The 230,686-nt window shown below is 75.7% G+C and carries 207 protein-coding genes and 3 tRNA genes (1 of these 210 cut by a window edge); 106 read left to right on the top strand and 104 right to left on the bottom strand.

What is annotated here, in order from left to right; translation table 11 throughout:
- The 9 genes from BMZ33_RS08315 to BMZ33_RS08275 all read right to left on the bottom strand — a co-directional run.
- Window positions 1–591, bottom strand: partial view of a glycosyltransferase family 9 protein gene (locus BMZ33_RS08315; RefSeq protein ID WP_091109105.1) — the 5' portion only. The gene continues 354 nt to the left of window position 1, outside the view; the window shows 591 of its 945 coding nt (coding positions 1–591); its start codon is at window positions 589–591; its stop codon lies beyond the left edge, outside the window.
- Window positions 592–594: 3 nt separating this feature from the next.
- Window positions 595–1,974 (bottom strand): D-glycero-beta-D-manno-heptose 1-phosphate adenylyltransferase, encoded by a 1,380-nt coding sequence (gene rfaE2 / locus BMZ33_RS08310; protein WP_091109104.1) that lies wholly within the window; start codon window positions 1,972–1,974, stop codon window positions 595–597.
- Window positions 1,971–2,651: a D-sedoheptulose-7-phosphate isomerase gene (locus tag BMZ33_RS08305; protein ID WP_091109103.1), complete on the bottom strand. Its 681-nt coding sequence runs from the start codon at window positions 2,649–2,651 to the stop codon at window positions 1,971–1,973. The genes rfaE2 and BMZ33_RS08305 overlap by 4 nt, the downstream gene beginning before the upstream one ends.
- 20 nt (window positions 2,652–2,671) lie before the next feature.
- Entirely contained in the window at window positions 2,672–3,916 is a 1,245-nt protein-coding gene (locus BMZ33_RS08300) for a glycosyltransferase (RefSeq protein ID WP_169064057.1), read from the bottom strand.
- Complete coding sequence (locus tag BMZ33_RS08295; protein ID WP_091109102.1) at window positions 3,913–4,893, bottom strand: glycosyltransferase; 981 nt, start codon at window positions 4,891–4,893, stop codon at window positions 3,913–3,915. The genes BMZ33_RS08300 and BMZ33_RS08295 overlap by 4 nt, the downstream gene beginning before the upstream one ends.
- Window positions 4,890–5,969, bottom strand: coding sequence for a glycosyltransferase family 9 protein (locus BMZ33_RS08290; protein ID WP_091109744.1), 1,080 nt, complete (start codon window positions 5,967–5,969; stop codon window positions 4,890–4,892). Before BMZ33_RS08290 ends, BMZ33_RS08295 begins: the two co-directional genes overlap by 4 nt.
- The gene (locus BMZ33_RS08285; protein ID WP_091109742.1) at window positions 5,966–7,456 is read right to left on the bottom strand and encodes an HAD-IIIA family hydrolase; all 1,491 of its coding nucleotides are present in this window, start codon (window positions 7,454–7,456) and stop codon (window positions 5,966–5,968) included. The genes BMZ33_RS08290 and BMZ33_RS08285 overlap by 4 nt, the downstream gene beginning before the upstream one ends.
- A gap of 177 nt (window positions 7,457–7,633) precedes the next feature.
- A complete protein-coding gene (locus BMZ33_RS08280; RefSeq protein ID WP_091109101.1) occupies window positions 7,634–8,155 on the bottom strand; it encodes a MarR family winged helix-turn-helix transcriptional regulator in 522 nt (173 codons plus the stop codon).
- A 25-nt stretch (window positions 8,156–8,180) separates the two neighbouring features.
- Complete coding sequence (locus BMZ33_RS08275) at window positions 8,181–9,224, bottom strand: hypothetical protein (RefSeq protein WP_091109100.1); 1,044 nt, start codon at window positions 9,222–9,224, stop codon at window positions 8,181–8,183.
- 198 nt (window positions 9,225–9,422) lie between these two features.
- Between BMZ33_RS08275 and BMZ33_RS08270 the strand changes: the two genes are divergently transcribed.
- Together BMZ33_RS08270 and BMZ33_RS08265 are read left to right on the top strand one after the other, a co-directional pair.
- Entirely contained in the window at window positions 9,423–10,739 is a 1,317-nt protein-coding gene (locus BMZ33_RS08270; protein ID WP_091109099.1) for an alpha-hydroxy-acid oxidizing protein, read from the top strand.
- A 489-nt stretch (window positions 10,740–11,228) separates the two neighbouring features.
- Window positions 11,229–11,510 (top strand): hypothetical protein, encoded by a 282-nt coding sequence (locus tag BMZ33_RS08265; RefSeq protein WP_136697243.1) that lies wholly within the window; start codon window positions 11,229–11,231, stop codon window positions 11,508–11,510.
- Window positions 11,511–11,628: 118 nt separating this feature from the next.
- On the opposite strand, the gene BMZ33_RS08260 is transcribed toward BMZ33_RS08265, so the two are convergent.
- From BMZ33_RS08260 to BMZ33_RS08250, 3 genes are all read right to left on the bottom strand, one after another.
- Window positions 11,629–11,701 (bottom strand) — tRNA-Arg (locus BMZ33_RS08260).
- 21 nt (window positions 11,702–11,722) lie between these two features.
- Window positions 11,723–11,811: transfer RNA gene (locus BMZ33_RS08255), tRNA-Ser, on the bottom strand.
- A gap of 71 nt (window positions 11,812–11,882) precedes the next feature.
- Complete coding sequence (locus BMZ33_RS08250) at window positions 11,883–13,118, bottom strand: MFS transporter (RefSeq protein WP_169064056.1); 1,236 nt, start codon at window positions 13,116–13,118, stop codon at window positions 11,883–11,885.
- Between the two features lie 65 nt (window positions 13,119–13,183).
- Between BMZ33_RS08250 and BMZ33_RS08245 the strand changes: the two genes are divergently transcribed.
- From BMZ33_RS08245 to BMZ33_RS08195, 11 genes are all read left to right on the top strand, one after another.
- A complete protein-coding gene (locus tag BMZ33_RS08245; RefSeq protein ID WP_091109097.1) occupies window positions 13,184–13,717 on the top strand; it encodes a CGNR zinc finger domain-containing protein in 534 nt (177 codons plus the stop codon).
- A 33-nt stretch (window positions 13,718–13,750) separates the two neighbouring features.
- Window positions 13,751–15,193, top strand: coding sequence for a bifunctional phosphatase PAP2/diacylglycerol kinase family protein (locus BMZ33_RS08240; protein ID WP_091109096.1), 1,443 nt, complete (start codon window positions 13,751–13,753; stop codon window positions 15,191–15,193).
- Window positions 15,194–15,789: 596 nt separating this feature from the next.
- Window positions 15,790–16,743: a hypothetical protein gene (locus tag BMZ33_RS08235; RefSeq protein ID WP_136697242.1), complete on the top strand. Its 954-nt coding sequence runs from the start codon at window positions 15,790–15,792 to the stop codon at window positions 16,741–16,743.
- Window positions 16,744–16,870: 127 nt separating this feature from the next.
- Window positions 16,871–18,334 carry a sugar transferase gene (locus BMZ33_RS08230; protein ID WP_091109094.1) on the top strand — a complete coding sequence of 488 codons (1,464 nt, stop codon included), beginning with the start codon at window positions 16,871–16,873 and terminating at the stop codon, window positions 18,332–18,334.
- A 244-nt stretch (window positions 18,335–18,578) separates the two neighbouring features.
- Window positions 18,579–19,124, top strand: coding sequence for a DoxX family protein (locus BMZ33_RS08225; RefSeq protein ID WP_091109093.1), 546 nt, complete (start codon window positions 18,579–18,581; stop codon window positions 19,122–19,124).
- Window positions 19,121–20,173 (top strand): PHP domain-containing protein, encoded by a 1,053-nt coding sequence (locus tag BMZ33_RS08220; RefSeq protein ID WP_091109737.1) that lies wholly within the window; start codon window positions 19,121–19,123, stop codon window positions 20,171–20,173. Before BMZ33_RS08225 ends, BMZ33_RS08220 begins: the two co-directional genes overlap by 4 nt.
- Before the next feature lie 491 nt (window positions 20,174–20,664).
- Window positions 20,665–22,194, top strand: coding sequence for a YveK family protein (locus tag BMZ33_RS08215; RefSeq protein ID WP_091109092.1), 1,530 nt, complete (start codon window positions 20,665–20,667; stop codon window positions 22,192–22,194).
- 53 nt (window positions 22,195–22,247) lie between these two features.
- Window positions 22,248–23,711 carry an alkaline phosphatase family protein gene (locus BMZ33_RS08210; protein ID WP_169064055.1) on the top strand — a complete coding sequence of 488 codons (1,464 nt, stop codon included), beginning with the start codon at window positions 22,248–22,250 and terminating at the stop codon, window positions 23,709–23,711.
- Window positions 23,708–25,273, top strand: coding sequence for a GMC oxidoreductase (locus BMZ33_RS08205; protein ID WP_091109091.1), 1,566 nt, complete (start codon window positions 23,708–23,710; stop codon window positions 25,271–25,273). Before BMZ33_RS08210 ends, BMZ33_RS08205 begins: the two co-directional genes overlap by 4 nt.
- Window positions 25,264–26,121, top strand: a complete 858-nt coding sequence (locus tag BMZ33_RS08200; protein WP_211202836.1) for a glycosyltransferase family 2 protein — start codon at window positions 25,264–25,266, stop codon at window positions 26,119–26,121. Before BMZ33_RS08205 ends, BMZ33_RS08200 begins: the two co-directional genes overlap by 10 nt.
- 51 nt (window positions 26,122–26,172) lie before the next feature.
- Window positions 26,173–27,495, top strand: coding sequence for a hypothetical protein (locus BMZ33_RS08195; protein WP_091109089.1), 1,323 nt, complete (start codon window positions 26,173–26,175; stop codon window positions 27,493–27,495).
- 111 nt (window positions 27,496–27,606) lie between these two features.
- On the opposite strand, the gene BMZ33_RS08190 is transcribed toward BMZ33_RS08195, so the two are convergent.
- The 3 genes from BMZ33_RS08190 to BMZ33_RS08180 form a co-directional block, all read right to left on the bottom strand.
- Window positions 27,607–28,938 carry an MATE family efflux transporter gene (locus BMZ33_RS08190; RefSeq protein WP_136697240.1) on the bottom strand — a complete coding sequence of 444 codons (1,332 nt, stop codon included), beginning with the start codon at window positions 28,936–28,938 and terminating at the stop codon, window positions 27,607–27,609.
- Window positions 28,939–29,097: 159 nt separating this feature from the next.
- Window positions 29,098–30,735: a glycosyl hydrolase gene (locus BMZ33_RS08185; protein ID WP_091109087.1), complete on the bottom strand. Its 1,638-nt coding sequence runs from the start codon at window positions 30,733–30,735 to the stop codon at window positions 29,098–29,100.
- Between the two features lie 220 nt (window positions 30,736–30,955).
- On the bottom strand, window positions 30,956–32,047 hold the full coding sequence (locus BMZ33_RS08180; protein WP_169064053.1) for an acyltransferase family protein: 1,092 nt from the start codon (window positions 32,045–32,047) through the stop codon (window positions 30,956–30,958).
- A gap of 348 nt (window positions 32,048–32,395) precedes the next feature.
- Between BMZ33_RS08180 and BMZ33_RS08175 the strand changes: the two genes are divergently transcribed.
- A complete protein-coding gene (locus BMZ33_RS08175; protein WP_091109085.1) occupies window positions 32,396–32,857 on the top strand; it encodes a MerR family transcriptional regulator in 462 nt (153 codons plus the stop codon).
- 62 nt (window positions 32,858–32,919) lie between these two features.
- Here the strand turns inward: BMZ33_RS08175 and BMZ33_RS08170 are convergent, their stop codons facing one another.
- From BMZ33_RS08170 to BMZ33_RS08160, 3 genes are read right to left on the bottom strand one after another with little or no spacing between them, the layout of a single operon-like run.
- Entirely contained in the window at window positions 32,920–34,266 is a 1,347-nt protein-coding gene (locus tag BMZ33_RS08170) for an NAD(P)H-dependent oxidoreductase (protein WP_169064052.1), read from the bottom strand.
- Window positions 34,263–34,832 (bottom strand): dTDP-4-dehydrorhamnose 3,5-epimerase family protein, encoded by a 570-nt coding sequence (locus tag BMZ33_RS08165; protein ID WP_091109084.1) that lies wholly within the window; start codon window positions 34,830–34,832, stop codon window positions 34,263–34,265. The genes BMZ33_RS08170 and BMZ33_RS08165 overlap by 4 nt, the downstream gene beginning before the upstream one ends.
- The gene (locus BMZ33_RS08160; protein ID WP_091109083.1) at window positions 34,829–35,857 is read right to left on the bottom strand and encodes an NAD-dependent epimerase/dehydratase family protein; all 1,029 of its coding nucleotides are present in this window, start codon (window positions 35,855–35,857) and stop codon (window positions 34,829–34,831) included. Before BMZ33_RS08160 ends, BMZ33_RS08165 begins: the two co-directional genes overlap by 4 nt.
- Window positions 35,858–36,181: 324 nt before the next feature.
- Here BMZ33_RS08160 and BMZ33_RS08155 point away from each other — a divergent pair, with 324 nt between their 5' ends.
- Together BMZ33_RS08155 and BMZ33_RS08150 are read left to right on the top strand one after the other, a co-directional pair.
- The gene (locus BMZ33_RS08155) at window positions 36,182–36,994 is read left to right on the top strand and encodes a glycosyltransferase family protein (RefSeq protein ID WP_091109082.1); all 813 of its coding nucleotides are present in this window, start codon (window positions 36,182–36,184) and stop codon (window positions 36,992–36,994) included.
- 4 nt (window positions 36,995–36,998) lie between these two features.
- On the top strand, window positions 36,999–37,673 hold the full coding sequence (locus BMZ33_RS08150; RefSeq protein WP_091109081.1) for a PIG-L deacetylase family protein: 675 nt from the start codon (window positions 36,999–37,001) through the stop codon (window positions 37,671–37,673).
- A 19-nt stretch (window positions 37,674–37,692) separates the two neighbouring features.
- On the opposite strand, the gene BMZ33_RS08145 is transcribed toward BMZ33_RS08150, so the two are convergent.
- The 3 genes from BMZ33_RS08145 to BMZ33_RS08135 all read right to left on the bottom strand — a co-directional run bounded on the left by BMZ33_RS08145 (window position 37,693) and on the right by BMZ33_RS08135 (window position 40,924).
- On the bottom strand, window positions 37,693–38,511 hold the full coding sequence (locus tag BMZ33_RS08145; protein WP_091109080.1) for a sugar phosphate nucleotidyltransferase: 819 nt from the start codon (window positions 38,509–38,511) through the stop codon (window positions 37,693–37,695).
- 159 nt (window positions 38,512–38,670) lie between these two features.
- A complete protein-coding gene (locus BMZ33_RS08140) occupies window positions 38,671–39,732 on the bottom strand; it encodes an alpha-hydroxy acid oxidase (protein ID WP_091109079.1) in 1,062 nt (353 codons plus the stop codon).
- Between the two features lie 217 nt (window positions 39,733–39,949).
- Complete coding sequence (locus tag BMZ33_RS08135; protein WP_091109078.1) at window positions 39,950–40,924, bottom strand: glycoside hydrolase family 26 protein; 975 nt, start codon at window positions 40,922–40,924, stop codon at window positions 39,950–39,952.
- A gap of 276 nt (window positions 40,925–41,200) precedes the next feature.
- Here BMZ33_RS08135 and BMZ33_RS08130 point away from each other — a divergent pair, with 276 nt between their 5' ends.
- The gene (locus BMZ33_RS08130) at window positions 41,201–42,151 is read left to right on the top strand and encodes a glycosyltransferase family 2 protein (RefSeq protein ID WP_169064051.1); all 951 of its coding nucleotides are present in this window, start codon (window positions 41,201–41,203) and stop codon (window positions 42,149–42,151) included.
- Between the two features lie 99 nt (window positions 42,152–42,250).
- Here BMZ33_RS08130 and BMZ33_RS08125 read toward each other — a convergent pair whose 3' ends face one another.
- From BMZ33_RS08125 to BMZ33_RS08110, 4 genes are all read right to left on the bottom strand, one after another.
- A complete protein-coding gene (locus BMZ33_RS08125) occupies window positions 42,251–43,753 on the bottom strand; it encodes a sugar transferase (RefSeq protein WP_091109727.1) in 1,503 nt (500 codons plus the stop codon).
- Window positions 43,754–44,080: 327 nt separating this feature from the next.
- The gene (locus BMZ33_RS08120; protein ID WP_091109077.1) at window positions 44,081–45,256 is read right to left on the bottom strand and encodes a glycosyltransferase; all 1,176 of its coding nucleotides are present in this window, start codon (window positions 45,254–45,256) and stop codon (window positions 44,081–44,083) included.
- A gap of 102 nt (window positions 45,257–45,358) precedes the next feature.
- Window positions 45,359–46,474 (bottom strand): glycosyltransferase, encoded by a 1,116-nt coding sequence (locus BMZ33_RS08115; RefSeq protein ID WP_091109076.1) that lies wholly within the window; start codon window positions 46,472–46,474, stop codon window positions 45,359–45,361.
- A gap of 87 nt (window positions 46,475–46,561) precedes the next feature.
- A complete protein-coding gene (locus tag BMZ33_RS08110) occupies window positions 46,562–47,881 on the bottom strand; it encodes a UDP-glucose dehydrogenase family protein (protein ID WP_091109075.1) in 1,320 nt (439 codons plus the stop codon).
- A 481-nt stretch (window positions 47,882–48,362) separates the two neighbouring features.
- On the opposite strand from BMZ33_RS08110, the gene BMZ33_RS08105 reads away from it, so the two are divergent.
- Both BMZ33_RS08105 and BMZ33_RS08100 read left to right on the top strand, forming a co-directional pair.
- Window positions 48,363–49,307 carry a UDP-glucuronic acid decarboxylase family protein gene (locus BMZ33_RS08105; protein ID WP_091109074.1) on the top strand — a complete coding sequence of 315 codons (945 nt, stop codon included), beginning with the start codon at window positions 48,363–48,365 and terminating at the stop codon, window positions 49,305–49,307.
- The gene (locus tag BMZ33_RS08100; protein WP_091109073.1) at window positions 49,304–50,260 is read left to right on the top strand and encodes an NAD-dependent epimerase/dehydratase family protein; all 957 of its coding nucleotides are present in this window, start codon (window positions 49,304–49,306) and stop codon (window positions 50,258–50,260) included. The genes BMZ33_RS08105 and BMZ33_RS08100 overlap by 4 nt, the downstream gene beginning before the upstream one ends.
- A gap of 20 nt (window positions 50,261–50,280) precedes the next feature.
- Here BMZ33_RS08100 and BMZ33_RS22620 read toward each other — a convergent pair whose 3' ends face one another.
- Window positions 50,281–51,408, bottom strand: a complete 1,128-nt coding sequence (locus tag BMZ33_RS22620; RefSeq protein ID WP_169064050.1) for a glycosyltransferase — start codon at window positions 51,406–51,408, stop codon at window positions 50,281–50,283.
- Between the two features lie 200 nt (window positions 51,409–51,608).
- Between BMZ33_RS22620 and BMZ33_RS08090 the strand changes: the two genes are divergently transcribed.
- The gene (locus BMZ33_RS08090; RefSeq protein WP_169064049.1) at window positions 51,609–52,982 is read left to right on the top strand and encodes a tyrosine-protein kinase domain-containing protein; all 1,374 of its coding nucleotides are present in this window, start codon (window positions 51,609–51,611) and stop codon (window positions 52,980–52,982) included.
- 126 nt (window positions 52,983–53,108) lie between these two features.
- Here BMZ33_RS08090 and BMZ33_RS08085 read toward each other — a convergent pair whose 3' ends face one another.
- A complete protein-coding gene (locus BMZ33_RS08085; protein ID WP_091109071.1) occupies window positions 53,109–54,380 on the bottom strand; it encodes a polysaccharide biosynthesis protein in 1,272 nt (423 codons plus the stop codon).
- A gap of 399 nt (window positions 54,381–54,779) precedes the next feature.
- On the opposite strand from BMZ33_RS08085, the gene BMZ33_RS08080 reads away from it, so the two are divergent.
- Window positions 54,780–56,045 carry an O-antigen ligase family protein gene (locus BMZ33_RS08080; protein WP_136697237.1) on the top strand — a complete coding sequence of 422 codons (1,266 nt, stop codon included), beginning with the start codon at window positions 54,780–54,782 and terminating at the stop codon, window positions 56,043–56,045.
- Here BMZ33_RS08080 and BMZ33_RS08075 read toward each other — a convergent pair.
- The 4 genes from BMZ33_RS08075 to BMZ33_RS08060 all read right to left on the bottom strand — a co-directional run bounded on the left by BMZ33_RS08075 (window position 56,004) and on the right by BMZ33_RS08060 (window position 60,683).
- Window positions 56,004–57,347 carry a glycosyltransferase family 2 protein gene (locus BMZ33_RS08075; protein WP_169064048.1) on the bottom strand — a complete coding sequence of 448 codons (1,344 nt, stop codon included), beginning with the start codon at window positions 57,345–57,347 and terminating at the stop codon, window positions 56,004–56,006. The two genes, BMZ33_RS08080 and BMZ33_RS08075, sit on opposite strands and share 42 nt — an antisense overlap.
- A gap of 66 nt (window positions 57,348–57,413) precedes the next feature.
- Complete coding sequence (locus tag BMZ33_RS08070; RefSeq protein ID WP_091109068.1) at window positions 57,414–58,469, bottom strand: glycosyltransferase family 2 protein; 1,056 nt, start codon at window positions 58,467–58,469, stop codon at window positions 57,414–57,416.
- A 101-nt stretch (window positions 58,470–58,570) separates the two neighbouring features.
- Complete coding sequence (locus BMZ33_RS08065) at window positions 58,571–59,626, bottom strand: glycosyltransferase family 4 protein (RefSeq protein WP_091109067.1); 1,056 nt, start codon at window positions 59,624–59,626, stop codon at window positions 58,571–58,573.
- Between the two features lie 148 nt (window positions 59,627–59,774).
- On the bottom strand, window positions 59,775–60,683 hold the full coding sequence (locus BMZ33_RS08060; protein ID WP_091109066.1) for a hypothetical protein: 909 nt from the start codon (window positions 60,681–60,683) through the stop codon (window positions 59,775–59,777).
- A 227-nt stretch (window positions 60,684–60,910) separates the two neighbouring features.
- Between BMZ33_RS08060 and BMZ33_RS08055 the strand changes: the two genes are divergently transcribed.
- Entirely contained in the window at window positions 60,911–62,014 is a 1,104-nt protein-coding gene (locus BMZ33_RS08055) for an LCP family protein (protein ID WP_091109065.1), read from the top strand.
- Between the two features lie 19 nt (window positions 62,015–62,033).
- Here BMZ33_RS08055 and BMZ33_RS23190 read toward each other — a convergent pair whose 3' ends face one another.
- Both BMZ33_RS23190 and BMZ33_RS08040 read right to left on the bottom strand, forming a co-directional pair.
- Window positions 62,034–62,855 (bottom strand): hypothetical protein, encoded by an 822-nt coding sequence (locus tag BMZ33_RS23190; protein WP_169064047.1) that lies wholly within the window; start codon window positions 62,853–62,855, stop codon window positions 62,034–62,036.
- A gap of 139 nt (window positions 62,856–62,994) precedes the next feature.
- Window positions 62,995–63,654, bottom strand: coding sequence for a TVP38/TMEM64 family protein (locus tag BMZ33_RS08040; protein ID WP_136697236.1), 660 nt, complete (start codon window positions 63,652–63,654; stop codon window positions 62,995–62,997).
- Between the two features lie 86 nt (window positions 63,655–63,740).
- Between BMZ33_RS08040 and BMZ33_RS08035 the strand changes: the two genes are divergently transcribed.
- Window positions 63,741–64,940: a glycoside hydrolase family 3 N-terminal domain-containing protein gene (locus BMZ33_RS08035; protein ID WP_091109061.1), complete on the top strand. Its 1,200-nt coding sequence runs from the start codon at window positions 63,741–63,743 to the stop codon at window positions 64,938–64,940.
- Here BMZ33_RS08035 and BMZ33_RS08030 read toward each other — a convergent pair.
- On the bottom strand, window positions 64,906–65,151 hold the full coding sequence (locus BMZ33_RS08030) for a hypothetical protein (RefSeq protein ID WP_136697235.1): 246 nt from the start codon (window positions 65,149–65,151) through the stop codon (window positions 64,906–64,908). The two genes, BMZ33_RS08035 and BMZ33_RS08030, sit on opposite strands and share 35 nt — an antisense overlap.
- Window positions 65,152–65,335: 184 nt before the next feature.
- Between BMZ33_RS08030 and BMZ33_RS08025 the strand changes: the two genes are divergently transcribed.
- The 5 genes from BMZ33_RS08025 (at window position 65,336) to BMZ33_RS08000 (ending at window position 70,107) form a co-directional block, all read left to right on the top strand.
- Window positions 65,336–65,842: a hypothetical protein gene (locus BMZ33_RS08025; RefSeq protein ID WP_091109059.1), complete on the top strand. Its 507-nt coding sequence runs from the start codon at window positions 65,336–65,338 to the stop codon at window positions 65,840–65,842.
- Window positions 65,843–65,864: 22 nt separating this feature from the next.
- Window positions 65,865–66,323 carry a hypothetical protein gene (locus BMZ33_RS08020; RefSeq protein WP_091109058.1) on the top strand — a complete coding sequence of 153 codons (459 nt, stop codon included), beginning with the start codon at window positions 65,865–65,867 and terminating at the stop codon, window positions 66,321–66,323.
- 99 nt (window positions 66,324–66,422) lie between these two features.
- On the top strand, window positions 66,423–68,360 hold the full coding sequence (locus BMZ33_RS08010; RefSeq protein ID WP_136697234.1) for a glycosyltransferase: 1,938 nt from the start codon (window positions 66,423–66,425) through the stop codon (window positions 68,358–68,360).
- Entirely contained in the window at window positions 68,357–69,514 is a 1,158-nt protein-coding gene (locus BMZ33_RS08005; protein ID WP_136697233.1) for a glycosyl hydrolase, read from the top strand. The genes BMZ33_RS08010 and BMZ33_RS08005 overlap by 4 nt, the downstream gene beginning before the upstream one ends.
- Window positions 69,515–69,612: 98 nt before the next feature.
- Entirely contained in the window at window positions 69,613–70,107 is a 495-nt protein-coding gene (locus BMZ33_RS08000; protein WP_091109055.1) for a diguanylate cyclase, read from the top strand.
- Here BMZ33_RS08000 and BMZ33_RS23185 read toward each other — a convergent pair.
- Window positions 70,089–70,262 carry a hypothetical protein gene (locus BMZ33_RS23185; RefSeq protein ID WP_169064046.1) on the bottom strand — a complete coding sequence of 58 codons (174 nt, stop codon included), beginning with the start codon at window positions 70,260–70,262 and terminating at the stop codon, window positions 70,089–70,091. The genes BMZ33_RS08000 and BMZ33_RS23185 overlap by 19 nt on opposite strands.
- Window positions 70,263–70,446: 184 nt before the next feature.
- A complete protein-coding gene (locus BMZ33_RS07995) occupies window positions 70,447–71,016 on the bottom strand; it encodes a hypothetical protein (protein WP_091109054.1) in 570 nt (189 codons plus the stop codon).
- A 73-nt stretch (window positions 71,017–71,089) separates the two neighbouring features.
- Here BMZ33_RS07995 and BMZ33_RS07990 point away from each other — a divergent pair, with 73 nt between their 5' ends.
- Window positions 71,090–71,623, top strand: a complete 534-nt coding sequence (locus BMZ33_RS07990) for a helix-turn-helix domain-containing protein (protein ID WP_091109053.1) — start codon at window positions 71,090–71,092, stop codon at window positions 71,621–71,623.
- Between the two features lie 93 nt (window positions 71,624–71,716).
- Here the strand turns inward: BMZ33_RS07990 and BMZ33_RS07985 are convergent, their stop codons facing one another.
- A complete protein-coding gene (locus tag BMZ33_RS07985) occupies window positions 71,717–72,280 on the bottom strand; it encodes an IclR family transcriptional regulator domain-containing protein (protein ID WP_136697232.1) in 564 nt (187 codons plus the stop codon).
- Window positions 72,281–73,513: 1,233 nt separating this feature from the next.
- Here BMZ33_RS07985 and BMZ33_RS07980 point away from each other — a divergent pair.
- From BMZ33_RS07980 to BMZ33_RS07950, 8 genes are all read left to right on the top strand, one after another.
- Entirely contained in the window at window positions 73,514–74,443 is a 930-nt protein-coding gene (locus BMZ33_RS07980) for a glycosyltransferase family 2 protein (RefSeq protein WP_091109051.1), read from the top strand.
- Between the two features lie 728 nt (window positions 74,444–75,171).
- Window positions 75,172–76,308 carry a hypothetical protein gene (locus tag BMZ33_RS07975; protein WP_169064045.1) on the top strand — a complete coding sequence of 379 codons (1,137 nt, stop codon included), beginning with the start codon at window positions 75,172–75,174 and terminating at the stop codon, window positions 76,306–76,308.
- A 200-nt stretch (window positions 76,309–76,508) separates the two neighbouring features.
- Window positions 76,509–77,393, top strand: coding sequence for a glycosyltransferase family 2 protein (locus tag BMZ33_RS07970; protein WP_091109050.1), 885 nt, complete (start codon window positions 76,509–76,511; stop codon window positions 77,391–77,393).
- 65 nt (window positions 77,394–77,458) lie between these two features.
- A complete protein-coding gene (locus BMZ33_RS07965) occupies window positions 77,459–80,605 on the top strand; it encodes a lipopolysaccharide biosynthesis protein (protein WP_169064044.1) in 3,147 nt (1,048 codons plus the stop codon).
- Window positions 80,602–80,988, top strand: a complete 387-nt coding sequence (locus BMZ33_RS07960; protein WP_136697231.1) for a hypothetical protein — start codon at window positions 80,602–80,604, stop codon at window positions 80,986–80,988. The genes BMZ33_RS07965 and BMZ33_RS07960 overlap by 4 nt, the downstream gene beginning before the upstream one ends.
- Before the next feature lie 68 nt (window positions 80,989–81,056).
- Window positions 81,057–81,233, top strand: a complete 177-nt coding sequence (locus tag BMZ33_RS23180) for a hypothetical protein (RefSeq protein ID WP_169064043.1) — start codon at window positions 81,057–81,059, stop codon at window positions 81,231–81,233.
- A 155-nt stretch (window positions 81,234–81,388) separates the two neighbouring features.
- Window positions 81,389–82,102: a CPBP family intramembrane glutamic endopeptidase gene (locus tag BMZ33_RS22615; protein WP_211202835.1), complete on the top strand. Its 714-nt coding sequence runs from the start codon at window positions 81,389–81,391 to the stop codon at window positions 82,100–82,102.
- Window positions 82,099–83,205 carry a metallophosphoesterase family protein gene (locus BMZ33_RS07950; RefSeq protein ID WP_091109047.1) on the top strand — a complete coding sequence of 369 codons (1,107 nt, stop codon included), beginning with the start codon at window positions 82,099–82,101 and terminating at the stop codon, window positions 83,203–83,205. Before BMZ33_RS22615 ends, BMZ33_RS07950 begins: the two co-directional genes overlap by 4 nt.
- Here BMZ33_RS07950 and BMZ33_RS07945 read toward each other — a convergent pair.
- The 4 genes from BMZ33_RS07945 to BMZ33_RS07930 form a co-directional block, all read right to left on the bottom strand.
- Complete coding sequence (locus BMZ33_RS07945) at window positions 83,189–84,217, bottom strand: hypothetical protein (RefSeq protein WP_091109046.1); 1,029 nt, start codon at window positions 84,215–84,217, stop codon at window positions 83,189–83,191. The two genes, BMZ33_RS07950 and BMZ33_RS07945, sit on opposite strands and share 17 nt — an antisense overlap.
- Entirely contained in the window at window positions 84,214–85,338 is a 1,125-nt protein-coding gene (locus tag BMZ33_RS07940; RefSeq protein WP_091109045.1) for a phosphoenolpyruvate carboxykinase (ATP), read from the bottom strand. The genes BMZ33_RS07945 and BMZ33_RS07940 overlap by 4 nt, the downstream gene beginning before the upstream one ends.
- Window positions 85,339–85,407: 69 nt before the next feature.
- Entirely contained in the window at window positions 85,408–86,955 is a 1,548-nt protein-coding gene (locus BMZ33_RS07935) for a CBM96 family carbohydrate-binding protein (RefSeq protein WP_169064042.1), read from the bottom strand.
- A gap of 351 nt (window positions 86,956–87,306) precedes the next feature.
- Window positions 87,307–88,434: a GH39 family glycosyl hydrolase gene (locus BMZ33_RS07930; protein WP_136697229.1), complete on the bottom strand. Its 1,128-nt coding sequence runs from the start codon at window positions 88,432–88,434 to the stop codon at window positions 87,307–87,309.
- Window positions 88,435–89,136: 702 nt separating this feature from the next.
- Here BMZ33_RS07930 and BMZ33_RS07925 point away from each other — a divergent pair.
- Window positions 89,137–90,060 carry a glycosyltransferase family 2 protein gene (locus tag BMZ33_RS07925; protein WP_244524257.1) on the top strand — a complete coding sequence of 308 codons (924 nt, stop codon included), beginning with the start codon at window positions 89,137–89,139 and terminating at the stop codon, window positions 90,058–90,060.
- A 90-nt stretch (window positions 90,061–90,150) separates the two neighbouring features.
- Here the strand turns inward: BMZ33_RS07925 and nrfD are convergent, their stop codons facing one another.
- The 6 genes from nrfD to BMZ33_RS07895 all read right to left on the bottom strand — a co-directional run bounded on the left by nrfD (window position 90,151) and on the right by BMZ33_RS07895 (window position 96,371).
- The gene (nrfD, locus tag BMZ33_RS07920; protein WP_091109716.1) at window positions 90,151–91,227 is read right to left on the bottom strand and encodes an NrfD/PsrC family molybdoenzyme membrane anchor subunit; all 1,077 of its coding nucleotides are present in this window, start codon (window positions 91,225–91,227) and stop codon (window positions 90,151–90,153) included.
- A 5-nt stretch (window positions 91,228–91,232) separates the two neighbouring features.
- Window positions 91,233–92,306 carry a 4Fe-4S dicluster domain-containing protein gene (locus tag BMZ33_RS07915; RefSeq protein ID WP_091109042.1) on the bottom strand — a complete coding sequence of 358 codons (1,074 nt, stop codon included), beginning with the start codon at window positions 92,304–92,306 and terminating at the stop codon, window positions 91,233–91,235.
- Window positions 92,306–95,011, bottom strand: coding sequence for a formate dehydrogenase (fdh, locus tag BMZ33_RS07910; RefSeq protein ID WP_091109041.1), 2,706 nt, complete (start codon window positions 95,009–95,011; stop codon window positions 92,306–92,308). The genes BMZ33_RS07915 and fdh overlap by 1 nt, the downstream gene beginning before the upstream one ends.
- Window positions 95,012–95,023: 12 nt before the next feature.
- Entirely contained in the window at window positions 95,024–95,584 is a 561-nt protein-coding gene (locus BMZ33_RS24785; RefSeq protein WP_091109040.1) for a dehydrogenase, read from the bottom strand.
- Window positions 95,585–95,677: 93 nt separating this feature from the next.
- The gene (locus BMZ33_RS07900) at window positions 95,678–96,061 is read right to left on the bottom strand and encodes an MmcQ/YjbR family DNA-binding protein (protein WP_091109039.1); all 384 of its coding nucleotides are present in this window, start codon (window positions 96,059–96,061) and stop codon (window positions 95,678–95,680) included.
- A gap of 55 nt (window positions 96,062–96,116) precedes the next feature.
- The gene (locus BMZ33_RS07895; protein WP_136697228.1) at window positions 96,117–96,371 is read right to left on the bottom strand and encodes a hypothetical protein; all 255 of its coding nucleotides are present in this window, start codon (window positions 96,369–96,371) and stop codon (window positions 96,117–96,119) included.
- A gap of 116 nt (window positions 96,372–96,487) precedes the next feature.
- On the opposite strand from BMZ33_RS07895, the gene BMZ33_RS07890 reads away from it, so the two are divergent.
- From BMZ33_RS07890 to BMZ33_RS07870, 5 genes are all read left to right on the top strand, one after another.
- Window positions 96,488–97,300 (top strand): MBL fold metallo-hydrolase, encoded by an 813-nt coding sequence (locus tag BMZ33_RS07890; RefSeq protein ID WP_091109037.1) that lies wholly within the window; start codon window positions 96,488–96,490, stop codon window positions 97,298–97,300.
- Window positions 97,297–97,938: a DedA family protein gene (locus BMZ33_RS07885; RefSeq protein ID WP_091109036.1), complete on the top strand. Its 642-nt coding sequence runs from the start codon at window positions 97,297–97,299 to the stop codon at window positions 97,936–97,938. Before BMZ33_RS07890 ends, BMZ33_RS07885 begins: the two co-directional genes overlap by 4 nt.
- Window positions 97,935–100,124, top strand: a complete 2,190-nt coding sequence (locus BMZ33_RS07880) for a phage holin family protein (protein ID WP_091109035.1) — start codon at window positions 97,935–97,937, stop codon at window positions 100,122–100,124. Before BMZ33_RS07885 ends, BMZ33_RS07880 begins: the two co-directional genes overlap by 4 nt.
- 53 nt (window positions 100,125–100,177) lie before the next feature.
- A complete protein-coding gene (locus tag BMZ33_RS07875) occupies window positions 100,178–101,158 on the top strand; it encodes a glucosyl-3-phosphoglycerate synthase (protein ID WP_091109034.1) in 981 nt (326 codons plus the stop codon).
- Window positions 101,159–101,288: 130 nt separating this feature from the next.
- The gene (locus BMZ33_RS07870; RefSeq protein ID WP_091109033.1) at window positions 101,289–102,476 is read left to right on the top strand and encodes a glycosyltransferase; all 1,188 of its coding nucleotides are present in this window, start codon (window positions 101,289–101,291) and stop codon (window positions 102,474–102,476) included.
- 9 nt (window positions 102,477–102,485) lie between these two features.
- Here BMZ33_RS07870 and BMZ33_RS07865 read toward each other — a convergent pair whose 3' ends face one another.
- Window positions 102,486–103,442: a Gfo/Idh/MocA family protein gene (locus BMZ33_RS07865; RefSeq protein ID WP_091109032.1), complete on the bottom strand. Its 957-nt coding sequence runs from the start codon at window positions 103,440–103,442 to the stop codon at window positions 102,486–102,488.
- A gap of 225 nt (window positions 103,443–103,667) precedes the next feature.
- Between BMZ33_RS07865 and BMZ33_RS07860 the strand changes: the two genes are divergently transcribed.
- On the top strand, window positions 103,668–104,354 hold the full coding sequence (locus BMZ33_RS07860; protein WP_169064040.1) for a TetR/AcrR family transcriptional regulator: 687 nt from the start codon (window positions 103,668–103,670) through the stop codon (window positions 104,352–104,354).
- A gap of 53 nt (window positions 104,355–104,407) precedes the next feature.
- Here the strand turns inward: BMZ33_RS07860 and BMZ33_RS07855 are convergent, their stop codons facing one another.
- From BMZ33_RS07855 to BMZ33_RS07845, 3 genes are all read right to left on the bottom strand, one after another.
- Window positions 104,408–105,004, bottom strand: a complete 597-nt coding sequence (locus tag BMZ33_RS07855; protein ID WP_091109030.1) for a TetR-like C-terminal domain-containing protein — start codon at window positions 105,002–105,004, stop codon at window positions 104,408–104,410.
- 117 nt (window positions 105,005–105,121) lie between these two features.
- Window positions 105,122–105,451, bottom strand: coding sequence for a hypothetical protein (locus tag BMZ33_RS07850; RefSeq protein WP_091109029.1), 330 nt, complete (start codon window positions 105,449–105,451; stop codon window positions 105,122–105,124).
- Window positions 105,452–105,460: 9 nt separating this feature from the next.
- A complete protein-coding gene (locus tag BMZ33_RS07845; RefSeq protein ID WP_091109028.1) occupies window positions 105,461–106,351 on the bottom strand; it encodes a 1,4-dihydroxy-2-naphthoyl-CoA synthase in 891 nt (296 codons plus the stop codon).
- 76 nt (window positions 106,352–106,427) lie between these two features.
- On the opposite strand from BMZ33_RS07845, the gene BMZ33_RS07840 reads away from it, so the two are divergent.
- Window positions 106,428–107,258, top strand: a complete 831-nt coding sequence (locus BMZ33_RS07840) for an endonuclease/exonuclease/phosphatase family protein (RefSeq protein ID WP_169064039.1) — start codon at window positions 106,428–106,430, stop codon at window positions 107,256–107,258.
- Here the strand turns inward: BMZ33_RS07840 and BMZ33_RS07835 are convergent.
- Window positions 107,236–107,727, bottom strand: coding sequence for an NUDIX domain-containing protein (locus BMZ33_RS07835; protein ID WP_169064038.1), 492 nt, complete (start codon window positions 107,725–107,727; stop codon window positions 107,236–107,238). The genes BMZ33_RS07840 and BMZ33_RS07835 overlap by 23 nt on opposite strands.
- Window positions 107,728–107,789: 62 nt before the next feature.
- Here BMZ33_RS07835 and BMZ33_RS07830 point away from each other — a divergent pair, with 62 nt between their 5' ends.
- Genes BMZ33_RS07830 through BMZ33_RS07820 form a run of 3 tightly spaced genes read left to right on the top strand, consistent with a single transcriptional unit; the run spans window position 107,790 to window position 109,989 of the window.
- Complete coding sequence (locus BMZ33_RS07830) at window positions 107,790–108,248, top strand: MaoC family dehydratase (RefSeq protein WP_091109027.1); 459 nt, start codon at window positions 107,790–107,792, stop codon at window positions 108,246–108,248.
- Window positions 108,249–108,254: 6 nt separating this feature from the next.
- Window positions 108,255–108,839 (top strand): LOG family protein, encoded by a 585-nt coding sequence (locus tag BMZ33_RS07825; protein ID WP_091109026.1) that lies wholly within the window; start codon window positions 108,255–108,257, stop codon window positions 108,837–108,839.
- Between the two features lie 40 nt (window positions 108,840–108,879).
- A complete protein-coding gene (locus BMZ33_RS07820) occupies window positions 108,880–109,989 on the top strand; it encodes an NAD(P)/FAD-dependent oxidoreductase (RefSeq protein ID WP_091109025.1) in 1,110 nt (369 codons plus the stop codon).
- Between the two features lie 28 nt (window positions 109,990–110,017).
- Here BMZ33_RS07820 and BMZ33_RS07815 read toward each other — a convergent pair whose 3' ends face one another.
- From BMZ33_RS07815 to BMZ33_RS07790, 4 genes are all read right to left on the bottom strand, one after another.
- Window positions 110,018–112,531, bottom strand: a complete 2,514-nt coding sequence (locus BMZ33_RS07815) for an EAL domain-containing protein (RefSeq protein WP_091109024.1) — start codon at window positions 112,529–112,531, stop codon at window positions 110,018–110,020.
- Between the two features lie 232 nt (window positions 112,532–112,763).
- Complete coding sequence (locus tag BMZ33_RS24415) at window positions 112,764–115,643, bottom strand: SGNH/GDSL hydrolase family protein (RefSeq protein ID WP_136697227.1); 2,880 nt, start codon at window positions 115,641–115,643, stop codon at window positions 112,764–112,766.
- Between the two features lie 306 nt (window positions 115,644–115,949).
- A tRNA-Ser gene (locus BMZ33_RS07795) sits at window positions 115,950–116,036 on the bottom strand.
- Between the two features lie 57 nt (window positions 116,037–116,093).
- Window positions 116,094–116,858, bottom strand: coding sequence for a TetR/AcrR family transcriptional regulator C-terminal domain-containing protein (locus tag BMZ33_RS07790; protein WP_169064037.1), 765 nt, complete (start codon window positions 116,856–116,858; stop codon window positions 116,094–116,096).
- A 233-nt stretch (window positions 116,859–117,091) separates the two neighbouring features.
- On the opposite strand from BMZ33_RS07790, the gene BMZ33_RS07785 reads away from it, so the two are divergent.
- Together BMZ33_RS07785 and BMZ33_RS07780 are read left to right on the top strand one after the other, a co-directional pair.
- Window positions 117,092–117,946 carry a DUF2382 domain-containing protein gene (locus BMZ33_RS07785; protein ID WP_091109020.1) on the top strand — a complete coding sequence of 285 codons (855 nt, stop codon included), beginning with the start codon at window positions 117,092–117,094 and terminating at the stop codon, window positions 117,944–117,946.
- 499 nt (window positions 117,947–118,445) lie between these two features.
- A complete protein-coding gene (locus BMZ33_RS07780; RefSeq protein WP_425283684.1) occupies window positions 118,446–120,089 on the top strand; it encodes a helicase-related protein in 1,644 nt (547 codons plus the stop codon).
- Window positions 120,090–120,096: 7 nt separating this feature from the next.
- On the opposite strand, the gene BMZ33_RS07775 is transcribed toward BMZ33_RS07780, so the two are convergent.
- From BMZ33_RS07775 to BMZ33_RS07740, 8 genes are all read right to left on the bottom strand, one after another.
- Window positions 120,097–121,185: an ABC transporter ATP-binding protein gene (locus BMZ33_RS07775; protein ID WP_169064035.1), complete on the bottom strand. Its 1,089-nt coding sequence runs from the start codon at window positions 121,183–121,185 to the stop codon at window positions 120,097–120,099.
- Window positions 121,182–122,180, bottom strand: a complete 999-nt coding sequence (locus tag BMZ33_RS07770; RefSeq protein WP_091109018.1) for an ABC transporter ATP-binding protein — start codon at window positions 122,178–122,180, stop codon at window positions 121,182–121,184. The genes BMZ33_RS07775 and BMZ33_RS07770 overlap by 4 nt, the downstream gene beginning before the upstream one ends.
- The gene (locus BMZ33_RS07765; RefSeq protein ID WP_091109017.1) at window positions 122,177–123,115 is read right to left on the bottom strand and encodes an ABC transporter permease; all 939 of its coding nucleotides are present in this window, start codon (window positions 123,113–123,115) and stop codon (window positions 122,177–122,179) included. Before BMZ33_RS07765 ends, BMZ33_RS07770 begins: the two co-directional genes overlap by 4 nt.
- Window positions 123,112–124,044 carry an ABC transporter permease gene (locus BMZ33_RS07760; protein ID WP_280139201.1) on the bottom strand — a complete coding sequence of 311 codons (933 nt, stop codon included), beginning with the start codon at window positions 124,042–124,044 and terminating at the stop codon, window positions 123,112–123,114. The genes BMZ33_RS07765 and BMZ33_RS07760 overlap by 4 nt, the downstream gene beginning before the upstream one ends.
- An 8-nt stretch (window positions 124,045–124,052) precedes the next feature.
- A complete protein-coding gene (locus BMZ33_RS07755) occupies window positions 124,053–125,576 on the bottom strand; it encodes an ABC transporter substrate-binding protein (RefSeq protein ID WP_091109016.1) in 1,524 nt (507 codons plus the stop codon).
- Window positions 125,577–125,709: 133 nt separating this feature from the next.
- Entirely contained in the window at window positions 125,710–126,564 is an 855-nt protein-coding gene (locus tag BMZ33_RS07750; protein WP_091109704.1) for a MaoC family dehydratase, read from the bottom strand.
- Window positions 126,564–127,919, bottom strand: a complete 1,356-nt coding sequence (locus BMZ33_RS07745) for a 3-oxoacyl-ACP reductase (RefSeq protein ID WP_091109015.1) — start codon at window positions 127,917–127,919, stop codon at window positions 126,564–126,566. The genes BMZ33_RS07750 and BMZ33_RS07745 overlap by 1 nt, the downstream gene beginning before the upstream one ends.
- Before the next feature lie 50 nt (window positions 127,920–127,969).
- On the bottom strand, window positions 127,970–129,259 hold the full coding sequence (locus BMZ33_RS07740; protein ID WP_091109014.1) for an acetyl-CoA C-acetyltransferase: 1,290 nt from the start codon (window positions 129,257–129,259) through the stop codon (window positions 127,970–127,972).
- A 90-nt stretch (window positions 129,260–129,349) separates the two neighbouring features.
- Between BMZ33_RS07740 and BMZ33_RS07735 the strand changes: the two genes are divergently transcribed.
- Both BMZ33_RS07735 and BMZ33_RS07730 read left to right on the top strand, forming a co-directional pair.
- Entirely contained in the window at window positions 129,350–130,012 is a 663-nt protein-coding gene (locus BMZ33_RS07735) for a TetR family transcriptional regulator (protein ID WP_091109013.1), read from the top strand.
- Entirely contained in the window at window positions 130,009–132,042 is a 2,034-nt protein-coding gene (locus tag BMZ33_RS07730) for an acyl-CoA dehydrogenase family protein (protein ID WP_091109012.1), read from the top strand. The genes BMZ33_RS07735 and BMZ33_RS07730 overlap by 4 nt, the downstream gene beginning before the upstream one ends.
- 13 nt (window positions 132,043–132,055) lie before the next feature.
- On the opposite strand, the gene BMZ33_RS07725 is transcribed toward BMZ33_RS07730, so the two are convergent.
- Together BMZ33_RS07725 and BMZ33_RS07720 are read right to left on the bottom strand one after the other, a co-directional pair.
- Window positions 132,056–132,955, bottom strand: a complete 900-nt coding sequence (locus BMZ33_RS07725; protein WP_091109011.1) for an ABC transporter substrate-binding protein — start codon at window positions 132,953–132,955, stop codon at window positions 132,056–132,058.
- Window positions 132,952–134,949 (bottom strand): putative bifunctional diguanylate cyclase/phosphodiesterase, encoded by a 1,998-nt coding sequence (locus BMZ33_RS07720; protein ID WP_091109010.1) that lies wholly within the window; start codon window positions 134,947–134,949, stop codon window positions 132,952–132,954. The genes BMZ33_RS07725 and BMZ33_RS07720 overlap by 4 nt, the downstream gene beginning before the upstream one ends.
- Window positions 134,950–135,057: 108 nt before the next feature.
- Here BMZ33_RS07720 and BMZ33_RS07715 point away from each other — a divergent pair, with 108 nt between their 5' ends.
- On the top strand, window positions 135,058–135,783 hold the full coding sequence (locus BMZ33_RS07715; RefSeq protein WP_091109009.1) for a trimeric intracellular cation channel family protein: 726 nt from the start codon (window positions 135,058–135,060) through the stop codon (window positions 135,781–135,783).
- A 9-nt stretch (window positions 135,784–135,792) separates the two neighbouring features.
- Here the strand turns inward: BMZ33_RS07715 and BMZ33_RS07710 are convergent, their stop codons facing one another.
- Window positions 135,793–137,328: an amidase gene (locus tag BMZ33_RS07710; RefSeq protein WP_091109008.1), complete on the bottom strand. Its 1,536-nt coding sequence runs from the start codon at window positions 137,326–137,328 to the stop codon at window positions 135,793–135,795.
- 113 nt (window positions 137,329–137,441) lie between these two features.
- Here BMZ33_RS07710 and BMZ33_RS07705 point away from each other — a divergent pair, with 113 nt between their 5' ends.
- On the top strand, window positions 137,442–138,671 hold the full coding sequence (locus tag BMZ33_RS07705; RefSeq protein WP_091109007.1) for a saccharopine dehydrogenase family protein: 1,230 nt from the start codon (window positions 137,442–137,444) through the stop codon (window positions 138,669–138,671).
- 117 nt (window positions 138,672–138,788) lie between these two features.
- On the opposite strand, the gene BMZ33_RS07700 is transcribed toward BMZ33_RS07705, so the two are convergent.
- Window positions 138,789–141,524: a SpoIIE family protein phosphatase gene (locus BMZ33_RS07700; RefSeq protein ID WP_169064033.1), complete on the bottom strand. Its 2,736-nt coding sequence runs from the start codon at window positions 141,522–141,524 to the stop codon at window positions 138,789–138,791.
- 164 nt (window positions 141,525–141,688) lie between these two features.
- Between BMZ33_RS07700 and BMZ33_RS07695 the strand changes: the two genes are divergently transcribed.
- The gene (locus tag BMZ33_RS07695) at window positions 141,689–142,783 is read left to right on the top strand and encodes an EAL domain-containing protein (protein WP_091109006.1); all 1,095 of its coding nucleotides are present in this window, start codon (window positions 141,689–141,691) and stop codon (window positions 142,781–142,783) included.
- 12 nt (window positions 142,784–142,795) lie between these two features.
- Here the strand turns inward: BMZ33_RS07695 and BMZ33_RS07690 are convergent, their stop codons facing one another.
- Window positions 142,796–143,719 carry an aldo/keto reductase gene (locus BMZ33_RS07690; protein WP_091109699.1) on the bottom strand — a complete coding sequence of 308 codons (924 nt, stop codon included), beginning with the start codon at window positions 143,717–143,719 and terminating at the stop codon, window positions 142,796–142,798.
- Window positions 143,720–144,011: 292 nt separating this feature from the next.
- On the opposite strand from BMZ33_RS07690, the gene BMZ33_RS07685 reads away from it, so the two are divergent.
- Together BMZ33_RS07685 and BMZ33_RS07680 are read left to right on the top strand one after the other, a co-directional pair.
- Window positions 144,012–144,296 (top strand): HU family DNA-binding protein, encoded by a 285-nt coding sequence (locus tag BMZ33_RS07685; RefSeq protein WP_091109005.1) that lies wholly within the window; start codon window positions 144,012–144,014, stop codon window positions 144,294–144,296.
- 113 nt (window positions 144,297–144,409) lie between these two features.
- Window positions 144,410–145,666: a serine hydrolase domain-containing protein gene (locus tag BMZ33_RS07680; RefSeq protein ID WP_091109004.1), complete on the top strand. Its 1,257-nt coding sequence runs from the start codon at window positions 144,410–144,412 to the stop codon at window positions 145,664–145,666.
- Window positions 145,667–145,715: 49 nt separating this feature from the next.
- Here BMZ33_RS07680 and BMZ33_RS07675 read toward each other — a convergent pair whose 3' ends face one another.
- The gene (locus BMZ33_RS07675; protein WP_091109003.1) at window positions 145,716–146,177 is read right to left on the bottom strand and encodes a MaoC family dehydratase; all 462 of its coding nucleotides are present in this window, start codon (window positions 146,175–146,177) and stop codon (window positions 145,716–145,718) included.
- 69 nt (window positions 146,178–146,246) lie between these two features.
- On the opposite strand from BMZ33_RS07675, the gene folP reads away from it, so the two are divergent.
- The 5 genes from folP (at window position 146,247) to BMZ33_RS07650 (ending at window position 151,117) form a co-directional block, all read left to right on the top strand.
- On the top strand, window positions 146,247–147,107 hold the full coding sequence (gene folP / locus BMZ33_RS07670; RefSeq protein WP_091109002.1) for a dihydropteroate synthase: 861 nt from the start codon (window positions 146,247–146,249) through the stop codon (window positions 147,105–147,107).
- 212 nt (window positions 147,108–147,319) lie between these two features.
- Entirely contained in the window at window positions 147,320–147,898 is a 579-nt protein-coding gene (locus tag BMZ33_RS07665) for a universal stress protein (RefSeq protein WP_091109001.1), read from the top strand.
- A 46-nt stretch (window positions 147,899–147,944) separates the two neighbouring features.
- Window positions 147,945–148,367 carry a PaaI family thioesterase gene (locus BMZ33_RS07660; RefSeq protein WP_091109000.1) on the top strand — a complete coding sequence of 141 codons (423 nt, stop codon included), beginning with the start codon at window positions 147,945–147,947 and terminating at the stop codon, window positions 148,365–148,367.
- Window positions 148,368–148,451: 84 nt separating this feature from the next.
- Window positions 148,452–150,050 (top strand): AMP-binding protein, encoded by a 1,599-nt coding sequence (locus tag BMZ33_RS07655; protein WP_091108999.1) that lies wholly within the window; start codon window positions 148,452–148,454, stop codon window positions 150,048–150,050.
- A 74-nt stretch (window positions 150,051–150,124) separates the two neighbouring features.
- Window positions 150,125–151,117 (top strand): NAD(P)H-quinone oxidoreductase, encoded by a 993-nt coding sequence (locus tag BMZ33_RS07650; protein WP_091108998.1) that lies wholly within the window; start codon window positions 150,125–150,127, stop codon window positions 151,115–151,117.
- Here BMZ33_RS07650 and BMZ33_RS07645 read toward each other — a convergent pair whose 3' ends face one another.
- Window positions 151,118–152,344, bottom strand: coding sequence for a cysteine desulfurase-like protein (locus BMZ33_RS07645; protein WP_091108997.1), 1,227 nt, complete (start codon window positions 152,342–152,344; stop codon window positions 151,118–151,120).
- An 82-nt stretch (window positions 152,345–152,426) separates the two neighbouring features.
- Between BMZ33_RS07645 and BMZ33_RS07640 the strand changes: the two genes are divergently transcribed.
- Window positions 152,427–152,963 (top strand): bacterial proteasome activator family protein, encoded by a 537-nt coding sequence (locus BMZ33_RS07640; RefSeq protein WP_091108996.1) that lies wholly within the window; start codon window positions 152,427–152,429, stop codon window positions 152,961–152,963.
- A gap of 10 nt (window positions 152,964–152,973) precedes the next feature.
- On the top strand, window positions 152,974–153,168 hold the full coding sequence (locus BMZ33_RS07635) for a DUF1707 SHOCT-like domain-containing protein (protein WP_091108995.1): 195 nt from the start codon (window positions 152,974–152,976) through the stop codon (window positions 153,166–153,168).
- Here BMZ33_RS07635 and BMZ33_RS07630 read toward each other — a convergent pair.
- The 4 genes from BMZ33_RS07630 to serS all read right to left on the bottom strand — a co-directional run bounded on the left by BMZ33_RS07630 (window position 153,137) and on the right by serS (window position 157,202).
- Window positions 153,137–154,057 (bottom strand): slipin family protein, encoded by a 921-nt coding sequence (locus BMZ33_RS07630; protein WP_169064032.1) that lies wholly within the window; start codon window positions 154,055–154,057, stop codon window positions 153,137–153,139. The genes BMZ33_RS07635 and BMZ33_RS07630 overlap by 32 nt on opposite strands.
- Before the next feature lie 136 nt (window positions 154,058–154,193).
- On the bottom strand, window positions 154,194–155,006 hold the full coding sequence (locus BMZ33_RS07625) for an HAD family hydrolase (protein WP_091108994.1): 813 nt from the start codon (window positions 155,004–155,006) through the stop codon (window positions 154,194–154,196).
- Window positions 154,999–155,913 (bottom strand): HAD family hydrolase, encoded by a 915-nt coding sequence (locus tag BMZ33_RS07620; RefSeq protein ID WP_091108993.1) that lies wholly within the window; start codon window positions 155,911–155,913, stop codon window positions 154,999–155,001. Before BMZ33_RS07620 ends, BMZ33_RS07625 begins: the two co-directional genes overlap by 8 nt.
- Entirely contained in the window at window positions 155,910–157,202 is a 1,293-nt protein-coding gene (gene serS, locus BMZ33_RS07615; RefSeq protein ID WP_091108992.1) for a serine--tRNA ligase, read from the bottom strand. Before serS ends, BMZ33_RS07620 begins: the two co-directional genes overlap by 4 nt.
- 212 nt (window positions 157,203–157,414) lie before the next feature.
- Between serS and BMZ33_RS23175 the strand changes: the two genes are divergently transcribed.
- Window positions 157,415–157,570, top strand: a complete 156-nt coding sequence (locus BMZ33_RS23175; protein ID WP_169064031.1) for a hypothetical protein — start codon at window positions 157,415–157,417, stop codon at window positions 157,568–157,570.
- A 12-nt stretch (window positions 157,571–157,582) separates the two neighbouring features.
- On the opposite strand, the gene BMZ33_RS07610 is transcribed toward BMZ33_RS23175, so the two are convergent.
- Window positions 157,583–160,429: a hybrid sensor histidine kinase/response regulator gene (locus BMZ33_RS07610; RefSeq protein ID WP_091108991.1), complete on the bottom strand. Its 2,847-nt coding sequence runs from the start codon at window positions 160,427–160,429 to the stop codon at window positions 157,583–157,585.
- 8 nt (window positions 160,430–160,437) lie between these two features.
- On the opposite strand from BMZ33_RS07610, the gene BMZ33_RS07605 reads away from it, so the two are divergent.
- Genes BMZ33_RS07605 through BMZ33_RS07595 form a run of 3 tightly spaced genes read left to right on the top strand, consistent with a single transcriptional unit; the run spans window position 160,438 to window position 162,578 of the window.
- Window positions 160,438–161,871, top strand: a complete 1,434-nt coding sequence (locus BMZ33_RS07605) for a GuaB1 family IMP dehydrogenase-related protein (protein ID WP_091108990.1) — start codon at window positions 160,438–160,440, stop codon at window positions 161,869–161,871.
- Window positions 161,868–162,215 (top strand): metallopeptidase family protein, encoded by a 348-nt coding sequence (locus BMZ33_RS07600; protein WP_091108989.1) that lies wholly within the window; start codon window positions 161,868–161,870, stop codon window positions 162,213–162,215. Before BMZ33_RS07605 ends, BMZ33_RS07600 begins: the two co-directional genes overlap by 4 nt.
- Before the next feature lie 36 nt (window positions 162,216–162,251).
- Entirely contained in the window at window positions 162,252–162,578 is a 327-nt protein-coding gene (locus BMZ33_RS07595) for a GroES family chaperonin (RefSeq protein WP_169064030.1), read from the top strand.
- Here the strand turns inward: BMZ33_RS07595 and BMZ33_RS07590 are convergent.
- Window positions 162,575–163,042 carry a MarR family winged helix-turn-helix transcriptional regulator gene (locus BMZ33_RS07590; protein WP_091108988.1) on the bottom strand — a complete coding sequence of 156 codons (468 nt, stop codon included), beginning with the start codon at window positions 163,040–163,042 and terminating at the stop codon, window positions 162,575–162,577. The genes BMZ33_RS07595 and BMZ33_RS07590 overlap by 4 nt on opposite strands.
- Window positions 163,043–163,101: 59 nt before the next feature.
- On the opposite strand from BMZ33_RS07590, the gene BMZ33_RS07585 reads away from it, so the two are divergent.
- Window positions 163,102–165,198, top strand: a complete 2,097-nt coding sequence (locus BMZ33_RS07585) for an MMPL family transporter (protein WP_169064029.1) — start codon at window positions 163,102–163,104, stop codon at window positions 165,196–165,198.
- 19 nt (window positions 165,199–165,217) lie between these two features.
- Here the strand turns inward: BMZ33_RS07585 and pheA are convergent, their stop codons facing one another.
- A complete protein-coding gene (pheA, locus tag BMZ33_RS07580; protein WP_091108986.1) occupies window positions 165,218–166,153 on the bottom strand; it encodes a prephenate dehydratase in 936 nt (311 codons plus the stop codon).
- A gap of 98 nt (window positions 166,154–166,251) precedes the next feature.
- Between pheA and BMZ33_RS24410 the strand changes: the two genes are divergently transcribed.
- Window positions 166,252–167,928: a GGDEF domain-containing protein gene (locus tag BMZ33_RS24410; protein ID WP_091108985.1), complete on the top strand. Its 1,677-nt coding sequence runs from the start codon at window positions 166,252–166,254 to the stop codon at window positions 167,926–167,928.
- 113 nt (window positions 167,929–168,041) lie between these two features.
- On the top strand, window positions 168,042–170,627 hold the full coding sequence (locus BMZ33_RS07570; protein ID WP_169064028.1) for a diguanylate cyclase domain-containing protein: 2,586 nt from the start codon (window positions 168,042–168,044) through the stop codon (window positions 170,625–170,627).
- 69 nt (window positions 170,628–170,696) lie between these two features.
- Here the strand turns inward: BMZ33_RS07570 and BMZ33_RS07565 are convergent, their stop codons facing one another.
- A complete protein-coding gene (locus tag BMZ33_RS07565) occupies window positions 170,697–171,818 on the bottom strand; it encodes an MFS transporter (protein ID WP_091108983.1) in 1,122 nt (373 codons plus the stop codon).
- 314 nt (window positions 171,819–172,132) lie between these two features.
- Here BMZ33_RS07565 and BMZ33_RS07560 point away from each other — a divergent pair, with 314 nt between their 5' ends.
- From BMZ33_RS07560 to BMZ33_RS07550, 3 genes are read left to right on the top strand one after another with little or no spacing between them, the layout of a single operon-like run.
- Entirely contained in the window at window positions 172,133–172,732 is a 600-nt protein-coding gene (locus BMZ33_RS07560; RefSeq protein WP_169064026.1) for a TMEM165/GDT1 family protein, read from the top strand.
- Between the two features lie 42 nt (window positions 172,733–172,774).
- Window positions 172,775–173,743 (top strand): ABC transporter ATP-binding protein, encoded by a 969-nt coding sequence (locus BMZ33_RS07555; protein ID WP_091108982.1) that lies wholly within the window; start codon window positions 172,775–172,777, stop codon window positions 173,741–173,743.
- Entirely contained in the window at window positions 173,740–174,567 is an 828-nt protein-coding gene (locus tag BMZ33_RS07550; protein WP_091108981.1) for an ABC transporter permease, read from the top strand. Before BMZ33_RS07555 ends, BMZ33_RS07550 begins: the two co-directional genes overlap by 4 nt.
- A gap of 13 nt (window positions 174,568–174,580) precedes the next feature.
- Here the strand turns inward: BMZ33_RS07550 and BMZ33_RS07545 are convergent, their stop codons facing one another.
- Window positions 174,581–175,057 (bottom strand): VOC family protein, encoded by a 477-nt coding sequence (locus tag BMZ33_RS07545; protein ID WP_091108980.1) that lies wholly within the window; start codon window positions 175,055–175,057, stop codon window positions 174,581–174,583.
- A 61-nt stretch (window positions 175,058–175,118) separates the two neighbouring features.
- Complete coding sequence (locus BMZ33_RS07540; protein ID WP_136697226.1) at window positions 175,119–176,015, bottom strand: haloalkane dehalogenase; 897 nt, start codon at window positions 176,013–176,015, stop codon at window positions 175,119–175,121.
- A 108-nt stretch (window positions 176,016–176,123) separates the two neighbouring features.
- On the opposite strand from BMZ33_RS07540, the gene BMZ33_RS07535 reads away from it, so the two are divergent.
- The 7 genes from BMZ33_RS07535 to BMZ33_RS07505 all read left to right on the top strand — a co-directional run bounded on the left by BMZ33_RS07535 (window position 176,124) and on the right by BMZ33_RS07505 (window position 184,426).
- Entirely contained in the window at window positions 176,124–176,879 is a 756-nt protein-coding gene (locus tag BMZ33_RS07535) for a MerR family transcriptional regulator (protein WP_091108979.1), read from the top strand.
- A gap of 100 nt (window positions 176,880–176,979) precedes the next feature.
- A complete protein-coding gene (locus tag BMZ33_RS07530) occupies window positions 176,980–179,502 on the top strand; it encodes a hybrid sensor histidine kinase/response regulator (protein WP_091108978.1) in 2,523 nt (840 codons plus the stop codon).
- Window positions 179,499–181,079: a PAS domain-containing sensor histidine kinase gene (locus BMZ33_RS07525; RefSeq protein WP_091108977.1), complete on the top strand. Its 1,581-nt coding sequence runs from the start codon at window positions 179,499–179,501 to the stop codon at window positions 181,077–181,079. The genes BMZ33_RS07530 and BMZ33_RS07525 overlap by 4 nt, the downstream gene beginning before the upstream one ends.
- Window positions 181,076–181,462 (top strand): response regulator transcription factor, encoded by a 387-nt coding sequence (locus tag BMZ33_RS07520; protein WP_091108976.1) that lies wholly within the window; start codon window positions 181,076–181,078, stop codon window positions 181,460–181,462. The genes BMZ33_RS07525 and BMZ33_RS07520 overlap by 4 nt, the downstream gene beginning before the upstream one ends.
- On the top strand, window positions 181,459–182,538 hold the full coding sequence (locus BMZ33_RS07515; protein WP_091108975.1) for a HEAT repeat domain-containing protein: 1,080 nt from the start codon (window positions 181,459–181,461) through the stop codon (window positions 182,536–182,538). The genes BMZ33_RS07520 and BMZ33_RS07515 overlap by 4 nt, the downstream gene beginning before the upstream one ends.
- The gene (locus tag BMZ33_RS07510) at window positions 182,538–183,977 is read left to right on the top strand and encodes a glycosyltransferase family 2 protein (protein ID WP_091108974.1); all 1,440 of its coding nucleotides are present in this window, start codon (window positions 182,538–182,540) and stop codon (window positions 183,975–183,977) included. Before BMZ33_RS07515 ends, BMZ33_RS07510 begins: the two co-directional genes overlap by 1 nt.
- A 140-nt stretch (window positions 183,978–184,117) precedes the next feature.
- A complete protein-coding gene (locus BMZ33_RS07505) occupies window positions 184,118–184,426 on the top strand; it encodes a hypothetical protein (protein ID WP_091108973.1) in 309 nt (102 codons plus the stop codon).
- A gap of 16 nt (window positions 184,427–184,442) precedes the next feature.
- Here the strand turns inward: BMZ33_RS07505 and BMZ33_RS07500 are convergent, their stop codons facing one another.
- The gene (locus BMZ33_RS07500; protein ID WP_091108972.1) at window positions 184,443–184,865 is read right to left on the bottom strand and encodes a VOC family protein; all 423 of its coding nucleotides are present in this window, start codon (window positions 184,863–184,865) and stop codon (window positions 184,443–184,445) included.
- Window positions 184,866–185,160: 295 nt separating this feature from the next.
- Here BMZ33_RS07500 and BMZ33_RS07495 point away from each other — a divergent pair, with 295 nt between their 5' ends.
- Window positions 185,161–188,529, top strand: coding sequence for an ATP-binding protein (locus BMZ33_RS07495; RefSeq protein ID WP_169064025.1), 3,369 nt, complete (start codon window positions 185,161–185,163; stop codon window positions 188,527–188,529).
- Here the strand turns inward: BMZ33_RS07495 and BMZ33_RS07490 are convergent.
- The gene (locus BMZ33_RS07490; RefSeq protein WP_091108970.1) at window positions 188,526–189,293 is read right to left on the bottom strand and encodes a glucose 1-dehydrogenase; all 768 of its coding nucleotides are present in this window, start codon (window positions 189,291–189,293) and stop codon (window positions 188,526–188,528) included. The two genes, BMZ33_RS07495 and BMZ33_RS07490, sit on opposite strands and share 4 nt — an antisense overlap.
- Window positions 189,294–189,404: 111 nt before the next feature.
- On the opposite strand from BMZ33_RS07490, the gene BMZ33_RS07485 reads away from it, so the two are divergent.
- Complete coding sequence (locus tag BMZ33_RS07485; RefSeq protein WP_091108969.1) at window positions 189,405–190,625, top strand: arginine deiminase; 1,221 nt, start codon at window positions 189,405–189,407, stop codon at window positions 190,623–190,625.
- A 153-nt stretch (window positions 190,626–190,778) separates the two neighbouring features.
- Here the strand turns inward: BMZ33_RS07485 and BMZ33_RS07480 are convergent, their stop codons facing one another.
- Complete coding sequence (locus BMZ33_RS07480; RefSeq protein WP_091108968.1) at window positions 190,779–191,714, bottom strand: DUF5926 family protein; 936 nt, start codon at window positions 191,712–191,714, stop codon at window positions 190,779–190,781.
- Between the two features lie 55 nt (window positions 191,715–191,769).
- Here BMZ33_RS07480 and BMZ33_RS07475 point away from each other — a divergent pair, with 55 nt between their 5' ends.
- From BMZ33_RS07475 to BMZ33_RS07465, 3 genes are all read left to right on the top strand, one after another.
- Entirely contained in the window at window positions 191,770–192,966 is a 1,197-nt protein-coding gene (locus BMZ33_RS07475; RefSeq protein ID WP_169064024.1) for a cytochrome P450, read from the top strand.
- 51 nt (window positions 192,967–193,017) lie between these two features.
- Window positions 193,018–194,634 carry a long-chain fatty acid--CoA ligase gene (locus tag BMZ33_RS07470; RefSeq protein WP_091108966.1) on the top strand — a complete coding sequence of 539 codons (1,617 nt, stop codon included), beginning with the start codon at window positions 193,018–193,020 and terminating at the stop codon, window positions 194,632–194,634.
- Window positions 194,635–194,698: 64 nt separating this feature from the next.
- Window positions 194,699–196,315: a long-chain fatty acid--CoA ligase gene (locus tag BMZ33_RS07465; RefSeq protein ID WP_091108965.1), complete on the top strand. Its 1,617-nt coding sequence runs from the start codon at window positions 194,699–194,701 to the stop codon at window positions 196,313–196,315.
- A 4-nt stretch (window positions 196,316–196,319) separates the two neighbouring features.
- On the opposite strand, the gene BMZ33_RS07460 is transcribed toward BMZ33_RS07465, so the two are convergent.
- Window positions 196,320–196,649, bottom strand: a complete 330-nt coding sequence (locus BMZ33_RS07460; RefSeq protein WP_091109690.1) for a rhodanese-like domain-containing protein — start codon at window positions 196,647–196,649, stop codon at window positions 196,320–196,322.
- 70 nt (window positions 196,650–196,719) lie between these two features.
- On the opposite strand from BMZ33_RS07460, the gene BMZ33_RS07455 reads away from it, so the two are divergent.
- Window positions 196,720–197,235: a PH domain-containing protein gene (locus tag BMZ33_RS07455; RefSeq protein ID WP_091109688.1), complete on the top strand. Its 516-nt coding sequence runs from the start codon at window positions 196,720–196,722 to the stop codon at window positions 197,233–197,235.
- Window positions 197,232–198,725, top strand: coding sequence for a PH domain-containing protein (locus BMZ33_RS07450; RefSeq protein ID WP_169064022.1), 1,494 nt, complete (start codon window positions 197,232–197,234; stop codon window positions 198,723–198,725). The genes BMZ33_RS07455 and BMZ33_RS07450 overlap by 4 nt, the downstream gene beginning before the upstream one ends.
- 103 nt (window positions 198,726–198,828) lie before the next feature.
- On the opposite strand, the gene BMZ33_RS07445 is transcribed toward BMZ33_RS07450, so the two are convergent.
- A complete protein-coding gene (locus BMZ33_RS07445) occupies window positions 198,829–199,482 on the bottom strand; it encodes a response regulator (protein WP_091108964.1) in 654 nt (217 codons plus the stop codon).
- Window positions 199,483–199,582: 100 nt separating this feature from the next.
- Between BMZ33_RS07445 and BMZ33_RS07440 the strand changes: the two genes are divergently transcribed.
- The 3 genes from BMZ33_RS07440 to BMZ33_RS07430 all read left to right on the top strand — a co-directional run bounded on the left by BMZ33_RS07440 (window position 199,583) and on the right by BMZ33_RS07430 (window position 201,852).
- Window positions 199,583–200,335: a sensor histidine kinase gene (locus tag BMZ33_RS07440; RefSeq protein ID WP_091108963.1), complete on the top strand. Its 753-nt coding sequence runs from the start codon at window positions 199,583–199,585 to the stop codon at window positions 200,333–200,335.
- Between the two features lie 298 nt (window positions 200,336–200,633).
- Window positions 200,634–201,494 (top strand): manganese catalase, encoded by an 861-nt coding sequence (locus BMZ33_RS07435; RefSeq protein WP_091108962.1) that lies wholly within the window; start codon window positions 200,634–200,636, stop codon window positions 201,492–201,494.
- A gap of 97 nt (window positions 201,495–201,591) precedes the next feature.
- Window positions 201,592–201,852, top strand: a complete 261-nt coding sequence (locus BMZ33_RS07430) for a hypothetical protein (RefSeq protein WP_091108961.1) — start codon at window positions 201,592–201,594, stop codon at window positions 201,850–201,852.
- A gap of 149 nt (window positions 201,853–202,001) precedes the next feature.
- On the opposite strand, the gene BMZ33_RS07425 is transcribed toward BMZ33_RS07430, so the two are convergent.
- Both BMZ33_RS07425 and BMZ33_RS07420 read right to left on the bottom strand, forming a co-directional pair.
- Window positions 202,002–203,651 (bottom strand): solute symporter family protein, encoded by a 1,650-nt coding sequence (locus BMZ33_RS07425; RefSeq protein WP_091108960.1) that lies wholly within the window; start codon window positions 203,649–203,651, stop codon window positions 202,002–202,004.
- Entirely contained in the window at window positions 203,644–204,048 is a 405-nt protein-coding gene (locus BMZ33_RS07420) for a DUF485 domain-containing protein (RefSeq protein ID WP_169064021.1), read from the bottom strand. The genes BMZ33_RS07425 and BMZ33_RS07420 overlap by 8 nt, the downstream gene beginning before the upstream one ends.
- Window positions 204,049–204,214: 166 nt before the next feature.
- Between BMZ33_RS07420 and BMZ33_RS07415 the strand changes: the two genes are divergently transcribed.
- Window positions 204,215–205,252: a hypothetical protein gene (locus BMZ33_RS07415; RefSeq protein ID WP_169064020.1), complete on the top strand. Its 1,038-nt coding sequence runs from the start codon at window positions 204,215–204,217 to the stop codon at window positions 205,250–205,252.
- A gap of 79 nt (window positions 205,253–205,331) precedes the next feature.
- On the opposite strand, the gene BMZ33_RS22605 is transcribed toward BMZ33_RS07415, so the two are convergent.
- Window positions 205,332–205,904 carry a MarR family winged helix-turn-helix transcriptional regulator gene (locus BMZ33_RS22605; RefSeq protein ID WP_169064019.1) on the bottom strand — a complete coding sequence of 191 codons (573 nt, stop codon included), beginning with the start codon at window positions 205,902–205,904 and terminating at the stop codon, window positions 205,332–205,334.
- A gap of 96 nt (window positions 205,905–206,000) precedes the next feature.
- Here BMZ33_RS22605 and BMZ33_RS22600 point away from each other — a divergent pair, with 96 nt between their 5' ends.
- Together BMZ33_RS22600 and BMZ33_RS07405 are read left to right on the top strand one after the other, a co-directional pair.
- Entirely contained in the window at window positions 206,001–206,549 is a 549-nt protein-coding gene (locus tag BMZ33_RS22600; RefSeq protein ID WP_136697223.1) for a copper chaperone PCu(A)C domain-containing protein, read from the top strand.
- Window positions 206,550–206,597: 48 nt separating this feature from the next.
- Window positions 206,598–207,803 (top strand): MBL fold metallo-hydrolase, encoded by a 1,206-nt coding sequence (locus BMZ33_RS07405; RefSeq protein ID WP_169064018.1) that lies wholly within the window; start codon window positions 206,598–206,600, stop codon window positions 207,801–207,803.
- Window positions 207,804–207,809: 6 nt separating this feature from the next.
- On the opposite strand, the gene BMZ33_RS07400 is transcribed toward BMZ33_RS07405, so the two are convergent.
- Both BMZ33_RS07400 and BMZ33_RS07395 read right to left on the bottom strand, forming a co-directional pair.
- Window positions 207,810–208,682 (bottom strand): Fpg/Nei family DNA glycosylase, encoded by an 873-nt coding sequence (locus BMZ33_RS07400; protein WP_091108956.1) that lies wholly within the window; start codon window positions 208,680–208,682, stop codon window positions 207,810–207,812.
- 53 nt (window positions 208,683–208,735) lie between these two features.
- A complete protein-coding gene (locus BMZ33_RS07395; protein WP_091109682.1) occupies window positions 208,736–210,256 on the bottom strand; it encodes an NAD-dependent malic enzyme in 1,521 nt (506 codons plus the stop codon).
- Window positions 210,257–210,365: 109 nt separating this feature from the next.
- On the opposite strand from BMZ33_RS07395, the gene BMZ33_RS07390 reads away from it, so the two are divergent.
- Window positions 210,366–210,710, top strand: a complete 345-nt coding sequence (locus BMZ33_RS07390; RefSeq protein WP_091108955.1) for a PadR family transcriptional regulator — start codon at window positions 210,366–210,368, stop codon at window positions 210,708–210,710.
- Window positions 210,707–211,210, top strand: coding sequence for an HAAS signaling domain-containing protein (locus BMZ33_RS07385; RefSeq protein WP_091108954.1), 504 nt, complete (start codon window positions 210,707–210,709; stop codon window positions 211,208–211,210). The genes BMZ33_RS07390 and BMZ33_RS07385 overlap by 4 nt, the downstream gene beginning before the upstream one ends.
- Window positions 211,211–211,214: 4 nt before the next feature.
- Here BMZ33_RS07385 and BMZ33_RS23170 read toward each other — a convergent pair whose 3' ends face one another.
- The 3 genes from BMZ33_RS23170 to BMZ33_RS07375 form a co-directional block, all read right to left on the bottom strand.
- Window positions 211,215–211,655 carry an SRPBCC domain-containing protein gene (locus BMZ33_RS23170; protein ID WP_169064017.1) on the bottom strand — a complete coding sequence of 147 codons (441 nt, stop codon included), beginning with the start codon at window positions 211,653–211,655 and terminating at the stop codon, window positions 211,215–211,217.
- 86 nt (window positions 211,656–211,741) lie between these two features.
- Complete coding sequence (locus tag BMZ33_RS23165; protein ID WP_169064016.1) at window positions 211,742–212,527, bottom strand: tryptophan-rich sensory protein; 786 nt, start codon at window positions 212,525–212,527, stop codon at window positions 211,742–211,744.
- Complete coding sequence (locus tag BMZ33_RS07375) at window positions 212,505–213,020, bottom strand: DUF309 domain-containing protein (protein ID WP_091108953.1); 516 nt, start codon at window positions 213,018–213,020, stop codon at window positions 212,505–212,507. The genes BMZ33_RS23165 and BMZ33_RS07375 overlap by 23 nt, the downstream gene beginning before the upstream one ends.
- Window positions 213,021–213,192: 172 nt before the next feature.
- On the opposite strand from BMZ33_RS07375, the gene egtA reads away from it, so the two are divergent.
- Genes egtA through egtE form a run of 9 tightly spaced genes read left to right on the top strand, consistent with a single transcriptional unit; the run spans window position 213,193 to window position 221,595 of the window.
- Complete coding sequence (egtA, locus tag BMZ33_RS07370; protein ID WP_091108952.1) at window positions 213,193–214,446, top strand: ergothioneine biosynthesis glutamate--cysteine ligase EgtA; 1,254 nt, start codon at window positions 213,193–213,195, stop codon at window positions 214,444–214,446.
- Entirely contained in the window at window positions 214,443–215,729 is a 1,287-nt protein-coding gene (gene egtB / locus BMZ33_RS07365; protein WP_091108951.1) for an ergothioneine biosynthesis protein EgtB, read from the top strand. Before egtA ends, egtB begins: the two co-directional genes overlap by 4 nt.
- 2 nt (window positions 215,730–215,731) lie before the next feature.
- The gene (gene egtC / locus BMZ33_RS07360) at window positions 215,732–216,460 is read left to right on the top strand and encodes an ergothioneine biosynthesis protein EgtC (protein WP_091108950.1); all 729 of its coding nucleotides are present in this window, start codon (window positions 215,732–215,734) and stop codon (window positions 216,458–216,460) included.
- Complete coding sequence (gene egtD / locus BMZ33_RS07355) at window positions 216,457–217,500, top strand: L-histidine N(alpha)-methyltransferase (RefSeq protein ID WP_091108949.1); 1,044 nt, start codon at window positions 216,457–216,459, stop codon at window positions 217,498–217,500. The genes egtC and egtD overlap by 4 nt, the downstream gene beginning before the upstream one ends.
- Window positions 217,497–218,324, top strand: a complete 828-nt coding sequence (locus BMZ33_RS07350) for a DUF4397 domain-containing protein (RefSeq protein WP_091108948.1) — start codon at window positions 217,497–217,499, stop codon at window positions 218,322–218,324. Before egtD ends, BMZ33_RS07350 begins: the two co-directional genes overlap by 4 nt.
- Window positions 218,325–218,337: 13 nt before the next feature.
- Window positions 218,338–218,988 carry a class F sortase gene (locus BMZ33_RS07345; RefSeq protein ID WP_091108947.1) on the top strand — a complete coding sequence of 217 codons (651 nt, stop codon included), beginning with the start codon at window positions 218,338–218,340 and terminating at the stop codon, window positions 218,986–218,988.
- A 46-nt stretch (window positions 218,989–219,034) separates the two neighbouring features.
- Window positions 219,035–219,634: an RNA polymerase sigma factor gene (locus BMZ33_RS07340; protein WP_169064015.1), complete on the top strand. Its 600-nt coding sequence runs from the start codon at window positions 219,035–219,037 to the stop codon at window positions 219,632–219,634.
- Entirely contained in the window at window positions 219,615–220,442 is an 828-nt protein-coding gene (locus BMZ33_RS07335; protein WP_091108945.1) for an anti-sigma factor, read from the top strand. Before BMZ33_RS07340 ends, BMZ33_RS07335 begins: the two co-directional genes overlap by 20 nt.
- 22 nt (window positions 220,443–220,464) lie before the next feature.
- A complete protein-coding gene (egtE, locus tag BMZ33_RS07330; RefSeq protein ID WP_091108944.1) occupies window positions 220,465–221,595 on the top strand; it encodes an ergothioneine biosynthesis PLP-dependent enzyme EgtE in 1,131 nt (376 codons plus the stop codon).
- 130 nt (window positions 221,596–221,725) lie between these two features.
- Here the strand turns inward: egtE and BMZ33_RS07325 are convergent, their stop codons facing one another.
- Window positions 221,726–222,469, bottom strand: a complete 744-nt coding sequence (locus BMZ33_RS07325) for an SDR family NAD(P)-dependent oxidoreductase (protein WP_091108943.1) — start codon at window positions 222,467–222,469, stop codon at window positions 221,726–221,728.
- Between the two features lie 9 nt (window positions 222,470–222,478).
- On the bottom strand, window positions 222,479–223,474 hold the full coding sequence (gene alc / locus BMZ33_RS07320; RefSeq protein ID WP_091109677.1) for an allantoicase: 996 nt from the start codon (window positions 223,472–223,474) through the stop codon (window positions 222,479–222,481).
- A 63-nt stretch (window positions 223,475–223,537) separates the two neighbouring features.
- On the opposite strand from alc, the gene BMZ33_RS23160 reads away from it, so the two are divergent.
- Window positions 223,538–223,699 (top strand): hypothetical protein, encoded by a 162-nt coding sequence (locus BMZ33_RS23160; RefSeq protein WP_169064014.1) that lies wholly within the window; start codon window positions 223,538–223,540, stop codon window positions 223,697–223,699.
- On the opposite strand, the gene allB is transcribed toward BMZ33_RS23160, so the two are convergent.
- From allB to BMZ33_RS07280, 8 genes are read right to left on the bottom strand one after another with little or no spacing between them, the layout of a single operon-like run.
- On the bottom strand, window positions 223,700–225,028 hold the full coding sequence (gene allB, locus BMZ33_RS07315; RefSeq protein ID WP_091108942.1) for an allantoinase AllB: 1,329 nt from the start codon (window positions 225,026–225,028) through the stop codon (window positions 223,700–223,702). It abuts the gene before it with no gap.
- Window positions 225,025–225,708 carry an urease accessory protein UreD gene (locus BMZ33_RS07310; RefSeq protein WP_091108941.1) on the bottom strand — a complete coding sequence of 228 codons (684 nt, stop codon included), beginning with the start codon at window positions 225,706–225,708 and terminating at the stop codon, window positions 225,025–225,027. The genes allB and BMZ33_RS07310 overlap by 4 nt, the downstream gene beginning before the upstream one ends.
- Window positions 225,705–226,373: an urease accessory protein UreG gene (gene ureG / locus BMZ33_RS07305; RefSeq protein WP_091108940.1), complete on the bottom strand. Its 669-nt coding sequence runs from the start codon at window positions 226,371–226,373 to the stop codon at window positions 225,705–225,707. The genes BMZ33_RS07310 and ureG overlap by 4 nt, the downstream gene beginning before the upstream one ends.
- Before the next feature lie 18 nt (window positions 226,374–226,391).
- Entirely contained in the window at window positions 226,392–227,021 is a 630-nt protein-coding gene (locus tag BMZ33_RS07300) for an urease accessory protein UreF (RefSeq protein ID WP_169064013.1), read from the bottom strand.
- On the bottom strand, window positions 227,021–228,742 hold the full coding sequence (locus tag BMZ33_RS07295) for an urease subunit alpha (protein ID WP_091108939.1): 1,722 nt from the start codon (window positions 228,740–228,742) through the stop codon (window positions 227,021–227,023). The genes BMZ33_RS07300 and BMZ33_RS07295 overlap by 1 nt, the downstream gene beginning before the upstream one ends.
- The gene (locus BMZ33_RS07290; RefSeq protein WP_091108938.1) at window positions 228,742–229,044 is read right to left on the bottom strand and encodes an urease subunit beta; all 303 of its coding nucleotides are present in this window, start codon (window positions 229,042–229,044) and stop codon (window positions 228,742–228,744) included. Before BMZ33_RS07290 ends, BMZ33_RS07295 begins: the two co-directional genes overlap by 1 nt.
- Window positions 229,041–229,343, bottom strand: a complete 303-nt coding sequence (locus BMZ33_RS07285) for an urease subunit gamma (protein WP_091108937.1) — start codon at window positions 229,341–229,343, stop codon at window positions 229,041–229,043. The genes BMZ33_RS07290 and BMZ33_RS07285 overlap by 4 nt, the downstream gene beginning before the upstream one ends.
- Window positions 229,344–229,403: 60 nt before the next feature.
- Window positions 229,404–230,534 (bottom strand): epoxide hydrolase family protein, encoded by a 1,131-nt coding sequence (locus BMZ33_RS07280; RefSeq protein ID WP_091108936.1) that lies wholly within the window; start codon window positions 230,532–230,534, stop codon window positions 229,404–229,406.
- Window positions 230,535–230,686: the final 152 nt, after the last annotated feature.

Genomic DNA, 230,686 nt, shown 5'->3' with positions numbered 1-230,686 from the left:
GGCGGGCCCGCCGGTGATCCGCACGTCGTGCCCCCCGTCGGCCAGCCAGCGGGCCACCGCGGCGAACCGCCCGGGCGGCCAGCGCCGGCCGGGGAAGGCGGCGCCGGGGTGCACCAGCGCGGCGCCGGTCACCGGCGGTGGCACGGCCGGGACGGCGAGGTCGAGCGCGTCGGGGTCGGCGTCGGCGCCCAGGCCCTCGGCGACCAGCCGGCACCAGCGCCGCACCTCGTGCTCGTCGGGGTACCAGGCCGGTCCCGGGTACCCGGGGCTGGCGAAGGTGAGCAGCCGGTGCGGGTGCAGGTCGGCCACGACGACGTGCGAGGCCGGCCCCTTGCCGTGCAGGTCGACGGCCAGCTCCGGCGGCGCCCCGGACCAGTCCAGGGGCTCCAGCTCGCGCGCGGGGAGCACCTCGTCGACGGCGTCGACCAGCCCGGCCAGCGGCGCGAGCGCGGCCGTCGTCGCCAGGACCAGCCGGTGGTCCGGCACCGCCGCGCGCACCGCCCGGATCGCCGGGACGCCGGTGAGCAGGTCACCGAGCCCCAGCGGCCGCAGGACGACGGCGGCCGGCTGTGCACCCCCACGGAAGTGCACGCCTCAGACTCTCGAGCGCTGGACCAGGGCGGTCGTCGAGTGCCCGTCGAGGTAGGGCAGCACGACGGCCTGGCCGCCCCACCGCCGCAGCACCGCGGCCTCGGGCAGGTCGGCACCCGCGTAGTCGCCGCCCTTGGCCCAGACGTCGGGCCGCAGCCGGTCGAGCACCTGCGCCGGGGTGTCCTCCTCGAACACGACGACGGCGTCGACGAACTCCAGCGCCTCCAGCACGCGCGCCCGGTCGGTCGCGGTGACCAGCGGCCGGGACGGGCCCTTGAGCCGGCGCACGGAGTCGTCGGAGTTGATGCACACGACCAGGCAGTCGCCCAGCCCGCGGGCGGCGCGCAGCGTGGCCACGTGCCCGGGGTGCAGCAGGTCGAAGCAGCCGCCGGTGGCCACCACGGTGCCCCCGCCGCCGCGCACGCGCGCCAGCAGCGCCGACACGCCGTCCTCGGCGGCCACGTTCGGCTCGCGCTCCACCGGGGCGTCCCACGCCGTGGCCCCGCCTGCGGCGACGAAGCGCCCGGCGAAGGCGACGGCGGCCGCCACCGCCTCCCCGGTCACCGCTCCCTCGGCGAGCGCGAGCGCGGCTGCGGCGGCGAAGGAGTCACCGGCGCCGCACGGGTCGCCGCCGCTCACCGGGACGGCGGGCACCACCATGGGCGCGCCCTCGCCGTAGGACAGCAGCGCCCCGCGGGCGCCCAGGGTGACCGCGACCGCGCCGACGCCCCAGTGCCGGATCAGCGCCTCGGCCCGGGTGCCCACGGCGGCCAGGCCGTCGCCGTCGGCGGGCACGCCGGCACCGGCGGCCACCCGGGCGGCCTCCGCGCCGTTCGGGGTCACCAGCCGCACGGTGGGCACCGGGTCGGCGCCGCGCGGGTGCGGGTCCCAGACCACCGGGCCGCCGGCCTCGCCCAGCAGCTCGCGGACGGCGGGGTCGGCGGTGGTGCCGCGGCCGTAGTCGGCGACGAGCACCGCGGCGGCACCGCGGACGGCCTCCCGCGCCGCGGCGGGGAGCTCGCCGAGGGCCACGGTGGGCGAGCCGCTGTCCAGCCGCACCACCGAGTGGTCGCCCACGCGCACCCGCCGCTTGACCGCGGTGCCGCCGGTGGCCGGGACGGCGACCAGCCGCACTCGCCCGGCCAGCAGCGCCCGGAGCCGCGCGGCGCCCTCGTCGTCGGCCAGCGGCGCCACCAGCACGACCTCGCGGTCGGTGGCCTGCGCCGCGACCACCGCCGCCAGCGCCGCGCCGCCGGGGCGCTCGCGGGTCTCGAGGTCCTCGACCACGGGCACCGGCGCGTCGGGGGTGAGCCGCGACGCGGTGCCGACCAGGTCGACGTCGAGCAGCGCGTCGCCGACGACGACGAGCGGCCCGGCGCTCACTGCACCACCCCGATCCGGCTGACCGGCACCCGCGCGGGCTCGGCGAGCACCGCGGCGTCGAAGGCGGCGCAGAGCAGGTGCAGGGCGACCAGGTGGCACTCCTGCACGGTCGCCGTCCACGGGGAGTCGATGCACACCGCCTCGTCGGAGGCCGCCGCCAGCGGGTTGGGCGCCGGCCCGGTCATCGACAGGACGGTGATGCCGCACTCGCGGGCGCGCCGGGCCGCGGTGACGGCGTTGGGCGAGCGGCCCGACGTCGACAGCAGCACCAGGACGTCGCCGGCACGGCCGTGCGCCTCGACCTGGCGGGCGAACAGCTCGTCGGCCGGGTAGTCGTTGGCGATCGCCGTCAGCGACGAGGTCTCGGCGGTCAGGCAGATGGCCGAGAACGGCGGCCGGTCGGCGCGGTAGCGGCCCACCAGCTCGGCGGTGAGGTGCTGCGCCTGGGCCGCGCTGCCCCCGTTGCCCGCCGCCAGCAGCCGCCCGCGCGTCTCCCCGCACAGCACGTCGGCCAGCAGCCCGCCCCAGCGGTCGAGGGTGTCGACCGACGCGTCGAGGCCGCGCAGCGCCGCGGTCAGCGACGCGACGTGGTCGCGGCCGGTGAGGTGCGTGCAGGAGTCGGGCGAGACGACCTCGCCGGCGGAGTGGGGGGCCTCGGACAACGGGGCAGGGCTCATCGGGCGGCCTCCAGGGGCGCTCATCGGACGGCCTCGACGGGACGCCGGGTGGACAGGACCTGCCGGTAGACGGCCTCGGTGTCGGCGGCCACGCGGGCCCACCGGAAGCGGGCGCGGGCCCGCCGGACGCCGGCCGCCCCGTAGGCGGCGCGGCGGGCGTCGTCGGCCAGCAGCGCGGCGAGCACCGCGCCGAGCCGCTGCGGATCGCGGGGTGGCACCAGGTCGCCGGTGACCCCGTCGGCCACGGAGTCCTGCAGCCCGCCCACGGCGGTGGCCACCACGGGGCGGCCGCAGGCCATCGCCTCCAGCGGGGTGATGCCGAACGGCTCGTACCAGGGCACCGCGAGGACGACGTCGGCCGAGCGCACCCAGGCGGGGACGTCGGCGCGGGCCACCGACCCCGCGAAGCACACCCGGTCGGCCACCCCGACCTCGGCGGCGACGGCACGCAGCCGGCGCACCTCGGGGTCGGCGTCGACCGCGCCCGGCGGCGGGCCGCCGACGACGACCAGCTCGGCGTCGGGGACGGCGGCCAGCGCGCGGACGGCGTCCTCCTGGCCCTTGCGCTCCACCAGCCGGCCGAGCACCAGCAGCCGCGGCCGGCCGGTGCGCGGCGCCACCGGCCCGCGCGGGGCGAAGACGGCGGTGTCCACGCCGCACGGCACGATCGAGACGCGGTCGCGGGACAGGCCGAGGCGGCGCAGCTCGAACACCTCGTCGCTGCAGGTGGCCACGACGTGGCCCACCGCCCGGCACAGCTCCCGCTCGAGCTCGACGCGCTGCGGCGGCGAGGTGTCGGCGGCGCCCTGGTGGCGGCGCTTGACCGAGCCGAGCGCGTGGAAGGTCTGCAGCACCGGCACCGGTGCGAGCAGGCTGCCGGCGGCCTCGACCGCGGCCAGCCCGCTCATCCAGAAGTGCGCGTGCACGACGTCGGGCGGTGCGACGGCCCAGCGGGCGCGCAGCCCGGCGGCCAGCGCCGGCACGTGCGCCAGCAGGTCGTCCTTGGGCAGCGGTGCGGCCGGCCCGGCGGTCACGTGGCTGACCACGTAGCCGTCGTCGGTGGCCACCTCGTCGGGCAGGCCGGGGTCGTCGCGGCGGGTGTGCACGGTGACCTCGTGGCCGCGCGCGGCCAGGCCCGCAGCGAGTGCCGCCACGTGCACGTTCTGCCCGCCGGCGTCCACGCCGCCGATCGCGGCGAGCGGCGAGGCGTGCTCGCTGACCAGGTCGACGCGCAGCGGGGCGCCGGTGCGCCGGTGCGTCCTCATCTCGTCACCTCTCCCAGAAGGTGGTCCCAGTCGGAGAGGAACCGGGGGAGCCCGTAGCGCTCCAGCGCGGCGGCCCGCGCCGCCTTGCCGGCCAGCCGGGCGGCGTCCTCGTCGTGCAGGTAGGTGCGGACGGCGTCCCAGAGCACCTCGGGACGCGTGGAGAGCACGCCGGCGGCCGCCGGCACCGCCTCGACCACCTCGGTGGCGGCCAGGGCGACCACCGGCATGCCCAGGTGCATCGCCTCGAGCAGCGACAGCCCGAGGGAGGTCCAGCGCACCGGGTGCACGTACACGCGGCGGCGGGCCAGCTCGGCGTGCATCGCGGCCTGCGGTGGGTCGTCGTACAGGGCGACCCGGTCGGGGTCGAGACCGTAGCGCTCGTGCAGCCCGGCCAGCCCCATGCCGAAGACGTCGACCGGCGCCGCCTCGGCCAGCCCGGGCAGCAGGTCGGCGCCGACCGTGCGGCCGCGGCGGACCGGCTCGTTGGTGACGACGGCGGCGCGGGCCAGCTCGCCGGTCCAGCGCTCGCCGGGGTCGACGATGCCGTGCTCGACGACCGTCGTCGGCGCCCGGCCGTTGTCGTAGAAGAGCCGGTTGAAGTGGGTGACGTGCGCGATCGGGACGTCGTCGCGGTCGGCCAGCGGGTGCCGGGTGCAGGGCACCGGCGCGGCGCCCTCCTCCAGGCCGGGGGCGTTGTGCTCGAGGAACACCGAGGGCAGGTCGCGGCCGGGTTCGCGCCCGAGCCACTCCCGCACCAGCTCCAGGTCGCGCACCCGCTGCAGCACGACGACGTCGACGTCCTCGTCGCGCAGCTGCTCCGGGGTCACCTCGCGGGCCGACGCCGGCCAGTCCCACGTGCGGGCGCGGCCCAGCCCGTCGGGGCCCCGGCCGGGCACCACCGGCAGCAGGTACTCGTGCGCGCCCTGGACGAACGCCGTCGTCCAGGAGCCGTGCACGTGCCAGACCAGGACCCTCATGCGGCGACCACCTTCTCGACGGCGGCGACGACGTCGGCGGCGCTCACCGAGGTCAGGCAGGGGTGGCCGGGCACCGGGCACAGGCGGGCCCGGGTGCCGCGGCAGGCGGCCTCCTGGTCGCCGAGCAGCACGGTCGGCACACCGTAGGGCGCCCACCGTGCGGCCGGCACGACCGGGCTGAACAGCGAGACGACGGGGGTGCCGACGGCGGCGGCCAGGTGCGCCGGGCCGGTGTTGCCGACGACGACGGCCGCGGCGCCGTCGAGCAGCGCGGCCACCTCCGCCAGGGTGGTGGCCCCGCCGAGGTCGACCCCGCGGGTGCCGGCGACGGCGGCGGTCAGCGCCCGCTCCCCCGGGCCGCCGGTGACCAGCACCCGGTGGCCGGCATCGGCGAGCGCCTCGACGGCCTCGGCGCAGCGCTCCGCCGGCCAGGCGCGGGCCGGGACGCTCGCGCCGGGGTGCAGCACGACGTAGCCGGGCGCCAGCGCCTCCGCGAGATGTGCACACCGGTGGCCTTCGGAGACCCCGAAGCCGCGAGTGTGCAGATCTCGCGCGTCCACGGGCGGCAGCGGGCGGCGCACCGCGAGGCGGCCGTCGTCGCCGTCGGGGAGGTCGAAGCCGGCCGCGCGGGCGAGCGACAGGGCCCGCTCCGGCTCGGGCTGGTCGTCCTCCGTCCGGTGGCGGACGTCGAGCAGCGAGCCCGGGTAGTCGACGCTGGTCGCGCTCAGCCGGGGCACGCCCGCGGCCCGCAGCAGCAGCGCCAGCGGCAGCGGCGACTGGTGGAACGACGTGCTGATGACGGCCTCGTCGGGTGCCAGCGCGCGCACCCGCCCGGTGAGCGCGGCCAGGTCGGCGGCGTCGACGGGGGGCGGGTCGCCGAGGATCCACGGGCAGGCCCACGTCCACACCTCGTCGACGCCGGGCAGCAGCGCGGCCGCCTCGGCACCGGCCGGGCCGGCGAGGAACACGACCCGGTCGGCGGAGGCGGCGACCGCGCGGACCAGCGGTCCCTGCAGCAGGACGTCACCGGCGTTGTCGAGCCGGGCGACGAGGACGGTTCCCCGGCGCCCCGTCACCACCGGCCCGCCAGGACGTCGTCGACCGCGGCGCTCAGGGTGGCGGCCACCCGCGGCGCGGCGGCGACCTCCTGCTTGCGCGTCACCGGCGTCGGCACCAGGACGCCGCTCGCGCCGGCGGCCGCGGCGGCCTCGACGTCGGCCCCGATGTCGCCGATGACGACGGTCCGCGCCGGGTCCACGCCGAGCTCGGCGCACGCCGTCTTCACCATGCCCGGCGCGGGCTTGCGGCAGGAGCAGCCGTCGTCGGGGCCGTGCGGGCAGACCTGCACCGTCTCGAACGGGCCGAGCAGCTCGTCGAGGCGGGCCATGCAGGCGTCGACCTGGTCGCGGGTGACGATCCCGCGGGCCACGCCGGACTGGTTGCTCACCACCCCCACGCGCACGCCGCGGGCCCGCAGGGCGTCGACCGCCTCCCGCGCGCCGGGCACCGGCCGCACCAGCTCGGGGTCGCCGTTGTACGGGTAGTCGCGCACCAGCGTGCCGTCGCGGTCGAAGAGCACCAGGTCGGGCAGGCCGCGCCACGGCGCCACCCGGCGGTGCCGCACGACGCCGCGCAGCCAGTGCCAGGTGGCCAGCGGCGGGATGGCGGCGCTGGTGAGCGCCATGGTGGTGACCTCGGCCCGGTCGCGCGGCCCGGGCGCGATCCGCGCCCGGGCGAACTCGGCGGTGCCGGCCGCCCAGGCCAGGGCGGCGGCGAGCGCCGCGCGGGGCCGGCGCGCCGCGGCCAGGCCGAGGGCGGCCACGCCCGCGGCGGTGACGGCGAGGTGCTGCGGACGGCGGCCGAGCGCGGCGTCGGCCCGCTCGCGCCAGTCCGGGCCGTGCAGCCGGCGCATGAGGACGTCGTCGGCGTTGCCGGCCTGCACGCGGAGGCTGACCCAGCGGTCGGTGGGCCGCACCGGGTGGGTGATCCGGCGCTGCCCGCGCACCAGCCGGCTGCCGGTGTCCACCACGCGCAGGGCCAGGTCGGAGTCCTCGCGGAAGGCGCGGGGGAAGCGCTCGTCGAACCCGCCGACGGCGGCCAGCGCGGCCCGGCGGTAGGCCAGGTCGGCGGTGATCCACGAGCTGGTGGCCAGTCCCGCGGTCCCGCGCTCCCAGTCGGTGGGCCGGCGGTCGGCCGGCAGCGGCACCCGGACCCGGCCCTGGCTGCCGGCGACGTCGGCGGGCAGGTCGCGCAGGTCCTCGTCCAGCCGCTCGTACCAGTCGGGGTCGGGGACGACGTCGTCGTCGAGGAAGGCGATCCACCCGGTGCGGGCGGTGCGCCAGCCGAGGTTGCGGGCACGGGCCGGCCCGCCGCCCCCCGTGCGCACGACGCGGACCGGCGGCAGTCCCGGCCGGTCGACCGTCAGCGGCGGCCCCTGCGGGCGGTCGTCGACCACCACCAGCTCGGCGGGGCGGGGCCCGGGCGCGGCGGCGAGGGCGTCGAGGAGCACGTCGAGCGACGGCCGGCCGATGGTCGGCACGACGACGGTGCACTCCGCGAGCATGATCGCGCCCTGCCCGAGCAGCGCACCCGGCAAACACTACGGGCTTGAAGTTCCCCCGGCCGCGCGCCGGCCCCCTGCAGGAGGAGGCCCGTCCTCCTCACCGCCCGCGAGCTGGTGGCGAGCCTCCGGACGGGGCCTGGCGCGAGCCCGCGCTCGGCGGGGGCAGGGGGTCCTTCGTCAGCGGCGGACGCGGGTGGCCGCGGACACCCGCGCCAGGGCGTCGGTGACGACGGCCGCGTCGTCCCCCAGCAGGGCGAGCAGGTGCGCGACGAGCTCGTCGTGGGTGGCCGCGGCGGCCCGGACGCGGTCGCGGCCGGCGTCGGTGAGCCGGGCGTGCAGCAGCCGCCGGTCGCCGGGGCGCCGCTCGCGCACGACCAGGCCCTGCTCGACCAGCCGGCCGACGGTGCTGGTCACCCCCGCCCGCGACAGGCCCAGGGCCTCGGCGACCTCGCCCATGGTGGCCCGCTCCCCCGGCGCCTCCGCGATCCGGCGCAGCGCCTCGAAGCCGGTGAGCGAGAGGTCGTGGTCGCGGTGCAGGGCGGAGTCGACGCGGTGGGTGATCCGGTCGTGCACCTGGACGATGCGCAGCCACGTCTCGGCCGGCCGCGGCGCCGCACCGGAGAGCGCCGCGGGGTCGGCCGGGACCTCGTCAGGGGGGACGGTGCCGGACGGGGCGGCCAGCACGTCCTCGGGGGGCATCCCCCGAGTCTGGCCGACCGGGCGCTCAGGCGCTCCCGGTCGGCCGGGCGGCGGGGGCCGGGCCCGGGTGGCGCCGCGCCGCGGTCAGCACCAGCCCGGTCGCGCTGACGACCAGCGCCAGGCCGGCGGCGACGAGCGGGACGGGCAGCGGCTCGGGGCCCGCCGGGGTGGCGGCCGCGGCCACCTGCAGCTGGACGGCGGCGGTGACCGCGGAGTCCGCGCCCGCGAGCTGCACCAGGGCGGGGCCGGTGGTCACGCCGTCCGGGAGGTGCACGGCCACCTCGACGGTGCCGTCCGGCCGGGCGGGGACCGTGGTGAGCACCTCACCCCCGGCCACCCGGACGGTGACCGGCTCCCCGGGGGTGAACCCGGTGCCCGTGAGCACGACCCGGCCGCCGGCGGGCACCTGGCGCGCCGAGGCGGAGACGGCGCCGACGGACGGTCCCCCGGCGACCGGGCCGTCGGCCGGCGGGCCGGGGACCGGGGTGGGCACGGGCAGCCCGGGCAGCGGCTGGACGTCGGGTACCGGCGCGGGGGACGACGGCGCCTCCGGCGCCGACCCGGTGCCGGGTGCGGCGGCCTCCGGGGCGGGCGCCGGGGAGACGTCCTGCGGTGGCTGCGGGGCGGTGATCGCCGCACAGTCCGCCTCGGAGGGCCGGGTGTAGTCGTGCCCGTCGAGCTCGTCGGCGTGGGTGAGGCCCGAGCCGTCGAGCGCGGCGTACTCCAGCCGGGTGTCGATGGTCTCGCCCCACTCGACGTCGCCGGTCCGCAGCACCACCGTGGCGCCGGGCTGGACCTCCGCGGAGTCCTCGCCCCCGGGGCGGCGGGTGGTGGCGAGCGTGACCGCGTAGGCGACGGTCCCGGCGGTCACCTCCACGACCACGCCGCCGGCGCGGCAGCTGGGGCCGTGGGTGACCAGCGCGTCGGGACGCGAGGGGTCGTCGGCGGCGGAGGCGGGCAGGGCGGTGGCGAGGCCGAGCGCCAGCGCGCCGGCCACGGTGGACAGCAGCAGGAGCCCCGTCGTCAGGACGGGGCGGGGCGGACGCCGGAGCGTCGTCCCGACCGGCACGGATTCCCCCTCGAGCGGTCGCGCGGCGCCGCACGCGGTGGTTCCGCCCGGGACGCGCCCCCATGATGCGGTGCGTGACCGCGTGTGGACGAGGAGTCCCGGCGCGTTGCTGGTCAGCAGCGGCGTGTCGTGACCCGGGCGTGTCATACCGGCCGGTACGGGTCCGGAACGGGTGAGCGGGGTCACTACGGTGGCGCCGTGGACTCAGCAGCCGGGACCGGACGCCGTCGCCAGAACGAGGTCTACCGCGCCGGCGTGTACGGGCGCACGCCGCTCGTCCCGACCACCGCGCGGCCGCTGCAGCGCCGGGCGCGGGCGCGGCTGACCGCCCGCGCCTACGCCTACGTCGCGGGCGGCGCGGGCGAGGAGCACACGCAGCGGGCCAACCGCGCGGCCTTCGACCGGTGGGCCGTCGTCCCCCGGGTGCTGCGCGACGTGAGCGCCCGCGACACCTCCGTCGAGCTGTTCGGCCGACGGGTCCCCGCGCCGCTGCTGCTCGGCCCGGTCGGCGCGCTCGAACTGGTGCACCGCGAGGCCGACCTCGCGGTGGCCCGCGCCGCGGCGTCGCTGGGCGTGCCGTTCGTCTTCTCCAACCAGGCGTCGGTGCCGATGGAGACCTGCGCCGCTGCGATGGGCGACGCGCCCCGCTGGTCGCAGCTGTACTGGTCGACCTCCGACGAGCTGGTCGAGAGCCTGGTGGCCCGCGCCGAGGCGGCCGGCTGCGAGGCGCTCGTGGTCACCCTCGACACCACCATGCTCGGCTGGCGCCCGCGCGACCTCGACCTCGGCCACCTGCCCTTCGCCCTCGGCAAGGGCATCGCGCAGTACACCTCCGACCCGGTGTTCCGGCGCCTGGTCGAGCAGCGGGTGGCCGAGGCCGGCGACGCCGCGCCCGCACAGGCCGGGGAGGCCGCGGGGCGCGACCGCCAGCCCCGCCCGACGCTGGCCGCCGTCCTGGCGATGGTCGGCATGGCGCGCGCCTGGCCCGGCCCCCTCCGGGAGAACCTGCGCTCGCCGCTGCCGCGGGCCGCCGTCGAGACCTTCCAGGCGATCTACTCGCGGCCCTCGATCACCTGGGCCGACCTCGCGTGGCTGCGCGCCCGCACCCGGCTGCCGATCCTGCTCAAGGGCGTACTGCACCCCGACGACGCCCGGCGGGCGCTGGACGAGGGGGTCGACGGCGTGGTGGTGAGCACCCACGGCGGGCGGCAGGTGGACCGCTCGATCTCCGCCCTGGACGCGCTGCCCGACGTGGTGGCGGCGGTGGGCGACCGGGCGCCGGTGCTGCTCGACAGCGGCGTCCGCAGCGGTGCCGACGTGCTGGTCGCCGTCGCCCTGGGCGCCCGGGCCGTGCTCCTGGGCCGGCCCTACGCCTGGGGACTGGGGCTGGCCGGGGAGGCCGGGGTGCGCCAGGTGGTCTCCGACGTGCTCGGCGAGTTCGACCTGACCCTGGGCCTGACCGGGCACACCTCGGTCGCCGAGCTCACGCCCGAGGTGCTGCGTCGCGTCGGGTGATCGACACGCCCGGGCGGACGCGGGGTTGACTCTCCCTGTGACGCGGCTCACAGTTGTCGTGGGCGGGGGCAGCCGGCAAACGAGTGGCCACCGACAGCTCGGTGGATCGACCAACGCGGCCAGACCGCCAGGACCGGCCCCCCGCCCCACACATCCACACCCCGTGCGGCCACGCCCCGCACCCGACCCCGGAGACACCGCGGCCCCGCCCTCCACGAGGAGGTCGGGGCCGCGGTGCGGTCCCGACCGGACGCGCACCCGCAGCTCCCTCACGAGGTGGGCGCCTCGAGGGATCGCGGCTCGTGGGAGCCCCGACGGGGGCGAGGACCCGCACGCCCGGCTCGCGTCGAGGGGCAGGCCCGGCGCTCCGCCGCCTCCCGGGCACCGCCGGCCGCCGTCGAGGACCAGGTCGTCGCCGAGCGACCCGCACGGGTGACGTCCCGCGACCGACCGGTGCCCTGCCGGGGCCTGCCGGACCACGCTGGGCGGGTGACGTACCGAGCGGCTGCCGCAGTGCCGTACGACGACCGGGCGCGGGCGGCCGCGGGGTTACGCGGACAGCTCTGGCTGTTGGCAGCCGCCGACGGCGTCAGGCCGGACTGGTCGACGCTGCAGATCGAGGGGCCGACGCGGACGACGGGCCGGCACGACGTGCCGTGCTACGAGTGGACGGCCACCGTCGAGGTGACGGAACACCGCCAGGGCGACCCGGGGGCCTGGACCGCGTCGTCATCCGGCCGGCCTGCGGTCCGCACCGCGCGCCACCGCTGAGCGCAGGACGTGGTCGCCGCCCGCGCCGGGGAGCACACACCGCGCCCACGAGGCCCCGGAGAGACGACTGCGGGCCTCCCCCGGAGGGGAGACCCGCAGGCGCTGTCTCAACCAGACGTGCACCCGAAGGGATTCGAACCCCTAACCTTCTGATCCGTAGTCAGATGCTCTATCCGTTGAGCTACGGGTGCGTGCTGTGCAGTTGTCGTGCGCGGAGGCTCCGGGATTTGAACCCGGGATGGGGATTAACCCAAACCGCATTAGCAGTGCGGCGCCATAGACCGGACTAGGCGAAGCCTCCCGGGGTCCGAGTCCCCTCGGAACCACCGCGGATGAGACTACCAGCGCCCCCTCCCGGGGTCCCAGGGCGGGTCAGACGGCGACGCGCTCCGGGGCCGCGGCCGGCACCGGACGGCGGCCGGGCACCAGCGTCACCAGCACCGCGAGCGCCGCCCCCGCGACCGCCAGGACCAGGCTGCCGGTCACCCCGGACGGGCCGTCGATCAGCGCGCCGCCGAGCGCCGCGCCGACCGCCGAGGCGCCCGTGGCGATCGTCGACAGCCAGGTGAAGGCCTCGGTCGTGGCGTGCGCCGGGGCGAGCGCGCCGACCAGCGAGTTCTGCACGGTCAGCGTGGGCGCGATCGCCGTCCCGCCGAGGAACAGCAGGGCGCCGAGCACCCACGGGCTGGAGGCCGCGGTGAGCGGGGCCAGCCCGATGGTCACGCCGAGCAGCAGCCAGCGGTACTGGCGCGGCAACGAGGCGCTGACCACCCGGGCGCCGAACCACAGCCCGCCGGCGACCGAGCCCAGGGACCACAGCGCGAGCAGCAGGCCGGAGAGCCCCGGCGAGCCGGCCGCGTCGGCGAACGCCGGGACGGCGACCTCGAGCGCGCCGAAGCCGAGCATCAGCGCCGTGCCGCTGAGCAGCACCCGCGGCATGCCGGGGGCGAGCACCGTGGCGAACGGGCTGGTCCGGGTCGCCGCCGGCACCGGCACCCACCCGCGCATGGCCGACGACGTCGCGACGCCGGTCGCGCCGGCCACCGCGAGCACCCCGGCCACGGCCAGCGCCCACGCCGGAGTGGCCAGCACCGCCAGCGCGGCGACCAGCGTCGGGCCGGCCACGAAGACCAGCTCGGTGGCGGTGGCGTCGAGGGCGTAGGCCGTGCCGCGCACGCCCGGGTCGACCCGCGACCACATCGCGCGGACCGCCCCCGAGACCAGCGGCGTGCTCGCCCCGGCGGCGGCGGAGGCGCCCACGACGGCCACCGTCGGGGCACCCCCGAGGACGGTGGCGACGAGCAGGACCAGCAGCAGCGGGTAGGCCGCGGCCTGGGCGAGCAGGACCGGCCGGGGAGTGCGCCGGTCGGCCAGCCGACCGAGCACCGGGGCCATGGCCGCCATGGCCAGCCCGTAGGTGGCCGCGGCGAGCCCGGCCACGGCGTAGGAACCGGTCTGCTGCTGCACCATGAGCAGCAGCGCCAGCGGGACCATCGCCGACGGCAGCCGGCCGGCGAACCCGGCGACCAGCAGGACGGGAGCGGACGGCAGACGCCAGACCGAGAGGTAGGAACGCACGACGAGGACCCGCTTCACCACTTGCAGCACCAGGAACAGTAGTCGGTCAATCGACGTTGACCACCTACAAGACTAGCAGGGCGGTAGGGAGTCACATGGATTACGACACCTACGGATCGAACGCGGTCGAGCTGGCCATCGACCTGGCCAACGCCGACCGCGACGCCGACCCCGGGTGGGCCGAGGCGTTCCTGCGCGCGCACGACGAGTGGTTCACCCTCGAGACGCCCCTCGAGCTCTCCCCCGCCGAGGCGCGCCGGGCCGCCGCGACCGCCGACCTCGTGCGGGCGGTCGCCGTCGCCGCCACCCAGGACGAGGTGATCACCCGGCTCAACGAGCTGCTCGCGCTGGCCCGCCCGCACCCCTACGCCACCGACCACGACGGCGAGCTGCACCTGCACTACGCCCGCCCCGACGCCCCGGCGCTCGAGCAGCTGACGACGACGGTGGCCATGGGCCTGTCGCAGGTGGTCGCCCAGCACGGCTGGCAGCGGCTGGGCGTCTGCTCGGCCGAGGGCTGCGACGACGTCTACGTCGACACCTCGCGCAACGCCAGCCGGCGCTACTGCTCCAACACCTGCGCCAGCCGCTCGACCGTGGCCGCCTACCGCGCCCGCCGGAAGACCTGACGCCGGTCCGGACGGGGCCGTAACGTCCGTCGGGTGACCCCGCTGCGGCTCCGGTACTGGGACGCGCGGCTGCACGCCGCGATCGGGGCGCTGCCCGACTCCCCCGCCGACCGGTGGCTGCGCCGGCTGTCGGTCACCGCGGACCACGGGAAGCTCTGGTTCGCCGTCGCCCTGGTGCTGGGGCTGCGCCGCGGACGGCTCCGGCGCGGCGCGCTGCGCGGGGTCGGCTCGCTGGCGGTGTCCAGCACCGTGGTCAACGCCGTCCTCAAGAAGCTCTTCGGCCGGGTGCGGCCCGACCTCGCCAACCTGGCCAGCCACCGCAGGCTGTCCCGGGCACACCACACCTTCTCCTTCCCCAGCGGCCACTCCGCCTCGGCAGGCGCGTTCGCCGCGGGCGTGGCCCTGGAGAGCCCGCTGGCCGGCGCGGCGCTCGGGCCGCTGGCGCTGGCGGTCGGCTACTCCCGGGTGCACGTGGGCGTGCACTACCCGGGCGACGTCGTCTCGGGCCTGGCCATCGGCACCGGGGTGGCCCTGGCCGGGCGGCGGTGGTGGCCGGTGCCGCCCACCGAGCCGGCGCGGGTCCGCCCGGCCTCCGCGGCGCCGGCGCTGCCCGGCGGGGAGGGCCTGGTGGTCGCGGTCAACCCGCGCTCGGGGCCGGAGTGGTACGACCCGGCGGCGGAGGTCGGGGAGCTGCTGCCGGCCGCCGAGGTGCAGTCCGCCTCGGCGGAGCGCGGGGTGGGCGAGCTGCTGGCCGAGGCGGCCCGCTCGGACCGGGTCCGCGCGCTCGGGGTGGCCGGCGGGGACGGCAGCGTGGCCGCCGCCGCAGCGGTGGCCCTCGAGCACGACCTGCCCCTCGTCGTCGTGCCGGCCGGGACGCTCAACCACTTCGCCCGCGACCTCGGCGTCGAGACGCCGCAGGAGGCGGCCGCGGCGGTCGAGCACGGACGCGCGGTGTGCGTGGACGTCGCCGAGGTCAACGGGGTGCCCTTCCTCAACACCGCGAGCATCGGCGCCTACCCCGAGCTGGTGCGGCGGCGCGACGCCCTGGAGGGCCGGCTGGGGCGCTGGCTGGCCACCGCGGTGGCCGCCGCCCGGGTGCTGCGCGAGGAGCAGCCGGTGTCGATGGTGGTCGACGGCCGGCCGGTCGAGGTCTGGATCCTCTTCGTCGGCAACTGCCGCTACACCCCGCGCGGGCTGGCGCCGGCGTGGCGGCCGCGGCTGGAGGACGGGCTGCTCGACGTCCAGTACCTGCGCGCCGACGTCCCGTTCAGCCGCACCCGGGCGGTGCTCGGCGCGCTGCTGGGCGTCAGCGACCGCAGCTCCGGCTACGCCACCGTGGCCACCCCGGAGGTGCGGGTGCAGCTGTGGTCGGGACCCGAGGCGGTGGCCTACGACGGCGAGACGGCCCCCGCGGCGTCGTCGTTCCTGTTCCGCAAGCGCTCACCGCTCACCGTGTACTGCAGCCGGACCGACTGAGGCCCTGCCGGCCGGGGGGCGGCGGCCCGGACCCCGAGTGCTCGAATCGTCGAGCGACTGTTCACCGTGCGTGACGGTCGACCGGAGTGGCGGCTCGGACACGCCGCGGCCGGCCAGGTGGCGTTGACGTGGCGTCGTCCTGCTGCTGATGGTGGCTGCTCGGAGCGGACAGAGGCCAGGAGCGGACCGAGGCGGGGTGCGTGGACAGCGATCCCAGGAGCAGCAGTGCGGTGCCGCTCCCGGCGCCCGCAGAGCTGCACCGGGGTGCCCTGACGGTCCGACGCCTCCTCGCCATCACCCTGTTCGTCGTCGCCGGGTGGTTCGTGCTGGCGCTGCAGGCGGATCCCGCCTCCGCGGACACCGTCGCGGACACCGTCGCGGACACCCGGCAGACACCGGCGCCGACGGCCGCGGACCAGGAGCCGGGGACCGCCCCCGCGGAGGACGTCCCGTCACCGCTGCCGGCGCCTGCGGACCCGCCGGCGACCGGGACGCCCCCGGTCGCGCCCACGTCGGACACGGACGGGTCGACCACACCCGCCCTACCGCCGCCCGCCGCCGGCGAGGACCCTCCACCGGCCGGAGCGTCACCCGGCGTGTCCGCGCCGGTCGCCACACCGCCGTCGGCCCCGGCTCCCCCGGCGACACCGGAGCCTGCGACACCGGAGCCCGAGCCGACGCCGCCCACCTCCGGCGCACCGTCGGCCACGGACACCGCCCCGGACGACCCTGACGCCCCGCCGTCGACCGGCACCGACGGACGGACCGACACCGACGGGCACCCGGGCGGCTCCGGCGAGCCGGTCGAGCCCGCCGCGCCGGACACCGCCGCCGATCCGGTCGTCGCCGCCGATCCGGTCGTCCCCGTCGATCCGGTCGTCCCCGTCGATCCGGTCGTCCCCGTCGAGCCGGACACCGCCGCCGATCCGGTCGTCCCCGTCGAGCCGACCAGCACCGTCGATCCGTCCGGCGTCGCGGAGCCGGCCCTCGAGACCGTCACGGTCCCGTCCACCGTCCTGACGACGGTCACCACGGTCGCCACCGAGCCGGTCCCCGCCGAGGTGCCGGCCGTCGCCCCGGCCGGCCCGGTGGACGGCGCCGCGCCCTCCGGGCCGGTGACCGGGGCGGGTCCCGACGCCGTCGACGGCACCGGGCAGGCGTCCCCGGTCCTGTGCGCCCGCTCCCCGGCGACGGCGACGGACACGCCGCCCTCGCCCCGAGGCCACGACCCCGTCGGCGGTGGCGGATCCGTCCTCGCCCCCGCGTCGAGCCCCACGTGGTCACCGTCGGCGCCGGTGTCGCCACCTCCCCCGCCCCCACCTCCGCCGGCCGTCCCCGTCGGCCCGCCCGCGCCGTCGGGCTCCGCGACCACCGCGTCGTCCGGGACCGTCGCGTCCTCGGGCGGCCCGGACCTCACCGGAGGGTCCCCGCTCGCGGTGCCCGGCGCCGGGGCCGACCTGGCGTCGTCCTCCGCGGCGGTACGCCGGATCGAGCGGGCGGCCGGACACGCCACCCAGCGAGCGGGGCAACCGGGCACCCGTCCCGGCTGAGCGACGCGCTCCTCGCCCCTCCCTCGGCCCGGCGCCGCGCCGGACACCCGACGGCACTCGAGCGTGCCTCCTCGATCTCCCGCTCTCCCGGCGCCCACCTGCGCCGCCCGCACGAAGGACTCGATCCATGAGGTCTGTCCACAGCGTCCCCCTCGACACCCAGCGGTCCTCCCTCCGGGGCGACGGGACCGTCGCCCGTCGTGCCTGGCGCACGACGTACGTCCGGCGCCTGGTGGCCGCCGACGCCGCCTGCGCCCTCGTGGCCGCCGCGCTCAGCAGCTGGCTGGCTCCCGGCGCAGGCCCGGAGGTCCGAGCGGTCGAGGCGCCCGCCCTCCCCCTGCTCACACCGCTGGTGTGGGTGGCCGTCATGTCCCTGGCGCGGGCCTACGAGCAGCGCTTCCTCTGGGACGGACCCGAGGAGTTCCGCCGGGTCTTCCTCGCCACGGCCATGCTGCTCGCGGGGGTCGGCACCCTCTCCTGGGCCCTGCGGCTGGAGGTCGCCCGCGGGTTCGTCGTCGTGGCCGTGCCCCTGAGCTGCCTGTTCACGCTCAGCCAGCGGTACGCGCAGCGCACGTGGCTGCACCACCGGCGCGCCGAGGGCAGGTGTCTGCAGACCACGCTGCTGGTCGGCCACCGCTCCGCGGTCGCGGCACTGCACGAGCAGCTGCGCCGCGAGGCGCACCACGGCTACCGCGTGATCGGCTGCTGCCTGCCCTCGCCGGCCACCGCGTCCTTCGACGGCCTGCCGGTGCTCGGGGACCTCGACGACGTCGTCGACGTGGTCGGCGCCCACGAGGTGGACACCGTCGCCGTGCTGCCGACCCCCGAGCTGGACGGCAGCGCGTTGCGCCGTCTCGGCTGGGACCTGGAACGGACCCGCGCCGAGCTGCTGCTGGCACCGGCCGTGACCGAGCTCGCCGGCCCCCGGGTGCGGATCCGCCCGTCCTGCGGCCTGCCCCTCCTGCACGTCGAGCGGCCGGAGCTGCACGGCGTGCGCCGGCTGGTCAAGGAGACCTTCGACCGCACCGCCGCCCTGGTGGGCCTCGTCCTCCTGCTCCCGCTGCTCCTGGTCGTCGCCGCGGCGGTCAAGGCCTCGAGTCCCGGGCCGGTGTTCTTCCGGCAGGAGCGGGTCGGCCGCGGTGGGCAGGGGTTCGGCATGCTGAAGTTCCGCAGCATGGTGGTCGACGCCGACCGGGTGCCGCTGCCGCGGCAGGGCGCCGACGACGGGAACGGCGTGCTGTTCAAGCTGCGGGACGACCCGCGGGTCACCCCGGTCGGGCGCGTCCTGCGTCGCTACTCGCTCGACGAGCTGCCCCAGCTGCTCAACGTGCTGTGCGGTCAGATGTCCCTGGTGGGCCCGCGTCCGCCGCTGCCCCATGAGGTGGCGCTCTACGGCCCCGACATGCACCGGCGGTTCCTGGTCAAGCCGGGACTGACCGGCCTGTGGCAGGTCAGCGGTCGCTCCGACCTGTCCTGGGACGACTCGGTCCGCATCGACGTCCGCTACGTGGAGAACTGGTCACTGACCTTCGACCTGATGATCCTGGGCAAGACGCTCGTCACGGTGCTGCGCGGCGACGGGGCGTACTGAGCGACGACGGTGGCGCCAGGCCGAGGGTGGTGACCGCGCAGCAGCCCGGCGCGGTCACCACGGACCCGCGCCGACCGGCCGAGCCCGGCAGGGTCACCCGCCGGCAGGTCGCCAGCAGCCTGCGGCGGCGTTGGACGGGCGGGGCACCGCGTGGATCACTACGGTCCCGGTCAGGGTGTCCCGCGCCGCTCGACGGGCAACAGGACACCGCACCGCACACGTCCACCGACGGAAGAGGTCCTCCATGTTGGTCCGCCGGATCGCCCGGCCCCTGCTCGCAGCGTCGTTCGTCTACGGCGGCATCGACACCCTGCGCAACCCGCAGACGCGGGTGCCGGGCGCGCGGCCGGTCGTCGACCAGATCGCCCGGGCGGCGGACGAGCAGCTGCCCGTCCAGGTCCCCCGCGACGTCGAGCAGTGGGTGAAGGCCGACGCCGCGATCAAGGTCGGCGCCGGCTCGCTGTTCGCGCTGGGCAAGCTGCCGCGGCTGTCCGCGCTGGTGATGGCGGCCAGCATCGTGCCGACCACGCTGGCCGGCCACCGGTTCTGGGAGCACGAGGACCCCGAGGAGCGCTTCGGCCAGCTGTCGAACTTCCTCAAGAACGCCGGCCTGCTCGGCGGGCTGCTGATCGCCGCCGTCGACACCGAGGGCCGGCCATCGGTCGGCTACCGCGCCCGCCGCGCCGCCAAGCGCGCCTCCACGGCCACCGAGCGGAGCATCGAGCAGGCGCAGAAGCGGGCCGCCAAGGCCGAGAAGCGCACCCAGAAGCAGCTCAGGAAGGCCAGCTGACCACGCCGCTCCCGCCCGCGGCCGCGCTCCGGAGGATCGCCTTCCTCCTGGAGCGCGCCCGCGAGCCCACCCACCGGGTCGCCGCGTTCCGCACGGCGGCCGCGGTCGTGGACACCATCGGCCCCGAGGAGCTCGACCGGCGGATCCGCACGCGCACGCTCACCGACCTGCGCGGCATCGGCCCCAAGACCGGCGCGGCGATCGTGCAGGCGCACGCCGGCGAGGTCCCGGAGTACCTCGCCCGGCTCGAGGAGGCCCACGCCGAGCTCGTGCCGCTCGCCGACGACGTCGCCGAGTTCCGCGCCACCCTCCGCGGCGACCTGCACACGCACTCGGACTGGTCCGACGGCGGCAGCCCGATCCGCGAGATGGCCGAGGCGGCGATCGCGCTGGGCCACGAGTACATGGCGCTGACCGACCACTCGCCGCGCCTGACGGTGGCCAACGGGCTGAGCGCCGAGCGGCTGGAGCGCCAGCTCGAGGTGGTCGCCGGGCTCAACGAGGAGCTGCGCCCCTTCCGGATCCTCACCGGCATCGAGTGCGACATCCACCTCGACGGCAGCCTCGACCAGACCGACGAGCTGCTCGACCGCCTCGACGTCGTGGTGGCCAGCGTCCACTCCGACCTGCGCGCCGAGTCGGCAGCGATGACCGAGCGGATGCTCGCCGCCGTCGGGAACCCGCACACCGACGTCCTCGGGCACTGCACCGGCCGGCTGCTCATCCCCCGCGAGCAGCGGGAGGGACGGCGGCAGCGCCCGCGCCCGGAGAGCGCCTTCGACGCCGAGGCCGTCTTCTCCGCCTGCGTCGAGCACGGGACCGCGGTGGAGATCAACTCCCGGCCGGAGCGGCTGGACCCGCCGCTGCGGCTGCTCGCCCTCGCCGTCGAGTTCGGCTGCACCTTCGCCATCGACACCGACGCGCACGCCCCGGGCCAGCTCGACTGGCAGGGCAACGGCTGCGAGCGCGCCGTCGAGACGGGAGTGGACCCCGACCGGGTGGTCAACAGCTGGCCGGTGGACGAACTGCTCGGGTGGACCGGACGCTGACACCGCCCCGCCGCACGGACTCCCGGGTGTGACGGACGCCTCGACCCTGCCCCGGTCGGGTGACCGCTTCCCCCGCCCGGCCGTCGCCCGGACGGGCGGGGCGGCCCGATCCCACCGAAGATCCTGGTCGGGCCGCGGACCATCGTGCAGCATGGGTGCCGTGGGGAAGCCGATCGACTCCGGACCGTGCCCGACCGAGGTCGCGCACGCCGGCGTCCGCGGGCTCGTCCGCGAGCAGCCGGCAGGCGTGCCCCTGCCGTGCTGGGACCCACGCCGACAGCACGCCCGGCCGGCGCCCGTCTATCGTGTTCCGGCCCTCGCACCTGCTCCCGGCCAACACGGGGGAGCGAGCCGGGGGGTCAGCGACACGGCACGCTGAACCGCAGCACCGGAGCGCTCACGTGACCGCCGGTGGGCCCGCACGCGCTGCACCCGGTGCAGCGCCCCGGCCACGCCACACCCTCTCCCGCCCCGAGGACAGAAAGTCGAGCATGACCACGAGCCCGCACCACGCCAGCACCGGCGACTTCGCCGACGACGACCGGCAGCGGTCGGGGTCGGGCCTGCTCCCCTTCCTCCTGCGCGCCGCCGTCCCCGTTGCGCTGATCACCCTCATCGTGGGCTACGTCGCCTACACGCGCAGCGCCGAGCGGACCCCGGTGTACTCGGCGACCGCGCAGGTCGTGCTGTCCTCCGCGACGAACTTCTCGCCGGTCGACGGGGGCGGCGGCGGCAACCCGGACCGCTACGTCGAGAACCAGGCCGAGATCATGACCACGGTGGATGTGCTCAACCGGGCCGCCCTCGTCCTCAACGACGGCATCCCCGGGACGGAGCTCCGCGGCAAGATCTCGGCCGATCCGCTCGGTCCGAGCGACGTCATCAACGTGACCGCCGAGGCCGAGGACCCGGGCCTGGCCGCCCGGCGCGCGGACGCGGTGGGGACCGCCTACGCGCTGTTCACCACCGAGCAGGTGAACCTCCTCGCCGACCAGGCGGCCGCGGCCAGCGCGTCCGACCCCACCGCGGTGCTGGAGATCCGTGCGCGCGCCGCGACGTTCGGCGACGGGGTCCAGGTGATCCAGCCGGCGACGGTGCCCACCGAGGCCTCCTCGCCCACGCCCGAGCGCGACGCCTACCTCGCGGCTGCTGCGGCCTTCCTGCTGTCCGCCGGGCTCGCGGTGAGCTGGCGCAGCCGGCGCCGGCCGACCGGGCCCGACCAGCTGGCGGCCGACGCCGGGGGGCCGCTGCTCGGTGAGGTCCCCGTGCGGGCACTGCCCTCGGCGACCCCGACCCAGCCCGGCCGCGCCGTCTACACCATGGCGCTCCAGGCGATCCGCTACCGGCTGCGCGAGGGGAGCTCCCCCACGATCCTGCTGACGGACGTGGGTCGCGGCAGCAGTGCCACCAGCGCCGCCCTGGGGCTGGCCTCCGCGGCGGCGGCGCAGGGCCGCTCCGTGCTCCTGCTCGACGCCAACCCCGACGGCCGGTTGCTGCACCGCACCGGCGTGCCCGCGGCGACCGTGCCGATCGAGTCCCTGGGCCAGGGCGGGGACCTGGAGCGGGCGCTCCCCCGGGTGCCGTCACTGGGCTCCCCCTCCGGCGGGCTCGTCCGGGTGGGCTACGTCAACGGTGCGGTCGTGGCCGCCGACGACGTCCTCCAGCGCTTCCTCGCACCGGTGCTCGACTCCGTCGACGTCGTCGTCATCGACGCCGGTTCGCTGCAGGGCAACCCCGCCGCCTTCGGTCTCCTCGGCCAGGTCGGGGCCGTGGTCGCCGTGGTCCGCGGGACGCGCGGCGGCAAGGACCTGCGGGACTTCCGCCGGCAGCTGGCCCTGACCGGCCGCGAGTGCGCCGGCGTCCTCGTCACCCGACGCGCCTGGCTCCCGTCCTCCGAGCGGGAGGTCTCCGGTCCCGACCCCGGCGTCGCGGACCGGACGGCGACGCCGCCGCTGCCGCCGGTCCTCAAGAGGGATCCCGGCGCGACCGAGCCCACCGTCACGGCCGGCCGGTCCTCCTGACCGGAGGCGCCCGGACGGCCGACGACACGCACCTGACCCTGGAAGGTTCCACAGTGGACGAGAGCACCCTGCCCCGCCCCGGCCGTGTCCTGGCCATCGGCCTCGACGCAGCCGAGTCGACCCTGGTCAGGAGGCTGATCGAGGCCGGGGAGATGCCTGCGTCGAAGGCACTCCTCGACCGCGGCTCCTGGAGCCGGCTGACGTCTCCGACGATGTTCAGCAGCGGGTCGGTGTGGCCGAACTTCTCCACCGGCTGCCAGGCGTGCGACCACGGGCAGTACTCGATCTGGAACTGGGACCCCGCCCAGATGGCCCTGGCCTACACCGACGAGAGCCGCCTGACGCCGTTCTGGAAGTCGCTGAGCGAGGACGGGGTGACCGTGGGCGTCATGGACGTCCCGTTCGCCCCGTTCCTCGGGCTGCCCACCGGCTTCGAGGTCCACGAGTGGGGGTCGCACTCCCGCGTCGACGGACGGGTGAGCACGTCCCCGGCGGGGGTCACCCGGGACGTGTCGCAGTTCGCCACCCACCCCTTCACCGACCCGCTGGCGACGGTGCCGGTGGAGCCGTCGGAGGTGGGGCCCTTCCTGGACGAGTGCATCCACGGTGTCCGTCTCCGGGGCGACCTCGCGCACCGCCTGATCACCCAGGAGCAACCGGACCTGACCCTCGTCGTGTTCGAGGAGTCCCACCACGCCGGCCACTTCCTGTGGCACACCGTCGAGCCCGAGCTGCCGATGTACGCCGACCTCGCCCCGGCCGCGCTGCCCGAGCGCACGCTGGTCGACCTCTACAAGGAGATGGACCGCCAGATCGGCCGTCTGGTGGAGGCCGCGGGTCCCGAGACCACCGTCATGGTGTTCGCCCTGCACGGGATGGCGCCGTCCCGCGGCCTGCCGCCCGTGCTCGAGCCGCTGCTCGACGGGCTCGGCATGACCCACGTGGAGGAGCGGCTGGACCGGCGGGCGGTGCTCGCGGCGGTCAAGGAGCGCATGCCCGCCGTGCTCCGCGACCTGTACCGCAGGTCCGTACCGCTGGCCCGGCGCAGCCAGTGGGGCAAGAGCAAGCTCCTGCCCGCCTACGACTGGTCCCGCACGCGGGCCTTCGCGCTACCCATCGAGCAGTACGGTCTCGTGCGCATCAACCTGTCCGGTCGGGAGTCGCAGGGCATCGTCCCGCCGGAGGAGTACGCGCCGACCTGCGACACGATCGAGGCAGCGCTGCGGGAACTGACCACGGTGGACGGGCGCAAGGTGGTGCAGGACGTCGTCCGGCCTCCGCGCGGTCGCCACGCAGCGGGACTGCCCGACCTCGTCGTGCACTGGAGCCAGGCGGCCTTCGAGTCCCCGTCGTGTGTCGACGGTGTCGAGATCCCCAACATCCGCCGGGAGCAGACCGGCCAGCACGCGTGGGACGGCTTCTGCATCACCAGCGGCCCCGCGGCGGCCGCGGTGAGCGGTGACGTCGTCGACGGGGTGGACCTGCACCGGTACGTCCTCGGCGCGCTTGGTCGATGATCGAGGACTTCCGCGATCCCGCCGTCGACGCAGAGCTGACCGCTGATCTCTGCATCGTGGGCGCGGGCCCCGCAGGCCTGGCCATCGCACGAGAGTTCACCGGCACGGGGACACAGGTCCTGGTGCTCGAGAGCGGGGGGCTCGACGCCGGGTCCGCGGCGGACGAGCTCAACGGCGGCGAGACCGTCGGCCTGCCCTTCTCCCTCCTCGAGGGCCGGGCCCGCACGTTCGGCGGCACCGGGACCGTCTGGCCCGGCCAGTGCATCCGGCTGGACCGTTCCGACCTCGAGGCCAGGGACTGGGTCCCGGACAGCGGGTGGCCCTTCGACCGGGAGCACCTCGACCCGTACTACCGCCGGGCCGCGACCTGGCTCGGCATCCCGCCCGAGGAGTGCGACGAGCAGGCGTGGCGGCGGTACGGGCTCGTCCCGCCGCCGTTCGGGACCGACCGCCTCGAGCACCGGTCGTCCATGTACAGCAGCCACCCGGACGTCGGCGCGTTCTACCGGGGGGACTTCGAGCGGTCGAGCAACGTCCGGGTCCTCCTGCACGCCTCCGTGTGCCGCGTCGACCCGGGCACCGCCGGCACGGCCGGAGAGCTCGCGATCCGGTCCCTCGCGGGTCGCACCGGCCGGGTGCGGGCCCGGGCCACCGTGCTGTGCGGCGGCGGCATCGAGAACGCCCGGCTGCTGCTGCTCTCCGGGGTCGGGGAGCGCAACGACGCCGTCGGCCGGTACCTGCAGGAACACCCGACCCTGTGGATCGACCTCGCCACGGACCGGTCGGCGGCGCTCCAGGAGTTCTACGGCCGGCTCGGCAGGGGGAAGGTCCGCTACGTCCCGCGCATCCGGCTGGGGTCGGGGGTGCAGCGCGAGGAGCAGGTGCTCAACGCCATTGCGACGCTGGTCCACGACCGCGCGGAGAGTCCCGGCCTCGTCGCGGCGCGCGAGATCTCCAGCGCCCTGCAGGAGAGGCGCCGGCCGCGCTCCCTGGGGCGGGCGGAGCTCCGGGGCGCCGTGGGACAGCTGGACGACGTGGCGGTCGCGGCCTACCGACGGTTCGTGAGGGGACGCCCGAGCGCCGTCCCGCTGCAGCGCACCCGGGTGCAGATCCTCCTGGAGCAGGCGCCGAACCCGGACAGCCGGATCTCGCTGTCCTCGGAGCTCGACCCGCTGGGGCTGCCGAAGGCCCGCGTCGACTGGCGCCTCACCGAGCTGGAGCGGCGCACCGCCCGCGTGTTCGTCTCGGTCCTGGACGCCGAGTTCCGCCGGCTCGGCCTGGCCCAGCTCACCGGCCACGAGTGGCTGGACACCGATGACTGGACCAGCGGGTTCGAGGACGCCTACCACCCCATCGGCACGACGCGGATGTCCGACGACCCGGCGGCCGGTGTCGTGGACGGCGACTGCCGCGTCCACGGACTCGAGGGCCTCTACGTGTGCGGCACCTCCGTGTTCCCGACCAGCGGTTACGCGAACCCGACGCTGACCATCATCGCCCTGGCACTCCGGCTGGCCGACCACCTGAAGTCACGACCGGCGGGGGCGGCGTCGTGGACGTGACCGTGGTCGTCCCCACGGTGGGCGGTCCGTGGCTGGGCGACCAGCTCGCGGCCCTGGCCGCCCAGACCCGTCCGCCGGCCCAGCTCGTCGTCGTCAACAACGGTCCGCCGGGTGCGGTGGACGCCGTCGTCGAGCGCTGGCGGGCCCGCCTTCCCCAGCTGGAGCTGGTGGAGGACCGCACGCAGGCGCTCCCCGGGTTCGCCCGCAACGTCGGGGCCGACCGGGCCCGGTACCCCGGGATCCTCTTCCTGGACGACGACGACGTCGTGAACGCCGAGTACGTGGCGGCGATGGGCGACGCGCTCGACGACAGCGAGCTCGTGGCCGCCGGCGTCGACCTGGAGGAGCTGAACCCGCCCGAGCTGACCCGGCGCTGGGGGTCGATGCAGGCCGAGGGGCCGATGACCTACCACGACTTCCTGCCCTGGTCGATCAGCGCGGCACTCGGCGTCCGGCGCGAGACCTTCGAGGAGCTCGGCGGCTTCGACGGCGACTACCCGATCTGCGAGGACACCGACTTCAGCTGGCGGGCCCAGCTGGACGCCGATGCGCGGCTCACCTTCGTGCCGGGCGCCCGGGTCTCCTACCGGCTGCGCTCAGGGGTCCGCCCCGCCTTCCGCCAGGCGAGGATCTGGGCCTCGTGGGAGGCCGCGCTGCACCGGCGCTACCGGTCCCGCGGGCTGCCCCCCCGGGGCGACCAGCTCCGCGCCCTGCTGCGGTGGGGCCGGCCGCTGCTGCTCCTGGCCGGAGCGCGGCGGCGCGAGGACCTCGTGATCGTGGCCCGGCAGCTGGGTGGCTGTGTGGGACGGCTGCAAGGGAGCGTGCGCCATCGCCATCTCCACCTCTGACCGCGCACGCCCGCCAGAGGAACGTCGGCACGAGGGAAGGATCGACGCGCGGTGACCTCGACCCTGCGACCGGCCGCAGCGGCCGACCGGCCGGTGACGGGAGCCGACGCGCCCCGCCGCCGGGGCCCGGACACGCCACCCGACTGGTTCCTGACCCTGGTGTCCGTGCTCGTCGTCCTGCTGGTCGTCACGCAGCGGATCGGTGTCCCCGTCGGCGACGAGCCCGTCTCGATCGCCCTCGTGTTGGCCTACGCGTTCGCGGGCGTCTCGCTGGCCGGCCGGCTGCTCACGGTCAGCCGGGTCCGGGCCGGGCTCTACACCGTCGCGGTGAGCGCGGTCCTGCTCACCACGGCGACCGTGTCGTGGCTGGGCTGGGGCGCCGACTTCTCGATGTCGTCGCTGTGGCTGCTCATCGTGATCTACCTCCCGTGGGTCCTGCGCGTCCGCGATCCGTACGGCGCCGCCGTCGTGGCCCGGGCGGGCCGCACCTTCATCTGGACCATGCTCGTGCTCGCGGTGGTCGGGGTCGTCCAGCTCGCCAGCCAGTTCGCCGGGGTGTGGAGCTGGGAGGACCACCTGGGTGAGCTCGTGCCCGGGGACTACCTCGTGCCCGGCTACAACTTCACCAACGAGCTGACCTACGGCAACCCGATCCGCAAGGCCACCGGCGTGGTGCTGCTGGAGCCGTCCTTCCTCTCGCAGTTCTGCGCCCTGGCCATCCTCATCGGCATCATGCTCCGGGTCCGGGCGTGGAAGCTGCTCGTCCTGGCCGCCGGCATGGGCGCCGCGGTGTCCGGGACCGGCCTGGTCATGCTGGGGGTCGGGGGCGTCCTGCTGCTGCTCCGCGCGCCGCACCGGCTGCGGATCGGCTACGTGGCGGTCGCCGCCGTGGTCCCGGTCGTGATCCTCCAGAGCCCCGTGGGCGAGTACTTCCTCGCTCGGGACGACGAGCTGACCAACGAGAACACCAGCGGGTACTCCCGCTTCGTGGCGCCGTTCGACGAGGTCTGGAACGGGCTCCTGGAGGAACCGATCCGCTTCCTGGTGGGCAACGGCCCCGGGTCGGTCACCCGCGTCCTGCTCAGCCTCGACAACGGCGGCGTCGACGTCAACTACTCGGTGCTGCCGAAGCTCGCCCTCGAGTACGGGATCCTCGCGGGCGGACTGTTCCTCGTCTTCCTGGTGCTGGCCGTGGTGGACCGGGCACCCTGGCGCGTCGTGCCCGCGACCATGGTGTTCATGGCGCTCCTGCTCTCCGGCGCCCTGCTGCAGCCGCAGACGGCGTACATCGTGTGGCTGCTGTCCGGGATCGGTGCGAGCGACCGGCCGGCGGACCTGCCCTGGGCGCGCCGGGGCAGGGTGCGCACCGGCTGACCCCTGGCCGGGTCGCCGCGGGCCCGGACCGGCCGTGCAGCGGCTGCCCCGTGCGGGACGGCCGGTGGCGGGGCGGTCCCTCCGCGGCAGGTCGGCTCGGTGGCGGGCTGCTCAGGCCGGGTCCAGGGCGCCGGTGCGTCCCTCCTGGGACTGCTCGCCGACCGGCCGCGCGCCGGGATCCCTGGTCTCGCGGCGCATGAGCACGACGGCCCGCCACCACAGCGCCGGGGTCACCACGACCTGGGCGAGGGACAGTCCCAGTGCCGCGCCGGCCGCGCCTCCCAGCTCGAGACCGGTGAGACCGAAGAGGAAGAAGCCCGGGGCCAGCATGGCGTTGATCCGGAACGTCTCCTTGGCGTAGCCCAGGGCCACCAGGAGCGTGTTGGCCCCGAAGGCGACCGCGCTCGCCACCACCCCCACGAGGGTCGCGGGCAGCACGTCCTCGGCGGAGGTCCACGTGTCGCCGAGGAGGAAGGCGCCGACCCGCTCGGGCAGCGCGACGGCAGCGGCCCCCCACACGATGCTGGCCAGCAGGAGGACCCCGGACAGGGCCGTCGCGACCTGCAGCCCCCGCCGTCCCCGGGGCCGGCGCCGGGCGATCTCCGGGATGGCGAAGGCCTGGAGGGCGTACGTCATCAGGTTCAGCGGCCCCAGGACCACCTGCGCTGCGCGCAGCGCCCCGACGTCCGCGGGACTGCCGAGCCCGGCGATGAGCAGGAGCGTGATCTGGCTGGCACCCATGATCGCGATGAAGGACGCCAGGTAGTACTTCAACAGATCACGCTGCTCGGCCACCCAGCGGAGGCTGGTGCGCAGCTTCGGGCGGCCGCGGAACTGGCGGATGCCGAGCAGGGCCACCAGGAACGCGGCACCGCCCCAGGCGAGGAGGAGGGTCGCGGCGCTCTGGCGGTCCAGCGCGATGAAGGCGGCGACGAGGCCCACCTGGACCACGCCCCACACCGAGTCGTTGACGAAGGCGGCCCGGGGCCGGCCCTCGGTGATGAAGACCATCCGCCACATGTCCTGCAGCAGCAGGCCGGGCATCAGCGCGCCCATCCAGAGCAGCGACGTCCCGAGCGGTCCCCCGAGGAAGAACAGCCCGGCCCCGGCGACCACCAGGCCGGAGGCGACGCCGAGCAGCACGGTCGCCCCGGTGGCCGACTGGGCGGCGGCCCGGTAGCGCTCGGGCGCGGCGGCCGCGTAGCGGACCGCGAGCGGCCGGCTGATCATCGCCCGTCCGCCGGCGATGAGGAACGAGTAGATGGTGAAGGCGACCGAGAACGCGCCGAACCCGTCGACGGACAGCGCCCGGGCGGCGAGGACGGACAGGAGCAGGTTGGTGGCGCTCGAGACGGCCTGGTCGGCCAGGTTCCAGCCGGCCCGGCCGAGCACACCCCGCAGGCCCTTGCCCCGGTCCGCACGGGACCGGGCGGACGGAGGCACGCGCTGCAGGTTACCGGTCACGCACCGCCCCGCGGTCCGAGGACCGGCCTCCTGCACCCGATGGGGGACACCGTCGGGCGCCGGGACGGGTCCGACGGCGTCCGCCGGGTGCGCCCGTGAGGGAGCGCACCCGGCGGCCGGCTCACCGGGGGTGGGAGGTCACCAGAGCGCGCGGTAGGCCGCGGCCGAGGCCGGCATGCGGGTGTCGCCGTAGAGCAGCCAGCGCCGGCCGTCCTTGTCGACGTTGAACTGGACCTCGTAGAGCAGCTGTCCGGGTCCGCTGCCGGCATTGGCCGCGAAGAACTCGTGCATGCCCTCCATGAAGGCCACCGAGTCACCCTCGTCGGCGTTGCCCGACCACTCCCCGACGGACAGGGGCAGCCCGACGCTGCGGGCGAAGTCGAGGTGCGCCTGCAGGCCCTTGGGGGCGCCGTACCCGTCGGTCTCGACGAGGGACTCCTCCCACTCCGCGCGGGTGTCCACGTACGGCCACTGGTTGTAGTAGTCGACGCCCATGACGTCGACGTACTCGGCCCCGGGGAAGATCTCGCGCCAGTCGAGGTCGTTGTCGCTGGAGTCCCGGTTGACGCAGAACACGAGCTGCGCGGCCGGGAAGACCTCCTGCTGCAGTGCCCGGAACCGCTGCCAGGAGCGGATGAAGTCGCCGGCCTCGTCGGCCGCGACCGACCACGGGAACCAGGTGCCGTTCATCTCGTGGGCGAGGCGGATGTAGGTGGTGCCCTTGCCCTCGCGCAGCTCGCGGAGGTTGAGCAGGGACTCCCGCCAGCGCGCGTCGTAGGCGCCGCCGGCGGCCTCGGCCCAGCTCTCGTCGTCGCTGATGCCGCCGATCGCGATGTCGAGGGGCTGCTGCCAGGACCCGTACTCGCCGTCCTCGTGCAGCTGCCAGAGCTCGACCATCGCCTCGTTGTTGTCCGACCACGTGCCGGCGATCCCGAGGGGACTGCCCCGCCACGCGGCGAGGGACCCGTCGGAGACACCCTCACCGGAGGCACCGGACAGCCACGTGCCCGCAGGGAGGGACGGCCCGGTGGTCGCGCCGACCGAGCCGGCCTCGGCGGCCTGCGCGGTCGCGGTCCCGGTCTGCTCGCCGGTCCCGGTGTCCGTCGCAGGGGGCGGGACGGTGCCCGCGGTCTGCGCGTCGTCCGCGTCCGCGTCCTCGTCCTCGGGGGTCGGGGCGGTCGCCGACGGGACCGTGCCGGCCGTCGGGGCCGCTGCCCGCGCCGCGGCGGCCTGCGCGCTGCGGTGAGTGCCCCACGACCGGAACCAGACGCCGGCGTCCTTCCACGTGGGGCGTCCGTCCAGGTGCCACCGGGAGGAGGCGTTGTCGGTGACGACGTCCCCGCCGGCGCCCGCGGTGTGGGCGACGCCGTACACGGCCGACAGGACCAGGACCAGACCCATGGCGTAGGCGAGGAAGCCGTGCGCCCGGCCGCCTCCGGAGCTCGTCCGCTCGCGGCGGGCCCGGGAGCGACCCGCGCCGGGCCGCTCGGCCCGTGCGCCGCGCTGCGGGTGCCGGTGGGAGCGGGCGGGGGCGGCGGGGAGCTCACGGGTCGGCGCCGGCCGGCCGGCGCCGGCGACGGGCCGGGTCCCCGGCTCCTCGCCGGACGTCCGCTCCGGATGCGGGGCGCCGTCCGGGCGGGGACGCGGCCCCTGGATCAGGTGCACGACGCCGTCGTCGTCGGGGCGGACGGACCCTGCGGGTCGTGGCACGGCCCCGGGCGCGGTGCCCTGGCCGTCGGCGCGGAGGGGGGTGCGCTCGTACGAGTGGCGGGCCATCAGATCCGGCTCCCGGCGAGGCGGGCGGACACGTGCGTGGCGGGTACGGCGCACGAGGTGGAAGAGGGGTGGATCACGGGAAGGCGTCCTCCGCGCGTCCGACACTCGGCGTGATCGGACGAATATCGACAACGACATTGGGATGCTTGCACGAGCAGTCCGCGTTCGTACAGTCACGGTGAGTATTTCCCGGTCTCGGCGACCCCGTTCGTCACACGTCTCACACGAGGAGATCGGGACCGCCGCGACGACGGCCCCCCGGTCGGAGCGCCGGGGGCCGGGCGTCCTTGAGCCGCAGGGCCGGACCCTCGACCGCCACCCAGGACAGCGCGGCCAGCACCAGGGCTGCGCCCAGGCTGACGAGGACGTAGGCCACCGACCCCAGCGCGGTCCCCCCGGCGAGGAGCAGGAGCAGCTGCACGGGCCAGTGGTACACGTACAGCCCGTAGGACAGGTCCCAGGACGGCGTCCAGCGCAGGGGCAGGCGCACCATCCCGTAGACGCACAGGTAGGCGAAGGACAGTGCGCCCACCACCCGGTGGTCGGGGAGGAACGCGCCGGCGAGGACGACGACCGCGCTCATCACGGCCCAGGAGGCCCGCACGGGCACCACGTCGGCGAACAGGAACCCCGCCGCCCCCAGCAGGAAGACGAGGAGGAAGCGCAGCAGCTGGTCGTTGGCCAGCAACGGGACGTCGAACGGGATGAGCCCGGCGTGCTCGAGGAGCGTGCCGGCCCACACGGCGACGCACACGGCCAGGACCACTCCACGCTCGCGCCGGAGGACCGCCGTCACGCCGAGCACCCAGACGACCCCGTAGCAGAAGGCCTCGTACTGCAGGGTCCACAGCGATCCGTCGAAGACCGACTCGCCGTCGTCCGCGGCGATGCCGGCGATCTCGTACTGCAGGACGGGCAGGGCGGCGTTCACCACCACGTAGCGCCACGCCGGGTCCTCGCCGGCCGTGAACACCGACCCGGGCGTCCGGCCGACGAGCACGGCCGCCAGCGGGGCGACCACGAGCGCGGTCACGACCAGGCAGACCCAGAAGCCCGGCATGATCCGCAGGAACCGGTGCCACACGAACCGGCCCGGCGCCTCCAGGCGGAGGAAACTGCGGGTCACCAGGAAGCCGCTCAGGACGAAGAACCCGTCGACCGCGAGGTCGCCCAGCGCCGTGGCTCCGAGGTGCGGCTGCCAGCCGAAGCCGACGGCCAGCGCGTGCGCCACGGCGACGACTGCGGCGAACCCCAGGCGCAGCACCGCCAGGCTGTTGCGACGGGGGTCGAAGGCCTGCGCCAGCGTCTCCACCTGCCGAGCAGACACACCCGCGCCCGGGCCGCCGCCTGCGGCAGGAACGGGCGACAGCGCGGCGTGGGGCTGCGGACTCCCGTCGCCCGTCACGAGCACTCCCCTCCTCCGGGCCCAGCCCGTCCGGCCGCCTCCGGGTCCGCCGGACCGGGCGCGGACGGCCGCCTCGCACCCGAGGCACGTCCCGCACGCGACGACCCTACTCTCACCTGAGATGAAGGTTAGGCCCGGGATCCGCCTCCCCGGGAGCCCCGCGCCTCCGTCGCGCCGGGTAACCTGCGGCGCTGGGTCGGCACGGTCTGCCGCCGTGGAGGCGTCCCGGTCGACCGGGCAGGAAGGCAGATCGACATGGCGGCGCGTCTCATGCGCATCGGCGAGCTCGCCGAGCGGACGGGGCTGTCGCAGCCCACGATCCGCCACTACGACGAGACCGGGCTGCTCAGCCCGTCGGCCCGGACCGCCGGCAAGTTCCGGCTGTACAGCGAGGCCGACTACGAGAAGCTGATGGTGATCCGCCGGATGAAGCCACTCGGCTTCAGCGTCGAGGAGATGCGTCAGCTCCTCGACGTCGTGGCGGGACTACGGGACCCGAGCGGCGCGACGGACGCCGAGCGCCGAGACCTCCTGGACCGCCTGCGCGGTTTCCTCTCCGAGGCCACCGCGCGCCGGGACAAGCTGAAGCGGAACCTCGAGTGGGCGGACGACTTCATCTCCGTGCTCCGGGCCGAGGAGACGAGCGGCAGGGGAGGCGCGCACGACCTCCTCGCGCAGTCGGACGGTCACCGGGACGCGGTGGCACCGACCCGGTGACCGGGGGACTGCCGACCGGCGCCGCGCACGCCCCTCCGGGACGCGTCGCGGCGCCGGAGCGCTCAGCGGGAGACGGTGACGGTGCCCGTGAGCGCCGGTGACGCCGGCGTCCCGAAGAAGCGCTCGTCCTGCTCCGCGCGGAGCCGGTCGACCAACCGCCCTCCGGGGACGGCCACGTCGTCGTACCGGATGACCTCGTCCTTGGCGACGTCCCGGAGCAGGGTGCAGCCCTCCGCCAGGCCGAGCGGCAGCAGCCCGTCCCGGTGGGTGACGTCGGCCCGCTCCGCCTCGCCGTAGTAGTGGTAGCCCCCGGGCCGGTCGAGCGCCGTGCCGGCGGGCAGGTCGGTCTTGGCCATCGTGACGACGTCGACCTGCGGTGCGCCCATCGGCCGGATCGCGGGGTCACCGAGCAGAGCCACCCGGGCGACCGTCGTCGGCACCTCGAAGTGGCAGAGGTGGTACGGCGTGTAGAAGCTGTACAGCGGCCCGGTGCCCAGCTTGTACAGCTCCAGGTAGTGCCGCTGCTTGGGGTCGTCGTGCTCGCCGAGCACGTAGATCCCCGGTCCCGGCTGGGCGCCGACCACGTAGTCGACCGCACCACCGAGCGCGCGCAGCTCCTCGACGTCGTACATGCCGGTGAGCTCGTCGACGTGCCCGCGGTGGTCGCGTCCGAGCATCCCGCGCTTGTGCACGCTGAAGCCCGCGGCGTTGGCGACCAGGGCCTCCTCGACGCTCACCTTGGTGCCGTCGGCGAAGCTGGTGACCATCCAGGGGTCCTGCCCCCACCGCTTCGCGAACCCCTCCTGCGTGGTGGGGTTGCGGTAGGGGTCCTGCAGACCCTTGATGTTGCCGGCCACGAGCGGCCGCAGCCCGATCTGCCGCACGAACCGGATCAGGTTCATCTGCACGGCGGGCTGGTCGCCGTCGGCGCCGGAGTAGACGACGCCGGCCGCGTCGGCCTTCGTGGCCAGCAGGGGGCCGAGCGTGGCGTCGACCTCGGCGTTGAGCAGCACCAGGTGCTTGCCACCGGCGATCGCCGCGAGCGCGAGGTCCGCCCCGAAGGCGACCGCACCCGTGGCGTCGACGACGACCTCGACGGCGTCGCTCCCGGCCACCAGCGCGATGTCGTCGGTGACGGCGACGTCGCCGGCCGCGGCGATCCGGACGACGTCCGCGGCGGACTCCGCGGCCACCGGCGTCGCGCCGGCCTCGGTGACGATCGCGTGGGCCTTGGCCGGCGTCCGGTTGCAGACGACGGTCAGCTGCACGCCCGGCGTGCTGTTGACCACCTGGTTGACCAGGCCCTTGGCCATGAAGCCGGCGCCGACGAGGCCCATCCGGACCGGCCGGCCGTCGGTCTGCCGCTGTCGCAGCAGGGTGTCGACCGCTCCCCCGACGACGCCGATCACGCGGGCACCCCCGCACGGAAGCGCTCGGCGTTGGCCTCGGCGTCGAAGGCCGGCCACGAGGCGTCCTTGTCGCTGATGACGGCGACCTCCCGGGGCCAGGTCAGGCCGAAGGCGGGGTCGTCGTAGCGGTAGCCGACCTCGGCGCCGGGCGCGTACGGGACGCTGACCATGTACAGGACCTCGGTGTCGTCGGTCAGCGTCTGGTAGGCGTGCGCCAGGTGCGGGGGCAGGTAGAGCCCCAGCCGGTTCTCCGCCGTCAGCTCCACCATCACGTGCTGCATGTACGTGGGTGAGTCGGGCCGCACGTCGACGGCGACGTCGACGATCGCCCCGCGGGTGCAGCGGATGAACTTCGACTCGGGGTGCCCGGGCACCGACAGGTGCAGGCCGCGCAGCGTGCCGGCGCGGTGGTTCCAGGAGACGTTGCACTGGGCGACCTCGGGGCGCATGCCGTGCGCCTCGAACTCGGTCGTGTCGAACGAGCGGGCGAACCCGCCGCGCTCGTCGGTGAACGGCTCCATCTCCACGAGGTGGACGCCGTCGACCTCGAGGGGCGTGTACTTCACTGCGGGGCCTTCCAGAACAGCTGGGGATCGACCTGCGACGTGCGCATCAGGTACTCGATCTGCTTGAGCCGGGTGTGGCCGCGGCCGGTGAAGGTGGCCTCGTCCATGTCGATGGACTCGAAGACCCGGTGCAGCTGGGCGGCGCCGGCCTTGGCGTCCCAGTCGGTGTCGTAGCCCGGCAGCACCTCGCGGATGCGGTCGAAGGCGACCCGGTAGCTGCGGTTGTCGGCGCTCGGGTCGCCGAAGGTGAGCTCGCAGCCGGGGAACTCCGCGGCGACGATCTCGGCGATGTCGCGGACGCGGTAGTTGTTGCCCTCGCTGCCCACGTTGAAGATCTCGCCGTGCACCCGCTCGCGCGGGCTCTCCAGCGTCATGCGGATGGCCTTGGCGATGTCGAGCGCGTGCACCAGGGGCCGCCACGGCGAGCCGTCGCTGGTCATGGCGATCTTGCCCGTCGTCCAGGCCAGCCCGGAGAGGTTGTTCAGGACGATGTCGAAGCGCATCCGCGGGCTGGCGCCGAAGGCGGTGGCGTTGCGCAGGAACGTCGGGGTGAAGTCGTCGCCGGCCAGGGCGGACACGTCGCGCTCGACCAGCGCCTTGCACCGCGCGTAGGAGGTCTGCGGCGAGACCTCGCTGCTCTCGTCGACGGTGCCCTCGGCGACGCCGTAGACGCTGCAGGAGGACATGTAGACGAACCGGGGGACCCCGGCCCCCTTCGCCACCTCGGCCAGGTGCACCGAGCCGTGGTGGTTGATGTCGTAGGTGACGTCCCCGATGAGGTCGCCGATCGGGTCGTTGGACAGCTCGGCCATGTGCACGACGGCCTCGACGCCCTCGAGGTGCTCGGGGCCGAGGCGCCGGATGTCGAGCGCGAGCGTCTCGGGGACGTGCTCCAGGCCCGGGTAGAGCCAGCCGTTCTTGTAGTAGCCGGTGTCGACGCCGATGACGTCGTGCCCGCCGCGCAGCAGCTCCTGTGCCGTCAGGCACCCGAGGTAGCCCTCGGTGCCGGTGACCAAGACTCGCAAGACCGCAATCCTCCCGGTGTTCGGCGCGGCTCACGACGAGCCTGCGCAGGCGACGCGACCCGTGGATCGTGGACCCCCCAGGCGCGGAGCAGTCACGGGCACCCCGGACCGCGTGCACCGGCGAACCGTACAGCGGGGACGGCCGAGGGGTCACCGTCCGTCGCCCCGGTCCACCTGTACCGGTGACCACCGGCGCCGAGTGCGACCGGCTGGTTCCACAACGTCGCGGGCACGCGGACCTCTCTGAGGCAGGGTGAGAGTCCGGGCGGGGCGTCACGCGCATAGGGTGCGAACGCGCAGGATGAGGGGCTGGAGGTGGTTTCGGTGAAGGTGGTGCTCTTCTGCGGCGGGTACGGGATGCGCATGCGCGACGACGTCGACGACGTCCCCAAGCCGATGCAGATGATCGGTGACCGCCCGCTGCTCTGGAACGTGATGCGGACCTACGCCCACTACGGGCACACCGAGTTCGTGCTCTGCATGGGTTACGGCGCGCGGCACGTCGTCGACTTCTTCCGGCACTACGACGAGACGTACACCAACGACTTCGTCCTCCACGAGGGCGGCACCAAGCTGGAGCTCCTGTCGTCGGACATCTCCACGTGGACGATCACCTTCGTCCACACCGGCCTGGACACCCCGATCGGGGAACGCCTCCGGCGGGTGCGCGAGCACGTCGACCAGGACGTGTTCGCCGCGAACTACGCCGACGTCCTGACCGACGCCCCCCTCGACGTCGTCGAGGAGCACTTCCGCGCCAGCGGGGCGGTGGGCAGCCTGCTGTCCGTGCCACCCCAGGCGGCGTTCCACATGGTGGAGTCCGGCGAGGACGACTACGTCACCTCCGTGCGGTCGGTCGCCTCGCTCGACGTCCGGGAGAACGGCGGCTACTTCTTCTTCACCCCCGAGGTCTTCGACTACCTGCACGAGGGTGAGGACCTGGTGACCGACGCCTTCCCGCGCCTGGCCGCCGAGCGCCGGCTGCTCGCCTGGCACCACGACGGCTTCTGGAAGCCGGCCGACACGGTCAAGGAGCGCAGCGAGCTCGACGCGCTGGCGCGGCGGCACGTGCGGCCCTGGGCCGTGTGGGACGAGGCCCACGCGGCCCCCTTGGCGGGCACCGGGCACCGGAGCTGACCGGGTGCTGCACCTCACCCCTGGTCCCGGGCGGCCGCTGCGCCTGGCCCTGGTCGGTGCGCACTGCGACGACGTGGAGATCGGCGCCGGCGGGCTCCTGCTGGACCTGGGGGAACGCGGAGCGCTCGCCGCCGTCGACGTGCTGGTCGCCACGTCGACGCCGGTCCGTGAGGCCGAGGCCTCCGCCAGCCTGGCCGCCTTCTGCGCACCGGTGCGGCCCGCGGTGACCTTCTGGGGTCTCCCGGACGGGCGGCTGCCCGGCCACTGGGACGAGGTCAAGGACCGGCTGCAGCGGTTCGCGGCCTCGACCAGTCCCGACCTCGTGCTGGCACCCTCACCGGCGGACGCCCACCAGGACCACCGCCTGCTGGGCGAACTGGTCCGGACGGCGTTCCGCGACCACCTGGTCCTGCACTACGAGGTCCCCAAGTGGGACGGCGACCTGGGTGCCGGGCGACCGCAGACGTACTGGCCGCTGTCCGAGCGCCTCCTGCGGCGCAAGGCCGCCCTCCTCCACGAGCACTACGGCTCCCAGCGCGGCCACGACTGGTTCGGCGAGGACACCTTCCTCGCGCTGGCCCGGCTGCGGGGCGTGGAGTGCCGGTCCGAGTACGCCGAGGCCTTCTCCGCCCCGAAGGCGGTCCTCGGCTGGCCGGCGGACCGGGCGCCGGCGCCCTGAGCGCCGGCGCCCGACCGGGTCAGTCCTCCCAGACCCGCCACTCGGCCTGGCCGCTGTCCCAGAGGCCGTTGAGCTCCTTCCAGTCGCGGAAGGTGTCCATCCCCATCCAGAAGCCCTCGTGCCGGTACACGCCGAGCTGGCCGTCGCGCGCCAGCCGCTGCAGCGGGGCGTGCTCGAGCATCTGCTCGGTCGCGTCGGCGTCGAGGTAGCCGTCGATGAACTCGCGCTCGAAGAAGAAGAAGCCACCGTTGACGTACCCGGTCTGGGGCTGCTTCTCGTTGAAGGCCGTCACGTCGTCGCCCTCGATGACCATCTCGCCGTAGCGGCCGCTCGGGTGGACTCCGGTCAGCGTGCCGAGCTTCTGCGAGGCCACGTGGTTCTTCAGGACCGAGGGCAGGTCGACGGCGCCGATCCCGTCCCCGTAGGTCAGCGCGAACCGCGGGGTGTCCAGGTACTCGGCCACCCGGGCGATGCGGGCGCCGGTGGCCGTCGTCAGCCCGGTCTCGGCGAAGGTGATCTCCCAGTCCTCCTCCGCGTGCGCGGTGTGGAACTCCAGCTCGTGGGACCCGCGCAGCCGGAGCGTGAAGTCGTTCATCCGCGCCCGGTGGTCGACGAAGTAGTCCTTGATCATGTTGCCCTTGTAGCCCAGGCACAGGACGAACCGGCGGAAGCCGTGGTGGCTGTAGGTCTTCATGATGTGCCACAGGATGGGCCGGCCACCGATGTCGACGAGCGGCTTGGGCAGCTGCTCGCTGGCCTCCCGGAGCCGCGTGCCCATCCCTCCGCACAGGATGACGACGGGGATGTCGGCCGGCGAGACGTCCGGTCGGTCGGGCATGTGTTCCTCTTCCTCGTGGTCCTCGGTGCGGTTCGACGCTCGTTCAGGTCGCGGGGAGCCTAGGCGGCACCCAGGTCTCCACGGAACCGGGCCGGGGCCGACCAGGCCGGTTCCCCTCCATCGGGGGACGGCTGGCGCGGCGCCAGGGGCGTGGGGCGCTCAGTCCGCCGGTCGCAGGGTCTTGGACACCATGCTCGGGTCGAGGTCGCCGGTGCCGGCCGCGCCGGCGACGGCCATGACGTGCCGGAGGTCGGCCGCCAGTGCCTGCAGCGCGGCGGTGACGCCGTCGGCCCCCTCGCTCGCCAGGGCCCACAGGATGGGCCGGCCCACCAGGACGCCCGCCGCTCCCAGCGCCAGGGCGACCAGCGCGTCGGTGCCGCTGCGCACGCCGCCGTCCACCAGCACCGGGGCACGCCCGTCGACGGCCTCGAGCACCTCGGGGAGTGCCAGGGCGCTCGGCACGGCGCGGTCGAGCTGGCGGCCGCCGTGGTTGGAGACGACGACCCCGGCCGCCCCGGCGTCCAGGCACCGGACCGCCTCGTCCCCCCGGAGCACGCCCTTGACCAGGACCGGCAGCCCCCCGACGTCGGCGAGCCGGGCGATGACCTCCGGGGTCATCGAGGGGTCCTGCTCGGCGGCCTCGCGACCGACGGCCCCGGGGAGCAGGTGCTGGGCGAGGTTGACGAGGAACTGGTCGTCGGGGACGGCGATGCGGACCCCGCTCACCTTGTGCTTGCGGCCCACGTACGGGGTGTCGACGGTGAGGACCACGGCCCGGGCCCCGGCCGCCGCGGCGCGCTGGACGAGTGCCTCGGTGAGACCGCGGTCGCGCATGACGTAGGCCTGGAACCACCACGGTCCCGTCGCGGCCGCGCCGATGTCCTCCAGCGTGCGCGAGGCCCGGGTCGACACGACCGACAGGCACCCCGCCTCGCCCGTGCCGGCGACGGTCGCGCACTCCCCGTCGGGGTGGGCGAGGCCGTGGAAGGCCATGGGGGCGACGACGAACGGGGACTCCGTGGTCGTCCCCAGCAGCTCCGTCGTCAGGTCCACCGACGAGACGTCCCGCAGGACGCGGGGGCGCAACCGGTAGGCCTGCCAGGCGGCCGCGGCCTCGCGGAGGGTCGTCTCCTCCCCCGAGCCGGCCTGGTAGTAGTCGAAGACGGCCGGCTCCAGCGTGCGCCGGGCGGTCTCGAGGTGACCTGCAGACAGAGACAGCATCGACGTCGAGGCAGCGAGGGCACCGTGCCCCCGGTCGCCTCCCCCTCTCCTGGTGCGCGGTGGGTGCACCCGAGCGTATGCCGCGCCCGGGCCCGCGTCGCGCACCCGCGGGGGGACGGGAGCCGGACGCCACCCGGACGGAGCACCCGGTCCCCCCGCCCGGATGAGCCCCGAGGGGCCGGCGGTCAGCGCCGGCGGAGGGCCGGGTCCCGGCCGGTCACCACAGCTCCTGGTAGGTGCGGGCGGACTCCGGCATCCGCAGGTACTCGCCGAACAGCAGCCAGTTCAGGTCGTCCTTGTCCACGTTGAAGTGGATCTCGTACAGCACCTGACCGGCGCCGGTGCCGGCGTTCTCGGAGAAGAACTCGTACATCCCGCGGATGAAAGCCGGGGAGTCGCCGTCCTCGGCGCTGCCCGACCACTCCGGCACCGCCAGGGGCAGGCCGACGCTGCGCGCGAAGTCGAGGTGCTGCTGCAGCCCCTTGGGAGCGCCGTACTCGTCCGTGTCGTCCAGGCTGTCGGCCCACTCCTGCGCGGTCTCCACGTAGGGGTAGCGGTTGTAGTAGTCGACGGCCATGACGTCGACGTGCTCCGCGCCGGGGAAGAACTCGCGCCAGTCCATGTCGGTGCCCACCGACTCGCGGTTGACGTTGAACACCAGCCGGGCCTCGGGGAAGACGTCCTGCTGCAGCGCCCGGAAGCGCTGCCACGCCTCGACGAAGGCCTCGTGGTTGCCGGCGTCGACCGACCAGTCGAACCAGTCGCCGTTCATCTCGTGGGCGAACCGGATGTAGGTGGTGTCCTTGCCCTCGCGCAGCTCGCGGAGGTTGGTGAGGGACTCCCGCCACCGGTCGTCGTAGGCCCCCTCGGCGGCCTCCTCCCAGCTCTCGTCCTGCTGGTCGTCGTCGATCCCGCCGATGGCGATGTCCAGTGGCCGGTCCCAGGAGCCGAACTGCTCCTCGTCGTGCAGCTGCCAGAGCTCGACCATCGCCTCGTTGTTGTCCGACCACGTGCCGGCGATCTCCATGGGCCGACCGCGCCACTCCCCCATCTCGTCGATGGTCACCACGTCCTCGGTGGCGGCTCCGGACAACCAGTCCGCGGGCGGGGACGTCCGGGGGTCGGGGGTCTGCTCCACCCGGACCGGGCGGTCGGCCAGCACGAGGTAGGCGCCTCCCGCGACGGCGGCCACGGCGGCGGCCGCGAGGACGGCGACCGACCGACGCCGCCATCGAGGCCTCCGGCGGTGACCGGGCCAGGACCCGGAGGGGTGTGGCTCCATCGACGTCGAGCCACCCGTCGGGGTGTACTGCGCCTCAGGGGTCACGTGCCACCTTCCCGCGTCTGGTGCGATGATCATGCGCCTGGTCGTGGAAGACAGCGTCGGCGCAGCTCGCCGGAGACCAGGCGATGCGCTGCCACGCCACCCTCAAGTCACGGGAGAGTACATGTCCGCGCAGGTGAGCAGGTGACCGAGCGTCCCACCCCACCCCCATCGGGGGAGGACCGGCTGGCCGACACCGAGCTGGTCGTCGTCGCGTACCGCAGCCGGGCGCAGGTGGAGCAGATGCTGGCCGGCCTGCCGGCCGACCTGCCCCTCGTGGTCGTCGACAACTCCGACGGCGCCGACGGGCTCGAGCAGCTGGTCGTCGCCCGCCCCGGGGGTCGCTACCTCCGCGGTGGGGGTGTCGGCTTCGCGCGTGCCGCGAACCTGGGGGCGCGCACGTCCGGCGCGCGGCACCTGGTCTTCGTCAACCCGGACACCCGGCCCACCACGGGCGACCTCGCCACGCTCGTGGAGGACGTGGCCACCGACCCGTCGTGCTCGGCCAGCGGGGGGACGCTCGTCGAGCCCGACGGGCGGTCCCAGATCGGTGTGGGCGGCTGGGAACCCACCGTCCGGCGCTCGGCGGTGCACGCCCTGGGCCTGCACAAGCTCCTCCCGCGTGCCGGGATCTACGCCCGCCCGGTGATCGGCCGGCCGGAGGCGCTCGACTGGGTCAGCGGCGGCTGCATGGCGGTGCGCCGGCAGACCTTCCTCGACCTCGGCTGCTTCGACGAGGACTTCTACGTCTACAACGAGGACGTCGCCTTCGGCCGCGCCAGTCGCCGCGCGGGGCTGGCACAGCGGCTCCGGACCGACGTCCCGATCACCGGCTCGAGCGGCGGGTCGGGGGCACCGTCCCTGGAGATGATGCGGCTGCGCGGGGCCTCCATGGCCCGGTACCTCCGGAAGTTCCACCCGCGGGTCCGCGCCGAGGTCATGGTGGCGACGTTCGGTCTCGGCTACGCCGTCCGCGCGGCCGTCCGGGTCCTCCGCCGGGACCGCCGGCGGGCGGCGGAGTTCTGGGCCCACGCGGTGGGCACCTTCACGGGACGGGCCTTCGTCGGCGGCCGTCTGGTCACCTCGCGCACCTGAGCGACGGCTCCCCGTCGCCGGAGCGGAGCACGCCGGGCCCACCCGAGGGCGGGCCCGGCGTGCGAGGTCACCGGGTCGCGGCTGTCCGGGCGCTCCCGGTCAGTAGGCGCCGGGACCCCGGAAGACCGCGCCGAGCGTCTTCCACATGATCATGAAGTCGAACGCCAGGGACCAGTTCTCCACGTACCGCACGTCGATGCGGACCGAGTCGTCCCAGGAGAGGTCCGAGCGTCCGCTGACCTGCCAGAGACCGGTGAGCCCGGGCTTGACCAGGAAGCGCCGGCGCATGTCCAGGCCGTACCGCTCCACCTCGGACGGCAGCGGCGGTCGCGGCCCCACCAGCGACATGTCCCCCCGGAGGACGTTCACCAGCTGGGGGAGCTCGTCGAGGGAGAACCGCCGCAGCCACCGCCCGACCGGCGTGACCCGCGGGTCCTCCCGCAGCTTGAACAGCACCCCGTTGCCGTCGTCGGTACCGGTGGGCACGATCCGCTCGGCGCCCTCGACCATGCTGCGGAACTTCAGCATCGAGAACGACCGACCGTCCCGGCCCACCCGCTCCTGGCGGAACAGGACCGGACCACTGCTGGTCGTCCGGACGGCCACCGCGATCAGCACGAGGGTGGGCAGGAGCACCAGCAGGCCGGCCGCGGAGACCACGCGGTCGAGGGTCTCCTTGGTCAGGCGACGGACCCCCTGCAGCTCCGGACGCTCCATGTGCAGCAGCGGCAGCCCGCACACCGGGCGGATGTTCACCCGCGTGCCGACGATCTCGGTGACCGCGGGAGCGAGGAGCAGTTCGGCCTGCGTCTGCTCCAGGTCCCACCCGAGCTGCCGGAGTGCCGCACCGTCCAGCTCCCGGGAGGGGAGGACCGCGACGGTGTCGACGTCGTGCCGGCGGACGACCTCGGCGACCTCGTCCAGGCTCCCGATGACGGGGATGCCGTCGAAGTACGGGCTCCGGGGCTCGCGCTGGTCGGCGGGGAGGCAGCAGCCGATCACCCGGTAGCCGTGGTAGCCGTCGCGCTGGATCTGCGCGTGCAGGGCCTCGACCCCGCTGCGATGGCCGACCATGAGCATCGTCCGCTGGAAGCGCCCGTGCTGCCGCTGCCGGTGCACCCAGGACCGGTGCCCGTACCGGGCGAGCAGCGTCAGGACCGTCGCCAGCGGCAGGGCCACGACGACGAAACCGCGGGCCACCTCGAGCTTGAAGGCGTAGCTGACGGTGGCGACGCCGGCGAGCAGCAGCACGGCCGCGGAGAAGACGCGCCGGAACTCCTCGGCGCCGACCCAGAGGAACCGTCGCTCGTAGCTCCGGGAGACCAGCATCGCCAGGACCCACACGGCCGGCAGCAGCACCGCCATCCAGACCGACGCCGCGTTGCCGGGCGGCGTCCGGTCAGGGCCGAAGCGCACGAGGTAGCCGGCCGCGGAGACCGTCAGGGCCACGGCGCCGTCGGTCAGCATGATGCGGCGGACGTAGGCCTGCTCCCAGGTGGGGTCGACCGAGCCCTCGCGGCGCGGGCCGCCCTCGCGGAGGCCCGGGTGCCCGGCGGCCGGCGCGTGTCCCGGAGGTCTCAGGCCGTCACGGTGTGTAAGCATGGACATCCGACCCCCGTGGGAAACCAGACCCCGGACAGCTCGTCCGGAGCGCCGTTCCGGCTCGCGACGGCTGCCGCGAGGCCGCGCGGGCGGCGCCTCCGATGACGCTCGGTGACCCATCCGCCGTGCAGCCAAGATCATGCACACCCTCGGGCGACTGTGGGGACTTCTTTTCCCTCCGTCGCCGGACACGCGCAGGGGACCCCGGGTCTGGTCACCTGCTGGTGACCATGAGTGAGCGAAATCGCCTCGTTCATCCACGTTCCGTGACGATCGCCACATCGCCCGGACCGGGTGGCAGCGAGGCCCGCGAGCGGTTCCCGGCTGCTACTGCCCAGCCCGCGTGCCGAGCGCGGTCGCGCGGTCGACGAGGGGCGCCAGGGCGTTGTGCCACCGGTAGGGCTCGACCACCGCGCGCACGGCCGCCCGGTCCGGGTCCTCCCGCGCGACCTCGACGACGGCGCGGGCGAAGTCCTCCGCGGACCCGGCGAGCCGGAGGTGGGCACCCTCCAGCGCCTCCAGGCCGAGGGCTCCGAGCGGCGTGGCCACCACCGGCGTGCCGCACGCCAGGGCCTCCAGGATCTTCAGCCGCGTCCCGCCCGCGGCCAGGAGCGGCGCGGTGGCCACCCGCGCGGCCGTGACGTAGGGCAGCACGCTGGGGACGTCGGCGTGCACCTCGACCGTCGGCCCCTGCAGGGCCCGCACCGAGGCGGCCGGTGAACGGCCCACGAGCTGGAGCACCAGACCGGGGTCCAGCGCCTGCACGCGGGGCCACACCTGCCGGCCCAACCACTCCGCGGCGTCGACGTTGGGCCGCCAGCCGAGGTGGGCGACGAAGACGACGGTCCTGCTCCGGGTCCCCGAGGTGCCGAAGGCCGCGTCGCCCACCCCGTTGGGCGCGACGACGAGGTCGGCCGTGACGCGGGGGCTGCCGGCCAGATCCCGCAACAGGTCGGCGTCGCGCCCGCTGACCGTGGCCACGGCCTCGACCTGCCGGGGCAGCCGGCGCTCCAGCGCCCGCAGCGCGGAGGCCTCGTAGCGGGCGGCCAGCCGCTTCGGCCACGAGGCCGCCGACCCCGCGTAGTTGGCCATCAGCTCGGACTCGACGTTGTGCATGTCCACCAGGACCGGGCGCGGCGTGATCGCCAGGTATCCCAGCAGCTGGGTGAACGCCACGATCGTCAGGTCGTACCGGTGCTCGGAGAGGTCCCGGTGCACCTCGCGCACGAGCCGCGGGCTGAACCAGGTCAGGGCCGAGACGCTCCGGCCCCGGAGGAAGCGGACGAGGACGCTCAGGAGGGAGCGCACGGCGCCCGGGCTCCACCGACCCGGTGTGCGCGGTCCGCCGCGCACCGCGTGCGCGTCGACGACGAAGCCGGCCTCGGTGAGCTCGTGCACCAGTGCCGCCACCCGCAGGCTCCCCCCGTCGCGGGGGTCCCGGAAGTCGGTCTTGGTGAGCAGCAGGATGCGTCGGCTCGGGGCCGGCCGGGCGGTGTCTGGCATGGGTGTCCTGTTCAGCGGGTGACGACGGCGGTCACGTCCGGCCCGGAGGGGAGGTCCGCTCGCCGCGAGAGGTGGCCGGACCGCGACCGGCCGGGCAGCGGGCTAGCGGGGGACCTTGCGCCAGCCGGCGACGGCCTTCCCGTCGCGGCGCAGGCTCCGCCGCACGATCCGGGACGCCGCCGCGACGGGGATGGCCTGGAGGGCGACGACCGCGGCCACCGGGTCGACCGGGGTCGTGACGGGGAGGAGGCCGCGGTACTGCGCGACCGCGGCACCGACGGGCACGCCGACGACGGGAACCAGGACGCGTGGCCGCACGCTCACCAGCGCCGCGAGCGCGGTCCAGAACGCGGCGGCCCCGACCGTGAGCCGGTACATCTTGTGCGCCAGGTAGTTGCGGCCGGCCGGGGTCCGCGACAGCGCCCGGAGCCGGGGCAGCGCCATCACCAGCTGGCCGTAGGCGATGCGCACCCGCCGTTCCCACTGCTCGGGACGCGGTGCGGGGTCCTCGCAGGTCACGATGGTCGGCGAGACGCTGACCCGGAGCCCGCGGGCGTCGAAGTCCATCGCCAGCCACAGGTCGTCCGACGTCGTCGCCGGCGGGACCGGGCGGTAGTCCCGCCGCCGCATCGCGAGGAACTCGCCCACCACGCCCAGGGTCCCGCCATCACTGCTGGCGTTCAGCTTCAGCCACGACTCGAGTCGCCAGAAGAGGACGTCGTCCGAGCCGACCTCCGTCTTGTTGGCGCTGAGGAGGCTCGTGTCCTGCAGCTCGCGGAGCATCTGGACGGGCCAGTCGGGAGGCTCGATGCGGCAGTTGGCGTCGGTGAGGACGACGACGTCGGCGGTCGACTGCTCGACGGCCGCGTTGACCGCCGCCGGCTTCCCCCCGCGTCCGGTCCGCGTCACCTTGCCCGCCGCGGCGGCCGAGGCGGCCGTGCCCTCGTCACTGGCCACCACGTGCACGAGGTGGCGGACCGCGGACTTCTCGAGGGCGTTGGTCAGGACCTCGACCGTGGCCCCCACCGTGCTCTCCTCGAGGTAGGCGGGGACGACCACCTCGACGAAGGGGTCCTCGGGGAGGGGCTCCGGCGTGGGGTAGGACCCCGTCCGGCCGAGCAACCGCTCCGTCGCGGCCAGCGCCAGCGGCAGGACGGGGCCGACCAGGAAGAGGGCACCGGACGCGACGAGCGCCCTACGCCGACGGGGGTCGCTCATGGGCGCAGACCATATAGAACGGTCACGCTCGGGCACGGCCAGGACGACCGTGGTTCCGCCGAACGGATGGACCCGTGCGCGAACGGGTCAGTCGGTCCGGCGGCCGAGGGCGCGGTAGGTCCAGCCCGCCGCGGTCCAGGCCTCGCGGTCGAGGGCGTTGCGCCCGTCGAGGACCCGCCTCTGGCGCACCACCTGGCCGAAGGCGACCGGGTCCAGCTCGCGGTAGGCCCGCCACTCGGTGAGCACCAGCACGGCGTCGGCACCGGCGGCGGCCTCCTCGGGGGTGGCCGCGTAGTCCAGCTGCGGCCACAGCCGGCGGGCGTTGTCGACCGCGGCCGGGTCGGTCACCCGCACGACGGCGCCCTGCAGCTGCAGCTGCGCGGCGACGTTGAGCGCCGGGGAGTCGCGGATGTCGTCGCTGTCGGGCTTGAACGCCGCTCCCAGCACCGCCACCCGCTTGCCCAGCAGCGACCCGTCGCAGACCTCGCGGGCCAGCTCCACCATCCGGATCCGGCGGCGCATGTTGATGTTGTCCACCTCGCGCAGGAACGTCAGCGCCTGGTCGGCGCCCAGCTCCCCGGCGCGGGCCATGAACGCCCGGATGTCCTTGGGCAGGCAGCCGCCGCCGAAGCCCAGGCCGGCGTTGAGGAACTTCCGCCCGATCCGGTCGTCGTAGCCGATCGCGTCGGCCAGCTGCTTGACGTCGGCGCCGGTGGCCTCGCACAGCTCGGCCATCGCGTTGATGAAGGAGATCTTGGTGGCCAGGAAGGAGTTCGCGGCGGTCTTGACCATCTCGGCGGTGGCGTAGTCGGTGGTCACCTTCGGCGTCCCGGGGTCGACGATCGGTGCGTACACCTCGTCGAGCAGCGCCTCGGCGACCTCGCCGTCGGCACCGGCGGGCAGGCCGTAGACCAACCGGTCGGGGTGCAGGGTGTCGGCCACGGCGAACCCCTCGCGCAGGAACTCCGGGTTCCAGGCCAGCAGCGCACCGGGCACCTTCTCCGCGACCAGCTCGGCCAGCCCCGCCGCGGTGCCCACCGGCACCGTGGACTTGCCCACCACCAGCTGCCCCGGCTGGAGGACCTGCAGCAGTGACTCCGTCGCCGCGTCCACGAAGCGCAGGTCGGCGGCGTACTCGCCGCGCTTCTGCGGCGTGCCCACGCACACGAAGTGCACCCGCGCCCCGGCCGCCTCGGCCACGTCCGTGGCGAACCGCAGCCGCCCGGTGGCCAGCGTGCGGGCCAGCAGCTCCTCGAACGCCGGCTCGTAGAACGGCGCGCGACCCGCACGGAGAGCGGCGACCCGGCGCTCGTCGACGTCGATGCCGACCACCTCGTGGCCCAGCTCGACCATCGAGGCTGCGTGCACGGCACCGAGGTACCCACAGCCGATCACCGAGATCTCCAACGCGCTTCCTCCTCCGGGTCGCGGGGGCGCAGGATACTTCCCGTCCGGCCGCGGGCAAGCCCGTCCGGATCGGGCCACGTCCGTGAGAGGGGCGGGCCACCGGACGACCCTTGACCGCGGATCCGGCAGCAGTCCCCTCGGATGCCTGCGGCGCGCCGGCGGCTGGGTCGAGGCTACGGGCCGCTGCCGGTCGTCCGGTCGCCGAGGGAGGTCGCCCGCGCCCGAGCCGGTCCCCCCGGCGCAGCCGACCCCGCGACCGGGGCGGGGTGACCGGGCGTCACCCGATGGTCGCTGCGCTCGACCGCGGCACTAGGCCCTGGTGGCGGCCTCGTGCATCATCGTCCCGGACTCGAAGGCCGCTGCCACTGCTCCCGAACGGCACGGACGACCGTTGCGGCACCGTCGGAGCCCTGGACCACCGCGACCCGTGAGACAGGCGTGGCTCGCGCGCCCGCCGAGGGGCGAGGAACTGGAGGGGAACGTGCAGCGCGTCGTCATCACGGGAGGAGCAGGGTTCCTCGGCTCGCACCTGTGCGAGCGGTTGCTCGACGATGACTGCGAGGTCGTCGCGCTCGACAACTTCCTCACCGGAACGCCGGCCAACGTCGAGCACCTCGTCTCCCGCAAGGGCTTCCGACTGGTCAAGGCGGACGTCACGGACTACGTGCACATCGCGGGCCGGGTCGACCAGGTGCTGCACTTCGCCAGCCCCGCGTCGCCGATCGACTACCTGATGCTGCCGATCGAGACGCTGAAGGTCGGGTCCATCGGGACGCTGCACGCCCTGGGGCTGGCCAAGGAGAAGGGCGCACGCTTCCTCCTCGCCTCCACGTCGGAGACCTACGGTGACCCGCAGATCCACCCCCAGCCCGAGACGTACTGGGGTCACGTCAACCCGGTCGGTCCCCGCGGCGTCTACGACGAGGCCAAGCGGTACGCCGAGGCCCTCACGATGGCCTACCGGCGCACCCACGACGTCGACACCGCCATCGTGCGGATCTTCAACACGCACGGGCCCCGCATGCGGCCCGACGACGGCCGCGCCATCCCGTCCTTCACGACCCAGGCCCTCGCCGGTCGGCCCATGACCGTGGCAGGCGACGGCTCGCAGACCCGGTCGATCATCTACGTGGACGACCTCGTCGAGGGGCTCGTCCGCCTGCTGCGCAGCGACCTCGCCGGTCCGGTGAACATCGGCAACCCCTACGAGACGTCGGTCCTGCACATCGCGGAGACGATCAGACGGCTGACCGGCACCTCCAGCGAGATCGTCTTCGTCCCGCGACCGACCGACGACCCCAGCGTCCGGCAGCCCGACATCAGCCTCGCTCGGCGTGAGCTCGGCTGGGAGCCCACGATCGGCTTCGAGGACGGCCTGTCCCGGACCGTGGACTGGTTCCGCGACCTCGCGGCTCGCCCGGCATGACGACGGGCTCCGTCCTGGTGACCGGAGCCGCCGGCTTCATCGGCTCCCACCTGGTCGACCGCCTGCTGGAGGACGGCGTGGACGTGGTCGGCGTGGACGACCTCTCCACCGGCAGACTCGACAACCTCGCTGCCGCCTCGGCGCACCCCGCCTTCCGGCTGGTGGAGCTCGACGTCACCACGCCGGGGTTCCGCGACCTGGTGGCCGGGACCCGCCCCCGTGCGGTCCTGCACCTCGCGGCCCAGATGGACGTCCGCAAGAGCGTGGCCGACCCGCTGCACGACTCACGGGTCAACGTGCTCGGGACGGTCAACGTCCTCGAGGCCGCCGTCCGTGCCGGGGCGGAGCGCGTCGTCTTCGCCAGCAGCGGCGGCACCGTCTACGGCGCACCCGACACCCTCCCCGTGCGCGAGGACGCTCCGCTGCGGCCGACGGCTCCGTACGGCGCGGCGAAGGTGGCCGGCGAGTGCTACGTGCAGATGTACGCGCGCCTCTACGGCCTGCAGGGGACGTCGCTGGCGCTCGGCAACGTCTACGGGCCCCGCCAGGACCCCCACGGCGAGGCAGGAGTGGTGAGCATCTTCGCCCGCGCCCTGAGCACCGGCGCGCCGACGACGATCTTCGGCGACGGCACGTCGTCCCGGGACTACGTCTACGTGTCCGACGTCGTGGAGGCGTTCGTGCGCTGTCTCGATGGGAGCGCCCGCGCCGAGCGCTACAACGTCGGCACGGGGACGGCGACGTCCGTGGGAGAGCTGCACGACCTGCTGGCGGGGATCGTCGGGGTCGCCGCCGAGGCGGCGACGGCCCCACCTCGTCTCGGCGAGCTGCAGGCCATCAGCCTCGACAGCCGGCTGCTCGCACGGGACACCGGCTGGCAGGCGAGCGTGTCGCTCCCGGAGGGCCTGCGGAGGACGACCGCCTGGGTCCAGTCGGTGCTCGGCTCTCGCTGAGAGCGGGTCCGGTCGGCAGGTCAGGCGCGGTGCAGCAGGTCGGCCAGGGTGTGCTCGTAGGCGGTGAGGACGTCGCTCCAACCGTAGTTCTCCTCGACGACGGCCCGGCCGGAGGTGACCAGCTGGGCCTGGCGCTCCGTGTCGTCGTAGAGCTCCTCAATGAGTGCCGCCAGCGCCTCGGGTGACCGTTCGAAGGTCACGCCCTCGGGTCCGATGACCTCCCGGTTGTACGTCGTGTCCAGGGCGATCGTGGGCGCTCCGGCTCCCAGCGCCTGGACCAGTGCGGGGTTCGTCCCTCCCACGGAGTGGCCGTGGACGTAGAGGGCACAGTTCTGCCAGAGCTGGTTGAGCAGGTCCTGGTCGGACACGTGGCCGAGCCAGTGCAGCTGGTCCGTGGACGCCTGCAGCGTCCTGAGCCGCGACTCGAGCGGACTGGTCCCCGACAGGTCCCCCACGACGACGACGGGGTACTTCCAGTTCAGCTGTTCGGCGGCGTCGAGGAGCAGGTCGACGTTGTTCTCCGGCACGAGTCGAGCGACCGCCAGCACGTACTCGCCGGGCTGGACACCCACCTCGCGGAGGCGATCGGCACCCAGCGGGGGGAGGACGTCGGCGCCGTAGGGGATGAAGACCGACTCCCGCCCGTAGGTCGTCGCCCAGTAGGTGCGGATGGCCTCGGCGTCGCTGATGACGGTGTCCGCGTATCGGGCGGTGAGGGCGGCCCCCGCCTTGAACGCCCGCTTCGCGACGGGCCCCCACTTGGGGCGCAGCCACTCCAGCCCGTCGACGTTGACCGCGGTCGGGACACGAGCCGCGCGCAACAGGGGCAGGTAGAACCCGTTGGCCACGTTCAGGATGAGGGCTGCGTCGGTCCGGTCCCAGGCGGAGTGCACCGATGCGGTGAGCCCGTGGGTCAACGTCGAGGAGCTCGACCCCTCGACGCCTCGCGTGTGCACGGACCACACGCCGTTGGGGTGGCGCTCGCGCCGACTGGCGTCGTGGGACCGGCCGTAGACCGACACGTGCGCTCCCGCTGCCACCAGGGAGGGCGCCAGGTGCCGGACCAGGGTCTCGAACCCTCCATAGGTGCTCGGATAGCCCCTGCTGCCGATGATGCTGAGGCGAGCGCCCAGGAGTGGCTGAGTCATGGAGGGCAGTCTGCAACATCGGACTGCGGGGCGGGGCGCCGTCGACCGCACGGGTGACGTCCCGACCCGCGGACGAGCGGCGGACCTCCCGGTGCTCGGTGCGCCGCCGGCTCGGCCTGTCCTGCGGGCTCCCTGACCTATGGTGGCACAGACTCGGCGCGGACGTCGGGACGGCAGGTCGTGGGAGGGCGAGGGCAACCGTGGGTCTGCGAGAGGCATGGAGCGCCGTCCGGGCCACCTGGTGGGCTCCGCTGCTCGGCCTGCTGCTCGGCGCGGCGTGCCTCTTCGGTTTCTCCCTGACCCAGCCCCGGGAGTACGTGAGCCAGACGCAGTTCTTCGTCAGCACCACGGAGGTGGCGCCCACCGTGGACGCCTACTCCAGCAGCCTCTTCGCCCAGGGTCAGGCAGCCTCCTACGCGGAGCTGGTGACCGGCAGCAGAACCGCGGACCGCGTGATCGACGCCCTCGGCCTCGACCTGACCACCACGGAGCTCTCGAACAAGATCACGGCCAGCGTGGTGCCCGGCACCGTCCTGCTCGACGTGACGGTCACCGACTCCTCACCCGAGCGCGCCCGGGACATCGCGCGGGCGATCGGCCGGGAGTTCCCCGACCTGGCCACCGAGTTGGAACCGAGCGTCGAGGGCCAGCCGCCGGTGCAGCTGACCGTCGTCGACGCTGCCGAGGTGCCGACGGGACCGGTGTCCCCGCAGGTGGTCCGCAACACCGCCCTGGGTGCGGCGGCCGGACTCCTCCTCGGCGTGCTGCTGGCTCTGGTGCGCGCCATGCTCGACCGGACGGTGCACGACAGCGACGAGGCGTCCGCGGCTGCCCGCGCCCCGGTCATCGGCGTCGTGCTGAAGGACTCCGCCCTCGACAAGCAGCACACGATCGACCGGGTCCCGGCGAGCCGAGCCGTCGACGGCTTCCTCCAACTCCGGAACACCCTGCAGCACCTCGGCGGGGACGATCCCCCGCGGGTCGTCCTGGTCTCGAGCGCAGTCGCGGCGGAGGGGAGGACCACCGTCGTGGTCAACCTCGGACTGGCCCTGGCGCGCAGTGGCCACAAGGTCGCGATCGTCGAGGCGGATCCCCGCCGGCCACGCTTCGACCAGTACCTGGGAACGGGGAGCGGGCCGGGGCTGACCGACGTGCTGACGGGTGCGGTGGATCTCGACGCGGTCGTCCGGCCCTACGGGGACGGGAACCTGTCCGTGCTCGGCGTCGGCGCGTCCCGGCACGACCACGGGGACCTCCTCGCGTCGAGCGGGATGAGGGCCGTCGTCGAGAAGCTGCGTGGCGCGAACGACTTCGTGCTCGTGGACGCCCCGCCCGTGCTGCCCGTCGGAGAGGTCGCCGGCCTGACCGCGATGGTGGACGGCGTGGTCCTGTGCACCCGGTACGGGAAGACGCGAAAGGTCCAGCTGGACCGGGCTTCGGCCACCCTGCGGAGGGTGGACAGCGCGGTGCTCGGCTGCGTCGTGACCGTCGTCCCGGCGAGGACGGAGCTGGCGAAGGCCTTCGGGTACGGCTTCGACTCCGCGCCACCGGCCAGGAGGGCGTTGCCGCAGTAGGTCCTCGGACCGCCGGCACGGTGCCGGCGCCGGGCGAGGGCCGTGTCCGCGTCGTCCTCCCGGTGCGCTGCCCGCGGGAGCGGACGGCACGCGCCGCACGTCGGCGCTCCACGGTCCCCTCTCCTCTCAGGCCACGCCACGGGCCACCGACCGCCAGGCCACGACGTGGCCCCGGAACAGGCTCTGCCAGCCCCACCGCCCGACGTACTGGGTCAACCCCGTGGTCCCCAGACCCGCGCCCAGGGCGACGATCCCCCACCACGGGCTCGCGACCCGACCGACCAGTATCGCCGCGCCCGCGATGACCACGACGACGCCGAGGGCCACCAGCGCTCGCCGACCGGCTCGCTGCCACAGGAGCAGGGTCGGGATGAACGCCCCCAACCCCAGGGTCACCAGCATCGCCGGCCACAGGTAGTCGCGAGCCTGACCGAACTCGGTCCCGAAGATCGGATCGATGAGCACCCAGCTCGCGGCTCCGCCGGCAGCGGCCAGGGCGATGGAGGCTCCGGAGCACACGAGGAAGAGGTGTCGGCTGCGCTGCTCGATGGTCAGGGCCGGTGATCGGGCGAAGCTGCGCTGGACGAGCGTGAGGTAGGCGAAGTACGAGATCTGCGGGATGACGGCCGCGATGGAGTAGAGCCCGATGACCCGGGCCTCGGCGACGAGTGCGATGACGATCAGGTCCAACCGGGCGGAGAACGCGTCGAGCGTCTGGGCGATCGCCGTCATGAACAGTCTCCGGCGCGTCGGGGCGTCGGCCTCCGGGGTCTGCTCGGCCGGCGCCGTCGGTCGTCCTGCGATCCGACGCGCGGCACGGCGCGCGGCCCAGAAGAGCACGGCCGACTGCGTGAGGAGACCCGCGACGTTGGCGAGGACCACCGTGGCGAGCGTCAACTGCCCGCTGACGAACAGGATCACCAGCAGGCCCGTGGTGACGACGGACAGGGCGATGCTGCTCACCCCGACCGGCGCGATGGAGCCCACGGACACCAGGAAGTTGCTGTTCACCGCGTGCACGGCGATCGAGGAGGCGTAGGCGAACAGGAGCGCCGCCGCTGCCGTCTGCGCAGCCGTGAGGGGCAGGACCGTGGCGAGCCAGACCACGAGCACGGCGCCGGGGAGGGACGCGACCAGCGCGACGCGCCTCGCACGGCGCTTCCAGACGGGAAGGGCCGCCGGGTCCTTCCCGACGGCGATGAGCGTGCCCCACCCCATCCCCGCGATGGCCGGGATGGAGAAGAGCGTGGCCGCGGTCATCACGACGGTGACGGTCCCTCGGTCCAGCACTCCCAGGGCCCGGGCGGTGAGGGGAGCCGTGACGAGACCGGTGACGGCGGGCAGGACGTTGCCCAGGCCGTGCAGGAGGCCGGCCCGCACCTCGCGCCGCCGCGTCACGGGGAGGCGGGAGGGGTCACGGAGTCACTCGCGCAGCGAACGCCCACCCACGCCGACGCCTGGTCCACTGATCGATCCCGCCTCATCGGTCGAGCGGCTGGCGCCTCTCCCCCGACGGCCGCGGCGAGCCCACGACCTGAACGCGGTGGTCTCGCCCGCGAGATGGTAGCCCGTCGGCGTCCACGGGCCAGGACGAGCGCCACGCCTCGTCCGTGGGGTCGACGGACGGACGGCGACGGCTAGCATCCCCAGGCCCGGCGCGGCCGTCCCGGCACGGCCGCGCGAGACGAAGGGGAGGCGGCCATCACCCTGTCGACGTTGGTCCTCCTGGCCGTCTGCGGGGTGGCGCTGCTCACCGCGGTGGCACTGTGCCTGCGACCACGCACGCAGGTGGCCGTGTTGAGCCACGCGCTGGTCGCGACCGTCTACGGCGCCGGCTACCTCGCCCTCCACGTGCCGCTGCGCTTCGCCATGGTCTACCTGCTCCTCGGCCTCATCCTCGTGAGCACGCGCGCAGCGGGCGGAACGAGGGGCCACGTGGCCGTCGCCGTCGCGGCCTACGTCACGAGCGCCCTGGTCGTCGCCTACGGACTCGGGTGGGTCACGTGGTGGAGTGCCACGACGGGCGAGCGCGTCGTCCGGTACGCACTCTTGTTCACCTGCGCGTTCTGGGCGGGGACGGTGCTGCGCCGGACCGGGTACGCGACGCTGTTCTTCCGGGTCTACCTCCTGTGGTCGACGGTGACGAGCGCGCTGGCGATCGTCGAGTACGCGCTGAACAGGAACCTGGTGGACCGCTCGGACTTCGTCTCGAGGCTCGAACGGGACGGCCATCTCAGAGCCGCTCTCCTGTCCGAGCACCCAATCGTGCTCTCCGCCTTGTTGCTCGTCGCGCTACCGGCGGCCGTGCGACTCGGGAGGGCGGGTCGGCGCCTGCCGACGGCTGCCCTCCTGCTGGCAGGCATCTACTGCACGCAGAGTCGCGGAGCACTGGTGGCAGGCGTGGTCTACCTCGCCGTCCGGTTGCTGGCCGACCGGTCACGGCGGGGGTCGACCCGATCCGGGCGCCTCCTGGTCCCGGGCGCGGTCGCGATGGTCGCGGCCGTCGCCGTAGGACTCCTGCTCAGCCCGCCGGGGATCGAGGCCACGGTCACGAGCGCCGACGGGGCACAGTCGAGCGTGGAGTACCGCGGGGTCCTCTACTCGCTAATCGGCGAGAGCCTCAGCACCCACCCCTTCGGGTGGGGCTTCGCCGGGCTGCCGCACGGCGTCTACCTCGTCCCGTCGCCGATCGGGGTCCTGGACGTCGCCGACACCGTGGACTCGGAACTGGTCCTGCTCGTCTTCGAGTACGGACTGGTGGGGCTCGGGCTCTTCGTCCTCGTCGCGAGCCTCGGCGTCGACCGCGCCGTCCGGGCCGGTGACGTCCCGAACGACGCGTTCGCGCTCCTCGTCTTCGTCAGCCTGTTCCTCGCCATCCACGCGTGGACGGGTGTGGGCGCCCTCGCCTTCATCCTGTTGAGCTGCGCCGTGCACGGGGGACGACAGAGGCCGACCGAGGCCCCCGTCCGCAGCGGTGGGGTGTCCGATCCGGCTGACGGCTCACGGGCGGCGCCGAACCGCTCAGGGGTCCGGCTCCCAGAGGCCGCGGACGACGGCGGGTGAGGGTTCGTCCGGATGAGCGCGCGCCTGCTCGCGCGCCTGCGCGACACCACGGTGGTAGAGACGCCCGGACCGCGCCGTGAACACGCCGCGCAGCTCGGGATAGACCAGCGCCGGCGGCCAGACCCGTGGCCAGAGGAGGCTGCACACCACACGCCGCGCGTACCGCTGGGCGAGCCACCAGACCGCCAGCCGGAGGAACTCCCTCCTGACCCGGCGACCGTAGCGGGGCCCTGCACCCAGCAGGATGCTGTAGTTGCCGGTGCCGTCCCCGCGGCGCTGACGGGCGAGCTCGGCCATGGTGGGCCGGTGGCGGTGCCGCACCACCGCCGACGGTTCGTACACCAGCACGTGTCCCGCGGACGTCACCCGGAAGAACATCTCGAAGTCACCGCCCCCGCCTGACGGTGTGCCGACGTCCAGTGCGACGTCGAAGCCCCCCAGCTCGAGGGCGACGTCGCGGCGGAGGGCGACGTTGGCCCCCGCGCCGGCGGCTCCCAGCACCACGTCCTTCGCCGATCCGGTGTCCGGGGTCGACGTCGTCCCCGCGAACCTGCGACGCCGGAAGCCCCGTCGGAAACCGCCACGTCCCTCGAACTGCACCTGCGCCGGCGTGGCCAGCTCCGCCGGGAGGACCAGGCCGGTCACGACGGCCGCTCCGGGCTCTTCCCGGAAGGCCCGCAGCAGCCCGCTCACCCACCCCGGGTGCACGAGGACGTCGTCGTCGGTGAAGGCGATGACGGGGGTCCGGGCCTCGACGAGGGCCCGGTTCCGCGCCCAGTCGAGCCCCCGACGTGGCTCGTGGACGTAGCGGACGAAGGGGAACTCCCCGGCGACCTGGCGGGTCCGGTCGTCCGCCGACGCGTTGTCGATCACCAGCACCTCGGCGACGGGTCGCTCCAGGCCGCTCATCGCGACGAGGCACTCACGCAGCATCTCGGGCCGGTCCCGGGTGCACACGGCGATCGTGACGTCCTGCTCCTGCGGCGCACGGGGCTCCGGCGCGGCCCTGGCCGGGGTGCCCGCCGCGCCCGGCGGCGACTCGGGTGCCGGAGGTCGGGCCGGCTCGACCGGCCACTCCTGGGCCGCGACGATCCCGGGCAGGTCCGGGAGGACGGTCGCGGGGTCGCCGGGGACCTCGAGGTCTCCGATCGGCACCCCGTCCCGCCAGACGACGGCGTACACCGCTTCGGGCGCTCGCTCGGGTCCGGTCAACGGCTCGGCGACGGACACCCGCCCCGACGGGAGATCGACGTCGACGACCAGGACCGAGTCGAAGAAGGACTTCTGGTCGGCTCGCGTCAACCAGGCCCTCCCGCGGAGGCGGTCGACCATGCTCCGCCTCGGGGTGTCCACTGCGGACGTCGCCATCTACGGAGTTCCCTTCTCGCGGACCCGGCCGATCCGCACTCGTGGTCCGGGGCTCGATGCCGGACGCGCGTAGTGCTGGTGCGTCAGGCCGAGAGCTCCGGCGACCATCCCCGCCCCTCTGAGCAGGGTCCTCGTCCCCCGGGCCTGATGGCGTCGGGACAGGAGCGCAGCGCCGAGGACCGCTCGCAGGAGACCGGCCGTGACGCGCACCGACCCGCGCGTCACACCGTGGAGCCGCTGCACGAGACGTCCGCCGGCTCCCGGCGCCAGGCGCAACGCGGTGCGCGACTCGACGTTCCCGTCACTCCAGGTACGTCGCAGCACCCACGGCAGAGTCGTCCGTTCGGGAGGGACGCGCTCCACCACCCGGGCCTCGGCGCACCAGACCATAGGCGCACCGGCCCGGGTGAGCCGGGTGGTGAAGAGGCTGTCCTCGCCACCGGCCAACCCGACGGCGTCGTCGAAACGGACACCTCGTCGCCGCACGGCTGCGAGGTCCAGCAACAGGTTGCCCGCCCCGGCCACGCTGATGTCCGCCCCCGTCCGCAGTCGGCGCGTGACGTAGAAGTCACCCGCCAGCACCCAGGGGTGCGGCTGCCTCAGGTAGTGCGGCAGGACGGGGCCGGCCACGGCCGCGGCCCGACTCGACTCCCAGGTCTCCAGGAGGCGCACCAGCCATCCCGGCTCCGGGCGCTCGTCGTCGTCGATGAAGACCAGGACGCGCGAGTCCTCCGCGCTGACCAGGGCCCGGTTCCGGGCCGCCGCGATGCCCGGCTCGGGCTCGGCCTCGTACCTCAGCCCGACGCCGGTCGTCCCGAGGTGCCGGGCCGCGACGGCGGTGACCACGTCCTGCGCGCTGCGCTCCGGGTCGTTGTCGACCACGACGATCCCGCCGCACACCGGGACCCGGAAGTGGTCGCCGACCTCTCGCAGGTGGTCGACGAGCGAGGGGAGCAGTTCCTCGAGGTCACGGGGGCGCCGGTAGGTGGTCACCGCCACGGTGAGCGTCAGAGGTGCGCGGCCCGGGCTCCCGCTGCCACGGGTCGGCTGCGACACCGCAGCAGGCTATCCGACGCGTCGACGACGGTCCGCGCTCCCGGCCCGTCGGCCCTGCCGTGGAGGGACTCCCGCCGACGCTCCCGCGGTCGGCGGTCCACTCAGGCGCGCGCGGCGAGCGCGTCCAGGATCGCGCTCCGGATCAGCCCCACCACGTCCGACCACGCCGGGATGGCGACGGGACGGTCACCACGGGGGCCCCGGACGACCTCGCCGACGACCCGCGCGATCGACGCCTCGTCCGTCGGCTCGAAGAACGCCGCGCCGGGGGCCAGCTCACGGAAGGCCGGGATGTCGCTGAGCGCCATGGGGGCGCCGCAGAGCGCCGCCTCCAGGACCGGCAGTCCGAACCCCTCGTCCAGGGAGGGGAACACGAAGACGCGGCACTGCTCGTACAGCCACCTGAGACCGGCGTCGTCGACCGCACCGACGAACCGGACCCGAGGATCACCGCGTTCGAGGCCGCGCACGGTCACCCCGTCGGGTTCACCGACGACGACGAGCGGGAAGTCCGGCCGCACCACACCGTCGGTCACGAGTGCGTCGACGAGCCGGTCGAGGTTCTTGCGGACGTTGAGCCGACCGACGCAGAGCACGAACTGCCGGGGCACGACCCCGACCTGCGGATCGACCGCCCGGGCCTCGCGGAAGGACTCCGGCACGGTGAGCCCCACCGGCCGGACACGGCCGGCCAGCCGAGGGCGCACGCGCGCGATGCGACCGGCCTCGGCCGCCGTGGAGGTGAGCACCACGTCGGCGAGGCGTGCCGACCACGGCATCCCGGCGAAGTACAGCCGCTCAAGCCGTCCGAAGAACTCCGGGCGCTCGACGAACATCAGGTCGTGGATGAACGTCGCCCGCAGAGCGGACGACCGCAGGGGGGTGAAGTTCTGGGACAGGACGACGTCCGCGCCCCCACCCAGCCGGCCCATCTCCACCATGACGCTCACCCCGTGCGGCGTGAGCCGCACGGGCACGACGGTCAGCGCCGGGTCACCGGCCAGGTCGCGCACGTGGGGCACGTGACGGGCCGGGACGGCCGCGACGAGCTCGTCCTCCGGCCAGTCGGTGAGCCAGGTCCGGAGCAGGGAGTCGACGACCCGGCGCCCCGAGGGCTGCCCCTCGACCCACCAGTAGGCGTCGAGCAGCACCTTCACCGGACGTCTCCCCCGTTCCTCGCACCCTCGTCCGCGGAGCAGTCTGCCGTCGGCCGGGACCGGCGGCAGCCCCGGGGCTGCCGACCGGCGGGGAGCGGCGGCACGGCGAGCGGCCCTGCCCGACGCCGGATGGGGCTCGCGGTGCCCGTCAGCCGGTGGGCTCGCGGTGCACCCCGAGGCCCGCACCGGCGTGCGCGACGTCCAGGGTGCGGGCGTCGTCGGCACGCCGCAGCGCCCAGTCGGCGGGCAGCACCAGGCGCGGTGCGACACCGACGAGGACGGCGACGAGGAAGGCGGCCGCGGTGAGGGCCTCACCGGTCTCCTCGACGAAGGTGGCCATCGCCGCCCAGCGGCTCGCGCCGCCGTAGACACCGCCGACGACGACGGAGACCCCGGACAGGCCCACGGAGGCACCGGCGTAGAGGCCCAGGCTGCGCAGCACCCGCCTGCGGTCACGCCGGTCGCCCCGGCTCATCGACCACAGCCACGCCAGGACGGCGCCCGCGATCCCCACGCTGGCCAGGACGGCGCCGGCGGTGGTGAGGACGTCCTGCGCCGTGCCGAAGAGCCGAGCGTGGACGGTGCTGCCGATCTTGACCGTGGCGACGCCGCCGGCGACCAGCGCGACGGCGGTCCACCAGGTGCGGCGTCCGGACAGCCGGGCGCCGCCCACCAGGGCCGCGACGGCCGCGGCCGCGAAGAGCGCGGCGACGTAGAGCCGCGGCACGGAGAAGGGTGCGTCCATCGACAGGAGGCCGGCGAGCCGTCCCCGCGCCCCGGTGAGGGCGACGGCGTAGCCCACGCCCTCGAGGGCCACCCCGACCGCGGCCAGCGCGACGGCGACCGGCGGGAAGGGGACCCGGCGCCGGGGTGCAGCCGCCGCGACGCCGGCGCGGGCGGCGCCCCCCGGGAGGTCGGCGGTCGTCAGGACGGCACCGTCACGGGCACCCGGTGTGCGGCTGTCGGCGAGCCGGACGGCCCGTCCCATGACCGTTCCGAGTACGAGACCGGCCACCAGCCACAGGACCAGTCCGCACAGGACCCACAGGAACCACACGACGGTGATTATGGAGGCAGTGTCCTTTCTCGTCGTGCGCGAGCCACCTCGAAGGGTGACGAAGAGTTCCCATCAAGCGCACGGTGCCCGCCCGTCCCACCGGTTCCTGCACGGACCGGGAGCAGAGCGGCGAGTGCGACCTCTCACTCCACTGAGTGAGCACATGGTCACACTTGACCGCGCGCGCCCATAACCTGCAGTCCGTCACCGGGCACGGGGAGGCCGACGTGGACAGCACGGATGTGCGCGGAGGACCGACCCGCGTCGACGACGGGCCGACGGCTGCCCAACCATCACGACGCCCCCGCCGGCCGCCCCGCGGCCTGCGCCAGTTCCTCCTCGCCCTGGGCGTCCTGATCGGGGTCTTCGTCCTGCTGGTCGGCGGCGGGGCCTGGTACCTGACCGACCGCTACGCCGGCAACATCGACCGCATCGCCGACGTGTTCAGCGGCCTCGACGAGGGGTCCCGGCCGGCGCCGGCCACCCCGGCCACCCCGGCCGGCGCGGCACCGGTGACCTTCCTCCTGGTCGGCACCGACACCCGGGCCACCGCCGACGAGGGCGCGGACGGGGGCATCGCCGAGGGCGGCCGGTCCGACGCGGTCATGCTGGCCCGCTTCTCCGCCGACCGGCAGCACGCGCAGCTCGTCTCCATCCCCCGCGACTCGTGGGTCGACGTCCCCGGCCACGGGATGAACAAGATCAACTCGGCGTACGCGTTCGGTGGGCCGACGCTGCTGGTCCAGACGGTGGAGCAGCTGACGCAGGTGCGCGTGGACCACTACGTCGCCATCGACTTCGAGGGGATCACCCAGGTCACCGACGACCTGGGCGGTGTCGACGTCGTCGTGGCCGAGACCACCAGCAACGGGCCCCACACCTTCCCGGCCGGGGTCAACCACCTCGACGGCGACCAGGCGCGCTGGTACCTCGGGCAGCGGTACGGGCTGCCCGGCGGTGACTTCGACCGGGTGCGCCGCCAGCAGCAGTTCCTCGAGGCCGTGTTCCGCCAGCTGCTGGACACCGACACCTTCACCGACCCCGGCCGGCTCGACGGCGCGCTGCTCGCGGTGACCGGCGCCATCGCCGTCGACGACTCGCTGGGGGACGGCGACCTGCTGCAGCTGGCGTACTCGCTGCGCGACCTGCCGCCGGGGGCCGTCGACTCCTTCACCGCACCGGTGCTGGGCACCGGGACGGAGGGCGAGGCGAGCGTCGTCTACCTCGACGACGTGGCCGGCGAGCGCATGTGGGCCTACCTGCAGAACGACACCCTGTCACAGAACGCGGCGGAGTTCGACGCCGAGGCCCTGCCCGACGTCCCCCGCTGACCGGCCCGCGCCGGAGACGTCAGTCGTGCGGCGGGGTGAGGGTCCGCCCGACGCAGGTGTTGGCCAGCTGCTCGGGGCTCAGCTGCGGGTACGCGCCGGCGCACCACGCGTCGACGGCGCCCTCGCTGGGGAAGCCGCCGTCGACGAGCGTCACCCAGTACGGGTCCCCGTCGGGGGCGGTCGAGGCCCGGCCGAAGTCGGTGCTCCACAGCACGTAGAGGTCCGAGGGGTCGTCCACCGTCGACAGCGCCGCCCGGCTCTCCGCCAGGATGTCGACGGCGAAGAACTGGTTGGTGCCGTTGGCGGCCGTCTGCAGCGGGTCGGTGATCCCGACGTCCTTGCTCGCCACCTGCGCCACCCAGCGGCCGTCGAGGACCACCCGCGCCAGCGACTCGTCGCGCAGGGCCTGCAGGTCGGCCAGCGCCTGCTCCTCAGGGGGCACCGTGGGCGCGGTCGGGGCGGCCGGCGCCGGGGAGCCGGCGTCGCCCAGGTCCTTGCCCGCGTCGGTGGCTGCGGCGGCGGTCGTCCGGCCGGCCTCCGCCGTCCCGCCGGAGCCGTCCCCGAGGGCGTACCAGGTGGCCACGCCGCCGCCCACTGCCAGCGCGGCGACCAGGGCGGTGACGAGCACACCGCGCCCCGCCCCCCTGCGCGCGGGCGGTCCGGGCACCGGCAGCGGGCCGGAGACGGGTCCCGGCGCGGCCGGCGGCGCGTCCCGGGGCGGGGGCGTCGTCGGCCGGATCGTGGTGGCGGCCGCGCGCGGCGGCGGCACCGGCCAGCCACCGGGAGGCGGCGGCAGCACCGGGGCACCGGACGGCGACCACACCCGCCTGGTCTCGTCCACGTCCCCGGCGTACCGGCGCCCGAGGTCCTCCTGCGACACCCTGACCTCCCCCGTCCACGGTGACCGGGGACCGCACCCGTCGGGCCGGCGCGCCTCGGCCGGAGAAGGGTAACCGCCCGTCGCCGTGATCGGGAGCAGCTCAGGAGGTCGGCGCGGACCGCGACCGGCGCCGGCGCCACCACACCACGCCGCCGGCGACGAGGAGCAGCACGACCACGCCCTCGACCAGCAGCCCACCGGGCGAGGTGGCCCAGCCGAGCAGCGGGCCGGCGGAGGCACCCACCGCCACCTGCAGCACCGACCCCGGCACGACACCGAGGGCCGTGGCGGCCGTGTAGGTCCCCAGCGGCACGCCGGTGAGCCCCGCCGCGTAGCTGGTGAGGCTGAACGGGACCGGCATGACCCGCGCCACCAGCAGCGGGACGAAGCCGCGGCCGGTGAGCGCCCGGTCGACCGCCACCACCCGCGGGCCGGCCAGCCGGGTCACCGCCTCCCGCCCCAACACCCGGCTCAGTCCGAAGGCGGCCAGCCCGCCGAGCACGGCGCCGACCACGGAGGCCACGACACCCGCCCAGAACCCGAGGACGGCGCCCAGCAGCAGCGACAGCGCCGTCCGTGGCACCGGGCCGAGCAGCGCCAGCGCCACCCCGAGCGTGACCAGGGCCAGCCCGACGGCGCCGGTCCCCTCGACCCGGTCGCGCACGGCGTCCGCGCTCGGCAGGTCGACGACGAGGACCACCACGACCGCGGTCACGACGAGGGCGGCCAGGACCGCTGCCCGCACCCCCGCCCTCGCCACCCGGCCCATGGTGCCCCAGGGGTCCCCGACCCCGGCGGGCCGACCGGTCAGACTGGACCGGTCCCGTCCGCCGTCCGAGGAGCTCCATGCGCCCGCCCGCGCCCGCCCGGTCCCTGCCGGCCCTCTGCGCGCTGATCTGCCTCCTCACCGCCTGCTCCGGCGACACCTCCTCGTCGACCGCGGCGAGCACCTCGGCCACCGGCACCGCCGCCACGACGACCGCTCCCACGTCCGGCCCGGCCCCCGCCGACGCGCTCGACGCGCAGGTCGACGCGGCGCTCGCCGCCCTCGACCGCCGCGCGCGGGTGGCGCAGCTGTTCGTCGTCGGCGTTCCGCTGGCCGGCCTCGACGCCGGCGACGCGCTCGTCGAGGACGGCGTCGGGGGCGTCTTCCTCGCCGGCCGGTCGCAGGCCACGGCCGAGGACCTCGCCGCGGTGACCGGCCGCTGGGTCGACACCGCGCCCGGCCCCCGGCCGTGGGTGGCCGCCGACCAGGAGGGCGGCCAGGTGCAGGCCCTGCGCGGCCCCGGCTTCGAGCTCCTGCCGGCGGCCGCCGAACAGGGGCAGCTGCCGCCGGACGAGCTCGCCGCGCTGGCCGACGGCCTCGGCGCCTCGCTCGCCGCGGCCGGCGTCACCCTGGACCTCGCACCCGTGGCCGACGTCGTCCCGGCCGGCACGGAGGCCGACAACGACCCGATCGGCGCCTTCGGCCGCCAGTACGGCAGCACCGCCGCCGACGTCGCGGCCGACGTCGGGACCGTGGTCGACGGGCTGGCCGCCCACGGCGTCACCTCGACGCTCAAGCACTTCCCCGGGCTCGGGCTGGTCGACGAGAACACCGACGAGGCCGCCGGGGTCACCGACCCGGTCACCACCGCCGACAGCGAGCAGGTGGCCGTCTTCGGCGAGCTGGCCGCCTCCCCCGCCGAGCCGTTCGTGATGCTGTCGTCGGCCACCTACCCGGCCATCGACCCGTCGGCGCCGGCGACCTTCAGCCGGGTCGTGATCACCGACGTGCTCCGCGGGCGGCTCGGTTTCGACGGCCCGGTGATCACCGACGACGTCGGCGCCGCGGTCGCCGTCCAGGACATCCCGCCCGGCGAGCGCGCCACCCGCTTCCTCGAGGCCGGCGGCACGCTGGTGCTCACCGTGGACCCCGACGTCTACCCGGAGATGCTCGGCGCCGTCCTGGCCCGCGCCGAGGCCGACCCGGCGTTCGCCGCCACCGTCGACGCCGCCGTGCGCACGGCGCTCACCGCCAAGGCCCGGGCCGGCCTGCTCGGCTGACCGGACGCCGGTGCGGCCACGCCAGGACCGCCAGCATCGCCATGGCCACGGCCCAGCCAGTGACGACGAACAGGTCGCCCAGGTGCAGGCCGTGCGTGGCCGACAGGTGCAGGACGACGGGGCCGTCGTTGGTGTACTGGCCGGTCACCAGCAGGAAGGCGAACCCGGACAGGACCGCGCTCGCCACGGCAGCGCAGAGCACGCGGAACACCAGCACGACGGTAGCCGGACGAGGGCGACGGGGCCGGGTGCCGGGGCCGAGGACGACCCGATCGGGTCGGACCGGCCCGGACGGCGTCCGGCCGGACTTGAGTTCCGGGGTCGTGCGGCCGTAGATCGTGCACGACAGGACCGGGCACCGCCCGGCGCGCGACGCAGGACACCGGAGGCGGGCCATGGTGGGCAGCACGCGTCGTCGGCGGGTCGGCGTCGTCCTGCTGGGCACCGCCGTCCTCCTGGGCTCCGGCGTGGCCACCGCCACCTGGCTCGCCAGCGGGACCGGCAGCGGCGCCGCCCGGGCCGCCACGGTCTCGGACCTGGTCGTCTCGCCCGGCGTCCCGGCGGGCACCCTCTACCCGAAGCCGTCGGGCGGGTACGGCGCCGCGACCACCGGCACGGTCGTGGCCACGGTGAGCAACCCGAACGCCTTCGCCGTCGACCTCACGACCGCCACGCTGGGCACGGTCACCGCGACGCCGCTGTCGGGGCGGACCTGCGCGTCGGGCACCGTCGTCCCGGCGCAGCCCTCCGTGCCCCTCTCCCCCGCCGTCCGGGTGCCCGCGGGCGCCAGCGGCGTGCAGGTGACCGTCCCGGGCGCGCTGGAGATGCTGCCCACCGCCGAGGACGGCTGCCAGGGCGCCTCCTTCAGCGTCGTCCTGACGCTCTCCGGCACGCTCGCCTGAGCACGGGCCGGACCCGCACGCCGTGGCCCGCGCCCTGTGCTGCCTGCTGCTCGCCGTCGCGCTGCTCGGCGCCCCGGTGCGGGCCGACGCGGCGTGGACGGCGACCGCCCGCGGCACGGGCGCGGCCGGGGCCACCGCGCTGGTCGCGTCGGTGGCCCCCACCGTCACCGGCAGCGGGCCGCTCACCTCACGGACCTTCACCGTCAGCTGGCCGGTGCCCGACCCGTTCCCCACGCCGATCACCGGCTGGCAGGTCGTGCGCGAGAGCAGCCTGCTCGGGGCCGGACTGGTCTCCAACGGCAGCTGCGCCGGCACCACGACCGACGGCGTCCCGGGCGTCACCCAGCCCACCCGCACCGGCACCACGCTGACCTGCACCGACGTCGCCACCGTCTCGGTGGGCACCGTGCGCTACAGCGTCACGCCGGTGTACCTGCGCTGGGTCGGGCCGCCCTCGCCGCCCTCACCCACGACCGTCTGACGCCGCGGCCGGCCGGGGACCGGTGGTGCGCGACCCGATCGGGTGAGCGGCCTCCCCCGGCGTCTGCAGCAGCCCGCCCGGCGGGCCGATGCCCCGGGCGTGGACCTCCGCCCAGCCGACGTCGGCGCGCCCGCCGCGCGCCGACGGCCCCGCCCCGGTGGTGGGCTGCCGGAGCCCGAGAGCCCGGCCCGCCGGCGGGTGCTGCACGTCCTCGGCGTCGCCGCGGTCCTCTCGACCGCCGTCTACCTCCTCTGGCGCGTCGGCTGGACGATGCCCGAGGGCCGCGCGCTGTGGATCGGCGTCCCGTTCCTGCTGCTCGAGCTGCACGGCTTCGTCGCGCTCGTGCTCTTCGTCGTCACCACCTGGGACGTCTCGCCCGCGCGCACCCGCCCCGGCCGCGCGGAGGACCCCGACCCCACCGTGACCGTGCTCGTCGCCACGTACAACGAGCCGCTCGAGGTGCTGCTGCCCACCGTGGCCGCCGTCCTGGCCATGGACGGGCCGCACGAGACGTGGGTGCTCGACGACAGCGACCGGCCCGAGGTGGCCGACATGTGCCTGGCCCTCGGCGCGCGGTACGTCACCCGCCCGGTGCACGACCACGCCAAGGCCGGCAACCTCAACGCCGCCCTCGCCCACGTCACCACCGACCTGGTCGCGGTGTTCGACGCCGACCACGTGCCCGAGCCGGACTTCCTCACCCGCACCAAGCCGTACTTCACCGACCCGCGGCTGGCGCTGGTGCAGACGCCGCAGGACTTCTACAACGTCGAGTCCTTCGAGCACTTCCGGCACGGCACGGCGCTGCACGAGGAGTCGCTGTTCTACCGGGTCATCCAGGCCGGCAAGCACAACGCCGGCGCGGCCTTCTGGTGCGGCACCAACGCCCTGCTGCGGGTCGAGGCGCTGCGCTCGGTCGGCGGCGTGGCCACCGAGACCCTCACCGAGGACTTCCACACCACGGTGCGGCTGCACCGCGCCGGCTGGCGCACCGCGTACCACAACGAGGTGCTGGCCAGCGGCCTGGCCGCGGGCACCCCCGACGCCTTCTACGCCCAGCGCCGGCGCTGGGGCCGCGGTGCGATGCAGGTGGTCAGGCTGCGGGCGGACAACCCGGTCCTCGGCCGCGGGCTCACCCTCGCCCAGCGGCTGAGCTACCTGTACTCGCTGTCGGCCTGGTTCGACTCCTGGCGCACCCTGGGGCTCGCCGTGCTGCCGGTCGCCGTGGTGGTCACCGGCCTGTTCCCGGTCGACGCCCCACCGTGGTTGTTCCTCGGCCTGGCCGGCAGCAGCTTCCTGCTGCAGCAGGTGGCCACCACCCTGCTCGGCCGCGGGTTCGCGCGGCTGCACTGGTCGCTGCTGTTCGACGTCGTCCGGCTGCCGTCGAACCTGGCCGCGACGCTGTCGCTGGTCCGGCGCGGCACCGGCACGTTCGCGGTGACCGCCAAGGGCCGCACCGGCGACGCCCGCGCCCGGGCGCGGGTCCCCGCCGTGCTCGTCGTGCTGCTGGCGGTGCTGGTCGGCGGCATGGTCTACGCCGGGCTGTCGCTGGCCGGGCTGACGCCCACCCGCTACGTCCTCACCGGCACCGCGGTGGTGCCGGTGCTCTGGCTGGGTGTCACCGCCGGTCTCGTGGCCGCCGCGGTCGTGCGCATCCGCGACGACAGCTACGGCACCGAGCGCCGCGAGGGGCACCGCTTCGACGTCGCCGTCCTGGCGCTGCTCGACGGCCTGCCGGGCACCGTCGTCGACGTGTCCCTGGGCGGTGCGCGGGCGCGGCTGCCGGAGGGGTCGGCCGTCCTGCCGGTCGGGACCGAGACCTGGCTGGCGATGTGGGTCCCCGACCGCAGGCGCCCGGTCATCACCCCGGTGGTCGTCCGCTCCCGGCAGGGCACCCACCACCGGCTGGAGTTCGTCGGGCGTGACTGGCCGGCACTCGCGGCCATCGCGACGACGGCCATGGGGGTCGGCGCCCTGAGGTGGGGCACGGCCCGGGAGGAGCAGCAGTGGGCCCCGTCCACCCTGGCGCCGGCGTGACCCGCCGGCTGCCCCTGCTGGCCGTCGCGGCGGCCGTGCTGACCGGCTGCGCCGTCGTCCCGCAGGAGGCGCCGCCGCCGCTTTCCTGCGACCCGACGCCGGCCGCGGCCGTGGTGCCCGACGACGGCGTCTACCTCGGCGCCAACCTCGACTGGGGCAACGAGACGCTGGCCGAGTACGCCGCGGCCGCGGGGCACGCGCCCGCCGTCGCGGTCAGCTTCACCGCCTTCCCGCTCGGACCCGACGACGGCCGCAACCTCGACGGCGCGGTCGACCAGCTCGTCGCCCAGGGCGGCCTGCTGCTGCTCACCCTGGAGCCGCACGACGGCCTGGCCGCGGTGACCGACGACGCCGCCACCGACCTGGCCGCCCGGCTCGACGGCTACAACCGCCGCGGCGTCCCGGTCGTCGTCCGGTTCGCGCACGAGATGAACGGCTCCTGGTACGCGTGGGGCCAGCAGCCGGTCGGGTACGTGGCCGCCTTCCGCCGCGTCGCCGCCGCCGTCCACGCGGGCGCGCCGGGGTCGGCGACCATGTGGGCGCCCAACTACGGCGGCGGGTACCCCTTCGCCGGTGGCCGGTACGAGGCCGCGGCCGGCAGCGGGGACGCCGCCGTCCTGGACACCGACGGGGACGGCGCGGTCACCGCCGCCGACGACCCGTACGCCCCGTACTGGCCCGGCGACGACGCCGTCGACTGGGTCGGGATGTCGCTCTACCACTGGGGCTCGGCGCACCCGTGGGGCGAGAACGAGGTGCCCGAGCCCGGCAAGTTCGTCGCCCAGCTGACCGGCGAGTACGTCGGGCTGGCCGGCGACGACCGTGGCCTGCCCGACTTCCACGGCACCTACGGCGTGCAGCACGGCAAGCCGGTGGCCGTGCCGGAGACCGCCGCGCTCCACGCGCCTGGCAGCGGCGGCGCCGACGAGCTCGCGGTCAAGCAGACGTGGTGGCGGCAGGTCCACGACCCCGGGCTGACGCAGCGGCTGCCGCGGCTGGCGATGGTCAACTGGTTCGAGTGGGACAAGGACGAGCCCGAGATCGGCGGCCGCGTGGACTGGACGGCGGCCTCCGGCGCCGACACGCGGGCGGCCTACCGCGCCGACCTGCCGGCGTGGGGGCGCTGGGCCGACGCGGTCCCCTCCTGCGACTGAGCACCGCCTCCGCACGACGACGGGCCGGTCTCACCCCTCGGGGTGGGGCCGGCCCGTCCCGGCTCTCCGGCCGGTCCGGTCCCGCCGATGCCCTCCCCATGACCATTGCGCACGACCCTGTTGTCCTCGACCTAGCCGCCCTCGACGGGTGTGCCACGCTGCTGCCCGGCCCGACCGGGGTCCTGGCCGAGCTCGACGCCCGCCTGTCCACCGCCGGCCGGCGTCCGGCCGCCCTGCTGGAGCTGGGCCTGCTGCGCCGCGACGACACCTGGCCCACGCCGGCCCCCGCCCTGGACGCCACGACCCGCCTGGTGGCCGCCTCGCTGCGCGGGGACGACTGGATCGGCCGCTCCGGCCCCGCGGAGTTCGCCGTCCTGCTCGCGGGCGACCCGGCCGACGCCGACGCCGTCGCCGTCCGGCTCGCCGCCGGGGTGGCCGCGCTCGGCCGGCCGGGGCTGGGCGCCGGCGTGGGCATCGCCGTCCTCGAGGAGGGGCTCACGGCGCGCGAGGTGCTGCGCCGCGCCACGCTGTGCCTGACCACGGCCCGCGCGGCCGGTGCAGGGAGCGTCATCCGCTACCGCGGCGTCCGCTGACCCCCGGTGGTGGACCCGTCGGACGGCGGGACCTCGTCCGGCCGGTCGGCACCCAGGTCACGGCGCTCGGCCACCCGGATCGCCCGGCCGACGACCACCGCCACCCCGACCGCGACCACCGGCCAGGTGACGAGCACCCACCCCCACCACGGCACGTCTCCCCCAGCCGTTCCCGGCCCCCGTGGCGGCATCTTGCCACCACGAGGCTGCGGAACGTGATCAGGAACCGCACCCGACGCACCGAGGGCGGTACGCGCAGCCCCGTGGTCCGCGCGCACCGCCCTCACGTCTGGATACGCGGCCGGTGCGGATCCGGTTCAGTCGCCGTCCCGCGGTCGCTCAGGCCACTCGGGGCTCCTGCCCCGGCGGCCACCGCCAGGCGAAGCCGACCGTGACGCCCTCGATCTCGTCGGTGAAGCGGTGCGCCGAGTGCTCGTCGTCGAGGTCCACCCGCTCGGCGGCCCGCAGACGGGCGCCGGGCTCGTAGCCGTCCCACACCGCCCACAGCACCTCGGCCGGCAGCCGCCCGGGGGTGAAGGCGACCCGCATCTCCAGCCGCTCCACCTTCTGCCGGGCCGCCCGGCGCACCTGCGGCGGGGGCACCGACCGCCAGGCGAACTCCGTCTCGTACTCCAGCGACGCGGTCTCCCCCACGGCGAGCGGGCGGGGGAAGCGCAACTCCACCGCGGTGAACCCCGCGACGTCGGGCCGTGGCTCGCCCGCCATCGCCCCGCGGAGCACCCGCACCGACGCCTCCCGCCGGTCGAAGCGGAACGTGTACGACGCGACGCCCGGCCGCAGGGCGCGCACCACCTGGACGGTGCGGTGCCGGACCGGCAGGCCCGTGGGACCCACCACGTGGAACTCGTGCAGCGCCACCGTGCGGTGGGCAGGGCCGGCCTCCGTCACGCCTGCCTCCCCGTCCGACCTGCGGCGCTGCGCGGTGGGTGGGACCGTACCCGCAGGTGGGAGGGGGTGTGCCGTGTCACCGGGGGACGACGCTCCGCGACGGGTCGCGGTCGTCGCCGCCTCCCCCGGCCGGCGCGCCGAGGTGCTCGCGGCCCTCGAGGGCCGGCCGGGCGTGCACCCGGTGGCCTGGGCGGATGCCGCGGAGTGGCTGGCCGTGCTCGACACCCGCGCCGACGTCTGCCTCTGCGACGCGCCCCCACCGGCGGGGCACGCGGCCCGGCTCCGCGAGCGCGGCTGCCGGGTCGTCGTCCTCGCGCCGGGCGAGGACGTCGCCGCCGCGCTGGACCGCACCGGCGGGCCCCCGGCAGCGGCCCGCCCGGAGCTCGCGCCCCGGCAGCGGGAGGTGCTGGTGGCCTACGTGTCCACCAACGAGGTCCAGTCCGCCGTCGCCCGGACGCTCGGCATGGAGCCCGAGACGCTGAAGACGCACCTGCGGCGGATCCGCCTCAAGTACGAGCAGGTGGGTCGGCCGGCACCGACCCGTCGCGACCTCTACGTGCGGGCGATCGAGGACGGCCTGCTGCCCCCGCCGACGACACGGCCGTGACCGCGGGCCGCCACGACACCTCCGGTCCCGGCACCCGGCCGGCCCCCACGGCGCCCGTGGTGCGGGGTCGGCGCACCGTGGGGCACGTGCCGGTCACACGGGCGAGGGGAGCCTGACGGGCAGGTCGTACAGGTGAGCCGCCACGCGACCCAGGTCGGCCGCGACGACCCCCCGGTCGAGGTCCTCGAGGTAGACGGAGGGCGCCAGGAGCGCCAGCGCGGCGTCGACCTCGCCGTCCCCGTCGCGGACGGGCACGGCGATCGACGTGACCTCACCGTGCACGCCGCCGGTGACGACGTCGCAGCCGGCCGCACGGACCCGAGCGAGCTGCAGCGCCAGGAGCAGCCGGTTCCGCATCGACGGCACGTGCTCCAGTCCGGCCAGGCGGCGCTCCAGCACGTCGGACGGGAGCCAGGCCAGGAGGACGTGCAGCGGCGCCTCCATCCCGGACGAGGGAGCTGCACAGTCGAGCAGGGGGATGGCCAGGGGTCGGGGTGGCGGGTCGTGCCGCAGGAGGCACCGGACGACGTCGCCGGACCAACCGAAGAGCACCACCGTCCCACCGGTCCCTGCGGCGAGCAGCCGCAGCTCCTCGATGGCGCCTTCGCCCGGAGGAGGGTCCCAGTGGGTGGTGCGGGGAGTGGAGTGGACGCTCACGTCTGCCTCGATCCGCGTCGACGTGTGGCGCGGAACGGTACGGAGGTGGCCCGAGCCGCGCAATCGTCGTCGTCGCGCGTTCTCCGCGTGCGCCGGGGACCAGGACCGCACGTGACGACCGGGGACGACGCAGGCCGGCCGAGTCCGCGGCGAGCACCGCGCCGGTGACGGCAGATGCCGGACCCGCGGTCGCCACCGGCTGCACCGAGTCGGAGGCGTGGGCTCCGAAGGGCGGTGGCGGTCCCGCCGGCAGGACGGAGACGCTCCGGGACGCCACGAGCGTCACGGAGAGCTCCGCCGGAAGCGGCGGGCGAGACCGCCCACCACCCCCTCGACGACCGTCCTCGGAGATCGGTGGAAGCGAGGACAGGAGCACAGGGAACAGTCCGTGCCCCTGCGGTAGTGCTGGTGGGCCCGTCTGGTGTGGCCACACCCCGAGCACGCGGAACTGTCAGAGGCCGGGACAGGTACCGCCCCGTCTCCGGTGCTCACAGCCGACAGAGGACGGTCACGGAGGTCGTCCCACGAGTGCGTCGCACGCTCATGACGTAGTCCTTCCACCGGTGACGCAGTCGAGCGCACGTCGGACCTCTTCGACCGCTCTACGTCCTGTCACGCGAGATGCCCGAAGCGTAGTCGCTCAGTACTCGAACGCAGCCCCGCGACCCGACGGGGATCTCGTCGCAGGAGGGTCGGGGGAGGACCGCCTCACCCCCGGTACCGACCCGCGACCTCCCATCGGCCTCACGCTGACGCCGACGTGCCGATCCCGTCAGGGGAGCCCGGGAGGATCTGGTCGACCGGCGGCCAACGGTCACCCGGTGTCATGTGGCCCGGCCCCCACCCGGTGAGGTCAGGGAACGTGCAGCCCCGTCAGTAGGGCTTCGCAGGCCCTCCCACCACGGTCGGTACACGGCCGGTCCGTGCAGACGACCCAACGTGGTCGCACGCAGCGTGACCGACGCGCCGGAAGGCGGGGACACGACCGGAAGACCACCGCCATCGGACCGTGGACACTTCAAACACGTCGCGGTAAGTATTCACCTCCCGTTCACCCCGCCGGGTGAACGGGACCGCAGGCCACGTCGCGCGGGTCGTCGGCAACCCGGCACCCGCTCGCACGTCAATACTCAACACACGGGTGTGCGATGACCCGCCGGGCGCACTGGTCGCCGATAGCCCGGCGGTGAGCAGAGGCGAAACCGAGCCCGTCTCATCCGATAGGACGCCGCCATGACGCGCTCCCTCGCCGACCTGCGCCCGAGTGTCCGCACCATCCGACCGAAGATCAGTGTGGTGGTCCCGACGTACAACGAGGCACGGAACCTGCCGCACGTCTTCGCCGAGCTGCCTGCCGACCTGCACGAGGTCATCGTGGTGGACGGTCACAGCCTGGACGGCACGGTCGAGGCGGCCCGGACCCTGCGACCCGACGTCCGGATAGTCCTGCAGAACCGACGGGGCAAGGGCAACGCGATGGCCTGCGGGTTCTCAGCCGTGACCGGGGACGTCGTGGTGATGCTCGATGCCGACGGTTCTGCCGATCCGCACGAGATCCCGTCCTACGTCGCCGCCCTGGTCGCAGGGGCCGACTTCGCCAAGGGAACCCGGTTCGCCGAGGGCGGTGGTACCGACGACATCACACGCACCCGCGCCTGGGGCAACCGCTGCCTCAACCGGATCGCGAACCTGCTGTTCGGCACGCACTACACCGACCTCTGCTACGGCTACAACGCCTTCTGGACCGACTGCCTCCCTGCCCTCGAACTCGTTGCCGACGGCCCTGTCGGGGACGAGAAGCTGTGGGGTGACGGTTTCGAGATCGAGACCCTGATCAACACCCGGATCGCCAAGGCCGGCCTGCGGATCACCGAGGTCCCGAGCTTCGAGCGCCCGCGGATCCACGGTGAGAGCAACCTCAACACCTGGCGGGACGGGGGCCGTGTCCTCTGGGCCCTGCTGGTCGAGCGCGTCAACGGCAAGAGCGTCAACGGCAGGGGCAGAGGACCAGGCCGGCGCGGGGTGAGGGGCCGGAGGACCGACGCGTTCCGCGGCTCTGCGGTCCGCCTCGGGGACCCGGTCGTCGACCTGCCCGCCCCACGCACGCCCGCGGATGACGCAACGGTCGTCCGTCCCGGGGTGACCGAGGCCCGTACGGCCTGACCTGAGGGCGCACCCCGCTCGACTGCACGACGTCCTCCGATGCCCCGCGTCGTCGGCGCGTGCGACGAGCCGGCCGCCTCGCTCGACGGGCTCGGGAGCGTGGCGCGAGACGGTGCCGGTCCAGCGTCGGCCGTGCACGACCCTCCGCCGTGGACCGGACGGGCAGGGCTCCCGGCGTCCCCTGCGCACCGCCTCGCCACACGGCCGGGACGCTCCGGGCGGGTCCCACACCCGGGGTCGGCGGCTCCGTGGGCAGCGCGACGACCAGGGAGTGCTGGACGACCGGTAGCGCCCCGTCGACACGGCGACCGCCCAGAGCGACGAGAACGACAGAAATGCTCCACTCAGAAGACAGCAGGTGGGACCAGGGTTGTTAAGGGACGCCCAGTCGGACAAGGTGCACCTCTCGCTGTCAGGGACAGAACGTCACGTCCTGCCCGGCCGACCCTCCCCCGCCCCTGGAGTGCCTCGTGACCATCGCCCGCATGGAAGCGCACCTGGTCCCGGATCCCGGCCCGCGAGAGGCCTCTCGCCCCGGCTCCGTCCCCCGACGACAGCCGGCCGCCGGGGGACACAGAGCAGCCAGGTGCCTGGCCGTCGCGGCGCTGTTGCTGCTGGCGCTCCTCACGGCGCCCACCACGGCCTCGGCTGCGGTGGGGGACGTCGGTGTCGAGGGTCCCTCCCACGCAGGCACGGGTACGCCCACCGGCTCCAAGCGCGCGGAGAGCGTGCTCTGGTTCAACGACGGCTCCTGGTGGGGCAACTTGTGGGACACCACCACGTCGGACTTCCACATCTTCCGGTTCGACGCGTCGACGCAGACGTGGCAGGACACCGGGGTCACCACCGAGACGCGGAGCGGGACCCACCACGACGTCCTGTGGGACGGCACCACCCTCTACGTCGCGAGCCACAAGTTCGCCAACGACGGGGTCCCGGCGGCTCCCGGCTATCCCAGCCGGCTCTACCGCTTCAGCTACGACCCGGCCACGGACACGTACGCCCCCTCGGGTGCCACGCAGATCAACAACCACCGGACGGAGACGCTGGTCATCGACAAGGACACCACCGGCAGGCTCTGGGCCACCTGGCAGCAGGGGAACAAGATCTACCTCAACGCGACCGGCACGGACGGCGTCACCTGGGGGACGCCCTTCCCCCACCCCGCCACCACGAACAGCTCGTCGCCGGGCAACGTCTCCGTCGACGACTCGTCCGCCCTCGTCGCGTTCGGACCGGGCCGGATGGGGCTGATGTGGAGCAGGCAGCTCGGTGACAGCACGGACGGCTTCTACTGGAGCGTCCGCAACGACGGCGACGACGTGTCCGCCTGGAGCGAGCCGACCACCATCGTCTCAGGCCAGCGCAGTGGGGACGACCACATGAACCTCAAGTGGCTGGACTCGTCCGGAGGACGGGTGTTCGCCGCCGTCAAGACGTCGTTCACCTCGTCCTCCCAACCGCTGATCCAACTCCTCGCCATGTCGGGTAACACCTGGACGGCGCACACGATCGCCACCGTGTCGGAGTGCCCGAACCGCGTCATCGTCGTGATCGACGAGGCGGCGCAACGACTCCGCACCTTCGCCACCTATCCCAAACCCGCGGGAACGACGAACGCCGGCGTCTGCACGTCCTCCGGTGGAGCCATATACGAGAAGTCCTCAGCGCTGGACACCATCGCGTTCACCGTGGACAAGACCGCGCGGATCGTCGACGCCGACGAGTACGTCCACAACGTCTCGTCCACCAAGCAGAACATCAACAACAGCAGGACCGACGGTGCGAGCACGACGAACAGCGGCCTCCTGGTCATCGCCGCCGTGAGCGCCACAGCGCGGTACTGGCACCACTACGACAACTGACGCGGTGCACCGGTCCTGCGACGACGAACCCGCTCCCGAACTGCGGAGACGCTCGCCCGGGGCCGCCACCGCGGACCGTCCAGGTCCTCCGTCGTCCGCCCATGCCCCTGCAGGACAGCCGCCCGCCCACACCCACACCCACGCGAGGTGACCACGTACATGAACCCCGGCAACTCCCCCGCCCAGCCCAGGGATCGATCATGAGCGATGCCCTGCGCGAGCAGCGACCCGCCTCCCAGCAGTTCCTCGACGTGTCCGTGGTCGTCCCGGTCCGCAACGCCGAGTCGCTGATCGAGGACTGCCTCGCCTCGATCCGGCGGGCGAACCCGCGGGAGATCATCGTCGTCGACGGCCTCTCCTCCGACCGCACCGTGGAGATCGCACGTCGTCACGGCGCCACCGTGCTGTCCGACGAGGGGCGAGGACTGCCCGTCGCACGACGGATGGGCGCCGAGGCCGCCTCCTCGCGACTCGTGGCCCTCGTCGACGTCGACGTGCGGCTCGGCGAGGGCGACCTCGAACGCCTCCTCACCGAGTTCCGCGAGGAGGGCTACACCGCCCTGCAGGCGGGCCTGCACAGCGTCTCCGGTTCCGGGTACTGGGGCAGGGCCCTCGCCAACCACCACCGGACCGGTCGTTCCAAGAACTGGTTCGGTGTGGTCGCGACGGTCTTCGACCGTGACACCCTGCTGACGCACGGGTTCGACGACCGGTTCCTGTCCGGCGAGGACGTCGACCTGCGCTGGCGGCTGCAGAGGGCCGGCGCCAGGATCGGCGTCTCCCGGCGGACGGTGGTCGAACACCGCTTCGAGGACTCGTGGGACTTCGCGAAGGGCCAGTTCGTCGCGGACGGACACGGGCTGGGCCGGATGGTCGTCAACCACGGTGTCCGAGCCGCAGTCCTGCTCGGCCTGCCCGCGGCCGCCGCGGTCCGCGGGATCGTCCTCAGCCTGGTCCGCCTCAGCCCCCAGTGGATCCCCTACTACCTCGTGTTCGCGGTCTACAACTACCTGGCGATGGGTCGTGAGCTCCTCGGCCACCTCGGCCGGGCACGGCGGAGGCCGTCCCCGGGCGCCTCCGCATGATCGGCCGTGCCGCCTCCCGGATCGCGCTCGTCGCGCCCGCGCTCGTCGGAGCCCGGCGACGGACGATGCCCGGCACGGGTGGCGGCACGGTCCAGGCACTCCCCTCTGCGGTCAACTCGCTGGCCCTCATCGCGGCGAAGGTCGCGGCGATGGGGCTGGGGTTCCTGTTCTGGCTCGTCGCCGCACGGATCGCGTCCCCCACCGAGGTGGGGCTGGCGGCCGGCGCCGTCTCGGCGATGATGTTGTGCACCCAGTTCGCGATCCTGGGGTTCGGTTCGGCCGTCATCACGCACCTGAAGGCCAACGAGGGACGACTGCCGACCCTGCTCAACTCGGCCTTGACCCTGGTCGTCTCCGCGAGCGGTGTCCTCTCCCTCGTGTTCGTGGGCTTCTCGGGGCTGGTGCTGGCCCAGCTCGACGTGGTGGCGCACTCGCCCGCGTTCGCCGCCCTGTTCGTGGCGGCTGCGGTCTTCGGGACCCTGGGCATCCTGCTCGACCAGACGGCGACCGCGCTGCGCAGAGGTGACCAGGCGCTCGTCCGGAACGTCGTCTTCGGCGTGGGGACACTGCTCGGCCTCGTGGCCGTGGCCACGGGCCTCGACGCCCCCTCCGCAGGGGCGGTGTTCGCCCCGTGGGCGGTAGCGGGCGCCCTGGCCACGACCGTCGGCCTGTGGCAGTTGCGGCGGGCGATCCCCCGGTACCGCATACGGACGTCGGTCGACGGGCCGCTCAGCGGCGCGCTGGTCCGATCGGCACTGCCCAACTACGCGCTGACCCTCGCGGAGCGCACGCCCGGCCTGCTGCTCCCCGTCATCGTCACCGAGCTCCTGGCACCCGACACCAACGCCACCTGGTACGCGGTGTGGATGATGGCCTGGATCGTCTACATCGTCCCGGTCCAGGTCGGCCTGACGGTCTTCTCCGAGGTCGCCGCGGATCCCGGCTCGCACTCGGCGGCCGTGCGTCGCGGCGTCCGATCGTCACTCGGGATCGGTCTGCTCGTCGCCGGGACGGTTGCCGTGGCAGCGGATCCGCTGCTCGGGCTCCTCGGTCCGCACTACGCCGAGGGCGGTGCCACGCCTCTGCGGATCCTGGTGCTCGGCTGGCTCCCGCTGACGTTCGTGCACTGCTACTACGCCGCTGCGCGAGCCCACCGTCGGTTGCGGGAGGCGGTCGCCGTCGCCGTGGTCAGCGCCGTCGTCTCGGTCACCGCAGCGGCGGCGGGCGGCGTGACCGGAGGCCTGACGGCCATGGCCCTCGCCTGGCTGGCGGTACAGACGGCGACCGGTGCGTGGGCCCTCCTGCGCCTGCGCGCGACGTCTCCTGCGGCGGCTGTCCCGCGGCGGGCGCGCCCGGCGTCCGAGGCGTCCCCGTCGGGGATGGCGCCCGACTCCGGTCCGGTCCGTGGTCGCGTCGTGGACGGACTGCTGCTGCCGGCCGCGTGGGTCCTCCCCGTCGTCGCCGTCGTCATCGCCTGGGTGGCGCTGCGCCGGGCGGAGGTGTCGGGCATCACCGACCTGGGCCTGGTCTCCGTCCTGCCCTCGGGCTACTACGTGGCCTTCGTCGTCCTGGCAGGGGGCTTCGCGCTGGGGCTGCGTGGTCGTGAGCGTCCCGCCCTGCTCGCGTTCCAGATGGTCGTGACCGTCGTGCTCCTGTACGCCGTGACGCTGCCCTTCGAGCAGGTCCCCCGCTTCAGCGTCGTCTACCGGCACGCGGGGGTGGTCGACCACTTCCTGACAGGGGGCGCGATCGACCCGGACATCGACGCCTACTTCAACTGGCCCGGCTTCTTCGTCCTCGCTGAGTTCATCGCCGAGGTCGCGGGCCTGGACGGCGTCCTGCCCATCGCCTCGTACGCCCCCGCCGTGTTCAACCTGCTCGTGCTCCCCGCGCTCGTGGTCATCGCCCGGGCCGCGACGGGGGACTGGCGCACCGTGTGGCTCAGTGTGTGGATCTACTACCTGACGAACTGGGTCGGGCAGGACTACCTGGCGCCGCAGGCCTTCGCGTTCGTCCTGTACGCCACGCTCGCCGCCGCGGCGCTGACCACGCTGGCGGGCCGCCTCGACGGCCCGCCGCGCTGGTGGCGCACCTCGGCGACCGCGCTCCTGAGGGCTGCCGGTCGCCGTCTGGGGGCGGCGCGAGCCCAGGTGGAGGTGCAGTGGCCGAGGGTGACCCAGAGGGAGCGGGGAGGCGTCGTGCTCGCCTGCACCCTGATGGTGGCGGCCATGGTCGCGAGCCACCAGCTCACCCCGTTCGCATCGCTGCTGCTCCTGCTGACCCTCGTCCTGGCCCGCCGGATGACCGGTCGTCTGCTCCCCCTCATCGCGTCGGTGCTCGTCGTCGCCTGGCTGACGTTCATGGCGGCCGGGTACCTGGACGGCCACCTGGCGGAGATCTGGGCCGATGCGCTGAGCCTCGGCTCGTCGGTGGGCTCCAACGTCGGCGAACGGGTCACCGGCAGCGCCGAGCACCTGCTGGTCGTCTACGCGCGCCTGGGGCTCGCCGGCGTCCTGTGGCTCCTCGCCGCCATCGGAGTCGTGCGCATGCTCCGCCACGGACGCCCGGCGCCCGGCCATGCGGTCCTGGCGTTCACGCCGCTGCTCCTCGTCCCCCTCCAGCCCTACGGCGGGGAGATCCTGCTGCGGTCCTACCTGTTCGCCCTGCCGTTCGTGGCCGTCCTGGTCGCGTGGGCGCTCTTCCCCGGGGTCGGCGCCCGCTGGTCGTGGCGGCGCGGTGGTGGCGTCGTGCTCGTCAGCTGCGCGCTCCTGGGCGCCTTCCTGCTGACCCGGTACGGCAACGAGCGTGCATCGTTGTTCACCTCCCAGGAGCGCGATGCCGTCATGTACCTGTACGCGACCGCCGGACCGGAAGACGTCGTGGCAGCGGGTCTGCCCAACATGCCGTGGCAGGACCGCCGCTACGACGACGTCGACGTCGAGATACTCAGCCGGTCGCTGGAGCCCGTGGCGACGCCGGAGTCCCCGCGCCAACTGGCGGACAAGGTCGCTGACCACCTCGAGAGCAAGCGCGGCGAGGGCACCGCCTACCTGGTCATCACCCGCTCCCAGTTGAGCATCGAGCAGATGATGGGACCGCCCGGTTGGGGCTCGGTGCAGGACCTCCAGCAGGGGGCGCTGACCTCCCAGCGCTACGTCCTCGTCTACAGGAACGCCGATGCAGCCGTGTTCGAGCTCAGGGAGGACTCATGAGGCCGCACACCGCGCCGTCCGGCGCTCGCCGCTGGTGGCGACCGGTGCTCGTCGTCGGGCTCGGCCTCGCCGCGCTCGTCGTCCCCGGGACGACCGCCGCGCCCGGCGTCCGCGTGGTCGTGCTGCTGGCCTTCCTCGTCCTGGGGCCCGGGCTGGCCCTGGTCGGCCTGTTGGACATCCCGGACGGCTGGCGTGAACTGGCCCTCGCGATCGGCGTCAGCCTGGCGCTCGACCTCGTGGTCGTCGCTGTGCTGGCCTACGTCGGCGACCGCACCGTCGGCCACGGTCTCCTCCTGCTGGCGGGCGTGACCTTCGTCGGAGCGGCGCTGCAGGTGGTCGCACTCCGCCGCCGCGGGGAGCGGGACGGGACGGCCGTCGCATGAGTGCGCTCGTGTCGGACCTGGCCGGCGACGTCACACGGGCGTCCGGAACGGACTGGTTGCCCGGATCGATGACCCTGGTCGTCCTCGGCACACTGCTCGTGCTCCTCGTGGCACGCGAGACGACCCGGGGCGCACTGACCCCCGACCGTGACCACCGGGCGGCGCTGACGACCGCGGTCGTCGTGCCCCTGGCGGTCTGCGCCGCGGTGGTCGTCACCGCCAGGCTCCTGGACCTGGGGACGTGAACCAGAGACACCTCGACTCCGAGGTGCGCGGTCCTGCTCCCGGCCACGCGGGCCAGCTGCGCGGGTGGCTCACGGGCTCGCAGGGACGTCACGTCTCCGGGCCGCTCGCCGCGGCCCTCCGCCGTCCCACCGGGCCCGTTGACGCGAGCGGACGGGTGCGCGTGCTGGCCGCCGTGCTGGCGGTGGTCGCGGCGGAGTTGCTGGTCGCACTGGTCGACCCGGTGGCGGGTGCCGTGGCGCACGGGCTGCTCCTGGTGGTCCTCCTGTTCCGCTGGGTCAGCGTGGAGGACGCGACGACCCTGGTCCTCACCCTGCTGCCGCTCGGACGACTGACCTCGCTGGCGCTGACGCCGCAGTACCACGGACCGGCCACCTATGCGCTCACGGGGCTGCCCCTGCTCCTCGGGGTCCTGTGGATGTCCCGCGGCTTCCCCGGATCCGACGAGCACACGCAGCCGACGGCCGGCCGGACGGGGGCCGCCGTCGCGCTCTCCGGGATCCCGCTGGGGTGGGCCGCGCACGCGCTCCTCCCGCTGCCCGTGCTCGACGATCCGCGTGCGGCGGTGACGATCACCGCGGGGGTCCTCGTGACGTTCCTGTTCGCCGGGGTCCTCGAGGAGCTCCTCTTCCGCGGGCTCGTCCTGCGCACCCTCGAACGGGCCTTCGGCGGCTGGGCGGTCGTCCTCTCCGACGTGCTCTTCGTCGCCGCCTACCTGCCGGTGCGCGACCCCGGTGTCCTGGCTTTCATGGCGGTCGTCGGCCTCGCCTTCGGTGAGTACGTGCGCCGCACCCGCCGGCTGGCTCCCGTGGCGATCGCCCACGGACTGATGGCCGCCGGCGCGCTGGTCGTCTTCCCCGTGATCGCATGACGGACGGCTCAGCGACCGGGAGTCGGATCGCCGTCCTCGCCGACCTGCACCTGGCGTGCGGCGAGCACGACCCGTTCACCGAGGACGACCGGCTCGCGAGGACGATCAGGCACCTCGTCTCCGGCGCCGGGGGTGTGCCTCTGCGGTTGGTCCTGCTCGGGGACACGTTCGACTTCCCCGCGGTGAGCCTGCCGGGGCGGGGGGCGAGTCCCGCGACGCGTCCGTCCGAGGCGGTCCGCAAGCTCGACCGGATCATGGCCGCCCACGCGCCCGTGTTCGCGGCCCTGCGGGACCTGCTCGCGGCCGGCCATCGCATCGACTTCGTCGCCGGCAACCACGACATGGAGCTCTCGATGCCGGCGGTGCAGCGCAGCCTGCGGCAGGCGCTCCCGGGCACCCTCGACGTCCACCCCTGGATGCTCCACCTCCCGGGCGTCCTCTACGCCGAGCACGGCCAGCAGCACCACGACCTCAACCGCTTCCCGGGACTGCTCGTGGACCACCCGGACGACGGGGACCGCCCGCTCCGCGTGCCTCCGGGTTCCTACCTGGACGCCCTCGTCCACCTCCGGCGGCGCGCACCCTGGGCGTCGCCCCCGGCGCGGGCGCTCCTCGCCGCACGCATGGGCACCGGCCTGTTCCTCGGCCTCGTCCGGCTCAGTCGTGCCGAGCGTCACCGTCCGGAGCGCGAGCGCCTGCTGCGCTCCACGACGCTCGCCGGCCTGCCGGCCGGATCCGTGGTCGACATCGACCGGCTGGGCGCGGCCACGCCGGCCTCGATCGCACGTCGCGCCGCGGTCCTGGCCGCCCGCCGGCTCCGCCGACGCTCCGGTGCGGCGGTGCCCTTCATGCAGGCAGCGGCACAGGCGGTGCACCACGTGCTGGCGGCCGAGGGCGCCGCGGTGCCGTTCTACCTGTTCGGACACACGCACGTGGCCGCGGACGTGCCGCTCGCCGACGGCGCAGCCGCCCGGTACCTCAACCCCGGGACGTGGTCGTCCGCCGTCCGCCGCGTACCAGGCGGTGACCGGCGCTGCTGTGTCGTCATCGTGGATCAGCCGCCGGGAGCGGGTCCACGGGCACGACTCACCGGGCCGGCGTGACACCGAGGTGGGCGTCGAGGGCGTCCACCGCTCGCCGCGCACCCCAGGCGCGTGGGACGGAGATCTCCGTCGCGGGCACGCCGGCCAGCGCCGCGGTGACCGTCCGGCTCTCCGCCCGCAGCACGGCGTCGAGCGCGTCCGCCCATGCGCCGCCCACTGCACGGGTGAGCCGCTCCCGTTGCTGACCCAGTAGCGTCTCCGCCTCACCGACCACCCACGCGGCCGGTCGGACCTCCTCGGAGAACCCGTCGTCCTCGCACCGTCCGACGACGACCAGGCGACGGAGCGGTACCGGGCCGGACACCACCGTGGTGCCGACGTCCGAGGCCGGGACCGCCAGTGACGGCGCGACCTGGCCCCGCGTCAGCCGGCGCACCAGCGCCCGGTTGCGGAGGGTCGCGCGGGTCCCGGCCGGGAGCCGGGACCAGGCCTCTGGAGCGGTCTGCTCGATGTCGGGGTACAGCCGCAGACGGCGGGGGTACCGCCAGATCCGGCCAGAGGCGTCGACGACGACCTGGTCGTCGCTCAGGACCGTCCTCCCGGCGGCGAGCGCCCGCGCGGTCAGCGTGGTCTTCCCAGCGCCGGACCGGCCGAGGACGACCGTGGCGCCGCCGCCGCCGTCGCCGAACGCCGCGGCCGGCAGCGCGGTCCGCCCGACCCTGGCCAGTGCCACGGCCACGAGGGCCTCCACGAAGTACCCCTGCACCAGTGACAGGGTGAAGGAGGGCGGCCCACCGGTGAGCCCGATGACCGCGTGCAGCGGCCCTGCCTCCGGTGGTCCCAGGGCCACACGCCAGCGTGCGGTCTTGTGCCCTCCGGCCAGCACCGCTCCGCCCGGGATCCGGTCGACACGGCTGCCGAACCCGATGCGGACGTCGACGTCCGGCTCGGCGACGGCAGCGGTCCGGACCTCCCCGTACTCGCCGTCGAAGTGCCGCAGCACGCGGCGCGGCCCCCGGACACGGAGCCGGACCGAGTCGGCGAAGGTGTAGTCGGATGCGTGCTCCGTCACAGCGCCTCACGGAGGGCGGAGACCACACGCCGCGGGTCGACGGGGAACGGCGCCCGGACGTGGAGGACACGCGCTCCCGCCAGTGCCCGTTCGAGGATCCGGCACTCAGCGTCCACCGTGCGACCACGGCCGTCCCCCACGAGCCAGGGGTCGGCGTACCGGAGACGGTCCTGCAGCATGTGCCAGTCGTGCCGCTCGTAGGCGGCCGTGAGCGCGAGCCGGCGCGCCGCCCACCCGGGGGCTCCGGTCTCGACCGAGACCGACGAGCCGGGGACGGTGGTGAGCAGCACCAGTGTCCCCAGTTCGAGGCGTCGGGTCGGGTCGTCGGTCTGGCCGTAGGCCGCGCGGATCTCGCTGGTGCTCAGGGCTGCGCGGTCGACCAGGCCCACCGCCCGTTCCGCGACTGCGGCAGCAGCGGTCCGGCCTCCGGCGGCGCTTCCCCGCCGCAGGGGCCGTGTTGTGCGGGCCACTACTCCGGCCAGGGCGACCTGGGCCCTGGCCGGGCGCGGCAGCGCCCCGGCGAGCCGGGGGAGGAAGGGCAGGACCCAGCGGCGGACGCCCACGTTGACGGGGAACGCGGATGCCTCGCCGTCCCCTCCGAGGAGCGTCCACTTGTCCGAGAGCCAGCCGGCCCCCTCCTCGACGAGCGCCAGAGCCGTCTCCGTCTTGCCGCTCTCGGACCAGCCGGCGACCAGCACGGCCCGCCCGTCGATCTCCACCGCCGCGCTGTGCACGGCAGCCGTGTCGTGGCCCGTCGCCGCCACCTGGAGCGTGGGGCGGACGACCGTCCGGAAGAGCGGCCCCAGCGGGAAGGACGGTGGGCAGCGCAGTGTCAACCCTCCGTCCGGGGACGGGACGATCGCGCAGCTGCGGCCCCCCGCGACCAGGTGGAGGTCCCGGCCGTCGTAGGCGGTCGTCATGCCGTCACGCGCCGGGTTGTGCACCTCCAGGAACCGGCTGGGTCGGTCGTCGGAGAGCTCCAGGACGACGTCCGGCCGACCGGCGACCGCTGTCCCGCCGGTCACGAAGGGGTCCATCTGCCGCGCGACGGCCTCGAGGGTGCGCGGATCGCCGCCGAGGACACCCAGCGACACGCGACCGGACAGGTCGTACACCTTCACCGGGAGGAACCTACAGAGACCAGCCCGGTGTGGGGACCCGTCGCGCCTCGGTCCCGGCCGATGCCCTCCCTACTCGGCCGGCTCGGCAGCCCGTGTCCCGCTGTCGGTCCGCATCCCGCCGCTGGTCGGCCGGAACTGCCAGGTGAAGCTCCCGTCCGCCTGGAGCGTCAGCTCCAGGTATCCCCACGTGTCGTCGAAGCGTTCGGCGACGTAGTCCGGTCGCGACGTGAACTCGCGCAGGTCGATCCCCCCCGTCGAGACCTGGAAGGCGACCATCCCGTCGGGGACACACCGGTCGGCGTTGTCGACCGGACAGGACCGCTCGTAGTTGTGCTGGGACCCGGACAGGGTGAACCGCACCCGGTGCTCCCACAGCACGTCGATCCACGGCTTGATGGCGTCGTAGCGGTCGTGCGCCGACGTCTCCGAGGTGAAGTAGGGCTCGTGGTAGACGGCCGCCAGGTGTCTCCCCGCCTCCGCGGCTGCGGCCAGGTCGGCGTCGATCCGCTCCGTCATGGCCTCGGCCGCGGCCCGGTCGTAGCGCCACGCCGCGGCCGGCAGGACCGCGATGTGCCAGGCGCCGACGTCGAAGCTGTAGAAGTCGAGGGCGTCGACGAAGCCACCCAGGCTCCTGTTGGTGGCCGACACGGTCGACGACCCGGGGCACTCGCCGTTCATGAACCGGTCCAGGTCGTCGTTCCTGCCCGGTTCGACGTCGTGGTTCGGGCCGGCCGTCCAGTACGTCTGCGCGATGGCAGCCCCCCAGAGTTCCGCCCAGTAGGAGGTGAGCGCCGTGCACGTGCCCTCGGTGTACTGGAAGTCCCCGAGTCCGACGAAGTGGTCCAGACTGCCGTCCTCGAGGCCGGCCGTGATCCTGGCGGCGTTCCTCCCGCTCGCCGAGTCGGGCGACGTGTTCCGGGGCGGGTTCATGTCACCGACCGCTGCGATGGTCACGTCCTCCGTTCCGGCGGGTCCGGTCGAGACCTCGGGGAGCCGCACCGAGGCCGGGACGTCGACGGGCGGAGGCAGTGGCGGGACCGTCCGCGATCCCACCGGAGCGGTCGCGACGACGAGGCCGGGCCGCAGCGCCACCGAGGGGTGGTCCCTGCTCGGGAAGCCCAGCCACCGCCGAGCGCTCGTCATCAGCAGGAGATCCACCTGTCCACCGGCCGCCGGGACGCCGGCGGTGACGTCCCACTCCACCCAGGAACCGGACGAGAAGCCACCGACCTCGCCCACGAGCGCGCCTGGCTCCGGGGCGGTCTCCCAGGTGACCTCCGACTCGACCCAGTCACCCCGGGTCGTGCGGACCTCGACGAACTCCGTGTCCGGAGCCGCCGCCTCGCTGTGCGCACGCAGCGTGGCGGAGACGACCTCACGTCCCGGTGGGACCGGCACCTCGAAACGGAGGAGTGCCTCCCGCCAGACGGTCTCCCTGCCCTCGACCGACCACCGGGGCGACGACCCGAAGTTGCTGGTGGGCGCGTCGGCCTGGACGTAGGTGTCCGCGGTCGGGAGCAGGGTGCTGGTGCTCGTCTCCGGCGACCACCGGTCCCCGGAGGCCACGGTGGCGAGCAGCGCCACCACCCCCACGACGAGGATCCTCCGCCCACGCACCAGGCATCCCCCTCCGGTGGACCGTCCCCCGAGGAAAGACCATCGCCTCGCACCGGCAGGGGCCGGTTCCCCTCCCGCGGCCGGCGTGGACGCAGTCTGGCAGCTCGCGTGGGCCCGAGGGAGCTCGCAGGACCCCGCCCCTGGAAGTCGACCGGTGCAGCCCGCGGCTCGACACCGCGGTCACCTCCTCCTCCGCCGCACGACCCACTCGCGCGGCCTCCCGGAGGTGGGCTCCGAGCCCCTGCGCTCCAGGAACGCCGTGGTGCGCGCCGGACACCGGTCCACCGTTGCGCACGGTCGACGTGCGTCCACGATGACGTCGACCCGGCCTGGCGGCGAGCACCCCCGTGGTCAGGCCTCGAGGATGCGGAGCCCGGTGTCGGCGGACCAGGTGATGGACCACCCCGGTGTGACGAGGGTCCACAGCGACGAGGAGGAGTGCCACGTCGCCACGACCTGCTGTGGATCGCGACGCAGTTGCTCGCCCACCACGGCGAGCAGGGAGGAGAGGGGTAACGGACTCCCCCCGTCCGGTGACGACGTGTCGGAGAAGAGAGCCACCGTCGTCCGGTCGGGGTCCTCGCGTGGTCGCCAGAGGATCGCCGCGGAGCCTCCGGCGTGAGCCACCGCCACCAACGCGTGCACCATGACAGCGGCCCTGCGCGGGTCGGCCGCCGGCGCCGACCCGTCACTGCACTCTGCCCCCAACTCGACCCACCAGATAGGCAGGTCGGTGCGGGCCCTGACCCATTCGGTCACGATCGAGAGCTTTCCCGTGGCCAGGAAGTCGTCGGTGATGAGTCCCTGGTCGTGGGTGTGTGTCCCACCGTCCAGCGCGACGAAGTCGGCTCCCGCCGCATGCCGGAGCCAGTACTGGATGACGTCGAGGGATCGCTGGTCGACTGTTCCCCACGGCCCCTCGAGCGCCGACCGGTGACCTCCGGCCCACTCGGAGGCCCATGAGTCGACGATGACGTACGGCCCCCCGACGAGCGCGTCCGGCCGCACCTCTTTGACGGCTGTGTACACACGGTTGTAGAGGTCGGTGTACGCAGCGACGTCCCAGTCGTTCGCCGCTCTGTCGTAGAACCCCTTCAACTCGTTCCAGACCACGAACCGGTGGACGTGCGGATAGCGCTGGGCGGCCACCTGTGCCAGCCTCGCGAAGTCGTCGAAGTGTTCAGGCCTCGGAGCCTCCTCGATACGGCTCCAGTCCGTGCTCCCGGCCGGCCCGCCCTTCATCCAGTCGGGTGCGCAACACAGGGTCAGGACCGGTTCCGCGCCAGTCCGCGTGATCAACTCCATCCGCCGATCAAGACTCGCGAAGTCGTAGTGACCCGGGGATGGTTCCGGGTTCAGTGCGCCCCAGCCCATGAGGTGCTGGTTCTGCACCGGGGCGACGTCCCGGAGCACGTCGAGTGCCCTGCCCGCAGCCCGTGCCGGAGTGGACGAGTCCACCGAGTACTGGGTGTGGGTCACGCCTACCGTGAGCCCCGGCACGGGGGGTCGCGGAGAGCTCAACACACCCGCCGGCCAGCCCCCGATGGCCGTGAGCAACAGGCACACCGACGCCATCCAGAAGGACAGTCCCTGGTTCAGCGGCCGTGGGCCCACGTACCTCATCGGGCGTCCGTGTCGTCTTCCGAGGGCCTCGGCCCGAGCTGGAGCCGACTCGAGCTCGCGATCCGCCGCACGGGGACCTGGGGCGACGACGGGGCGGTCGCCGGACGGCGGTGGCGACACCGCCTCGGGATCCTCCTGCTGGTGCATCCACGCTCCTCGATCAAGTGCACGTCGACCCAGCGCGACCGCGGATGCCCGTGCGCGCCCTCCGTCGCTCGGGACTGACGATAGGTCCGCTCGCCTCCGGTCGAGGAAGCTCGCTGCACGCACCTGGCAGCAGGGCTCGCTGCCCCGTGGCGGTGGCTCTCCGGTCGAGCCAACCCGCCGATCCCGTCGGCGTCGTCGGTCGAACGCCTCCCCGGACGACCGCTCCGCCCAGCGGTACCGCGACCGGATCCGGCACCGCAGCTCCCGGCGGGGTGAAGCGGCTGGGATCGGCGACCCGAGGGCACACCCCGGACGCCCGCTCCTTGCCGACGCCACGTCTCCCGTGGTCTGCTCCCCGGCGTCCGACCACTTCCCGTGCGGAGCGAGATGGCTGAGCCCCTACGGCTGACCGTGATCATCTGCGCCTACACGCTCGAGCGCTGGCCCGATGTCCGTGCCGCGGTCGAGAGCGTGCAACGGCAGTCGCGGCCACCGGACGAGGTCATCCTCGTCAGTGACCACAACGAGGACCTGCTCGTCCGAGCACGGGCCGCCTTCCCCTCCGTCACGTGCCTGCCCAGCACCGGGCCACAGGGGTTGTCAGGAGCCCGGACCACGGGAGTGGACGCGGCCACCGGAGACGTGGTGGCCTTCCTGGACGACGACGCCGCCGCTGACTCCGACTGGGCAGCGCGGCTCCTCGAGGCCTACGTCGACCCCTCGGTCCTCGGGGTCGGTGGCGCGGTGGTCCCTGCCTGGCGTGCGCCTCGGCCTGCGTGGTTCCCCGAGGAGTTCCTCTGGGTCGTGGGCTGCAGCTACGAGGGCCAGCCCCGCACCCGCGCTGAGGTGCGCAACCCGATCGGTGCCAACATGAGCTTTCGACGGGAGGTGTTCGCCGTTGCGGGCGGCTTCGACAGCAGCGTCGGCCGACTGGGCAAGGACACGGCCGGTTGCGAGGAGACCGAGTTCTCCATCCGGGTCCGCCGCACCCATCCCCACAGCTGCATCCTGATCGAGCCGTCGGCGATCTGCCGTCACACCGTGACGGCAGACCGGGTCACCCGTCGGTACTTCCGACGCCGGTGCCGGGGCGAAGGCCGGTCGAAGGCAGTGGTGAGCCGCCTCGCCCGCGGTGGTCCGGCGCTGACGGCGGAGCGGACCTACGTCCGGCGGACCCTGCCGGCCGGCGTCCTGCGGGGCCTCCGGGACCTCCGTCGTGGCGACCGAGCCGGCGCGGCCCGATCATGGGCGATCGTGGAAGGCACCGTGCTGACGGCCGGCAGCTACGTGATCACCAGGGTCCGGCTGGCCGGCTCCGGGCGCGGGAGGTCCTGACGGCCCACGACGTCGCGGCGCCCCTCCGGCATCGTGGAGCTCCCACCCCACGGTGCACGGATCCTGGTCCCCCACCCTGCACCGTGGCGCTCAGCGAGTGGTGGTCGACGCGTGCCCGTTCTGCCGGGCGGCCAGCCGCTCGCGCTGCGGGACGACGGTGTACTTCGGGTCCCGGGCGCTGGCCATGCCGGCCTCGAAGACGCCGAAGCGGGTGAGCAGCGAGCCCGCCGCCAGCAGCGCCCCGGCCACCACCGCGCCGGCCCGCCGCCGCCCGGCGACGACGGTCACCGCCGCCCCGGCGGCCGTGCACGCCTTCGCCGCGCGCAGCAGCGTCCCCGGCCGGCCCTCGTGGAAGGGCTCGCTGACGATGCCGTGCCCGTTCTCCACCCGGTGCACCACCGCGAGCTCGATCGCCGCACCGGTGACCGCCATCTTGCGGGACGGGCCGGCCTCGGCCACGGGGGTGAACGCCATGGTGATCCCGCCACCCGCGGCCATCGCCGACCCGCCGAAGACGAACGGCAGCTCGCGGTGCGGTGCGTGCCACGACGGCACCGCGGTGTTGGCCAGCAGCACCCCGGTGTAGGTGGCGAGCGGCCCGCCGAAGAGCGCGGCCACCGCGCCGCCGAACCGCTTGAGCCGCGGGAACCAGCCGAGGAGCTCCACCGCGGCCGTCGCCCCGGCCGCGGCGCTGAACGGCGCCAGGATGTAGGAGCCGATCGACAGCGGTGAGGTCGGCTTGATCACCCGCAGCATGTGCAGGAACCGCTCGGGCCGGCCGAGGTCGTGGATGAGGAACACGACCGACAGGATCGACCCGCCCCCGGCGGTCAGCCGCGACACCCGCGTCAGCGCCGGCCGGCCGCTCACGTCCGCCAGCGCGCCGAGGATGGCCGACGAGCCCGCCGCGCCCCCGAGGAAGAGGTACAGCGGCACGTCGGGGCTCTTCCAGACCGGCGGCTTGATGATCGGCCGGCCGTAGTAGGACGTGAACTCGACGTCCTCCACCATCGGGACCTCGCCGCCGCGCCCCTTGCGGCCGCCCCGCCGCCCGCCCTTCCGGCGGCGGCCCGCGCCGTTGGAGTACGCCCGTACGCCGTCGCCGGCGACGTCGGAACCCCCGGCCCGCCGCCAGCCCGCACCCGGTGTCGTGATGCCCTCGGTCACGCCGGTCACCGCCTCCGCGAGCCGAGGACGGCCGACAGCGCCACCCCGACCATCATCGCGGCGGCCGCGGCCGCCGAGCGCCACATGGCCGGCAGGTCCCGGGTGGTCACGATCGGGTCCGGCGGCAGGCCGTAGACCTCCGGCTCGTCGAGCAGCAGGAAGAACGCCCCGTTGCCGCCGACACCGTCGTCCTCGTCGCGGCCGTAGAGGCGTGCGGTCTCCACGCCCTGCCGCTTGAGCGTCTCCAGGCGCGCGTCGGCGCGGGCCTGCAGCTCGTCGAGGTTGCCGAACTGGATCGACTGCGTCGGGCACGCGGTCGCGCAGGCCGGCTGCAGGCCGTCGGTGAGCCGGTCGTAGCACATCGTGCACTTGAAGACCCGGCCGTCGTCCTTGCGCTGGTTGATGACCCCGTACGGGCAGGACGGCACGCAGTAGCCGCAGCCGTTGCAGATGTCGCCCTGGACGACGACCGTGCCGAACTCCGTGCGGAACAGGGCGCCGGTCGGGCAGACGTCGAGGCAGCCGGCGTGCGTGCAGTGCTTGCAGACGTCCGAGGCCATCAGCCAGCGGATCTCCCGGTCACCGGACTGCGACGTCTGCGGGTCGTACTCGCTGAGCGCCTCGGCGTTGAGCACGCTGGTCTGCGCGGTGACGACGCTGTCGCCGGGCTCGGCCTCGTCCGGGGCGTCGACGATCCCGTCGCGGCGGCTCGCGGCGGCGTCCGGCGGCGGTCCGACGCTCGGCATCGGCAGGTCCACGGTGCGCACCTGCTCGATGAACGCCACGTGCCGCCAGGTGTTGGCGCCGAGCTGGCCGGTGTTGTCGTAGGACATGCCCGACAGGCCGAGGGTGTCCCGGGTGCCGTAGGAGTCGTCCATCGGCAGCGTGTTCCACTCCTTGCACGCCACCTCGCAGGCCTTGCAGCCGATGCACACCGAGGTGTCGGTGAAGAAGCCGACCCGCGCCGGGTGGTCCTCCTGGTACCCCGCCTCGGCCGCCACGTCGGGCAACGGCCCGAACAGCCGGTTCTGCGGGTCCTTGCCCGTGAAGGCCGGGCTCGCCGAGCTCACCGTCGTCATCAGGTCCCCTCCACGGCCACGCGGCCGCCGACCGGCATCCGGCCCGAGGCGATCCCCGCCCGGCTCCGGTACTCCTCCAGGAGCTCGGTGAGCTCCGGTCCCCGCGGCCGCCGGCCCGGCCGGATGTCGACCGTCGAGGCCTTGCTCTCCTGGATGTGGGTGTTGGGGTCCATCACCACCGGCAGCAGGTCGTTGGCCGAGTCGCCGGTCGAGATGCCGACCTCGCCCCAGTGGTACGGGGCGCCGATCTGGTGGACCACCTTCCCGCCGCGCGTGCGCAGCGGCCGGATCCGCTCGGTGACCAGCACGCGGGCCTCGATGGCCGCCCGCGGGCTGACCACGGTGGCCCAGCCGCCGTTCTCCAGACCCCGCTCGGCCGCGAGCTCGGGAGAGACCTCGACGAAGAACTCCGGCTGCAGCTCCGACAGGTAGGGCAGCGTCCGGCTCATCGCACCGGCGGTGTGGTGCTCGGTCAGCCGGTAGGTGGTCACCGAGTACGGGAAGACGTCGCCGCTGGACGGGGCCTCCCTGTTGTACGGCGCCTGGATGTGCTCCGTCGTCGGGTTGGCCTGCACCGCGTACAGCGCGTTCCCCACCGGGGACTCCGCCGGTTCGTAGTGCGTCGGCAGCGGTCCGTCGACGACGCCCTTCGGCGCGAACAGCCAGGCCTTGCCGTCGCTCTGCATGACGAACGGGTCCCGGCCCGACAGCGCCGCCTGCGCCTTCGCCCCCGGCGGTGGCACGTAGTCCGGCGGCTTGGTCGCCTCGAAGTCGACGGCGTCGCCGGTGCTCGCCCAGCGGCCTGCCTCGGCGTCCCACCACACGTACTTCTTGCGCTCGCTCCACGGCTTCCCGTCGGGGTCGGCCGAGGCGCGGTTGTAGAGGACGCGACGGTTGTAGGGCCACGACCAGCCCCACTCCGACGCCACCTGGCCCTGCTCGCGGCCCGGCCGCTTGCGCGCCGCCTGGTTGACCTCGTCGGCGTAGACGCCGGAGTAGATCCAGCAGCCCGAGGTCGTCGACCCGTCGTCCTTGAGGTCCAGGTAGCCCGACAGCGCCCGGCCGTCGGGGCCCACGCCGTTGATCTCGCGCAGCACGGCGTCGGCGCTGGGGTCCTGGGTCTCCCCGTGCAGCGGGTAGTCCCAGGTCAGGTCCAGCAGCGGGCGGTCGCGCGGGTCGGTGGAGTCCTTCAGCCGCTCCCGCAGGATGCGGCCGAGGTGGAAGTAGAACCACAGGTCGCTGCGGCAGTCACCCGGCGGCTCGATGGCCTTGAACCGCCACTGCAGCATCCGCTGGGTCTGGGTGAAGGTGCCGTCCTTCTCCACGTGCGACGCCGCCGGCATGAAGAAGACCTCGGTGGCGATCTGGTCGGTGACCAGCTCCCCGGTCTCGATCTCCGGCGCGGTCTGCCAGAAGCTCGCCGACTCGATCATCTGCAGGTCGCGGACCACCAGCCACTCGAGGTTGGCCAGTCCGAACCGCTGCATCCGGCCGTTGGCGTGCCCGACGGTGGGGTTCTCCCCGGCGAGGAAGTAGCCGGCGACCTTCCCCTCGATCATGTCGGCGACGGTGCGGTAGGAGCTGTGGTCGCCGGTGATCTTCGGGACGTAGTCGAAGCAGAAGTCGTTCTCCGGCGTCGCCGCGTCGCCCCACCAGGCCTTGAGCAGACTGACCGCGTAGGCGCGCTTGTTGCCCCAGAAGCCGCCGGTGCCGGCCGCGTCGGCGGTGTAGTCGTCGAGCGACTGGTGCTGCACCGCGTGCGGCATCGGCAGGTAGCCGGGCAGCAGGTTGTACAGCGTCGGGATGTCGGTGGAGCCCTGGATGCTGGCGTGACCGCGCAGCGCCAGGATCCCGCCGCCGGGACGGCCCATGTTGCCCAGTAGCGCCTGCAGGATCGAGGCGGTGCGGATGTACTGCGCGCCGACCGTGTGCTGCGTCCACCCCACGGAGTAGACGAACGCCGTCGTCCGCTCCCGGCCGCTGTTGGCGGTGATCCACTCGGCGACCTTGAGGAACGCCTCGGGCTCGACGCCGCAGACCTCGGCGACCATCTCCGGGGTGTAGCGGGCGAAGTGCCGCTTGAGGACCTGGAAGACGCAGCGCGGGTGCTGCAGCGTCTCGTCGCGCTTGGCCCGGCCGTGCAGCGGCGGGCCGCCGGAGCCGGAGGCGTGCGCCTGGTCGGAGTCCTTGACCGACTCGTGCTGGGACAGCCGCTCCTGCTCGGCCGCGCCGGCCGGGTCGTCCTCGGCGACGCCGCCGCCCGGGGTGTCCTCGACCTCGTACTGCCAGCTGGCCTGGTCGTACTGCTTGCTGTCGGGGTCCCAGCCGGAGAACAGGCCGTCGAGGTCCTCGGCGTCCTGGAACTCCTCGCGGATGATCGAGGACGCGTTGGTGTAGGCGACGACGTAGTCGCGGAAGAACAGGTCGTTGCTCAGCACGTGGTTGACCAGCGCGCCGAGGAAGACGATGTCGCTGCCGGCGCGCAGCGGCACGTGCAGGTCGGCGATCGCGCTGGTCCGGGTGAAGCGCGGGTCGACGTGGACGACCTTCGCGCCGCGGGCCTTGGCCTCGGTCACCCACTGGAAGGCGACCGGGTGGCACTCGGCCATGTTCGAACCCTCGATGACGATGCAGTCGGAGTTCATCAGGTCCTGCTGGGGGTTCGTGGCACCGCCACGACCGAACGAGGCACCCAGACCGGGCACCGTGGCGGAGTGCTATATGCGGGCCTGGTTCTCGATCTGGATCGCGCCCATGGCGCTGTAGAGCTTCTTCATGAGGTAGTTCTCCTCGTTGTCGAGGGCTGCCCCTCCGAGGCTCGCTATCCCCATGGTGCGGTTGACCCGCTTGCCGTCGCACTCGTCCTGCCAGTAGCGGCGGCGCGCGTCCAGGACGCGGTCGGCGATCATCTCCATCGCCGTGTCGAGGTCGAGGTCCTCCCACTCCGTGCCGTACGGCCGGCGGTAGCGGACCTTCGTGACCCGGGTCGGGCTGGTCACCAGCGACTTGCTCGCGCTGCCCTTCGGGCACAGCCGCCCGCGGTTGACCGGCGAGTCGGGGTCACCCTCGATCTGGACGACCCGCTCGTCCTTCACGTACACCCGTTGCGCGCAGCCCACCGAGCAGTACGGGCAGACGCTCTGCACGACGCGGTCGGCGGTGGCGGTCCGGGCCACCACCGACTCCGTGTCCTTGCTGCGCGCGGCACGGCCGCGACCGAGGGGGTCGGGGCCGGTCAGCTGCCGGAACACCGGCCAGGCGTCGAGCCAGGTCTTCACCCCGTGGACTCTGCCACTCCGGGCACGATCCGGCGCGCGGACGGGACCGGGCGGTGCCGGACGGCGTCGTCCGGAGCCCGCACCGGGGTCCCCTCAGCCGGCGAGGTGCTCCCGGGCGAGCCGCTCCGGCGCCCGGGCCAGCCAGGCCTCGGTGACCAGCTCGGCGAGCTCGTCGACGCCGATCGCGTCGAGCCGGACGAGGACGGCGGCGTACCCGTCGAAGTGCGGCGTCGTCAGGTAGACGGCCGGGTCGTCGGCGACCAGGGCGTGCTTGACCCCCTCGTCGGCCACGGCGGCGCCGAGCACGGGCCCGTGCGGCGCGGCCTCCCCCAGCAGCTCGAGGTCGGCGCGGCGCAGCGGGCGCTCCCACACGAAGGCGCGGTCGCGCACCTTCCACGCCGGGGAGCCGTAGGAGGTGCCCTCGGTGGCGCCGGGCAGGGCGAGGGCCAGGCGCCGCACGTCCGCCCAGGTGGCCACGGCGGCACGCTAGCGCCGGACGCCGCCCGGCGGGGGGCTCGGCCCCGCGGGGGCCTCAGGACGACGGGGCCGTGGGACGGCGGGCGCGCGGCGGCAGCGCGACGCCGCACGCGGCCAGCCGCTCGCGCAGCCGGGCGGCCTCCTGGCGGCGCTGCTCGGCGCGGCGCCGCAGCACCGCGCCCTGCCGGGGCTCGGCCCGCGCGGCCCTGAGCTCCAGCACGGCGGCGGTCTCCAGGTGCAGCGCCATGCGCCGCAGCTCCCCCGACAGCTCGGTCCCCGACAACCCCGGGTCTGCTCCCGCTGAGGCCATGGCAGCGATGGTGGGACCAGTCGGTGCGCCCCGCACCCCGGGACGGGAGGGCGGACGGCCACCGGACCGCGCGGGAGAGGGCCGGGGACGTCGGTCCCCGGGTCGATACTGGCCCGGTGGCGAACCCGGAGCTGCACTGGCTCGGCCACTCGACCGTCCGCGTCGAGCTGGCCGGCAGCACCGTGCTCACCGACCCGGTGCTCACCGCGCGCGTCGGTCCGCTGCGCCGGGTGGTCCCGCCGCTGCCCGCCGCCACCTGGGCCGGTGTCGACCTGGTGCTGGTCAGCCACCTGCACGCCGACCACCTGCACCTGCCCTCGCTGCGGCTGCTCGGCCGCTCCGTGCGGGTCGTGGTGCCCCGCGGCGCGGGGCGGTGGCTGCGCTCGCGCGGCTTCCCGTGGGTCGACGAGCTGGCGGCCGGCGAGACGCTCACCCACCGCGGGCTGCGGGTCACCGCCGTCCCCGCCCGGCACAGCGGCCACCGCTGGGGCCCGCGGCTGACCCACGGTCCCGACACCGCCGCGGTGGGGCACCTGCTGGAGGGCGAGGGCAGCACCGTCTACGCGTGCGGCGACACCGACCTCTTCGACGGCATGGCCCGGATCGGCCGGCGCGAGGTCGACGTCGCGCTCGTCCCGGTGTGGGGCTGGGGCCCGACGCTGGGTCCCGGGCACCTCGACCCGCGGCGCGCGGCCGAGGCGGTGGCGCGGGTGCGCCCGCGGGTGGCCGTCCCCGTGCACTGGGGCACCCTCGCCGTCCCCGGCGGGACGACGCTGCCCGGGCTGGCCCGGCGCTACCGGCGGCTGCTGGTCGAGCCGCCGCGCGCGTTCGCCGCCGCGGTCGCCGCCCGGGGCCTGCGCACCGCCGTCGCCCACACCGAGCCCGGCGATCCGGTGGTGCTGCCCGCTCCCTCGGCGGGTGCGGCGTGAGCGCCGCGACGCTGGCCTCCGGCTGGACCGACGGCTCGTCGCTGGGCTACCCGGTGGTCCTCGGCGGCGTGCTGCTCGGCTCGATCGTGCCGGTCGTGCCCACCGGGGCGGTGGTCGGCGCGGCCGCGGCCCTGGCCACCAGCTCCGGCCGGCTCGACCTCACCCTGGTCCTGCTGCTGTCCACGCTGGGCGCGTGGGTCGGCGACGTCGTCACCTTCGCCGTCTGCCGCTCCGGCGGTCCCGCCGCCGTGCGCTGGGTGTCCCGCGGCCAGCACGCCGACCGCGTCGAGGAGGTGCGCGAGCAGTTCCGGGCGCACGGCTGGCAGATCGTCGTCGTCGGCCGGCTGCTGCCCGCCGGGCGCATCCCGGTGCTGCTCGCCGCCGGGGCGCTGGCCTACCCGTGGCGGCGGCTGCTGCCGGCGTCGCTGCTGGCCGCCGCGCTGTGGGCGGTGGCCTACGCCACGCTCGGCGTCGTCAGCGGCGGGGTGTTCGACAACCCGCTGGTGGCCATGCTCGTGGCCACCGTGCTGGTGCTGCTGGCCGGCGGGGTGCTCAACCTGGTCGGCGGGCACCGCCGGCGGCACCCGGCCCCCGAGCCGAAGGACGAGTCCGCCCCGACCCCCTGCGGCCCCGCGTGAGCCGGCCCGCGGCGACCGCCCGCGGCCGGGTGCTCGGCCGCGGGCGGACGACGGCCCGCGTGCTGGTGACCTGGCTGCTGACCACCCTGGCCCTCGTCGTCCTCGACCGCTGGCTCGACGGCTTCGCGATGGGCGGGTGGTGGCAGCCGCCGCTGGCCGCGCTGCTGCTCGGCCTGCTCTCCGGCGTGGTCTGGCCGCTGGTGATGCGGGTGGCCCTGCCGATCGCGCTGTTCACCATGGGGCTGGGCAGCTTCCTGCTGCTGGGTGCGGCGGTGCTCGGCGTCTCCTTCGCCGTCCCGGGCGTCGTGGTGGCCGACCTGCGCACCGGCGTGCTGGTCGTGGTCGCCATGGCCGTGGTCACCGCGGCGGTGAGCAGCGCGCTGGCCGTCGACGAGGACGAGTTGTTCTTCCGCCGCGCCCGCCGCCGCGCCCCGAGCGCCGGGGCCCTGCAGCCCTGCCCGCCCGGGGTGCTCTTCCTGCAGATCGACGGCCTGGGTGCCGACGTCGCCCGCCGCGCCGTCCGCGACGGGTCGATGCCGACGCTGGCCGCCTGGCTGCGCTCGGGCAGCCACGCGCTGACCTCCTGGCACACCGACTGGAGCTCGCAGACCGGTGCGGCGGTGTGCGGCATCCTGCACGGCTCCAACCACGACGTCCCGGGGTTCCGGTACTACGAGAAGGACCGCGACCACGTCGTGCAGGTGTCGCACCCGGCCGACGCCGCCGAGGTCGAGCGCCGGCACTCCGACGGCCGCGGGCTGCTGGCCGGCGGCGGGGCCAGCCGCGGCAACCTCTTCAGCGGCGACGCCCCGCACGTGAGCCTGACGATGAGCTCGCTGCCGCTGGTCACCACGCGGCGGGCCGACCGGCGGCGTGAGCGCGTGGGCGCCGGGTACTACGCCTACTTCGCCAACCCGGTCAACGCCGTCCGCACGCTGGGCACCTCGCTGGCCGACGTCTACCGCGAGCTGGTCGCCGCCGCCCGGCAGCGGCGCGCCGACGTCCGCCCGCGGGTGAGCCGGGGTGGGCTGTACCCGCTGGCCCGGCCGGGGACGACGGTCATCGCCCGGGACGTGGTGGTGGCCGCGATCCTCGAGGACATGCTCGCCGGGCGGCCGGTCGTCTACGCCGACTTCCTCGGCTACGACGAGGTCGCCCACCACTCCGGCGTCGAGCGCTTCGACACCCTCGAGGTGCTGCGCAGCATCGACCAGCAGATCGGCCGGCTGGCGCGGGCCGGCGCCCTGGCGCCGCGGCCCTACCACCTGGTGCTGCTCTCCGACCACGGCCAGACGCAGGGCGAGGCGTTCGCGCAGCGCTTCGGGGAGACGATCGAGGCCCTCGTCGGACGGTGCTGCGGCGGTGCGCCGGCCGCGGGCCTGCGCGGGCCCGAGCCCCGGGACAGCCGCCGCCCCGCCGAGGGCTGGCAGGTCGCCTCCGCCCTCGCCGAGGCGGCGTCCGGGCCGGGCGTGATCGCGCGCCGGCTGCGCGAGCGGGTCGAGACGGCCGGGGCCGCGGAGCACCGGCACCGCACGCCGTCGGGCGCGCCCGGGCACGTCGCCCGGGTGGCGCCGGGCGTGGTGGCCGTCGTCTCCGGGCACACGGCGGGCGTCTCCTTCCCCGACCTGCCCGGCCGGGTGCCGCTGGAGGAGATCGAGCACCACTGGCCCGAGCTGCTGCCGGCGCTGGTCGACCACCCGGGCGTCGGCTTCCTGCTCGTGCACTCCGAGCGGCACGGCCCGGTCGTGCTCGGCCGTGACGGGCTGCACCGGCTGGCCAGCGGCGAGGTGCTCGGCGACGACCCGCTGCGGCCCTACGGCCGGCACGCCCCGGCGCTGGTGGCCCGGGTGTCGGCCTTCCCGCACTGCCCCGACGTCATGGTCAACAGCCGCTACGACCCGGACACCGACGAGGCGAGCCCGTTCGAGCCGCACGTCGGCTCGCACGGCGGGCTCGGCGGCCCGCAGCAGCACGGGTTCCTCGCCCACCCGCGGGTGCTCGGCGCACCCGGTGAGATCGTGGGCGCCGAGCACCTGCACCGGGTGCTGCGCGGCTGGCTCACCGAGCTCGGCCACCCCGAGCCCGACGGCGCCGGTGCCGCCGTCGGCCCCGACAGCCCGACCGCCCTGCGGGAGCGCGCCCGGGTGACGGCGGGCGTGCGCGAACGTCCGGTTCCGCACACGTGAACAGCGGCCCGTGGCCGTGGCGCCACCCCCGCGACGTCCCGGATCGTGGGGGGATGCGACCCGACGCCCGCGCCTGGTTCTCCGGCCGCACGTCCACCGTCCGGTCGACGGCCGACGTCGACGTCGACGGCCTGCTGCGCGCCAAGCGGCGCGGCGGGCACCGGGTGTCGGTCGTGCTGCCGGCGCGGGACGAGGAGGCCACGGTGGGCCGGCTGGCCGGCGGGCTGGTGGAGTGCTGGGTGCGGCGGGTGCCGCTGGTCGACGAGGTGCTCGTCGTCGACTCCGACTCCACCGACCGCACCGCCGAGGTGGCCCGCGCCGCCGGTGCCGACGTGGTGGCCGCCGCCGACGTGCTGCCGGCGTGCGGCAGCCGGCCGGGCAAGGGCGAGGCGCTGTGGAAGTCGCTGGCCGCGACCACCGGCGACCTGCTGGTCTTCCTCGACGCCGACCTGCTCGGCGACGTCACCCACTACGTGCCCGGGCTGCTGGCGCCGCTGCTCACCGACCCGCAGGTCGGCTACGTCAAGGGCTGCTACACCCGGCCGCTGGAGCTGGCCGGGCACAGCTCCGCCGCCGGCGGGGGGCGGGTCACCGAGCTGACCGCCCGCCCGCTGCTCAACGCGCTGTGGCCGGAGCTCGCCGGGTTCGTGCAGCCGCTGGGCGGTGAGTACGCCGGCCGCCGGTCGGCGCTGGAGCGGGTGCCGTTCCTGTCCGGCTACGGCGTCGAGGTGGGCCTGCTGGTCGACCTGCTCGGCCTGCTCGGGCTCGGCGGGCTGGCGCAGGTCGACCTCGGGGTCCGCCGGCACACCTCGCAGGACCAGGAGGCCCTCGGCCGGATGGCCGGGCAGGTGGTGTCGGCGGTGCTCTCCCGCGGCCCGGCCGCCCGGGTGGACACCGGCGGGCTGCTCACCCAGTTCCGCAGCGACGGCGCCGGGTTCGTCCCGGTGAGCACCCCGGTGGCGGTCGACGAGCGCCCGCCGATGGTCACCGTGCCGGGGTACCGCTCCGGCGAGGCGCGGCGGATCCCCTCCTGAGCACGGAGGCGGGAGCCCGACGGGGACTTCCGGCACACTGACGCGCCGGGGGGTCCCGTGCCGGTGGCAGGACCGGCGCCCGACCAGGGGAGCAGCGCGTGCGCCCTGACGTCCGCCCGGGGAGCCCGTCGTGAGGGTGCTGATGGACGCCGGCCCGTGGCTGCCGGTCCCGCCCGACGGCTACGGCGGCCTGGAGAACGTCGTCGCCACGCTGACCGCCGAGCTGCGGGCCCGCGGGCACACCGTCGTCCTGGCCGCGTCGGGGGACTCCCCGCTGGCCGCCGACGGGCTGGTGAGCGCCTTCCGGACCGGCCGCTTCGACGTCCTCGGCGCGCCCTACGCCGAGGTGGTGGGGATCGCGCACGCGCACGCGCTGGCGGTCGCCGAGGCGGCCACCGGGGGCGGCTTCGACCTGGTGCACACCCACCTCGAGGTGGTCGGCCCCGCCGTGCTCGGCGCGCTGGGCCCGGCCGCGCCGCCGGTGCTGCAGACCCTGCACTGGGACCTGCGCCGCAACGCCGACTTCTACGAGCGCTTCGACGGCCGCGGGCGGGTGTTCTTCGCCGGGGTGTCCGACAGCCAGGTCGCCCGCGGTCCCGAGCGGCTGCGGCGGCAGACCCTGGCGGCGATCCCGCTGGCGGTCCCCGTCGACGGCCCGCCGCCGCTGCCGCTCGGGCAGCGGGACGACGCCGTCCTCGTGCTCGCCCGCGTCTGCGCCCTCAAGGGCTCCGACACCGCGGTGCGGGCGGCCCGCGCGGCCGGGGTCCCGGTGGTGCTGGCCGGGCCGGTGGGGCCGCTGCCCGACCGCGCCGCCCTCGACGCCGCGCTCGCCACCCCGGGCCACCCGGCGCTGTCCCACCCCGACGTCGCCTGGTTCCTCGACGCCGTCGACCCGCTCCTCGACGGCGTGCACGCCCGCTGGGTGGGCGGCGTGAGCGGCGCGGCCAAGGCGGACCTGCTGCGCCGCGCCCGGGCGCTGCTGACCCCGATCCGGTGGGAGGAGCCGGGCGGCACGGCGGTGTGCGAGGCACTCGTCGCCGGGACGCCGGTGGTCGGCACCCCCCGCGGCTGCCTGCCCGCGCTGGTCGACGACGGCCGCACCGGCTTCCTCCGCGACGACGAGGCGGGCCTGGCCGCGGCGCTCACCCGGCTCGGCGAGATCGACCCGCGGGCCTGCGCCGAGGACGCGCGGCGCCGGTTCGCCCCGGCGGTGATGGCCGGCGCCTACGAGCGGGTCTACGCCGAGGTGCTGCGCCGCGCCCGGGTGCGCACCCTGCGCGGGCCGGGCGCGCCGCGGTCGCGCGTCCCCGCCCGCTGACGGGGCGGCTCAGCGCGGGAGGCGCACGGGGGCGCCGGTGCGGGCGGACTCGGCGACGGCGACGGCCACGTGGTGGGTGCGCAGCGCCTCGCGGTAGTCCACCAGCCCCTCGGCCCGGGTGCCGGTGACCAGCAGGTCGACGAACGCCCGGTCGACGGCGGTGCGCGCGTCCACCGCCGGCTCGGCGCGCTCGGTGCCGCCGGAGGTGGTCACCACCAGCGAGGTCTCGGTCAGTTCCACCGCGGCACCGGCGCAGGACAGCTCGACGCCGGCCCGGGTCCTCGCCGGCTGCGCGCACGCCGCGGTGAGCGTGCCGACCGCGCCGGACTCGAAGCGCAGCAGCGCGGCGGTCGCGTCGTCGACGGACCGCCCGGGCGCCGACGACGGCGCCGCGACCGCCTGCACCTCGGCCACCTCGCCGGCCAGCAGGCGGGCCAGGTCGAGCACGTGCGTGGCCTGCTCCACCACCTGCCCGCCCGAGCGCCGCGCGTCGGCCCACCAGGCCGGCGGGGGCACCGTGTCCAGCCAGGTCGCCGCGACCAGCCGCGGCGGGGCGGCCGCGCACACCTCGCGGGCGCGGGCGACGGTGTCGAGGTGACGCCAGTGGTAGCCGGTCGCCGTCGGCACCCCGGCCGCGGCGACGGCGGCGGCGACCTCCTCGGCCACGGCGGGCGCCGCGCCCAGCGGCTTCTCCACGAACAGCGGCAGGCCGGCGCGCACCGCCGCCAGCTCCAGCTCCCCGTGCGCGAACGGCGGCACGCACAGCCAGACGGCGTCCAGCCCCGACCCGAGCAGCCGGCCGACGTCGTCGACGGCCGGGACGCCGAGCGCGGCGGCCAGCTCCACGGCCGCGGCCGGGACGGCGTCGGCGACGCCCACGAGCTCGACGCCGTCCAGGCCGCGCAGCGTGCGCCCGTGGCGGGTCCCCACCCCGCCGGCCCCGACCAGACCCACCCGCAGGCTCATGGCGGGGAGCTGCCCAGGCCGGGCCGGGGGGAACCGGCGTCCGGCACCCTCCGCCCGGGCCCGGGGCCGCGGGCCCGGACGGCGTGCGGCACCATCGAGGGGTGCACCGCGACGACGCCGTCGGCGGCCCGGTGCGCACGGCACCGGGGCCGGAGGGCACCCGAACGGTCGACCTCGCCCCGCACCCGTCGAGATCGAGCACAGAGAGTTGTTAGCGTTCCTACCGTGAGTGAGCAGTCCCGTCGCGCCCAGAAGAAGGCACTCACCCGCGCGCACGTCCGCGAGACGGCCCAGCGGCTCTTCGCCGAGCGGGGGTTCGACACCGTGACCATCGCCGACGTCGCCGCCGCGGCGGACGTCGCAGTGCAGACGGTGTTCAACCACTTCGCCACCAAGGACGAGCTCTACTGGTCCGACCGGACACCGTGGGTGGAGGCGCCCGCGGCCGCCGTCCGGGAGCGGGCGGCCGGCGTGCCCGCGCTCACCGCGCTGCGCGAGCACCTGGTCGCCGACGTCACGGCCTACGTCACGTCGCTGGCCACCGTCGAGGGCCGGCGGATGGTCACCACCCTGGCCGGCTCACCGGCGCTGCAGGCCGCCGAGCGGGAGCTGCACTTCGAGGCCGAGGAGCGGTTGCGCGCCGCCCTGCTGGCGGCCTGGACCGGCCCCGACGCCGAGCAGCCCACGCCGGCCGACCCACGGGCGACCGCCGGGCTGGTCGCGGCCACCTGGCTGGCGACCACCCGCGTGCTGGTGACCGAGCCCCGCGACCCCCTGCCGGCGCCCGAGGAGGTGCCGGCGCGGGCCGCCGCCACCCACGCGCTGGCCGAGCGGCTGCTGCGCCGCTACGAGACCGACCTGACCGCGCACGTGGCCCAGGCAGCCCGCACGGAGGCCCTGCGCGCGAGCTGACACGGCGGCGGCACGCAGGTCCGCTCGCAGGCGTGCGGCCGGCCGCCGGCCGGTCAGCGGCGCGCGGGCTCCGCGGCGGGCACCACGATCGGCAGCAGGACGTCGTCGACCACCTGCTCGACGTGCTCGGCGACCATCGCGCCGTCGCCGGCGGCGGTGAGCCGCTGCCACCAGAACGCCTCGAGGACCGAGCGCAGCAGGGCCAGCCGCTCGGCGGGCACCTCCTCGCCGCGCTCGGACCAGCGCGCGCCCAGGCCGTCGACGACCTCGGTCAGCGGGCGGACCAGCGCGGAGTCGAGCCCGGCGCGGAGGTCCTCGTCGTGCCGGGCGGCGCCCACGAGGCTGGCCACGGCCCGCTCCTCACGGGACAGCGGCCGCCGCCAGGACGACACCAGCTCGACCAGGTCACCGCGTGCCGAGCCGCCGTCCTCGGGGACCTCGACCAGCGTGAAGCGACCGACGGCCGAGCGGGCGAGCGCCGACATCGACGGCCAGCGCCGGTAGATGCCGGCCTTGCCGGCGCGGGCCCGGGCAGCGACACGGTCGCTGTTGAGCCTGCTCCAGCCCTCGTCGGCCAGGATGTCGACGGCGACCGCGACCAGTTGCTCGGACAGCTCGGCGCTCAGCGGGCGACCCGGGGTGCCGCTCACGAGGGAGTCCGTTCGCACGTCACTGAGTTGTGCACGTCCACATCCTGACGTGTCGGTGGAGTGACCACAACGACCGGGGCCGACGAGTCACCCCACCGACCCCCCGCAACCCGGGGTTCACGCGCCGGCGGCGCTCTCCAGGTGCACCTGCAGGCTGGCCCCGTCGTCGGTCACCCAGCCCTTGCCGCGGGCGTGCTCGACCATCGCGTCCCACCGCTCGCCCCAGTCCGCGGGGGACTCGGCCGGCTCGGCGGCCGCGCGCAGCGCCGCGGTGTCGAGGTGGCCGGTGTCGCCCTCGACCCGTCCCAGTCCCGCCGCGCGCAGCGCCTCGTCCGCCTCCTCGTCGGTCACCTGGCCGAGCGCCAGGTGCAGGCTCGTGAGGTCGTCGGTCTCGACGACCCGGACCTCGGGACGCTCGTCGGCGCCCCCCACCACCTCGACGATCATGTCGCTCCTTCACACGTGCCAGGGGAAACGGGAGAAGTCGGGGTCCCGCTTCTCCAGGAAGGCGTCCCGGCCCTCGACGGCCTCCTCGGCCGCGTAGGCCAGCCGGGTGGTCTCACCGGCGAACAGCTGCTGGCCGACGAGGCCGTCGTCGACCAGGTTGAACGAGTACTTCAGCATCCGCTGGGCGGTCGGGCTCTTGGCCACGATCCGGCGTCCCCAGTCCAGCGCCGTGGCCTCGAGCTCGGCGTGCGGGACGACGCGGTTGACCATGCCCATCCGGTGCGCGTCCTCGGCGGAGTACTCCTCGCCGAGGAAGAAGACCTCGCGGGCGAACTTCTGCCCGACCTGCCGGGCGAGGTAGGCCGACCCGAACCCGCCGTCGAAGCTGCCGACGTCGGCGTCGGTCTGCTTGAAGCGCGCGTGCTCGGCGCTGGCCAGGGTGAGGTCGGAGACCACGTGCAGGCTGTGCCCGCCGCCGGCCGCCCAGCCGGGGACGACGCAGACGACGACCTTCGGCATGAACCGGATCAGCCGCTGCGCCTCGAGCACGTGCAGCCGCCCGCCGGTGCGGCCCACCTGGTGCTCGTAGCCGTGGCGCCCGCGCACCCGCTGGTCGCCGCCGGAGCAGAACGCCCAGCCGCCGTCCCGCGGGCTCGGGCCGTTGCCGGTGAGCAGCACGCAGCCGACGTCGGTGCTGAGCCGGGCGTGCTCCAGCGCGGTGATCAGCTCGTCGACGGTCTGCGGCCGGAAGGCGTTGCGCACCTCCGGCCGGTCGAAGGCGATCCGGACGACGCCGGCGTCCACGGCGCGGTGGTAGGTGACGTCGCCGAACTCGAACCCCTCGACCGGCCGCCACGCCCCGCTGTCGAAGATCTCCGAGACGTCGTCGCGGGCGCTCATGCCCAGCAACCTAGCCGCGCGGCGGGATGCCGGCCCGACCCGGGCGGACGGCGCCGGCCCCCGGTAGCGTCGCGCCGTGCCCGACGGCGCCGCCCTGCGCGTGGGCACCCTCAACCTGGCCTCCGGCCGCGGCCGCGACGGCCGGGTGCTGTCGGCGCCGGAGCTGGCCGCCGCGGTCGCGGACCTCGACGTCGACGTCCTCGCCGTCCAGGAGGTCGACGCCGGCCAGCCGCGATCGGGCGGGACCGACCAGGCGGAGGTCCTCGCCAAGGCGCTGGAAGCGGTCGACTGGCGGGCCGCGGCGACGCTGACCGGCACCCCGAGCCCGTTCCGCCGCACGTGGGCCGCCGCCGAGCCGGGCCTGCGCGGCCCGGGCACCGCGGTGACCGCGCCGGCCTACGGCATCGCGCTGCTCAGCCGGCGGCCGGTGCGCCGGTGGGAGGTCCTCGGGCTGGGCGCCGGGCGGGCGCGGCTGCCGCTGCGCGCACCCGACCCCGCCACCGGCCGGCCGCGGCTGTGGTGGATCCCCGACGAGCCGCGGATCGCCGTCGCCGCGTGCCTCGACGGGCTCACCGTCGTGGGCACCCACCTGTCCTTCGCCCCGCCGACGTCGATCGGGCAGCTGCGGCGGCTGCGGCGCTGGGCGGCGTCCCTGCCTGGCCCGGTGGTGCTCGCCGGCGACCTCAACCTGCCCGGCGGGCTGCCGGCGCGGCTGGCCGGCGCCACCCGGCTGGTGAGCGAGCCGAGCTTCCCGGCGGCGGCGCCGCGGACGCAGCTCGACCACCTGCTCGCCCTCGGCGAGGGCCGCGGCGAGGGCCTCGCCGGGTCCGACCCGGCCGCGCACCACCTGCGCGTGGGCGACCACCGGGCGCTGACGGCGACGGTCAGGCCGCCGGCGGGCCGCTGAGCAGGGGCCGCAGCCGGTCCATCGAGGCGGCCAGGCCCGGGTGCAGCGTCACCTGGTGCAGCCCGGCCAGCGGCACCCAGGCCACCCCCGTGCTCTCGCCGTCCAGCCGCAGGCGGGCGGGGTCCAGCGGGCCGGCCGGGCGGGCCAGCACGGTGGTGTAGGCCCAGCCGCCGTGGTCGTCGACCCACCGGGCGCCGAGGACCAGGTCGCCGGCCCCGAGCCCCAGCTCCTCCTCGACCTCGCGCAGCGCCCCCTGCTCGGGGGACTCCCCCAGGTGCAGCGCGCCGCCGGGCGTCCCCCAGGTGCCGCCGTGGTGCGACCACAGCGCGCGGTGCTGCAGCAGCAGCTCGGGGCCGTCGTCGCCGTCGCGGTGCACGAGCAGGCCGGCCGCGCCGGCCCGCCCCCAGTGCCGGTGTCCCAGCGAGCAGGTGGTCCAGCCGTCGGTGGGGGTCAGGCCGGGAGTCACCACGCGGACCAGTGAACCGCACTGGCAGGATCCGGCGGAGCAGCCGCCGGGGAACAGGAGGGTCCGTGACCACCACGACGACGACGGCCGAGGTCTCGGGCCTCATCGGCCAGGAGCTGGGCACCAGCGACTGGTTCGAGGTGACCCAGGACCGGGTGGACACCTTCGCCGACGCCACCGGCGACCACCAGTGGATCCACGTCGACGTCGAGCGCGCCACGGCCGAGAGCCCCTTCGGCGGCCCCGTCGCGCACGGCTACCTGACGCTGTCCCTGCTCGTGCCGCTGTTCGCGCAGGTCCTCGTGGTCACCGACACCGCGATGGGCGTCAACTACGGCCTGAACAAGGTGCGCTTCCCCTCGCCGGTGCCGGTCGGTTCGCGGGTGCGGCTGACCGCCACCCTGCAGGAGGTCAGCGAGTTCGCCGGCGGGCTGCAGCTGACCTTCGCCGCGGTGGTCGAGCGCGAGGGCAGCGAGAAGCCCGCCTGCACCGCCGAGCCGGTCTACCGCTACTACGGCGGTTAGCAGCCGGTGCGGATCGCCGTCTTCACCGGCAGCCGGCCCGGGCCCGAGTCGCACCGGCAGGCCGTGACCGCCCTGGGCACCGGGCTGGCCGAGGCCGGCGTCGGGGTCGTCTACGGAGGCGGGCACGTCGGGCTGATGGGCACCGTCGCCGACGCCGTGCTGTCCGCCGGCGGCGAGGTGGTCGGGGTGATCCCGCAGCACCTGGTCGACGACGAGCTGGCCCACCCCGGGCTGCCCCGGCTGGAGGTCGTCGCCTCCATGCACGAGCGCAAGGCCCGCATGGCCGAGCTCGCCGATGCCTTCATCGCCCTCCCCGGTGCCGCCGGCACCCTCGAGGAGCTCTTCGAGGCCTGGACCTGGGGGATGCTCGGCCTGCACGCCAAGCCCGTGGCCCTGCTCGACGTCGACGGGTTCTGGCAGCCGCTGCTGGCCCAGCTGGGCCGGATGGCCGACGACGGCTACCTCGAGCGGCGCCGGCTGGACGCGCTCGGCGTGGTCCGCGACGCCGGCGAGCTCCTCGCGTTCGTCGCCGGTTACGAGCACCCCCCGCGCAAGTGGCGGAAGGACCCTCTGCCCCCGGCCCCTCGCTAGCTCGCGGCGGTCCCCTGCGGAGCGCCGTAACGTCGCGGGAGTGGAGCGCTGGGACGTCGTGGTCGTCGGCGGCGGCCCGGCGGGGGCGGCCGCCGCGCTGTCGGCGCTCGGCACCGGCGCGTCCGTGCTCGTGCTCGACCGCGCCGACTTCCCGCGCGACAAGGTCTGCGGCGACGGGATCGCCCCCGAGGCGCTCGACGTGCTGGCCGGCCTGGGCGTCGACGTCGCGGCTCTCGTCGCCGGCCACCCGCCGGTGCCGCGGCTGTCGCTGCGCTCCCCCGGCGGGGCCGCGGTGCAGCGGGACACGCAGCGGCCCTCGTGGGTGGTGCCGCGCGAGGTGTTCGACGCCCGGCTGCTGGCCGCCGCCGTCGACCGCGGGGCGGTGCTGCGCCGGCACACCGTCCGCGCGGTCACGCCCGGGTCCGACGGGGTCCACGTCGACGGTGTGCTGACCGCGGGGGTGCTGGTGGGCGCCGACGGCGCGGAGTCCGTCGTCCGCCGGGCCGTGGGGCTGCCGCGCAACCGCGACGACCGCATGGCCGTCGCGCTGCGCGGCTACGCCCCGGAGCTGCCCGGGCAGGCCGGCACGCAGGTGCTGGTCACCACCGAGCAGCGCTGGCCGGCCTACGCCTGGTCCTTCCCGCTCGGCGACGGGCGGGCCAACGTGGGCTACGGGGAGCTGGTGTCCGGCGGTGCCACCCGGGCCGCGCTGGTCGAGGGCCTGCAGCGGCTGCTGCCCGGGGTCGAGCCCGAGGCGCTGCGGGCGCACCGGCTGCCGCTGTCGACCGGCCGGCCGCGGCAGCCCGGCGGGCGGGTGCTGCTCGCCGGCGACGCCGCCTCGCTGGTCAACCCGATGACCGGCGAGGGCATCTTCTACGCCGTCCTCTCCGGTGCGCTGGCCGGCCGGGCCGCGACCGCCGGGGCCCGCGCCGGGGCGGTGCACCGGCGGGCGCTGCGGCGGCGGCTGGGCGCCCACCACCGGTCGGCGACGGCGGCGTCGCTGGTCAGCCGCTGGCCGGTGGTGATGGACGCCGCCTTCCGCGCCGCCGCGGCCGACCAGCGGGTGTTCGACGACGTCGTCGCCCTCGGCCTGGCCGACGGCCGGCTCACCGCCCGCACCCTGCTGGCCGCCGCCCGCTCCCTGCGCTGACCCGCGCACCTCGCGGCGGGCCCGCGGATCAGCGGGCCGCGGTGCGGAGGGCGGTGCGCACCCGCGCGGCCAGCTCGACCGGGCAGCCGGGGTGGACCAGGCAGTCGTCGGCCCCCGCGGTGAGCAGCCGCGCGCGGGTGAGGCGGTCGGCCGACGCGCAGACGACCACCAGCACGGCCTGGCGCAGCCACGGGGAGGCCCGCAGCTCCGCGACCCTGCCGAGGGCCGTCTCGCCGTCGTCGGCCACCAGCAGCACGCCCTCCGCCGCGCCCGACTCGACCGGCTCGAGGCCGGCCCGCAGCAGCGCACCGGGCAGAGCCGGGTCGAGCCGGCCGCCGGCGGGGACGAGCAGGACCGTGGGCCGGCAGGGCCGCCCGGCCGAGCGGGCCGCGGCCCGGACGGCGTCGTCGGCCGCCGCCACCGCGGCCGGCAGCTCGCCCGTCGGCACCGGTCGCGCCAGGTGGTGGCCCTGCAGGTGGTCGCAGCCCAGCTGCAGCAGCCGGGCCGCCTGCACCGGCGTCTCCACGCCCTCGGCGGTGACGTCGAGGCCCAGGTTGTGCGCCATGACGACCATCGAGGTGAGGATCGGCAGCGGCTCGTCGCCCCGGACCACCTGCTGCACGAACGCCCGGTCGATCTTCACGCTGTCCACCGGCAGCTCCTGCAGCCGGCCGAGCGAGGAGTAGCCGGTGCGGAAGTCGTCGATGGCCACGCGCACGCCCACCGTGCGCAGGTCGTCGAGCTGGGCGACCACCCGCGGCCCGGCCTCGAGGAACACCGACTCGGTGACCTCGAGGACCAGCTGCGCGGGGCGCGTGCCGGTGTCGGACAGGATCGCCAGGACGGCGGCGGCGACGTCGGGCTCGCGCAGCTGCACCGGGGAGACGTTGACCGCCACCGACCGGCGCGGGTCGGCGGCCAGCCAGGCGCCCAGCTCCCGGCAGGCGGTGCGCAGGACCTGCTGGCCGAGGGTGCGCACCAGGCCGCTGCGCTCGGCGACGGGCAGGAACTCCGCGGGGTGCGCCAGGCCCGAGGCCCGCGGCCAGCGCACGAGGGCCTCCACGCGCAGCGTCTCCTGCCGGCGCAGGTCGACCATCGGCTGCACGTGGACGACGAGCCCGTCGCGCTCGATCACCTCGCGCAGCCCGTCCTCGACGTCGGCACGGGCCAGCACGGCCACCGACATGCGGGGGTCGAACACCTCGTGCCGGCCCTTGCCGCCGCGCTTGGCGGCGTACATCGCGATGTCGGCCCGCTGCAGCAGCACGTCGGCGGCCACCTGCTCGTCGCGGCCGACGCGGGCCAGGCCGATGCTCGCCGTCGGCACCAGCTGCCGGGCGCCCAGCCGCACCGGCGCGTCGAGCACCGCGGTGACCCGCTCGGCCACCCGCTCGCCGTGGTCGCCGTCCTGCAGGACGACGGCGAACTCGTCGCCGCCCAGGCGCGCCACGGTGTCCCCGGGCCGGGTGCACCGCGACAGCCGCCCCGCGACCTCGACGAGCAGCTGGTCGCCGACGTGGTGGCCGAGGACGTCGTTGACGTCCTTGAAGTCGTCGAGGTCGAGCAGCAGCACGCTGACCCCGCCCTCGCGGCGTGCCGCCAGCGCGGCCCGGAGCCGGTCGTGGAACAGCGCCCGGTTGGCCAGCCCGGTCAGCGGGTCGGTGAAGGCCAGCCGGCGCAGCTGCCCGGCCTGCCCGGCGAGCTCCTCGGCGGCGCGGGCCACGGACAGCTCGGCGGTCTTGCGCTCGGTGATCTCGGTGGCGGTGCCGTGGATGCGCACCTCGGCGCCCTCGTCGTCCCGCACGACGGCGGCCCGGCAGCTCACCCAGCCCACCGACCCGTCGGCCCGCAGCACCCGGTGCTCGAGGGCGTACTCCTGACGCCCGGCGCGGACGTCGGCGAGCATCTGCAGCACCTGGGTGCGGTCGTCGGGGTGGATGCGCGCGAGGTAGCCGTCGACGGTGGGCACCAGCGCGGCGGGCGGGACGCCGAAGATGCGGAACATCTCGTCGGACCAGGTCAGCGTGTCGGCCCGGACGTCCCAGTCCCACCGGCCCAGCCGGGCCACCCGCTGCGCCTCGAGCAGCCGGTGCTCGCTCTCCTGCAGGCGCGCCTCGATGGCCACGCGCTCGGTGACGTCCTGCGCGGTGCCCACCAGCAGCAGCGGGGCGCCCTCGGCGTCCCGGGTGACCGAGCCCCGCGCCCGCACCCAGATCACCTCCCCGTCGCCGGTGACGACGCGGTGGTCGAAGTCGAAGACCCCGCCGGCGGCGAGCGCCGCGCCGATGGCCTGCCGGGCCCGCTCCCGGTCCTCGGGGTGGACCATCTCCAGGCAGGTCTCGAAGGTCGGCGTCACCGTCGCAGGGTCGAGCCGGTACACGCGGAACAGCTCGTCGGAGAAGGTCACCGTGTCGGAGGGGACGTCCCACTCCCAGCTGCCCATGGCCGCCAGCCGCTGCGCCTCGGCCAGCCACCGCCGGCTGCGCTCCAGCGCGGCCACGGTGTGCGCGTGGTCGGCGGCCTCCGGGACGCCGTCGTCCATGAGCCCCCCTGTCGACACCCCTGCGCGGGCGGACGACACGGTAGGGCAGCGGAGGCCCGCCGTCCCGGTCCGCCGGCGCGACGGGCGCGGGTCCCCGCGAGCCGCCCGCGACGCGCCGCGGGGCGCGGGTGCGGCTGTCCGGTTCCTCCCGCCGGTCAGCCGGTGAAGGGCCTGCCACCGGCCTCGGTCACCCGGTGGACCTCGCCGACCGCGCGCTCCGGGGGACGAGGGATCAGAGGATGGAGTCGGAGATCTCGGCGAGGGCCTGCTTGATCGCCTGCGCGTACGCGGTCGCCCCTGCCGGATTGGGGTGGCCGACGGAGGCGATCACACAGGTCGGGGACTCCTCGTGGCCCGCGCAGACCGCCGCCCGCGCCTCCGCGATCTCCAGGGGGTCCAGAGGGCGGAAGTCGTCCGAGATCCCGAAGACGAAGGACTGCGGGGCGAAGACGGCGTTCTCCGTGCGGAACCCCGGTGACACGAAGCGGACCGCGCGGTCCGCGTCGAACAGTGGGCGTACGTCGTCGACCGCCTGGGACATGGCCTCGGTACTGAACCGGACCCAATCGGCCTGACGGTCGCAGATGGCGAGGAAGAGGGCCGGGGTCAGCGCGAGGGCCGTCACAGCGCCCACGGTGGCGCCACCGGGCCCCAGGGCGACCAAGGCGACCGCGCTGCCGACCTCGGCGACAGCGAAGCCGAATGCGGCGAGGAGGACGCTCACCCGGGCGAGGTCGCTCTGCGTGGAGACGATCGGGAAGTAGCCGGTCACGATGACGCTCGCACCCGGCAGCGTCTCCGACACTCGGGTGAGCAGATCCCGCAGATCACGGCGGCAGTGCTGTTGCGCCAGCTCGCGCATGTCCTTGCCGAGCGGTGGCGGGAGGAACATCTCCTGGACGGTGACGTCGTTGGCGCCGCCGTCCAACAGCACGAAGTCGATGGTGTCGTCCTCCACCGTGCCGTTCAGGAACGCGGTCAGCTGTTCGTCGATCGAGGGGCGCGACTTGCTGACCTCACCGCCGAACCTGCCCGGTGGCACCTCCGGCGAGGAGGCCAGCTCGTCAGGCGTGTCCGCGTGGACCACCGCTCCTGAGTGGGCCAGGACCGTCACGTCGACCGCGATGCCCCCGTTGCGCTCGCGCAGGTCGTCCCGGACCTGGGCCCACGCCTTCTCCCCCTCGAACAGTCCTTGCCCCCACATGATCGAGTCACCGATCACCAGCATGCGCACCGTGTCGAGCGTGATCCGGAACTCGTTGGAGCCGATGACGCCGAACCCGGGCTGCCGGTTGACGACGGTCACCACCACTGGCTCGCCCTGCGGCCCGTCGCCCTGGAGGTCGGGACTGTCGAACGGTCGTAGCGCGGTGGCGCGGAGTTCGGTGCCGCTGACGCAGAGGGTGTCGGCCGCGGCCACTCCGTTGACGTGCACCTCGCTGCGCTCGCTGAAGCTGGAGCCTCTGACGCTCACCGACCCACCGGGCCGGATCCTCGTGCCCCGGCGTGGTACCGCGCTGGTCACGCCCGTGATGTGGGGACGGCCGTAGACGGGGAAGTCCGCCTCCGTCCCATCGGTCTGCACGACGGCGAGGCGACCCTCTGCCGGCACGCTGTCGGGTGCGTCGGCGACGATCAGGTCGGCCCGACGGAAGGTGCTCTCCAGCACGACTCCGTTGAGTCTCACCTGGTCGGTCTCGGTGAAGTTGCGACCGAAGACGCTGATCTGGGTACCGGGGGACAGCACCTTGGGGCTGACCCTTCGGATGAGGGGACGCAGCAGCGCGTTGCGGAAGTCCTCTTCCTCGATCGCGGTCAACGCGACACCCCGGGGCGGCAGCTCCCCCGGTGCCCCGCCGACCCCGTCGCCACCCGGGTCACCGGAGAGCCCGGTGTTCCCGGGTTCCGCGTTGTCCGCGAGGCCGCAGGTGAAGACCTCGGGCGCGGACGTGACCGTCCTCCCGCGTGGCCCGGCCGGGCCGCCGTCACCGCCCGGGCCGCCACGGCCCTGACTTCCGCCGCCACCGGGGCCGAACAGGACGCGCAGGTCGTCCGTCAGCCTGCCCAGGCTGGCCGGAAGGGCGTAGATCTCGATCCGGCCGCCGTCGCCGCCCCTGCCTCCGTCTCCGCCGCGCCCGCCGGCCCCGCCTCTGCCGCCGTGTCCTCCGAACGTGGCGAACCGCTTGCACGGGTTGATCGGATCGACGTTGCCGGTGATCCAGGTGTTGAACTCGGCGTCCCGTCCCGGACCGCCCGTTCCACCGCGCCCACCTCGTCCACCGTCCTGGCCGTCCTGCCCCCTCTGCCCGCTGAAGTCGAGGTAGGGGGACCCGACGATCTGCAGAGCCCACAGCTCCAGGAAACGGCCGTCCGCGCCATCGAGGCCGTCGTCGCCGCCCCCACCGCCCAGGCCTGTGAACCCCGTTCCTCCGACGGTGTCCGTGGACTTCTGGGGCCCGGCCGGTGGCGGCTTCGACTTCGGCGACGACGTGTTCCGGGCGGATCTCCACTGGAACACCACGTTCTCTCCGACGACCAGCCGCGGAGTCATCACGGTCAGGTGGTCGGTCTGCTCGGAGAAGATGACCGTGCCGTCGGCGGGGATGCGGATCTCCGGGGCGATCCAGTAGGCCTCCGTGGGTCCGCCCTCCTCCTCGACGAGAGGGTCACCTCGGAGTTCACGAGCGTTCACGAGTGCGCCGCGGAGGGCCAGCCGCTGAGGATCCGCCAGGTCGACCACCTTGAGCCCGCCGAGCGTCTTCTGCGCTCCCGCGTCGGTGCGGTGGTCCTTGGTCACCAGCCCGGGCATGACCAGCGTGTGCTCGCCGAGCTGCAGCGGGGACCCGGTGAAGGGTTCTGTGACGCCGCGCGCGTCGAGGACCGCGGCGATCCTGGCCAGGCGTCGCCGGATCTCCGATCTCGGCAGGACCGCTTCCAGGAGGTCGAGATCGAGGGGTGGCTTGATCGGTAGGAGGCCGCCGGCGTGCGGGACCGAGCCGGTCGCGGCCACCTGGGCCCAGGTGCGGGGCGACTGCTCAGCGCTGATGACCGCTCGCTCACCAGCCCGTAGTCGCCGGTTCACGACCACGCCGGACCGGAGGATTCGCAACACGGTGGGGCTCCTCGAACTCGGCGGTCGATGGACTGTCCACCACTGCACCGCTGGGTCCTCAGCGGTGTGCCGTGCGGTCGCCAGGGGTGGCACAGCATGCCCGGAGCCCTCTGCGGCGTCCAGCCCGTACAGCGCGCCGCATGCCGGACACCCGGGGTGGTGTGCAACCCCCGGGTCGCGCGTCGTCAGTCGTGCGGATGAGGTCGACTCCCTGCGCCGGTGCCACCACCTACCGGATGTGGCGGGGAGTCGGGGACACGGGATCCACCCCTCGGACCTCGGGTGGCGCGGGTCCGCTGCCCAGGGCGGAGGGCGTGGGATTCGAACCCACGATGGGTGTGACCCCATAGCGGTTTTCAAGACCGCCGCCATCGGCCGCTAGGCGAGCCCTCCTGGCCGGTCGAGGCTAACCCGCCGGGCGCGCCCCGGCCGCCGTCGGCACCCCGGCGATCAGCCGCGGCGGGACTCCCGGAGGATGCGCTCCAGCCGCTCGAGCAGCTCCTCGAGCGCCTCCTCGAACTCCGCCGCCGACTCGTCCTCCGACAGCAGCGGCTCCAGCCGCCGGACGTGCGGGTAGCCGTCGAGCGCCCCGGCCGGCGGGGACGCCGCGTCGGCCTCCTCGTCGTGCGAGCTGATCGGCACGCCGCGCGCCGACACCTCGAGCAGCAGGTGCCCGAGCAGGAAGCCGGTGTAGGCCCGGTAGGCGGCCACCGCGGCGCCGTCGGAGAAGCCGCTGCCGGTCAGCGCGTCGAGGAAGGACTCCAGCCAGCGCAGGCTGCGCAGCGGCGGCCGCACCCACGGCGCCGCCGGCGGGCGCGTGGCCACCAGCGGGAACACCGCCGGGTGGGCCAGTGCGAGCCGCCGCACCCCGTGCGCGAGCCGCTGCAGGTAGTCCTGCCAGCCGTGCCTCGGCTCGAGGAACACGTCGGGGTCGCCGTACAGCTCGTCGACCACGGTCTCCACGACGCCGTCGAGCAGCCCCTCGCGGCTGCTGACGTGGCGGTACAGCGCCATCCCCTCGACGCCGAGGTGGTTGCCCAGCCGGCGCATGGTGAGCGCCTCGATGCCGTGCTCGTCGATGAAGGAGACCGCCGCGCCGAGGACCCGCCGCCGGTCGAGCGGGCGGCGGCCGGCGCCGGGGGGCGTGGTCGGGATGGTGGCCGCCGCGCCGCCGCGCGCCTGCGGCGTGTCCGGGTCCTGCGCGTCGTCGACCACGCGGACCTCCTCTCCCCCGGCACGCGGGACCGCACTGCCCCGCATCCTCTCCGCTCCGGCCGGGTAGCGGAGGGCGGGCTGCGGTGAGGCCGCCCACCCCCGGCGGCCGGCACGAGAGCCGTGTTTACCCCGTAAACGGACGGGCACCCCTGGAACGCCGCCCCCGCCGGGGGCAGGTCGACGCGCACGAGAGCACCGTGCGCGCACTCTCGCGCCCGACCCCGAGGAGCAGCATGATCTCCGAGCAGCAGATCCAGCAGGTCATCGGCGGCACCGCCGTCGATCGCGACGGCGACAAGCTGGGCAAGATCGGCGAGGTCTACCTCGACGACGAGACCGGCCGCCCCGAGTGGGCGACGGTGCACACCGGCCTGTTCGGCACCAAGGAGACCTTCGTCCCGCTGGCCCAGGCCGAGGTGTCCGGCGACTCGATCCGCTTCCCGTACGAGAAGGCCAAGGTCAAGGACGCGCCGAAGATCGACACCGACGGCCACCTGTCCCCGCAGGAGGAGCAGGAGCTCTACCGCTACTACGGCCTCGGCAGCGGCACCGGCACGCAGACCACCCAGACCACCACCGAGACCACCCAGGCGGCGGCCGGCACCGTGGGCACCGGTACCGCGGGCACCCGCACCGACCGCGACGGCGACGGCGTCTACGACGACGTGCAGGGCCGCGCCGTGGGCCGCGACACCTCCGGCCCGACCACCGACAGCGCCATGACCCGCTCCGAGGAGCACCTCGAGGTGGGCACCCAGCGCGTCGAGGCCGGCCGCGCCCGGCTGCGCAAGTACGTCACCACCGAGCGCGAGACGGCGACCGTGCCGGTGTCGCACGAGGAGGTGCGGGTCGAGCGCGAGCCGATCACCGACGCCAACGTCGGCAACGCCCTCGACGGCCCCACCATCTCCGAGGAGGAGCACGAGGTCACGCTGCACGCCGAGCGTCCCGTCGTCTCCACCGAGGCCACCCCGGTCGAGCGGGTCCGCCTGGACACCGAGACGGTCACCGGCCAGGAGACCGTGAGCGGCGACGTCCGCAAGGAGCAGATCGACGTCGACACCGACGGGGTCGACCCCCGGCGCTGAGCGACGCCACACCCCGGACGGGCCGGGCAGCTGCGGCTGCCCGGCCCGTCCGCGTCCTGCCGGCGGGTGCCGGGTCAGGACACGAGGTCCTCGCGCACCTGCCGGTGACGACGCGGTAGCCGGAACTCGCGTGGAGCCCGGTGTCGCGGGCGTCGCCCCCGGACACGTCGAGCTCCAGCGACCCCGGTGCCGTGCGAGCGCACCGCGCCCTCCGGCGCCCACGTCCGGCCCGCCACCGGGTCCGCGGGCATGAACCGGCCCCGGCCGGTGTTCGTGCAGGAAAGGGTCCGCGGGTTCCCCGTGTCGACCTCCTGCCCGCACGTCGACCGAAGGACACCCCCTGCCCGAGACCGTCCCCCCGCCGTCCACCGCCCGCCGTCGCCGGCGGCTGCCCGCCGAGGAGCGTCCCGCGACCAGCCCCGACCGCGCCGCCGACCGCGAGGCCGCCCGCGAGGAGCGCCGCGCCCAGCAGTCGTGGGTCGAGGGCGCCGCGCCGGAGCTGCCCGTCCGCAGCACCCCGCCCGAGCGCGTCGTCTTCCACCTCGGCCCGACCAACTCCGGCAAGACGTACGAGTCGCTGCAGGCCCTGGCCGCCACCGGCTCCGGGGTCTACGCCGCGCCGCTGCGCCAGCTCGCGCACGAGGCCTACGCCAAGCTCTCCGCCCTGCTGCCCGCGGGCACGGTCGGCCTGTCCACCGGCGAGGAGGAGGTCGACCCGCACGCGCCGGTCGTCTGCTGCACGGTGGAGAAGGCGCCGCTGCGCGGTGAGCTGCTCGTGCTCGACGAGTCGCACTGGGTCGCCGACCCCGACCGCGGCCACCACTGGGCGCGGCTGCTGCTCACCGGCGAGTACCGCGAGATGCACCTGATCTCGGCTGCCGAGGCCCACCCGCTGCTGGCGCCGCTGGTCGACGACGCCGGGTCCGTCGAGGTCGTCACCCACCAGCGGCTGTCCCGGCTCGACGTGCTGCGCGCCCCGGTCCGCACCACCGGCGTCCGGCCGCAGACCCTCGTCGTCGCCTTCTCCCGCAAGACCGTCTACGCCGTCGCCGCCGAGCTCGACCGGCACCGGCCGGGCCGGGTCGGCGTCCTCTACGGCGCGCTGCCCCCGGCCACCCGGCGCGAGGTCATCCAGCGGTTCACCACCGGGGAGCTCGACGTCCTGGTCACCACCGACGTCATCGGCCACGGCATCAACGTGCCGGCCACCACCGTGCTGTTCGCCGAGACGACGAAGTTCGACGGCACGGAGCTGCGGCCGCTGCGCAGCTGGGAGGCCGCGCAGATCGCCGGGCGGGCCGGCCGCTACGGGCTGACCGGCCACGGCACGGTCGGCGTCCTCACCGGCGTGCGGGGGCTCAAGCCGTCGACGGCGCTGGTGTCCCACGGCGCCGAGGTCGCCCGCGGTGACCGGGCCAGCGACCTGCCCCGGCGGGCGCCGCGGCTGCGGCCGGAACTCGCCGACCTCGGCGCGCTGGAGGCGGTCGACCTCCCCGAGGCGCTGGTCCGCTGGCAGGCGTGGGCCCGCGCGGCCACCCGCGACGAGGCGGTGACGCCGGACGACGTCACCAGCCTGGTGCTGCGGGTGCAGGCGCTGCTGCCGCTGCTGCGCGGACCGCTCGGCGCCGCCGGCGACCTGCACACCGTCTGGCGGCTGGTCACCCTGGCCATCGACTACCAGCCGCCGCGCCGCACCCGCTGGCTGGTACTGGCGCGGGCGGCGCTGCGGCACGCGGCCGGACTGCCCGTCGCCCCGGAGCTCGTGCTGCCCGACGTGCCCGTCGGCGGCTCGGTCGAGGAGTACGAGCAGGCCGCGGCGGCCGCCCGTGACGCGCAGACGCTGCTCCGGCAGTTCCCCGGCGTCGCCGGCCTGGACGCCGACGACGCCGCCTGGGTCGAGGAGGAGTGCGCCGAGGCGATCAGCGAGATGCTCCCGGACGCCATCGCGGTCAGCCGGTCCTCGGCCTGCGCCGAGTGCGGGACCGCCATCGCCCCCTGGTTCTCCACCTGCCGCCCGTGCAGCGCCCCCCGCGGCCGGGGTCCCGGCCGCGACACCGGCCGGGACCCCGCGCGCGGCGGGCGGCGCGGGCCGCGCTCGGGGTCCCGGCAGGGCCGGCGCGCCACCCGCAGCGGCCGGGGCTGACCCGGTCTCAGGCCGCCGGGTCGCCGGCGTCCACCGGCGCGTCGGGCCGCTCGCGCTCGACGGGCGTGCCCACCACCCCGTGCAGGTGGCAGGCCGCGACGTGGCCCGGCGCGGAGCCGACCGGCTGCAGCGCCGGGTCGACGTCGGGGCAGGGCTGGAAGACGTCGGGGCAGCGGGTCCGGAACCGGCAGCCGCTGGGCACCCGGGACGGCGAGGGGACGTCGCCGCGCAGCACGATCCGCTGCCTCGAGCGCTCCAGCTCCGGGTGCGGCAGCGGGACGGCCGACAGCAGCGCCCGGGTGTAGGGCATCTGCGGCCCGGCGGCGACGGCGGCCGCGGGCCCGACCTCCACCACCCGGCCCAGGTACATGACCGCGATCCGGTCGGACACGTGCCGCACCGCCGACAGGTCGTGCGAGATGAACAGCAGGGTGAGCCCGAGCTGCCGCTGCAGCCGGCGCAGCAGGTTGAGCACCTGGGCCTGCACGCTGACGTCGAGGGAGGCGATGGCCTCGTCGCACACGAGGAAGTCCGGCTCGCCGGCCAGGGCCCGGGCGATGCCCACGCGCTGCCGCTGACCGCCGGAGAACTCGTGCGGGTACCGGGCGGCGACGGCCGGGTCCAGCCCGACCAGCTGCAGCAGCTCGCGCACCCGCGCGGCCCTCGCCTGCCGCCCCGGGTGCAGGCCGTGCACCTCCAGCGGCTCGGCCACCGTCTGCGCGACCGTGCGCCGCGGGTCGAGCGAGGCGAACGGGTCCTGGAACACCATCCCCGCCCGCCGGCGCAGCTCCCGCAGCTCCCGGCGGCGCATCCGGGTGACGTCGGCGCCGTCGAAGGTCACCGTGCCGCCGGTCGGCGGGACCAGCCGGAGCAGCGCGTTGCCCAGCGTCGACTTCCCGCAGCCGGACTCCCCGACCAGGCCCAGCGTCTCGCCGCGGTGCACGTCGAGGTCCACGCCGTCCACCGCGCGCAGCACCCCCGTCGTCCGGCGCAGCGCCCCGCCCGAGCGGATCGGGAAGTGCACCTCCAGCCCGCGGGCGGACACGAGCACGTCCGGCGCCCCCTCCGCGGGCCCGCCCTTCGCCGGCGACGTCACGACGCCTCCCCCTCCGCGCACCACGTCGCCGCCCGGTGCGGCAGGCCACCGGTCCCGGCCGCCACGACGGCCAGCGGGGGCTGCTCGGTCTCGCAGCGGGCGTCGCCGCGCACCGGGCAGCGCGGCCAGAACACGCACCCCGCCGGCAGGTCGGTGGGCGGGGGCGGCGTGCCGGGGATGGTGGCGAGGTCCGCCTCGTCGTCCGTCGCCAGGTCCGGCAGCGCCCCGAGCAGGCCGCGCGTGTAGGGGTGCACCGGCCGCTCGAGGACGTCGTCGACCGTGCCGTCCTCCACGCAGCGCCCGCCGTACATGACCAGCACCCGGTCGGCGATGCCCGCGACGACGCCGAGGTCGTGGGTGATCCAGACGACGCCGGTGCCGTGCTCGGTCTGCAGCCCCTCGACCAGGTCGAGGATCTGCGCCTGCACGGTGACGTCGAGGGCGGTGGTCGCCTCGTCGGCGATCAGCAGTGACGGTGAGTTCGACAGCGCGATCGCGATGACCACCCGCTGCCGCATGCCGCCCGAGAGCTCGTGCGGGTAGCGGTCGACCGCACGGCCGGGGTCGGGCAGGCCCACCTCGCCGAGCAGCTCCACCGCCCGTGCCCGGGCCGCCGCCTTGGACAGCGACCCGTGCGCGCGCAGCCCCTCGGTGAGCTGCCGGCCGACGGTGAGCACCGGGTTCAGCGAGGTCATCGGGTCCTGGAACACCATGCCCACGCCGGGACCGCGGACCTGCCGCAGCCGCTCGGGCGACATGGTGAGCAGGTCCTCGCCGTCGAGCAGCGCCCGCCCGGTGACCGTCGCCGTCCGCGCCGGCAGCAGGCCGAGCAGGGCCAGCACTGAGACGCTCTTGCCGCTGCCGGACTCCCCGACAACAGCCACGGTCTCCCCCGCGCCGACGGTGTAGCTCAGCCCGTTGACCACGTGCGCCGTCCCGCGCGGGGTGCGCAGGTCCACCCGCAGGTCCTCGACCTCCAGCACGGGCGCCGTCACCGGCCGCCCCCGGCCATGAGGGTGCGCTGCCGCGGGTCGAGGACGTCGCGCAGCCCGTCGCCGAGCAGGTTGAAGCACAGCACCGTGACCACGATCGCCAGCCCCGGGAAGACCGTGTACCACCAGGCCTGGTCGATGAACCCGCGGCCGTCGGCGAGCATCAGCCCCCACGACGGGTTCGGCCGCCGCGGGCCCAGGCCGAGGAAGGACAGCGCCGCCTCGGCCAGCACCGCGAAGGCCAGGCTGATCGAGGTCTGCACGATGATCGGCGGGGCCGCGTTGGGCAGCACGTGCCGGGTGATCAGCCGCCAGTCCGAGGCGCCCACCGACCGCGAGGCGCGCACGTAGACCTCCTCGCGGACGCCGAGCACGCTGGCGCGGGTGACCCGGGCGAAGATCGGCACGTAGACGATGCCGATGGCGAGGATCGCGTTGGCCGGCCCGGCGCCGCGGATGGCGACGATCGCGATGGCCAGCAGCACGGCGGGGAAGGCGAACAGCACGTCCATGAGCCGCATGAGGGTGTCGTCGACCCACCGGCCGTAGTAGCCGGCCAGCAGACCGATGAGCGTGCCCACCACCAGCGCGAACGCGACGGACAGGAAGCCGACCCGCAGCGACGTCGCCGCGCCCAGGACCACCCGGCTGAGGATGTCGCGGCCGAACTCGTCGGTGCCGAACGGGTGGCTCCAGCTCGGCGGCTGCAGCTGCCGGGAGGGGTCCTGGTCGTTCGGGCCGTCGGGTGCCAGCGTCTCGTCGAACACCGCCATCAGCACGATCAGGACCAGGACGACGGCGGAGACGGCCGCGGTCGGGTTGCGGGCGAGCAGCCCGAGCGTCTCCCGCCAGCGCGGGCGAGGCGGGGCCGCCGTCGGCAGGGGCTCGGACGGCGGCGGTGCGGCCGGGGTGGCGCCCGGCGTCGGCAGCTGCGTCATCGGCGGGCGATCCTCGGGTCGATGCGGCTGTAGAGCAGGTCCACCAGCAGGTTGATCACGAGGAACACGAGGGCGAAGAGCAGGACGGCGCCCTGCAGCACGGGGAAGTCGCGGTCGCGCACCGCCTGGTAGGCCAGCTGCCCCAGGCCCGGCCAGGAGAAGACGATCTCCACCACGACGACGCCGGAGAGCAGGTAGGCCAGCTGCACGCCGGTCACCGTGACCAGCGGCAGCAGCGCGTTGCGCAGCACGTGCCAGGTGAGCACCTGCCGGGTCGGCACGCCCTTGGCCTGCGCCGTCCGCACGTGGTCCGAGCCCAGCGCCTCGAGCATGCTCGACCGGACGAACCGGGTGATCACCGACCCGGACACCACGCCGGTGGCGACCGCCGGCAGCACCAGCCGCTGCAGCCAGCCCAGCGGGTCCTCGGTCAGCGCCACGTAGCCGCCGGAGGGCAGGACGCCCAGGGTCCCGGCGAAGACCAGGATGAGCATGATCGACAGCCAGAAGTCCGGCACCGAGATGCCGAACTGGCTGACCACGGTGGCCAGCCGGTCGACGAACGACCGCGGGTGCAGCGCCGAGAGCATCCCCAGCGGCAGCGCGATGACCAGCGCCACCAGCAGCGCGGCGACGGCCAGCGTCAGCGTCGCCGGCAGCCGCTCCGCGATCAGCGAGGTGACCGTGTCCCCGCTGCGGAAGCTGACCCCGAGGTCACCGGTGACCGCCCGCCCGGCCCAGGTGACGTACTGCTGGACCAGGGGCAGGTCCAGCCCGCTGCGCTCCCGCAGGGCGTCGTAGGTCTCCTGGGAGAACCGCGTGCCGAGGGCCAGGCGGATCGGGTCGCCCCGCACGAGGTGGATCAGGGAGAAGACCAGGACGCTCACGCCGGCCAGGACGACGACGGCCTGGCCGGCCCGCCGGAGCAGGTACCCGGTCAGGGCAGCTCCACGGTCTCGAAGTTGATCGCGGCGTCGGCCCGCACCTGGTAGCCGGTCAGCCCCGGCGCCCAGGCCTGCACCTCGTCGGGGTTGTAGAGGTACAGGTAGGAGACGTCGTCGACGATCAGCCGCGCGGCCTGGTCGTAGAGGTCCTTGCGGGCGGTCGGGTCGACCTCGGTGGCGGCGCGGGTCAGCAGGTCGTCGACCTGCGGGTTGCTGTAGCCCTGGTAGTTGCTGCCGCCGGTGGACAGGTGCTGGTTCTCGTAGAAGTCGGCCGGGTCGATGTTGCCGATCCAGCTGAGCATGAAGGCGTCGAAGTCGCCCTGGGACTGCCGGTCGAGCCAGGTGGCGAAGTCCTCCTCCTGGATCTCGACGTCGATGCCGATCGGCTCGAGCTGGCTGGCGATGACCTGGGCGGCGGCCACCGTCTCGGGGTACTCGTCGGTGACCATCAGGCCCATCGTGAGCGGCGTCTGCACGCCGGCCTGCTCGAGCAGCTGGCGGGCGGCGTCCTGGTCGGGCGTGAACGGCGCGTAGTCGAGGTGGAAGGGGCTGCCCTCGGGGACCGCCGTCTGGTTGGTCTGCGCCGCGCCGAAGCGGGCCGCCTGGGTGACCTCCTCGCGGTCGACCGCGGTGGCGATCGCCCGGCGCACGTCCCGGTTGTCGAACGGCGGGACGGCGTAGTTCATGGACATGTAGAAGTACTCGACGCTGGTGACCGAGCCGAGCTCGACCTCGTCGTCGCCCTCGAGGTCGGCGACGTTCTGCGGCGGCACGTTGTCGGTCCACTGCACCTCGCCGTTGCGCAGCGCGGTCAGCGCCGAGCTCGCCTCGGTGATGTAGCGGAACTCGACGCCGTCGATGCTCGGGGCGCCGCCCCAGTAGTCCTCGAAGGCGGTCAGCACGGTGCCGTTGGCGTCGGAGCTCTCCAGCTGGAACGGGCCGGTGCCGTTGGCCTCGCTCTGCAGGTCGAACTCCTCGGCGGCGTTCTCCGAGACGATCGCCATGCCCTTGAACGCGCCGACGAGCTCGAGCAGGTTGGGCGTCGGCCGCGTGACCGTGATGACGACGGTCCGCGGGTCGGGCGCGGTGACGTCGGCGACCGTGGCGAACCGGTAGGCGTTCGACAGCTCCTCGTCGATGATCCGCCGGTAGCTGTAGACGACGTCGGCGGAGTCGAACTCGCTGCCGTCGTGGAAGGTGACGCCGTCGCGGAGGGTGAACGTCCAGCTCCGCTGGTCGGGGCTGGTCGTCCAGGACTCGGCCAGGCTCGGCTGCATCGTCAGGTCCTCGGCGCCCGGGACGACGAGGGTGTCGTAGACGTTCTCCAGCACCTGGAAGCTCGCGTAGGCGTTGGTGACGTGCGGGTCGAACTGGTCGGGCTCGGCGCTCACCGCCGCCACCAGCGTGTTCTCCCCCCCGCCGCCCCCGCCGCCGGTGTCGACGCTCTGCCCGCCACCGCAGGCGGGCAGGACCAGGGCCGCGGCCGCGGCGAGGGGCAGGAGCCGGTTCGTGCGCACGGGCACCTCCGTGGGGCTCGGTCGGCGTCGTCGCTGCCGACCCTGGCCCGGCCGGAGCAGTTCCGCAGGTCGAGGCGGTGATCGTTGCGCGTCCGTGACCGCCCGCTCACGCCTCGCCGACGCGGCCCGCCGATCAGAGCGGGCGGACCGTGCCCACCAGGTGCTCCGTGCCCGACCGGGCGTTGCGGACGGCGACGTCCCAGCCCGCGCCGGAGGGCGCCGTGGCCAGCTGCACCGTCGAGGGCAGGTACAGCGGCCTGCGGAACTGCACGTCGTAGGCGAACGCCTCGGGCAGCCGGCCGGCCAGCGCGCCCAGCACGCGGGCCTTGGTCCACATGCCGTGCGCGATGGCGTGCTTGAAGCCGAACGCCTTCGCCGTCAGCCCCGACAGGTGGATGGGGTTCACGTCGCCGGAGACCCGCGCGTAGCGGCGCCCGGTGTCGTCGGGCACCCGCCAGGTGGCCGTCGGCCGGGCCGGCTCGTCCACCTCGAGGTCGAGGTCGGCCGGCTCGGCCCCCTCGGGCGCCCGGCCGCCGCGGGAGAGGTAGGTCGAGCGCGAGCGCCAGACCTCCCGGCCGCCCGCGCGCACCGAGGCCAGCAGGTCCACCGTGGCGCCGGCGCGGTGCGGGGCCAGGCGCTCGGCCCACACCTCGACGTCCAGCGGCGCAGCGGCCCCGACCGGGGCGAGGACCTCGACCCGGTTGCGCACGTGCACGATGCCGGGCAGCGCGAGCGGGAACGAGCGGTCGCTCATCAGCGCCATCTGCAGCGGGAAGGAGAGCACGTGCGGGTAGGTGGCCGGCAGCACGTCGTCCAGCGGCAGCCCGCAGACCCGCGCGTACCCGGCCAGGTGGTCCCGGTCGACGCCGACCCCGTGCCGGGCCAGGTGCGTGTCGGGCAGCTCGCCACCGCGGCCGCGCGCGGTGACGGCGGCCCTCGCGTACAGCGCCGCGAGGTTCGGCGCGGCGTCGAGCACGGTGGTCGTCATCACGCCCCCAGCAGCGACTGGCCGCAGACCCGCAGCACCTGGCCGTTGACGCCGGCCGCGCCCGGCTGGGCGAGCCAGGCGATGGCCTCGGCGACGTCCACCGGCAGGCCGCCCTGCTGCAGCGAGTTGAGCCGCGCCCCGACCTCCCGGGTGCCCAGCGGCATCCTCGCCGTCATCTCGGTGACGATGAAGCCCGGCGCGACGGCGTTGATCGTCGCCCCGCGCGCGGCGAACCCCGGCGCCCACGCCCGCACCATGCCGATGACGCCGGCCTTGGACGCCGCGTAGTTGGTCTGCCCGCGGTTGCCGGCGATGCCCGACTGCGAGCTCACGCTCACCACCCGGGCCCCGGGCCGCAGCACGCCGTCGGCGTCCAGCAGCGCCTGGGTGAGGTCCAGCTGCGCCTGGAGGTTCACCGCCATGACCGCGTTCCAGCGGGCGGCGTCCATGTTGACCAGCAGCCTGTCCCGCGTGATGCCGGCGTTGTGCACGACGACGTCGACCCCGCCGTGCCGCTCGCGCAGGTGCTCGACCAGCCGCCGCGGGGCGTCGGGCGCGGTGACGTCGAGCTGGAGCGCCGTCCCGCCGACCTCGTTGGCCACCTCGGCGAGCGCCTCGCCGGCGGCGGGGACGTCGACGGCGACCACGTGTGCCCCGTCGCGCGACAGCACCCGGGCGATGGCCGCGCCGATGCCCCGCGCCGCACCGGTGACGACGGCGATCCTCCCGGCCAGCGGGCGCTCCTCGTCCGCCCCGGCCGGGACGTCGGCCGGTGACAGGGTGAGCACCTGGCCGTCGACGTAGGCCGACCGCCCGGAGAGGAAGAACCGCAGGGGGCCGGCGACCGAGGCCCCGGCGCCCTCGGGCACGAGGACGAGGTTGGCCGTCGACCCGCCGCGCAGCTCCTTGGCCAGCGAGCGGACCAGCCCCTCGAGCGCCTGGCGGGCCGCGGCCTGCGCCGGGGTGTCGGCGGAGGCCGGCGGGTTCCCGAGCACGACCACCCGGCCGGTCGGCCGCAGCCGCCGCACGGCGGGGGCGAGCAGGTCGTGGGCCGCGGCCAGCTGCGCCGGGCCGGTCACGCCGGTGGCGTCGAGGACCACGGCGGCCGGCCGCTCGCCGTCCTCGGCGCCGTCGGCGTCCACCGGGGGCAGCACCGTCACGCCGGCGTCGCGCAGGACGGCGGTGACCGTCCCGCGCAGCCGGCCCTCCCCCGCCGTCCCGACGACGGCCGGGCCGGGCAGCAGCGGCTGACCCGGCTCGTACCGGCGCAGCACGGCCGGCCGGGGCAGGCCGAGCTGCGTGACGAGGGTGGCGCCGACGCCGGAGTTGGCGAAGGTCGTGTACCAGTCGCTCACGGGTGTTCCTCTCCGAGGACGTGCACTCCCGCGGGAGTGCACGGGAAGGGTCAGGACTCGAGGATCGCGACGACGCCCTGGCCGCCCGCCGCGCAGATGGACACCAGGCCGCGCCTGCCCGGACCCGCCTCGTGCAGCTGCTTGGCCAGCGAGGCGACGATCCGGCCGCCGGTCGCGGCGAAGGGGTGCCCGGCGGCCAGCGACGAGCCGTTGACGTTGAGCCGGTCGCGGTCGATCGCCCCGAGCGGGGCGTCCAGGCCCAGCTTCTCCTTGCAGAACGCCGGGCTCTCCCACGCGGCGAGCGTCGCGAGCACGGTGGCGGCGAACGCCTCGTGGATCTCGTAGAAGTCGAGGTCCTGCAGGGTCAGGCCGTTGCGGGCGAGCAGCACGGGCACCGCGTACGCGGGCGCCATGAGCAGGCCCTCGCCGCCGTGCACGTGGTCGACCGCGGCGGTCTGCGCGTCGACGAGGTGGGCGAGCACCGGCAGGCCGTGCTCGGCGGCCCACTCGTCGGAGGCCAGCAGCACGGCCGCTGCGCCGTCGGTGAGCGGCGTCGAGTTGCCCGCGGTCATCGTGGCGGCGGGGTCGTGCCTGCCGAAGACGGGCTCCAGCGTCGCCAGCTTCTCGACGGTCGTGTCCGGCCGGAGGTTCTGGTCGCGGGTGAGGCCCAGGTAGGGGGTGACCAGGTCGTCGAGGAAGCCGCGGTCGTAGGCGGCGGCCAGGTTGCGGTGCGAGCGGACGGCCAGCTCGTCCTGGTCCTCCCGGCTGATGCCCCACTCGCGGGTGGTGATCGCCTGGTGCTCCCCCATGGCCAGGCCGGTGCGCGGCTCGGCGTTGCGCGGGGCCTCCGGGACGAGCGAGCCCGGCCGGATCCGCGCGAGCGCCCTCAGCCGCTGCTGCAGGGTCTTGGCACCGGCGAGCTCGAGCAGCGCGCGGCGGAGGTCGTCGCCCACGGCGAGCGGCGCGTCCGACGTCGTGTCGACGCCGCCGGCGATGCCGGACTCGATCTGGCCGAGCGCGATCTTGTTGGCGACCAGGACGGCGGCCTCGAGCCCGGTGCCGCACGCCTGCTGGACGTCGTAGGCGGGGGTGACCGCCGACAGCCGCGAGCCGAGCACGGCCTCGCGGGTGAGGTTGAGGTCGCGCGAGTGCTTGAGGACCGCGCCGGCGACCACCTCGCCCACCTGCGCACCCTGCAGGCCGAAGCGGGCGACCAGGCCGTCGAGGGTCGCGGTGAGCATGTCCTGGTTGGACGCCTGCGCGTACGCGCCGTTCGACCGGGCGAAGGGGATGCGGTTGCCGCCGAGGACGGCGGCCCGGCGGGGCTGGGGTGAGCTCATCGGTGACCTCCGGGGGTCCGTGGTTCGCGTCTCGCGCACGAGCGGTCGACGTCGTGGCCGGTACCGACGGTACACGGTACTGTGAGTAACGTGAACACGGAGACGGCGCCCCGGCGGGACCGGCGCAGCTCCCGGTGGGACGAGCACCGCCGCGCCCGCCGCGAGCAGATCGTGGACGCGACCGTCGCCGCCGTCGGCCGGTGCGGCGCCGGCGTCGGCATGGAGGAGATCGCGGCGGAGGCGGGCACCAGCAAGACCGTCGTCTACCGGCACTTCGCCGACCGCAGCGAGCTCTACGTCGCCGTCTGCGCCCGGGTGGCCGGGCAGCTGACCGGGCGGCTGCGCGCGGCCACGCGTGGCACCGGCCACCCGCGCGAGGTGCTCACCGCGGCGGTCGAGACCTACCTCGCCTTCATCGAGGCCGACCCCGAGCTCTACCGCTTCGTCGTCGCCCACCCCTTCCTCGACCGGCCGGTGGACGCCGACCCGGTCAGCACGCTGTCGGACCTCGTGGGCGACCAGGCCGCCACCCTCGTGGCCGCCGCCCTCCGGCAGGCCGGCCGCGACCCGGCCGCCGCGGCCCCCTGGGGTCACGGCGTGGTCGGGATGGTCCGCTCCGCCGCCGACTGGTGGCTGCGGGCCGACCGCCCGATGCCGCGGGCCGACCTCGCCACCCACCTCACCGACCTCGCCTGGGCCGGTCTCTCCGGACTCCTGCCCCGCACCCCCTCCGAGACCGAGGAGACGTCGTGACCGCCACCCTCCCGACCACCGTCGACCCCGCCCGCCTCCAGGAGGTGCTCGACGGGCGCTGGGCGCACGTGCGCCGCGACGCCCGCGAGCAGCTGAGCGGCCCCGGGTACGCCCCGGTCCACGGCGAGTCGGTGGAGGAGGCCCGCGAGCGGGTCACCCGGCTGACCGCCGAGCTGGCCGCCACGGGCCGGGTCTCCCTCGGCTTCCCGGTCGAGTACGGCGGGCAGGCCGACGCCGGCGGCTCGGTCACCGCGATCGAGATGCTGGCCCACGGCGACCTGTCGCTCATGGTCAAGGCCGGCGTCCAGTGGGGGCTGTTCGGCGGCGCCGTCCAGCTGCTCGGGACGCGGCGGCACCACGAGGCGTACCTGCGCGACATCATGAGCTTCGACCTGCCCGGCTGCTTCGCGATGACCGAGACCGGCCACGGCTCCGACGTCCAGCAGCTGCGCACCACCTGCACCTACGACCCCGACACGCAGACCTTCGACCTGCACACCCCGCACGAGGCCGCCCGCAAGGACTACATCGGCAACGCGGCCAGGGACGGCCGGATGGCGGTGGTGTTCGCACAGCTGGTCACCGGGGGCGAGGGCCGCGGCGTGCACGCGTGGCTGGTGCCGATCCGCGACGGGCGCGGCACCCCCTGCCCCGGCGTCACCATCGGCGACGACGGGCCCAAGGCCGGCCTGCTGGGCGTCGACAACGGGCGGCTGTCCTTCGACCACGTGCGACTCCCGCGCGAGGCGCTGCTCGACCGCTACGGCCAGGTCGCACCCGACGGCACCTACACGTCCGACATCGAGAACGAGACCCGCCGCTTCTTCACCATGCTCGGCACGCTGGTGCGCGGGCGGGTCAGCGTCGGCGGCTCGGCGAGCGCGGCCACGCGGGTCGCCCTCGACGTCGCCGTCCGCTACGGCGACGTGCGGCGGCAGTTCACCGCGCCCGGCCGCGACCGGGAGGTCGTCCTCAACGACTACCTGGTCCACCAGCGCAAGCTGCTGCCCGCCCTGGCCACCTCCTACGCGTTCGCCTTCGCGCAGGAGGAGCTGGTCGGCCGGATGCACGACCTGCACACGGCGGTGCACGAGCGCGGCGAGGAGGTCGACGAGGCCGCCCAGCGCGAGCTCGAGTCGCGCGCGGCCGGGCTCAAGGCGGCGCAGACCTGGCACGCCACCCGCACCATCCAGACCTGCCGCGAGGCCTGCGGCGGGGCCGGCTACCTGGCGGAGAACCGGCTGCCCCAGCTCAGGGCCGACACCGACGTGTTCACCACCTTCGAGGGCGACAACACCGTCCTGCTGCAGCTGGTGGCCAAGGGCCTGCTCACCGGCTACCGCGACGCGTTCGGCTCCCTCGACGGCTGGGGCCGGGTCGCCTTCGTCGCCGACCTGGTCCGCGAGACCGTGCTGGAGCGGACGGCGGCCCGCGGGCTGATCGCCCGGCTGGTCGACGCCGTGCCCGGCCGCGACGAGGACGTGCCGCTGCGCGACCGCGGCTGGCAGCTGAAGGTGTTCGAGGCCCGCGAGCGGCACACGCTCGAGGGTGCGATCCGCCGGCTGCGCCGCAACGCGTCGACCGACGGGATGGACCCCTTCGACGTCTTCAACAGCGTGCAGGACCACGTCCTGCGGACGGCGCAGACGCACGTCGACCGGATCGTGCTGGAGGCCTTCGTCGCCGGCATCGAGCGCACCCCCGACCCCGACGCGCGGGCGCTGCTGGAGGCGGTGTGCGACCTCTACGCGCTGTCGACGCTGGAGGCCGACAAGGGCTGGCTGCTCGAGCACGGCCACCTCACCCCGGCCCGCTCGAAGGCGCTCACCGCGACGGTGAACGCGCTGCTCGGCGAGCTGCGGCCGCACGCGGTGACGCTGGTCGACGGCTTCGGCATCCCGCACGCCTGGAAGCAGGCCGCGATCCTCGACGAGGAGGTCCTGCGGCAGGAGGCCACGCACCGCGAGGACACCGCCGGCCGCACGAAGGGGGACACCGCGGTGACGCTGGCCGTCCCCCCGGCCCAGTGACGGCCGGGGTCGGTCACCCCGCCGGCAGGGCGCCGTTGACGGTCACCGCGTCGACGGCGCCGTGGCCGACCTCCCAGCGGTCGAGCAGCTCCTGGTAGACGCCGTCGTCGACCAGCCGCTGCAGCGCGGTGGTGAGGACGTCGCGCAGCTCCGTGCGGTCCGGGGCGACGGCGATGCCGTAGAGGCCCGGCTCGTACTGGGTGTCGGACACCAGCTGGTAGCTGTTCTGGGTGCGCGGGTCGGTGGTGACGAACACCGCCGGCGGGTAGTCGGCGACGACGGCGTCGGCGCGGCCGGTGCGCAGCTCGAGCAGCGCGTCGTCGTTGGTGGGCACCTGCTGGACGTCGATGCGCAGCGCGCACCGGGCCTGGGCCCGCTCCAGCAGCCCCACCTGCACGGTCCCGGCCTCGACGGCGACGCTGCGGCCGCACAGCCCGGCCAGGTCGTGGACGCCGAGCGGGTTGCCCCGGCCCACGACGATCGAGGAGCCGGCGCGGAAGTAGTTGACGAAGTCGGCCTGCTGCTCGCGCTCGGCGGTGTCGGTGACCGCGCTCATCACCAGGTCGAACCGGTCGGCGGCGAGGTCGTCGAGGAGCGTGTCGAAGGGCGAGGCCTCGAAGCGCACCTCCACGCCGAGCAGGTCGCCCAGCGCGGCGCCCAGGTCGGGCTCGAAGCCGACGATCGTGCGCCCGTCGGGGCCGAAGGACGACGCCGGCGGGTAGGAGGGGTCGTTGGCCACGGTGAGGACGCCGGCCTCCCGCACGTCCTCGGGCAGCGCGGCGTGCAGCGCCTCGTCGAGGGCCACGGCCGGCCCCGCCGCCTCGGCGGCGTGGTTGGCCCCGTCGCACCCGGCCGTGGCCAGCACGGCGACGAGGACGGCGGCGCCGGCGAGGGCACGGGGAGAGCGGGTCACGGGAGGACCTCCACGGGGAGTGCGGGCACGAGGTCGGCCGCGCGGGTGAGCTCCGGCCACGGCAGCGGCCGGGAGAAGTGCCAGCCCTGGGCGCGGTCGCAGCCGACCGAGCGCAGCCAGTCGGCGACCTCGGGCGTCTCCACGCCCTCGGCGCAGACCGACAGCCCCAGGCCGTGCGCGAGCTCGACCAGGGACCGGACGACGGCGGCGTCCTTTGCGTGCGCGTCGACGCCGGTGACGAACGCGCGGTCGACCTTGACCTCGGTGAGCGCCAGGGAGCGCAGGTGCGACAGGCTGGCGAAGCCGACGCCGAAGTCGTCGAGCGCGGCGCCGAAGCCGTGCGCGGCCAGGTCGGCCAGGCACGCCGACGCGGCGGCGAGGTCGGCCGGCAGCGCGGTCTCGGTGACCTCCAGGTGCAGCCTCGAGGGCGGCACCCCGGCCGCGGCGGCCAGCCGGGCCACCGTGGCCGCGAAGCCGGGGGCCTCGAGGTTGCGCACCGAGACGTTGACCGACACGGTCCAGTCCTCGCCCGCGGCGGTCCAGGCGGCGCAGTCGGCCAGCGCCCGGTGCAGCACCCACTCGGTGAGCGCGCCCATGACGCCGGACTGCTCCAGCGCGGGGAGGAACTCGCCGGGGCCGAGCAGCCCGCGCCGGGGGTGCTGCCAGCGCAGCAGGGCCTCGACGCCGACGGTGCGGCCGGTGGCCAGGTCCACCTGCGGCTGGTAGTGCAGCCGCAGGTCGCCGTCCTCCAGGCCGCGGCGGGCCTCGAGCTGCAGGGCCGGCGAGTGCGCCGAGGGGGCGGTGCACCGCCGGTCGAAGACGACGACACCGCTGGCGCCGCGCTTGCCCTGGTACATGGCCGCGTCGGCGCAGCTCATCAGCGTCTCGACGTCGTCGGCGTCGGCCGGGTGCATGGCGATGCCGCAGCTGGCCTCCACCGCGAGAGGGACCCCGTCGACGACGGTCTCGGCCGCCAGCGCGTCGCTGACCCGCTCGACGATCTCGCGCGCGTCGGCGGCGGCGTCCAGGCCGGGCAGCAGCAGGCCGAACTCGTCGCCGCCCAGGCGGGCCACGGTGTCCCCCGCCCGCACGGTGGCCGACAGCCGGGTGCCCACCTCGCGCAGCAGCTGGTCGCCGGCGTGGTGGCCGAGGGTGTCGTTGACCTCCTTGAACCGGTCGAGGTCGACGAGGACGACCGCACCCGGGGTGCCGCGCCCCAGCTCGGCGTCGACCCGCCGGGCGAACAGCTCACGGTTGGCGAGCCCCGTCAGCGGGTCGTGCAGCGCGTCGTGCTCGGCCTGCGCGGCCTGCCGGCGCAGCCGCCGGGTGGTCGACCAGCTGATCGCACCGATCACCAGGTACAGGACGCCGAGGCCCGCGCCCAGCCGCCAGTACGTGCGCGTGGTGGCCGCCTCCACCTCGGCGGCGACCGTGTCGTAGGGCAGCAGCAGCTCGAGGACGCCGATCGAGCGCCCGGAGGTGTCGGCCACGATGGGCTGCAGCACGCGGATCACCCGTCCGACGGCCAGGCCGTCGCCGTCGAGCAGCGCCACGTCCGTGCCGCCGGCCGCCGCGAGGGTGAAGGCCGGGCCGGTGCTCGGGACGACGTCCTCGCCGCCGGGGTAGTCGGGCAGCGAGCCGACCTCCCCGACGGCGCCGTCGTCGGCGAAGAGCACCGTGCCGGAGAAGTCGCGCAGCCGCAGCCGCAGGATCGACCCGCGGAACACGGCCAGGTCGGTGGCCGCCGAGAGGCGCTCGCGCTCGGCCTGGGTGAGGCCGGTGCGGAGGTCCTGGCCGCGCAGCGCCGGGCCGATCGCCATCTCCTCGACGACGGCGGCCTGGGCGCGGCCGTACTCCAGCGCGCGGTCGACGGCGTCCTGGCGGATGCCCGCGGCGAGCACGGCGCCCAGCACGACCACCGGCACCAGGCTGGCCGCGGCGTAGGCGGCGAACAGCCGGGTGCCCCCGGTCCTGGTTTGCCTGCTGCGGCTCATGTCCCCTCATCGGCCGACGGGGCCCGCCGGTCCACCCCGGCGCGGCCGGCCTCCCCCGCGAGGGTGAGCGGGGTCCGGGGTGCCCGGCGGGCGGGAGGATGGGTACTCGTGAGCACCCTCGCCGCGGCCGCCGAGACCCTGCACGTCCCGGCGGCGGTCGACCTCGCCGCGATCGTTGTCGGCGCCCTCACCGGCGGCCTGCTGGCCGCGCGCGAGGGCTTCGCCGTCTCCGGCGTGCTGCTGCTGGCCGTCACCGGCGGGCTCGGCGGCGGGCTGGTCCGCGACGTGCTGCTGGCCGCCGGGCCGCCGGTGGCGCTGACGAACCCGAGCTACCTGCCGGCCGTGGCGATCACCGCGGCGGTCACCTTCTACTTCTCCGGCTGGCTGTCGCGGCTGACCCGGTTGCTGGTGGTGCTCGACGCGATCACCCTCGGCCTGTTCACCGTCATCGGCGCGCAGAAGGCCCAGCTCGCCGGGCTGCCCAGCGCCTCGGTGGTGTTCATCGGCACGCTGACCGCCGTGGGCGGGGCGGTGATCCGCGACGTGCTGCTCGCGCAGCGGGCCGACATCGTGCAGCCGGGCCCCTACAACGCGGTCGCCGCGCTCCTGGGCGCCACCGCGCTGACGGTGCTCGCCGGCCCGGTCGGGCTCGACCCGATCCCCGTGGCGCTGGTGGTCATCGTGCTGGTCGCGGCGCTGCGGGTGCTGTCGGTGTGGCGCGGCTGGGAGGCCCCGGTCGCCGTCGACCTGCCCGGGCGCGCCCGCAGCCGGCTGGCGCGGGAGCGCCCGGGACGTCCCGACGGACGCCGCAGGCTGCGCCGCCGCGCCCGCTGACCCCGCCGGTCAGCGGGCGGGCGGGGACGGGAAGCCGCCGACGAGCTGCTCGAAGGCGTGCGCCACCCGGAGGCAGGTGGCGTCGGCGAACCGGCGGCCGACCAGCATCATCCCGACCGGCAGGCCCTCGGACAGCCCGGCGGGGACGCTGGTGGCGGGGTGCCCGCTGACGTCGAACGGCGCGCAGTTGACGATCATCTCCAGGCCGCGGGCCACCCGGACCTCGAGCGGGTCGTCGGGCGCCGGGATCGGCCGGGCGACCATCGGCACGGTGGGCATCACCAGCAGGTCGACGTCGGCCAGCGCCTCGTCGTAGTGCCGGCGGACCTCCGCGGCGAGGTTCTGCGCCATCGCGTAGTGCCGGCCCTGCTCCCGCTCCCGCGACCAGCGGCCGGTGAGCGCGACCGCGGTGACCGTGGGCGACCAGCGGTCGGCGGTCTCCCGGCGCCGCCGTCCGTAGTGGGCGACCAGCTCGGGGTCGTAGCGACCCTCCCAGTTGTGGCCGTACCCGTTGCCCTCGATCATCTGCACGGTCGCGCCGTCGGTGGCGATGACGTTCCAGACGTGCAGCGCGTGCCGGTGCCACGGCAGGTCGACGTCGACCACCTCGATGCCCAGCTCGCCCAGCCGCCTCGCGGCCGCGCGCACCGTGTCGTCGACGCCGTCCTCGGACAGCTCCGCCCAGCCGAAGCCCTGGGCGACCACGCCGACCCGCAGCCCCGCGACGTCCCCGCCGAGGGCGGCGGCGCAGGCGTCGGGCGCCAGGTCGGCCGGCTGCCGGGGGTCCTCGCCGTCCCGGCCGGCGAGGACGTCCAGCACCGCCGCGGCGTCGGCCACCGTGCGGGTCATCGGGCCGAGGTGGTCGAGGGTCGTCTCGATCGGGAAGGCGCCGGTGTAGGGGACCAGGCCGTGCGTGGGCTTGTGCCCGACGATGCCGCAGAAGGCCGCCGGCATGCGGATCGACCCGCCCTGGTCGCCGCCCAGCGCGAGGTCGACCTCGCCCGCCGCGACCAGCGCGGCGCTGCCGCTGGAGCTGCCGCCGGTCGTGCGGGTGGGGTCCCAGGGGTTGCGCACCGGGCCGCTGACGGAGGTGTGGCTGCCGCCGGAGAAGCAGAGGTCCTCGCAGACGGACTTGCCGGTGACGGTGGCGCCGGCGTCGAGCAGGCGGGTCACCACGGTGGCGTCCCGGGCCGGCACGAAGCCCTCGACGGTGTGGCTGCCGTTGGTCATCGGCACGCCGGCCACCGCCACGTTGTCCTTGACCGCCACCGTCCGGCCCGCCAGGGGTCCGTCGGCCGCGCCGCGGACCTCCGTGCGCACGTACCAGGCGCCGAGCGGGTTGTCCGCGTCGTCGGGCCGGGTGCCCGACCGGTCCGCGGGCGGCTGCGGGGCGACCCCGGCGTACAGCTCCTCGACGGCGTCGTAGGAGGTGAGGAACGCGGCGACCAGCGGGGTGTAGGCGGCCACCTGCGCCTCGTCGGGGTGCATGCCCCACGAGGAGGCGAGCGCGGCGACCTCGGTCTCGTCCGGCGGGCGTACGGCCACGGTGCCTCCTGCGGCGCTGGGTGGGTGGCAGGAGGCCAGCGTGGCGGGTGGCCGGTGCCACCGCGAGCCGGCCGCGGTCGCGCGGGCCGACGGGGGACGGCGAGGATGGGCCCGTGAGCCAGCCCGACCGCGAGCACGACGTCGTCCTCCTCGGTGCCACCGGCTTCGTCGGCCGGCTGGTGGCCCGGTACCTGGCCGAGGCCGCGCCGCCCGACCTGCGCGTCGCGCTGGCCGGCCGGTCGCGGGAGAAGCTGACCGCGGCCGCGGCGGAGCTGCCGGCGGCGGGACGGCGCTGGCCGCTGCTGGAGGCCGACACCGGTGACCCGGCGTCACTGGCCCGGCTGGCGGGGAGCACCCGCGTGCTGGTGACCACCGTGGGGCCCTACGCCCGGTACGGCCTGCCGGTCGTCGAGGCGTGCGCCCGGGCCGGCACCCACTACGCCGACCTCACCGGCGAGGTGCTCTTCGTCCGCGAGGCGATCGACCGGTTCGACGCCCTCGCCCGGGAGTCCGGCGCGCGGATCGTGCACGCCGCCGGCTACGACTCGATCCCCTCCGACCTGTCGGTGTTCCTGCTCGCCGAGCGGGCGCGCGAGGACGGTGCCGGCGGGCTCACCGACGTCCGGCTGGTCGCGAGCGCCCGCGGCGGGGTCAGCGGCGGCACGGTCGCCTCCATGCGGGGCCAGGTCGAGGCGATGGCCACCGACCGGGCGCTGCGCCGGCTGATCGGCGACCCCTACGCGCTCTCCCCCGACCGCGCCGCCGAGCCCGGCACCCGGCAGCCCCCGGACGCCGCCCCGCCGGCCCTGGCCGCCGACGGCCGGTGGACCGCCCCGTTCGTCATGGCGCCGTTCAACACCCGGATCGTGCGGCGCAGCAACGCGCTGCAGGAGTGGTCCTACGGCCGGGACCTGCGCTACGGGGAGTCGATGAGCGCCGGGCGCGGCCTTCCCGGGGCGCTCACCGCCGCCGGCATCACCACCGGCCTGGCCGCCGGGCTGGGCGCGCTCGCGTTCGCGCCCACCCGCGCGCTGCTCGACCGGGTGCTGCCCGCGCCCGGGAGCGGCCCGTCGGAGGCGGCCCGGGAGAAGGGCTTCTTCCGGATGGCCGTCGACGCCTCCACCGAGGGCGGGCGGCGCTACCGGGCGACCGCGGCCGGCCCCGGCGACCCCGGCTACAAGGCGACGTCGGTGATGCTCGGCGAGGTCGCCCTGGGCCTGGCGCTCGACGGGGACCGGCTGCCCGACCGCGCCGGCTCGCTCACCCCGGCGACCGCGCTGGACGGCGTGCTCGTCGACCGGCTGCGCGCGGCGGGCCACACCTACGAGGTCACCGAGGCCTGAGGAGGCTGGCGACGACCAGGTGACCCGATCGTCGCGCGTCCTCCCCGACGGTGGGCGGTCAGGTCGGACGCGCTGCGGTGCGGGAGGTCGCGGTGCGCGGTCCGGAGGACCGCGGTGTCAGAGCACCCGGACGGCGAGCAGCGCGACGTCGTCCTCGGCGTCGGGCAGGAACAGCCGCGCGAGCACGCGGTCGCACAGCTCCTCCAGCGGCAGGCCGGCCGCGTCGTGCAGCACCGCGACCAGCTCGGCGCTGCCCGCGTCGAGGTCGCGGTCGCGCCGCTCGACCAGCCCGTCGGTGTGCAGCAGCACCGTGCTGCCCACCGGCAGGACGGAGGTGCAGTCGGTGCGCGGCCGGTCGGGGTCGACACCGAGGAGCAGGTCGGCGTGGCCGGGATCGAGCGGGCGGACGCCGCCGTCGGGGTCGACGACCACCGGGGGCGGGTGCCCGGCGCTCGACCAGCGCAGCAGCGCCGGCTGCCCGGGGTGCCGCTCGAGCCGCGCGACGACGGCCGTCGCCATGGCCCCCAGGTCCAGCCCCACCGCCGCCCGGTCCAGCCGGGTGAGCGCCTCGGCCGGGGAGGGGTCGCCGGCGTAGGCGATGCCGCGCAGCAGCCCCCGCAGCTGACCCATGGTGGCGGCGGCGTGCCGGTCGTGGCCGACGACGTCGCCGATGGCCAGGACCGTGTGCCCGCCGGCCTCGACGAAGGCGTCGTACCAGTCGCCGCCGATCTCGGCGCCCTCGGACGCCGGGCGGTAGCGGACGACGATCTCGCAGCCCGGGGGCCGGGGCGGCGCGGTCAGCATGCTGTGCTGGAGCACCTCGGCCAGGTCGCGCTGCTGGGCGTACAGGCGGGCCGACTGCAGCGCCAGCCCGGCGCGGCGGCCCACCTCGAGCGCCGTCTCCAGCTCCTCGGGGGTGTGCGGGCCGCGCTCGCCGCCGTTGGCCGTGCCCAGGGCGCCGATGACGTGCCCGCGGGCGACCAGCGGCACGATCAGCGCCGACCGCGGCTCCAGCCGCAGCAGGGTCTCCCGGTCGGCGAGGTCGGGCAGCGAGCGGGCGATCCGCTCGGGGTCCAGGTCGGGCACGACCAGCGGCCGGCCGGTACGGGTCACCACGCGGGCGGCGTGCTCGTCGCTCATCCCGGGCACCATCGCCCGCACGTAGGTGGCGACGTCCTCGCGGCGGGCCGGGTCGCGGTGCGACCAGGCCACCTCCTGCAGCCGGCCCTGCTCCTCGGTGACGACGATCCAGCACCAGTCGGCCAGCGCGGGCACGACCAGGTCGGCGAGGCGGTCGAGCTGCTCGGTGATGTCGAGGCTGCCCGAGAGCACCTGCCCGGCCTCGGCGAGCAGCTGCAGCCGCCGGTTGGCCGCCAGCAGCTCGGCCTCGGCCGCGGCCCGCTCGGCGCGGGAGCGCATGCGGGAGACGCTGGTGGCGATCTGCGCGGTGAGCGCGTCGAGCAGCTCGGCGTCGGTGTCGGCGAAGGCGTGGCCGGTGTCCCAGACGACGACGAAGCTGCCCAGCAGCCGGCCCTCGACGCGCAGCGGGAGCGCGGCCATCGCACGCACGCCCAGCGCCGGGCCGACCTCGGCCATCCGCGGGAAGCGCGCGACCGCCTCGTCGAGGTCGGCGAACAGGAACCGCTCGCCGTGGTGGGCCGCGTACTGGGTGGGCAGCTCGTCGTCGAGCTCGACGACGACGCCCCGCTCGGTCAGGTCCACCTCGACGTCGGCCTCGGCGGCGGCCGCGGCCACGGTGTCGGCCAGCTGCTGCCCGAGGTGCAGCCGCAGGGTGCCGTCGCGGTCGAAGGCGGCCAGCGCGCTCGACGACGCGCCCAGCACCCGCGCGCCGCGCAGCGCGATCTCGGCCAGCTGGGACAGCGCCGTCGCGTTGGCGAGCTCCGCGGCCACCTCGGCCACCGCCGCCGCGCGCTGCACCGCGGCCATCCGGCGGTCGGCCTGCTCGCGGGCCTCCGTGACGTCGACGACGGTGCCGAGCACCCGCACCGCCTCACCGTGGACGTCGCGCACCACCCGCCCGCGCGACACCGTCCAGCGGACCCCGCCGGTGGCGTGCAGCGCCCGGCACTCCACGACGTACTCGCCCGACCCGGTGAACGCCTCGGCCATCGCCTCCCGGACGGCGGCGTGGTCGTCGGGGTGGATCCGCTCGGCGAGCAACTGGTCGACGTCGGTGAACTCCTGGGCGCCCTCGAGGCCGTGCACCGCCGCGCAGCGCTCGTCCCACGACACCACGCCGCTGCGCCGGTCGTGCTCCCAGATGCCGACCTCGCTGGCCTCCAGGGCGACGTCGAGGCGGGCCAGCGAGGCACCGATCGCCGAGCGGGCCGCCGACAGCTCCAGCTCGGCGACCACCGAGGAGGCCAGGTGCTCGAGCAGGGCGGCGTCGTCGTCGTGCCACGCCCGGGGGGTGGTGTCGTAGACGGCGAGCGCGCCGACCACCCGGCCCGACGCCGAGACCAGGGGCGCGCCGAGGTAGGAGACGACTGCACCGGACGTGACGGCCGGGAACTGCGCCACGCGCTCGTCGGTGCGGCCGTCCGGCACGACCAGCACCCGCCCCTCCCGGACCACCTGCGCGGACAGCTCGCCGGTCAGCAGCGCCGGACCGCCGACGACACCGGGCGGCAGGCCGTGGCCCCCGACGACGGTGTCCTGGTCGGTGAACAGGGTGACCTTGGCGTGGGCGGCGCCCAGCAGCCGGGCGGCCAGGCCGGAGAGCCGGTCGTAGGCCGCCGGGCCGGGCACCTCGACCAGCAGGCGGCGGGCCGCGGCGACGCGGTGGGCGTCGTGCAGCAGACCGGGACCCTGCAACGGCACGGGGACGGACACGACCCCTCCTCGTGCACGCGCGGCCCGGGCGGCCGCAGCGGATCATGGTGCCACGCGGCGCCCGGGATACGGACGAGTGCGTCCGGTGGCGTGGTCCCCCGACCGGGTGATCCTCCGCCCCCGCCTCGTCAAGCGCGACGCCGGGGTCGACGACCACCCGGAGCATGCCGGGCACCCTCACCTCGCGCCTGCCGGACTGCCGGCCGCTGCTGGCCGACCCCGCCGACCTGGGCATCGTCTTCCAGCCGATCGTCGACCTCGCGCGCGCCCGCGTGGCCGGGTACGAGGCGCTGTCCCGCTTCCCGGGCACCGCCGGGCCCGAGGTCTGGTTCGCCGCGGCCGCCGACGCCGGGGTGGCCGCCGAGCTGCAGGCCCTCGCGCTGCACCGGGCGCTGGCCGCGGTCGACCGGCTGCCCCACGACACCTTCCTCGTCGTCAACGTCGCGCCGCACCTGCTCGGCAGCCGGCCGGTGCAGGCGGTGCTGGCCGGGCGGCCGGACCTGCGCGGCGTCGTCCTGGGCCTGACCGGGCACGAGGTGGTGGCCGACCCCGCAGCGGTGCGCGTGCAGGTGGCCGCGCTGCGGGCCCGCGGCGCCCTGGTGGCCCTCGACGACACCGGCGGCGGCTGGTCGGGACTGGGCCGGATCGCCGCCCTGCGGCCGAACCTCGTGGCGCTGGACCGGTCGCTGGTCGCCGGGCTCGACGCCGACCCGGTGCGCCAGGCCATCGCCGAGGTGCTCTCCGGACTGACCGGCCGGACCGACTCCTGGCTGCTCGCGCAGGGCGTCGAGACCCGCGGTGAGCTGGCCGCCGTCTGCCGCCTGGGCCTCCCGCTGGCGCAGGGCTGGCTGCTCGGGCGCCCGGCGTCCGGCTTCACGCCGCTGCACCCCGAGGTGGCCGCGCTGGTGCGGGCGCAGACCGCGCGCTCCGGGGTGGCCGACACCGTCGCGGGCCTGCTGCGCCCGGTGCGCCAGGTGGAGGCGACCGAGCCGACGCCGGGCGTGCCGCCGGTGGTCCTGGTCGACCCGTCGGGTGCGCCGCTGGCGTTGCGGCTGGCCGACCCGCGCACCGGCGCCGTGCACACCGCCGCGGTGTCGCTGCGGGCGCACCGCGGCGACGGCGTCCCCGAGACCCTGCACCGGGCGCTGACCCGGCCCCCCGCCCAGCGCTTCGACCCCGTCGTCTGCACCGACACCGCCGGCGCGGTGCTCGGGCTGGTGCGGGTCGAGGACCTCGCCTCGGCCGCCGCCGCCCGCTGAAGGAGGCCCTCGTCAGGCGCTGGCGGCCGTCAGGGCGGCGTGCTCGTCGTCGGTGAGGACCAGGTCCTGCATCGGCAGCAGGTCGGCGAGCTGGTCGACGTCGCGGCCGCTGGCGATGGGGGCGGTGACGGTCGGCCGGTCGGCCAGCCAGCGCAGCGCCACCGCGGCCGGTGTCACGCCGTGCGCGGAGGCCACCTCCGAGAGCGCCGCCAGCACCCGGTCGCCGCGCTCGCCGACGTAGGCGGCCGCACCCCGGGCGCGCGGGGAGTCGACGCGCTCGCCGGCCCGGTACTTGCCGGTCAGGAAGCCCTTGGCCAGCGCGAAGTAGGGCAGGCAGCCCAGTCCGTGGTCGGCGACGACGTCGCGCAGCCCGTCCTCGTAGACCGCCCGCTCCACCAGGTTGTAGTGCGGCTGCAGGGCCACGTAGCGGGTCAGGCCCAGCCGCTCGGAGGTCTCGAGCGCCTCGGTGAGCCGCTGCGGCGAGTAGTTCGACGCCGCGACGTGCAGCACCTTGCCCGCGCGCACCAGCTCGTCGAAGGCGGTGAGCGTCTCCTCCAGCGGCGTCGACCCGTCGTCGTAGTGCGCGTAGTAGAGGTCGATGCGGTCGGTCCGCAGGTTGCGCAGGGAGCGCTCGGCGGCCTCGCGGATCTCGCCGGCCGCCAGCGGGTGCGCCTTCTGCTGGGGGGAGGCCTTCGTGGCCACCACCACCCGGTCGCGCAGGCCGCGCCCGGCCATCCAGCCGCCGAGGATCTGCTCGGAGCGGCCGTCGCCGTACATCTCGGCGGTGTCGACGAACGGGCGCTGCGTGCCGGGGACGGCGTCGACGAACCGGTCGAGGACGGCGTGCGACGTCGCCTCGTCGGCGGTCCAGCCGAAGACGTTGCCGCCGAGGCACAGGTCGCTGACGGTCAGGTCGGTCCCGGGGAGCTGCGGCACGCGGCCCACGCTAGGTGAAGGACCCTCCTGCCCCCCGCCGCTCGCGAGCTCGCGACGGGCCCTGCAGGAGGGCCGGGCCGGCGGGTGCGCCGGGTGCCCGGCCGGGTGGCGACGACGCCCTGGACTGGCCAGATCCCCCGCGGACGTGACACGGTGCCCCGGGCCGGACCGCCCCGAAGGGCACCGGTCCGTCCCCCCGGGCGCCCGCCCGGGGCGGCCGTCGCGCAGCGCGGCGGCACACCGGACGCGGCCCGCCGAGACCGCGCGGTCGCGACACCACGAGAGGATCCCCGTGAACAAGGCCGAACTCGTCTCCGCCATCGCCAAGCGCGCCGACGTGCCGAGCTCCACCGTGGACGCCGTCCTCAACGGCCTCCAGGAGGAGCTCGTCGAGGCGATCACCCGCGGCGAGAAGGTCGCCGTCTCCGGCCTGCTGACCGTCGAGCGGACCCAGCGCTCGGCGCGCACCGGCCGCAACCCGCAGACCGGCGAGTCGATCGACATCCCCGCCGCCAACACGGTGAAGGTGACCGCCGGCTCGAACCTGAAGAAGGCCGCCGGCAACGTCCCGGTGTGACCTCCCGCCGCCGGGGCGGCGCCTGCCCCCTGTGACCGCGCCCACCTCCGCGTGGGTGAGGATGCCCGGGCAGGCGCCGCCCGACGGGCGGACGGCGCAGGACGGAGGAGCGCGTGAGCAGCGGACTGGCCCTGGACACCGACCCGGCCGAGGTGGGGCTCGACCCCGCCCGGCTCCAGCGCCTCGACCGGCGGCTGGCCCGCTGGGTGGACGACGGGCAGCTGCCCGGCTTCCTCGTCACGGTGTCCCGCAGGGGACGGCTGGCGCACGTGGGCCGTGCCGGGATGCGCGACGTCGAGAGCGGCCTGCCGGTGGAGGAGGACACCCGCTGGCGGATCTTCTCGATGACCAAGCCGGTGACCTCGGTGGCGGCGATGATGCTGTACGAGGAGGGCGCCTTCGAGCTCACCGACCCGATCGCCAGGTGGCTGCCCGAGTTCGCCGAGACGCGGGTCTACGTCGCGGGCTCGGCGCAGAAGCCGGTCACCCAGCCGCAGGTCGAGCCGATCCGGATCCGGCACCTGCTCACCCACACCTCGGGTCTGACCTACGGCTTCCACCACGCCCACCCGGTCGACGCCGTGTACCGCGCGATGGGCCACGAGTGGGGCACCCCGCCCGGCGCCGACTCCGCCGAGGTGTGCCGGCAGTGGGCGTCGGTGCCGCTGGTCTTCCAGCCCGGCTCGGAGTGGAACTACGGCGTCTCCACCGACGTCCTCGGCCGGCTGGTCGAGGTGGTGTCCGGGCAGACCCTCGACGTGTTCTTCCAGGAGCGGGTCTTCGGTCCCCTCGGCATGACCGGCACCTCCTTCGGCCTGCGCGAGGACGACGACCCCGCCTCGCTGGCCCGCCTCTACGCCGCCGTCCCCGGGCAGCCCGGCGGGGCGGCCACCGGGTTCGCGCCGCTGGACACCATGGGCGCCGCGGCGCTGTCGAAGCCGGCGTTCCTCTCCGGCGGCGGCGGGCTGGTGGGCACCGCCGCCGACTACGTGCGCTTCGCCGAGATGCTCCGCCGCGGCGGGTCGTTCGACGGCGGCCGGCTGCTCGGCCCCCGCACGATCGCGCACATGACCCGCAACCACCTGCCCGGCGGCGCGGACCTGGAGACCTTCGGCCGGCCGCTGTTCGCCGAGACGCCGCTGCGCGGGGTGGGCTTCGGCCTGGGCTTCTCGATGGTGATCGACCCGGTGCGCTACGGCGGCGTGGCCAGCGTGGGCGACTACAGCTGGGGCGGGGCGGCGTCCACGGCGTTCTACGTCGACCCGGTGGAGGACGTCGTCGTCACGTTCTTCACGCAGCTGCTGCCGTCGTCGACCCTGCCGATCCGCGCCTACCTGCGCGCCCTCGTCAACCAGGCGATCGTCGCCTGACGGGCACTCCCGCGGACGTGCCCCGGGCAGGTCCGCGGGAGTGCCCGCCTCAGAGGTAGCGGCGGTAGACGACGGTGGCGACCATCGCCGGCTTGGACCCGCCCTCGACCTCGACGGTGACGTCGATGTTCATCGTGATCCCGCCGTCGAAGGGCGTCGCGGAGGCGAGCGCGGCGCCGGCGCGCACGCGGCTGCCCACCGGCACCGGGGAGGGGAAGCGCACCTTCTCCGTGCCGTAGTTGACGCCCATGCGGAAGCCGGTGATGTCGATGATCTGCGGCAGCAGCGCGGGGATGAGCGACAGCGTCAGGTAGCCGTGGGCGATCGGGCCGCCGAACGGGCTCTCCCGCTTCGCCCGCTCCGGGTCGACGTGGATCCACTGGTGGTCACCGGTCGCCTCGGCGAACCGGTCGACCTGCTGCTGGGTGACCTCCACCCAGTCGCTGTGGCCCAGGTGCTGCCCGACGAGCCCCTGCACGCCCTCGACGCCGTCCACGGTGGTCTGCGCCATCGCACGTCCTCCCTCACGGTGGTCTGGTTGGCTGACTCCACCACACCGGCTGCGGGGACGGAGGAACGGGTGCTGCGACTGGGCCGGCTCGACGTCCCCGACGGCGCACTGGTCGTCATGGCGATCGTCAACCGCACGCCGGACTCGTTCTACGACCGCGGCGCCACCTACGAGCTGGCCGCCGCCGTCGAGCGGGTGGACCGGGTCGTGGCGGAGGGGGCCGACGTGGTCGACGTCGGCGGGGTCAAGGCCGCGCCGGGCGAGGAGGTCGACGCCGCCGAGGAGATCCGCCGGACCGTGGACCTGGTGGCCGCGATCCGCGCCGCTCACCCGCAGCTGCCGATCTCCATCGACACGTGGCGGGCCGAGGTGGCGCGCGAGGTGCTGGCCGCCGGCGCCGACGTCGTCAACGACGCGTGGGGCGGGGTCGACCCGGAGCTGGCCGCCGTCGCCGCCGCGGCCGGCGCGGGGATCGTGTGCACGCACGCTGGCGGGCTGCCGCCGCGGACCCGGCCGCACCGCGTGCGCTACGACGACGTGGTCGCCGACGTCGTCGCCCGGACGACGGCGCTGGCCGAGGCCGCGGTCGCCGCGGGCGTGGACCGCGACCGGGTGCTGGTCGACCCGGGCCACGACTTCGGCAAGAACACCCGGCACTCGCTGGAGGCCACCCGGCGGCTCGACGAGCTGGTCGCCACCGGCTGGCCGGTGCTGGTGGCGCTGTCGAACAAGGACTTCGTCGGCGAGACCCTCGACGTAGTGCTCGACGAGCGGCTGAGCGGCACGCTCGCGGCGACGGCGGTCAGCGCGTGGCTGGGCGCCCGGGTGTTCCGCGCGCACGACGTCGCCGCGACCCGCCAGACACTGGACATGGTCGCCTCCATCCGGGGCGACCGCCCGCCGGCGCGGACCGTCCGCGGCCTCGCCTGAGCCGTCCGGAGCCGGTCGGCACCTCGTCGGCCGCCGTCCTCACCGGACGGTGCCCGGCCTCACCCTGCAGCGCGAGGCCGGGCACCACACCGCGAGGACGACGGACCCCCGCGGCGCGACGGAGGTCCTTCCCGCCGGGCGGCCCGACGGGTCATGCTCGGGTCGCCCGCCGGGGCGCCGGGTCCCGCGGGGGCGGTGCCGGGGAGGCCGTCATGAGCGAGCAGGCTGCAGGGGTCGAGGAGTCGCAGGCGCGCGGACACCGGGTCGTCGTCGGCGTGGACGGGTCGGCGGGCGCACGGGCCGCGGTGCGGTTCGCCGTCGAGGACGCCGTCCGCCGGGACGTGCCCGTCGAGGCCGTCGTCGCGCACCGCCCACCCGAGGCGTGGATGGACTTCGACGCCGTCGGCGAGGTCCAGTACGCGGCCGCCGAGCGGGCCGCGGTGGGGCGCACCGAGGCCGTCCTCGCCGAGGTGCTCCGCGAGGTGCCCGAGCCGCACCCGGTGGTGCACGTGACGGCCGTCCTGGGCTCGGCGGCGGACGCGCTCATCCGCGAGTCGGCCGGCGCGGACCTGCTGGTGGTCGGCAGCCGGGGCCACGGCGGGTTCTCCACGATGCTGCTCGGGTCGACGACGATGCAGTGCGTGCTGCACGCCCCGTGCCCGGTCACCGTCGTCCACTCGGCGGAGGCGCACCGGGAGCGGCTGCACCTGCGGCGGCGGACCGGCGGCGGGCGGGTGCGGGCGCACCGCCGGCGCTTCCGCGGGGCTGCCGCGGAGTTCACCGGCCCCTGACCGGGGTCCCGGCCGGGGTCCGGGCCGTCTCGCTACGTTGCCGCGCATGGCCGCCACCGGGTTCCACACCGCCGACGAGCTCAACGCGCTGCTGCCCGGCACGCTGCCCGGGCTGATCGGCCTGACGATCACCGCGCACGAGCCCGGCCGGCTCGAGGCCGCGCTCGACGTCCGCCCGGACCTGCTGGCGCCCAACGGCTACCTGCACGCCGCCACCGTCGTCGCCCTCGCCGACACCGCCTGCGGGCTGGCCACCCGCGCCCTGCTGCCCGAGGGCGCGACCGGCTTCACCACCATCGAGCTGAAGAGCAACTTCCTCGGCACCGTCCGCGAGGGCCGGGTGCAGGCCGTCGCCACGAACGCGCACGCCGGGCGCAGCACCCAGGTGTGGGACGCCGTCGTCTCCTCGGGGGCCGGGAGGACCCTCGCGCTGTTCCGCTGCACCCAGTCGGTGCTCTGGCCCCGATGAGGTGACCCGCCAGTAACCCCGGTGTCCCGCGACACACCCGGGGTGTGAGACTGGCGTCACCCCGTCCCCCAGGAGGAGCACCCCGTGGCACTGGCCAGTCGTTACCCCGACGTCGAGATCCCCGACCTGTCGGTCCCCGAGTTCGTCCTCGCCGGCGGCGCGTCGCGGCCCGACGCCCCCGCGCTCGTCGACGGCCTCACCGGCGACTCCATCAGCCACGGCCAGCTGGCCACCTACGTCGACCGGGTCGCCGCCGCGCTCGCCGCCCGCGGGCTGCGCAAGGGCGACGTCGTCGCCGTCCTGTGCCCGAACACCATGTGGTACCCGGTGGTGTTCCACGGCATCGCCCGCGCCGGCTGCGTGATGAGCCCGATCAACTCCCTGTACACCGCCCACGAGGTCGCCTTCCAGCTGAAGGACTCCGGCGCGAAGGTGCTCGTCACCGTCTCGCCGTTCCTCGACCGCGCCCTCGAGGCCGTCGAGCAGACGCCGGTCGACGAGGTCGTCGTCATGGACGGCGCCGAGGGGCACGCCTCGCTGCTCGACCTGATCACCAGCGACGCGCCGTCGGTGCAGGTCGACATCGACCCGGCGGAGGACCTGGTCACGCTGCCGTACTCCAGCGGCACGACCGGCCTGCCCAAGGGCGTCATGCTCACCCACCGCAACCTGGTGGCCAACGTGAGCCAGTCCCGGCCGCTGGTGGAGCTGCACGAGGGCGACGAGCGGATCATCGCCGTCCTGCCGTTCTTCCACATCTACGGCCTCACCGTCCTGATGAACCAGGGGCTGCAGTGGGGCGGCACCGTGGTCACCCTGCCGCGGTTCGACCTCGAGCAGTTCCTGCGCACCATCCAGGACCACAAGATCACCCGGGCCTTCGTCGCGCCGCCCATCGTGCTGGCGCTGGCCAAGCACCCGATGGTCGACCAGTTCGACCTGTCCTCGCTGCGCAGCATCACCTCCGGGGCCGCGCCGCTGGACGAGGCGCTCGCCCAGGCCGCCCAGGACCGGCTGCGCAAGGGCGCGGACGCCGGTGTCGTCGTCGCCCAGGGCTACGGCATGACCGAGCTGTCGCCGGTCTCGCACACCACCCCCGACGCCAACCGGCTGCCCGCGGGCGTGACGTCGGTGCCCAAGGGGTCGGTGGGCCTGGCGCTGCCCAACACCGAGTGCCGCCTGGTCGACCCCTCGACCGGGCAGGACGCCGCTGCCGGCGAGCGCGGCGAGCTGTGGGTCCGCGGCCCGCAGGTGATGAAGGGCTACCTCAACAACCAGAAGGCCACCGACGAGACGCTGGACGCCGAGGGCTGGCTGCACACCGGCGACGTGGCGGTCGTCGACGAGAACGGCTGCTACACCGTCGTCGACCGCGTCAAGGAGCTGATCAAGTACAAGGGCTACCAGGTCGCCCCGGCCGAGCTGGAGGCCGTGCTCCTGGGCAACCCGGCCATCGCCGACGCCGCTGTCATCGGCGTCAAGGACGAGGAGAGCGGCGAGGAGCTGCCCAAGGCCTTCGTGGTGCGGGCGCCCGGCGCCGAGCTCACCGAGGAGGAGGTCATGGACTACGCCGGCAGCCGGCTCGCCCCGCACAAGAAGATCCGCGCGGTCGAGTTCATCGACCAGGTGCCCAAGTCCGCGGCCGGCAAGATCCTGCGCAAGGACCTCAAGGCCCGCGCCTAGGCACGGCCACCCCGGCGTGCCCGTGCCCGGACCGGCACGGGCACGCCGAGGAGGAGCCTCCTAGGGTCGGTGGCATGCGCGCGGTCACCACGGACGGCCCCGGCGGACCCGAGGTGCTCGGCTGGGGCGAGGTCCCCGACCCGGTGGCCGGCCCCGGCGAGGTCGTCGTCGACGTCGCCGCCACGGCGGTCAACCGGGCCGACCTGCTGCAGCGGGCCGGCGACTACCCGCCGCCGAGGGGCGCCAGCCAGGTCCTGGGCCTGGAGTGCAGCGGGGTGGTCAGCGAGGTCGGCGAGGGCGTGACCGGCTGGTCGGTCGGCGACGAGGTGTGCGCCCTGCTGGCCGGCGGCGGCTACGCCGAGCGGGTCGCCGTCCCCGCCGTGCAGCTGCTGCCCCGCCCGGCCGGGGTGGAGCTGGCCACCGCGGCCGCGCTGCCCGAGGTCACCTGCACCGTGTGGTCCAACGTCTTCACCCTCGCCGGGCTGCGCCGCGGCGACCGCTTCCTCGTGCACGGCGGCTCCAGCGGCATCGGCACGATGGCGATCCAGCTCGCCGCCCGCGCCGGCGCCCGCGTGTTCACCACCGCCGGCACCCGGGCCAAGCTCGACGTCTGCCGCGAGCTCGGCGCCGAGGTGACGATCGACTACCGCCAGGAGGACTTCGTCGAGCGGGTGCGCGAGGAGACCGGCGGCGCCGGTGTCGACGTCGTCCTGGACAACATGGGCGCCGCCTACCTGGCCCGCAACGTCGACGCCCTCGCCGTCGGCGGGCGGCTGGTGGTCATCGGCATGCAGGGCGGGACGAGGGCCGAGCTCGACCTCGGCCGGCTGCTGGCCAAGCGGGCGTCGGTGCACGCCACCGCGCTGCGGTCGCGCCCGGCCACCGGCCCGGGCGGCAAGGCGGAGATCGTCGCGGCGGTGCGCGCCCACGTGTGGCCCGACGTCGAGCGCGGGGTGGTGCGCCCGATCGTCGACCGCCGGCTGCCGATGTCGCGCGCGGCCGAGGCGCACCGGGTGGTGGCGGCCAGCGAGCACGTGGGCAAGGTGCTGCTGCTCCCGGACGCCTGACTAGAGCGCGCTGCGCAGCGCCGCCACGGAGTCGATCACGTAGCCGACCTCCTCGGCGGTGTTGTAGTGGGCCAGCCCGAGGCGGACGGCGCCGCCGAGCTCGTTGACCCCGAGCGCGTCGAACAGCTCGCGGGCGTAGAAGTCGCCGTCCCAGGCGCAGATGGCGCGGCGGGAGAGCTCGGCGGCCACCTGCCGCGGGCGCATGCCGGGGACGGTGAACGACAGCGTGGGCGTGGTGTGCTCGGGGAAGCCGACCACCTGCACGTGCCGCATCGCCCGCAGCGCCTGGTCCAGCCAGTCGAACAGCCCGCCCTCGTAGGCGGCGACCGCGGCCATGGACACCCGCAGCCGGTCGCGGCGGCTGCCCACGGCGTCCTCGCACAGGCCGGCCAGGTGGTCGACGGCGGCGGTGACGCCGGCGTAGAGCTCGAAGGGCGGCGTGCCGCTCTCGAAGCGGTCGGGCACCCGGTCGGGCGCGGGCAGCAGCCGGTCGGGTGCCAGCTCGGCCAGCAGCGCGGGGTCGGCCACCACCGCGCCCACGTGCGGGCCGCAGAAGGTGTAGGCCGACACCGCGAGGAAGTCCGCGCCGAGCGCCGCCCGGTCCAGGAGGACGTGCGGTGCGGCCTGGACGGCGTCGACGAAGACCAGTGCCCCGACCGCGTGCGCGCGGGTGGCGATCGCCGCGACGTCGGGGCGGGTGCCGATGGCGTTGCTGGCCGCCGTCACCGCCACCAGCCGGGTCCGCGGGGTGATCAGCTCGTCGTACTGCCAGGCGGGCAGCTCGCCGGTCTCGATGTCGACCTCGGCCCACCGGACGGCGACGCCGACCTGCTCGGCCAGCTGCACCCACGGGCGGATGTTGGCGTCGTGGTCGAGACGGCTGACCACGACCTCGTCGCCGTGGCGCCAGGTGCGGGCCAGCGCCCGCGCCACCGCGTACGTCAGCGTCGTCGTGTTCGGGCCGAGGACGACGCCGGTGGAGACCCCGCCGACGAGGTCGGCCACGGCGGCGCGGGCGCTGGCCACCAGACCCTCGGTGCGGGCGGAGGACGGGAAGACGCCGCCGCGGTTGGCCACCGGCACGCGCATGGCCGACGAGACGGCGTGCGCGACGCTCTCGGGCACCAGCGTCCCGGCCGGCGCGTCGGTGTGCACGAAGCCGTCGGAGAGGCCGGGGAACAGGCCGCGGACGCGCGCGACGTCCAGCCGCGGCTCCCCCGGTCCCATGCGGGCGACCCTAGACGGCGCGGCTCCGGGCCGACCCCGCTCCCCGCGTTCGCCGTCCGCGGCCGCGGGGCAGGATGGGGGCATGACGGCACCGCAGAACGGCAGCGAGCGTCCGCAGCAGGTCGTCGTCGTCGGTCCCGACGGCCGGCCGGTCGGCGCGATGCCCGTGTCGGCCGCCGGTGCGGACGACGGCGACGGCGCGCACGGCGTGGGCGAGATGGTCGAGCAGCCCGCGAAGGTCATGCGGATCGGCACGATGATCAAGCAGCTCCTCGAGGAGGTGCGCGCCGCCCCCCTCGACGACGCCAGCCGCACCCGGCTGCGCGACATCCACGCCTCCTCGATCCGCGAGCTGGAGCAGGGCCTGGCACCCGAGCTGTCGGAGGAGCTGCGGCGGATCACCTCGCCGTTCAGCGAGGGCGTGACCCCCTCGGACGCCGAGCTGCGCATCGCCCAGGCCCAGCTGGTCGGCTGGCTGGAGGGCGTGTTCCAGGGCATCCAGACGGCGCTGTTCGCCCAGCAGATGGCCGCCCGGGCGCAGCTGGAGGAGATCCGCCGGCGCGCGCTGCCCGGCGGCCCGACGGCCGACGTCCGCCCCGCCGGCGGCCAGTACCTCTGAGGCCGGCGGGGTGGACGCCGAACGGGGGCGGATCCGCGCGGGGGACGCCGACCGCGAGAGCACCGTCCGCTCACTGCAGCGCGGTCTCGCCCAGGGGCGGCTGACCGTCCAGGAGTACGACGAGCGGGTGCGGGCGGCCTACGCCGCCCGCACCCTCGGCGAGCTCGCCGAGCTCACGCAGGACCTGCCCCGCGACCTCTGGTGACCGGCACCTCGACGCCGTCCCGCCGGTCGCCCGGCACACCGCGGAGCAGGCCGTCGGACGCCTCCGGCCCCGGCAGCGCACGCGGCTGCTCCCCCGCGGGCTCGCGCGCGGGCTCCTGACCGGCGTCCCGGCTGCCGGCGGCCTGCTCGAAGAAGCGCAGCAGCTCGACCGGGAAGGGCATCACCAGGGTGCTGTTCTTCTCCGAGGCGACGTCGGCGACGGTCTGCAGCAGCCGCAGCTGCAGCGCACCGGGCGTCGCGCTCATCGCGTCGGCGGCCTGCGCCAGCTTCGCCGACGCCTGGAACTCGCCGTCGGCCGAGATGACGCGGGCCCGCCGGTCGCGCTCGGCCTCGGCCTGACGGGACATCGAGCGGCGCATGCCCTCGGGCAGCGAGATGTCCTTGATCTCGACCCGGTCGATCTTGATCCCCCAGTCCTCGGTGGGGGTGTCGATGACCGCGCGCAACTCGTCGTTGATCGCCTCCCGGTCGGACAGCAGCGTGTCGAGGTCGGCCCGGCCGATCACCGACCGCAGCGAGGTCTGCGAGACCTGGGACGTGGCCACCATGTAGTTCTGCACGTTGATCACCGCGCGCACCGGGTCCACGACCCGGAAGTAGACGACGGCGTCGACGCCGATGGTGACGTTGTCGCGGGTGATGGTCCCCTGGGACGGCACGTCGAGGACGAGCGTCTGCACCGGCACCTTCGTCATCTGGTCGGCGAAGGGGACCAGCACCCGCAGGCCGGGCTCGCGGACCTGGGGCAGCAGCCGGCCGAAGCGCAGCACGACACCGCGCTGGTACTGCTGCACCATCTTCAGGCTGGCCCCCGCGACGACGAGCGCCACCGCGGCGATCACGAGCAGGACGACGAGCAGGGTGCTCACGGACGGTCACCTCCACGGGCTCGGCAGCACCCGCGGGACGGTCCCGCGGCGCCCGGCGCCGACCCGTCCTCTCCCACTCTCCCAGCCGGTCGAGGCCGGTGCGACCACCGTTATCCGGCCGTGACCGGGCCGACGGTCAGCGCGAGGGCAACGAGGCGAGGAAGGCGGCGACGCCGTCGTCGTCGTTACCGGTGGTGACGTCGGTGGCCGCCGCGAGCAGCTCGGGGTGGGCGTGCGCCATCGCCACGGCCCGGCCCCCGCCCTCGCGCACCCAGTCGAACGCCGCGATGTCGTTGGGCATGTCGCCGAACACGACGACGTCCTCCGGGCCCACCCCGTGCCGCGCGGCGACCCGCGACAGGCCGGTGGCCTTGGTGACGCCGCGCGCGGAGATCTCGGCCAGCGCGTCCGACGACGACGTCGTCACCGTGGCGAGGTCGCCGGCCACCCGCTGCACCAGCGCGACGAAGGAGTCGCGGTCCATGTCCTCGTGGCGGGCCAGCAGCTTGGCCGCCGGTGCCGCGACGATCTCCTCGAGCGGGGCCTCCGCGACGCCGGGGGCGTCGACGTCCCACCGCGGCCGGTAGACCGGTTCGTGGCGGAACTCCAGCCCGTACTCGACGGCGAACCAGGTGCCCGGCTGCTCGGCGCGCAGACCCCCGGTGATCGCCGCCAGGACGTCGGGCGGCAAGGCGTCCTCCTCGAGCACCTCGAAGCGCTCGAGGTCCAGCAGCACCGCGCCGTTGCAGCAGACCGCGGTGCCGGTGCGCACGACCTCGCGGATCCGGCGCATCCAGCGCGGGGGCCGGCCGGTGGCGAGGACGAGCGGCACCCCGTCGTCGGCCCAGCGCCGGAGCTCCGCCACCGTCTCGTCGCTGACGGTGTCGTCGGAGCGCAGCAGGGTGCCGTCCATGTCGCTGGCGATCAGCCGCGGACGCCAGTCAGACACCGGCCAGCACCGCCTCGAGGTAGCGGGCCACGCCGTCGGCGTCGTGCCCTCCGGTGAGCCCGCCGGCCGCGGCCCGGACGGCGGGGTGGGCGTTGGCCACCGCGACGGCGCGGCCGCCGGCCTCGGTCACCGCGCCGATCATCGGCAGGTCGTTGGGCATGTCGCCGAAGACGAGCACGTCGCCGAACCCGACGCCGTAGCGCTCGAGCGCCACGGCCAGGCCGGTGGCCTTGGTGACGCCGGGCGGCAGCACCTCGATGAACCCCAGACCCGCGTGGGTCACCTCGGCCTCGGTGGGGTCGACGACGCGCCCGGCGCGGGCCAGCAGCTCGTCCTGGCCGAGCGCGGGGGAGCGCAGGAAGACCTTGAGCACCGCGCCGGTGGGCAGCACCTGGTGGCGCGGCAGCAGGTGGGCGGGCTCGGGGTAGGGCCAGTCGAAGCCGTGCTGCACCCGAAGCGCGGAGTGCACCTCGCCCTGCTCGGCGGCGTCCTCGACGGCGACGATGAGATCCCCGGCGACCGACTCGATCCGCTCGATGACCGCCGTCGCCTGCTCCCGCGGCAGGCCGACCGTGCGCAGCACCTCGTCGCGCTCGAGGTCGACGACGAACCCGCCCTGCGCCAGGACGGCGATGCCCCGGCCGTCCAGCGCGGCGCGGACGCTGTCGAGCAGCCGCGGGCCCCGTCCGGTGACCCCGACGACCGGGATGCCGGCGGCCCAGCAGGCCTCCAGCGCCGTCCGGGTGCGCGGGCTGACCACACCCTCGGAGGTGAGCAGGGTGCCGTCGAGGTCGCTGGCCACCAGCTTCGGCCGCCAGCTGCCGAGGTCGTCGGGCTCGACCACCCGCTCGGACTCCGGCGAGGGGACGTGCCCGGAGATGACCGGCCGGGGCGCGGCCCCCGTCACGCGGGCACCGGCGCGGCCAGCGTCATCCCGGGGGTGAGCGCCTCGTGGCCGCCCAGCCAGGGCCGCAGCGCCGCCGGGACGTGCACCGAGCCGTCGGCACGCTGGTGCACCTCGAGCAGGCAGGCGATGGTGCGGGCGATCGCGCACAGCGTGCCGTTGAGCGTCGCCGCGGTCTGCGGCCGGCCGTCCTCGTCGCGGTAGCGGACGGCCAGCCGGCGCGCCTGGAAGGTGGTGCAGTCCGACGTCGACGTCAGCTCGCGGTAGGTGCCCTGCGACGGGAACCAGGCCTCGATGTCGTACTTGCGGGCGGCGCTGGTGCCCAGGTCGCCGGCGGCGATGTCGACCACCCGGTAGGGCAGCTCGAGGGCCTGGAGGAACTCCTCCTCCCAGGCGAGCAGCCGCAGGTGCTCGGCGGCGGCCTCCTCCGGCCGGCAGAAGCTGAACATCTCGACCTTGTCGAACCAGTGCACGCGGATGATGCCGCGGGTGTCCTTGCCGTAGGAGCCGGCCTCGCGGCGGAAGCACGACGACCAGCCGGCGTAGCGCAGCGGGCCGGCGGTGAGGTCGAGGACCTCGTTCATCCGCATCCCGGCCAGGGCCACCTCGGAGGTGCCGACGAGGTAGAGGTCGTCGCGCTCGACCTTGTAGACCTCCTCGTCGTGCTCGCCGAGGAAGCCGGTGCCCTCCATGGCCTCGGGCTTGACCAGGGCGGGGGCGACGACGGGGGTGAACCCGGCGGCCACCGCGCGGGAGATCGCCAGCTGGGCGAGCGCGAACTCCAGCAGCGCCCCGGGGCCGGTGAGGAAGTAGAAGCGGGCCCCGGAGACCTTCGCGCCGCGCTCGGTGTCGATCGCGCCGAGCGCCTCGCCGAGCTGCAGGTGGTCGCGCACCTCGAAGTCGTAGGCCGGGACCTCGCCGACGGTGCGCAGGGTGACCGCGTCGTCCTCGCCGCCGGGCGGCACCCCGTCGTGGACGACGTTGGCGATGGCCAGGTGCGCCGCGCGCAGCGCGGCGTCGGCGGCCCGCTGGGCCTCCTCGGCCTCCTTGACCTGCGCGGCGAGCGCCTTGGCCCGCTCCAGGACGGCGGGCCGCTCGTCCTTCGAGGCCCCGCGCACGGCCTGCGAGGCGGCCTTCTGCTCGGCGCGCAGGTCGTCGGCCCGCTTGACCGCGGCGCGACGGGCCTCGTCGGCGGCCAGCAGGGCGTCGACCCGGGACTCGTCGGCGCCGCGGGCTCGCTGGCTGGCACGGACGACGTCGGGGTGCTCGCGCACCAGGCGCAGGTCGATCACTCCCCGATCGTAGGCAGGCTCCCGGTGATCACCCCGGGGCGCGCGGGGCGGCCTGCCGCATCCGGGTGCACCCTCGCGGGGGAAGACACCGGTTACCGGCCGGTGCAGGGAGGCCTCCGTGGTCCGACGCCCACCCGGCGCCCGCGTGCGGTGGGTGCGGCCGGCGACCGCCGTGGTCCAGGCGGCCGCCCCGCCGCCGGCCGGCTTCTCCTGTGGCTCGTCGCCGGGGCCACCTGCTGGTCGCCGGCGCCGCACGGACCGCGGCCGCCGTCAGCTGGCGGGTGCACGGGCAGCCCGCCTACGTCCTCGCGGCCGGGCTGGCCGTGGTCGCGGCAGCCGCGCTGGCCGGTGCGCGCCGGACCGCCTGAGCGGTCCGCGGCTCAGGCGACCGGCAGCAGCGCCAGCCAGCGGCCGACGGCGACCCGGACCCGGCCGCTCTCGGTGCGCAGGTCGGCCAGCGCGCGCTCCAGCTCGGGCACCGGGGCACCCGCCGCCGTCTCCAGCCACCGGCAGAGCCCGGCCACCCGGACGGCGCCGAGCGCGGCGCTGCCGCCCTTGAGCCGGTGGGCCAGGCGCGTGACCGACGCCTCGTCGTCCTCCGACCAGGCACCGCCGGCGACCGCGGCCGCCAGCCCCTCCACGGCCTGGTCGAGGCCGTCGAGGTACTGGTCGTAGAGGTGCTGCAGGGCCTCGGGGCCCAGGTCCTCGAGCTCGGCGAGCGTCACCTCGTCGAGGACGGCGCCGGTGGTGTCGACATCGGGGCCGGCCAGGTCGCCCAGCTCCGCGCAGTCGTCGAGCGCCTCGCCCAGGGTGGCCAGGCGGACCGGCTTGCTGAGGAAGGCGTCGGCGCCCGCGGCGAGGAAGGCGCTGCGGTCGGAGTCGAGCACGCTCGCGGTGACCGCGACGACGCGCGGCTGCGGCCCGGGCGTCGCGCGGATCTCGGCCGTGGCCTCGATGCCGCCCACCACCGGCATCTGGGCGTCCATGAGCACCACGTCCCACCCGCCGCGCCGCACCGCCTCGACCGCCTGGGCGCCGTCGGTCACGTGCTCGCTGTCGTGGCCGAGCTGGCGCAGGTAGAGCGCCATCAGCTGGGCGTTGACGGCGTGGTCCTCGGCGACGAGGACCCGCAGCCTCCGCCGGCCCGGGTCGGGGGCACCGGCGGCCGGGCGGCGCGCGCCGGGGGCCTCGACCGGGCCGCGTCCGGGCGCGAGCACCGCGCGCAGCGTCCGCAGCAGCCGCTCGGGCCGGACCGGCTTGTGCAGGCGGGCGGCGAACAGCGGCGCCACGTCGGGCTGGACCCGGGTCGAGCTGCTGAGCAGGACCAGCGGCAGGTCCGCGCCGCCGGGCACCTCGCGCACGAGGGCGGCCAGCTCCTCCCCGCCCACGACGGGCATGTGCAGGTCCAGCAGGACCGCGTCGAGACCACCGGCCCGCACCGTCTCCAGCGCCTCGGTGCCGCTCGTCGTCACGACGCACTCGGCGCCGAACCGGGTCAGCTGGTGCTCCAGGATCCGCAGGTTGGTGCGGTTGTCGTCGACGACGAGCAGCCGTCGGCCGGCCAGGCCCTCCCCCGCCGACGGCGCGACGCCCGCGCCCGCCGTCGGCAGCTCCAGGGTGACGGTGAACGTCGAGCCCACCCCGGGCTCGCTGTCCACCGTGATGTCGCCGCCCATGGCCCGGGCGATGCGCTGGCTGATGGCCAGCCCCAGGCCGGTGCCGCCGTAGGACCGGGTGGCCGAGGTGTCCACCTGGGTGAAGGACCGGAACAGCCGGTGCCGCTGGCCGGCGGGGATGCCGATGCCGGTGTCGGAGACCGCGACGCGGCAGCGCAGCCGGTCCCCGTGCGACTCGCCGGCGACGGAGACGACGACCTGGCCCGCGTGGGTGAACTTGACCGCGTTGCCGATCAGGTTGACCACCACCTGGCGCAACCGGGTGCCGTCGCCGACGACGTGCCAGGAGCGGTCGGCCGGGACGTCGACCAGCAGGTCGAGGCCCTTGCCGGCCGCCTGCGGGGCGAGCAGCTGCGCGACGTCGTAGACGAGGCCGTCGAGGTCGAAGGGCGCCGCCTCGAGGTCGAGCTCACCCGCCTCGATCTTGGAGAAGTCGAGGACGTCGTTGATGAGGGCCAGCAGGCTGTCGCCGCTGCCGGCGATGGTCTCCAGGTGGGCCCGCTGGTCCTCGTCGAGGTCGGTGGTCAGCAGCAGGTCGGTGAGGCCGAGGACCGCGTTGAGCGGCGTCCGGATCTCGTGGCTCATCGTCGCCAGGAACGCCGTCTTGGCCTGCCCGGCCCGCTCGGCCTGGTCGCGTGCGGCGACGAGCTCCGCCTCGCGCGCCGCGACCAGCGCGCCGCGGTCGCGCAGCGCCCGGCCCAGCGCGTTGACGTCCCCGGCGATGTCGCGCAGCTCCTCCGGCCCGGTCTCGGCCAGCCGGGTGTCGAGCCGGCCCTCGGTCAGCGCGGCGAGCGCGTCGCGCACCTGCTGGGTGGGCGGCAGGACCTGCGCGGTCAGCCGGCGGTTGGCCCGCCGGACGGCGACGGCGACGGCGACGGCGACCCCCAGGCCCAGGACGGCGCCGGCCAGCAGCATCCCGCCCATGACGGTCGCGGCCCCGGCGCGGCGGTCCTCCACCGTGGCGCGCACCTCGGCCTCCACGGCGCGGTAGGCGTCGAAGAGCTCCTTGCCCTCGCCGAGCAGCTCGCCGAGCGCCGCGGTGTCCCCGAGCGCGGGCTGCCGGGCCAGCGTCGGCCGCACCCAGGTGTCGATCCACTCCCGCTCGGCGGCCTGCAGGTCGGCGACCAGGCCGGCCAGCTCGGCGTCGCCCCGCGCCAGCTCGGTGAGCCGGTCGTCGATCGCGGCCACCTCCTGCGCTCCCCACTCGTAGGGCTGCAGGAAGCGCTCCTCGCGCGTGATGAGGAAGCCGCGCAGGCCGGTCTCCTGGTTGATCATCGCGACGTGGCCGTCCTGCAGGGCGCGCAGCGTCTCGTCGGCGCGGTCCAGCCGCGGCCCCAGCACCGCCACGATGGCGACGACCACGCCCACGGTGGTCAGCGCCAGGACCGTGACGGCGGCCAGGCCGACCAGCAGGGGGCGGCGCAGGAGGACCCGCAGCGGCCGGGCGTCGGAGTCCGGTCGGTCGCGGTGCAGGGGAGCCACGGGTGAGGTGTCGGCCGCCCGGCCGCCGAGCTTGAGGCGGGCGCCGCCGCGGAGCCGGTCCTGGGACACTCGGACCCATGCGCTTCCTCGGCGGCAACCGCCCGGCCACCGACCTCACCTACGCCGACGTCTTCATGGTGCCCAACCACAGCACTGTGGGCTCCCGGCTGGAGGTCGACCTGACCACGCCCGACCGGGTGGGCACCACCATCCCGGTCGTCGTCGCCAACATGACGGCGATCAGCGGCCGGCGGATGGCCGAGACGGTGGCCCGCCGCGGCGGCCTGGCCGTGCTGCCGCAGGACATCCCGGTCGACGTCGTCGGCGAGGCCGTGGCGTGGGTGCACGCGCGGCACCCGGTCTACGACACCGCGATCACGCTGAGTCCCACCTCGACCGTGGCCGAGGCGCTGTCGCTGCTCGCCAAGCGCGCGCACGGGATCGTCGTGGTGGTCGAGGACGGCGTGCCGGTCGGCGTGGTGACCGACGGCGCCTGCCAGCACGTGGACCGCTTCACCCAGCTCGCGCAGGTCATGGCCGCGCACCCGCTGACCATCCCCGCGGGCACCGAGCTGCCCAAGGTCTTCGACGTGCTCGCCGAGGAGCGGGTCAGCGCCGCGCCGGTGGTCGAGGGCGAGCGGCTGGTCGGCGTCATCACCCGCAAGGGCGCGCTGCGCTCGACGCTCTACACGCCCGCGGTCAACGCCGGGGGCCAGCTGCTCACCGCCGCGGCCGTCGGCATCAACGGCGACGTCGCGGGCAAGGCCTCGGCGCTGCTGGCCGCCGGCGTCGACGTGCTCGTCGTCGACACCGCGCACGGCCACCAGGAGAAGGCGGTGGAGGCGGTGCGCGCGGTCCGCTCGGTGGCCGGGTCGACGCCGGTGGTCGCCGGCAACGTGGTCACCGCCGAGGGCACCCGCGACCTGGTCGAGGCCGGTGCCGACGTCGTCAAGGTCGGGGTGGGCCCCGGCGCCATGTGCACCACGCGGATGATGACCGGCGTCGGCCGGCCGCAGTTCTCCGCCGTCGAGGAGTGCGCGGCCGAGGCGCGCCGGCTGGGCCGGCACGTGTGGGCCGACGGCGGCGTCCGCCACCCGCGCGACGTCGCGCTGGCCCTGGCCGCCGGCGCGGCCAACGTCATGGTCGGCTCCTGGTTCGCCGGCACCTACGAGTCGGCCGGCGACATCCACGACGACGGCAGCGGCCGGCTCTACAAGGAGTCCTTCGGCATGGCCTCGGCCCGGGCGGTCAAGGCCCGGACGGCGGCGCAGAGCAGCTTCGAGCGGGCCCGCGCGGGGCTGTTCGAGGAGGGCATCAGCTCCTCGCGGATGTACCTCGACCCGGCCCGCCCCGGCGTCGAGGACCTGATCGACGGCATCGTCGCCGGGGTGCGCTCGTCGTGCACCTACGCCGGCGCCCGCACCGTCGACGAGCTGCACGAGCGCGCGGTCCTGGGGGTGCAGAGCGCGGCCGGTTACGAGGAGGGCCGGCCGCTGCCCACCAGCTGGTGAGGCCGCTCCCGCGGGAGGTCTTCGAGTCGCTGGTGGCCGACGCCCTCGACGCCGTCCCCGCCGAGCTCATGGCGTTGCTGGACAACGTCGTCGTGCTCGTCGAGGACCGCAACGAGGAGGAGCCCGAGCTGCTGGGCCTCTACGAGGGGTACGCGCTGACCGAGCGCGGCTGGCAGTACGGCGGGGCGCTGCCCGACCGGATCATGGTCTACCGCGAGGCCGTCTGCGACGTCTGCTCGACCGCCGAGGAGGTGGTCGAGGAGGTGACGGTGACCGTCGTCCACGAGATCGCGCACCACTTCGGCATCGACGACGAGCGCCTGCACGAGCTCGGCTGGGGGTGACGGGGAGGACCCCGTCCCCTGGGTACCGTGACCGGCGTGGCAGAGACCGCGGGCAAGCTCCCGATCAAGATGCTGCACGACCGCGTCCTGGTCGCGCTGCGCCGGGAGGACGGCGAGCGGCGGTCCACCGGCGGCATCCTCATCCCGGCGACCGCGCAGGTGGCCAAGCGGCTGGTGTGGGGCGAGGCCCGCGGCGTGGGCGCGAGCGTGCGCCAGGTGAAGGTGGGCGACCAGGTGCTCTTCTCCCCCGAGGACCAGCACGAGGTCGAGGTGCACGGCGAGGAGCTGATCATCCTGCGCGAGCGCGACGTGCACGCCGTCGCCGCCGAGCGGATCGAGGAGTCCACCGGCCTCTACCTCTAGGGGCGGTCCCCCCGGGCGTGGCGCTCGATCACCCCGGTCATCCCGGTGAGGAAGCGGCGGACGACGGCGAGGTCGGCGTCGGAGAACTCCTCCATCGCGGCCACGAGGTCGCGCTGCAGCCCGCCGAAGAACGCGGCCCCGGCGGCCGTCGAGCGCTCGGTCATCTGCAGGACGACGCGCCGCCGGTCGGCGGGGTCGCGCACGCGCTGGAGGTGCCCCGAGCGCTCGAGCCGGTCGACGAGCGCGGTGACCGACGCGGAGCTGAGCGACACCGCCGCACCGAGACCGCCGGCGGTGAGGGGCTCCCCCGCCCGCGCGGCGTCCATGACCGCCACGATGGCCCGCACGTCGGTGCGCCCGAGTCCGTGCAGGTCGGCGAACCGCTGCCCCACGGCGTCGAGCTCGACGCTGAGCCGGCGCAGCAGGAGGGCCGCCTCCGCCCGCTCGCCCGCGTTGCGCGCCACACCGCCTCCCCTCTAATCTCTCGACGATCGAGATGATAGGCCGTCGAGAGGATCACACCATGGCACGCCGGGCCCGCTGGCTGCTCCCCCTGGTCGTCCTCCTGCTGTGGCTGGGGGCGGCCGGGCCGCTCGGCGCGCTCAGCGGGAAGCTGACCGGCCTGCAGGAGAACGACACCGCCGCCTTCCTCCCCGACAGCGCGGAGTCCACCCGCGTGGCCGAGCTGCAGCAGGGGTTCTCGCCGACCCAGTCGATCCCGGCGATCCTGCTATGGGAGGGCGAGGGCCCCCTCGACCAGACGGCGCTCGGCGAGATCGCGCAGCGTGCGGAGGAGGCGGCCGCCGTCGCCGAGGAGGCGGGGTTCCTGGCCGGGGAGCCCTCCCCGCCGATCCCCTCCGAGGACGGCGAGGCCGTGCAGGTCCTCCTGCCGCTGACGCCCGAGATCGGCGACGAGATCGTGCCCGTCGTCGAGGACGTCCGGTCGGCGATCGCCGTCGACGGGACGTCGTCGTTCGTCACCGGGCCCGGCGGGATCTTCGCCGACTTCGCCAACGGGTTCGCCGGCATCGACGGGCTGCTGCTGCTGGCCGCCTTCGGCGTCGTCCTGGTGATCCTGCTGGTGGTCTACCGCAGCCCGCTGCTGCCCTTCCTGGTCATCGGGACGGCGGGACTGGCGCTGACCGTCGGCAACGCGGTCGCCTACCTGCTCGCCGACAACGGCCTCATCACGGTCAACGGCCAGAGCCAGGGCATCGCCTCGATCCTGGTCGTGGGCGCGGCCACCGACTACGGCCTGCTGCTGGTCTCCCGCTTCCGCGAGGAGCTGCGCCGGGAGCAGTCCCGGTTCACCGCCATGCGGACCGCGCTGCGCCGCTCGTGGGAGCCGATCGTCGCCTCGGGCGCCACGGTCGTCCTCGGCGTGCTGTGCCTGCTGTTCTCCGACCTGTCGTCCAACCGCGGCCTGGGGCCGATCTCGGCGGTGAGCGTCTCGCTCGCGGTCGTCGCCGCGCTCACCTTCCTGCCCGCCGCGCTCACCCTGCTCGGCCGCGCCGCGTTCTGGCCCTTCCGGCCGAGGTACGGCAGCGAGGCGCCGCAGGGCCGGGGCTGGCAGCGGGTCGCCGCCCTCGTCGGCCGGCGTCCCCGCCGCGTGCTCGCCCTCAGCACGCTCGCGCTGGTGGCCGCCGCGCTGTTCGCGCCCACCTACGACGCCTCGGGCATCACCTTCAGCGACGCCATCCGCGGCGAGTCCGACGGCGTCGACGGGCAGGAGGCGCTGGCCCGGCACTTCGACGCCGGCTCGGGCAGCCCGACCGTCGTCGTCACGCCGGAGGGCTCCTGGCCGGAGGTCGCCGAGGCGGCCGCGGCGACCGAGGGCGTGGCGTCGGTCGTGCCGTTCACCGGCGGCCCACCCGGGGGCGACCCGGTGGTGGTCGACGGGCTGGTCCGGCTCGACGTCACCCTCGCCGTGTCCGCCGACAGCACCGAGGCGATCGACGTCGTCCAGGACCTGCGCGGGGAGCTCGACGACGCCGACCCGCAGGCCCTCGTGGGCGGGGACACCGCGAGCAACCTCGACGCCCGCGAGACCGCCGGCCGCGACCTGCGGGTGATCGTGCCGAGCGTGCTGGTGGTGATCACCGTCGTGCTGGCGCTGCTGCTGCGGGCACTGGTGGCGCCGCTGCTGCTGGTGGCCACGGTGGTGCTCAGCGTCGGCGCGACGGTCGGGGTGGCCGCGCTGCTGTTCGACGACGTCTTCGGCTTCCCCGGCAGCGACCCCGGCATCCTGCTCATCGGGTTCGTGTTCCTCGTCGCCCTGGGGATCGACTACAACATCTTCCTCATGACCCGCGCGCGCGAGGAGTCGGCGCGGCACGGCACCCGCGACGGCGTCCTGCGGGCGCTGGCGGTGACCGGCGGGGTCATCACCAGCGCCGGGCTGGTGCTGGCGGCGACCTTCGGTGCCCTGTCGGTGCTGCCGCTGCTGTTCCTCACCCAGCTGTCGTTCCTCGTGGGCTTCGGCGTGCTGCTCGACACCTTCGTCGTCCGCTCGCTGGTGGTGCCCGCCGCGGTCGCGCTGCTCGGCGACCGCACCTGGTGGCCCAGCCGCCTCGCCCGTCGGCCGCACCCCGAACCCGAGCGCGAGCTCGAGCCGGTCTGAGGCCGCCGCGGTCCTCCCCTCACACCTGGCCGGTGCGCAGGCGGGTGAGCCAGGCGTGCGCGTCGGTGAACGCGGCGTCGGCGGCGACGTCGGGCACCGGGCGGTTGGTGCGGCCGTCGGCGCGGGCGTAGGACCCCAGGAAGCGGACGTCGTCGCACACGCGGTGCAGCGCGGCCAGCGCCTCGCCCACGCGGGCGTCGGCGACGTGCCCCTCGCAGTCGAGGGAGAACGAGTAGACGCCGAGCCGCTCGCGGGTGGGCCGCGACTCGATGCGGGTCAGGCTGATCCCGCGGACGGCGAACTCGGAGAGCAGGTCCAGCAGCGCCCCGGTGCGGTCGCCGACGACGGCCACCAGCGAGGTCTTGTCGTTGCCGGTGGGCGCCGGCAGCGCGCCGGGCGGCGTGACCAGCACGAACCGGGTGACCGCGCCGGGGTGGTCGGCGACGTCCTCGGCCAGCGGCACCAGCCCGTAGCGCTCGGCGGCGATCGGCGCGCAGACGGCGGCGTCGTGCTCCCCCTCGGCGACCGCGCGGGCCGCGGCGGCGGTGGAGGAGGCCGGCAGGGCCGGGACGCCGGGCAGCCACGTGGCCACGGTGCGGGCCGTCTGGGCCAGCGCGTGCGGGTGGCTGACCACGCTGCGCACGTCGGCCGCAGGGGTGCCGGGGCGGACGGCGAGGACGAAGGAGACGGAGAGGAAGACCTCGCGGGTGATGAGCAGCGGGTCACCGTCGGCCAGGCCGTCCATGGTGGCCGGCACCGAGCCCTCGACGGAGTTCTCCAGCGGCACCAGGGCCGCGTCGGCCTCGCCGGTGCGCACCGCCGCCAGCGCGGCCGGGACGCTGGCCGCCGGCTGCCGGACCCCCTGGTCCGGCCCGACTGCGGTGCTCAGCGCCGCCTCGGCGAAGGTACCCTCGGGGCCGAGATAGGCGAACCGCGTCGGAGGCGTCTGGAGCACCCGACGAGGGTAGTGCGGCAGGGCGGGCCCGCAGGTCGGCCCGGGGGCCGGCTGCCACCGGCCGGGCGGCCGGACACCCGTCGAGCGGAGGGGAAGGCGTGACTCCCGGGCCCGTTTCCGTCACCGACGGTGACCTGGACGCTGCGCTGTGGCGCGTCCTGGCCGCCAGCGGACGGGACGACGCCGACGCCTTCCGCACCGAGCTGGACGCCGTCGAGGGCGCCCTCGCCGCCGCCAGCGAGCCGCGCTGGGCGGCCTGGCGCGCGGCCCTCGCCGCCCGCCGCGCCCTGGTCGACGGGCACCCGGACGCCGCGGCCGACGACGTCGCCGCCGCCCGCGAGGCCCTGGCCGCCTGCCCGCCCGCGCCGTCGACCGCGCTGGCCCTGGCCTACCTGGCCCACGTGGAGGCCACCGGCGACCACCCGGACGCGGCGATGCTGCTGGCCATCGACGCCAGCCTGCTCACCGAGCAGCTCGGGTCCGGCGAGCCGACGCGCGCCCTGCACCAGGCGCACCTGTGGCTGTCCCTGACGCTCACCGCGCTCGACCTGGAGGAGCTGGCGCTGGCCCAGGCCGAGCAGGGCTGCCGGGTGGCCGCCGCGCTGCCCGGGCTCGCCGACCGCTGGCTGCTGCTGCGGCTGTGCGCGCAGCAGTCCACCGAGCTGGCCCAGACGCTGCGCCGCCGCGGCGCGGTGACCCGCAGCGTGGAGCTGGCCGGGAGCGCCCTGGCCCACGCCACCGACGCCCGTGCCCTCGACGTCGAGCCCGACCCCGACGACCTCGACCTGCTCGACGTCGTCCAGGCCTGGGCGCTGGCCTGCCACGACGACCTCGACGACGCCGTCGGCCCGCTGCGCTCGGTGCACCGGCGGGTGCACCGCACCGGCAGCACCTGGCTGCGCGGCTACACCGACCTGGCGCTGGCCCGGCTGCTCGGCCGGCTCTCCCAGCTGCACAGCGGCGGCGGGCACGCCGAGGAGGCCACCGACCTGCTCGTCGACGCCGCCGGCGCCTTCGCCGCGACCGCCGACCGCCGCCGCTACCGCCAGTGCCTGCTCGAGCTCGGCCAGGCCACCGCCGCGATGGGCCGGCCCGCCGAGGCGCTGTACTGGCTCGACGCCTACCGCGCCGACACCGGGCGGGCGCACGCGCGCAGCCGCGAGCTGTGGGCGGAGATGTTCGTCCGGCGCAGCCGGCTGCGCGAGGTCGAGCGGCAGGCCGCGGTGCTGCGCCGGCACGCGCTGGAGGACCCGCTGACCGGGCTGGGCAACCGGCGCAGCGCCGAGCGCCGGCTGGCCGGGCTCCGGCTGGGCAGCGAGCCGCTGTCGCTGGCCGTCGTCGACGTCGACCGCTTCAAGGAGGTCAACGACGACACCTCGCACTCGCACGGCGACGAGGTGCTGCGCCGGGTGGCCGCGCTGCTGCGCGAGCACAGCCGCCTCGACGACGAGGTCTACCGCTGGGCCGGCGACGAGTTCCTCGTCGTGCTGCCCACCGCCACCCAGGGCCAGGCGCTGGCCGCCGTGGAGCGGCTGCGCGCCGCCGTCGCCGAGGCCGACTGGCGCGACCTGCCGCTGACCGGGCCGATCACGGTCAGCATCGGGGTGGCCACCGCGCCGGCCGACGGCGCCGGCGACCCGCCCGGCTGGCGCTCGCTGTTCGACACCGCCGACCTGCACCTGTTCTCCGCCAAGCGCGGCGGGCGCAACCGGGTGCGCGCACCCGGCCTGGTCGGCGACGCCGGGGACGACCCGGCCGAGGGGACGACGGCGTGACGCGCGGCCCCGCCTGGGACTCCCGTGACACGACGGACGAGGCACCGCCCGGCCCCCGGCGTGCCCCCGGCCCGGTGCTCGACTCCCCCGCGGACGGCGTGCACAGTGCGCTGGTGCCACCCGGAGCCCTGCACCAACGGGTGACCGCTGCCCTCGCCAACTGGCAGCTCGACGACGCCGAGCGGCTGCTGTCGGTCGTCGACCCCTCCTCGCCCTACGAGCCCGCCGGGCGGGCCGAGCGGGACGAGCCGCCGTCCCTCGGCCGGGCCTGGGCCGACACCCTGCGCGCCGAGCTGCTCGTGCGCCGGCTGCGGGTGGCCGGCTTCAGCGTCGTCGGGGAGCCGATCGACGCGCCCGCGACGGAGTCCCTCGACCTGCACGCCGGCGTCGCCGGGCTGCTCGACCACGACGGGGAGCGCCCCGACAGCGACCCGCGCTCGGAGTCGGCCTCGCACGCGGCGCTGGCCATCGCCCTGGTGCGCTCGGCCAAGGCCGCCTTCGACGCCTCCGACGACGACCTGCAGCGCGCCGCGGGCCTGGCCCGGCACGCGCGCATCGAGCTGCTGTCCCGCCGGATCGACGCGGCGATGGACGAGGCGGTCGAGGCCGCGAGCCTGCTCGACCCCGACCTGCCGCCCGGGGCGCTGCTGGTCGACACCCTCGGCACGCTGGCCGGCGTCCTGGCCGACCTCGAGCTGATGCCGCTGGCGCTGGACTACCAGCGCCGCGCGCTGGAGGCGGCCGGCGCGGCCGCCGAGCAGGGCCTGCTCGGGCCCGAGGACGGCGACCCCGAGGTGCTCGCCGCCGGCGCGGCCACCTGCCTGGCCGCGCTGTGCGCCGAGCTCGGCGAGGCGCTGCTCGACGACGGCGACCCCGGCTCCGCGGCCCCGCACTTCGCCGAGGCCCGCCGGCTGGCCGAGCAGGCGCTGGCCCAGCTGCCCCCCGACGCCGAGGGCATCGTCGCCGCGCAGGTGGTGCACGGCTGGGCGCTGGTCGGGCTCGGCGAGCACGCCGCCGCCAGCGGGCCGCTGCGGGCCGCCGTCCGCCTCACCAGTGCCACCGGCGACCGGGCGCTGCTGGCCTCGGCGCAGCTCGCGCTCGGCCGGGCGCTGCGCCGGCAGGGCGACGGACGCGGCGCCGACGAGCAGCTGGCCAAGGCGCTGGCGCTGGCCAGCGAGCACGGCCTGCCCCGGCTGCGGCGGGCGGCGCTGCGCGAGCTGTGCACGCTGCACGCCGAGCTCGACGACGCCGGCCGCGCACTGCCCTACCTGCAGGCCTACCTCGCCGACGAGCTGGACCGGGTCGACGAGCGGCGCACCCGCTGGGTGGAGCTGTTCGGCCGGCGCAAGAGCCTGCTGGAGAACGAGCGGGCCGCCGGCCAGCTGCGCCGGCAGGCCTACGAGGACCCGCTGACCCACCTGCCCAACCGGCGCTACGCCGAGGCCCGGCTCGACGGGCTGCTCAGCGCCGGCACCACGCCCGCGCTCGCCGTCGTCGACGTCGACCGGTTCAAGTCGATCAACGACGCGGTCGGGCACCCCGGCGGCGACGCGGTGCTGCGGACGGTCGCCGAGCTGCTCCTGGCCGGCTGCCGCGACACCGACGAGGTGTGCCGGTGGGCCGGCGACGAGTTCGTCGTCCTGTTCCCGGACACGACCGCCGAGCAGGCCGAGCACGCCCTCGAGCGGATCCGCCGCGCCGTCGCCGCGCACGACTGGGCCGCCGACGGCGTGACCGTGCCGGTGACCATCAGCGTGGGCATCGCCTCGGCCACCCGCGGCGACGACCGCCGCACGCTGTTCGCCGCGGCCGACGGCGTGCTCTACGACGCCAAGCGCAGCGGCCGCGACCGCGTCGTCCGGCTCTCGGCGCTGACCCAGACCCGCGCCCCGGACGCCGCCCCGCCGGAGGCCCCCGCCCGCCCGGCCGAGCCGTCCGCCCGGGTCACCGTGCAGGCCTCGCCGCTGGACCCGGTCGGCGGGTTCGCCGCGCTGCTGGCCGACCCGCCGCTGTCGACCGGCAGCCCGGCCGAGCCGACGCTCGCACCGCAGCCGGCGCCCGCCCCGCCGAGCCGCCCGGGACCGGCCGAACCCGACGTCGTCTGGGGGGTCAACCGCAGCACCGAGCAGGTGCTGGCGCTGGTCCGCGAGGCACGCGCCGAGCACCCCGACCGGCCGGCGCTGGTGGTGCGCGCGACCGCCGACACCCTCGTCGCGCTGGCCGGCGCGTACGACGGCTCGACCACCGTCGACGCCACGGCGATGTCGGCAGCCGTCGGGCCGATCCCCGAGCCGCGCGGCCGGGTCGGCGTCCTGTGCGCCGGCACCGCCGACGCGTCGGTGGCCGCGGAGGCCGCCTTCGTCGCGCGGGTCACCGGCACCGAGGTGGTGCGCGTGGACGACGTCGGCGGCAGCCGGCTGCGCCCGCTGCTCACCGACCGCACGCTGCTCGACGACACCGACTGCCTGGTCGTCGTCGCCGGGCTCGACGCCTCGCTGGCCGCCACCGTGGCCGCGATGACCGACGTCCCGATCGTCGCGGTGCCCACCTCCACCGGTCGGCCGGGCTCCTTCGGCGGGTTCGGCGCGCTGCTGACCGTGCTCAACGCGGCCTCACCGGGCGTCGTGGTGAGCACGATCGACAACGGCCACGCCGCCGGCGTCTTCGCCGCCCGCATCGCGAGGCGCACCGCGAGGTGAGCCGCCCCGCGGAGGACGGCGGACCGGCCGCGGGGCCGGAGGCTCCCGGCCGGGACGGCGTGGCACGGCTCAACACAGGTCGGGGACGGCTCCTGGCCGCGGTGTCGGCCGGAGGGCCGACCACGTGACCGGCACGACGGCGGCGAAGAGCACCGCCACCGCGACAGCGCCGCCGAGGGCCCAGGCGGCGAAGACCAGCAGCGAGGCGAGCTCGATCCCCAGGCCCGCCACCGAGGTGACCGTGGCCCGCACCGTCCCGGGCACCTGCTCCTGCAGCCGCGCCTCCCCCACCACCAGCACCGCGAGGTAGAGCCCGTAGGACACCGCGACGGCGGCCAGGGCGGCCGGGTGCGCCACCAGCGCCCCTCCGGCGAGCAGCACCGCGGACACGGCCAGCAGCACCGGCAGGGCGCGCGCGGGCAGCCGCCCGACCCGGCCGGCCAGCGCGGCCCCCGCCGCCCCGGCCAGCGCGACGACGAGGACGGCGGCCGGCACGAGGGCGGTCGGCACGCCCTCGTCGCGGGCCAGCAGGGGGAAGTACTCCTCGATCGCGTCCAGCCCGCCGAGCAGCGCGACGGCGGCCAGCACCGGCCACAGCCCCGGCCGGCGCAGCGCCGTCGCGGCCGCCGTCCGCAGCGGCACCTCCGGCTCCCCGTCGTCCGTGCTCGGCGGCTCGGGGAACCGGGTCGCCAGCGCCGCGGCGGCCAGGCACACCGCCACGCTCGCCCACCCGACGAGCGGGTACCCGCCGGCGACCACCAGCACCCCGGCCAGCAGCGCCGTGGGCACCTGGACCAGCAGCTCGGTGGCGGTCGTCGCGCCGTGCACCCGCAGGTACGCGTCCTCCGCGCCGGCGGCGGCCAGCCCGTCGTAGACCAGCGCCTCGGCCGCGCCCGACACCAGCGCGCCGCCGACCCCCCACAGCACGAAGCCGGCGGCGAAGGCCACCGGACCGGGGGCCGCCGTCCACACCGCGAAGCCGGCCGCCTCGAGGAGGCCGGCGAGCACCAGCGCGCCGCGGCGCGACCACCGGTCGGCGAGCACGCCGGTGGGCACCTCGGCGAGCAGGCCGGTCAGCGACCACAGCGCGAACAGGCCCGACACCTGCGCCGCGGACAGCCCGGTGTCGAGGAACAGCAGCGCGTACAGGGGGTACACCGGGACCAGGCCCGACAGCGCCGTCCAGGCCACGGCCAGGCGGGCGAGTGACCGGGCAGCCGGCGGGAGCGGGTCGGACGCCGGGCGTCAACGGAACGGCACGACCGGACGGTAACCGGGACCACACCCCGGCGCAGCCGGTTTCCGCGCCCCGGTCGTCTAGGGTGGGCCGTCGAGAAGGGGAGTAGCCCCTCGTCCGCTGGTCGACACGCTGGCACCCCCGGGTGCCCGGTCAGCGGGCCCGCGCCCGGCGCGGGTGGGCGAGACCTTCGACCGGAGCAGTGGTGTCACTGCCGGTCGGAGGCACGAGCCCCGCCCGGCGGTGCCGAGCGGAAGTGGGCCAGCCCGTGATCGTCCTGTCCGTCGTCGCGACGGCGTTCCTCCTCGTGCTCCCGGTGGAGCTGCCGGACAAGACGCTGTTCGCCAGCCTGGTCCTCGCCACCCGGTTCCCGCCGCTGCCGGTGTTCGTCGGCGTCGGCACCGCCTTCGGCCTGCAGGTGGCCATCGCGGTGACCGCCGGCTCGCTGCTGTCGCTGCTGCCGCAGGCGCTGGTCACCGGGGTGGTGGCGGTGCTGTTCCTGGTCGGCGCGGTGCTGCTCTGGCGCAGCGCGTCCGAGGGGCCCGAGGACGGCGGGGAGGCCGCCGACGCGCGGGAGCAGGCGTCGTTCCTGCGGGCGGCGGCGGTCTCCTTCGGCGTGCTGTTCGCCGCCGAGTGGGGCGACCTCTCGCAGCTGGCCACCGCCGGCCTGGCCGCCCGCTTCGACGCCCCGGTGTCGGTCTTCGTCGGCGCCTGGGCCGCGCTGCTCACCGTGTCCGCCCTCGCGGTGTTCCTGGGCAAGGCGCTGGCCGACCGGCTGCCCGTGGCGCTCATCCGCCGGGTGGCCGCGGTGCTCTTCGTCGTGTTCGCCGTCCTCGCCGCGGTCGAGACGGTGCGCGCACTGGTCTGACCGGCTCCGGCCGCTCCCCCGGCGGTGGCACCATCGCCGGGGATGGACGCCGCCGTGGAGGTCACCGAGCTCGTCAAGCGCTACCCGGGGCGGCCGGTCGACGCCGTCTCCGGGGTCTCCTTCACCGTCGACCGCGGCGAGGTCTTCGGCCTGCTCGGCCCCAACGGCGCGGGCAAGACGACGACGATCGGCGTGCTCACCACCCGGGTGCTGCCCACCGGCGGGACGGCGCGGGTGGCCGGCGTCGACGTCGCGGCCGACCCGGTGACCGCGCGCAGCCGGCTGTCGGTGGTGCCGCAGCGGTCGAACCTCGACCGCTCGCTGACCGCTCGGCAGAACCTGGTCTTCCACGCCGCCTACCACGGCGTCGGGCGGGCCGAGCGCAACCGCCGGGCCGACGACCTGCTCGAGCGCCTGGGCCTGGGCGACCGGGGCGGCGACAAGGTCGACGACTACTCCGGCGGCATGGCCCAGCGGCTGCTCATCGCCCGCGCCCTCATGCACGCCCCGCAGGTGGTCTTCCTCGACGAGCCGAGCACCGGCCTGGACCCGCAGGCCCGGCTGTTCGTGTGGGACAAGGTGCGGGAGCTGCGGGCCGACGGGATCACCGTCGTGCTCACCACGCACGACATGGAGGAGGCCGCCGCGCTGGCCGACCGGGTCGGGATCATGGACCGCGGCCGGCTGCTGGCCCTGGACACCCCCGCCGCGCTGACCCGGTCGCTGCCCGGCAGCGCCACCCTCGACGTCGACGTCGAGCGGGCCGCCGACGACACCGACGAGGCGGTGCTCGCGGCGCTGGCCGCGCTGCCGCAGGCCGAGCGGGTGGAGCCGGTGGCCGACGCGGCGGGGCTGCGCGCCCGGCTGTACCTGTCGGCCGACGCCGCGACGACGGTCGGCCCGGTGTCGGAGGTGCTCACCGCGCGCGGTGCCCGGCTGACCGGCGTCCGGCTCGGCGAGCCCAGCCTCGAGGACGTCTTCCTCAGCCTGACCGGACGGGAGCTGCGATGACCGCCGTCGGCACCGGCCCCAGCACGGCCGCCGGCTCCGCACGGGCCACCCGTCCCGGCGTCGGCCGGGCGTTCGCCGCGCTGCTGTGGCGCGACGTGTTCGTCACCGGACGCGAGTTCGTGCCGTTCCTGCTGCAGGTGGTGCTGCAGCCGGTGTTCCTGCTGTTCGTCTTCGGCAAGGTGCTCACCGAGCTCGGCTTCACGTCGAGCACGTACGCCGACGTGCTGCTGCCCGGGGTGGTGTCGCTGGCCGCCTTCCTCACCGCCCTGCAGAACACCGCCTTCCCGCTGGTCATCGACTTCTCGTTCACCAAGGAGATCGAGGACCGGCTGCTCGCACCGCTGCCCACCGCGCTGGTCGCCGTCGAGAAGATCGTGTTCGCCACGATGCGCGCGCTGGTCGCCGCGCTGGTCATGTTCCCGATCAGCTGGTGGGTGCTCGGGTCGCTGCCGGTCACCTGGTCCGACGTCCCGCTGCTGGCCGCCTTCCTGGTGCTCGGCTCGCTGGTCGGCGCGGCGATGGGCATGGTGCTGGGCACCCTGGTCAAGCCGAACCGGATCAACGTCGTGTTCGCCGTCGTCCTGACGCCGCTGCTGTTCACCGGCTCCACCCAGTTCCCGTGGCCGGCGCTGGAGTCGCTGCGCTGGTTCCAGGTGGTGTGCGCGGTCAACCCGCTCACCTACGTCAGCGAGGCACTGCGGGCGGAGATGGCGCCCGACGTGCCGCACGTGCCGCTCGGGGTGTGCGCCCTCGCGCTGGCCGGCTTCCTCGTCGTGTTCGGCACGCTGGGGCTGGCCGGCTTCCGCCGCCGCGCCCTCGACTGAGGCGGGACCCCGCTCAGAGGCCGCCGGAGGACGCCCACTCGGCGAGGCGGCGCTCGGCCTCCTCGGGGCTGACGTCCTCGACCCGGGTCATGACCGCCCAGCGGTGGCCGAAGGGGTCGTAGACCGAGGCGAACCGGTCGCCGGTGACGAAGGTGGCCGGCTCCTCGCGCACGGTGGCGCCGAGCTCGACGGCCCGCGCCACGACGGCGTCGACGTCGGGGACGTAGACGCAGGTGGAGCTGCTCACCAGGTCGCCCTCGCGGCGGGGCGCGGTGAGCCCGAAGCGCTCGTCGGGGTCGCCGAGCTGGAGCCGGCCGGCCTCGAACTGCAGTTCGGCGTGCGGGACCGAGCCGTCCGGTCCGTCCATGCGGCTGACCACCGTGGCGCCGAAGACCTCGCCGTACCAGCGGATCGCCTCGGCGGCGGGGGAGCAGACGAGGAACGGGGTGAGGGACGAGTAGCCGTCGGGTCGGCCGTTGGTGATCGCCATGCGGCCATCCTGGCGGCCCCCGCCCGGGGCGTCTTGCAGGAACCCGACAGCCGCCGCGGCGTCAGGGCAGGGTCGGGATCCACTCGGCCAGCGCCCGGCCGATGTCGTGCGGGCTGTCCTCGGGCACGAAGTGCGAGCCGCGCACGGTGACCTCGGTGAGGGAGGGCCACTTGCGCACCAGCGCGCGCTGCCGGCCGACCAGGATCGACCCCGGGTCGGCGTCGATGAACAGCTTCGGCACGGCGCTGGTGCGCAGCCAGTGGCCGTACCGGGAGACGACGTCGCGCACCAGTGGCGGCACGTTCTCGATGGGCAGCTGCCGCGGCCACTCCAGGGTGGGCCAGCGGTCCTCGCGCTCGCGGAAGGGCTGCCGGTAGCGCTCGTGCGCCTCCGGGTCGAGCCCGCGCAGCACCGAGGCGGGGAGGATGCGCTCGACGAACACGTTCTTGTCCAGCACCACCGTCTCGCCGTCGTCACCGCGCATGGTGCGGAAGATGCCGCGCGCGTCGGCCGGCCAGTCGGCCCAGGTGAACGGGCCGACGATCGCCTCGGTGAACGCCACGCCGCGCACCGCCTCGGGGTGCCGGCTCGCCCAGTCGAAGCCCAGCGCCGAGCCCCAGTCGTGCAGCACGAACGTCACCCGCCGCTGCACCCCCACGGCCTCGAGGAAGTCGTCGAGGTGGGCGGCGTGCGTGGCGTAGGAGTAGGTGCCCCGCTGCGGCCCGGGCAGCTTGCCCGACTCCCCCATGCCGACCAGGTCCGGCGCGATGCAGCGGCCCAGGTGCTGCACGTGCGGGACGACGTTGCGCCACAGGTAGGACGACGTCGGGTTGCCGTGCAGCAGGACGATCGGGTCGCCCTGACCGACGTCGACGTAGGCCATCTCGGTGCCCCGCACGGTGACCCGCTGCCGCGGGAAGGGGTCGAGGGGCGAGACGACGTCGGACTGGTCGGCCATGCCGGGATCCTCACCCAGGCGCCGCCGCTCCGCCGTCCGAGGATCGTGCTTGACCCTGACGCGACGTCAGGCTGTGCACTCGTCGCCGTCAGGGAGGAGGGACCCGGGATGAACGTGGGAGAGGTCGCGGCGCTGGCCGGCGTCACGGTGCGCACGCTGCACCACTACGACCGCATCGGCCTGCTGTCGCCGTCGGGCCGCACCGCGGCCGGCTACCGCCGCTACTCGGCGGCCGACCTCGGCCGGCTGCACCAGGTGCTGCTCTACCGCGAGCTCGGGTTCCCCCTCGAGGAGGTCGCGACGCTGCTCGACGACCCGTCCGCCGACCCCGCGGAGCACCTCCGCCGGCAGCACCGGCTGCTGCGGGACCGGCTGGACCGGACGGCGGCCATGGTCGCGGCCGTGGAGAAGGAGATGGAGGCACGGCACATGGGGATCGACCTGACCCCGGAGGAGAAGTTCGAGCTGTTCGGGGACTGGCTGCCCGAGGAGTACGAGGCCGAGGCGCAGGAGCGCTGGGGCGAGACCGAGGCGTGGGCCCAGTCGCAGGCGCGGACCCGCGCGTACACCAAGGACGACTGGGTGCGGGTCCAGGCCGAGGGCGAGGACGTCGAGGCGCGGATGGCCGCGGCGCTGCAGGCCGGCGTGGCACCGGACTCGCCGCAGGCCATGGACCTCGCCGAGGAGGCGCGGCAGCAGATCAGCCGCAACTTCTACGACTGCTCGCCGGAGATGCACGCCGGCATCGGCCGCACGTACGTCGAGGACGAGCGGTTCACCGCGCACTACGAGCGGCGGGCGGCCGGCCTGGCGCAGTGGGTGAGCACCGCCGTCCAGGCCAACGCCGCCCGCCAGGGCGCCTGACCCGGCACAAGTCGACCACCGGGAGGCGCTGACCCACCGGTCGGTCATCCGGTTGGACACAACGCTTCAGCCGGGGTGACCGGGCGCCGATGACCGTCCCGTGAGTCACAGCAGCCCCAGCGGCCCCGGGGGTCTGGCGGGAGCGGTCGCACGGCTGCCCTGGCCGGTCGTCACGCTCGGCGCCGCCGCCGTGTACGCGGCCGCGAGCGTGCTCGGCCGCGCCACCCGGCTCGAGGGCTCCCAGCTGGCGCTGGTGTGGCCGGCCGCGGCCGTGGGCGTGCTGTGGCTGGCCGCCTCCTGGGTGCACCCGCGCCGCCTGCTGGTCGACGCCCTGGCGCTGGCCGCGGTCGCCGCGACGGTCAACGGGCTGACCGGGTTCGGGCCGGCCGAGGCAGCGGTGCTCGGCGTGGCCAACGCCGTGCAGGCGGTCGTGGCGTGCGCGGTCCTCTCCCGCCTGCAGCGCCGGTGGGGCACCCCCGACGTGTGGCGGCTGCGGCGCCCCACGGACCTCGGCGCGCTCGCCGTGGCCGCCGTCGGCTCCGCGCTGGTCACCAGTGCGCTCGGGCCGGTGGGCCTGTGGCTGCTCGGCGACGGGCACCTGCTCGCCAGCATGGGCACCTGGACGGTGCGCAACGCCGCCAGCGTCCTGGTCTTCGCCCCGCTGGCCCTGCTGCTGGTCGACCCCGGGACGGCCCGCACCCCGCCGGGCCGCGCCCGGCTCGCCGAGCTGGCCGGGGTCACGCTCCTCACCACCGCCGCCTACGTGCTGGTGATGGGCGTCGCCACCCCCGTCCCGGTGGCCTTCGCGCTGCTGCCGTTCGGGATGTGGCTGGCACTGCGCTTCGGGCCGACCGTGGCCGCCGCGCACGTCACCCTGGCCGGCGTCTTCGTCGTCGTGACCACGCTGGGCGGGCGGGGACCGTTCGCCGTCGCCGACCTGTGGCTGCGCGCCGGCCTGGCCCAGGCCTACGTGGTGGTCGCCGGCGTCGTGGCGCTGGTCGTCGCGCTGCACCACGACGAGCGGCAGCGCCTGATCGCCGGGCTCGAGCAGGCCCGCGCCGAGGCCGACGAGCAGGCCCGCCTGGCCGAGCAGGCCATGGCGCACACGTCGGCGTTCCTGGCGGTGATGAGCCACGAGATCCGCACCCCGCTCAACGGCGTCCTGGGCCTGACCGCGCTGCTGCTGGGCACCGACCTCGACGACCGCCAGCGCGAGTGGGCCGCCGCCGCCGACCGGTCGGGCCGGACGCTGCTGCGGATCGTCAACGACGTCCTCGACTCCGCCAAGGTCGAGGCCGGCGCCGTGGAGCTCGAGGAGGTCCCGCTCGACCTGCTCGAGGTGCTCGACGAGGCGGCGCTGCCGGTGCGGGGCCCGGCGGCCGACCGCGGGCTGGCCCTCGTCGTCACCCCCGCGCCCGGGCTGGCCCGGCACCGCACCGGCGACCCCGGCCGGCTGCGCCAGGTCGTGGGCAACCTGCTGGCCAACGCCGTCAAGTTCACCGAGTCCGGCTCGGTCACCCTCACCGTGGACGGCGACGCCGCGACCGTCGTCCTGCACGTCACCGACACCGGCATCGGCATGACCGGCGAGCAGCTCGCCCGCCTGTTCACCCCGTTCACCCAGGCCGAGGCCTCGACCACCCGCCGCTTCGGCGGCACCGGCCTGGGGCTGAGCATCGCCGCCGGGCTGGTGGCGCGGATGGGCGGGCGGATCACCGCCTGCAGCGCACCCGCTGCGGGCACCACCTTCCGCGTCGAGCTGCCGCTGCCCGAGACCGGGCCGGCCGTCGGGGCCGCCCCCGTCCCGGTGCCGGCCGCCGTCCCCGGCCTGCGGGTGCTCGTGGCCGACGACGACGAGGTCAACCGGCTCGTCGCTCGCATGACCCTGCAGGCCCGCGGCCTGGCCGTCGACGTCGTCCCCGACGGCGCCCGGGCGGTCGAGGCCGTGCGCGCCGGCGGTTACGACGCCGTGTTCATGGACTGCCACATGCCCGGCGTCGACGGCCTGGAGGCCACCCGCCGCATCCGCGCGGCCGAGGCGGCCGACGGCCGTCCCCGGACCCCCGTCGTCGCGCTGACCGCGAGCGCGCTGACCGAGGACCGCGCCCGCTACCGCGAGGCCGGCATGGACGGCTTCCTCCCCAAGCCCTGGACCCCGGAGGAGCTGCAGGCGGTGCTCGAGCTGATCGGCGCCGCGGCCCCCGCTCCCCGGCCGGCCGCGGCCGGCGCCCTCCCCCCGGTCGACGACGACCTGACCACCGTCCGCGCCCGCCTCGACGAGCTGTTCGAGGACGACGACCCCGAGGAGGTCGCGCCCGTGCGCGCCTCGCTGCTCACCACCTTCCGCGACCGCACGGCCACGCTGGTCAGCGACCTCGCCGCCGCCGCGGCCACCGGTGACCGGCCCGCCGCCGCGGCCGCCGCGCACGCCCTCCGCGGCAGCGCCGGCACCATCGGCGCCGGCTCGCTGGCCGCCCTCGCCGCCGCCCTCGAGGAGCGGGCCGGGGCGCCCGGCCGCGCCGACCTCGTCCCGCTGGCCGACCGGCTGGCCGCCGCGGCCGCCGCCCTCGCGCCCGGGCTCACCGAGCTGGCCGCGGCGACCCCCCTGCGGCGGGCGTCGTGACCGCCCCTCCCCTGCCGAGCTGGTCGGCGCTGCTGGGCACGCTCACCCGCCAGGTGCCCGACCTGACCGTGTGCCTGTTCGACGCCGGCCACCGCTTCCTCCTCTGCTCCGGCCCCTGGCTGTCCCGGCGCGGGCTCACCGAGGCCGACGTCCTCGGCCGCACGGTCGGCGAGGTCGTGCTGTCCTCCTTCGCCGGCGACGTCGACGCCCTGGTCACCGCCGCGCTGGCGGGCCGGTCGGCCGCCGCCGAGTTCGCCGTCGACTACACCGCGGTCACCGGCGCGCCCGGCGCGGTGTGGGAGATCTCCGCCGCGCCGGCCACCGCACCCGACGGCGCGCCCCTGGCCCTGGTCACCTGCCGCGACGTCGTCCGCGTCCGCGCCGTCGACGCCGCCCGGTCCACCAGCGAGCGGCGGTTCCGGACCGCGTTCGACACCGCGCCCACGCCCATGGCGCTGCTGGCCACCGCCGGCGGGCCGGCCCCGGCCGCCGTCAGCCGGGTCAACGCGGCGCTGGCCCGCCTGGTCGGCCGGACGCCGGGCACCGGGCGGGAGTGGGACCTCGCCCGCGCCGCCGTCGCCGACGACCTGGTCGACGGCGGGCTGGCCGGCCTGGTGGAGCGGGCGCTGCGCGGTGAGACCGACCTCGCCGTCGACACCTGGCTGCGGCACGCCGACGGCACCCCCGTGCCGGTGTCGGCGGCCAGCTCCCCGCCGGTGCCGGCCACCGCCCCCGACGGCACCGAGCGCACCGAGCTGGTGCTGCTGCTGCGCGACACCACCGCCGAGCTGGCCACCCACCGGGCGCTCACCGAGGCGCTGGCGGGCGAGCGGCGGGCCGCCGAGCACCAGCGCCGGCTGGAGACCCTCCGCGGCGACTTCGTCGCGGCCGTGTCCCACGAGCTGCGCACGCCGATGACCGGCATCCTCGGCAACCTCGAGGTGCTGCTCGACGGCGACGCCGGGGCGCTCAACCCGATGCAGGCGCTGATGCTGGCCACCGTCGAGCGGGAGGCGCAGCGGCTGCGCCGGCTGATCGAGGACCTGCTGACCACCGCGCACCTCGACTCCGGCGGGCTGGTGGTGCTCGACGACGCCGAGGTCGACCTCGCCGCCGTCGCCGCGGCCGCCGCCCAGGAGGTCGCGGGCCAGCTGACCCGGCGCGGGCAGCGGCTGGTGCCCGGCCTGGCCGGCCCGGCGTGGGTGCGCGGCGACGCCGGCGGGCTGCGCGGCGTCGTCGCCGAGCTGCTGTCCAACGCCGCCAAGGTCAGCCCCGAGGGCGGCGTCGTCCGGCTGTCCTGCCGCCCGGACCGCGGCGAGGTGCTCGTCGCCGTCGCCGACTGCGGCCCCGGCATCCCCGAGACCGAGCTGCCGCACGTGTTCGACCGCTTCTACCGCACCGCCCACGCCGGCGAGCAGGCGCTGCCGGGCACGGGCCTCGGCCTGTCGCTGGTGGCCCACACCGTCTCCGCGCACGGCGGCACGGTGTCGGCCGAGTCCGGTCCCGACGGGGCCGTCTTCACCGTCCGCCTGCCGGCGGTCACCACCCCCACCCACCTCGCCGGGAGCCCCGCGTGACCCACGTCCTGGTCGTCGACGACGACCCCGCCATCGCCAGCCTGGTCGCCTTCAAGATCGGCCGGCTGGGCGCCCGCGTCTCGGTCGAGTCCGACGGGGAGGCCGGGTTGGCCGCGGCCCGCCAGCTGCGCCCGGACCTGGTCGTCCTCGACTGGATGATGCCGCGGATGAACGGCCTGGAGGTCTGCGCGGCCCTGCGCGCCGACCCGGACCCGCAGGTCTCCTCCGTCCCGGTCGTCCTGCTGACCGCCAAGGCGCAGGAGAGCGACGTCGAGCGCGGCTTCGTCGCCGGCGCCACCGACTACGTGGTCAAGCCCTTCAGCCCCCGGGAGCTGGTCACCCGGGTCACCGCCGCCCTGCCGCCGGGCGCGCTCACCCCGTGACGGCCCTGACGTCGGCGGCGCTGGTGGCGACGCTCGTGCTCACCGGCGCGGTGCTGCTCCTGCTGGGCGCCGTCGCGGTCGAGCACGCCCGCCGGGGCCGGCGGCTGGCCCGCGAGGAGCGGCGCCGCGCGGAGCTCACCCCGCTGGTCTACGCCGCCCTCGACGACGACGAGGACGGCGCCGCGGCGCTCGCCGGCCTGGAGGCCGCCCCCGCGGCGCTCGACGACCTGGTGCTCGACCTGCTGCCGCAGCTGCGCGGCGCCGACCGGGCCGCGCTGGGCCGGCTGCTGGCCCGCCGCGGCGTGGTCACCCGCGCCGCCGCCGACCTGTCGGCCCGCGCCCCGTGGCGCCGGGGCCGGGCGGCCGCACTGCTGGGCAACGCCGCCGACCCCGGCCGGACCGACGCGCTCACCGCGCTGCTGGCCGACCGCGCGCCCGACGTCCGCTGCGCCGCCGCCCGCGCGCTGGGCAAGGCCGGCGACGTCCGCGCCGCCGGCCCGCTGCTGCGCGCGCTGGCCCGCTCGCGGCGGGTGCCCGCCGGCGTGGTGGGCATGGCCCTGCTCGACCTCGGCACCCCGGTGCTGCCCGACCTGCGCGCCGCCGTCACCGACCCGCCCTCCCCCGCCGCCCAGGCGCTGGCCGCCGACCTGCTCGGCCTGCACGGCGACGTCGAGGCGCTCCCCCTGCTGCTCGGCCTGGTCGCCGACGCCCGCCGCCCGCCCGCCGTCCGGTGCAGCGCGGCCACCGCGCTGGGCCGCGTCGGCGGCCCCGCCGCCACCCCCGCGCTGGGTGCGGCGCTGGCCCAGACCGCCGTGCCGGCGCTGCGCCACGCCGCCGCGGAGGCCCTCGGCCGCATCGGCGACGACGCCGCGATCGACCTGCTGGCCGCGACCGTGGCCGGGGGTGACGACGCCGTCCGCGACGGGTGCGCCGACGCGCTGGCCGGTGCCGGCGAGGAGGGCCGCGCCCGGCTGGCCGCGCACGCCTGGCACTCGGGCCGGGTGGGCGAGGCCGCCCGCGCCGCGCTGTCCAACCGGCCGCGGCCCCGCGACGCCCGCGTGCGGAGGGCCGCCTAGTGCGCGAGGCGCTGACCGGCTTCGTCACCACGCTCAACTGGACGGTGCTCGGCTACGTCCTGGTGCTCGACACCTCGATGCTGCTGCTGGTGCTCTTCGGCGCCCGCCGGGTGGTGACCAACCTGCGCTGGAGCGGCGCGGAGGGCCTCGACCGGGTCTTCGCCAGCCCGCTCACGCCCGGCGTCTCGGTGCTGGTGCCCGCGCACGACGAGGAGGCCGGCGTCCTCGACACGCTCGCCGCCGTGCTGTCGCAGCGCTACCCGCTGCTGGAGGTGGTGCTGGTCGACGACGGGTCCACCGACCGCACCTTCGAGCTGGTGGCCGAGCGCTACGGCCTCACCCCGGTCACCCCGCGCTGGACCGCCGACACCGCCGTCGAGGGGCGGGTGCTCTCCGTGCACCGGGCGACCACCGGCGACCCGCTGACCGTCGTCCGCAAGACCAGCGTCAAGCGCCGCTCCGACGCGCTCAACGTGGCGCTCAACCTGGCCCGCCACCCGCTGGTGTGCATGGTCGACGCCGACTCGCTGCTCGAGCCGGACGCGCTGCTCAAGGTGGCCCGGCCCTTCATCGAGGACCCCGAGCACGTCGTCGGCGCCGGCGGGGTGATCCGCACGGCCAACGCCGCGCTCACCGACCGCGGCGCGGTGCTGGAGCCCCGGCTGTCCAAGCGCTGGCTGGTGCGCATCCAGGCCGTGGAGTACCTGCGCTCGTTCCTGCTGGGCCGCACCACCTGGGCCGACGCCGACGCGCTGCTGATCATCTCCGGGGCGTTCGGGTTGTTCCGCCGCGACGCCGTCGTCGAGGTCGGCGGGCTGGACCCGCGGTCGCTGGCGGAGGACGCCGAGCTCGTCGTCACCCTGCAGGAGCACCTGCGCCGCGCGGGCCGGCCCTCGCGGATGGTGTTCGTGCCCGAGACGGTCTGCTGGACCGAGGTGCCCGAGACGTGGTCGGTGCTCGGCCGTCAGCGGCAGCGCTGGTCGCACGGGCTGGCGCAGCTGCTGTGGAAGCACCGGCGGATGGTCGGCAACCCGCGGTTCGGCCCGGTCGGGCTGCTGGCGCTGCCGTTCTTCCTGCTCTTCGAGCTGCTCGGGCCGGTGGTGGAGGTGCTCGGGCTGGCCTCGGTCGTCGTCGCGGCGGTCCTCGGGCTGCTCGACCCCGGCACGGCCGCGCTGATGGTGGGCGTCGCGCTGGCGCTGGGCGTGCTGGTCTCGACCGCCGTGGTCGCCGTCGAGGAGTTCACCTTCCACCGCTACCGCAGCGGGGCCGACCTCCGGGCGCTGCTGCTGGCCGGCGCGGTGGAGAACGTGGGCTACCGGCAGCTGCACGCCTGGTTCCGGCTGCGCGGGCTGCTCGCGGCCCTCGCCCGCCGCGACCCGGTGTGGACGGCCATGCCCCGCACCGGCTTCACCACCGCCCCGGCGCCCGCCGAGGCGTAGGACGGGCGGCGCAGGACCGGCGTGGCGACCACGGCGGGTGGTGCCACGCGGGCCGGGCCGCCGCGGACGCAGCCGTCCCGTTGACGCCTCCGGCCCCGTCCTACGGTCCCCGCACCCGCAGGACCGACGAGGAGGTCGCCGTGCCCATCGTGATCGTGCTCTCCGGACCGACCGTGACGCAGGAGCGCTACAAGGCGGCCGTCCGCCTGCTCAAGGGGGGCGAGGGCGGCATGCAACGGCCGGGTGACTGGCCGGTCGAGGGGCTGCTCTCGCACGTCGCCGGACAGGGGCCGCAGGGCTTCCGCATCGTGGACGTGTGGGACTCCGAGGACTCCTGCCGGCGCTTCGGCGAGCAGCTCGCGCCCGTGCTGCAGCAGACCGGCATCACCGACCCGCCGGAGGTCTACCCCGCGCAGACCTTCGTGTCGGCGGCCCTCAGCCACGCCTGACCGGCGCCGCGGCGGATCAGCCCGCCGCGGCGTACAGCTCCAGCGCGATGCCGTCGGGGTCGCGGAACTCCAGCAGCACCGCCCGGCCCAGGTCCTTGACGCCGGCGTGCGGCACGCCCAGCGCGTCGAGCCGGGCCGCGGCGGCGTGCACCGCACCGGGATCGGCCACGCGGAAGCTGAGGTGGTCCAGCCCGACGCGGTCCTCGTCGAAGCGGTCACCGTCCGGCGCCACGGGCCGCAGGCCGAGCAGCCCCGAGCCGAGCCGGTAGACGACCCCGCCGTAGAGGAACCCGAGGCCCTCCCGGGTCTGCTCGTCCGCGTCGGCCGGCACCTCGAAGGCCACGGGGAGGGCGAACACCTGGTCGTAGAAGGCCCGGGAGCGGGCGATGTCGGTCACGGTCAGGCGCACGTGGGCGTAGCCGTCGATGGCGATGCTCATGGGGCAGTCTCCCGAGGCCCGGCCCGCGCGGCACCCGCGACCCCGGCGTCCTGCCGCCGGAGGCACCGGGCGCCCGCAGGCCGTGCGGTGGCGGAGCCGACGGCGGCGACGACGTCGAGGGCGGTTGCGGCGGGGGTGGGAGGGCGGGGTCGGCGGTGAGGGTCACGGGGGCTCCTGGGACGGGCGGGTCGGGGACGGCGCCGACCCTGGCGAGGGCGACTGGGCCGCCGCTTGCGGCCGACTTGGCGCCGCTCCCCCCTCCCGCTGCCCGCCCGTAGCTGCCAGGATCCGGCCCGTGCGGTACCGCGTCCTCGGGCCACTCGAGGTCACGGGCCCCGACGGCCTGCCCCTCGACGTGGGCGGCGCCAAGCCGCGCGCGCTGCTGGCGCTGCTGCTGGCCGAGGCCGGCCGGGTGGTGCCGGTCGAGCGGATCGTCACCGCCCTGTGGGACGACGACCCGCCGCCCACGGTCACCGGCACCCTGCAGGCCTACGTCTCGCACCTGCGGCGGGTGCTCGAGCCCGAGCGCGGCCCGCGGCAGGCGGCCCGGGTGCTGCTCACCCGCGCACCGGGCTACCTCGTGCAGGTCGACGCCGCCGACCTCGACAGCCTGCGGTTCGCCGCGCTGGTCGAGGACGGCGACCGCGCCCTGGACGCCGGTGACCCCGCCCGCGCGCTCGCCGTCCTCGACCGGGCGCTGGAGCTGTGGCGCGGCGACCCGCTGCCCGAGCTGGGTGAGGGTCCCGGCGCCGCCGAGCGGATGCGGCTGGCCGAACTGCACGTGCACGCCCGCGAGCGCCGCGGCGAGGCGCTGCTGGGCGTGGGCCGTGCCGACGCCGCGGTCGGCGAGCTGCAGCCGCTGGTGGCCGAGCACCCGCTGCGCGAGCGGCTGTGGGCCCGGCTGGTCACCGCGCTCTACGCCGCCGACCGGCAGGCCGACGCCCTCGACGCGCTGCGCCGCTGCACCGCGCTGCTGCGCGACGAGCTCGGCATCGACCCCGGCCCGGAGCTGCGCGAGCTCGAGCGGGCGGTGCTGCGGCAGGACCCGGGGCTGGCCCGCCGGGCACCGCGGCCGGTGGTCGCCCCGCCGTCGGCCGCGGCGCCGCTGGCCGTCCCGGACGACGCGACCCTGGTCGGCCGCGACGGCGAGCTGGCCCGGCTGCGGGAGGCCGCCGAGCGGGCCGCCGCGGGGCGGGCCGGCGTGGTCGTCCTCGGCGGCGAGGCCGGCATCGGCAAGACCCGGCTGGCCGAGGCGGTGGCCGCGATGAGCCGGTCGGCGGGCTGGGCGGTGGCCGAGGGCCGCTGCGCCGACGACGGCGGCGCCCCGCCGCTGTGGCCGTGGACGCAGGTGCTCGACCAGCTCGGCCAGGACCCGGTCGCCGCGGTCGACGGCGACGGTGACGCCGACGCCGCCCGCTTCCGGCTCTTCCAGGACCTGCGCTCGCGGCTGGTCGCGGCCACCGCCGACCGCCCGGTGCTGGTGGTGCTCGAGGACCTGCAAGGGGCCGACGCCACCTCGGTGCAGCTGCTCGGCCTGCTCGCCCGCCACCTGCCGCGGGTGCCGCTGCTGGTCGTGGTGACCGTGCGCACCGCCGGCGAGGAACTGCCCCCGGCGGTCGCCGACGGCCTGGCGCGGCTCTCCCGCGAGGCCGCCGTCACCACGCTGCCGCTGGCCGGCCTGCCGCCCGGGGACGTCGGGCGGCTGCTGGCCGCGCAGGGCGGGGACGCCGCGCTGGCCCCCGCGGTGCACGACCGCACCGCCGGCAACCCGTTCTTCGTCGTCGAGCTGTCGCGGTGGCTGCGCGGCGCCGGTGGCCTGGACCGGACGCCGGTGCCGCCGTCGGTGGCCGAGGTGCTGCGCGGCCGCCTGGCCCGGCTGCCCGCGGGTGCCCGGCCGGTGCTGGAGCTGGCCGCCGTCGCCGGGCGGGAGGTGACCCTCGACCTGCTCGAGGCCGCCGGGGAGAGCGCCGAGACCGTGCTGGACGCGCTGGACGCCGCGGTCGCCGCCGGGCTGCTGGTCGAGGGCACCGCGCCGTGGAGCTGGCGGTTCTGCCACGCGCTGGTGCAGGAGGTCCTCGCCGACGACCTGCCGGCGCTGCGGCGGGCGCGGCTGCACGCCCGGCTGGCCGCCGCGCTCGAGCGCCGCGCGCCCGCCGGCCGGGCCGACGACGCCCTCGTCGAGCGGCTGGCGCACCACGCGGTCGCGGCCGCGCCCGTGGCCGGCCCGGAGCCGGGACTGCGGTGGTCGGCGGCGGCCGCCGCGGTGGCCCGCGCGCGGCTGGCCGACGACGAGGCCGCCGCCCACACCCGCCGCGCCCTCCGGCTGGTCGACCCCGCCGCGCCGGGTGCCGCCCGTACCCGGCACGACCTGCTCACCGCGCTCGGCAACGACCTGCTGCGCAGCGGGCAGCGCACCGAGGCCCGCGAGGTGGTGGCCGAGGCGATCGCCGTCGCCCGCGAGCTCGGCGACCGGCGCTGCCTGCTGGAGTCGGCCGCCGTGTGGGGCTCCCCCACGCTGGAGAACTGGCGGCCGCACGGCGTGGTCGACGCCGAGATGGTGACGCTGCTGGAGGACCTGCTCGAGCACCACGACGACATCGCGCCGGACGCGGACGACGAGGAGCGCGACCGCCTCACCGCGCGGCTGCTCGGCACCCTCGGCGTCGAGCTGGCGTTCAGCGAGGACCTGCAGCGCGGCGTGCGGTACGCCGAGCGCGCGGTGGCCCTGGCCCGCGGCGCCGGCGACCCGGAGCTGCTCGGCCGGGTGCTCAACAACTACGCACTGGCCGTCTGGGGCCGGCCCGACGCCGCCGAGCGCCGGCTGGCCGCCACCGACGAGGCACTGGCCCTGGCCGGCCGCGGGCTGCCGCGGCGCACCGAGTTCTACGCCCGGCTGCACCGCGCGGCGATCCGGCTGCACCTGACCGACCGGGCCGGCTACGAGGCCGACCTGGAGGCCGGACGGCGGCTGGCGACCTCGCTGTCGGGGCCCGAGGTGCGCCCGCACGTGCTCTGGCAGCAGGCGGGTGCGGCCTGGCTGGCCGGCGACGCCGCCCGCGCCGAGGAGCTGACCACCGAGGCGCACGAGCTCTACCGGCGGGTCACCCCGCACGCCCGGCACGCGTACGCGGCGCACGTGTTCGCGCTGCGCCGCGCCGACGGCCGGCTGCCCGAGGCGGTGGACCTGCTGGTGGCCACCGGCGACGAGGGCAACCCGCTGCTGCAGCTGATGGCCGTGCTGGCCGCGGCGGGGTCCGGCGACCTCGCCGAGGCCCGGCGGCTGCGGGCGCGGTGGGGCCGCACGGTCATCCGCGACTGGGCCAGCGACGTCGCCGTGCTGCTGCAGGCCGAGACCGCGCTGCACCTGGGTGACGAGGCCGAGGTGACCGTGGCGACGGTGCAGCTGCTGCCCTTCCGCGGCCGGCAGGCGGTCCTCGGGACGGCGGCGTTCAGCCTCGGCGCCTACGACGAGCTGCTCGGCCGCATCGCCGAGCGCACCGGCGACACCGTGGCCGCCCGCGACTGGTGGGCCGGCGCCCGCGCGCAGGGACGCCGGGTGGGTGCTCCGCAGCAGGTGGCCCTGGCCGAGGCGCACCTGGCGCGGGTGCCGGCCGAGACCGCGCACCGCCCCCCGCGCCGCCGCCCGGCACCACGATCGGCCTAGAGCGTGGTGGCCCGCCCGCCGTCGACCGGGATCACCGCGCCGGTGACGTAGGCGCCGGCGCGACTGGCCAGGTAGACGACGACGCCGGCCATGTCGTCGGGGCGGCCGATGCGGCCCAGCGGCGAGCTGGCCGCGATCTCGTCACCGCGGGCGGCCAGCGTGGCGGCCATCATCTTCGACTCGAACGGGCCCGGGGCGACGGCGTTGACGGTGATCCGCCGCGGCCCGAGCTCCTTGGCCAGGTGCCGGGTCAGCTGGTGCACCGCGGCCTTGCTCGACGAGTAGGAGTAGGTGGGCAGCTGGGGCACGTGCAGGCCGTCGATGCTCCCGACGTTGACCACCCGCGCCGGGTCGTCGTCGGTGGCGGCCGCCTCGAGCAGCGGGACCATCGCCCGGGTGAGGAAGAACGGCGCCTTGACGTTGAGGTCGAGCACCTTGTCCCACGCGGAGGCGGGGAAGGTCTCGAACGGCTCGCCCCAGGTGGCACCGGCGTTGTTGACCAGCACGTGCACCCGCTCCTCGCGCCGGCCCACCTCCTCGGCGAGCCGCACGCACTCGGCCTCGGTGCTGACGTCGGCGGGGATCGACTCGACCCGCCCGTGCTCCGACAGCTCGGCGACGGCCTGCTCGCCGGCCTCGGGCTTGCGCGACGAGACGTAGACGGAGGCGCCGGCCTGCAGCAGCCCGCGGGCCATCATCAGGCCGATGCCGCGGGTGCCGCCGGTGACGACGGCGACCTTCCCGGTGAGGTCGAACAGGTGCACGCGCAGCCTCCTGGGGCGTGGCGGGGACGGCGGTGACCCCGGCGTCCCACCTTGCCCGATCGGGTGGCGCCGTCCGGCAGGGGGATCCCGGCTGTGCCAGCCTCGGGCGCCATGGAGCCCCGTGCGCCCGGCGCGACCAGCGAGGTCGGGCGGCTGCGCACCGTCGTGCTGCACCGGCCGGGCGCCGAGCTGCGCCGGCTGACCCCGCGCAACACCGACCAGCTGCTGTTCGACGGCGTGCCCTGGGTGGCCCGGGCGCAGGAGGAGCACGACGCGTTCGCCGCGGCGCTGGCCGACCGCGGCGTCGAGGTGCTCCACCTCGACCGGCTGCTCGCCGACGTCCTCGACGGCCCGGAGGCACGCGAGGAGCTCATCGCCGCCGCCGTCGACGACCCGCGGCTGGGCGCCACCCTCCGGAGGGCCGCGGTGGCGCACCTGTCGGGCCTGGCGCCGGCCGACCTGGCCGCCACCCTCATCGCCGGCCTGGCCCACGACGAGCTGCGCGGCGGCAGTGGGCTGGCCTACCGGCTGATGGACCGGGGGGACTTCGTGGTCCCGCCGCTGCCCAACCTGCTGTTCACCCGCGACTCGTCGGTGTGGGTGGGCGACCAGGTCGCGGTGGCCTCCCTGGCCATGCCGGCGCGGCACCGGGAGAGCACGATCACCCGGGCCGTGGTCACCCACCACCCACGCTTCACCGGTGTGGAGCAGCTCTACGACGCCTCGCTGGAGCACCTCGAGGGCGGCGACGTCCTGCTGTTGGCGCCCGGGGTGCTGGCCGTGGGCGTCGGCGAGCGGACGACGCCCGGTGGCGCGGAGCGGCTGGCCCGGCGGGTGTTCGCCCGGGGGCTGGCGCACACGGTGCTCGTCGTCCCGATCGCCCAGCAGCGGGCGACCATGCACCTGGACACCATCGCCACGATGGTCGACGTCGACGCGATGGTCATGTACCCCGCGGTCGCCGGCTCGCTGGTAGCCTGGACGGTCACCGCCGACACCCCGCCGGACGACGACGACACCACCGACCTGGTGGTCCGCGGCCCGGCGCCGTTCCTCGCCGCCGCGGCCGCGGCGATGGGCATCGACCGGCTGCGGGTGATCGACACCGGCCTGGACCCGGTGACCGCCGAGCGCGAGCAGTGGGACGACGGCAACAACACCCTGGCGCTGGCCCCGCGGCTGGCGGTCGCCTACGAGCGGAACACGGTCACCAACGCCGCGCTCGAGGCGGCCGGCATCGAGGTGGTGCGGATTGCCGGCTCGGAGCTCGGCAGCGGCCGCGGCGGGCCGCGGTGCATGTCCTGCCCCGTGGTGCGCGACCCGCTGCCCTAGCCCCGGTCAGGTCACCCCGGCACCAGGTCGTGCTCTGACCACACCCGGAGTCAGAGCACGAGGCCGGGCGCGGAGGTGTCCGGCGCACAGTCGTGTTCTGAACGCACCTGTGGTCAGAGCACGACCCACCGCCAGGGGGAGGACCGGCTCCGGCTAGCGCAGCGTGACCTGGCGGGAGAGCAGGCCGGCGCGGGCGCGGCGCTCGTCGGCGGTGAGCGGGTCGGTCACCGTCAGCGCCTGCTCGAGGCGGGCGCCGAACTCGGTGGCCGGGCCGGTCCACTCGGCGGCCGGGGTGTCGGCGGGCAGGTCCCACACCGGCACGACCAGGCCGTGCGCGCGGAAGGCTCCGGCGTACCGGGTGCCCTCGCCCAGCAGCAGCTGCTCGGACGCCGAGAGCCGGGCCAGCGCGTCGAGCAGCGGCTCCTCCGCCTCCGGGCGCACCCAGCGCAGGTGCGCCCGCTCGTTGCCCGGCCGCACCCAGTAGGCGGCGCCGAGGCCCTCGAGCCGCTCGGTGGGCAGCACCGCCTCGTTGGCCCGCTCCAGCCCCGCCCGGGCCGCGGCGCCGGCGTCGGTGCCCTCGAGCCAGAAGCCGAAGTCCTCGTGCACGGTCACCTCCAGCGGCGCGGAGAGGTCGAGCAGCTCCTGCAGCCGCGGACCGGAGGACCCGGCCGCGCCGACGGGGCCCGGGTCCACCGGGGCCCCGGTCGGGGCCTCCAGGGCGGCGGCCAGCGCGGTGCCGATGTCGCGGCTGACGTCGTCGGAGGCGGCCTGCAGCTGGACGCCGAGCAGGATCTCGCCGTTGCTGCGGACCAGCGCCGGGGCGCCGCCGGGCAGCACGCTGGCGAGAGTGACGTCGCGGCCCTCGGTGGTCTTCAGCGGCGCGGTGGCGGCCGGCACCAGCTCGCGCAGCGCCACCCAGTCCGGCTCGCCGGGCAGGCCCTCGAAGGGGCGGGTCACCGGCGGCGCGTAGCCCGAGCCGTGGCAGTGCTTGTACCGGCGGCCCGAACCGCAGGGGCAGGGGGCCTTGGGGTTGACCCCACCCTCGACGGGGGCGGACGCGGGACGGCGGCGGGTCGCGGATCGGGCCATGCGGCCCAGCGTATGTGGGGACCGGCGGCGCTCCGCGCCGCCTAGGGTGCCCGCCGTGGCACCGCTCGACCTCACCGACCCGGCCGTCGTCGCCGACCCCTACCCCGCCTTCGCCGCCGCCCGCGCGGTCGCGCCGGTGCAGTGGCACGAGGACCTGGGGCTGTGGCTGGCGTTCACCCACGCGGAGAGCAACGCCGTGCTGCGTGACCGGCGGCTGGGCCGGATCTGGCGCGACCGCGAGCCCGCCGACCGGTTCGGCGCCTTCAACCTCATCCACCGCAACGCGCTGCTGGAGATGGAGCCGCCCGACCACACCCGGCTGCGCCGGCTGGTCAGCGCCGCCTTCGCCCGCGGGCACGTCGAGCGGCTGCGACCGTGGGTGGAGCGGTACGCGGCGGAGCTCGCCGACGGCCTGGTCGAGCGCTCCGGCGGCAGCGAGCCGGTCGACGTCCTGTCCGGGATGGCCGAGGAGCTCCCGGTGGGCGTCATCGCCGAGCTGCTCGGGGTCCCGGCGGCCGACCGGCCGCTGCTGCGGCCGTGGTCGAACGCGATCGTGAAGATGTACGAGTACGGCCGGACGGCGGAGGTCGAGGACGCCGCCGAGCGCGCGGCCGCGGAGTTCGTCGCCTACCTGCGGGAGCTCGCCGCCGAGCGGCGCCGCGCCCCGGGCGAGGACCTGCTCACCCACCTGGTGACGGTCCGCGACGCCGAGGGCGGCCGGCTCACCGAGGACGAGCTGGTCACCACCTGCATCCTGCTGCTCAACGCCGGCCACGAGGCGACGGTCAACGTCAGCGGCAACGGCCTGGTCGCGCTGCTCGAGCACCGCGACCAGCTGGGGCGGCTGCGCGCGGACCCCGCCCTCCTGCCGACGGCGGTCGAGGAGCTGATGCGCTTCGACTCGCCGCTGCAGCTGTTCGAGCGCACCGCCACCGCCGACGTCGAGCTGGGCGGGGCCACCGTGCGGGCGGGTGAGAAGGTGGCCGCGCTGCTCGGTGCCGCCAACCGCGACCCGGCCGTGTTCGCCGACCCCGACACCCTCGACGTCGGCCGCACCGACAACCCGCACGTCTCCTTCGGCGCCGGCGTGCACTTCTGCATCGGCGCCCCGCTGGCCCGCGTGGAGCTGCAGGCCTCCTTCGGTGCGCTGCTCACCCGCACCCGCGACCTGCAGCTGGCCCGCCCGGCGCGGCGCCGTCCCGAGTTCGTCATCCGCGGCCTGACCGAGCTGCCCGTCGTCCTCACGCCCTGAGGGGGCGGCCGGACCTACCGTGGTGACCTGGGCCACTGCCAGGATGCTGCCGTGCGCGGCCTGATGCAGGACACCCCGCTGACCATCGACGCGATCTTCCGGTACGCCGAGGAGCACCACGGCGACCGGGAGCTGGTCACCAACGGTCCCGGCGGCGTCCGGCGCACCACGTACGCCGAGTGGGCGGCGCGGACCCGGCGGCTCGGCGGCGTGCTCGACACCCTCGGCGTCACCGACGACGGCCGGGTGGGCACCTTCGCCTGGAACTCCACCCGGCACATGGAGCTCTACTTCGCCGCTCCCTGCACCGGCCGGGTGCTGCACACGCTCAACATCCGGCTGTTCCCCGAGCAGCTCACCTACATCGCCAACCACGCCGAGGACGAGGTCGTCTTCGTCGACCGGACGCTGCTGCCGCTGTTCTGGCCGCTGCTCGACACGATGAAGACGGTCCGGCACGTGGTGGTCATGGACGACGGCGGTGAGGCCGAGGTCCCCGACGACCCGCGCGTGCACGACTACGAGGCGCTGCTGGCCGGGGCCTCCCCCGCGGGCTTCGGCGTCCGCGACGAGTGGCGGGCCGCCTCGATGTGCTACACGAGCGGTACCACCGGCAACCCCAAGGGCGTCGTCTACTCCCACCGCTCGACCTACCTGCACACGATGGCCGTGCTCAGCGGCAACGCGCTGGCCCTGTCCGTCGACGACGTCGCGATGGCGATCGTGCCGATGTTCCACGCCAACGCCTGGGGGCTGCCCTACGCGGCCCCGGCGGCGGGCGCGGGGCTGGTCTTCCCGGGGCCGATGATGCAGCCCGAGGCGCTGGTCGACCTGCTGGTGGCCGAGGGGGTGACGTTCACCGCCGGCGTACCGACCATCTGGCAGGGTGCGCTGCCGCACCTGGCCGGCCGCGACCACCGGCTGCGGCTGATCACCTGCGGCGGGTCCGCGGTGCCGCGGGCGCTGTCGGAGGCCTACCGGGAGCAGGTGGGCCTGCCGCTGCTGCAGGGCTGGGGCATGACCGAGACCTCCCCGGTGGCCTCGCTGGCGGTGGTGCCGCACCGCTTCGCCGACGCGGACGAGGACACGAAGGCGGCGCAGCGGGCCCGGGCCGGCGTCCCGGTGTTCGGCGTCGAGGCGCGCATCGTGGAGCCCGGCACCACCGACGCGCTGCCCTGGGACGACGAGGCCACCGGCGAGCTGCAGGTCCGCGGGCCCTGGTGCGCCGCCGACTACCACGACCCCGACCCGGGCGTGGTCCTGTCGACCGAGGACGGGTGGATGCGCACCGGCGACGTCGCCGCCATGGACGGGTACGGCTCGATCCGCATCGCCGACCGCACCAAGGACCTCATCAAGTCCGGCGGCGAGTGGATCAGCTCGGTCGACCTGGAGAACGCGATCATGAGCCACCCGGCGGTGGCCGAGGCCGCCGTCGTCGGCGTCCCGCACCCCAAGTGGGACGAGCGCCCGCTGGCCTGCGTCGTGCTGCGGCCGGGCGCGACCCTGACCGCCGACGAGCTCGTCGAGCACCTGCGGCCGCTGGTGGCCAGGTGGTGGCTGCCCGACGCGGTCGAGTTCATCGACGAGGTGCCCAAGACCAGCGTCGGCAAGTTCTCCAAGAAGGACCTGCGCAGCCGGTTCGCGGAGTACGAGCTGCCGACCTGAGGTACCGGACGGGACGGTCCGCCCAGCGGTGGAGCGTGAGCCCGGTCACTGGCACGATGCGCCCATGCGCGGGCTCATGCAGGACTTCCCTCTCACCATCGACGCGATCTTCCGGCACGTCGAGCAGCACTACGGCGACGGGACGATCGTCACCGGCAGCCCCACCGGGCCGGTGCGCAGCACCTACGCCGAGTGGGCCGACCGCACGCGGCGGCTCGGCGGCGTGCTCGACACCCTGGGCATCAGCGCCGAGGGCCGGGTGGGCACCTTCGGCTGGAACAGCCAGCGCCACCTCGAGCTCTACTTCGCCGCGCCGTCCACCGGCCGGGTGCTGCACACCCTGAACATCCGGCTGTTCCCCGAGCAGCTGACCTACATCGCCAACCACGCCGAGGACGAGGTCGTCTTCGTCGACCGCACGGTCCTGCCGCTGTTCTGGCCGCTGGTCGACACGATGACGACCGTCCGGCACGTGGTGGTCATGGACGACGGCGGCGACAACGAGATCCCCGACGACCCGCGCGTCTCCGACTACGAGGCGCTGCTGGCCGAGGCCTCCCCCGTCGACTTCCACGTCACGGACGAGAACAGCGCCGCCTCGATGTGCTACACGTCGGGCACCACCGGCAACCCCAAGGGCGTCGTCTACTCGCACCGCTCGACGTGGCTGCACACCATGGGCGTGCTCATGCCCAACGCCTTCGGGTTGAGCATCCGCGACGTCGCCATGCCGGTCGTGCCGATGTTCCACGCCAACGCCTGGGGCATCGCGCAGGCCGCCCCCGCCGCCGGCGCCTCGCTGGTGATGCCCGGCCCGATGATGCAGCCCGAGGCCCTGGCCAAGCTGATCGTCGAGGAGGGCGTCACCTTCACCGCCGGCGTGCCGACCATCTGGCAGGGCGTGCTGCCGCACCTGGCCGGCAAGCCGCACAAGCTGCGCGACATCGGCTGCGGCGGGTCGGCGGTCCCCAAGGCGCTGAGCGAGGCCTACCGGGAGCAGGTGGGGCTGCCGATCCTGCAGGCGTGGGGCATGACCGAGACCCACCCGGTCGCCTCCTCGGGCATCCTGCCGCCGCGCTTCGACGACCTCGACGACGAGGGCAAGGCCGCCCAGCGCGCCCGCGCCGGCATCCCGTTCCTCGGTGTCGAGGCGCGCATCGTCGACGCCGACACCATGGAGCCGCAGCCCTGGGACGACAAGGCCACCGGCGAGCTGCAGGTCCGCGGCCCGTGGTGCGCGCAGGACTACTACAACCCCGACGCCGGCGTGGAGCTGACCACCGACGACGGCTGGATGCGCACCGGCGACGTCGCCGCCATGGACTCCTTCGGCTCGATCCGCATCGCCGACCGCACCAAGGACCTCATCAAGTCCGGCGGCGAGTGGATCAGCTCGGTCGACCTGGAGAACGCGATCATGAGCCACCCGAAGGTCAAGGAGGCCGCGGTCGTCGGCATCCCGCACCCGAAGTGGGACGAGCGGCCGCTGGCCTGCGTCGTCCTCAAGGAGGGCGAGACGCTGACCGAGGAGGAGGTCCTCGACCACCTCCGGCCGCAGGTGGCCAAGTGGTGGATGCCCGACGCCGTCGAGTTCATCGACGAGGTGCCCAAGACCAGCGTCGGCAAGTTCTCCAAGAAGGACCTGCGCAGCCGGTTCGCCGACCGCGTGGCCTCGAGCTGAGGGGCTAGCGCACGAAGGGCGGCTGGCCGGTCTCGCTCACCAGGGGCCGGCCGGCCGCCTCCCACGCGCCCATCCCGCCGCCGACGTTCACCGCGTCGTAGCCGTTCTGGTTGAGCCAGGCGGCCACCCGCGCCGAGCGCCCGCCGCTGCGGCAGACGACGTAGACGGGGTCGGCCTCGGGGACCTCGTCCAGCCGCGCCGGGACGTCGCCCATCGGGATGTGGGTGGCCCCCTCGGCGTGGCCGGCCACCCACTCGCCGTCCTCCCGGACGTCGAGCAGCACGGCGTCCTCGGGCACCTCGTCGGCGGGCACGGTCGGGACCTGCTGCGGCATCACGACCCCACTCTCTCAGGTGGTGCGGGTCCCGGCCGGACCGCGGCCCGGGCTGGGAGGATGGGCGGTGATGTCCGCTCCCCCCGCGCCGCCGGTCCGCGTGCCGGCCTGGTCGCTGTCCCGCTCCGCGATCTGGCTGTGGGTCACCCAGGGGGTGATCGGCACCCTGGTCTACGGCGTCCTGGTGGCCGTGCTGGTGCTCGGCGTCCCCGCGTCGACCGGCGGCCCGCTCCCGGTGCTGCGCTGGCTGCTGCCCGTGCTGCTGGCGGTCTACGCCGTGGTCGCCATCGGCGTGCGGCCGTGGATCCGGTACCGCGTGCACCGGTGGGAGGTCACCGAGGAGACGGTGCACGCCCTCACCGGCTGGCTGACCCGCACCTGGACGCTGGTACCGGTCGCGCGCATCCAGACCGTCGACGTCACGCGCGGGGTCCTGCAGCAGCTCTACGGCCTGGCCAGCGTCGCGGTGCTCACCGCCTCCTCGCAGGGCACCGTGCGGGTGCCGCACCTGGAGGTCGCCGTCGCCCACCGGGTCGCCGACGACCTCGCCCGGCGGGCCGAGCAGGTCCGCGACGAGGCGACGTGACGACCGCTCCCTGGCAGACGGTGCCCGAGGTCACCGCCCCGCGCCGCACCTCCCCGCTGGTCGTGCTCGTGCACACGATCACCTTCCGGCAGGCCCGCCAGGTGGTGCCCGCCGCGATCCCGGTCGTGGCCGCGGTCGGAGTCGACGGCCCCGGCGTCGTCGTCGGGCTCGTGCTGGCGGTGACGGCACTGTCGCTGCTGTTCGCCACGCTCACCTGGTGGCGCACCACCTACGCCGACACCCCCGGCGCGGTGGTGGTCACCCGCGGCCTGCTGGCCCGCTCCGTGCGCACCGTGCCCAACGACCGCATCCGCGGCGTCGAGGTGGAGACGCCCGTGCTGCACCGGCTGTTCGGCCTGGTACGGGTGCGCGTCGATGCCGCGGCCGGTTCGATGACCGGCGGCGACGAGGAGGTCGTCGTCGACGGGCTGACCCGCGCCGAGGGCGACCGGCTGCGCACCTCGGTGCTCACCCACCGCCGGGCCGGGGTCGTGACGGACCCGTCCGCCCCGCCCCTGCCGGAGGAGCAGCCGGCGGAGGAGGAGCTCGCCCGCTTCGACCCGCGCTGGCTGCTGTACGCACCGCTGGTCGCGAGCTACCTGGCCGTGCCGCTGGCCGCGGTGGGTGCGCTGTCGCGGCTGCTGCAGGAGCTCCCGCCCGGCCTGCGCCCCGACCTCACCGGCCCCGACCTCACCGACACCCGCGTGCTGCTCACCGGCCTGCTCCTGGCCCTGCTGCTGCTGGCGCTGGGCGCGGTGCTCGGCGCCGCCGTCGTCAACTGGGGGTTCCGGCTGGTCCGCCGCGGCGGCTCGCTGGTCGCCGTCCGCGGGCTGCTCACCCGGCGGCACACCGAGCTCGAGGTCGACCGGGTGCGCGGGGGCACCCTCTCGGAGGGGCTGGGCATGCGGCTGGTCCGGGCCGCGCGCGTCGGCGCGCTCGTCACCGGCCTCGGCGCGGCCAACCGGCGCGGCCAGGTGCTGCCGCTCGGGCCGCGCGCGGAGGCGGTGCGGCTGCTCGGCGTGCTGGTCGACGACCCCGGGCCGCTGGTGGCCCACCCGCCGGCCGCCCGGCGACGGCGGCTGGCCCGCGCGATCGGCTCCGGCCTGGCGGTGTCGGCGGCCGGCGGGCTGCTGGTGGCCGGCACCGGCTGGTGGGGACTGCTGGCCGCCGGCGTCGTGCTCACCGTGCTCGGCGTGCCGCTCGGGCTGGGGCGCTACGCCGCACTCGGGCACGTCGCCGGGCCGCGGTCGTTCGCCGTCCGCAGCGGGCTGCTGGTGCGCGAGCAGACGGTGCTGCAGCAGCGCGCCGTCGTCGGCTGGCAGGTGCGGCAAAGCGTCTTCCAGCGCCGCGCGGGCCTGGCCACGGTGGTCGCCTGCGTCGGTGCGGGCACCGGCGGCTACGCGGCGATCGACGTGGCCGCGGCCGACGTCGGGCCGTTCACCGAGGCCGCCTCCGGGAGCTGGGCCACCGCACGCGGCGCCGGCGGCTGACCGGCTGGCCCGTCGGGGCCAGGTCTACGGAACGGGAGAGTGTCGATCACCGGCCCGGGTAGCCGAGCCCGTGATGACGCCCGCCCCGCGGCTCGTCGGCCGCTCAGCGCGGCCCGCCGGTCCCTCTCCCGAGGCCGACGCGGCCGGCCAGCGCCGCGGCCTCCACGCGGGTGGCCACCCCCAGGCTGCGCAGCAGGGAGGCAACCAGGCGCTTGGCCGTGCGCTCGGAGACGTGCAGCGTGGTGGCGATGTCGACGGTGCTCGTGCCGTCGGCCACCAGTCGCCACAGCCGCCGCTCGTCGCTGGTCAGCCGGTCGGCCACGGTCTGCTCGCCGGCGGGCGCGGCCTCCTCGAGCAGCTGGCGCAGCAGCGACTCGGGCACCACCGACCAGCCGTCGAGGACGGCCAGCAGCGGCCGCACCAGCGACTCCGGGTCCGCGGTCTTGGGCAGGAAGCCGGCCGCTCCCGCGCGCAGCGCCTCCAGGGCCGCGTCCGCCTCGGCGAGCCCGGACAGGGCCACGACGCGGACCACCGGGTCGGCCCGGCGGATCGCCGCGATCGCCCGCACCCCGCCCGGCGGCGGCATGTGCAGGTCGACGACGGCGACGTCGGCGTGGTGCCGGCGCACCAGCGCGGCGGCGGCCGACGCGTCGTCGGTGGTGGCGACGACGCGCACCCGGCCCTCGCTCACCCCCGGCAGCAGCAGGGACAGTCCCCGGCTGAACAGCGGGTGGTCGTCGACGACGACCACGTCCACGTGACTCTGACGCTCAGCAGCGGCGTCGGTCGACACGACCCTCCTCGTCCGGCCCGTCACGCCCGGCGGTGCTGGCCGAACGCACACCCCGGAGGTGCCCGTGACCCTGGCCCCCGACACACCGCGGACCGACCGATCCGGCCGGCTGCTCACCGACCTGGCCCACGTGCTGCGCGCCCATCTGCGGCGCACCGGCCACGCCCCCCGCCCCGAGCAGGAGGCGCCACCCACGCCCGAGTCCGCCCTGCTGCGGGCCATGTGCCACGACATGCGCAGCCCGCTGGCCTCCCTCGAGGCGCTGCTGCGCACCCTCGACCGGCCCGTCCCGGACGCCGGCCCCGACCGCGGCGAGGTGCTGGACCTGGCCCGGGCGCAGACCGCCCACCTGTCCTCGATGCTGCGCACCGCCGACGCCACCGGGGGCGCCGAGCGGCGGGGGCCGGTCCGGCGGCTGCTCGGCGACGTCGTCCGCGCCTCCGCCGCCGCGGCCGGGCTGCCCGCCGTCCGGCTGACCGTGGCGGTGCAGGACCGCGCCTCCGACGTCTCGGTGGGCGACGCGCGGGTGCAGCGGATCCTCACCAACCTGCTGGAGAACGCGCACCGGCACGGCGACGGCGCGCCGGTGCTGCTGACCGTGACCTGCCGGGCCGGCTGGGTGCGCCTGGCGCTCACCCAGGACGTCGCCCACCCGGAGCGGCTGGTGCAGTACCTGCGCCGCGGCGCCCCGCCGGTGGACCTGACCGGCCTGGGTCTGTGGTCGGTGCAGCGGCACACCCAGGACCTCGGCGGCCACGTCGTCTGGGCGGTGACCGACGCGGGCCTGACGCTCACCGTCGCACTCCCCGACCGCTGACCCCCGGAGGGCGCCGGGAGGGCTCCGCGCAGCAGGGGACGGCTCCTGACCGCGGTGCCGGACCGGAGCCGCCCTGCGAGGGGCGTGCCCGGTGACGGGCCCGCAGGGTCCTCGCCGGGTGCGCCAGGAGGGCTCAGCGCGGTGGGGGAACGGCACCTGGCCGCGGTCGGAGGCCGGTAGGCCGACAAGGGGAATGGCACGGGAGGGCCAGGGGACGGCACGGGTGGGCCACCGGGTGCGGGCAGTTCCCCGGTGTCACCGCAGTGGCGGCGACGCGACGACGCACCGAGGAGAGCCCGTGTTCACGCACACCCACGCCCTGCAGTACGAGGCCAAGCCCGACGGCCCCGACCCGGACTTCGCCCGCAAGATGCAGGAGATCCTCGGCGGTCAGTGGGGCGAGATGACCGTCGCCACGCAGTACCTGCTGCAGGGCTGGAACTGCCGGCTGCCCGGCAAGTACAAGGACATGCTCCTCTCGATCGGCACCGAGGAGCTGGCCCACGTCGAGATGATCATCACGATGATCGACCGGCTGCTCGACCACGTGCCGCTCAAGCCCGACTCGGCCGACCGCACCAAGGAGGCCGCCGCGGGCTACGGGCAGCACAACCCGCAGCACCTGATCCAGAACGGCCAGGGCGCCTCGTACATGGACAGCATGGGCAACCCGTGGACCGGGGCGTACGTGACCGCCAGCGGCAACCTGATGGCGGACTTCTACTACAACGCGACGGCGGAGATGCAGGGCCGGCTGCAGGTGGCCCGCATCTACAACATGACCGACGACCCGGGCGTCAAGGACATGCTGCGCTTCCTCATCACCCGCGACCACATGCACCAGCAGCAGTGGCTGGCCGCGGTCGAGCAGCTGAAGGAGGACGGCCTCGAGGGGCTGCCGGTGCCGGAGGCCTTCCCGCTGTCCGAGGAGGTCGGCGACCTGGGCTTCACCTTCATCCAGGCCTCCGACGGTCCCGAGGCCGCCAACGGCCGCTGGGCCTCCGGTCCCTCGATCGACGGCAAGGGCACCTTCCGCGCCGCGGCGATCGAGGCCACCGCCGACGCCCCCACGCTGGTCCCGGGCGACCCGCGCCTCTACGACACCCCGCAGACCGAGGCCCACACGATGCTGCAGAAGGCCAAGGACCTGCTCAAGTGAGGCGCTGACCTCGACCCACCGCGCCGTCGCCGCGCCGGCGTCCGGGCCCTCTCCGCCCGGCCGCCGGCCCGGCGGGCGCCTCCTCCCGGAGGTCCCCGTGCACCTGCCCACCCCCGCCGTCCTGCTGTCCGCCGTCTACGCCCTCGCGCTCGCCGTCGCCGTGGCCGCCGCCGCCACCGGATCCGCCCGCGAGACCCTCGCCGGGCTGGTCGTGCTGACCGCGCTGGTCGCCCGCTGGACGCTGCGCCGCTCCCGCCGCACCGCGCCCGGCACGGCCGCCGCCGTCCGCGCGGTCGACGCCGCCCTCCCGGCCGAGCCCCTGGCCGTCGACCCCGCCCCGGCCGTCCGGGCCGCCTGAGACCGCCGGGCGAGGTCCCCGGTCCCGGAACGCGCGAGGCGCGCGCCCCCGGAGGGGACGCGCGCCTCGGCTCGGTGAGGTGCTGGGACCGGCCCCCGTGCAGGGCCCCGTCGCGAGCGTGCGAGCGGTGGGGGCACGGGGGTCCTTCCTCAGTGCTGGACGGCCTTCTCCGCCCCGATCCCGGTGAGCGACCGCACCTCGAGCTCGGCGTTCTTGTCGAGGTCCGGCTTCTCCTTGGACAGGATCGTGCCCAGCCAGCCGAGGAAGAACGACAGCGGGATCGACACGATGCCGGGGTTGTTCAGCGGGAACCAGTGGAAGTCCACGTCCTGGAACAGCGACGGGGACAGGCCCGTGGCCGGGTTGACCGGCGCACCGGACACGACCGGCGAGAAGACGATCAGCACGATGCAGGCGATCAGCCCGCCGTACATCGACCACAGCGCGCCCTGGGTGGTGAACCGCTTCCAGAACAGCGTGTAGAGGATGGTCGGCAGGTTGGCCGACGCCGCGACGGCGAAGGCCAGCGCCACCAGGAAGGCGATGTTCAGCCCGGCCTGCAGCGCCAGGATGCCCAGGCCGATCGAGACGGCCCCGATGACCACGGCGGTGATCCGGGCGACCTTCACCTCACCGTTCGGCGACACCTTGCCCTTCTTGATCACCGACGCGTAGACGTCGTGCGCGAAGGAGGCCGACGCGGTGATCGTCAGGCCGGCGACCACCGCGAGGATCGTGGCGAACGCGACGCCGGCGATGATGCCGAGCAGCACCGTGCCGCCGAGCTCGAAGGCCAGCAGCGGGGCGGCGGAGTTGACCGCACCGGGGGCGCCCAGGATGGTCTCCGGCCCGACCAGCGCGCCGGCGCCGTAGCCGATCACCAGGCTGAACAGGTAGAAGATGCCGATCAGCCAGATCGCCCAGACCACCGAGCGACGGGCGTCCTTCGCCGTCGGCACGGTGTAGAAGCGCATGAGCACGTGCGGCAGGCCCGCCGTCCCGAACACCAGGGCCAGGCCCAGGGAGACGAAGTCCAGCTTCGAGATGCTCGTGGCGCCGTACTGCGCGCCCGGGGCGAGGACGTCGCGGCCCTCCACGGCGTTGGCCACCGAGTCGCCGAGCAGCGCCGAGAGGTTGAAGCCGTACAGCGCCAGGACCCAGACCGTCATCACCAGGGCGCCGGCGATGAGCAGCGTGGCCTTGATGATCTGCACGTACGTGGTGCCGCGCATGCCGCCGACCAGCACGTAGATGATCATCAGTGCGCCGACCAGGACGACGACGAGCGCCTGCGCGGCCTCACCGGTGACGCCCAGCAGCAGCGTCACCAGGCCGCCGGCGCCGGCCATCTGCGCCAGCAGGTAGAACAGCGAGACCGCCAGCGTCGAGATCGCCGCGGCCGTGCGCACCGGGCCCTGCCGCATCCGGAAGGCCAGGACGTCGGCCATCGTGTACCGGGCCGTGTTGCGCATCAGCTCGGCGACCAGCAGCAGCGCCACCAGCCAGGCGACGAGGAACCCGATCGAGTAGAGGAAGCCGTCGTACCCGTAGACGGCGATGGCCCCGGCGATGCCGAGGAACGACGCCGCCGAGAGGTAGTCGCCGGCGATGGCCAGGCCGTTCTGGGTGCCGCTGATGTTGCGGCCGGCGGCGTAGTAGTCGGCCGCGCTCTTGTTGTTCCGGCTCGCCCGGAAGGTGATCACCAGGGTCACCAGCACGAACACGCCGAAGATGGAGATGTTGATCGCGGGGCTGCCGACGGTGGCCGTCGCACCGTCGGCGGCGAGGACGCTACGCACGCGTGGCACCGCCCTTGCCCAGGTCGGTGCCGCCGGTGGTGCCGCGGGCGCTGGGGGCGTAGTCGTGGTGCTCGAGCCGCTCACGCATCTCGTCGGAGATCGGGTCGGTCCTCCGGTTCGCGTGCGCCACGTAGAGGTGCGTGATCACGAACGTCGAGACGAACTGCCCCAGCCCGAGCAGGATGCCGACGTTGACGTTGCCGAAGACCGGCGTCGCCATGAAGTCGGGTGCGTAGGTGGAGAGCAGGACGTAGAGCAGGTACCAGGCCAGGAAGGCCACCGTCATCGGGAAGGCGAAGCGGCGGAACCGCCGCCGCAGCTCGGTGAACTCCGGAGAGTCCTGCGCCTGCCGGTACTCCTCCGGTGTCAGCAACCGCCGCTCGGCGGGTGGGGTCACGGGTCGCTCCCTCGTCGTCGTGGGCCATGGTCGACCTGTCGCCATGGTGTGAGAGCGCTCACCATAGCGGTCGACGTCGTCCGGTTGTGCGCAACCGGGATGAGAACGTGACCTGGACCTCCGGTGGCCGTGACGCCGCGGTAGCGCTGCGACGCTGCGATGGGGCATGGACGTGACGGGGGTGCCGTCGACCGCACGGTCGACGGGCTGGTTCCCGGTGGCGCGCGCCGCCGAGGTCGGGACGACGCCGCTGCCAGTGGGTGCCGGTGGCCGCGCCCGGGTCGGGCCGGGACCCGGGCGCACCGCCGTCCGCCTGCCCCCGACCCCGGGGAGCGAGCCGCGCCCGGAGGCGGTGCCGGCGCCCGACCCGCCGTCGGCACCGGTGTTCGGCGACCTCCACCCCTCGCTCGAGCACGCCTGGCACCCGGTGGCGCTCTCCCGGGAGCTGCGCCCCGGCGGCTGGCTGCAGGTGCGGCTGCTCGGCCGGACCTGGGCGCTGTCGCGCACCCCCGACGGGTTGTCGGCCGACCCGCCCGCGTGGGGCGTGCGCGAGCGGCTCGGACTGGTGTGGCTGGCGCCGGCGGAGCCCCGCGACGTGCCGCTCGAGCTGCCCGAGCACGGCGACCGGCGCTTCGTCACCCGGTGGCTGACCCCGTCGCGGTCGGCCGGCGGCGCGGGTCCGCTGGCCGACGCCCTCCTCGACGTCGCGCACCTCCCGTTCGTGCACGGGAGGGCCGCCGCGACCGGGGTGCCGGCGCCCGAGGTCACCCCCGAGCCGGGCGGCTTCTCCTCGGTGACGGAGCACCGGCGCGACGGCGCGCCGGGGTCCGACGAACACCGGGTGGCCACCTGGACCCACCGGGCGCCGTTCCGGCTGCGACTGCGGGTGGAGTGGCCCGGGTCCGGCGCGGTGACCACCAGGCTGGTCGTGCTGCAGCCCGAGGACGCCGACTCCACCCGGGTCTACACCTGCCTGCTGCTGTCGTCCGGGCCCGGGCAGCCGCTGCCCGCGCCGGACGCCGTGGCCGCGGAGGTCGCCGCCGCGGAGCAGGAGCTCGCCGAGGACCTCTCGCTGTTGGCGCGGGCGGCCGCCGCCGGCCTGCCGCTGGGGCCGCGCGACGAGCTGCACGTGCGCGCCGACCGGCCCGGGGTGGCGCTGCGCCGCGCGCTGTCCGCCTTCGCCAGGGCGGCGACGATCAGGTGACCTGATCCCAGTGCGTCCTCCCCGACCGCCCACCGTGGGGTAGGACGCGCTGCGGTGCGGGAGGACGGCGGGCGCGGGCTCAGTCGCCGGTCAGCTCGGCGCCGCACCCGGCACAGCGGGTGGGCGGGGCCTCGTCGGCCACCCGGCCGCACTCGGGGCACACCAGGTGCAGGAAGCACGCGGACTCCCCGCCCTCCTCCTCGTGCCCGCCCCCGTCGCGCGGGGTCGGGGACGCGGTCCGGCCGGCGGCCGCGGCGAAGTCCGCGAGCGCGCCGAGGACGGCGTCGCGGCGGCCCTCGGGCAGCCCCGCCAGCCCGGTGCGCAGCTCGGCCAGGCGCAGGCGGTCGTAGCGGTCGAGCAGGTCGGCGCCCCGGGGGGTCAGCCGCAGGCTGATCGAGCGCCGGCTGGCGGTGGAGGGCCGGCGGTCCACCAGCCCCGCGACGACGAGCCGGTCGACCAGGCGGCTGGTGGTCGACACGCCGCCCCCGACGCCGCGGGCCAGGTGGGCGAGCGGCGCGTCGGGCAGCTCGGCGAGCACGGTGAGCGCCCGCAGCTGCACCAGCGACACCCCGCCGAGCTCGGCGGCCGCGCGGGTGGAGATCCCGACGACGGTCCGGGCCAGACCGATGAGCACCTCGTCCTCGGCGTTCACGTGCCCTCCTTTGTTGCAGAACGGCAACAGTTGGCATCCACGCACCTCTGGCGGGTAACCGTACGGCACCGGACCCCGATGCCGAGGAGGACGAGCATGTCCCGCACGCCCCGCCGTCGACGCGCCTGGCCGGCCGCGCCCCTGCTGGTGGTCGCCCTGTCCGCCTGCACCGCCGAGGAACCCCTGTCCGTGCCCGGACCGGAGGTCCGCGGCGGTGCGGTCGGCCCCGACGAGGCGGTCACCGGCGACCTGTCGGTGCTGCAGGTCCAGCTCGAGTACCCGCTCGACGGCGCCTACGAGGTCGGCGAGGACGCCCGGCTGTTCCTCGGCATCGCCAACAGCGGGGACGCCTCCGACGTGCTGGTCGACGTCACCGGCCCCTTCGCCGAGGCCGTCGACGGCGACGGCGGGGAGTTCGCGATCCCGGTCCCCGAGGACGACAACGTCTACGTCGGCGCCGAGGGCGCACCGTCGGTCACGCTGACCGGCCTGGAGGAGTCCCTGCGCTCCTCGCAGTCGATCCCGGTGACGTTCGTCTTCGAGCGGGCCGGCGAGGTCACCCTCGACGCCGTCGTCGCCGCGGAGGGGCAGGACCCGACGCCGACCTCCGACTTCCCGGACCCCGCCGAGGACCCGACCCCCTGACCCGGCGTGCCGGCCGCCCACCCGCGAGCGGCTGGGATGCTGGAGGGCGTGCCACCCCGCAGCCGAGCCCGCCGTACCGCCCTGACCGCCGCCGTCCTCGCCCTGCCCGCCGCGTTCGTCGCCCGCGCCGCCTGGGGCCTGCCGACCGCCATCGGCGCCGGGAGGCGGGAGATCCGCCCGACGGTGGCCGGGTCGCCGCAGTGGTCGGAGGGCCGGTTCCGCAACACGCTGAGCACGCCCTCGCTGCCGCCGCCCAACGCGCGGCGCGGCCTGCTGCGGCAGTGGCACGACGACCGGCACGTGGGCCTGCCCGCCCGGCCGGTCCCGCTCGCCCGCCCGCAGATCCCCGAGCGGGCCGCCGAGCTCGCCGTCACCTGGTTCGGTCACTCCAGCGCGCTGCTCGAGGTCGACGGCGCCCGGGTGCTGGTCGACCCCGTCTGGGGGCACCGCGTCTCGCCCTCGCCGGTGTTCGGCCCGACGCGGCTGCACGAGCCCCCGGCGCCGCTGGAGAGCCTGCCCCGGGTCGACGCCGTGCTGATCAGCCACGACCACTACGACCACCTCGACCTGCCGACCGTGCGCGCGCTGGTCGAGCAGCAGGACGCGCCGTTCGTCGTGCCGCTGGGGGTGGGCGTGCACCTGCGGCACTGGGGGGTGCCCGAGGACCGGGTGGTCGAGCTCGACTGGGACGGCGCGACGACCGTCGGCGACCTGACGCTCACCTGCACCGAGGCCCGGCACTTCTCCGGCCGCTACCTCACCCGCGACACCACGCTGTGGTCGTCGTGGGTGGTCGCCGGCCCCCGCCACCGCGTGTTCTTCGGCGGCGACACCGGCTACACCCCCGCCTTCGCCGGCATCGGCGCCCGGCTGGGCCCCTTCGACCTCGCCCTGCTGCCGATCGGCGCCTACAACGAGGCGTGGCGGACCATCCACATGGACCCCGAGGAGGCCGTGCGCGCACACGGCGACCTCGGCGGCCGGGTGCTGCTGCCGGTCCACTGGGCCACCTTCAACCTGGCCTTCCACCGGTGGGCCGAGCCGGTGCAGCGCCTGCTCGCGGCCGCCGCGCGCTCGGACGTGCAGGTCGTCGTCCCGCGGCCCGGGCAGCGGGTCGACGTCCTCGCACCCCCGCCGCTGGAGGACTGGTGGTCCGCCGTCGGCGCGGCCGGCCCCGACGAGCCCGGGGACGCGGGCCTGGGCAGCGCGGCGGTGGCCCGCCTCGCGGCCTGGCGCGCGTCGCGCCCGTCCTGACGGCGGTCAGCGCAGCAGCTTGCTCATCCGCCGGTCGGCGAGGGGCTTGCCCCCGGTCTGGCAGGTCGGGCAGTACTGCAGCGAGGTGTCGGCGAAGCTGACCTCCCGCACGGTGTCGCCGCACACCGGGCAGGGCAGCCCGGTGCGGGCGTGCACCTGCAGGCCGGAGCGCTTCTCGCCCTTGAGCGTCGCCGCCTGCTGCCCGACCTGGCGCTGCAGCGCGTCGGTGAGCGTGGCCCGCACGGCGTCGTGCAGGCGGAGCACCTCGTCGTCGGTGAGCTTGTCGGCCATCTTGAACGGCGAGAGCCGGGCGGCGTGCAGGATCTCGTCGGAGTAGGCGTTGCCGATGCCGGCGAGCAGCGTCTGGTCGGTGAGCGCGCCCTTGAGCTGCCCGGACCGGCCGGCCAGCAGCCGGGCGAAGGTGTCGGCGTCGACCTCGAGGGCGTCGGGGCCCAGCCGCGCGATGCCGGGCACCTCCGAGGGCGAGCGGACGACGTGGAGGGCCAGGCCCTTGCGGGTGCCCTGCTCGGTGAGGTCGAAGCCGGGGGCGGGCGGGTCGGAGTCCGACGGCGCGAGGTGCACGCGCAGCGCCAGGGGCCCCTTGCCCGGCTTGGGCGGGACGGCGGGCAGGCCGGTGCGCCAGTGCAGCCACCCGGCGCGGGCCAGGTGCACGACCAGGTGCAGACCGGAGACGTCGAGGTCGAGGAACTTGCCGTGCCGAGCGGCGCCGGTGACCTCCAGCCCGGCCAGCGCGCTCAGCGGCGGGTCGAAGGTCTTGATGGCCTGGACGGCGGCCAGGTCGGCACGCGCGACGACCCGGCCGACGGCGTTCTCGCGGAGGAACGCGGCCAGCGCCTCCACCTCGGGCAACTCGGGCACGACCCGATCCTCCCGCGCGCCCGCGACGCACGCCGCCCCCGATCGAGTGGCTCCTACTGCTCGGTGAGCACCTCGATGCCACTGACCTCGGCGGTGGCGCCGGGCTCGGCGCGGGCCTGCTCGGCGACGGCCGCGGCGACCGCCGGCGTCACCGCCGGGTCGAACACGCTCGGGATGATGTAGTTGGCGTTGAGCTGGTCGTCGCGCACCACCGCCGCGAGCGCCTCGGCCGCGGCCAGCAGCATCCCGTCGCTGATCTCGGTGGCCCGGGCGTCGAGCAGCCCGCGGAAGACGCCGGGGAAGGCCAGCACGTTGTTGATCTGGTTGGGCAGGTCCGACCGGCCCGAGGCGACGACGGCGGCGTGCTGGCGGGCCCGCACCGGGTCGACCTCCGGCGTCGGGTTGGCCATCGGGAAGACCACCGCCCGCTCGGCCATCCCGGCCAGCGCCTCGACCGGCAGCACGTTGGCCGCGCTCACGCCGATGAAGACGTCGGCGCCGACCAGCGCGTCGGGGAGCTCGCCACGGGTGCACGCGGGGTTGGTCTGCTCGGCCAGCGACCGCTTGGCCGGGGAGAGCCGGTCGTCGTCGGGCGAGAGGATGCCCTCGCGGTCCCACACCAGCACCTGGCCGGCACCGGCCTCCAGCAGCAGGTGCACGATCGCCGACCCGGCCGCCCCGGCACCGGCGACGACGATCCGGACGTCGGGGAGCTGCTTGTCCACCACGCGCAGGGCGTTGCGCAGCGCGGCCAGCGCGACGATCGCCGTCCCGTGCTGGTCGTCGTGGAACACGGGGATGTCGAGCTTCGCGCGCAGCCGGGCCTCGATCTCGAAGCAGCGCGGCGCGGCGATGTCCTCGAGGTTGATCCCGCCGAAGCCGGGCGCGATGAGCTCGACGGCGCGCACGATCTCGTCGACGTCCTGGGTGTCCAGGCAGATCGGCCACGCGTCGATGTCGGCGAACCGCTTGAAGAGCGCGGCCTTGCCCTCCATCACCGGCAGCGCCGCGCCCGGGCCGAGGTCGCCGAGCCCGAGCACCGCCGACCCGTCGGTGACGACGGCGACCGTGTTGCCCTTGATGGTCAGCCGGCGCACGTCCTCGGGGTGCTCGGCCAGGGCCAGGCAGACCCGCGCCACCCCGGGCGTGTAGGCCATCGAGAGGTCGTCGCGGGTCTTGAGCGGCACCCGCGAGGCGACCTCGAGCTTGCCGCCCAGGTGCAGGAGGAAGGTGCGGTCGCTGACCTTGCGCACGGTCACGCCGGGGACGGCGCGCAGCGCCGCGACCATCTCCTCCGAGTGCGCGGCGTCGGCCGCCGAGCAGGTGACGTCGACGGTCAGCCCGTCGGACCGGGACTCGACGACGTCGATGGCGGTCACGGCGCCGCCGGCCTGGCCCACCGCGGTGGCGATGCGGCCGATGCTGGCCGGGTCGCCGTCGGCGGTGAGCCGGACGGTGATCGAGTAGGACGCCGAGGTCACCGGCCCGCGGGGCACGGCGGCGGGGTCACCGGGGGAGGTGTCGTCGGCGCTGGGCGTGGTGGCGGGCTGGGCGCTCGCGGTGTCGGTGCTCATGGCGCTGCCCATCGTGGCACCCGAGCGCGGCCGGGGGTGCTTTCGGTCACAGTGGTCACCGCACGACGACTAGGTTGTCTGGCTGACTAGTCGTCGCTACGGTCTAGTCGTGCCGACCGATGTGTGGCCCGCCGAGTGGGTGCGCGCGACGCTGCCCCTGTCCGTGCTGGCGGTCGTCGCCGAGGCCGAGACCTACGGCTATGCGATCGCCCAGCGCCTGCAGGAGGCCGGTCTGGGCGCCGTCAAGGGGGGCACGCTCTACCCGGTGCTCAACCGCCTCGAGCAGGACGGGCTGGTCACGTCGTCCTGGCGCGAGGGCGCGGGCGGGCCCGGCCGGAAGTTCTTCACCGTCACGCCGCGCGGCCGCGCGCACCTGGCCGAGCGCGCCGCCGCCTGGCAGACCTTCACCGAGCGGGCCACCGGCCTGCTCCCGTCCGTGGGGAGCACGCGATGAGCACCAGCACCGACACCTACCGCCGCCAGCTGGTCCAGGCGCTGCAGGCCGGGGGCGTGCCGCCCGGGCGCATCGGCGAGGTCGTCGCGGAGGTGGAGAGCCACGTCGCCGACACCGGGGAGGACCCCCGCGAGGCGTTCGGCCCGGCCCGCGAGTACGCGGCGGCGGTCGCCGGGCCGCCGTCCCCGGGTTCCCGGGTGTGGCTGGGGGTGGTCCTCGCGCTCAGCGCCGCCTGCGGCTGGCTCATCGCCGAGGGCGTCTTCGGCGTGGTCCGCAACGAGCCGGTGCTGGGGCTGCCCGAGGGCTGGGCGCTCGTGGCCGGCTGGCTGCTGTGGGCGCCGGCCGTGCTGGCCCAGCTGCGCAGCCGGCCGCCGGTGCCCGACCCGCTCACCGGCCGGCCGATGACCCCGGGCCGCGGCCAGGTGGTCCTCGGGATGACGGTGTTCCTGGCGGCCCTGATGGCGGCCTGCTGGCTGCTCGCGGCGCTGACGACCGCCTGACCGCTCAGCCGGAGGCGCGGGCCGCCGACGCCTCGGCGCGGGCCTTGATCCCGGCGCAGAACTGGCGGAACGAGGGGTTGAGGTCCGGTGTCGCGCGCTCGGTGACCCAGGCCAGCGGGCCGGTCTGGTCCTCGCGGACGGTGAGCACCGTGGAGCCGTCGTCCTGCGCGTCCAGGCCGTAGGTGCGCTCGATCAGCGCCAGCCCGAGGGGGAGCCCGCCGCGCCAGCGCATGGCCTCCCGCGGCCGCAGCTCGGTGACCGTGACGGAGAAGGGGCGGCGGCGGATCATGGTCGCGTACAGCGTCAGCCGCTCGCCGAGCGCGACCCGGCCCTCGACGCGGTCCACGCCGGAGTCCCAGTCCCGCCAGCTGCCGACGTCGACCAGGTGCCGCCAGACCTCCTCCGGCCCCGCGTCGATGCGGGTGGCCGCCTCGTAGCTCCTCACGGCCTCCTCCTCACCCGGCCCGCGGCCGTCGTCTGCAGGTCGGTGTCGGGTACCACGATGCCCGCACCGCCGCCCCGGGTCGAGGGTCAGCCGACCAGCAGCGCGCCGCGTTCCCGCCGCCGGGCCGCCCGGGCTCCCAGGGCCGCCGTCACCACCGCAGCGGCGCCCAGGGCGGCTCCGGTCACCACGCCCGGCCCCCCGGCACCGGCGACCGCGACCAGACCCCAGACCACGGCCAGGGCGAACGGCCCGGCCGCCACGCGGGCGACGAGGACGAGCGCCGCGCCGAGGCCCGCGACCGCGACCAGCGCGCCGACCGCCCACAGCTGCGCCGCCGTGCCGCGGGCCGGCGCGCCGAGCGCGACACCGGCGCTGGCGACCTGCACCACCGCGGCGAGCGTCACCCAGCCCAGGAGCAGCCCGGTGACGGCCGCGGGGAGCAGCCGCGGCAGCCCGGCCGGCGGGGCGTGCTGCAGTCGCGCCCAGGCGGTCGCCGCGGCACCGACGATGGCCAGCAGCAGCACCGCGGGGAGCACCGGCAGGCGGTCCCCGGCCAGCGGGAAGAGCAGCTCCCAGCCGGCGTTGCCGGCGAAGGCCGCGGCCAGCGGCCAGCCCGTCGCCCGGTGCACCGCCCGGTCCCGCTGCCCGGGGAGGGCCTGGTAGACCGCCCAGGCCAGGGCGAGCGCGAAGACCGGCCCCCAGATGGTGAACGCGTAACCGGCCGGGGTGACCAGCGAGCGGGTCGCGTCGCTGACCTCGCCCACGCTGCGCCCGGCCAGCGCCGTGCCGAGCGGGCTCCCCGCGATCTGGGCGACGGCCGCGAGCAGCACCGCCGCGGCCCGGACGGCGTCACCCCGCCGGGTACCGGTCACGCCCCTCTCCTACCCGGCCGCGGGAGTCCCGCACGCGCAGGCGCGGGCCGGGCACGGTGTCGCCGGCCGACGGTGCGGCGGCCAGCGCGCGGGCCCAGGCGACCAGCCCGGCGACGTCGACCCCGTGCGGCGGCGCACCGGCGTAGGCCGCCACGTTGCCCGCGCCGCGCTCCAGCAGCGCCCCGGCCCCGCGGGCGTTGCCGCGGGCGGCGTGGGTGAGCCCCACGGCCAGCTGCGCCAGGCCCCGCCACAGCTGCCGCTCGGCCTCGGGCGCGGCCTTCCAGGCGTCCTCGAGCACCTCGTGGGCGTGGAAGGGGCGGCCGGCGTCGAGCAGCCGCTGGGCCTCGGCCAGCGCCTCGTCCGGCGTCCGTGGCACCCCCTCGGGCGCCCGCTCCTCCCCCGGCGCGCCGCGGGGCAGCGGGCGGCCCAGGGCGTCGCGCGGGCGGGCGTTGCGGGCCCGCCCCTCGGCGTCCCGGTCGCGGGGGAGAACCACCCGGCCAGTCTGGCGCGAAGACCTCCCGACGGCACGGGGCCGGCCGCCCGGAGGGCTTGTCACCGGCGCCGCGACGTGCGTGGATGGGTGCCGAGGACGGCCGCGAGAGGCCGCCCCCGCACCGACCCGCGGTCGCTCGCCGACCGGTCCGGACCTGGAGGGGGGTGGACCCGTGACGCCTGCGGTGGAGGAGCGCACGGCGCTCGACCTGGACGCCGCCGTCGCCCACGTCGCCGGTGCTGCGCTGCGGCCCGGGCCGGTGGGCGCCGTGGGCCTGGAGCTCGAGGCCCACCTCGTCGACCTCGACCGCCCGCCCGCGCGCGTGCCGTGGAGCCGGGTGACCGCCGCGCTGGCCGCCGTCCCGGCGCTGCCCGGCGGCAGCCGGGTCACCGTCGAGCCGGGCGGGCAGGTCGAGCTCTCCGGACCGCCGGCGCCCGACGCGGGGACGGCGGTCGCCGCACTGCGGGCCGACCGCGCCGTGCTGGCCGGCGTGCTCGCCGACCGCCGGCTGGGCCTGGCGCCGGTGGGCACCGACCCGCTGCGGCGGCCGGCCCGGGTGTGCCCGGCGCCCCGCTACCGCGCCATGGAGCGGCACTTCACCGCCGTCGGCTGCGGCACCCCCGGGACGGCGATGATGGCCGCCACCGCGTCGCTGCAGGTCAACCTGGACGCCGGCCCGCCCGCGGGGTGGAGCCGCCGGGTGGCGCTGGCCCACCAGCTGGGCCCCGTGCTCGTGGCCGTCTCCGCCTGCTCCCCGCTGCTCGGCGGGCGGGTCACGGGGTGGCGGTCGTCCCGGCAGCAGGTGTGGGGCGCGCTGGACCAGGCGCGCTGCGGCCCGCTGCTCGGCGGGGCCGACCCGGCCGGCGAGTGGGCCGCCTACGCCCTGGCCGCCCCGGTGATGCTGGTGCGCGACCCCGCCACCGGCGACGCCGAGCCGGTGCTCGGCCGCACCCGCTTCGCCGACTGGGTCACCGGCGCCGCGCCGCTGGGCGGGCGCCGGCCCACGACGGCCGACCTCGACTACCACCTCTCCACGCTGTTCCCGCCCGTGCGCCCGCGCGGCTACCTGGAGATCCGCTACCTCGACGCCGCACCCGAGCCCTGGTGGCCGGCACTGGCCGCGGTCACCGCCGCCCTGCTCGACGACCCCGCCGCCGCCGACGCCGCGGCCGAGGCCACCGCGCCGGTGGCCGGCGCCTGGGACCGCGCCGCCCGTGACGGGCTGGCCGACCCCGCGCTGCGGACGGCGGCGGTGCGCTGCCTGGCCGCCGCGGCGCCCGTGGTCGCGCCGTCCCTGCGACCGGGGACCGAGGCCCTGGCCGACCTCGTCGCGGCCGGTCGCTGCCCGGGGGACGCACTGCTCGCCGCGGCGAGCACCGGCGGCCCGGTCGCCGCCCTCCTCACGGCCACGGAGGACCCCCGATGACCGACCCGCGCGAGCAGCTCGCCCGCGACCTCGAGACCGCCCGGGCGCGCACCCTGCTGCTCACCGACCACGACGAGCCCGAGCTGCTGCGCCAGCACACGCCGCTGCTCAGCCCGCTGGTCTGGGACCTCGCGCACGTCGCCCAGCAGGAGGACCTGTGGCTGCTGCGCCGCGGTGACGCCCGCCGTCCCGGGCTGCTGCCGCCGGCGGTCGAGGCGCTCTACGACGCGTTCACCCAGCCGCGGGCGGTGCGCGCCCGGCTGCCGCTGCTGCCGCCGGTGGAGGCCCGCGCCTTCGGCCGGGAGGTCCGCGGCCGGGTGCTCGACCGGCTGGAGCGGCTCGGGCGCGACGACGACGGCGACCCGTTCGACTTCGCGATGGTCGTCAGCCACGAGCAGCAGCACGACGAGACGATGCTGCAGGCGCTGGCCATCCGCACGGGACCGCCGCTGCTGGGCGCGGGCACGCCGCTGCCGCCCGGCAGGCCGGGGGTGGCCGGCACGTCGGTGCTGGTGCCCGGCGGGCCGTTCGTGCTCGGCGTCGACGCGGCCGACGAGCCGTTCTCCCTGGACAACGAGCGGCCGGCGCACGTCGTCGACCTGCCCGCCTTCCGCATCGGCCGGGTGCCGGTGACCAACGCCGAGTACGCCGCCTTCGTGGCCGACGGCGGCTACGACACCCCGCGCTGGTGGTCCGGGCGCGGCTGGGCCCACCGGCAGGAGGCCGGGCTGCAGCGGCCGCAGTACTGGAGCCCCGACGGCACGCTGCGCACCCGCTTCGGCGTCCTGGAGGAGATCCCGGGCGACGAGCCGGTGCAGCACGTGACGTTCTTCGAGGCCGAGGCCTACGCCGCGTGGGCCGGGGCCCGGCTGCCCACCGAGGCCGAGTGGGAGAAGGCCGCCACCTGGGACCCGGCCACCGGACGGCGACGGCGCTGGCCCTGGGGGGACACCGACCCGACCCCGGCGCTGGTCAACCTCGACGGCACGGCGCTCCGGCCGGCCCCCGTCGGCGCCTACCCGGCCGGCGCCTCGGCGTACGGCGCCGAGCAGGTGGTGGGCGACGTCTGGGAGTGGACGTCGTCGGGCTTCGAGCCGTGGCCGGGCTTCACGCCCATGCTCTACGCCGACTACTCCGCGCCCTTCTTCGGCGGCGACTACAAGGTGCTGCGCGGCGGCGCGTGGTCGGTGGCGTCGTCGATCCTGCGGCCGGGCTTCCGCAACTGGGACCACCCGGTCCGCCGGCAGGTCTTCAGCGGCTTCCGGCTGGCCTGGGACGCGTAGGGATGTGCCGCCACCTCGCCTGGCTGGGCCGGCCGCGCACGCTGGCGCAGCTGGTGCTCGAGCCGCCGTCGTCGCTGCTGGTGCAGTCGTGGGCGCCGCGGCGGCAGCGGTACGGCACGGTCAACGCCGACGGCTGGGGCGTGGGCTTCTACGCGCCCGGCCGCCCGCAGCCGGCCCGGTGGCGGTCGGCGCGACCGCTGTGGGGCGACCCGTCGTTCGCCTCGGTGGCCCCGGTGCTGTCCTCGGGCTGCGTGGTCGCCGCCGTCCGCTCGGCCACGGTGGGCATGCCGCTGGAGGAGAGCGCCGTCGCGCCGTTCACCGACGGCCGCTGGCTGCTGTCGCACAACGGCCGGGTCGACCGCGCGGTGCTGCCGGCCGTGCGCGACGCCGAGTCGACCGTCGACAGCGCGCTGCTCGCGGCGCTGGTCTTCGGCCGCGGTCCCGACGCGCTCGGCGACGTCGTCCGCGAGGTGGGCGCCGCGGACCCCGCCGCCCGGCTGAACCTGCTGGCCGCCGACGGCGCCCGGCTGCTGGCCACCACCTGGGGGGACACGCTCTCGACGCTGGTCACCGACGAGGGGACGGCGCTGGCCAGCGAGCCCTGGGACGACGACCCCGCCTGGACCGACGTCCCCGACCGCTCCCTGGTCGAGGTGACCCCCGACGGGCTGACCGTCACCGCACTCGCCCCGATCCCGAGCACCCCGACTCCCGGCAGAGGAGCCCCGTGACCGACTCCCCGGCCCGCCACCTGGCCCCCGACGACGCCGCGGCCGCGCTGCGCGCCGACGTGCTCGCCGGACTGACCGCGACGCCGAGGACGCTGCCGCCGCGCTGGTTCTACGACGCCCGCGGCAGCGAGCTGTTCGACGAGATCACCCGGCTGCCCGAGTACTACCCCACCCGCGCCGAGCGGGCCGTGCTCGAGGCGCACGCCGGCGAGATGGCCGCGGCGTCGGGCGCCGACGTGCTGGTGGAGCTGGGCAGCGGCACCTCGGAGAAGACCCGTCTGCTGCTCGACGCGCTGCGCGCGGCCGGCACGCTGCGCCGGTTCGTGCCCGTCGACGTCGACCCGTCGGTGCTCGAGGCGGCCGGCGCGGCGATCACCGCCGAGTACCCGGGGGTCGCCGTCGACGCCGTCGTCGGCGACTTCACCCGGCACCTGGACCTGCTGCCCCGCTCCGGGCGGCGGCTGGTCGCCTTCCTCGGCTCGACGATCGGCAACCTCGAGCCGCGGCCGCGGGCGGCGTTCCTCCGCGACCTGGCCGCCGGCCTGCAGCCCGGCGACTCGTTCCTGCTCGGCACCGACCTGGTCAAGGACCCCGGCCGCCTGGTGCGGGCCTACGACGACGCGGCCGGCGTCACCGCGGAGTTCAACCGCAACGTGCTGCGGGTGCTGGAGCGCGAGCTCGGCGCCGACGTCGACCCCGACGCCTTCGACCACGTCGCGGTCTGGGACCCGGAGAACGAGTGGATCGAGATGCGGCTGCGCTCGCGCACCGACCAGGTGGTGCGGGTGCCGGCGCTGGGCCTCGAGGTCCCCTTCGCCGCGGGCGAGGAGCTCCGGACGGAGGTGTCGGCGAAGTTCCGCCGGGAGCGGGTCGAGGCCGAGCTCGCCGACGCCGGCCTGCGGCTGACGCACTGGTGGACCGACCCCGCCGGCGACGTCGCCGTCTCCCTGTCCACCCGGGCTGAGGGCCCTGCATCCGGTCGCGGGGGTGCCGCGGAAGAGGGGGTGTCAGCACCCCCCAGAAACCGGAGGACCCCGTGACCAGGACCCGCACCCTCGGCGTGACCGCCGTCGCCGGCGCCGGCGCGCTGCTCGCCCTCGGCGTGGCACCCGCCAGCGCGGCCGACACCGCCACCGTCTCCGTCCTGCACGCCGTACCGGACACCCCGGTCGACGTCTACGCCGACGGCGAGCGGCTGATCGACGACTTCCGGCCCGGCACCCTCACCGACCCGCTGCAGCTGCCCGCCGGCAGCTACGACGTCGCGCTGTTCCCGGCCGACGCCGCCGACGGGTCGGGCACGCCGCTGGTCTCGGCGAACGGCGTCTCGGTGCCCGCGGGTGCGAACGCCACGGTGGTCGCCCACCTGACCGAGGCCGGTCAGCCGGTGCTCACGCCGTTCGTCAACGACACGTCGGCGGTGCCCGCGGGCCAGGGCCGGGTCGTCGTCCGGCACACCGCGGCCGCGCCGGCGGTCGACGTCCGCGCCGGCGGCCAGGTGGTCGCGCCCGGCCTGGCCAACCCGAACGAGGCGGCCCTGACCGTCCCGGCCGGCACGGTCAGCGCCGACGTCGTCCTCGCCGGGACCGACACCGTGGCGCTGGGCCCGGCCGACCTGACCGTGACCGAGGGCGCCACCACCGTCGTCTACGCGTGGGGCTCGCAGGACGCCGGCTACGAGCTCGCCGTCCAGACGATCGGCGGCCCGGGCTCGGCGCCCTCCGGCGTCCCCGGCGGCACCGCGGGCCTCGTCGACGGCGCTGCCGACGACGCGGGCCTGCCGCTGCCGCTGCTCGGCCTGTCCGCCCTCGGCCTGCTCGGTGCCGGCGTGGCCGCCCGCCGGCTGGCCACGACCCGCGCCTGACGGGAGGACGACGGTGCGACCCGCCGCCGCCGGCGTGGCCCTGGGCCTGGCCCTCGCCGTGGGCGTGCCCACCGCGTGGGAGCTGACCCGGCCCGCCGCGGCGGCGGGCGCGCCCGTCGAGGAGGTCCTCGGCACGCCCGCGCCGGCCGGCCCGCCGGCACCGGCGACCCCGCAGGTGGGCGTCCGCGACGCCGCACCGGCGCCGGCGGCCGAGGTCGTCGCCCCGGTGCGGCTGGAGGTCCCCGCCCGCGGGGTGGACGCCCCGGTCGACGCCACGGGGGTCACCGGCGACGGCCAGATGGAGCTGCCGGGGGACGTCGACCGGGCCGGCTGGTACCGCTTCGGCCCGGTGCCCGGGGCGCCGGGCTCGGCGGTGGTCGCCGGGCACGTGGACGACGCCGAGCAGGGCCTGGGCGCGCTCGCGCCGCTGCGCGAGGCCGAGCCCGGCGACGAGGTGCTGGTGACCGACGCCGCCGGGGCGGTGACCCGCTGGGTCGTCGCCGGCCGGGAGCTGCTGGACAAGCAGGCGCTCCCGGTGGACGCCCTGTTCCGGCGGGACGGGCCACCGCGGCTGACGCTGGTCACCTGCGGCGGACCGTTCCTCCCCGACGTCGGCGGCTACCGCGACAACGTGGTCGTCGTCGCGGAGCCCGCCCGTGACTGACCTGCTGGGGCCCCGCGCCGGCTGGAGGGGCTCTATCGTCGGGCGGGTGACGACCGAGGCGACGCCGGCCGCGCCGGACGCCGCCGGCCCGGACGACGACGAGGTCGGCCGGCGCTTCGCCGCGGGTGACGAGCAGGCGCTGGCCTGGGCCTACGAGCGCTGGGCCGCGCGCGTGCACGGCATGGCGGTGCGCGCCTTCGGCCCCGGCCCCGACGCCGAGGACGTCACCCAGCAGACCTTCGTCTCCGCCTGGACCGGCCGCGGCGGCTTCCGCCCCGAGCAGGGCCCGCTGCCGGCCTGGCTGACCGGCGTGGCCCGGCACAAGATCGCCGACACGTGGGCGCGGCGCGACCGGCAGCGCCGCGCCGCGGAGGCCGCCGCGGCCGAGGCCCAGCGCGCCCCGGCCACCGGGCCGGCGCCGGTGGACGCCTCCGTGGCCGACCGCGTGCTGCTGCTCGGCGAGCTGGACCGCCTGGGCCAGCCCCAGCGCGGCATCATCGAGCTGGCCTTCTTCGCCGACCTCACGCACAGCCAGATCGCCGAGCGCACCGGGCTGCCGCTCGGGACGGTCAAGAGCCACATCCGGCGCACCCTGGAGCGCCTGCGAGACCGGTTGGAGGTGGACGGTGCGGCACTGCACGCCTGAGGACCTGGGCCTGGCGGCCCTGGGCGAGCCCCTCGCCACCGACGACGCCGCCCACCTGGCCGGCTGCGCCCGGTGCCGCGACGAGGTCGCCGCGCTGCGCCGCAGCGTCGCCGCGCTCTCGGTCCCCGAGCTCGCCGACCCCGGCCCGCCCGTCGCCCCCCCGCCGGGGCTGTGGGCGGGCATCGCCGCGGCCACCGGGGTCACCGTCGCCCCGCGGCCGCACGTCGTCGCCGCCTCCGCACCGCCCGCCGGGGTGCCCGACAGCCCTCCGGTGCCGGTGGCCGCACCCGCCCCGGTGGCGCCGCCCGCCGTCCCCGGTCCCCCGCCCGCGCCCGTCGTGCCGCTGCGGCCCCGCCGCTCGCGGGTGCTGCTGGCGGCGGCCGCCGCGCTGGTGGCCGGGCTCGCGATCGGAGCCGGCGCGGTCGCCCTGCGCGGCGGCGACCCGGCCGGCGACGACCCGGCCGGCGGCACCGGCGTCCCGCTGGCCGCCGCCACCCTCGACCCGCTGGCCGACAGCGACGCGTCGGGCCGGGCCACCGTGGTGGAGCGGCCCGACGGCACGCGGGTGCTGGAGGTCGAGCTGGCCGCCGGCGCCCCGGCCGAGGGCTACTACGAGGCCTGGCTGCTCACCGAGTCGGTCTCCGGGCTGATCCCGCTCGGCGTGGTGCGCACCGGCACCGACTCCTTCGAGCTGCCCGCCGACCTCGACCTCGGCGAGTACCCGGTGGTCGACGTCTCGGTCGAGCAGCTGGACGGCGACCCGACGCACTCCGGCGTCTCGGTGGCGCGCGGCCAGCTGGACACCTGAGCGCGCGCACTACCGTCGGGGCGTGACCGCGCTCGACCTGCTGCTCCCGCACGAGGACCTCGGCGACTCCTGGCGGGCCGCCCGCCCGCGGCCGGCCGGGCGGCACCTGGACACCGCGGCGTGCAGCCGGCAGAGCAACCGGGTGCTCGAGGCGGTGGCCCACCACGCGCGGCACGAGGCCGAGCTCGGCGGGTACGTCGCCGAGGCCACCGCCGGCGACCTGCTGCAGCAGGGCCGCAGCGTCATCGGCGGGCTGGCCGGGATGGCCGCGGCCGACGTGGTGTTCGTCGAGTCGGCGCAGGCGGCGCTGGCGGCCCTGCTCGCGGCCTGGCGGCTGCCCGCCGGCTCGCGCGTGGCCCGGGTGCCGGGTGAGTACGCGCCCAACGCCGCGATGCTGCGCGACGCCGGCCTCGAGGCGGTCCCGATGACCGTGGACGGCGACGGCCGGGTCGACGTCGAGGCGCTCGGGCGGCTGCTGGCCGCCGACCCGCCCCGGTTCGTGCACCTGACCCACGTGGCCAGCCACCGCGGCGTCGTCCAGCCGGCCGCGGAGGTGGCCGCGCTGTGCCGGGAGCACGGGGTGCCGCTGGTGCTCGACGCCGCGCAGTCGCTCGGGCACGTGGACGTCGACCTCGGTGCCGACGTCGTCTACTCGACCTCGCGCAAGTGGCTGGCCGGCCCGCGCGGGGTGGGTGTGCTGTGCGTGCGCCCGGCGGTGACCGCGGAGCTGCGGCCGGTGCTGCCCGCGCCGGCCGACCTGCCGCCGCTGCGGGCGCTGGAGAGCGGCGAGGCGCACGTGGCCGGCCGGGTCGGGCTGGTGCTGGCCGTCGGGGAGCACCTGGCCGCCGGGCCCGACCGGGTGCGCACGCGGCTGGCGGCGCTCGGCCGCGTGTCGCGGGAGGTGCTCGACGGTGCCGCCGGCTGGCGGGTGGTCGAGCCCCTCGACGAGCCGACCGCGACCACCACGCTGCGCCCGCCCGACGGCGTCGACGTCGTCACCACCCGGGCGCGGCTGCTCACTGAGCACGGCATCGTCACCACCGCCGCGCTGACCGAGCGGTCGCCGGAGGAGATGACCGCACCCGTGCTGCGGGTGTCGCCGCACCTGGACGCCACCGCCGACGACCTCGCGGCCCTCGCCGCCGCCCTCTGACCGGTGCGACTCCGCGGACGTGCACGGCCTGCCGGGCCGCTCGGAGGCGCTGCGACACCTGGGGCCTGACGGCGAGCGCGTGCGCCGACGCCGCACTCCCGGCGTGCGGACGGGGCGTCGGCGCCCACGGTCAGCCGGCGATCCCGGCGAGGCGGTCCATCGTGGCCAGCACCCGGTCCTGCAGGCCGGGGTCCTCCAGCGCACGCGGCGTCCGGGCCGGGCGGCGTCCGGCCGTGTAGCCGCCGGGCCAGTCGCCGGCCGCGGCCAGCGCCACCCGCGCGCCGCCGTCCTCGACGTCGCCCGGCGCGCCCGGGGAGGCCAGCTTGGTGCGCACCCAGCCCGGGTCGACGGCGCCCACGCGCAGGGCGGGCAGCCGCCGGGCCCAGCCGAGCGACAGGACGACGTCGAGCGCCTTGGAGTCGGCATAGGCGCGGCGCGGCTCCCGCGGGCTGCCGAGGTCGCCGGGGTCGACGCGGCCCGAGCCGACCATGCCGCTGCCGAGGAACACCAGCCGCTCCCGCACCCGCTCGTGCACCAGGGCGGTGAGCAGGTGCGGGGCCAGCGCGTTGACGGCGAACGCGAGCTCGTGGCCCTGGGCGCTGGGCGGCGCCCCGTCGGGCGGCCACACGCCGGCGTTGTGCACGAGCGCGTCGAGGTCGCCGAGCTGCCCGGCGAGCGCGCGCACCTGGTCGAGGTCGGCCAGGTCGCCGGTGACCAGACGGACGTCGCCGAGCCGGCCGAGCTCCTCGGCGACCGGCGCGCCCCGGGTCTCGCTGCGGGCGTGCAGGACGACGGTGTGCCCGTCGCCGAGCAGCTGCCGTGCGGCTGCCCGCCCGATGCCGTCGGTGGAGCCGGTGATCGCGATCGTCGCCACGGCCCGGGCCTACCCGCGCGCCGTGGCCTCCCACCGGCGCTGCAGGGCGGCGCGGCCGGCGCCGGTCGGGCGGCCCCACAGCCGCAGGCGGGCCATGCCGCCGTCAGGGAAGACGTCCGTCCGCACCGAGGTCACCGCGGCGTCGCCGGGGAGCACGAAGCGGTGGCGGGTGTCGGGCTGCAGGGGCGTGCGGGGCAGCAGCTCCACGTCGGCGCCGTCCGGCGTCCGGCCGGTCAGGGACGCCGCGCCGGGCGCGTTGCCGAGGAACCAGGAGGTGTCCAGCTCGGCGAGGGTCACCGTGCCCTCGCAGGCCAGCGCCACCTCGACCCAGTCGTTGCCGTCGTCGCGGCGCCGGGCGTTCTCCCAGCCCTCGCCCATGGAGCGGGCCTCGCCGCGGCCGATCAGCTGGAGGGGGCTGCCGTAGAAGGCGTTGCTCACCCCGGTGACCCGCCCGCCGTTCTCCAGCGCGGCGAGGTCGCACGGGCCGGCGTCGAGCAGCCGCGGGTCGGCGACCACCTCGCCGTGCACCCGCAGCCGGGCCACCCCGCCGTCGGGGTGGATCGACAGCCGCACGTGGGTGACCCGGGGCCCCGGCTCGACGGCGAACCGGTTCTGCGTGCCGCCGGCCAGGTCCGACAGCGGCAGCAGCGGCACCCAGTCGGCGTCCGCGAGCGCCGACGCGGGCGGGTGGCCCTGCACCGAGGCGCCCTCCAGCGAGGCCCGCGGCGGGTAGTTGCCCAGGAAGAACGCGGTGTCGACGACGACGGCGTGCACGACGCCCGGCATCCCGAGCCGCACGACCGCCCAGTCGCTGCCCGGCTCGCGGCGGCGGCGGGTCTCCCAGCCGTCGTACTCCTTGCCGCGCGCCCCGAAGTCCTCCCGGGCGCGCGCCGGACCGGGGGCGACGAGGTTCTCCTTGCCGGCGAAGAACTCGTCGTTGGCGGCGACCACGGCACCGCCCTGGGTGCGGACGGCGAGGTCGGGCAGGTCGAACGGGTCGCTCACGGGGGTCACTGTCGCACGGGCGGGGTAGGGGCCACGGGTCCACGACAGCACCGAGGAGGACCCGTGTCCGAACCGACCGACGACCTGCGCGAGCGCGCCCGCGAGCACGTCCGGCAGATGCCCGCCGAGACCGCGCTCGGCAACGCCGACCCCGCCGGTGGCTCCACCGACGACCCGCAGATCATGAACGACGCCGCCCGCGAGGAGGGCGAGCAGCAGTCCTGATCAGCGGTCCCCTCGGTTCAGCAGCCGGCCGAGGGGGCTGCCGTCGGCCTCCTGCCCGCGCAGCCAGGTGCGCCGGACGACGCCGGTGAGCTCCCTCCCCGCGTAGGGCGTCACCGGGTTGCGGTGCTCGAGCCGGCCGACGGTGAACCGCTCCTCGGGCGCGAACACGACCAGGTCGGCGTCCTTCCCGACGGCGATGGCGCCCTTGCCCGGCAGCCCGGCCAGCCGCGCCGGCGCCGCCGACATCCAGCCCACCACCTCGGCCAGGCCGATCCCGCGGGCCCGCGCGCCCGTCCACACCGCGGGCAGCGCCACCTGCAGACCCGCGATCCCGCCCCACGCCAGCCCGAAGTCACCGACGTCGAGCCGCTTGAGCTCGGGCGTGCAGGGCGAGTGGTCGCTGACGACCATGTCGATCACGGGAGGGTCCACGTCGCCCGCCCGCAGCGCGCCCCACAGCGCCTCCCGGTGCGCGGCCTCCCGGATCGGCGGGCAGCACTTGAACGCGGTGTCGCGGTCGGGCACGTCCTCGGCGGCGAACGTCAGGTAGTGCGGGCAGGTCTCCACCGTGACCCGCACGCCCGAAGCCCGGGCCGCACGCAGCAGCGGCAGCGCGTCGCCGTCGGCCAGGTGGACGACGTGGCTGCGCGCCCCGGTGTCCCGGGTGGCCGCGACCAGCCGGCCGATCGCCGTCTCCTCCGCCGCCGGGGGCCGCGAGGCGAGGAACGCCGGGTAGCTCCCGCCCGCCGGCTCCGGCGCCGCGGCGATGACGGCCTCGTCCTCGGAATGGGCGATGAGCAGCCCGTCGAAGGACGCCAGCTCGACCAGCGCCGCACGGAGCCCGGCGTCGTCCAGCGGCGGGAACTCGGGGACGCCGGAGTCGAGCAGGAAGCACTTGAACCCGACGACGCCGGCCTCGTGCAGCGGCCGCAACTGGTCGACGTTGCCCGGGACCGCCCCGCCCCAGAACGCCACGTCGACGGCGACCTGCCCCGCGGCGACCTCGCGCTTGACCCGCAGCGCCTCGGGCGTGGTGGTCGCCGGCACGGAGTTCAGCGGCATGTCCACGATCGTCGTGATCCCGCCGGCGGCCGCGGCACGGGTGGCGGTCGCGAAGCCCTCCCACTCGGTGCGGCCGGGCTCGTTGACGTGCACGTGGCTGTCGACCAGGCCTGGCAGCAGCACCTCGTCGTCGCCGAGGGTCACCACGCCGGGCGGGGCGTCGTCGAAGCCGGTGACCGCGGTGACCACGCCGCCCCCGGTGTGCACGGCCGCGGCGCGCTCACCGTCGGGGAGCAGCACCCGCCGGGCGCGGACGACGAGCGTCACGCGACCGCCTCCACCGCACGGACCACCCGGTGCAGCTCGGCGCCCCAGGCCGTGGCCACCCACCCGTCCTCCAGCGGCAGGCGGACGGCGTCGTCGACGGTGAGCACCCCGGCAGCCTGCCCCACGTGCACGGTCGACGCGTAGGCGCGCGGCGCCACCGGGGGCAGCCAGGCCGGCGCACCGGGACCGAGGCCGACGGTCGTGTGCAGCAGCGGCCGGCCGTCGACGACCACGCGGGTCGTGCCGGTCCAGCGACCCGGCTCCTCGCCGGTGCGGCCGAGCAGCACCTGCTCGGTGGCGGTGAGGACGGCGCCGGGCGCCAGGGTCGCGGTCAGCCCGGCCCGGTGGTGCGCCCGGGCGGCCACCACCGTGGGCTCGGGTCGCAGGTCGAGCGACCCGGCCACCTCGGCCACGACGCGCTGCGCCGAGGGGCGGTCACCGCCGCGGTCGGGCAGCGCGACGGCCGCGGCCACCGTGCGCACCGCCAGCGTGGCGCCCTCCTCCACGACCAGCCGGATCTCCGCGTCGTCCCCGCCGAGCGGGCCGAACGCCGTCGCCACCAGGTGCACCGACGCCGGTCCGGTGCGCCGGACCGCCAGCTGCCCACTGCCGCGGACCACGGGCAGCACGGTCCGCCCGCCGGGCCCGCGCCGGGCGACGACCTCGACCCGGGTGATCACGCCACCACGCGGACCCGGACCTGTTCGCGCACCCAGTCGGCCACCGCGGCGGCCGTCGGGTCCTCGCGCAGCGAGATCAGCAGGGTGGGCCGGTCGCCGCGGACCGTCGCCGAGTCCCGGCGCATGACGTCGAGGTCGGCCCCGACCAGCGGCGCCAGGTCGGTCTTGTTCACCACCAGCAGGTCCGACGCGGTCACCCCGGGCCCGCCCTTGCGCGGCACCTTGTCCCCGCCGGCGACGTCGACGACGAACACCTGCACGTCGACCAGCCCGTAGCTGAAGCTCGCCGTCAGGTTGTCCCCGCCGGACTCGACGAACACCAGCTCCAGCCCCGGGTGGCGGTCCTCGAGCAGCTCGACGGCGTCGAGGTTGGCGGTGATGTCGTCGCGGATCGCGGTGTGCGGGCAGCAGCCGGTCTGCACCGCCTCGATCCGGTCGTCGGGGAGGACGGCGTTGCGGCGCAGGAAGTCGGCGTCCTCGGTCGTGTAGATGTCGTTGGTGACGACGGCGAGGTCGTACTCGGCGCCCAGCGTGCGGCACAGCGCCGCGGCGAGCGCGGTCTTGCCCGATCCGACGGGTCCGCCGAGCCCGACGCGCAGCGGCCCGCCGTGCCGGTGCGGGACGGCGGCGTCGACGTAGTCGTCCAGGTCGTGGTCAGGCGGCATGGGTGCTCCCGGTGACGTTCATGAGGCGAAGAAGCGGTCCCTTCGTGCGGCGTGCACCTCGGCGAGGAGGTCGAGGAGCGGGTCGGCGTCGGCGGGCAGCCCGTCCCGGAGCGCGCCGTCGGCGACGGCGTCGATCCCGGGGGCCAGCCGCGCGGTGACGGCGGCGACGGTGAGCGGGTCCATGGCGAGCAGGCGCTGGGCCGCCGTCGCCGGGCCGCTGACCGACAGGTAGGCGGCGGCTCCGGCAGCGTCGCGCGGGGTCAGGCCCCCGGCGGTCGCGGCGGCGCCGAGCGCGACGGGGTGGTGCGGGGCGGCGGGCAGCGCGTCCCACAGCGGCGAGGGCCAGGCGCGGCGGCCCACCCGCACCAGCCCGCGTCCCTGCTGCCGGGACGCCGCCCGCAGCGCCGGCGACGGCGTCCGCGCGTCGGCCTCGGCGTCCAGGGCGGCCGGGTCCCCGCCCCGGCACGCAGCAGCGGCGAGACCGGCGGCGACCCGGCCGGCGGTCTGGAGCCGGCGCAGCAGGAAGCCGGCCAGGGACGAGGGGTCGTGCACCAGCCCGGCGGCGATCGCCTGCTCCACCCCGCCGGAGTGCGTGTGCCCGCCCGCGGGCAGCCGCGCGTCGGCCAGCGTCAGCAGCGCTGCCGTCATCAGAAGAGGAAGTACCGCTGCGCCATCGGCAGCTCGCGCACCGGTTCGGGCTCCCACACCTCGCCGTCCACGGTCACCGTGAAGGTGTCGGGGTCGACCCGGATCTCCGGCAGCGCGGTGTTCTCCGGCATGTCGGTCTTGGTGAGCCGCGTGGTGTCGGTGACCGCGGCCAGCCGACGGTCCACGGCGAGCCGGTCGCCCAGCCCCGCCTCCAGCGCCGCCGGGGCGACGAAGTGCAGCGACGTCCGCGCCGGCACCCGCCCGGAGGCGCCGAACATCGGCCGGGGCAGCTGCGGCTGCGGCGTCGGGATGGAGGCGTTGGCGTCGCCCATCTGCGCCCAGGCGACCATGCCGCCCTTGAGCACCGCGTGCGGGCGGACGCCGAAGAACCGCGGGTCCCACAGCACCAGGTCGGCGAGCTTGCCCGGTTCCACCGAGCCCACCTCGCCGTCGATGCCGTGCGCCACCGCGGGGCAGATCGTGTACTTCGCGACGTAGCGGCGGGCCCGCAGGTTGTCGGCGGCACCGTCCCCGGCCAGCGACCCGCGCTTGCGCTTCATCACGTGCGCGGTCTGCCAGGTGCGCAGGACCACCTCGCCCACCCGGCCCATGGCCTGGGCGTCGGACCCGATCATCGAGATGGCGCCGAGGTCGTGCAGCAGGTCCTCGGCGGCGATCGTCGTCGGGCGGATCCGGCTCTCGGCGAAGGCGAGGTCCTCCGGCACGGAGGAGTCCAGGTGGTGGCAGACCATCAGCATGTCGAGGTGCTCATCGAGCGTGTTCACCGTGTGCGGCCGGGTCGGGTTCGTGCTGCTGGGGAGCACGTTCCGGTGCCCGGCGACGGTGATGACGTCCGGCGCGTGACCGCCCCCGGCACCCTCGGTGTGGTACGCGTGGATGCTCCGGCCGGCGATCGCGGCGAGCGTGTCCTCGACGAAGCCCGCCTCGTTGAGCGTGTCCGAGTGCAGCGCCACCGGGACGCCGTGCCGCCCGGCCACGGTCAGGCAGGCGTCGATCGCCGCGGGCGTGGAGCCCCAGTCCTCGTGCAGCTTGAAGCCGCTCGCGCCGCCGCGGAGCTGCTCCTCCATCGACTCCTGCGAGACGGTGTTGCCCTTGCCGAGCAGCGCGACGTTCACCGGGAGCGGGTCCATCGCCTCGAGCATCCGGGCCAGGTACCAGTCGCCGGGGGTGATGGTCGTGGCCTTCGACCCCTCGGCGGGGCCGGTGCCGCCGCCGATGAGCGTCGTGACGCCCGAGCCCAGCGCCGTCGGCACGATCTGCGGGCAGATGAAGTGCACGTGGCAGTCGATCCCGCCGGCGGTGAGGATCCGCCCGTTGCCGGCCATCACCTCGGTGCCGGGGCCGATCACCAGGTCGGGGTGGACGCCGTCCATCGTGTCGGGGTTGCCCGCCTTGCCCAGCGCGACGACCCGCCCGTCGCGGATGCCGACGTCGGCCTTGACGACACCCCAGTGGTCGAGGACGACGGCTCCGGTGACCACCAGGTCGGGAGCGCCCTGAGCGCGGGTGGCGCGGCCCTGGCCCATCGACTCGCGGATGACCTTGCCGCCGCCGAACACCGCCTCCTCGCCGGCGCGGCCGGGGCCGCCGCAGCGGTCCTCCTCGACCTCGATCAGCAGGTCGGTGTCGGCGAGCCGGATCCGGTCGCCGGTGGTGGGGCCGTAGAGCTGGGCGTAGCGCTCGCGGGACAGCTGGACCATCAGCCGAGCCCTCCCTCGGCGGTCAGGCCGGGGACGACGCGCGCGCCGGCCAGCGGCACCAGCGTCACCGTGCGCGTGATGCCGGGCTCGAAGCGGACGGCGGTGCCGGCGGCGACGTCGAGCCGGTGTCCGCGCGCGGCGTCGCGGTCGAAGGCCAGCGCCCGGTTGGTCTGGGCGAAGTGGACGTGTGAGCCGACCTGCACCGGCCGGTCGCCGGTGTTGGTCACCTCCAGCTCGACCCGCGGGGCACCGGTCAGCGTCTCGATGACACCCTCGGCCGGGATCACCTCCCCCGGGATCACGGGATGGGCTGGTGGACGGTCACCAGCTTGGTCCCGTCGGGGAAGGTCGCCTCCACCTGCACCTCCTCCAGCAGCTCGGGGACGCCGTCCATCACGTCGTGGCGGGTGAGCACCGTGCGACCGGACTGCATCAGCTCGGCCACCAGCGCGCCGTCGCGGGCGCCCTCGAGCACGTGGTCGGTGATGATCGCCGTCGCCTCCGGGAGGTTCAGCACGAGCCCGCGGGCCTGCCGGCGACGGGCGAGCTCGGCGGCGTAGGAGAGCAGCAGCCGCTCCTGCTCGTGCGGGGAGAGGTGCACGCGGGGTCCTCCGGGGGGTCGGCGGAGCCCGGACGTTAACCGCCGGATGTGTCGCGCCCGTTACCGGAGCGGCCGGAAGAACTCCCGGACGTCGGCCACCAGCTCCGCCGGACGCTCCATCGCGGCGAAGTGCCCGCCGCTGTCGTGCTCGCGCCAGAACCGGAGGTCGGTCAGCTGCCGCTCCACCCAGGCACGGGTCGGCTGGAAGATCTCGTGCGGGAACACCGACACCCCCGTCGGCACCGCCACCTGCGGCTCGCGCTCCTGCGGGGCCCTCGCCATCTCCCAGTACATCCGCGCCGACGACGTGGCGGTCCCGGTGAACCAGTAGACCGAGACGTCGTCGAGCAGGCGGTCGATGCCGAGGGCGGCCACCGGGTCGCCGTCGCAGTCGCTCCAGGCGGCGAACTTCTCGAGGATCCACGCGGCCTGCCCGGCCGGTGAGTCGGTGAGCCCGTACCCGAGGGTCTGCGGCCTGGTCCGGTGCTGCTGGCTGTAGGAGGAGCCCTCGGTCCGGAAGGCGCGCAGGCGGTCGAGCGCCGCCTGCTCGCGCGCGTCGAACTCCGTCTGCCCCGCCGGCGGGCCGGTCACCACCATGTTGAGGTGCACGCCCACGACCCGGTCGGGATGGCGGGCGCCGAGGTTGGCCGAGACGAACGAGCCGATGTCCCCACCCTGCGCGCCGAAGCGGTCGTAGCCGAGCCGGCGCAGCACCTCGGCCCAGGCGTCGGCGGTGCGTCCCGGTCCCCAGCCGGGGGCGGTCGGCTTCCCGCTCCACCCGTAGCCCGGCAGCGACGGGACGACGACGGAGAAGGCGTCGGCCGGGTCCTCCGGCTCGGTCAGGGGGCCCAGGACGTCGAGGAACTCGAGCACCGACCCGGGCCAGCCGTGGGTCAGCACCAGCGGGAGCGCCCCCTCGTGCGGGGAGCGGACGTGCAGGAAGTGGACGGGCAGCCCGTCGACCACCGTCGTGGCCTGGGGCACCGCGTCGAGGCGCGACTGCACGGCCGTCCAGTCGTACTCCTCGGCCCAGTACCGGCAGACCTCCCGCAGCCAGTCGACGGGGACTCCTTGCGACCAGTCGTCCACGGTGGCCGCCTCCGGCCAGCGGGTCGCGCGGAGCCGGCGCCGCAGGTCGGCGATGGCGTCCTGCGGCACGTCGACGGTGAAGGGCCTGACGGCGTCGTCCACGGCGTCACCGTAGCGACGCGGCCGTTCCCGCGGACGGCTCGACCCCGGGAATGCCGAAGGGCCCCCACCGTGTGGTGGGGGCCCTCCAGGGAATGGTTGTCCGGCGGTGTCCTACTCTCCCACCCCGTCTCCAGGGCAGTACCATCGGCGCT

This window comes from Geodermatophilus dictyosporus (assembly GCF_900115505.1).
Taxonomy (GTDB): Bacteria; Actinomycetota; Actinomycetes; order Mycobacteriales; family Geodermatophilaceae; genus Geodermatophilus; species Geodermatophilus dictyosporus.
This window is presented reverse-complemented; position numbering and strand designations above follow the sequence as displayed.

Coding starts and splice junctions, on each gene's coding strand:
- BMZ33_RS07750 (WP_091109704.1), bottom strand. CDS start 126,564: ATGACGACCACCGTGCTCGACGCCGCGCCGAACCTCGCGGCGCTGTAC.
- BMZ33_RS07545 (WP_091108980.1), bottom strand. CDS start 175,057: ATGGCGATCACCAACGGCCGACCCGACGGCTACTCGTCCCTCACCCCG.
- BMZ33_RS07465 (WP_091108965.1), top strand. CDS start 194,699: ATGCGCGGGCTCATGCAGGACTTCCCTCTCACCATCGACGCGATCTTC.
- BMZ33_RS07960 (WP_136697231.1), top strand. CDS start 80,602: ATGAGGCCGCACACCGCGCCGTCCGGCGCTCGCCGCTGGTGGCGACCG.
- BMZ33_RS07500 (WP_091108972.1), bottom strand. CDS start 184,865: ATGAGCATCGCCATCGACGGCTACGCCCACGTGCGCCTGACCGTGACC.
- BMZ33_RS07455 (WP_091109688.1), top strand. CDS start 196,720: ATGTCCGCTCCCCCCGCGCCGCCGGTCCGCGTGCCGGCCTGGTCGCTG.
- BMZ33_RS07460 (WP_091109690.1), bottom strand. CDS start 196,649: ATGCCGCAGCAGGTCCCGACCGTGCCCGCCGACGAGGTGCCCGAGGAC.
- BMZ33_RS08025 (WP_091109059.1), top strand. CDS start 65,336: ATGGTGGGCAGCACGCGTCGTCGGCGGGTCGGCGTCGTCCTGCTGGGC.
- BMZ33_RS07850 (WP_091109029.1), bottom strand. CDS start 105,451: ATGATCGTCGAGGTGGTGGGGGGCGCCGACGAGCGTCCCGAGGTCCGG.
- BMZ33_RS07815 (WP_091109024.1), bottom strand. CDS start 112,531: ATGGACGACGGCGTCCCGGAGGCCGCCGACCACGCGCACACCGTGGCC.
- BMZ33_RS08285 (WP_091109742.1), bottom strand. CDS start 7,456: ATGCTCGCGGAGTGCACCGTCGTCGTGCCGACCATCGGCCGGCCGTCG.
- BMZ33_RS07300 (WP_169064013.1), bottom strand. CDS start 227,021: ATGACGGCAGCGCTGCTGACGCTGGCCGACGCGCGGCTGCCCGCGGGC.
- BMZ33_RS23180 (WP_169064043.1), top strand. CDS start 81,057: ATGACCCTGGTCGTCCTCGGCACACTGCTCGTGCTCCTCGTGGCACGC.
- BMZ33_RS08280 (WP_091109101.1), bottom strand. CDS start 8,155: ATGCCCCCCGAGGACGTGCTGGCCGCCCCGTCCGGCACCGTCCCCCCT.
- BMZ33_RS07915 (WP_091109042.1), bottom strand. CDS start 92,306: ATGACGACGGTGAGCTCGGCGAGCCCGGCCTTCACGGGCAAGGACCCG.
- BMZ33_RS07480 (WP_091108968.1), bottom strand. CDS start 191,714: ATGGCCCGATCCGCGACCCGCCGCCGTCCCGCGTCCGCCCCCGTCGAG.
- BMZ33_RS08225 (WP_091109093.1), top strand. CDS start 18,579: ATGTTGGTCCGCCGGATCGCCCGGCCCCTGCTCGCAGCGTCGTTCGTC.
- BMZ33_RS07645 (WP_091108997.1), bottom strand. CDS start 152,344: ATGGGACCGGGGGAGCCGCGGCTGGACGTCGCGCGCGTCCGCGGCCTG.
- BMZ33_RS07660 (WP_091109000.1), top strand. CDS start 147,945: ATGGCCGCCACCGGGTTCCACACCGCCGACGAGCTCAACGCGCTGCTG.
- BMZ33_RS07385 (WP_091108954.1), top strand. CDS start 210,707: ATGAGCACCAGCACCGACACCTACCGCCGCCAGCTGGTCCAGGCGCTG.
- BMZ33_RS07535 (WP_091108979.1), top strand. CDS start 176,124: ATGAACGTGGGAGAGGTCGCGGCGCTGGCCGGCGTCACGGTGCGCACG.
- BMZ33_RS22600 (WP_136697223.1), top strand. CDS start 206,001: ATGTCCCGCACGCCCCGCCGTCGACGCGCCTGGCCGGCCGCGCCCCTG.
- BMZ33_RS07585 (WP_169064029.1), top strand. CDS start 163,102: ATGGCACGCCGGGCCCGCTGGCTGCTCCCCCTGGTCGTCCTCCTGCTG.
- BMZ33_RS07485 (WP_091108969.1), top strand. CDS start 189,405: ATGGAGCCCCGTGCGCCCGGCGCGACCAGCGAGGTCGGGCGGCTGCGC.
- BMZ33_RS07895 (WP_136697228.1), bottom strand. CDS start 96,371: ATGGCCTCAGCGGGAGCAGACCCGGGGTTGTCGGGGACCGAGCTGTCG.
- BMZ33_RS08215 (WP_091109092.1), top strand. CDS start 20,665: ATGACCACGAGCCCGCACCACGCCAGCACCGGCGACTTCGCCGACGAC.
- BMZ33_RS07695 (WP_091109006.1), top strand. CDS start 141,689: ATGCCGGGCACCCTCACCTCGCGCCTGCCGGACTGCCGGCCGCTGCTG.
- BMZ33_RS08295 (WP_091109102.1), bottom strand. CDS start 4,893: ATGAGGGTCCTGGTCTGGCACGTGCACGGCTCCTGGACGACGGCGTTC.
- BMZ33_RS08100 (WP_091109073.1), top strand. CDS start 49,304: ATGACGACGGGCTCCGTCCTGGTGACCGGAGCCGCCGGCTTCATCGGC.
- BMZ33_RS07295 (WP_091108939.1), bottom strand. CDS start 228,742: ATGGTCCAGCTGTCCCGCGAGCGCTACGCCCAGCTCTACGGCCCCACC.
- BMZ33_RS07550 (WP_091108981.1), top strand. CDS start 173,740: ATGACCGCCGTCGGCACCGGCCCCAGCACGGCCGCCGGCTCCGCACGG.
- BMZ33_RS08125 (WP_091109727.1), bottom strand. CDS start 43,753: ATGCTTACACACCGTGACGGCCTGAGACCTCCGGGACACGCGCCGGCC.
- BMZ33_RS07950 (WP_091109047.1), top strand. CDS start 82,099: ATGACGGACGGCTCAGCGACCGGGAGTCGGATCGCCGTCCTCGCCGAC.
- BMZ33_RS07965 (WP_169064044.1), top strand. CDS start 77,459: ATGCCCGGCACGGGTGGCGGCACGGTCCAGGCACTCCCCTCTGCGGTC.
- BMZ33_RS07650 (WP_091108998.1), top strand. CDS start 150,125: ATGCGCGCGGTCACCACGGACGGCCCCGGCGGACCCGAGGTGCTCGGC.
- BMZ33_RS08230 (WP_091109094.1), top strand. CDS start 16,871: ATGAGGTCTGTCCACAGCGTCCCCCTCGACACCCAGCGGTCCTCCCTC.
- ureG (WP_091108940.1), bottom strand. CDS start 226,373: ATGCCGCCTGACCACGACCTGGACGACTACGTCGACGCCGCCGTCCCG.
- BMZ33_RS07785 (WP_091109020.1), top strand. CDS start 117,092: ATGATCTCCGAGCAGCAGATCCAGCAGGTCATCGGCGGCACCGCCGTC.
- BMZ33_RS07875 (WP_091109034.1), top strand. CDS start 100,178: ATGCGACCCGACGCCCGCGCCTGGTTCTCCGGCCGCACGTCCACCGTC.
- BMZ33_RS07555 (WP_091108982.1), top strand. CDS start 172,775: ATGGACGCCGCCGTGGAGGTCACCGAGCTCGTCAAGCGCTACCCGGGG.
- BMZ33_RS08145 (WP_091109080.1), bottom strand. CDS start 38,511: ATGCCCGACCGACCGGACGTCTCGCCGGCCGACATCCCCGTCGTCATC.
- BMZ33_RS07765 (WP_091109017.1), bottom strand. CDS start 123,115: ATGACGCAGCTGCCGACGCCGGGCGCCACCCCGGCCGCACCGCCGCCG.
- BMZ33_RS07970 (WP_091109050.1), top strand. CDS start 76,509: ATGAGCGATGCCCTGCGCGAGCAGCGACCCGCCTCCCAGCAGTTCCTC.
- egtC (WP_091108950.1), top strand. CDS start 215,732: ATGTGCCGCCACCTCGCCTGGCTGGGCCGGCCGCGCACGCTGGCGCAG.
- BMZ33_RS07675 (WP_091109003.1), bottom strand. CDS start 146,177: ATGGCGCAGACCACCGTGGACGGCGTCGAGGGCGTGCAGGGGCTCGTC.
- BMZ33_RS08115 (WP_091109076.1), bottom strand. CDS start 46,474: ATGAGCGACCCCCGTCGGCGTAGGGCGCTCGTCGCGTCCGGTGCCCTC.
- BMZ33_RS08175 (WP_091109085.1), top strand. CDS start 32,396: ATGGCGGCGCGTCTCATGCGCATCGGCGAGCTCGCCGAGCGGACGGGG.
- BMZ33_RS07980 (WP_091109051.1), top strand. CDS start 73,514: ATGACGCGCTCCCTCGCCGACCTGCGCCCGAGTGTCCGCACCATCCGA.
- BMZ33_RS07540 (WP_136697226.1), bottom strand. CDS start 176,015: ATGGCCGACCAGTCCGACGTCGTCTCGCCCCTCGACCCCTTCCCGCGG.
- BMZ33_RS08035 (WP_091109061.1), top strand. CDS start 63,741: ATGCGCCCGCCCGCGCCCGCCCGGTCCCTGCCGGCCCTCTGCGCGCTG.
- BMZ33_RS07845 (WP_091109028.1), bottom strand. CDS start 106,351: ATGAGCGCCCGCGACGACGTCTCGGAGATCTTCGACAGCGGGGCGTGG.
- BMZ33_RS07605 (WP_091108990.1), top strand. CDS start 160,438: ATGCGCTTCCTCGGCGGCAACCGCCCGGCCACCGACCTCACCTACGCC.
- BMZ33_RS07395 (WP_091109682.1), bottom strand. CDS start 210,256: ATGAGCACCGACACCGCGAGCGCCCAGCCCGCCACCACGCCCAGCGCC.
- BMZ33_RS07865 (WP_091109032.1), bottom strand. CDS start 103,442: ATGAGCCTGCGGGTGGGTCTGGTCGGGGCCGGCGGGGTGGGGACCCGC.
- BMZ33_RS08185 (WP_091109087.1), bottom strand. CDS start 30,735: ATGGCCCGCCACTCGTACGAGCGCACCCCCCTCCGCGCCGACGGCCAG.
- BMZ33_RS07665 (WP_091109001.1), top strand. CDS start 147,320: ATGAGCGAGCAGGCTGCAGGGGTCGAGGAGTCGCAGGCGCGCGGACAC.
- BMZ33_RS08300 (WP_169064057.1), bottom strand. CDS start 3,916: ATGAGGACGCACCGGCGCACCGGCGCCCCGCTGCGCGTCGACCTGGTC.
- BMZ33_RS22620 (WP_169064050.1), bottom strand. CDS start 51,408: ATGACTCAGCCACTCCTGGGCGCTCGCCTCAGCATCATCGGCAGCAGG.
- BMZ33_RS08140 (WP_091109079.1), bottom strand. CDS start 39,732: ATGCTGTCTCTGTCTGCAGGTCACCTCGAGACCGCCCGGCGCACGCTG.
- egtB (WP_091108951.1), top strand. CDS start 214,443: ATGACCGACCCGCGCGAGCAGCTCGCCCGCGACCTCGAGACCGCCCGG.
- BMZ33_RS07640 (WP_091108996.1), top strand. CDS start 152,427: ATGACGGCACCGCAGAACGGCAGCGAGCGTCCGCAGCAGGTCGTCGTC.
- BMZ33_RS08305 (WP_091109103.1), bottom strand. CDS start 2,651: ATGAGCCCTGCCCCGTTGTCCGAGGCCCCCCACTCCGCCGGCGAGGTC.
- BMZ33_RS08000 (WP_091109055.1), top strand. CDS start 69,613: ATGACCATTGCGCACGACCCTGTTGTCCTCGACCTAGCCGCCCTCGAC.
- BMZ33_RS08245 (WP_091109097.1), top strand. CDS start 13,184: ATGGATTACGACACCTACGGATCGAACGCGGTCGAGCTGGCCATCGAC.
- BMZ33_RS07415 (WP_169064020.1), top strand. CDS start 204,215: ATGGACGTGACGGGGGTGCCGTCGACCGCACGGTCGACGGGCTGGTTC.
- BMZ33_RS07740 (WP_091109014.1), bottom strand. CDS start 129,259: ATGAGCTCACCCCAGCCCCGCCGGGCCGCCGTCCTCGGCGGCAACCGC.
- BMZ33_RS08120 (WP_091109077.1), bottom strand. CDS start 45,256: ATGCCAGACACCGCCCGGCCGGCCCCGAGCCGACGCATCCTGCTGCTC.
- BMZ33_RS08205 (WP_091109091.1), top strand. CDS start 23,708: ATGATCGAGGACTTCCGCGATCCCGCCGTCGACGCAGAGCTGACCGCT.
- BMZ33_RS07720 (WP_091109010.1), bottom strand. CDS start 134,949: ATGAGCCGCAGCAGGCAAACCAGGACCGGGGGCACCCGGCTGTTCGCC.